Genomic DNA, 230686 nt, shown 5'->3' with positions numbered 1-230686 from the left:
GTGCCTGTCAAAGTCGGCGTGATTGGCTTTACAACCCCTGGTATTATGAATTGGGATAAACGCTACCTTGACGGCAAAGTTTATACCCAAGGCGCCAAAGAAATGGCGGAAAAATACATCCCAGAAATGCGTAAAAACGGCGCCGATATCGTGGTCCTGCTATCACATGGGGGTCTAGATATCGCGCCCTATAGCCCAACGATGGAAAATGCCAGCTACTATCTGTCACAAGTTGCCGGTGTCGATGCCATGTTTATGGGTCATAGCCACCAAGTATTCCCAGACGCTAAGAGCACAGCAGCAGCCTTTAATGCATCAGGCGTGGATAAAGTCAACGGCTTGGTCAATGGTGTACCGACTGCACAAGCGGGTTATTGGGGCAAAAACCTTGGCGTGATTAAATTGGATCTGACTTATGACGGCACCAAATGGGTCGTCAATAAAGCAGGTACCAAAGTTGAAAGCCGCAGCACCCAAAACGCCGATAAATCCTATGTAGTTGCCGATCCGACTATCGCCAGCTTGATTACCAAGGAACACGAAGCCACAATCGAATATGTCAAAACCCCGATTGGCACCTCAGATTTCAATTTGAGTACTTACTTTGCCGATGTGGGCGATGTGTCAGCGATTCAAGTGGTCAACCAAGCACAAGCCAGCTACGTGAGCGATTATGTCCAAGCCAATCTGCCACAGTACAAAGATATCCCTGTGCTATCAGTAAGCGCGCCATTTAAATCAGGTTTTGCAGGTGGCTCAGACTATACAGACGTGGCTAAAGGTCCTATCGCCATCAATAATGCGGCAGACTTATATTTGTATCCAAACACGGTGTATGCGGTCAAAGTGACAGGGAGTGATATTAAAAAATGGTTAGAAAATGCCGCACAACGCTTTAACCAAATCGACCCAACCAAAACCACGCCCCAAGCATTAGTTAGCACTTTTGCAGGTTATAATTTTGATATGTTCTCCTCGCCAGATATCAAATATCAAATTGACGTAACCAAACCCGTCAACAATCGTATTCAGAATTTGACGTACAAAGGCGCGCCCATCAATCCCACGGCTGAATTTATCATCGCAACCAACAACTATCGTGCGGAAGGCCTACCAAAATATTACAATATTAATAGTACGCTGGTTTATGCATCTCCCGATGCCAACCGCGATGTTTTAATTGGCTATATCAAACAGGCAGCGAACTTGACACGCGCCAATAACGGCAGTTTCCGTAGCTGGCAATTTGTCAAAGTACCAACGGCAGGTCAAGTGACGTTTAAATCAGCGCCCAATAAACTCGCGCTGGCTCAAGAAGCGGGCATTACTAATATCACACAAATCAGTGCCGATGATGGCAGTAATAAAGGCTTGGCCTTGTATGCCATTGATTTGTCAAAATAACCACGGTGTCTAACCACGCTGTTAGTTTAACTTATTGTCACACAGCCATTAGTATCTGCTAATGGCTTTTTTATCGGTGCTAAATGGTGAATAAATGGTTTGATAAACATAGAATTACTTACTTAAAATTTGTTTGTTTGACTGTAAAGGATTGTAGCTAGCCGTCAGCGACCCTGCTATCAATCCTCAATATCTGCTAAAATAACACAGATAATTTTAAACTACTGATAATCAATTATGGGTTTATTTCGTTTTTTTGAAAATCGTCTGGAAGTCTATCCAGAAGACAATTACAACCTACCAACGGATAATTTTCTGAAGTTTCTGTGGGCGTGTACCAAGGGCTTGCGCGGTTGGATTTTTGCCTTCATGTTCTTGACAGGCTTGATAGGCGTGTATGAGTCGCTACTGTACAAGTGGATTGGTGATATCGTCAATTGGCTAGGTCCTTATACGCCCGCTAATCTGTGGGCAGAAAAAGGCGATAGTTTGCTAATGATGGCGGCCGTGTTGGTGGTCAGCCCGATTTTGGTTGGGTTAAGTTCGCTGATTCATTTTCAGACCCTGCAAGGCGTGTTCCCGATGCAGATGCGCTGGCGTTTTCACCGTCAAATGCTCGGTCAATCCATGCAGTTTTATCAAGACGAGTTTTCCGGTCGGGTGTCTGCCAAGGTGATGCAAACCGCGCTTGCGGTGCGCGATACCATTATGACCATTGCCGACATGCTGGTGTATGTATTGGTATATTTTGTCAGTAGTGGCATTATTTTATTTCACCTTGATGGTTGGTTACTCATCCCATTTCTGTTATGGATGGTGATGTTCTTTGCCACTGTGGCGTATTTTATCCCCAAGCTTAAAAATTCTGCCAGTCGCCAAGCCGATGCCCGTGCCTTGATGACAGGGCGGATTACGGATGCGTATGCCAATATCACGACAGTAAAATTATTTAGCCACTCTCGCCGTGAGTTGACCTATGCCAAAGATGCGATGAGCCAGTTTTTGGGTACGGTGCATGAGCAAATGCGCTGGGTGTCCCGCCTTGAGCTGGTCAATCATTTGATTAATGTGGTATTGGTCGGTACTACGGTGGCGCTCGGTTTGTACCTGTGGTATTACAACGGCTTAAGCGTAGGGGCGATTGCGGCAGCGACTGCAATGGCGATGCGTCTTAACGGGTTGACCCACTGGATAATGTGGCAAACGGCGGCATTGTTTGAGAATATCGGTACCGTGCAGGACGGCATGAAAACCTTGTCAAAACCGCATACCGTGGTAGATAAGCCGAATGCTAGGGATTTAATCATCACGCAAGGCGAAATCAACTTTAGCCATGTCGATTTTAATTATGGTCGAAGTGGCAATAAAACCAATGACGCCGATGCCAAGCAAAAACTACTCGATGATTTTAACCTTGAGATTAAAGCAGGTGAAAAAATCGGTCTAGTGGGACGCTCTGGCGCAGGTAAATCAACCTTGGTGAATTTGCTACTGCGTTTCTATGATGTCGATGGTGGTGCGATTTTAATTGATAATCAAAACATCAGCGATGTCACCCAAGAGAGCTTACGCCAACAAATCGGCATGGTCACCCAAGATACCTCACTACTACACCGCACCGTGCGAGAAAATATTGCCTATGGTCGCCCAGATGCCACCGATGAGCAAATCATCAGCGCCGCCAAACAAGCGCATGCGTGGGAGTTTATCCAACATCTAAGCGACGCCAAAGGCAATGTCGGCTTGGATACCCAAGTCGGTGAACGAGGGGTCAAACTCTCGGGTGGACAACGCCAGCGCATTGCCATCGCCCGTGTGATGCTCAAAAATGCCCCGATTTTGCTGCTCGATGAAGCGACCTCAGCACTCGATAGCGAAGTGGAATACGCCATCACTGACAGCCTTAACGATATGATGGCAGGCAAGACCGTGATTGCGATTGCCCACCGATTATCGACAATTGCGTCGATGGATAGATTGGTGGTGATGGATAGAGGGCAAATCGTCGAGCAAGGTAGCCATGGTGAGCTTCTAGCTCAAAATGGTGTATATGCCAAATTGTGGGCAAGACAAAGTGGCGGTTTTCTTGGCGAAGATGATTAAATAAAAGAAGTGCTAACTTACAATAGATTTGATACCGCCCAACGGCAAGGGTGAATGGCAAGTCACAAAAGGGGTAGTCATAACTTTTCACTGGGTCTTATAATCAAGTGACTAAGTGATTAATTAGGACAATTGGCATGGAAGAACAACGCATCAATCTAAACGGCAAAAACGCCAAATACTATAACATCAAAAACCCCACTGCCAGCCAGACTGCCCATTTTTACGGCGGCAACGGCTTTGCTTTAGGCGTCTATGAGCCACTCTTGAACGACTTAGCGCAACATCTTAACATCACTGCGCTGACCATGCGGGGTGAATGGTACGATAAACCGACCGAAACCACGCTGACGCGGGAACAAGATGCCGATATTTTGATTGAGTTCTTGCAAGCCACCCTAGCAGAGCGAGACGGCAAGCCCGTCATTGGTATCGGGCATTCACAAGGGGCAACTGCCACCACCATCGCGGCTGCCAAACGCCCAGATTTGTTTAGCGCGCTTTATTTGCTTGAGCCTGTCACCTTTACCAACCAGCAAGGCAAGTTTTATAGCCTGGTGCCACGCATGGTGAAAATGACCCGAGAACCCTTTAAAAGCACCCAAGTCAAACAAGCCGACTGGCCCAGTGTGGATGCGTATTATCAGTTTCTTCGCCGTCATAAAGCGTACAAACGTATCACCGATGAGCACCTTTTAACCTATGCCACAAATAGTTTAGAGGCAGGTGAGCAGGCTGAACTCACGCTACGTTTTTCACCCAAGCAAGAACTCGCCAATTATTTTGGTACACCGCTGATTATGAAGCCATTACAACAGCTTATTGCCGACAACAAAGTGCCTGTGCAGTTAATCATCGGTAAGCCGTCGATGTTTATCAGTCAACAAGTGCGCCAAATGTGGGATAAATTCGTGCCCAAGGAGCAAATGACGGTGCTCAATGACTATGGACATTTACTGCCACTTGAAGCACCAGAATTATGCGCCAAGCTCATTTTTCAAAAGCTGAAGTTGACAAGCTAACATGAGTTTATTTGCCGCCAATCCCAACGAGAATTTATTGCCCTACGATGGCATTGTCAATGATTTTGGGCAGGTTTTTGACAACCCCGCTGATGAGCCCAATGCGCTTTATCGGCATTTTTTAACGCAGTTACCTTGGCAGCATGACGTTGTCACAATTTTTGGCAAAAACCATGTCACCCACCGCCAAATCGTGTGGATGAGTGAAAACGATTATCACTATTCTGGACAACGTAAGACGGCAACGCCTTGGACAGCAGATGTTTTGGCATTAAAACAGCACATAGAACTGCTGCTGGCTGAGCAACAGATGAGCGCAAATTTTAACGCTTGTTTGTTTAATTATTACCCCACAGGCGATGATGGTATGGGCTACCATGCCGATAATGAAAGCGAACTGGGTAATGAGCCCATTATCGCGTCTGTCTCATTAGGGGCAACCCGTAAATTTGTATTCAAGCACCGTATCACCAAGGAAAAAGTCGAGATTCCCTTGCAAAATGGACAGCTAATTGTCATGCGCGGACAGACCCAGCGCCATTGGCTGCACAGCCTGCCTAAAACCAAAAAAGTAACGGAAGGTAGAATTAATCTGACCTTCCGTCATATAGCGAATTAAATATCATTTAGTTGTCGAGTAGCGCCTGCTAGCTATCGAGAAGCGCCTGCGCCGCAGCAATATCGAGAGTACCTTCATAAATGGCACGGCCTGTAATGATACCTTCAAGATAATCACTGTAGGGTTTTAGGTTTTCGATGTCTTGTAAATCCGTCACCCCACCTGAGGCAATCACCGGAATACCGCCTTCTTTTGCCAAGTTGACTGTTTGCTCGACATTGACGCCTTGCATCATGCCATCACGCGCAATATCGGTATAGACGATAGAAGATACGCCTGCATCGGCAAAGCGTTTTGCCAAATCCACCGCTTTGACATCGGTGACATTTGCCCAGCCATGTGTCGCTACCATGCCATCTTTGGCATCAATACCCACAATGATATGACCGGCAAATTCTTGACACGCTTGTTCAACAAATTCAGGCTGTTCGACTGCTTTGGTACCGATAATAATATAGGTCAAACCCGCTTCTAGATAATGACGGATGGTATCAAGGCTACGAATACCGCCACCGAGTTGAATGGGTAAATTTGGGTAGGCTTTGGCAATCGCGGTGACGACGTCTTTATGCACCGGCACGCCATCGAAAGCACCGTTTAAATCCACCAAATGCAGGCGTCGAGCGCCTTCTTTTACCCAGCGGCTTGCCATTGCGACAGGGTCGTCACTAAATACGGTATCGTCTTCCATACGCCCCTGTTTTAGGCGGACACATTTGCCGTCTTTGAGGTCAATGGCAGGGATAATTAAAGTTGGCGTGGTTGATAACGTCGTCATGGGGTTGTCCTGTTGTCGGTTGGCGCAAATTGAGCAAGGTTGGTCAAAATGCGTATCGCTAGAATTTGGCGATAATTTTACCGTATAATGCCAGCTAAGGTTAAGATATTTTGCATGTGGGTATTAGCATAACAGGGGTAGCGATAATGTTATACGTGGTGATAGCAGGGATTTTTATATTAGGGTATATGGCGATTGCCTTTGAGCACAACATCCATGTCAACAAAGCTGCCAGCGCGCTACTGACTGCGATTGCGTTATGGGTACTGCTGACCTTTGGTATCGATACGCTTGTTGCTAACCATTCGGTGACCGCCAGCCTTGCAAATCATCAAGATTCCTTGCATTTTGTCGGCGAGCAGTTACGTGAGCATTTGGCAGAAATCGCCGAGATTTTGTTCTTCTTGATGGGGGCGATGGCGATTGTTGAGCTGATTGATGCGCATGATGGCTTTCGAGTGATTACCGATAAAATCCATACCAAAAATGCCAGTAAGCTACTCGCCATTATTACCATTATCACCTTTTTTCTCTCATCGTTACTCGATAACTTAACCACCACCATTGTGATGGTATCACTGGTGTCCAAATTGATTGATGACCAAAAAATGCGATGGTATTTTGCCGGTCTTATTGTGATTGCGGCCAATGCAGGTGGCGCTTGGTCACCTGTGGGTGATGTCACCACCACCATGCTATGGATTGGTGGGCAGATTACCGCAACGGGCATTATGGCAAATGTGTTTATCCCAAGTATCGTATGTACGTTAATCCCCATGGGTTTGGTGATGATGCAGCTAAAGGGTCAAACCGTGACCGCACCTGTACTGCCAAGCGGACAAGAATCTGACAGTGAATTGGCTAGCATGCCTATAGAGCAGCGTATCGAAAGCCTACGTGCTACCATCAAATCAAACGCCCAAGACAGCATCAGTCAAAAAACGCGCATGACAGTGTTACTGCTGGGTTTGGGTGCATTGGCATTTGTGCCAATTTTTAAAACCCTTACCCATTTGCCCCCTTATGTGGGCGTGTTGTTTGGCTTGGCTGTACTGTGGATGGTCACTGAAATCATGCACCGTCACCAAGATGACTATATCCGTGAGCGTATCGGGGTTGAAGGCGTATTAAGCCGTATTGATATTCCCAGTATTTTATTTTTCCTCGGTATTTTATTGGCGGTGGCAGCGCTTGCCACTGCGGGCATACTCGGTGACGTAGCAAAATGGCTGGATGCCACTTTTGGCAATGTATATGTCATCAATGTCATGATTGGCTTATTATCCTCAATCGTGGACAATGTACCTTTGGTAGCAGGGGCAATGAATATGTATCCGCTGACCACTGATGCCAGTATCGCGCAAGCGGCTGCAGCTGAAGCGGCGCGCCTTGAGCTGTTTCGTCAAGATGGCATGTTTTGGGAGTTTTTGGCTTATTGTGCGGGGACAGGCGGCAGCTGTTTGATTATCGGCTCGGCCGCGGGCGTGGCAGCGATGGGCATGGAGAAAATCCCGTTTATGTGGTACATGAAAAAAATCACTTGGCTTGCACTGATTGGCTATCTGGTCGGGGCAGGGGTATATGTGCTGATTGAAACGATGAAACGATGAAACGATAATTGGCTGCTATTGACATAATAGGCTATTCAATCATTAAACAAGGCGCAAATAAGCGCCTTTTTTATGGACTGGTTTTATGGACTGGTGAGCGATGGCATCGCTTCAATGTGATTAAACTTGCGCTAAATATAAAAAGTCAAAATTTACCCCAAAAAGCTATTGATTTTGATAAAAATATGCTAAACTATTGCCCTTTTTGGTGTACCTAAACTTTGCTAAAACTGTATTTATGCCGTTTTTTCAATTGTTTGGGTCTTTTAGGCTCTAACCACTGAACTAGATTCAATTGATTGCATTCACAGAGAGAACATTATGGTAGTTATCCGTTTACAACGCGGTGGTGCGAAAAAACGCCCATTTTATCAAATCGTGGTAACCGACTCACGCAATGCCCGTGACGGTCGTTACATCGAAAACATCGGGTTCTTTAACCCACTAGCGCAAGGTCAAGAAGTGCCACTACGCATCAACGCTGACGCTTACCAAGCATGGATCAACAAAGGCGCACAACCTTCTGACCGTGTTGCCGCTTTATTTAAAGCAGCTAGCAAAGCACAAGCAACTGCTTAATTTTTTATAAAAATTAAGTAGAGCGGACTTTAATATGGCAAAACAACCGACAGACTTGCATACCAATGAGGCTAACACATCGCTGTTTAAAATCGGCGAGCTAAAAAAGCCTTATGGCATTCATGGCTGGCTATGGGTATTTAGCTTTACTGAAGACCGTGAAGCGATATTTCATATGCAGCCTTGGGTCATCAATACTGCCATGGGTCAAAAGACCTTAACGGTAAAAAACTGGCGACAACAAGGTAAAGGCTACGTGGTACAACTTAACGAAGTACCCGACCGCAATATCGCAGAAACTATGTTTGGCGTGAGCCTTTGGGCAGAAAAAAACAATCTGTCTGAGCTTGCAGAAGACGAATATTATTGGTCAGATTTGATTGGTTTGACGGTGATTAGCCAGTCAGAAAATATCATTTTAGGACGTGTAAAAGAGCTGTTTGAAACAGGGGCCCATGCCATTATGGTAGTCGAGTCGACTGCTGATAGTGTGGACGGCGAAGAACGATTGATTCCTTGGCACAAACAGACCATTGGCGAGGTGAATTTAGCCGAGCAGACCCTGATGGTTGATTGGGGCAGTGATTATTAAACGTTGATAACTAGCATTGATGATTAACATTTGCGTATTCATCCTTGATGGGTGCCTAGCATTTATTCGATGTGAGTTGTCAATCAACAAGGCGTTGTTAATGCCAAGCTAAAGTGAGTGTAGCGTATGTTTTTTGCGGTAATAACCATTTTGCCCGAAATGTTTGCTAGTATTACTGACTTTGGCATCACTGGGCGGGCGCTGGCTCGCAAGCAAGCGGAAATCTTGCTGATTAACCCAAGAGACTTTACCACAGACAATTATCGGCGTATCGATGAGCGTCCGTTTGGTGGAGGGCCTGGTATGGTAATGATGGCAGAGCCGTTACAAAAAGCCATCGACTACGCCAAAACGCAAGCCAATGCGCGCGGTAAAACCTGTCCTGTGGTGTATTTGTCGCCACAAGGCAAGACACTGAGCGAAAGTGGGGTGCTTGATTTTTGCCAATATGACGGCTTGATTTTGTTATGCGGTCGTTATGAAGGCATCGATGAAAGACTACTGAGTCAGTCTGTCGATATCGAATGCTCAATTGGTGATTATGTGCTCACAGGGGGCGAATTGCCCGCGATGGTATTGATGGATAGTGTGATACGCCGATTGCCCAATGTGATGGGCGATGATTTATCGGCGCAGCAAGACTCCTTTGTGGATGGCTTGCTCGATTGTCCACAATATACCAAACCGACTGAATTTCAAGGGATGAAAGTGCCTGACGTGCTGTTGTCAGGGCATCATGCCAATATCGCCAAGTGGCGATTTATTCAGCAGGCAACACGCACCCAGCTAAGACGTCCTGATTTGTGGCAAGCCTTTGTGCCAACCAAACAGCAACAAAAATGGCTGACAGAAGCAGCGCAATCTGCTAAAGACAGCCACCCAGATTCATCCACTTGACGGATGCCTAATCGTGTCGATTGCTATCAAGACACATAAAATTAGCGGGGAGTATGCGCATTTGCTGACATCAACTAACTTTAGTCAGCTTAGCCTCTGTCCCCAGTGAGAGGAGAAAATCTCATGAGTAACAAACATCCTTTGGTTCAACAAATCGAAAATAGCCAGCTTAAGCAAGACGTACCAAGTTTTGGTCCTGGTGACACTGTTGTCGTACAAGTAAAAGTGCGTGAAGGCGACCGTGAGCGTCTACAAGCATTTGAAGGTGTTGTTATCGCTAAACGTAACCGCGGCTTAAACTCTGCGTTTACCGTACGTAAAATCTCTAGTGGTGTAGGTGTTGAACGTGCGTTCCAAACCCATTCACCACAAATTGCAAAAATTGAAGTAAAACGTCGTGGTGATGTACGCCGTGCCAAACTTTACTACCTACGTGACCGTTCTGGTAAATCAGCACGTATCCGTGAAAAACTGTCAGTGCGTAAAGAAGAAGCGCAAGCTTAAGGCTTTAACTGCGTTATTTATTACCTGCCTAAATGGGTCAAACTTTGATTGTCATGGTTTAATCAACACCAAAAAAGCAAAAACCCCAAATAGATTTATTTGGGGTTTTTTGTTGTTAGCGCTTATTTATTTTTGCGCTGTCCAGCCTTTTGGGCGTTCGTAGTCTTCATTATCCAAAAATTTATTGCGCTGCTCGGTAATAAATTTTTTGGCTTCTGGGTCAATCATGCTCAAGTGGTTTTCATTGATGAGCATGGTTTGGTGCTCTAGCCATTCATTCCACGCTTTGGCAGACACGGTGTTTTGCAGCTCTTCACCCAGCTTGTTAGGAAACGGCGGTTTCGGCATTTTGGGTAGCTTTTGTTTGTATTTACGGCACATGACCATGTGGTCAGCGGGGTTATAAGTTTCCATTTGTTATCCTGTTAATAGTTGCTAGTCTAAGTCGCTTGCATCGGCGTAAATCCACGCGGTAGCACCACTGTCAAAGTGACCTTCTACTCGTGCGTAGGCATCGACTTCGTAGCGGTCGGCTTGGGCAAGCTCATCCTCGGTAATGTCAAAAATCACACCTGCCACTTTGTCGGTTGGGTTATTGGTTTTAAGTAGTATCGGATGAAAACGTTTGCCACTTGTGGCGAGCACATCGTCATCGGTGATTTCAATTTCACCCAACTGGTAGCCAATGAGTTGGTCTTTACTACCCACCAGTGTACGCCCAAAGGTGGCAAGCTGTACATTTTCTTGTTGTAATGTGCCATACGAGAACAGTTTTGGCATATTAATGACCTAATTGTTCGATACGCTGACGCCCACGTTCAATCGCCATTTTGACTTGATTCGGCGCTGTACCGCCGATGTGGTTACGGGCATTGAGCGAGCCTTCAAGGGTTAGATATTCAAACACGTCCTCACCAATTAAGTCGCTAAAGCCTTGAAGCTCATCGAGCGATAATTCACTCAAATCCACGCCTTTTTGCACACCTAATGCTACTGCTTTACCCACTACTTCATGCGCGTCGCGGAAGGCTAAGCCTTTACGCACTAGATAATCCGCCAAATCGGTGGCGGTCGCATAACCTTTCATGGTCGCGGCACGCATATTTTCTTTGTTTGGAATCAAGTTTGGTAGCATATCAGCAAAAGCAAGTAGAGAGCCTGTTAAAGTATCTACCACGTCAAATAACGGCTCTTTATCTTCTTGGTTGTCTTTGTTGTAAGCCAGCGGTTGGTTTTTCATCAATGTCAATAGGGTAATCATATCGCCAAACACGCGTGCAGCTTTACCCCGTACCAGCTCTGGCACATCGGGATTTTTCTTTTGTGGCATAATCGATGAGCCCGTGCAAAAACGATCCGGGACGACCACAAACCCAAATTGCGCTGACATCCACAAGATGATTTCTTCACTCATACGCGACAAGTGCATCATTAACAGGCTTGCGCTACTGGCAAATTCAATGGCAAAATCACGGTCGGATACGGCATCCAGCGAATTTTGACAAATCCCTTCAAAGCCTAATAGCTCGGCGGTAAATTCCCGCTCAATCGGATAAGTCGTACCTGCCAGCGCTGCGGCGCCTAGGGGCATTTGGTTGATACGTTTTCGACCATCAATCAAGCGCTCGCTATCACGCATTAACATCTCAAACCATGCCATCACATGATGACCAAAACTGACAGGCTGCGCAGTCTGCAAATGAGTAAAGCCTGGCATGATAGTGTCGGTATGCTGGCTTGCCAAATCCAATAAGCCCGTTTGTAGACGTTTTAACAATCCTAAAATAATATCGGTTTGGTCACGCAGATATAAACGGATATCGGTTGCGACTTGGTCATTACGACTACGCCCTGTATGCAGTTTTTTGCCGACATCGCCAATAATAGCGGTCAGACGAGACTCCACATTCATGTGCACGTCTTCAAGCGCCACCGACCACACAAACTTGCCATCGGCGATTTCTTGTTTGATTTGGGTCAAACCGCCAACGATTTGGTCTTTTTCCGCCTCGGTGATAATACCTGCTTTGGCCAGCATGGTGGCATGAGCAATCGAGCCTGCAATGTCTTGATTGGCAAAACGTTGGTCAAATCCGACAGACGCGGTAAATTCAGCGACAAAACTGTCGGTGGCTTCGCTAAAACGTCCACCCCACATACTAGATGTGCTAGAATCAGCGGAAATTTGATTGCTCATAATACGTCCATTTTTTGTGTAAGTGTGAAAGGAATAAAAATAATGAGATTGCTGGAGCTGTTATTTCCCTCTGCAAAATCTAGGGCTAGTATAGCAAAAACTGAGGATACCTCACAAATTTCACTCAAGCGCATTAAAGAGCCGCTCACCAGCACTTTTTTCCTGCCCAATCTGTTCGCTATCCCCTCAAAGATGTCGCAGCTTTTTAGCCCATTTATTTTGTTAGTCGGAATTGGCATAAAAAAGTCACCAATCTAACGCGGCATTTTACATTTTATTTAACAAACTATGATATATTAGCATCTACTTAATAAAATGCGTTTATTAGTTTATCTAATCAGTTAAGCGCTATTTTATAAGGGTTTGATTGCTCACAAAGAGGTTGTGTTGGATTTGGCATAAGATTTTGAAGTACGTAAGATTTGTAGGGTTAAAGGCATGTGTTTTTGACCTCAAAGGAGCAAAGGAGTAAACAGTGAGAATTGTGATCTGTGACGATGAGCCACTAGCCCGAGAGAGGTTGGCACGTATCGTAAGAGAAGAGGGACATGAAGTAATTGCCCTGGCAGCCACAGGTATGGAGGCCATTGCAAAAGTCAAAGAACTCGCACCCGATGTAATTTTGTTAGACATTCGGATGCCAGGAATGGATGGTATCCGCTGCGCCAAAGAGCTCAATGAACTTAACAATCCACCAGCCATTATTTTTGTGACCGCGTACGACCATTATGCGATTGCTGCATTCAAAGCACACGCGATTGGCTATTTGCTAAAGCCTGCCAACAAAGAAGAGTTGTTACAGGTACTATCAAGAGCGTCATTGCTTAGTAATGCCCAGCTCAATGAAATCAGTCGATTAGAAGACCCGTTAGCACAGTCCAATCGTCAGCATATTGCGGCGCGTACCCATCGCGGGGTGGAGCTGATTGCGCTGCAAGATATCTATTACTTTACGGCGGACCAAAAATACGTGCAAATCCGTCATAAAGGCGGCACGGTTTTAATTGATGAAACCCTCAAAGAGCTTGAGCAAGAATTTGGGGACGCATTCTTTCGTATCCATCGCAATGCGTTAATCAATGTTAACTATCTAGAAATGCTTGAAGCGATTGACCAAGGTCAGTACCAAGTACGTTTCAAAGGTTTGCCCGACCAGCTTGCCGTCAGCCGCCGTCATTTGCCATTACTACGCGATAAAATCCAATCAATGTAGTGTATGTAGTGTCGTCTTTCGCATGTTTCAGTATGCTTTAGCGAGCAGTCAGAGAAATTATCCTGACATTTTGCTATACTGATGGCCAACTCGCTAAATCAATGACAGATACCCATCTGACAAATGCCTAGCTTAGAGAGTTAGGCATTTTTATTGTTTGCTAAAAAAGATACTGCTATGACTACGTTAACCACTTTAAATATCGCCACTCGCCAAAGCCCGCTTGCATTGTGGCAAGCCGAACACATCCAAGCGCGTTTGCAAGCGCTGTACCCAAGCCTGACCGTCAATCTAGTACCAATGGTCACTAAAGGCGACAAAATCCTGGACACCCCGCTAGCCAAAATCGGCGGCAAAGGCTTATTTGTCAAAGAGCTTGAGCAAGCCTTATATGAAAAACGTGCCGATATCGCCGTGCATTCGCTCAAAGACGTACCCATGGTGCTCCCTGAAGGTCTGACGCTTGGCGCATATTGTGAGCGTGAGCAGCCAACCGATGCCTTTATATCAAATCACTATGCGAGTATAGATGCGTTGCCACAAGGCGCTAAACTTGGTACATCAAGTTTACGCCGTCAATGCCAAATTCAGCAATATCGTCCTGACTTAGAGATTATCAGCTTACGCGGCAATGTAGGCACGCGCTTAGCCAAGCTAGATGCAGGTGAATATGATGCCATTATTTTGGCAACCAGTGGCTTGACGCGTTTGGGGCTTACCGATCGTATTCGCCATGAACTTGATACGCATATCAGTCTGCCAGCGGTCGGACAAGGTGCGCTTGCCATTGAATGCCGAAGTGATGATGCCGATGTGCTGGCACTATTAAAACCGCTCAATGACGAGACAAGCCGTCTATGTGTGATGGCAGAACGCGCCATGAATCGTCATTTGCAGGGTGGTTGCCAAGTGCCGATTGCAGGCTTTGCTACCATTCAAGATGGACAAATTCATTTACAGGGTCGGGTCGGCAGTGTAGATGGTAAAACCTTGTTAAAAGCTGAGCATCATAACGCGTTAGTTGATGACGCACGGGAGTCGCAGCAAATTGCCGAAGCCGTGGGCGTGGTGGTGGCTGAGGCGCTCATTGCACAAGGTGCGGACAAAATCTTGGCACAGATTTATCAAGACCAGTGATATTGAACGATACGCATAGCCATGCAATTTATCAATACCAGACCCGATCAGCGAGCCAAGACGCTAAGTCTATTTTTGCACCAGCATGGCGTTGCAGTGATTGACTTGCCGCTGTTGACGTTGGTAGAAAAGCCGTTGACAGTGGCAGAGACAGCAGTTTTACAAAAGATTGACCGTTATCAAGTGGTGGTGCTAGTCAGCGAAGCGGCAGTAAAGTATGGCTTAGCAAGGCTTGCCACCTTGGTCAAGCTAACGGAATTGTCCAAAAAGATTACATGGGTTGCGGTGGGTGACAAAACCGCAAATTACTTTAACCAGACTTGGCAGCAACTCACAGAGTTGCCAGCGCCTACCGTTACTTTTCCCGGTGAAAAACGGGCGCAAAACAATGAAGGGCTATTGAATTTGCCGGTAATCCAATCGCTTGGTAAAGGCGATTACTTGCAGGTATGGCGCGGCATCGGCGGGCGAGAACTATTGGCGGATACATTGGCGGCAAAAGGTGTGCAAGTACATTTGCTAAACTTGTACCAACGGGTTTTACCAAGCGCAACTACCCAAGCATTTGCGGTTTGGCAGCAAACGCAGAGCCACAACCAACCCATCGTTGTACTCATCTCAAGTTTGACCGCCTGGCAAAACTGGCAACAACTAACAGCAAACACTGAAATGGCTGCCAGCTGTTATTATTTGGTATTGCAGTCGCGTATTGCAGAGCAAATGCTATTACAGCAGGCCAATCTTAACATAACTATTATCCCTGACTTAATGCCTGCGACAATTTTACAAGCTTTAACCACTCACCAATAGCTGCATGGCTTTCGGTTTGGCTAAGCTGTTTTGCGCTGAATCATCTACCCATGACAGCGTTTGCAGCGCTTGTTGCAGAGTTTGCGTCAGCCGCATACCCTGGTCAATCGTCAGCGTCATAATGAGCGGGGTCAAAAACCAATGAAAATGGGTAAGGCTATGTTTGACAGTATCAGGGCTATCTAAATTAACCTGCTGGATATTTAGCAGTTGCTCGGCTTGTAAGAACGCAAAAATAATCTGCTCAGCGGTGTTATATTCGGCTTCAAATGTTGACTCTTGCTGCCAGGTTGCCAGTAGCGGCGCCTCTGTGTTTTTTGCGCCCTGTTGTTTTTTGACAAAGGCCAATGGTAAACACCACAGTCCACCCCAAATCCCAGTGTCAGGACGTTGTAGCCACAAGGTTTTGTCATCGCAAACCAGCTTTAACGCTAGCGAAAACTTAGAGGGATTGGGTGATTTTTTGCTTTTTACCGGATAAAAACTTTGCTTGCCTTGGGCATTTGCCACGCAGTCGGCTTGCACGGGACACAGTAGGCAGGCAGGTTTGGCTTTGGTGCATAGCGTCGCACCCATATCCATCATCGCTTGCGCATAGTGCCCGCTATCACGGTTCGGTGTTAGGCGCTCGGCGAGTTGCCAAAGCGCTTTGGTTGTGGCAGTTTTGGTGATATCGCCGTCAATGCCAGCCCAGCGGGTCAACACACGTTTGACATTACCATCGCAAATCACTCCTCTGTCACCGCCATATTGGTCAGCTCTGACACCCATCGCCACAATCGCGCCTGCCGTAGATTGACCCACCCCTGAAATCTGCTCCCAGTGGGCAACCGTTTGCGGAAATTTGCCAGTTTGCTCGATGATATCCACCAGCTGCTTGGCACCTTTATGCAGGTTGCGCGCACGCGCATAGTAACCCAGCCCTGCCCAGTGCTCAGCGACTTGCTCCCAAGATGCGCTTGCCAAATCCTGCACGGTGGGAAAACTTGCCATAAAGCGCTCAAAATAAGGAATCACCGTCGCCACTTGGGTCTGCTGTAGCATGATTTCAGATAACCACACCGGGTAGGGGTCTGGCGTGTCAAGCTGATGCTGCTGCCACGGCAAATCATGACGCCCGCTATGGTCAAACCAGGTCAAAATACGCGGTGCAAAACTATCAAGCTGTGTTTCGGTATGTGCTTCGGTATGCGCTTCGGTATGACTGTGGCTTAAGTGCTGATTGGGACTTGGCATCTTTGAGTGGCTTATATTCGGATGTGCGTTCAAAATTCACCATCGGGTTACTATCGTGATAGCTATATAGGACTTTCTGGTTAGTATTCAATAGTGACTGACAACAGACTTAACAAAGCTGGACTCACACTGGGACGTAGGCATAAAAAAAGCAATATCATGAGGGGTATTGCTTTTGGGGCTAACGATGCAGCGGCTGTATGTTATACAAGATTGTCCTGCATAAACGCAATCATTTCATCCCAGCTGGCTTTTGCGGCATCTGCATCATAGCCCAAATCCACGCCATTTTCTTCGGCGCGTTTGTCAGCATTAGGATTGGTAAAGCCGTGTTTGGCGCCTTCGTACACATCGACTGTGTACTCTACATCGGCGTTATCCAACTCTTTTTTTAGCCCTTCAATCGCATCCATCGACACCATGCTATCGGCTTCACCATGTGCCACCAACACTTTGGCAGCGAACTTGCCTTTTTGTGCCGGTTGTTTTGGGGCAGGGTTGCCATGGAAAGTCGCCACTGCTTTGAGCGGGAAACCTTCACGCGCCATGTCTAAGGCGATTTTACCGCCAAAGCAAAAACCAATCGCACCCAGACGGTTTGCATCAACGGCTTCGAGGTCGGTAAAGTCATCCATAATGAGTTTACAGCGCGCCATCAACATGTCTTGGTCAGCGAGCATTTGGCTCATCCATTCATTGGCTTGGGCGGCATCTGTGGTCAGTTTACCTTCGCCATACACATCCATGGCGACGGCAGCAAAACCCGCTTCGGCTAAACGCTCAGTGACTTTTTGTGGGTGCTCAACGACGCCCCACCATTCAGGCGCCACCAAAATCGCTGGGGCAGGGTTATCGTGGCTAGCTGATTCTGGTAGACAGACATAGCTTTTAAGCTCCACGCCATCGGTAGTGGTAGATTCGAGTTGTAAAATTTGAATTGGCATCATAAATCCTTATGTTATGGTAAATGATATGATTGGTTGCTATTGTTATAAAAAGCTGGCGTTATAAAAACGCTGGATTCATACGCTACTTTATACGCTACTCCGAGCGTGGCAAGTCAGTGCAACGGTTAATACAGGCATTACTGTATACTGAAATCATCGCATTTTCCGTTATAATACTGTCACTGTTTTATACAAGCCGAAAGTTGGAAACATAATGAGCCAATCTGTTACCTTACGCCCGCAATTTTGGGAGCGATTTTCGTTAGAACAATTGACCCAAGCTGAATGGGAAGCCTTGTGCGATGGCTGTGGGGCGTGTTGTTTGATTAAATTTAAAGACGATGACACCGATGAAGTTGAATACAGTGATGTTGCCTGTCGACTGCTTGATTGTGCCACAGGGGCTTGTCAGCACTACCCAACAAGGCGCGACTATGTGCCCGACTGCATCAGCCTAACCATCGATAACATTGGCGAGATGTATTGGCTACCGGCAAGCTGTGCCTACAAGCGCTTGTACTACGGGCAATCACTACCAAGCTGGCATTTATTACTTACTCAAGATGCTGCCGTGACACAAGCCATGATGCGCCAAAAAAATATCAGCGTGGCGGGGCGCTGTCAGTCTGAAACAGAAGTCTCTGAGCTTGAGCAAGAAGAACGGGTGATTCATTGGATTCGCCAATAGCGCTTGGTTATTCGAGACTTTACTAGCACCGAGCAAGCTGATGGGTGAGTAAAATCAGCCCATAAATACAATAAAATTAAGAAAAATACCATTGCAATCATCATGGGGTTAAGGTAAGGTAAAAAAATCTTTCGCCATATGAGGGTCTCGTCGGCTATGTCAGACGACAATTCGAGTTCACACCTGTCAACCAAACAGCAAGGCAGTAGCTGGTCACGCGGTCTGAAACGCTGGCTATCCACCGCCCCTGAAACCCGTGATGAACTAGTCAAATTGGTACATGATTCGCGTCGATTTTTGGCGCCCGACACCGTCGATATGTTAGAGGGCGTGCTAGATTTACCCGCTATTCAAGTGCGAGAAATCATGACCCCTGTCAGCCACGTTGCAGGCATCACCCAGCACCAAAACTTGCAAGATATCATGTCGCTCTATATGGAAACCGCCCACTCGCGTTATCCTGTATTTATCGATGACAACAAAGACACAGTGATGGGTATCTTACTTGCCAAAGATTTGATTCCGTTTTTGGTCGCCAAGGCGCAAGGTCAAAATATTGACCATTTTAATCTTGAAGCGATTGTACGTCAGCCGATTTATATCAGTGAAACTGCGCGTTCTGACAACCTGCTGCGTCTATTTCAAAAAAACCAAATTCATATGGCAATCGTCATCGATGAGTTTGGGGTGACAGCAGGCGTGGTGACGATGGAAGACTTACTCGAAGAAATTGTCGGTGATATCATCGATGAGCATGACGACATCGAAGAAGATACCGATATCAATCATATAGTGCCTGTGCCCAACCAGCCTGATACATGGATTGTGCAATCCATCACCTCAGTCTCAGACTGTAATGAACAGCTAGGTACCCATTTTGATAGTGAGGATGTCACTAGTATGGGTGGACTGGTCATGCAAGAGCTTGGCGAAGTCAATGAGGTATTGGGTCAAACGGTCTTTATTGACGATTGTCGTTTGACGGTATTGTCAGCAGATGGTCGATTTATCCAAGAAATTGAACTGGTTAAAGGGTATAATCAGCTCGACGATTAGTCCAATTACTTATGTTTGCAAAACCGTTTAACCCTAAAGGCAATACCCGCCAATGCGTCTTACTACCCAGTCCCTAAAAAAGCAACTTTCTGTACAATCTCATCACGATAGTGCCAAATCTGCAAATACCAAACAGCCGCTGTTACCTAAACTGGTGCTGGCTTGGCTTGCGGGTGCAGCATTTATCTTTGCGTTAGCGCCTTACAATTTTTGGATAGTGGCACTGTTGTCGCCACTGGTGCTGTATTGGCTATTATTGCCCCCAATGTCAAATTGGCGGGCGTTTTGGCTCGGTGAAATGTATGGTATGGGATTGTGGAGCGTGGGCGCGTTTTGGTTGTTTACCTCGATTCATACCTATGGTGATACCCCTACCTTGTTAGCTTTGCTGATGATTGGTTTTGTGGGCTTAGGAATGGGATTGTTTCATGGCGCCTTAGCGGTCATTTTTAACCGTTTTGTGGCAAAACAGCCGTTAAGCTTTGCGTCATTATGGGTGGTACAAGAGTGGTTAAAGACCTGGCTATTTACAGGTTTTCCTTGGCTATTTGTGGGCTATGCTTATACAGCACAACCTTGGCTGACAAGCCTTGCGCCAATTTTTGGGGTGTTGGCGCTGAGCTTTGTATCAGTGTTCGTCTCAGCCAGTCTGGTGGAAGCGGCGCGAAAAAAATACCGTTTTTTAATTCCCTCATCTGTGATGTTACTGGCAAGCGTGGCGCTGTGGCTTATTGCCCCGCAATGGACGACCCCCAAAGGCACACCAAATCTGAAAGTCTCTTTAGTGCAAGGCAATATTCCGCAGGACTTAAAATGGCTGCAAGAATACCAAATCCAAACGCTGGGTATCTATGCAGGTTTAAGTAAAACGGAATGGGGTCAGGACATTATCTTATGGCCAGAGTCGTCAATTCCGATGTTTCAAACCGACGCCATGCCCTTTATCAGCCAAATTGCTGCCCAAGCCCGCGAAAGCAATACCGCATGGCTCACCGGTATTCCGTATGTGGATGTCAATGAATACGACCCAAAAGTTGATAAGTACGAGCCATTTTACAACAGTGTGATTGCTTTGGGCGCCGATGCCAAAGGCTTATACAAGAAGCAAAATTTGGTACCCGTGGGCGAATATATCCCGTTTGAAGGAATGTTAGATTGGGCATTACCAAACTTGATGGGCGGCACCATGAGTTTTCGCAGTGGGTCTGCACACCAAGCGCCCTTGCAAGTCAAAAACCACCCAGTTGGGGTGGCGATTTGTTATGAAGTTGCCTATCCTGATACCACCCGCCGCAATGCCAAAAATACCGACTTTTTATTGACCGTATCCAATGATGCTTGGTTTGGCACATCGGCAGGTCCACTACAGCATCTACAAATGGTGCAAATGCGCTCGATTGAAACCGGCCGCTGGTTTATGCGCGCGACCAATACAGGCGTGACCGCAATCATCAATGATAAAGGCAATATTGTTGCCAAAGCGCCAGCCTTTGAACGCACGGTGCTACGGGGTGAGATCCAATCGCGCGTTGGTAATACGCCATTTATGCGCTGGGGTAGTTATCCTATCTTGGCACTGGCAGCGCTCTTGCTACTGATTAGTTGGCTGGTTCGTAAAACACGTTAAAAACCTTAAATGCAGTAAGGTTTTGTCACCAATTGCAAAAATTTAGTATATAATGGTTACAAAGTTCCGTATAATAGTTATAAATTAGATTTGAATTCATTTAGATTCAACAACTCTTGCCCCAATGATTTACAGTGAGGTTTACGATGGCTCATCATGAAGTCGTGGAAAACAATGTCAAAAAAGAACTTAGTTATTCTTTAATTGGCGTTTTAGCGTTTCTAGGCGTGGTTTTATTAATCCTTATTTCAGCAATTGTTCGCCCTGCTGGTAACCACGTTGACGTTGCAAAACTCAATGCTGAAGTGGAAGCCAAAGCCGCCGCATCTGCTGCCGCCGCTGCCAAACCAGCGGGTTCGACGCCTGCGGCAACCTCACCTGCGGCAGGTGAAACCACCACCGCCACTGCCAATGCAGACACCGCAACAGGTCCAAACGCCACGGTTGCCAGCCCAGACAATGCCTCTATGACGCCATCTTCTGCACCAACGGCTACTGCAAAGACATCGACCATTGAAGCGCGTAATGCCTCAACGGCTGAAGCCAAAGCAGAGATTAAAGCCAAAACAGGTGACACCCCAAATATCGCACCACCTGTTGCCTCAGCGGTCAAATCTCAAGAACAATCAAAATAATACATTGATGAATGCACAAAAAAACCACGTTAGATAACGTGGTTTTTTTGTGCGCTAAGTCGTCACTGTCAAGCTTAAGCTTTTTGGTAAGTGACAAACTGATAGCTCAACCCGCTTTGTTCATCCGTGAATTTTTCACTTTCTGATGTTTTGACAAAATCACTGGTAATCTCTGGATAAAACGCCGCTGCGTTGTCAATCACGGTATCGACCTGAGTGATTTCTAAGCGATCACTAAACAGTAGGGCTTGTTGGAAGACTTTTTCGCCACCAATCACCCAAATCGTTTGCAAACCTTTACCATGGGCGAGCGATGAGGCTTGGGTCAGTGCGTCATCTAGGTTGTGCATCACAATGACGGCATCATCATCCACTTGGTAGTCCAAATTGGTGGTAATCACAAAATTGGTACGGTTGGGCAAGGGTTTTGCGCCCATGGATTCAAAGGTCTTGCGACCCATAATCACGATACCGCCATTGGTATGTTTTTTAAAATGTTTCAAGTCCTCAGAGATGTGCCAAGGCAATTGATTGTCTTTGCCAATGGCGCGGTTTTGGCTCATCGCCACGATTTGGGCGACTTCCACATTAGAATAACTCATGATTTATCCTTATTGCTGTGAGATTACTGTGAGTTTTGGCGTTGGGCTGCAAGCTTATACAGAGACTTCAGCCTTAATTGTGGCATGGCTTTGATAATTTTCAATTTTTATATCGTTAAAATCAAAGGCAAAAATGTCAGTAATGTCAGGATTGAGCCAAAGTTTGGGTAGGGCAAACGGCGCGCGGCTAAGCTGCTCATGCACTTGCTGTAGATGGTTGTTATAGATATGACAATCACCGCCCGTCCACACAAACTCACCGACACCAAGCCCCGTCACATGGGCTATCATATGGGTAAGCAAGGCATAGCTGGCAATGTTAAAAGGTACACCCAAAAACAAATCCGCCGAGCGTTGGTACAACTGACAAGATAATTTGCCATCGGCGACAAAAAACTGAAACAGGGTATGACAAGGGGGCAAGGCCACTTCGTTGGCCTCCAAAGGATTCCAGCCAGAGACAATCAAACGGCGCGAGTTTGGGTTGTTTTTGATTTCATTCACCACCCAACTGATTTGGTCAAAACCGTCTGAATGGTAGCTGCCGTCCGCTTTTTTGCTCGCCCCAAAGTTGCGCCACTGGTGCCCGTATACCGCGCCAAGTTCGCCTTCAGGCTTGCCAAAGCGGGCAGTTTGCTCGGCGGTTGCCCATTCATTCCAAATGCGTACACCATGGTCCTGCAAGTATTGTACATGGGTATCGCCTTTTAAAAACCAAAGCAGCTCATAAATCACGCTTTTGGTATGGATTTTTTTGGTGGTCAGTAGTGGAAAACCCTCATTCAAATCAAACCGCATCTGCGCGCCAAAATAGCTGATGGTACCGGTACCCGTACGGTCGCCTTTTTGTATGCCATTGGCTAGCACCAGTTTAAGTAAATCCAAATAGGCTTGTTCGTTCTTTGACGTAATCATGGGTGATGAGTTCCTTGGTTAGTTTTCTTTGTTAGTCCACATTCTTTTGACTGCCCCAATCGTAAATTTGGTTTTTATACGCCCAAATCAATAAAACCAAACCACCGATAATCATCGGTAGGCTTAAGATTTGCCCTTTTGTCATCCACCCTAATAAAATAAAACCTTGGTCAGCATCAGGTTGGCGGAAGAATTCGGTAATAAAACGTGCAATACCGTAGCCCATCACAAACAAACCACTAACCGCCATACGCGGACGCGGCCGACTGGCAAACCACCAAACCAAAACAAACAGTACCACCCCTTCAGTAAAAGCCTGATACAGCTGTGACGGATGGCGGGGGAGTAACAAATAATTGTTGCCATCAATCATAAAGGTTTGCGCAAGGTTTTGCAGGGCAGGGGTTTGTTTGAGCAATTCATTGTCTTCATTGACCGCTTGCGGGAACAGCATCAGCCAGTTGTAACCACCATCAGACACGCGACCCCACAATTCGCCATTGATAAAATTGCCAATACGACCAAACAGCAGTCCGGTTGGCACGCAGGGAATGATAAAATCTAGCACATTCCAAATATTCTTTTGATATTTGCGAGCAAAAAATAGCATTGCGATGGCAACACCCAAAAATCCCCCATGAAACGACATGCCGCCTTGGTTGATTTTGAACAAATACATCGGATTGGCTAAAAATTCGCTCAATTGATAAAACAGCACATAGCCGATACGACCGCCTAGAATCACGCCCATCGCCCCGTAAAATACCAAGTCAGCGACCATGTCGGCATTCCAGTCTGGGCGTGACTTAGTGCGATACCAAGCCAACGCATAAGCGGCAGCAAAAGCCAGTAAATACATCAGCCCGTACCAGTGGGCTTGGATAGGTCCCAAATGCAGAGCGACAGGATCCCATTGCGGGTGAGTTAAAATTAGTGGAAACATGGCAATTTAGTCATTATCGAAAATGCCAATATCATAGCAGTTTTGGCTAGTTTGGGCTATTTTTTGCTGTGCCCTTTTAGTTATTACCAACGGCTATCGTTCTCACAAGGCTCGCCATTACAAGCGCATTTCAATGCCTTGCTGTGCCATAAACTGCTTGGCTTCCCCCACGGTATATTCGCCAAAATGGAAAATACTCGCCGCTAGTACCGCATCAACACCGCCTTGCAGCACCCCATCTGCCAAGTGTTGCAAATTACCGACGCCACCCGAGGCAATCACTGGCACATTCACGCTATCTGTAATGCGCTTCATCAAGGCGATATCATAGCCGTTTTTGGTACCATCTGAGTCCATCGAGGTCACAAGCAGTTCACCCGCCCCAAAACCTGCCATTTTTACCGCCCATGCCACCGCATCAATGCCAGTCGCTTTGCGTCCCCCATGGGTAAATATTTCCCATTGATTGTCAGCCACTTTTTTGGCATCAATCGCTACTACGATACACTGACTGCCAAAACGCGCTGCCGCTTCACCGACAAATTCAGGGTTAAAAATTGCCGCTGAATTAATCGATACTTTATCCGCACCCGCGTTTAGCAAGTGACGAATGTCATCGACTTTACGCACCCCGCCGCCCACAGTCAGCGGTACAAATACGGTTTCTGCCATGCGTTCAACCGTGTGATAGGTGGTGTCGCGTCCATGATGGGTAGCGGTGATATCCAAAAAAGTGATTTCATCCGCGCCTTGTTCGTTGTAGCGCTGCGCCACTTCAACAGGGTCGCCCGCGTCTTTGATGTCGACAAATTGCACACCTTTGACCACCCGACCATTGTCAACATCAAGGCAAGGGATAATTCGTTTTGCTAACATATTCGATTTCCTTCTATAATAGCCGTAAGTTTATCAAATTTACTTTGCCATTACCGCAGTTTTATCGGTGTGCTGCGCTTCGAGGATGCCTTATGTCTGTATATACCCAGTTGACTGACCAACAATTTAGTGATTTTTGCCAACAATTTGGCGTGGATTTTGCCAAAGCCATACCTATCACACAGGGTATCAAAAACAGTAATTGGTTTATTGAAACGACCACGGACAAAGCCGGCGAGCCGTCTTATGTATTTACCTTGTTTGAAGAACGCAAACCGCATGAAATTCAAAAAATGGCGATTATCCTAAACCGATTAAAAGACCAGCTACCTGTAGCAGCACCGCTAGCCGCCAAAAACGGCGAGTATTTGCTGTATTTTGACAACAAAGCTATTGTGGTGTCACCAAAACTCTCGGGCGGTCACCCAAAAGCAACCACACCTGATATGTGCCGTCAAATGGGCGAGGCTTTAGCCGTTCTTCACCAAACTTTGCAAACCTTGACCCCTGCACAAAACTATGGCGTTGAGTTATATCCTTGGCATCTGGTGCGTGACCGTGAAACCAAGTTTATGCCAAGCGATGAAGCCAAATTGATGAGTGATATTTGGCAAGCCTACGAAACCGTAGCGAGCAAAAATTTGCCAACAGGGTTATGTCATCTGGACATGTTTGCCGATAACACGCTGTGGGATTTTAGTGATGAAACCCAGCCAACACTCACAGGTTTGCTTGATTTTACCGAAGTGAGTGTTGAACATTTTGTGATGGATGTGGCGATTACCATTAATGATTTTTGCACCACTTGGGGTAATGCTAACGATGGCGAAGCGGTGAATTTTGATGACGCCAAGATGCAAGCGTTTTTACAAGGCTACGAGAGCAAACGCGCTTTAAACGATGATGAGAAAAAGGCATTGCCGATTATGCTTGCCATGGCGGGCGTGACGTTTTGGCTGCTACGTTTGAATGTGATTTATTATAACCGTCAGCAAGGTCGCACGGGCGATAATATTATGGTGAAAAATCCTGATTTGATGAAACGCCTAGCCAGCTTTCATTGGGCGAGCGTGAAATAAGGATATTCAATGTTTCTTGTGTATGTGGATGAAAGCGGTGATACTGGCTTGGTAAATAGTCCATCGAATTATTTTTGTTTAAGTGCTATCGTAGTTCATGAAAGTCATTGGCAAACCACGTTAAATTCAGTGATTGGCTTTAGAAAAGAACTGAGAGCAAGCTATGGTTTTAAATTACGAGAAGAAATTCACTGTTCTCATTTTATTCACAAACCTGGTGATTTTCAGAGAATTCCTAAGTCTTTACGGCTCAGGCTGTTACGAGATGTTATTGATTTTCAAGCAAGTTTACTTAATTATCAAATTGTGAACGTGGTGGTAAACAAAAAGAATAAATCTTTAAATAGTGATATTTTTAGCCTTGCTTGGCAAACGCTTATTCAGCGTATCGAAAATACACTTTATCATCACAATTTTATTGGTTCAAACAATGCAACTGATTCAGCTTTGTTATTTGTTGATAAAACTGATGAGATAAAATTAAGAAATTTAACCCGACGAATGAGAAGATATAATCCTGTCCCAAATAGCTTTAACTTGGGCTCAGGCTATCGTATGATGCCCACACAATGGGTAATAGAAGATGCAATTCATCGTGATTCTGCACATTCTTATTTTATTCAATTAGCCGATGTTAATGCTTATTTCTTGGGGCAGAAATTTTTTACTAATCAATATGTTAAAAAGAAAGGTGGTAGAAATTATCTTGATAGACTAATGCCAGTTTTATTAAAACAAGCAAGTAAAAGTCATCCGTTAGGCATAGTTATACGTTAAAAAGAAAAGGGTTCAGCTTTCGCCGAACCCGATGAGTCCTACTGTAGGGTCTAGCCCTAGGTCAGACTACCTATTAATAATAGCATTTTTATGATTGATTTCAATTTAATTTTACCAAAATATACATAATTCTCGGAATAGTAAAGATGAATGATACTAACAACTGGCAGAAACTTGCCGAATACCCGACCAACTTATTGGCAGAAACCCACGCCATCTATTTACAAAACAACGGCATCAACGTACAGACCCAACTCGTTGATTTGATGGGATTAAACACAGGCGGTGTACTATGGGTTGCCCCTGAAGATGTTGAGCAAGCCAGAGCTTTGCTCGATAATATCGATGACACCTCGCAACTAGCGGATGACGGCTTGGTAGACCATAACGACTCAGCAAAATTGCAGTAGAAAGGAACCCTAATCACCATGTGCCAACTTCTGGGTATGAATTGCAACACACCCACCGATATTCATTTTAGCTTTGCGGGGTTTCGCAAGCGGGGCGGGCAGACCGATATCCATACCGATGGGTTTGGTATTGTGTTTTTTGAAAAAAATCCCGACCCATCGCAGGGTAATGGTAAAGCTGGGATACGTCAATTTCACGATGACAAGCCAAGTTTCTGCTCACCGGTGGCGGATTTAGTCAACAGTTATCCGATTAAGGCGATGAATGTAATTAGCCATATTCGCAAAGCCACGCAAGGCACAAATTGCTTGGCTAATACCCACCCATTTGTCCGTGAGGTATGGGGCGAGGAATGGGCGTTTGCGCATAATGGGCAGCTGCAGATGGGTTTTATTGACCAGCTCAGCCCTGTGCCCACCCACTATCAGCCCGTAGGTACAACCGATTCAGAGATGGCATTTTGTTATCTGCTCAATCGCCTCAAATCACAGTTTAGTGAGCCGCCCAGTGACGAGGTGCTATTCCAGTTTTTGACCACGATTTGTCGTGAGTTATCGGCGCTGGGTTTGTTTAATTGTCTCATTAGCAATGGCGATTGGCAGTTGGCGTATGCAGGAAGCTTGCTGTTTTTTATCACCCGTAAAGCGCCATTTGGTGAGGCGAAACTCGCTGACAGTGAGCTGGCGATTGATTTTAGTGAAGTGACTTCGCAGACCGATAAAGTGACCTTGATTACTACCATTCCTTTGACTTACAACGAACACTGGCAACAGCTGTATGTGGATGAATGTTTGATGTTTCGGGATGGCGATATTTTATTTAAAGATACCCCTGATAATCCGACCTGCTTAACCATTGAAGAAGGCATTGCCATCGCCCGCAAAGTGGGGGCGAGCTTATAATATGATAAAAGTCGCTTATTCTGATATTTTTAAATATGACGTCCCCGAGCGTCACCGTTTTCCCATGCAAAAATATCCGATGATTGCGGAGCGGTTATTGGCGGAGGGTACATTCACCCAAGCCAATTTTTTTGCCCCGCAGCGATTGAGCGAAGACGAAATTCTCACCACACATACACAAACGTACTGGCAGCATCTAAAACAGCAAACATTGCCCGCCAAGGACGCGCGTGCCATCGGCTTTGAGATGACGCCCAGGCTCGTTGAACGGGAACGTGTGATTGCCCACGGCACTTATGAATGTGCGTTATTCGCCAAACAATTCGGTGTCGCGCTCAATATCGCAGGCGGTACCCACCATGCGTTTGCCGATCATGGCGAAGGGTTTTGCGTGTTTAACGATGTGGCGGTGGCGAGTAATTTATTGTTGGCACGTGGACAAGCGACCCAGATTCTGACGGTAGATTTGGATGTGCATCAAGGCAACGGTACAGCGCATTTGATGGCAAATGAACCTCGGGTATTTACCTTCAGTATGCATGGCGCAAAAAACTATCCGTTTCGCAAGCAAGCATCTGATTTGGATATTGATTTGCCAAACGAGACAGGCGATGAGGCGTATTTAGCAATATTAATGGAGACGCTGCCAGCACTCATCACAAAAGTGAAACCCGATATGCTGTTTTACCAGTCTGCTGTGGATGTGCTCTCCACCGATAAGCTCGGTAAACTCGCGCTCACCCGTGACGGCTGTGCCAAGCGTGATGCGTTTGTATTTAGCCAAGCCAAAGCCCATGGAATTCCAGTGGCGGTGGTGATGGGTGGCGGCTACTCAGAAAACATCGACGATGTGGTGGAAGCCCATTGCAATACCTTTCGCATAGCAAAAAGGCTGTATGAGTGAGTGTTAAGAGATAAAAAAAGCCCTGTTTCACAGAGCTTTTAAAACAAACCGTTGTTCTGCTAATCAATGCGCTAACACGTACGTTGATAATTAAGCTAATACTTTCTCAAGCGCTTGCTTAAAACGGCTGACTGTACCGTCTACATCTGTTAATTTATCTAACCCAAATAGCCCCAAACGGAATGTTTTAAAGCTGTCGGGTTCGCCAACTTTCAGTGGGACGCCGCCTGCAATTTGTAAGCCTTGGGCTGCAAATGCTGCACCTTTGTGCATATCATCACGGTCAGTATAGACCACAATCACACCGGGCGCTTGGTAGCCTGCAGCTGCGACGCTGATAATATCGTGTTGATTGAGGACAGAGAGCACTTTTTGACCCAATTCAAATTGGGCGCTTTTGAGTTTATCAAGTCCAATCGCTTCGGCTTCTTTGACGGTATCGCGAAATTTGGTCAGCCCATCGGTTGGCATCGTCGCATGATACGCATGAGCGCCATTTTCATAAGCGCGCATGATAGTGAGCCACTGTTTGAGATCAAGCCCAAAACTGGTCGATTCGGTGGCTTCCACTTTGGCAACGGCTGTTTCATTCATCATTACTAGCCCCGCACATGGCGTGCTTGACCAGCCTTTTTGTGGCGCAGAGATAAGCACATCAATGCCCAACGCTTTCATATCAAGCCACACGCAGCCTGATGCGATACAGTCAATGACTAGTAAACCACCGACACTATGCACTGCATCGGCAAGTTGTTTGATGTAGTCATCAGGCAGCATCAAGCCTGCTGCGGTTTCGACATGCGGGGCAAATACCACCGCAGGTTTTTTAGATTGAATCTCGGCGACAGCCGTCTCGATTGCCACTGGCTCAAACTGCTGTTGTTGCCCCATTGAGTCGCTGTTGTCACCGATGTGTGCGGTCAAGACGGTCACGTCATCCGTGATACGACCTTTTTCAAGGATTTGCGTCCAGCGAAAACTAAAAAAGCCGTTGCGGATGATGAGCACTGTTTGGTCAGTGGCAAGCTGGCGCGCAACCGCTTCCATACCGTAAGTCCCTGTACCCGGCACGATTGCCACCGCATCGGCGTTATACACGTTTTTTAAACTTGTGGACAAATCATTCATCACGGTTTGGAATTTTTTGGACATGTGATTGAGCGAGCGGTCGGTGTAGACTACAGAGTATTCTAATAAACCGTCTGGATCAATATCTTGGCGTAGGGCAGGCATGGGACTCTCCTTTAATATCGTTGTCTTTATCGCAAAATCGCAAATAAAATTAGTCTAGCAAAAAAGCCCTTTTAAAAACCAAAAAAATTGTAGAGCGGTTGTTAAATTCTTTGTTATCAATGGCGCAGCGATTAAGCCAAAAACTGTCCACAGCAGCGTTTGTATTTCTCACCACTACCACAGGGGCAAGGCTGCTTTTGGGTGACAGGCATGACCACTGTCGGATCCAAAAAATACCAACGGCTGGTGCCATGGGTGGGAATATTCACAAAGGTGGATAGCTCATGATGGACGCCTTTGCCGTCTAAACCTTTGTTGTCTAAAGCAGCTAAGTCCAAACCCGCTGAATGCCCAACTGATGCATTAGGCAAGTGAAAGTAGGCTTTAAACTCAACTTGTGCATGGCGTTTGCCAAGTTTTGCTAGATGGTTGATGACTTCAAGTCCTGCCCAGTCAGTCTGCTTTGCCCAGTCGCTAATTGCTTGGGTATCGAGCAGCGGCTGCTGAAAAGGCGCGGTGGTGGCAACGATATACTCGATATGTTGAAGCACAAATGCCGCGTACCGAGCGCGCATTAGCTGTGCTGCGGTATCAGCGATTTTTTGCCCCACATGCAGGGGCGCACAGCAATCAGCGTAAGACAGTGTAGAGCCGCAGGGGCAAGGTGATGTATGTATCATGTTAATGAATGTTCGGTAGGTTGATGGCGGTAGGCAAGATATTTTTCTTTAAAATAAGCCAACTAATCGGGTCTTGTAGCGTCTGCCAAAATATCTTAAATGGCGGGGCAAACACAATCAGGGCAGCCAACACGGCATATAAGCCCAAATACCAGCCTACTTGATCGAACTTAAACACTTTAAACGCGGTACCAAAAGATTTTTTGACACTCAGCCCTAACAGGTTGACGCTAAACATCTCATCTAACAGCAGATGAACAATGGCGCCAAACATCAAAAATAGCCCCAAAAACCAACTGATAACAGCGCCTTGCTTAAACCCATAAAAGCTGGCGTACACGAGGGTCATCGCCATAATCCCCAGATAGGGAATCGAATGCACGATGCCACGATGCACCGTCAATTTGCTATATAAATTAAACACACCGTAGCGCATCAGCAAATAAGATGCTAACCACAATCCTGCCAATGCCACCAACGAAAACTGCCCGACACACAAGATAACAATAAAAAATGCGCACAACAGCGATACGACATTAAATCCTACGGTCGCCGGTACCGAGTGGTCCAAATCAATATCGGGGAGCAAGCCACCAATGGTACCAGCCACCACACACATCAAATATTCAGGCGCGGTCAGCATCCCTGCTTTATAAATCACCAAGCCAGTGACGCCACTTGCGACAAAAGCCACGCTTATGTGGGTGTTAAAATTTGCCATAGTCTTCGCCCAGTTTCCCAATAGCTTAAAATCAGCGAGTCAAAACTCGAGTGGTAAAATCTCGAGTGATAAAATTTAGTGGCTTAAATCATGTAGCTAAAAGCAGATAGCCAAAAAAATCATTTATCCCATACGCAATTGCGCGCTCAATTATATGCTAATTTTGATGACAAAGCGTCAACTGAGCGCAAGGAAAATTAATTTTGTGGCGCGGGGCATGGGAAAAAGCAAAACATTGTAAGCTATGTAACCTATTTAACCTAGGATGTGGCAAGGCAACACTAGATAGCAAAAACTCTTACTAGAGACAGATAGCAAAAACAAAAAAGCCATCGTCCGTCAGACAATGGCTTTTTTAAAATAAGTGGCGTCCCCACGGGGATTCGAACCCCGGTTACCGCCGTGAAAGGGCGATGTCCTAGGCCTCTAGACGATGGGGACGCAATCGCACGAGGTGCTCTAAGCAGACTTAATAGTGGTGGAGCTAAGCGGAGTCGAACCGCTGACCCCTTGCATGCCATGCAAGTGCTCTACCAACTGAGCTATAGCCCCATTTTTGGGAATTATTTAGACTGCTTTGCCTAAGAGTGCGCGTATTTTATTGAAAACTTATTTTGCTGTCAAGATGATTTTTGCCTAAAAGCACAAAATTTTTACCCATTCTTGCTATAATGATGCCTGCTTAATGTTGCCTTCATATAACGACTGTAGATTAGTTATATTTTGTTGTTTTGTCTAAAATTATAAGGATAGCCCATGTGGTTGGTTGATTTTATTTTGCATATCGGTGATCATTTACAAGAGCTGGTCAACAACTATGGTAATTGGATTTATGCGATTTTGTTTGCCATTGTGTTTTGCGAGACGGGTCTGGTGGTGTTGCCATTTTTGCCCGGGGATTCGATGTTGTTTGCCGCAGGCACCATTGCCGCAGTGGGCGATATGAATATCTTTGTGCTGATTGGTTTATTGATTGTAGCGGCAGTATTGGGCGATTTTGTTAATTTTGAGATTGGCAAACACTTTGGGCAAAAGTTATTTTCCAATCCCAATTCCAAGATTTTTAAGCAAAGCTATTTGCAAAAAACCCACGATTATTATGAAAGATACGGCGGACGCACCATTATTATTGCCCGTTTTATTCCCATTGTACGCACTTTCGCGCCGTTTGTAGGCGGGATGGGTAACATGAATTATGCCCAGTTTGCTCGCTATAACATCGTTGGCGCGGTATTATGGGTGGTATCTTTTACCACGCTAGGCTATTTTTTTGGTCAATTACCCTTTGTCAAAGAACATTTTTCGTGGATTATGATTGCCATTATTGTGTTTTCGGTGGTACCAATGATTGTCGAAATCATTCGCCATCGCAAGGATAAATAATTGAATTAGTGTTCAAAAATAACGCTAAATGCCAAAGTCAATCTAGCATTTAGCGTTGCCTTCCAAATTTATATTTTATCAGCCACCTATCATCGCTAGGATTCAATTTATAAAAATTCGATAGTCGGCTATAATAGCCGCTAATTTGAAATTTTTGTAAAATTGAGAAATCCATGTCAAAAGTCCGCACCCGTATCGCCCCAAGCCCCACAGGCTTTCCCCACGTTGGCACTGCCTATATCGCGCTATTTAACCTTGCCTTTGCCAAAGCGCATGGCGGTGACTTTATCCTACGCATTGAAGACACCGACCAAACGCGCTCCACCGCACAATCTGAACAAATGATTTTGGACGCCCTGCGCTGGGTCGGTCTTGACTGGGCAGAAGGTCCAGACGTAGGCGGTCCACATGCACCGTACCGCCAAAGCGAACGCAAAGACATCTACAAACAATACGCCGAAGAACTGTTGGACAAAGGTCATGCATTCCGCTGTTTTGCCACAGCCGAAGAGTTAGATCAAATGCGAGCCGAACAAATGGCGCGGGGCGAAACCCCAAAATATGACGGTCGCTATGCGAACCTTTCCCGTGAACAGTCGGACAAGCTCGCCGCCGAAGGCAAGCCATTTGTCATTCGTATGCGTGTGCCAGACGAGGGTGTATGTAAATTTGACGATATGCTACGTGGCGAGGTCGAGATTCCTTGGTCACAAGTGGATATGCAAGTGCTACTTAAAACCGACGGTCTACCGACCTACCATTTGGCAAACGTGGTCGATGACCATTTGATGCAGATTACCCATGTCATCCGTGGCGAAGAGTGGATTAACTCCGCCCCAAAACATCAACTGTTGTATAAATATTTTGGTTGGGATATGCCCGTACTCTGCCATATGCCACTGCTCAGAAACCCCGACAAATCCAAACTATCCAAACGCAAAAACCCAACGTCTATCACTTATTACCGTGATGCAGGTGTATTGCCAGAAGCCTTGCTTAATTATTTGGGACGGATGGGCTATTCGATGCCAAATGAAGCCGAAAAATTCACGTTGGATGACATGATTGCCAGTTTTGACATCAAACGGGTGTCGCTTGGCGGTCCGATTTTTGACGTGGAAAAACTCACTTGGCTCAATGGCGAATGGTTGCGCTCACTGTCACCCGAAGCCTTAAAAACCAAAATCCTCGATTGGGCAAATGACAGTGAAAAACTCACCGCGATTGCCAAAGCCATTCAGCCACGCATTAACTTGTTGTCGGATGCGGTGAATTGGTCGGGCTTTTATTTCCAAAACTTGCCAACGATTAGTGAGGTGGACTTTGAGCATAAAGTGCTATCCACTGAGCAAACCGTGGAGATTCTACAACTTGCGCAATGGCAGTTAGAAACCCTGCCTGTATGGACGGAGGAGAATATCCAAGCGGTATTGTCTGGTTTGGCAGGCGAGATGGGCATTAAGTTGCGTGATTTTATGTCGCCATTTTTTATTGCCATCGCAGGTAGCAAGTCAAGCACGCCTGTGATGAATTCAATGTATTTGATTGGGGCAGATATGACATTGCAGCGCCTGCGTCATGCCATTGAGGTGTTGGGCGGTGTCAGCAAGAAAAAAGCGAAAGAATTGGAAAAACGTCATAAAGCATTACCAAGCTTTTTGACCCAATAAGCTTAATTATTTTGTATAAAAGTCCGTCGCTGTGGCGGGTTTTTTATTTTAACAAGAGTAACCTAGGTTCATGCTAAATAACATGAATAAACCTAACAAAAATGGTATCATACCTAGCAAAATTCAGATTCTAATTTTTACAATTTAAAGGTAATCATCATGGCAAATCTTCAAAACGAACTCGCCCAAGTACAGCATATCAGCGGTGAACTACACACCAATGCCCACGCCAAAATCGGTATGGTGGTAGGACGTTTTAACAGCTTTGTGGTAGAAAGTTTGGTCAGCGGCGCGATTGATACCTTACTGCGTCATGGTATCGCCGGTAGCAATATTACTGTGGTGCGTGTACCGGGTGCTTGGGAAATTCCATTGGCGGTTGCTCGTATGGCACAAACCGATAAATTTGACGCTATCATCGGTTTAGGCGCGGTGATTCGTGGTAGCACGCCGCACTTTGATTTTGTCGCTGGTGAATCTGCCAAAGGCTTAGGCGCGATTGGGTTGGACTATGACGTGCCTGTCATTAATGCAATTTTGACCACAGACAGCATCGAACAAGCCATTGAACGCTCTGGCACCAAAGCAGGTAACAAAGGCTCAGAAGCAGCCATGGTCGCGCTTGAGATGATTAACGTGTTGGGTCAAATTGACGCACAAATGGCTGGTGAATAAGGTAGCGATATGACTGACAATTCAACCCACACCACACCACAGCAGGCGAGTCAAGACAACGCCGTCAATTATAAAACCAGCCTGACCGCGATTCGTAAAGCACGCCGTTTTGTGGTACAAGGGTTATATGAATGGCTGTTGACAGGCAATCCATCGCACGAAATCGAAGCGCACACCCGCAGTGAGAATGCCATGCACACGGTGCATTTGGGCTATTATCATGAGCTACTGAGCAAAATCATTGAGCAAAGCGATGACTTAATCGCCTATATCGACAGCCTACTTGATCGCCCTTGGACACGTCTAGATAAAGTTGAGCAAGCGGTATTGCTTGTCGGTGCGTATGAGATGAAGCAGCACTTGGAAGTGCCTTACAAAGTAGTGATTGATGAAGCGATTCAGCTCAATACCCATTTTGGCTCATCAGATGGCTATAAAATGATTCATGTGGTGATGGATAAAATCGCCAAAGACGCGCGTATGCCTGAAGTAGAGGCAGATGCCAAAAAAGCCAAAACAGAGGATGCGCCGCAGCCGCCATCGCAAGCGACCACTGAAGAAGAAAAATAATACCGTAAAGGGCGTACTTGCTACGCCCTTTTGTGCTCGATACGGATGGCTAAGATGTCCGAATTTTCTTTGATTTATCAACATTTTCAACACTGTACACGCAAAAACCCTTTGACCCAAGTGGGTATTGGGGATGATTGCGCGATAAGCAGTATGCCAAGTGATTGCGAACTGGTGAGCTGTATTGACACGCTGGTTGCAGGTCGGCATTTTCCCTTATCAACATCCGCTTATGCCATCGGCTATAAATCGGTCGCGGTAAATTTATCCGATTTGGCAGCGATGGGGGCGACGCCCTATGCGATATTGCTGGGTATTAGCTTGCCCGCTAAGCTTGCACATGATGACTGGCTCAAACCATTCACCCAAGGTATCGCGGACATTTGCAACCGATTTGATGTCGAGCTCATCGGTGGCGATACCACCCAATCAAACACCTTAACCATCTCTGTCACTGCACTGGGTTTTGTGCCAACTGGGCAAGCTATTACTAGAGGGGGCGCAAAAGTCGGTGATATCATCTGTGTGAGCGGTGAGATTGGCTCAGCAAGTTTTGCGTTACAGCAGATTTTAAACGCTGAAAAATCTGAGCGGCACAATATCGCTTTACAACCAATCGCTTTACAGCCGGCACTCGATTTACCTGTTCCGCAAGTGCAACTGGGACAAAAATTACGTGGGTTTGCCCATAGCATGATTGATATTTCAGATGGTTTAGGGCAGGATTTAGGTCATATCCTAACCGCATCAAAGGTGGGCGCGGTGGTCGATTTGGCCAGCATTCCAACGCATCCACGGTTACAAGCCTTGCCAAATGCTGATAAGTGGCAACATCAGCTCAATGGCGGTGATGATTATCAACTGTGCTTTACCATGAGTGAGCAAAATTTTGTCAAATTTAATCAACAGTTTTCGGATAAAATTTTTGCCATTGGCAAAATTGTCACAGAAAACGGCTTGAGGCTGACTTATAATAACCAACCAATTGAATTTTCAATCACTGGCTATCAGCATTTTTAGCCAAAGAACGCACTATGACCCAACTGCACAAACCCGACGTCCGTAAAGCCAATGTTTGCCCGCCTTGTCCGCCAACCGCGAGTGTTTGGGAAAAGCTGATTTATTGGCTCGGTATCGGCTTAGGCTCAGGATTGCCAAAGCGCGCTGCTGGGACGTGGGGCACGGTGGGTGGACTGGTGGTTGCCATTCCGATGTTATGGCTGGGTTTTTGGGGGTTTTTGGCGGTTACGATGGTGGGCGCTCTAGTCGGTAGTTATATCTGCGGTAAAACGTCTGATTTGATGGGTGTACACGATGACCCGCATATCGTATGGGATGAATGGGTCGGCATGTGGGTGTCACTCTTGCCAATTTTATGGCTGCATTTCTACGATGATGCTTTATTGCAAGGTCATCAGTTAAGTTTACTGCTACTATACTTTGCTGCATTTGTCGCGTTTCGTTTTTTTGATATTTTAAAACCCTTTCCGATTAAATGGGTGGACAAAAATGTGAGCGGCGGTTTTGGTATTTTGATTGACGACATTTTGGCGGGACTGATGGCAGGGGTTGTGCTAATAGTCTTTATAAGTGTGCTCGTTACTTATGTTTAACCTGTTGTATCATTAAAATTAGTTTAAAAAAATAAGGAATTCCCATGACCAACTTAACCACCATCATCATGGCAGCGGGCAAAGGCACTCGCATGAAATCGAGCAAGCCAAAAGTGCTACAACCGCTGGCAGGCAAGCCTTTGCTACATCACGTACTCGCCACTGCCAAACAATTGGGTAGCCAAAAAAATATCATTATCTATGGTTTTGAAGGTCAGCAAGTCAAAGATGCCTTTGCCGATGAACAAATTGATTGGGTCGAGCAAGCTGAGCAATTGGGCACGGGTCACGCGGTGCAAATGACTTTGCCGGTGTTGCCTAAAGAGGGTAAAAGCTTGATTTTATCAGGCGATGTGCCACTCATTGGCGTCGATACCTTAGAGAAATTGGCAAATACAGACAGCCGTTTTGCCATGCTGACCCTAAACTTAGCCAACCCGTTTGGCTTGGGTCGTATTGTGCGTGACAACAACCAAGTAATCGCCATTGTTGAAGAAAAAGATGCCAACGATGAGCAAAGACAAATCACTGAAATCAATAGCGGTGTGTACTGTGTCGCCAATGATATTTTGCACAAGTACCTCAATAACTTGACCAATAACAATGCCCAAGGCGAATATTACCTGACCGATATCGTCAAAATGGCGGTGGATGATGGCATCGAAATCGCCACCGTATCGCCGACCCATCAGTTTGAAATCGAAGGCGTGAATGACCGTCTGCAGTTGGCAAATCTAGAGCGTACTTGGCAAATGCATCAAGCCGAAGCATTGATGAAACAAGGGGTACATTTGATTGACCCAAGCCGTTTTGATTTACGCGGTTCGCTCAAAGTTGGTAGAGATGTGCAAATTGATATTAATGTCATCATTGAAGGTGACTGTGAGCTAGGTGATAACGTCAAAATCGGCGCAGGTTGTATCATCAAAAACAGCAAAATCGCCAGTGGCACTGTGGTGCAACCTTATAGTCTATTTGACAATGCGGTAGTGGGTGAAGATAACCAAATCGGACCATTTGCCCGTCTGCGCCCCAATGCGGTCACTGACAAAGAGGTGCATATCGGTAACTTTGTGGAGCTTAAAAACACCCAAATGGCAAGCGGCGCTAAAGCCAATCATTTGGCGTATTTGGGTGATGCCACCATTGGACAAAAGACCAATATCGGCGCAGGCACGATCACTGCCAATTATGATGGCGTCAATAAGTTTAAAACCGAAATCGGTGATGAGGTTAGAATTGGCTCAAATGCGGTGCTGATTGCCCCTGTGACCATTGGTGACCGCGCCACCATTGGGGCAGGCAGTGCCATCAGTAAAGCCTGCCCTGCTGAAAAACTGTCCATCGCCCGTGGCAAACAAGTCACGATTGAGGGTTGGCAACGTCCTGAAAAAAAATCTTGATATTTGAATTTTTGCCTAAATTTAACAGATTCTTGCTTGATACCATAAACTTGCTTTATACGATAAAGCTGTTTGGTTAAGCAACAATAAAACAATCTAACGACTGTGTAAACGGGGGGATTGTTTTTCACAGCAGTCAAAGTTGATTGCTCACACCAAAAACTGGATACTAAGGAACAGTTATGTGCGGTATCGTTGGCGCCATTCGTGCGCAAGACAATGTGGTAGATTTTTTAACCGATGGCTTAAAACGCCTAGAGTATCGGGGTTATGACTCATCGGGTATTGCAGTGCAAACCGATGAAGGACTCAAACGCGTGCGCCGAGTGGGGCGTGTTGCCTTGATGGAAGCCGCTGCCAAAGAGCGCGGCGTGTATGGTCACACCGGTATCGGTCACACACGCTGGGCCACCCACGGCGGCGTCACTGAGCCAAATGCCCATCCGCATATCTCGGGTGATTTGATTTCGGTGGTACATAACGGCATCATCGAAAACTTCGAAGCTGAGCGCGCTCGCCTTCAGCAAAATGGCTATCATTTTGAGTCACAAACCGACACTGAGGTCATCGCCCATGCGGTGCATCAGCACTACGTACAAAACGGCGGTGATTTATTCAAAGCGGTACAAGCGGCGACCCAACAATTTCATGGCGCGTATGCAATTGCTGTGATTGCCAACGATATGCCACAAAACATGGTGGTGGCGCGTATGGGCTGTCCGTTACTCATTGGCTTAGGTGAGCATGAAACCTTTATCGCATCGGATGTCTCAGCCGTTGTCGCCTTTACCCGTCAAATCATGTATCTTGAAGATGGCGATATTGCCCAGTTGACCGCAGATGGCGTGGCACAAATGATTGACAAACAAGGCAATCCAGCGACCCGCAAAGCTACTACTTCGCAAGTGTCATTAGCGTCTCTTGAGCTAGGGGCTTATAGCCACTTTATGCAAAAAGAAATCTACGAGCAGCCAAAAGCGGTGTCAGATACCGCCGAAATCTTTTTGGATGCCGGGTTTATCGCCAACAACTTTGGTGAAAATGCTGAAGCCGTTTTCAATGATATCGACAGTATTAAGATTCTTGCCTGTGGCACGTCGTATTATGCTGCATCGACCGCCAAATATTGGTTGGAAAGTATTGCCAAAATTGCCACCGATGTTGAAATCGCTAGCGAATACCGTTATCGTGAGGTGATTGCCAATCCAAAACAATTGATTATCACCATCTCGCAATCAGGGGAAACGCTAGATACCATGGAGGCGCTAAAATACGCACAAGCCAAGGGTCACAAACATAGTCTATCCATCTGTAACGTGATGGAATCCGCCTTGCCTCGCGCCAGTGAGCTAGTAGTCTACACCCGAGCCGGTGCGGAGATTGGGGTCGCCTCAACCAAAGCCTTTACTACCCAGTTAGTGGCTTTATTTGGTTTGGCGGTGACACTCGGTCGTGTGCGTGGCTATGTGGATGAGACTAAACTGGTCGAATACACCAATGCGCTGCGCAGCTTGCCCAATGATATTCAATATGCGCTCAATCTTGAGCCACAGATTAGCAGCTGGTCAAGCAAATTTGCTGATAAGCCAAGCGCGCTGTTTTTGGGACGTGGTATTCATTACCCGATTGCATTAGAAGGCGCATTAAAGCTCAAAGAAATCACCTATATCCATGCAGAAGCCTATCCCGCTGGCGAGTTAAAACACGGTCCACTGGCATTGGTTGATGAAAACATGCCTGTGGTGGTGATAGCGCCAAATGACAGCCTACTCGACAAAGTCAAAGCCAATATGCAAGAAGTCTCGGCGCGTGGCGGTGAGTTGTTTGTCTTTACCGATCTTGACAGTGATTTTTCTGATAGTGAAGGCGTACACGTGATTCGCACCCCACGTCATATTGGCGTGTTATCGCCCATTGTACACACTATTCCCGTACAGTTATTATCTTATCATGTTGCGCTTGCCAAAGGGACAGATGTTGATAAACCCCGTAATTTGGCCAAGAGCGTCACGGTGGAATAAACTAAGCTGATACAAAAAAACCGCTAACGATTAGCGGTTTTTTTGTGGACAAAGTATTAAGAAGGGTCATCATCGTAGGTATAATAGCTATTTGCGGTTTCATCAAAGCTGTCGATACGCTCAGGGTAATTGCCTTCATTAAAGCGCTTTTCGTTGTGGTCATGGGCGTGACGCACATCGTGATTGTAAGCAATTAACGCCTCGTTATTTGCCAAAAAGCTATCAGGATTTGCCATGACCCACATTTGGTTAAAAACATCTGAGCGCGCCGATAAATCCAGTAACACGCCAGGTTCGGTAAAATAATAAAACTTGGATAATAGCTTAATCTGCCCATTTTCCAGTCGTCTGGCGATATGATACGCTTGTAAATCTTTTGGGTGTTTTAAACCTACCGCACCGACAATCGCTGCCAATGATTTAAGCGTGTTTTTATGAAAATTATAGACCCGCTGTGCCTTATCAGGAATATGTAATGCCCGCTGACGATACGGGTCTTGGGTAGCAACCCCAGTTGGGCATTTGTTGGTATGGCACGCGCGTGATTGGATACAGCCCACCGCAAACATAAAGCCACGCGCTGAGTTACACCAATCTGCACCTAGCGCTAGCATGCGAGCGATATCAAAGGCAGAGATGATTTTACCACTGACACCGATTTTGATTTTGTCACGCACCCCCGCACCCACCAGTGTGTTGTGCACAAGCAAAAAGCCATCGAGTAGTGGCATGCCAACATTATCCATAAACTCAACAGGCGCAGCACCTGTACCGCCTTCTGCACCATCAACCACGATAAAATCAGGGTAATTATCTGCTTCAATCATGGCTTTGACAATCGCCATAAACTGCCAAGGCTGTCCGACACACAGCTTAAAACCAACCGGCTTGCCCCCTGACAATTCACGCAGCTGTTGCCAAAACTGCACCATCTCACGCGGGGTAGTAAAGGCTGAGTGGCTCGCTGGAGAAACGCAGTCTACATCCATCGGCACATCACGGGTTTCGGCAATTTCCGGGGTGATTTTTTCTTTGGGCAACACCCCGCCTTTACCAGGCTTTGCCCCTTGCGACAGCTTGATTTCAATCATTTTGACTTGCTCAATGCGCGAGCGTTCAGCGAATTTTTCGGCGCTAAACGTGCCATCGTGATTACGGCATCCAAAATACCCGGTACCCAGCTCCCAAATCAAATCGCCGCCGTGTTCTTTATGGTACGGACTAATCGCACCTTCACCTGTATCATGAGCAAATCCACCGAGTTTTGCGCCCTGATTGAGCGCTTCGATTGCCGCGGCTGAAAGACTGCCAAAACTCATGGCAGAGATATTAAACACCGACATCGAGTAGGGCTGCAGGCATCGTTCACCGCCCACCATAATACGAAAATTGGTTTCTTTGAGGGGGTAGCTAAGGGTGGATTGTAAAAACCATTCTTTGCCAGACTGGTATAGATTTTCTAAGGTACCAAAGGCATTGGTATCACTGACGTTTTTGGCACGTTGATAAGCAAGCGCACGCTGCTGGCGCGAAAACGGCACGGCGGCTTGGTCATCTTCAATCAAATACTGGCGCAGTTCAGGTCGAAACTCTTCCAATAGATAACGAATATGTCCCGAAATTGGGTAGTTACGTAAGACGGCATGGTGGACTTGTATCAAATCATAAATGCCCACCACAAAGCCCACCAGACCAATCACTATCAGCCACCATTTAAGTAGCACAATCCCCAACGCAAGGATAGCAAAGGCAATGACAAACACGCTGTAGCGAAACACAACGCCTTGCAAATAGGGCTCTTTATGGGTAGGGGTTACCGTGATATCAGTGCGCTTGTCAACCATGACAATCTTCCTTATCAGATAGGATCGCGGACAAAATAATCATCGCAAATTTGTGGTTATTTTAAATGTCGGAGAGGGGAATGCGATTACAAAATGGTCAATCACTTGTCAGCCGTGTGCGCCGACAAGTGATTGTGTGATTAAGCTTGAAGGGCAGCGGCGTGGTGAGCAAAATGGTCAGCGATAAAACTACTGATAAAATAGTAGCTATGGTCATAACCGTCGTGCATACGCAGCGTCATCGGATAATTGGCATCCTTGGCAGCTTGCGCAAAAAGCTCAGGTTTGAGCTGCTCAGCCAAAAACTCATCCCCACTACCTTGGTCAATCAATAGCGGTAATTTTTTGCTATGCGCAGACTGTTTCATCCACGCTAAGCTATCGTAGTTTGCCCAGGTGCTTTGGTCATCGCCTAAGTAAGCGCTAAAGGCTTTTTGTCCCCAAGGCACTTGTGACGGTGCGACGATGGGTGAAAAAGCCGACACGCTGGCATAGCGCTGCGGATTGCGTAGGGCAATTATCAGCGCGCCATGTCCACCCATACTATGACCAAAAATACTGCGCTGGTCACTGGCTGGGAAATGCTGTTCAATTAGATTAGGCAACTCATCGACGATATAATCATACATCTGAAAATGCGTTGCCCAAGGCGCTTGGGTGGCATTCACATAAAAGCCTGCCCCTTGCCCCAAATCATAAGCGCTGTCATCAGGCACATCATTACCGCTAATATCAATACCCCTAGGACTGGTATCGGGTGCTACCACAATCACGTTGTGACGACTGGCATACTCAGCAAACCCAGATTTTTGAATAAAGTTTTGCTCAGTACACGTCAGCCCTGATAGCCAATACAGCACCGCACATTTTTGAACTGTTGTTTCAGTGGTTTTGGCTGCTTCATGGGCGATGGCTTTGGGTGGCAAATAGATGGCAAATTTCATCTCCGTGTGTGTGGTAGCACTGGTATGCTGCCACACTTGTAGGTCACCACCGTGCAATTTATGCGATTCAACTTTTTTCATGGTGAATTTCCCATTCTTTATAATGCCAAGTTTGGTAATGGTTTAGTAATGCAACACTGAACGAATGGACTCACCTTTATGCATCAACTCAAATGCGGTATTGACATCTTCAAGACCCATGGTATGGGTGACAAAAGGTGCCAGTTGGATATCACCGTGCATGGCTTGCTCCACCATACCTGGCAGTTGTGAGCGACCTTTCACCCCACCGAATGCAGAGCCTAACCAGCGGCGACCTGTCACTAGTTGGAACGGACGAGTGGCAATCTCTTGACCTGCGCCAGCGACACCAATAATTACGCTTTGACCCCAACCGCGATGCGCGCATTCAAGTGCCGAGCGCATGACATTGACGTTACCGATACATTCAAAACTGTGATCCACACCCCAACCTGTCATCTCAACAATCACTTGTTGAATGGGTTGGTCATAATCTTTTGGATTGACAAAATCGGTCGCGCCAAACTCACGGGCTAACTCAAATTTGTCGGGGTTGGTATCAACCGCAATAATGCGGCCTGCTTTGGCAAGTTTGGCGCCTTGAATAACAGCAAGCCCAATACCGCCAAGCCCAAACACCGCGACGCTATCGCCTTCTTGTACTTTAGCGGTATTTTTTACCGCACCTAGTCCTGTGGTCACGCCACAACCTAATAGACAGACTTGCTCAGGATTGGCTTTAGGATTGATTTTGGCAAGCGATACGTCAGCAACGACAGTATATTCACTAAACGTTGAGCAGCCCATGTAATGATAAATTGGCTGACCCTGATAGCTAAAACGGGTAGTACCATCAGGCATCACGCCTTTACCTTGGGTGGCACGCACCGCGACGCATAGATTGGTTTTGTCACTTTTACAAAATAAACATTCACCACATTCAGCCGTATACAGCGGAATGACATGATCACCAGGTTGTACACTGGTTACCCCTTCACCGACTGCCATCACAATACCTGCGCCTTCATGACCTAAAACCGCTGGAAAAACCCCCTCAGGGTCATCGCCACTCAAGGTGAATGCGTCCGTATGGCAAACGCCCGTATGAGTAATTTTGACGAGTACTTCACCTTTACGCGGTGGTTCAACGTCGATTTCGACGATTTGTAATGGTTCTCCCGCAGCAAAAGCTACCGCAGCACGCGATTTGATAGGTTTGCTAAAATCTAATGGCGCTGTGGCCGCAGTCATATCTGTCATCGGTTTATCCTTGTTATATTGGTTTTATTAAAAATGCCTTTGGTCGGCATTATAACATAACCAATTATCGCATGATTAAGCTTGAAATTGTAAGCAATTGGGTTTAATTAAATCATCATTAAAATTAAAAATTTGAATTGGATTTTTAAAAATATTTAACAAGAAAATTTTGCCCATACCTTACAAAAAGTCATCGATAAAACGCCCGTTAAAAGAGTAGTGATTATCACGTTGGGTGATTTGCTAGGCGTTAAAGGCAAGTTTGTCAATCTTGGCGTCAAATATGTCAAAAAACTGGTAGCACCTTACCAAATTGACAACAACTATCAGCCGTTACGCTTAAGTCAGGTATTAACAGCTGCTCAAAATTTACCTTATCAACCGCCAAATAAATCACTGGATGATGTTGCCTTTATTCAATACACAGGCGGCACCACAGGCAGGCCCACGTCATTATGCATTTATTGAACAATTGCCCAAAACCGCGGTTGGCAAAATTCAAAAGACTCAATTACGACTGATTGATCAATAGGGCTTTTTACCGCTTTTTACGCCATTTTTCTTTATACAACCGCTTAATACAAGCGCTTAGATAAGCTGGGGCAACCTGATAGACTAGAACAGGCTGGGCATTTGATGGCTAGTGTAAATCACTTGTCACTATTTTATCAACTTTTCAGCCTGTTTTTTCAATCATCACTTTTTTATTCAATGATACTTTTACATTTAACAATCATCCATAGGGTTTTTTAAGCAAACCTATGATTATTAAGCACATTTTTTCAGCCTAACCGACACGGTTTTAAAGGCAGGCATGCCTGATTTTTTATCAAAATCTGTCATCGCAATCAGTGGATTGGCTTCAGGGTAGTACATAGCTAGATTGCCTTTAGGGATTTCATACAAAATGACTTGAAAGCCTGTGACTTTTCGCTCAATACCATCGCCGTATTCACTTTGGATAGTCACCTTATCACCTGCTTTTAAATCCAATCTATCAGCATCATCAGCATTCATAAAAATTACTTGCCGCGTGTCAAAAACGTTGCGATAGCGGTCATCCAACCCATAAATGGTGGTATTGAATTGGTCATGAGAACGGATACTGGTGAGTGTTAATAAATCATCGGGCTGAGCCGTCAATTTATCTGCATAAATCTCGGTTAACGGTGTAAAGAAAAAGGTGGCTTTACCAGATTGGGTCTGCCATTCATAACGGTTGGCAGGATGCGGTAGATGAAAGCCTTGTTTGGTATAGACTTTTTGGTTAAAGTTATCAAAGCCTTCAATGGCTTTAGCAATGTCATTACGAATTCGGTCGTAATCTTCTACATACCAAGCCCAACGAATCGGGCTATGCCTAAGTGTAGCCGCAGCGATACTTGCGATAATCTCAGTTTCAGCGCGCAATTTATGTGAAACAGGCTGACGCGCTCCTTGTGACAACACCACATTACACATGGAATCTTCAATACTAATGTATTGGTTATTGTCGCCTTGCTTATCAATTTCAGTTCGTCCTAAACAAGGTAAAATAATGGCTTCTTTACCATGAATCAAGTGGCTACGATTGAGCTTGGTCTGTATCTGTACCGTTAACTCACAGCCGCGAATACCCGCTTCTGTACGTGCTTTATCGGGGGTTGCCACTGCAAAATTGCCCGCTAGGCTCATAAATACTTTAACCTTGCCTTGTTGCATGGCTTCAAGGGTCTCTACAACGTTATAGCCATGCGCTCTAGGGGACTTAATGCCAAAAACTTTGTCGATTTGATCAAGTAGCTTATCTGAAGGCTTGTCCCATACACCCATGGTACGGTTACCTTGAACATTACTATGCCCACGAATCGGCGCAAGTCCCGTCCCTGTCTTGCCAATATGCCCCATAACCAAGGCTAAATTTGCCAACATATGCACATTGTCCGTACCATGACGATGCTGGGTGATGCCCATACACCATGTTAAAATAGGACGTTTACTCTCTCGATAAAGCTGGGCTAGTTGCTCAATTTGCTGCGCGTCTAACCCTGTAATATGATAAATGGTTTGCCAATCGGTCGCCCTTACCCCTGCAATCATTTCATCAAAGCCTACGGTCTGGGCTTGAATAAAGTCATGATCAAAAATAGTGGCTTTAACGTTATCCCGTGCCTCGCGATCCCAATTATCTAAATGCTTGAGTATGCCCGTCATTAACGCATAGTCTGAGCCAATGTTTAGCTGGAAAAAATAGTGACTAAGTGGCGTGCTACCATTTGTCAGCATTTGGCTTGGGCGTTTTGGATCTTGAAAACGCGTAAGTCCCCGCTCTTTAAGCGGATTAATCACAATGATTTTGCCACCACGCTCAGCGACATTTGCCAATGTTTCTAGCATACGTGGGTGATTGGTACCTGGATTATGCCCAAAACTCCACACGCTGTCACAATGCTCAAAGTCATCCATTACGATGGTTGCTTTACCTAAGCCGATACTATCTTTTAACCCCACACTGCTTGCTTCATGGCACATATTGGAGCAATCTGGCATATTGTTCGTGCCATAGCATTTGGTAAATAACTGATACAAAAACGACGCTTCATTACTGGCTCGACCAGAGGTATAAAAGACAGCTTCATTCGGGTCATCCAATCGATTGAGATGACTGGCAATCAACTGATAAGCAGCTTCCCATTCGATGGGTTCGTACTCATCAGTCGCCGCATTGTACTGCATAGGCTCAGTCAAGCGTCCTTGGTTTTCCAAGAAATAATCACTTTGCGCGAGCAGTTCAGTGACGGTATATTTGGCAAAAAAATCAGCCGTCACAGTTTTTTTGGTGGTTTCAAATGCCGTTGCTTTAGCCCCATTTTCACAAAAATTAATGGGCTTTTTTTTGCCGTTTGGAAATGCACAACTTGGGCACTTAGTGCCAAATGGCTGATTTAGGTCTAATAATGTGATTGGCGCACGGGTCAATGCCTGCTGCTTTCGCATATTACCTTGCACGGCTATCAACGCACCCCAACCCCCAGCTGGCCTAATAAGCGCATCAAGTTTATTATCGGTTTGGTTCAAATCGGTGGTATGAGTCAAACCATGAGGAAGATTGACATAGTCAAAAATTTGATTCGTCAACGTATGGAAGGGTTGCATTAATCGCATGGCGTTTTCCAAAATATTTGAGGAGAGATAAATTAGAAACCTTTGCACGAACAAATAAACAAAAGTTTGTAAAATTGATATAATAAAGTAAAATTAACCAGATAGCGAAAGATACCAATATAGCATGGAAACAAACAGGGCAACTCTCCCTAGCAGACAGTCTCATTAACGCTCACAAAGCCATCAAAGAATTAGATGAACTACATAACCTAATCAACTGGCAAACTATCGAGCAAACCTTACGCCACGTTCATAGCAGTGATCGTGGCGAAAGTGCCTTTCACCCTGTCATCATGTTTAAAATCTTACTACTACAAAAACTCTATAACCTATCCGACCCAGCCATGGAAAAACAACTGGCAAGAGATTTACTATTTCGTCGCTTTGTTGGTCTATCGCTTACCGATAACGTACCCGACCACAGCACCATCTGGCGATACCACAAACACTTAGGTGAACTTTGACTCATTGAACCCTTATTCAACCAAATCAATGAGCAACTAGCCGAGCAAAATATCATCATCAAAGCAGGCAGTGTTAGCATCATTGATGCCAGTATCGTTGAAGCCAAAAACAAACGAGCTAAAAAAGGCAAACATACCGACAATACCCAAGATAACGAAGCTGCATACGTCAGTAAAAAAGACAGCACAGGCAAAGTAAAAACCACCTACGGCTTTAAAATCCATCTTAATTGTGATGAAGACAGCTTTGTCAAAAAGATTCAAACTACCCCAGCCAATGTCCATGATTCACAATGTTTTACCACGCTTTTAACAGGTGATGAATCTGCCGTTTACGCCGACAGTGCGTATAAAAGCCAAGCCCATGACAACTATCTTGCCGAGCATGAACCGCCTATCAACAATCATATCCATGATAGGGCATGGCGTAATACACCACTTACCGAACAACAGAAACGTACCAATACCCAAAAGAGCCAAACCAGAAATACGGTAGAACGGGTATTCGGTCATTTTAAATTATGGGATGAGCAAGGCTCGTCATCTTGGCTTAATGCAATTTCATACCCGTACATTGCTTGCTAGCATTGTGCATAATTTAAAAACTGCCCTAGGTTTGAAGCGAAAATACGGACTACCTTAGGGTTATTGTGTCTGTTGGTTGGCAAAACTAGCCAATAGACGTTAATTTACTGCAATTTAGGAGACTTTTATGCCAATTCGGTGACTTTTTTCGCTTTTTTAACACCAATTCCAGTTTTTAGTTGAGTTTGAAATTGGTGTCGAGAGATAGTCGCTGGTTTGTGCAAAGGTCTCTAACAATTAAAAAACCATGAAAAAATGCCTGTAACTACAGACGTTTTTTCAATTTTGGTAAGCCATTAAGCTAAGCAGGCTGTTTATCAGCTTTAACCACATTGATAAGGTTATCAACCACCTCTGGTTCTGCCAAGGTTGAAGTATCGCCTAAACCTTCAAATTCATGCGCGGCAAGTTTACGCAGAATACGGCGCATGATTTTACCGGAGCGCGTTTTTGGTAATGCTTCGACCAAGTAGAGCGAGTCTAAGTTGGCGATTGGACCAATCTCACCACGGACATGACGGTTGATTTCACCTTTAAGCATTTCGCTTGGCTCTTCGCCCGATTTTAAGATGACGTAAGCGGCAACGCCTTGACCTTTAAGCTCATGCGGCATACCGACAATAGCCGCTTCAGCGACGGAAGGATGCGATACTAACGCACTTTCAATCTCTGCCGTACCTAGGCGGTGACCAGAGACGTTTAAGACATCATCCACACGACCTGTGATCCAATAATGACCGTCTTCATCACGCAGGGCACCATCGCCTGTGAAGTAAGCGCCTGGATAGGTGCTAAAGTAAGTTTCTAAGAAGCGTTTATGGTCTCCCCAAATGGTACGCATTTGACCTGGCCAACTGTCTTTGATGATTAAGTTGCCTTCGGCAGCACCCGTTAATTCAGCACCTTCGGCATCGACAATCGCTGGCATGACGCCATACAGCGGATTCATCGCAGAGCCTGGTTTAAGATCAACCGTATTGGGGATTGGCGTCATCAAAATACCCCCGGTTTCAGTTTGCCACCAAGTATCGACAATCGGACAACGTCCTTCGCCCACCACGTTATAGTACCAGTTCCAAGCTTCAGGATTGATAGGTTCACCCACCGAGCCCAACAGACGTAAGCTGGAACGGTTTGATTTACGGACGTAATCATCGCCTTCTTTCATCATCGCGCGAATGGCGGTTGGCGCAGTATACAAGATGGTAACGTCATGCTTGTCAACGATATGACCGATACGCGCCCAATCTGGGTACTGCGGCACTCCTTCAAACATCACGGTCGTTGTGCCGTTGGCAAGCGGTCCATATACCACATAGGTGTGACCTGTGACCCAGCCCACATCGGCGGTACACCAAAATACGTCATTGTCTTTGATATCAAACACGTCACGGAAGGTGGATAACGCATAGGTCAAATAACCACCGGTGGTATGTACCACGCCTTTAGGCTTGCCAGTTGAGCCTGAAGTATAAAGTAAAAATAGCGGGTCTTCGGCATTCATTGGTTCTGGTGGACAGTCTTCCGACGCATTGTCGATTAAGTTGTGATACCAAATGTCGCGGCGACCGCTCATTGGGATGGATTCACCGGTACGGTACACCACAATGACCTTTTCAACACATTCGGTGCCGTCATGGTCTAGCGCACGATCCACATTTTGTTTAAGCGGCGTATGTTTACCGCCACGCACAGATTCATCAGCGGTGATGACAATTTTTGATTGGCTATCGATGATACGGCTGGCTAGACTGTCTGCTGAAAACCCGCCAAATACCAATGAGTGAACCGCACCAATCCGCGCACAAGCCAGCATCGCAACCGCCGCTTCAGGAATCATCGGTAAATAAATGGTGACGCGGTCGCCTTTTTTGACGCCTTTACGACGCAGTGCACTACCAAGGCGGCATACTTCTGAATGTAGCTCTTTGTATGAGATGATTTTGTGAAGTGAGGGGTGATCGCCTTCCCAAATAATCGCAGGTTTGTAAGGGTTTTCAGCGACATGACGGTCAAGACAGTTGACCGATAGATTAAGCTCACCATCTTCAAACCATTTAATGCTAAAATTGTTTAGATCATAATTGACGTTTTTGATTTTGGTGGGTTTTTTTATCCAATCAATCCATTCAGCGCGTTTTGCCCAAAACGCTTCGTTATTTTCCACAGACTCTTGATAGGTTTCGGCGTATTTTTGGGGAGTGGTATTGGCTTTAGCAGCAAATTCAGCGCTATGAGGGTAGCTCTTCATAAAACATTCCTTGTTATGACTCGTAGGTTGGTGGGGTAATACTCTAAATGGCTACGAACTGAAAAACGGCTCAAATAGGTAGCGGGCATAACTTAAAAAACAACATTTTCACGTTGATAAGCTAACATTGACAAGCTGGCAGTAACACGGGCTATCAACAGAGCGATGAAACGAGCCATCAATAAACGTCCGCTCACTATGAAAATGCAATACAATCTAATCCTTGATTCTAGAGTGCCTTTTCCTTAGTTTGGCAAAAAATCACAAATTTTGCAATGTTACTCAGGATATTTTAAGGATATTTTTTTGGATCTTGGGCAAATATCCTTATTGTAAGCGGATTCTCATTTGGTCTTTTACTTGATAAATAGCGGTCATCATGCAGCAACAACATACTTCATCAAATACTTCACCAAAGATTGACACGGTTCAAAATCACACTGGGTCAACAAACGCACCGTCCACGTTGGCGTATGATGTCATCATCATCGGGGCAGGGGCATCAGGACTATTTTGTGCATTGACAGCGGGCAAGCGCGGACGGCGTGTACTGGTGGTAGATCATGCCAATAAAGCGGGCAAGAAAATCCTTATGAGTGGCGGTGGGCGCTGTAATTTTACCAACTATGACATTGAGCCCAAACATTATTTAAGTAACAATCCGCACTTTTGCAAATCAGCATTGTCACGCTATTTAAATTGGGATTTTATTGGCATGGTTAGCGAGTATCATATTCCCTATCATGAGCGTGAGCATGGGCAACTGTTTTGTGATACCTCTGCCAATGATATTTTGCAAATGCTACTGAACGAATGCCGTGCCAATCAAGTAACTATTCAACTAAAAACTACCATCCAGCAAATCCAAGCGTTACCCGACAATACGGGGTTTGTTTTAACTGCCAATCAATCAGCTAGTCAACAGGCTAATCAAGCAGCCCATCAAAAAAGTAGCGAGCAAACCTTAACTTGTCAATCGTTGGTAGTCGCCACAGGCGGGCTGTCAATTCCGACCATGGGTGCGACAGGATTTGGTTACCAAGTAGCGCAGCAATTTGGGCATACCATCGTGCCAACATCGGCAGGACTCGTACCCTTTACCTTTACCGATAAGATTGGCGATGCGATTAAATCGTTATCGGGGGTTAGTTTTGAGGTCATTGCCTTTAACGAGCGCATCAGTTTTAGGTTGCCCGTGCTATTTACCCATCGCGGTTTATCCGGGCCTGCGATGTTACAGCTATCGAATTATTGGCACGTGGGCGAGCCGATTTTTATCAATTTGTTCCCAAGCCTTGATATGGCAGTATTTTTAGCCGAACAAAAAAAACAGCACCCAAAACAGCTGATCAGAACCGTGCTAAACGACCAGATAGGCGCGGCCGCGCTACCTAAAAAAGTGATGGCTACTTTGCAAAATTTATTGTGGCAAGACATGGCTGAGACTGAGCTTGCCAATATCAAAGACGAGAAGTTAACGCAGCTTGGTGAGCAGCTCAATGCTTGGCGTTTGACGCCATCAGGCACTGAAGGCTATCGTACAGCTGAAGTCACACGCGGCGGCGTTGCTACTGATAAAGTCTCCTCAAAAACTATGCAAAGTCAGTTACAACCGAATTTGTATTTTATCGGAGAAGTGCTTGATGTTACTGGTTGGCTAGGTGGCTACAATTTCCAGTGGGCTTGGGCAAGCGGGTTTGTGGCTGGCGAAGTGGTTTAGGTATAAAATGGTTTAGATTTGAAGCGGATTAAGTATTGATAAACCTAAAAAAATGGTTAAAAAAGGCATCAGTGAAATGCCTTTTTTAGTTTAACCGATTTATTTTAACGCATTTACTTTAATCAAGTTTGGTGGGTGTTTAGTGCTGGCGAGCAACCGGTTGTTGCAGTGCTTGAGGCAACTCAAGAATGGTCAGATTACTGGCGGCAATATCATCGGGACGCCCGACGACCAAAGCTTCAAAACCTGTGTCAGTAGCAATGCTATTGACCACATCGACACTGCCAATTTTTTCACCTGGGTTAGGTATATCACCGGTACCTGCTACGCGGTGGAGCCAAGCTTTCGGGCTGGCCTTAAAATATAACCGCGCAATGATTTCTTGGCCTAAATAACAGCCTTTATCGTAGTCAACGCCGCCGTGTTGGTGTAAACGCAACTCCTGGGGTTGCCACAAGCCTGCGGTGGCTTTGACAATCCAGTAATTGCCTGTAGCGATGCTCGCTTTTTGCCATGCTTTGCGGTTAGCGTCGGTGTCAGAGCCATTCTCTGATTCGCTAAAACTAGGTAACCCATTGTTAACAACCGCAAAAATATCACGTGGGTTTGATAGGGTGAGTTTTGAGAACGCCGCATATTTTTTGATATGGTTGGCAAACTCATCGGCACAGTCTTGACTGATGACGATTTGGTAAGCGTCATCCGCTATTTTTCTAATCCAAATACCCAGTGCAACGCGCCCTTTGAGATTACTAATCGCGGTCGCTTGGAATTGGTCGCTGAGTTTGGTGACGTTGCAGGTTAATTGTCCTTGCAAGAATTTTTGGGCATCGGTGCCGGTTATATCAAAGACGACGAAATCTGTCATGGTGGCTCTCTTTTTATTTGCTAAAAAAATTATAATCAAAGTTTTGCACAATTGAGCTCGGACTGCAATCATGCTTTATTGGGTTATGCTTGACTAAGTACTGTTACTAGGTCATTTGTCAGAGGGTTTGTCTGTGCTGGCTGATTACTATTATTGGGGTGACTTATCGCGTACAATACATCATTTAACGACTGTTAAATTTTTTCTAAGATAATTGAGCGCGTGCTATGAGTTTACCTGCCTGTCCCCCATGCCCCAAGTGTAAAGAAAATTATACGTACCAAGATGGTGATTTACTGATTTGCCCGATGTGTGGCTTTGAAGCAGAACAGCAGGCATGGCAAGCGGGCGAAACCGAAGCAGCCAGCGAACAAGTTATTAAAGATGCCGTCGGCAATGTGTTACAAGATGGGGATAGTGTGACGGTTATTAAAGACTTAAAAGTCAAAGGCGCAAGCACGCCCATTAAAGTTGGCACCAAAGTCAAATCCATTCGCCTGCTCCATGATGCGCCCGATGATCATGATATTGATTGTAAAATTGACGGTTTTGGCGCCATGAAACTCAAATCCAGCGTCGTCAAAAAAGCTTAGTTTGGGGAAGGGTTTAGGCACTATTCGGGGCTTTGTGTTTACAACAGACATTGACACCCAAAGCTTATCTTTTTTTATGACCTCCCAAAAGCTGTCACAATAAATTCAGTAGGTGATTGTAGAAAAATACGTTACAATAAGGCTATTTTTCTACAAATTTAATCATATACTTTTTTGTTAGTAGGTAATTGTGACCGCCTTATCTCATATTCGTAATTTTTCTATTATTGCCCATATTGACCACGGTAAATCCACGCTTGCCGACCGTATTATCCAAATGTGTGGTGGTCTACAAGCACGTGAAATGCAGGCGCAAGTACTTGACTCGATGGATATTGAGCGCGAGCGCGGTATTACCATTAAAGCCCAATCTGTCACGCTGTATTATAACCACCCAAACGGTGACAAATACCAATTTAACTTTATTGATACCCCAGGGCACGTCGATTTTTCGTATGAAGTATCGCGTTCACTGGCGGCTTGTGAAGGCGCTTTACTGGTGGTTGATGCCGCGCAAGGCGTAGAAGCGCAGTCGGTTGCCAACTGTTATACCGCGATTGAGCAAGGTCTTGAAGTATTACCGGTACTCAACAAGATTGACTTACCGCAAGTGGACCCCGAGCGTGTGATTCAAGAAATCGAAGATATTATCGGGATTGAAGCGATGGATGCACCGCGCGTGTCTGCCAAAACAGGCGTGGGCGTGGATGATTTGCTACAAGCGATTGTTGAGCGTATTCCCGCGCCTGAAGGCGACCGTGATGCGCCTTTGCAAGCGTTAATTATTGACTCATGGTTTGACAATTATCTTGGCGTTGTGTCACTGGTACGTGTGCGTCAAGGCACGCTCAAAAAAGACGATAAAATCCATATCAAATCCACCAAAGGCACGCATATTGTGACATCGATTGGGGTATTCACCCCAAAATCGTTTGAGACCAATATCTTAGAAGCCGGTGAAGTGGGCTTTGTGATTGCCGGTATCAAAGACATTGGCGGCGCGCCTGTGGGTGATACCATTACCCTTGCCAAAACCCCAGATGTAGACAGCATACCAGGGTTTAAAAAGGTCAAGCCACAAGTCTATGCCGGTATGTTCCCTGTCGATTCGAGTGACTTTGAGGCGTTTCGTGAAGCGCTACAAAAACTGCAAGTCAATGACGCTGCGTTGTTTTTTGAGCCTGATACCTCTGATGCCCTTGGGTTTGGTTTTCGCTGTGGTTTCTTGGGGATGCTCCATATGGAAATCATCCAAGAACGTCTTGAGCGTGAATACGATTTAGATTTGATTACCACCGCCCCGACCGTTATCTACGAAATCAAAAAACGCAATGGTGAAATTATCCAAATCGATAACCCATCAAAAATGCCTGACCCAGGTCTGATTGATGAGTTTCGTGAGCCGATTGCGCGCTGTCACATTCTGGTGCCACCCGATTATTTGGGTAACGTGATGACATTATGTATCGAGCGTCGTGGTATCCAAGTCGATATGAAGTTCATGGGACAGCAAGTGCAGTTGACCTTTGATATTCCGATGGGTGAAGTGGTCATGGACTTTTTTGACCGCCTAAAATCGGTGTCACGTGGCTTTGCGTCACTAGATTACGGCTTTGAGCGCTTTGAAACAGATAAACTGGTGCGGGTAGATGTACTCATTAATGGCGAAAAAGTTGATGCGCTGGCGATGATTTGCCATGCTGAGCAAGCGCGCTATCGCGGTAATCAGCTGGTTGAAAAAATGAAAGAATTGATTCCGCGTCAAATGTTTGATGTGGCTATTCAAGCGGCGATTGGTAGCCAAATCATTGCTCGCAGTACCGTCAAAGCCATGCGTAAAGACGTACTTGCCAAATGTTATGGCGGTGACGTGTCACGTAAGAAAAAACTACTGTCAAAGCAAAAAGAAGGTAAAAAACGCATGAAGCAAGTGGGGCGTGTTGAGATTCCACAAGAAGCATTTTTGGCGGTATTAAAAGTGGATAATCAGTCGTAGAGGCAAGTATGGATTTTGATTTTAATTTGATTCTTGTCCCTGCGACCTTGATTTTGGGCGCTATTTGGCTACTGGATAAATTGGTACTAAAGCAAAAGCAAAGCAAAGGATTGGAGAAATCGACTGCGCCGGTGCGATGGGCGTATGATTTTTTCCCGATTTTAGCGATTGTGCTCGTAGTGCGCTCGTTTTTGATTGAGCCGTTTAATATTCCATCATCGTCGATGGTGCCAACCCTGTATACGGGTGACTTTATTGCGGTCAATAAATACGCATATGGTATCCGTTTGCCACTGGTGAATACCAAAGTGCTTGATTTAGGCGCGCCGCAGCATGGTGATGTGGTGGTATTTCGCTATCCTGAGAACCCAAAAATTTATTATATCAAGCGGGTGATTGGTGTGGGTGGTGATACGGTGAGCTTTAACAACGGGCAGTTAAGCGTCAATGGCAAAGCGATTGCGACCACGCCAGCGAATTTTACCCCTGACCCTAAGATGACAGCGCAGCTCTATCCGCCAGGTAAAACCGAGACCGGTGAGCTTGTGACAGCTGAACAAGCAGCGCAACTGGGCAATCAAGAAGAACAAACAGCCCAGTATGTGCAAGAATCGCCCAGTAGCAATCATCAACATTTGGTGCGCTATTTGGGTGACAAAAATTGGTTTCAATATGCCAGCTTTTTGCAGCAAGCCTCACCTCAATTGATGGTAAGCCAAGGTCAACAATGGCAAATCAAAGTGCCTGAAGGACACTATTTTGTGATGGGCGATAACCGTGATCGCAGTGCTGATGGTCGTTTTTGGGGGTTTGTACCTGATGAGAACCTAGCGGGTAAAGCCGTGTATGTGTGGACGCACAAAGCCAGTGGATTAAGTCTACCCACCTTTAATCGCAATGGCGCAATACACTAACCGCTTGCTTTAAAAAATTGGATATCAAAGCCTTTGTTGTTGAGAATATTTAATTAACTAAAGCTTACATTAACCTATCTTGAGCGATGATAAAAGGAGAATACGGCATGAACCTACCAAGTCATCAGCGCGGCGCCAGCGTCACGGGTATCGTGATTATGATTGTACTCATCGTCGTGTGTGCCAAACTCGGTTTAGCTATTATCCCTGCCCAAGTCGGTCACTACCAACTCAAAAAATCGTTGGCTTTTGAACTCAAAAAGTCCAATGACAACAAAGAAAGTGTCAAAGATTTTTTAGGTAACGTCAATTCCCAATGGAATATTAACGGTCTCAGCCAAAAGGCAGAGGACGTCGTGGAAGTGGTGGATAATACGCCAGGTGCGATGTCAGTGAAACTGACATACGATGAAGCAAGCAACTTTTTAGGTAACGTCGATATCGTCAATCGCTTTGAAGATACCATTAGCGCAGAAGATGCCAAAGTCGCCAAGCAATAGTTATTAGTTATTAGTTATTGAGCTTGTAGCCCCAATCTTAAGTAAGTGATAGCCATGTGATGATTTAAATGGCGAATACTTTTCTAACAATTTGAAGCAGATGAATTTACCAATCACTATCCCTACCTTTAATCTCAAAAAACTACCGCCACAAGTGCGTCAATTAACCGCGCTGTTTTATCAAATGGGTTATCAGTTTGATAATGTGAATTTACCCATTATGGCACTCATGCATCGCTCATTTGATAGCGAACACAATTACGAGCGATTAGAGTTCTTGGGAGATGCATTGCTCGGTGTGATCATCGCAGAGGCCTTGTTTTTGCGCTATCCCGACTATAATGAAGGTCGGCTCAGTCGCTTACGTGCATCGCTTGTGCGCGAAGAAACCTTGGTGATTATCGCAAAGCAGCTCAATTTGTCAGATTATTTGATTTTAGGGGTGGGCGAGCGTAAAGGTGGCGGTCGTCAACGCGCCTCAATCTTGGCAGATAGCGTTGAAGCCTTGATTGGCGCCATCTATCTTGATAGTCAAAATTTTGATACGGTTAAGGCTTGTGTGCTGGCGTGGTTTGAAGATTTGTTCGAAAAAGTGAAAGAACAAAAAGTGCTAAAAGATGCCAAAAGCCGTTTACAAGAGCTGTTGCAAGCACACCAACTTGCGCTGCCCCGCTATGAAGTGACCGAAACCATTGGCAATGCCCCCAATCAAATTTTTGTGGTCAGCTGCCAAGTCGACATTGTTTTTGACAATAAAACCGCCAAACCCATAGCACCGACCCAAGCTTTAGTCACAGCACAAGGGGAAAGTCGCCGTATTGCCGAGCAGCGCTGCGCCGAAGCCATGCTGGCTAAAATCAGTGATTTGTTACCCCCGCTGCGCTAATTTGCCGACCTGCCATACCGTCAACACCCAAATTTGCTGAAATGCTTACTGAAATTTGCTCAAAACTATTCTACAATAATTTGTACCCTTTAAACCAATGTTGAGATCCCACTTTATGTCTAACCAAGCAGACGCTACCCAACAAACAACCACTGACCCAGCTGTCGACAATCCATCAGCGGACAACAACCAGGATGTTATCAGTCAATTCTTCAGTGGGCAAAGTGAAGCAGCGCCCGTGCGCGCAGTGGATTTTCGCACGGGTTATGTAGCCATTGTCGGACGTCCAAACGTGGGTAAATCAACGTTAATGAATCATGTGTTGGGTCAAAAATTGTCGATTACCTCGCGAAAACCCCAAACCACCCGCCATCGCATTATGGGAATTTTGACCAACGAGCAACTACAAGCAATTTTTGTTGATACCCCAGGTATCCATGGCCGCGAAGTGCGCGCTATCAATGAGCGTATGAATAAAGCCGCAACCTCGGCTTTGGCAGACGTTGATGCGGTATTGTTTGTGATTGATAGCCTAAAATGGGTGGAAGATGATGAGCTGGTGTTTGCCAAAGTGCAAAATTTGGGTGTCCCTGTGATTGCAGTGATTAATAAAAGCGACACCATTAAGGACGAAGCTCAGCTGTTCGCGCTACTACAAAAACTGCATGACACCCAAGTATTTAGTGATATCGTGCCCGTATCTGCATTACGGGCGCATAACTTAGATGAGCTAGTACGAGTCATCGGTAAGCACTTACCAATTGCAGCACCAATCTATGATGCAGAGCAAGTCACTGACCGTTCAGAACGCTTTTTAGCCAGTGAAATCATTCGTGAAAAAGTGATGCGCGCATCGGGCGATGAGATTCCTTACGATTTAACGGTGCAAATTGATACCTTTAAGGATGAGCCCGCGCATCAAGACCCAAAAACAGGCAAATGGCGTAAAGCCGTGACCTTCATCGATGCCACGATTTTTGTCGAGCGTCAAGGTCAAAAGGTGATTGTCATCGGTGATAAAGGCGAAAAAATCAAACAAATCGGCATCGAAGCGCGCCAAGACATGGAAAAAATGTTTGATAAAAAAGTGATGCTAACACTGTGGGTGAAAGTCAAAAAAGGCTGGTCAGATGATGAGCGTGCGCTAACGAGCTTGGGCTACTAGGCTATAGGCTACTATGCGCAATCAACTGCTAACAGGTTATATTCTGCACCAAAAGCCGTATGGTGAAAGCCGTAGTTTAATTTACCTGTTTAGTGAAGAATGGGGCGTAGTACATGGTATCGGTAAAAAAAACTTACCGCTATTTATCCCCATACAATTTTTTGGCAATGGTAAAAATAGCCTAAAAACCTTTAGTCAAAGCCAGATTTTGCAAAATCACATTATCCTCACCGGACAAAGCCTGTATGCAGGCATGTATCTCAATGAAATTTTGCAAAAACTATTGCCTGTTGAAGAGCCGTTTGCTGAGATATGGCAAGCATACCAGCAGTGCGTTGCAAACATGGCAACGCTGTTTGTCGACCCAGCGCAATCGCCATATGATATGACCCGTTTAAAGTGGTATTTAAGACGCTTTGAAAATGTATTGTTTGAACAATTAGGCTATGGGTTCGATTTTGCTAAAGATGCGTTAGGGGATTTAATAATCCTATCGCAGCATTATCAATACCAACTACAGCAGGGATTTATGCCAGTTTTACCCTTGGATAAAACCGACATAGCATTAACAGGTGAGCAGCTGCTAACTTGGTATCAATGTTTGCAAGATGAAACGATGTTTAACCAAATGATGCAACAAGATTTTGATTTAGCCAAACAATTGGTCAATAGCATCAGTGCGATGCACCGCCATTTGATGGATAATTTACTCAATTATCAAACCTTGCAAAGCCGAGAACTTTGGCAGCAGCTTACCCAATATCAATAAGCTTACTCAGTATCAATCATAGACAAAATAGGGAATGTCATGACCAGCAATCAACCCTTACTTGGTGTCAATATCGACCATATTGCAACCTTGCGTCAAGCGCGTGGCGTGGCGTATCCCGATCCTGTGGCAGGTGCGTTAATTTGTGAGCAGGCGGGGGCGGATGGTATTACGCTGCATTTGCGTGAAGATCGTCGTCACATTCAAGATGATGATGTTTATCGGCTCGCCAAAGTCATAACCACTCGTATGAACCTTGAAATGGCAGTCACTGACGAGATGGTAGCGATAGCCTGTGATGTTAAGCCAGCTTGGGTGTGCTTTGTCCCTGAAAAACGCCAAGAACTGACCACCGAAGGCGGGCTTGATGTGATTGGTAATCAGCACAAAATAGCCAGTGCGATTCAACAGTTACATCAAGTCGGCACTCAAGTATCACTATTTATTGATCCAGAGTTGGCACAAATTGATAAAAGCATTGCGCTCGGGGCAGATGCCATTGAACTACACACAGGCGCTTATGCTGACTATTGTTTGCAACATGACCAAGTTAAAATTAGCCATGAAATCACCCGTATCAAAACAGCCGTGACTCATGCCCACGAGGCAAAAGCAAGTTTACTGGTCAATGCAGGGCACGGTCTTACCCGTGACAACGTTGCACCCATTGCTGATATTGATGGCATCCATGAACTAAACATCGGTCATGCCATTATTGCAGACAGTGTGTTTATGGGACTTAGCGAAGCGGTGAGCGCAATGAGAAAAGCATTTACAGCAAAAGCCTAGCTATTAGGGGCAATTAAATTGTTCAACTGAGTAGGGCTTATATTTAATAATGCCTGTTTTACTAAAACTTACCTTTAGTCGATTATCGACCTTACCATCTAAAGGGCAGTATTGAATATTACCCATATAACCAATGGGTCTAGCGTTTTCTGGCTTAAAAATAATATAGTTGTTATTCAGCGAGATATTTGCCGTCAGCACCCCCCAGGACAAATCTAACGTAAGCTGATGATTGAGTTTATCTACCGCTGCCTCATAGCTGTTATTGTTATTTTTATCGATAAAGCTAATCAGCTGATGACCGCCAGTTGTCACGCAAGCCAAGTTATCATTGGCGACACAGGCTATCACAGGGTTTTGATAAATCAACGCCTCTTGTTTTGCACTGCTTAAAAAATTCATTAAGCTTGAAGCGGTGCTTTTTGCTTCCATTTGCTTTAAGCTGTTGGTAATAGTAATCGAAGCCATCGCTACGATGATAGATAAAACAGTCAAAACGACGACTGTTTCAATTAAAGTAAACCCCTGTCTTTTTATTGAGAATACGTTGGCTTTCGAATCATTCATGCTATTAAAGCTACCGGTTAAGTGATGATGGGATAACACAATAAAGGACTTTAGTTCATTATTATATAGAGTTCAAAAGAATTAACAAACAAATATTGAACTATAAGGTAAGGCTGGTGGCTAGAAAGTGAATGAAAGCGACTAAACGACTGATGTTATCAGGTAATGGAATGTCTATTCTAGATAGTAAGGATTTCATAGGCACAGATGGGTTTAAATGTTCAAATACCTATTGTTACTGGTTCTAAAACATTATTGAGAAAAAACTGTTGTGCCTGAAACGTAAATGTCTCATTTATTTAGTAAGTGAATGTCACTAGAATGTATCATTTAGTGACAGTATGAATTTAAGATATGGTAAATTTAAATAGACTGTATTAAAATCCTTTTCGAGAGAAGTGTATAGTTTTGATGTGTAATGTCGAATCATGATGGTTGTTGAATTCTTAGTATCGAGCGTAAGCGATTAGCTTGGCTACTAAAAAATAAAAATATAACATATTGTGATGTTCGTGTAATATTGTGTAGCAATGTAAAAAAAAGAGTTGTAAACACAATTTTTAGGCGTTAAGCTATATTTAACAAGTTCATAAAGTACATGTGTTTTGATGTGTTATTTTGTGAATTAACTGTCAAGTTATTTTAATTTAAAATAAGCGAATCCTTTGGAGGACTTCTATGAAGCTAAATAAAATCGCTCTAGCAGTTGTTGCTGCAGCTGTTATGCCAGTAGCCGCTAACGCAGGCGTTACTGTTACACCTTTACTACTAGGTTATCATTATGTAGACGGCATCGGCAAAACTGAAGACAAACAAGGCGAACAATTTTTTGGTGCTCACCAAGATAACGACTTATACACTGGTGCAGGTATTGGTATCGAATTGACACCAACTATCGCGCTTGAATTAGAATACGGTGAAACTGATTCTGATGTATTGACTGGCAATGGTAATAAAGTTAACGGATGGGATTTTAAACAAAAATCATACTCAGGTAACTTTACTATCGGTACTGAAACCTTCAGTGGCTATACTAATAGTCCATTCAAGCCATATGTGTTAATTGGTGCAGGTCAATCTAAAACTTCTTTAGTCAATGGTGACAACAAATATACTTCTAAAGACACTATCGGTAACTTAGGTCTTGGTGCTTACTACCGAATCAATGACGCATTAAGCTTACGTGGTGAAGGTCGTGCGATCTATAACTTCGATAATGATTGGTGGGAAGGTCTAGCGTTAGCAGGTCTTAACGTGGTTCTAGGTGGTCACTTGGCACCAGCCGCCCCAGTAGTTGAGCCTACACCTGTTGAGCCAATCGTTGTGACTGATGGTGATGACGACCAAGATGGCGTACCAAATAGCGTTGACAAATGCCCAGGTACACCATTAAACGTTGTTGTAGATGCTGATGGTTGCCCACGTGAAATCCCAATTGACGATGCGTTGCGTATGGAATTACGTGTATTCTTTGACAATGACAAAACTGTCATCAAAGATCAGTACAAACCAGAAATCCAAAAAGTTGCTGAAAAAATGAATGAATATCCAAATTCAACAGCTTCTATTGAAGGTCATGCTTCAAAAACTGGTCCATCTGCGCGCTATAACCAACGTTTGTCTGAAGCACGTGCAAATGCGGTTAAATCAATGTTAGTTAACCAATTTGGTGTTGCACCACAACGTATTAGCACAGTGGGTTACGGTTATGACCGCCCAATCGCAGACAATAATACTGCTGAAGGTCGTGCAATGAACCGTCGTGTATATGCTATCATCACTGGTAACAAATCTGGTACAACCGTTCAAACTAAAGACATGAACGTACAATAATTAGCTATTAAATATAAAAAGCTACCCTCGTTGGTAGCTTTTTTTATTTTTATTATCAGCTATAAACTCAACTTAGATAAATTTAATCTATTTTTAATGATAAGATGTTATACTACCGCGTGTTTTAATTTCCCTTCCTAGCCGAATTTTCAAGAGCTATTTTTTTATGTCAGATTCAATCAAAAATCTTCGCAATATTGCGATTATTGCCCACGTTGACCATGGTAAAACTACTTTAGTCGATAAACTGTTACAACAATCTGGTACTTTTGGTGAGCGTGCCGCAGAAGTTGAACGTGTCATGGACTCTAACGCATTAGAGCAAGAGCGTGGTATTACCATTTTAGCCAAAAATACGGCGATCAAATGGACCAATCCTAAAGACGGCGTTGAATACCGTATTAACATCGTCGACACCCCCGGTCACGCCGACTTCGGTGGTGAAGTTGAACGTGTGATGTCGATGGTTGACTGTGTGTTGTTATTAGTTGATGCCGTTGATGGTCCTATGCCACAAACCCGTTTTGTGACCTCAAAAGCATTTGCCCGTGGCTTAAAGCCAATCGTGGTTATCAATAAAATTGACAAACCAAGCGCCCGTCCAGACTGGGTCATGGATCAGGTGTTTGATTTGTTTGATAATTTGGGTGCGACAGATGAGCAGCTAGATTTTCCAATCGTTTATACCTCTGCCATGAATGGTATTGCAGGGTTAGCGCCTGACGAGCTTGCAGAAGATATGCAGCCATTGTTTGAAACCATCGTTAATGTTGTTGAGCCACCACAGGTGGATACGGACGGTCCATTCCGTATGCAGATTTCAAGCCTTGATTATGATAACTTCAAAGGTTTGATTGGTATCGGTCGTATTCAGCGTGGGTCAGTTAAAACCAATACGCCTGTAACAATTGTTGATAAAGAAGGTAATAAACGCAACGGCCGTATCCTACAAATCATGGGTTATCATGGTCTTGACCGTATCGAAGTACCTATGGCACAGGCAGGTGATATTGTATGTATCACAGGTATCGATGCGTTAAATATTTCTGATACTATCTGTGATCCACAAAACGTGGAAGCCTTACCACCGCTAAGTGTCGATGAGCCAACCGTATCGATGACTTTCCAAGTCAACAACTCACCATTTGCGGGTAAAGAAGGTAGATTTGTAACGTCGCGCAATATTCGTGAGCGCCTAGAACGTGAGTTAATTCATAACGTGGCACTTCGCGTGGAAGATACCGACAGTCCTGATAAATTTAAAGTATCAGGTCGTGGAGAACTTCACTTGTCTGTATTGATTGAGAATATGCGCCGTGAAGGTTTTGAACTGGGTGTGTCACGTCCAGAAGTGATTGTTCGTGAAATCGAGGGTGAGAAACAAGAGCCATTTGAAAATGTGATTTTTGATGTTGAAGAACAGCACCAAGGCGCGGTAATGGAGCAAATGGGCTACCGTAAAGGCGAATTGACCAATATGGAAGTTGACGGCAAAGGTCGTATCCGTATTGAAGCGGTAGTACCGTCACGTGGTTTGATTGGTTTTCGCTCTGAGTTCTTAACCATTACCTCAGGTACCGGTATCATGACCTCAAGTTTCTCACATTATGGTCCTGTCAAAACAGGCGATGTGGCAAAACGCCAAAATGGTGTGTTGATTTCTATGGTGAATGGTACTGTATTGGGCTATGCGCTATTTAACCTTCAAGAACGTGGTCGTATGTTTGTATCACCGCAAACTGAAGTCTATGAAGGTATGATTGTTGGTCAAAACTCACGTAGCGATGACATGGTAGTCAATCCAACCAAAGCAAAACAGTTGACGAACGTGCGTGCCAGTGGTACCGATGATGCGATTATTTTAACGCCGCCAATCATTTTTACCCTTGAACAAGCGCTTGAATTTATTGAAGATGATGAGCTGGTTGAGGTGACACCAAAATCAATTCGTCTACGCAAAAAATACTTGACTGAAAATGAGCGTAAACGTAACGGTCGTAAATAATAGCAGATTTAAGCTATAAAATTTTGAAAAAGCCTAACATTTATTTACAAAAAGCTTGTACCTGTTACGAGCTTTTTTAATTTAATCTACACACTGGCAAAGTAAAGGTTTAAAATTTTACACAATTCCTTATGATGATAAGGGCTTTTTAGTCAACGATTGTAGCAACTATTTTGAAGGTAGGAGAAGTAATATGAGTATGATGTCAGAATTTAAAGAGTTTGCCCTCAAAGGTAACGTGATGGATTTGGCAGTGGGTGTCATCATCGGTGGCGCATTTGGTAAAATCACTACGTCGTTGGTAGAAGATATTATTATGCCGATTATCTCTGCGATTATGGGCGGCAGAATCGACTTTACCAATATGTTCGTGGTATTAGGTGATGTACCTGCAGGCACCGCTATGACGTATGATGCACTGAAAAAAGCTGGCGTGCCTGTGTTCGCTTATGGTAATTTTGTCACCATCTTAATCAACTTTATTATTTTGGCATTTATCATTTTTATGTTGGTGAAAGCCATGAACCGCCTACGCCGTCAAAGCGAAGCGCAAGAAGCGGCTGCACCAGAACCTTCAGAAGAAGTACTATTGCTACGTGAAATCAGCAGTAAATTAAGCAAATAACGGTTTGTGCCCACGCTGATAGATTAAAATTTCAGCCCATGTTATTTATAAATGAAAAAAAGCCTCCATGATAACTGGGGGCTTTTTATTGATTGCTAGTCAATCTACATTTTTTATCTATAGATATTCATCAGCTAACGACAGTAAGGCAAGTTATGACAAAGCGGGTAATCGTGCTTGGTGCAGGGGTGGTGGGTGTCACCACTGCTTGGCAGCTTCGACAAGCAGGGTTTGAGGTAACGGTAATCGAGCGTGAAAGTAGCGCTGCATTGTCAACATCGTTTGCCAATGGTGGGCAAATATCTGTGTCACATGCTACGCCTTGGGCAAACCCTGATACACCCTATAAAGCGCTAAAATGGTTATTGCGAGAAGATGCGCCATTGTTGTTTCGCTGGCGTCGGTTGTTGGGTTTGCCGGGCAATGCGGGACAAGATACAGCCCCTGATATGGCGCTATGGCGTTGGGGTTGGCAGTTTTTGCAGCAGTGCAATGCGAAAAGTGCCGATGCTAATTTGGTGCAGATGGTCAATTTAGGATTATACTCTCGGCAAGTACTGGGGGAAGTCAGGGCGCAAACAGGCATTGATTATGACTGTCTAACACGCGGTATTATGCATTTTTATACCGATCATGCTGAGTTTCAAGCAGCGATAGCACCCACTAAGCGGATGCAGCAATTGGGTTGTGATCGGCAAGTGATTAGTGTGGATAAAGCGATACAATTAGAGCCTGCGTTAACTGGTATTGGCAAAGAATTGGTTGGGGCGACTTATACCGCACTTGATGAATCAGGGGATGCCCAAAAATTCACCCATCGCTTGGCCGCACTTTGTCAACAGCAAGGGGTAACATTTTTATTTAATACCGCCATCAAACGACTTATTTATCATAACCAACACATTGACGGTGTGGAAGTAATGTCCGTTGACAGCAAAGATAATGCCGCTTTGCCAGCGCAGTCACAGATACTGTCCGCGGATGCTTATGTACTGGCGTTAGGGAGTTATAGTCCTGCCTTAGTCAAAGCATTGGGTATCAATTTACCCATCTATCCTGCCAAAGGCTATTCAGCCACGTACCCCGTGTTGCGACCCGATGAGACACCTTATGTGAGCTTGATTGATGATGAGTTTAAACTGGTATACTCGCGCTTAGGCGATCGCTTGCGAGTAGCAGGAACGGCTGAATTTAACGGTTTTAACCTTGAGCTAAATCCCGTTCGTTGCCAAGCGATTACGCGGCGGGTAAGAGAGGTGTTTGGGGATGCGGTAGATTTGACTCAGCCAAATTATTGGACAGGGCTGCGACCGATGACACCGTCAAATGTGCCGATTATCGGTCGCGCGGTCAATCGCCAAGGACGTATTGATAATTTGTATCTCAACACCGGACATGGCACTTTGGGCTGGACGCACTCGAACGGCTCAGCAAAAGCGATTGCTGATATCATGCAAGGACGTCAGCCACAAGTAAATTTTAACTTTGTGGGCTTGCAGGATTAAGGGATTGGGTTGGGATGCTGGCAGATTTTGGAAAGGTCACAGTAAAGGTCGAGCCTTTGCCAACTGTGGAGGTGATATCAAGAGTGGCATGGTGCTGATACAAGACATGTTTGACAATTGCTAACCCCAAACCGGTACCCCCTGTCTCACGGCTTCGACCCGTGTCCACGCGATAAAAACGCTCGGTTAAGCGCTGAATATGGCGCTGCTCGATACCAATGCCATTGTCGGTCACGCTAAAACATACCCCCGCGTCATACTCATGCCAGCTAATACTAATCTCACCACCTTTGGGGGTGTATTTCATGGCATTGGTAATCAAGTTACTGAGCGCACTTCGCAGATAATCTTCATAACCCAAAATATGTAACGTGCTGTCGATATGCAAATGAATCATATGGTCGTATGACTTGTTGTACATCTGCGCATCGTCAAATAATTGCATCAGCATTTTGGGAATATCAATGTCTTTGGGCTCAGCGGGCTTTTCATCATTTTCCAACCTAGATAATAATAGTAAGTCATTGATGATGTTATTCATGCGCTGACTTTGCTGCATCATCTGAGTAAACGCGCGAGCAATACGCGGATCTAACTCAGGCTGTTCACTCAAAGTCTCCACATACCCCATGATGACGGTAAGCGGCGTGCGAAGTTCATGCGAAACATTTGCCACAAAGTCTTTTCGCATCTGTTCTAAGTGCTGAAAACGGGTGACATCATAAATCAGCAGTAATTTTTCTTGCCCAAATTTGGTAATCTTGCACTGCACATAGCGCTCGATATTAGACGGGTTATGGATACGCACACCATCTGGATAGTCTTCAATGTGGTGATAATATTGATGAAAAAGCGGGTTGCGAATAATGGTCAACACATTGCGACCTTGGTCGGGCGCTTTAAATTGAAAAAGCCGCTCGGCAGAGTTGTTCCACCATTCGATACAGTCATTTTTGTCAATCAGAATAATCGAGTCTTGCAATGCGCTCAGCGAGTCGCGCACTTTTTGCACTAGCGAAACGGTTTGCTGATGCGCCAATTTCTCTTGGCGATTGACTTGGTAGATATTGCTGGCAACGACACTAAGGTTGGACTCAAATGCAGGCGGCGGCTCATCGGGGTTTTTGTTGTACCATGCTTTAAAGCGTTGTATCGACCATAAAAAATATAGCTGATACAGGCAAAGCCCTATCGCCAGTCCCCAACCCCAAAACCCTAATAGCCCGCCAATGAGCAGCCCCGCAACCCCAACTGTCACCACGGGTAAAATGCTCGCCCACATATTAATTTTTCTAGCGTCCATTGAGAAAGCTTACTATAGCGAAGTTGGGATAAGTTGGCAAAAATTTCAATGCGATTAATCAGACTATTGTTAGTCGATTTTATTAGAAAAGCGATAGCCTGTGCCACGTACAGTTTGGATATAGTCCGCAAACCCAAATGGCTCAAGCACTTTACGCAGGCGGCGGATATGCACGTCAATGGTACGATCTTCGACATACACATTGCCACCCCAAACTTGATCGAGTAGCTGGGTACGGGTATAAGCGCGCTCAGGATGACTCATAAAGAAAGCAAGTAGCCGATACTCTGTCGGTCCGATATCCACCGCTTTGTTATTGGCACTCACGCGCTGGCTGGCAGGGTCTAGTGACAAGCCGCCTACGTCAATGGGTTTTTCGCCTGACAATGCGCTACTACGGCGCAATACCGCTTTGATACGGGAAACCAATTCACGGGTGGAAAACGGCTTGGTGATATAGTCATCTGCCCCTGCATCAAGTCCTTGAACTTTGTTGTCTTCTTCGCCTTTGGCGGTGAGCATGATGATAGGAATTTCAGAGAGCATTTCATCTTTCTTTAGGCGGCGGCATAAATCAATACCTGATAGCCCATTGGGTAACATCCAATCTAATAAGATGAGGTTGGGGCGATGATCGACCGCCAAATGGTGGGCTTGAGAGACTTCTGAGGCTTGCAAACAATCAAATCCTGCCATCTCTAATGTGGTTACGATCATTTCTCGAATGGCAGGCTCATCTTCCACTACCAAAATAGTTTCATTTTTCATAAATTTCTCAAGCGATAAAATAGGCAACTGTTTGTCAAAATAATTTTATGACAATAATATTACAATGCCCATATTACAACTTCAGAATATGACAAAAAAATGACAATGATAAGCTTTTATGGCTTTTATTTGTGGTATCGTAAAAAATTCGGCGTTTCACTCAATTTTTATGACTTAACACAGGTCGCATCATAGTTCAAAAATAAAATTTATCGGACCATCATTGCAACTGCTGACTTGCATATCTGCGCCAAATTCGCCTGTTTGCACAGCGGCATATTGCGTCTTGGCATACGCTACTATCTGCGCAAACAAAGCTTTGGCAGTGTCGGGCGCCATCGCGGGCTTAAAATCAGGACGTCTACCCGATTGGGTATTGGCAAGGAGGGTAAACTGCGACACTAACAATAAGCCGCCATTAACCTCTTGCACGTTTTTATCCATTTTGCCTAGCTCATTTTCAAATACGCGATAGGTGAGGATTTTATCAATTATTTTTTGCCCCATCGCGAGCGTATCATCATGCCCAAGGCCAAGGTAAACAAGTACGCCGTGTGCAATCTCGCCGACGATTTGTTGTTGGTGAGGCGCTTGGCCAACTTCTACTTTGGCAAATTTTACCCGTTGTAGTACTGCTTTCATGATTTTTCCTATCCATCAGTTTAAGCGTAAGCGGCTTAACTTAAAAGCTAGCTTGTCGCTTAACTCGTAGCCCAGTGTTTAATATACCGTGATTCTAAGGGGGATTTTGATTATAATAAGCCAACTTTAAAATGCCAATCTCGAGTAACTTATGACCTTGTTTACGACGTTACAATCGCTTGTCCCACAACAAAAAATCAGTGAAATCGCAGGTCGTCTTGCCCAAAGCCGTCATCCGATGGTGAAAAAAACCTTTATTCGTACCTTCGCTTCGGTATATGGCATCAAGCTAGAGGAATATGCGCGCGGTAGTTTTTCTCAGTATGACAGTTTTAATGATTTTTTTACCCGTGAGCTCAAAGATGGCGCGCGCAAGATTGATGATGACCCAGATGCGCTGATCTGTCCTGCAGATGGCATGATATCGCAATTGGGGCAAATCGATAAAGACCAAATCCTGCAAGCCAAAGGCAAATCGTATGAAGTCGGGCAATTGCTCGCCGATTATGAACTTGGCAAAGCCATGCAAGAGGGAAGTTTTGTCACCGTGTATTTGGCACCGACCAATTATCACCGCGTGCATATGCCGTTTGACGGTACCTTGGTAGAAACCATCTATGTGCCAGGACAGTTATTTTCGGTCAATAATGAGACCGCTGAAAACATTACCGATTTGTTTGCGCGTAACGAGCGCTGCGTGTGTGTGTTTAATACCGAATTTGGTAAAGCTTGCGTTGTGCTAGTCGGGGCGATGATTGTAGCAGGGATTGAAACAGTGGCCACAGGTAAAATCAAACGTAGCGATCGCGTGCAGCGTCAAACCCATCACATGACGCTGAAAAAAGGCGATGAACTTGGGCGGTTTTATTTGGGCTCAACGGCGATTGTGATATTACCAAAATCAGCGGGCATGGCTTGGGGCGCAGGTCTTTATAATTCAGTGCCAGTGACAATGGGGCAACGTCTCGGTACTTTTTTGCAGTAAGCTGTCAAGGTATTTGCTAAAAAAGGTAGCAAAGGCTGCCTTTTTTATGCTGTGTTTTAGCCAATCTGCATGGTTGATTGCTCACATAAACTAAACGATAACGAAAAATATTTTAGGAAAATTTGTTTATAATAGCCGACTTATGATTTTTGCCTGCTTTTTTATTTAGACACGCTTTTTTATTTAAATTGATCACTATGAACCTACCGCAAACACCGCAACCACAGCCATCGCATGACTTAGACTATCCGACAGTTTGGATTATGATTTTGGGGTTGATTATTGCCATCGGTCCGCTGTCGATTGATATGTATTTGCCGGCTTTGCCCAGTATGGCAAAAGATTTTGGCGTGGCAACGGCTTTTATGTCCAATTCGGTACCTGCCTATTTTGTGGGATTGGTAGTCGGGCAGTTGTTTTATGGTCCGATTTCGGATCGGATTGGGCGCATTAAGCCCTTGTATGTGGGCATGGTATTGTATGTGATTGCTTCGGTGATGTGCGCCACCACCACCAATGAATACGTGTTGTTTGTCTCACGAACGCTACAGGCATTAGGCGCGTGTGTGGGAACGGTGGTTTCACGGGCGATGATTCGTGACCGCTTGCATCCCAAGCAAATGGCAAAAGCATTTTCGCTGATGGTCCTAGTGATGGGGATTGCGCCGATTTTGGCACCAAGCCTAGGGTCGTTGCTGTTAAAAGTCGCCAGTTGGCGGGTGATTTTTTGGTTTTTGGCGGGGTTTGGTATTTTAAATATCGTGCTGACCCGGCTGTTTTTGCATGAAACCTTGACCGATGAGTTTCGCAACAACCGTCCGATGAATGACGTGCTCAGTCAATACTGGGATTTGCTCAAAGATACCCAGTTTAATTATCCTGCGATTGGCGCAGGGCTGCTGATGGGTTCGATGTTTGTGTATATCAGCGCGGCACCTGAGCTAATTATGGAAGGGTATGGGGTCACGCCGCAGCGTTTTAGCTGGATTTTTGGCATGAATGCGGCAGGTTTTATTGGGTTGACACAGGTCAACCAATGGCTGGTGAACCGTTATCGTCTAGTCAGCTTGCTGAGATTTGGGGCGGTGATGCAAGTAATCGCGGCGGCATGTTTGATGCTGCTAGGTTTGGTATTTGGCACGCAAGCTTGGCTGCCGTTGGTGCTCGCCAGTATTTTTTGTTGTATTGCAGGGTTAGGACTCACTCAGCCCAATTCAGGTGCCATTGCTTTGGCATTTCAAAAACGCCGCGCGGGCATGGCGAGTGCCTTGCAAGGCTCACTTAACTTTGTCGTCGGTATTTTTGGCGGCTTAGTATTAAATATCCTGCCCTTTAATCCCGTTGCCAAGCTAGGTATTACCATGTTTATATTGATGACTATTGGCGCATTTTTGGTATTTCAAATCGACAAAAATCTTGATGTGGCGGATGTGGACTAAGGATTAATCAAACCGATACACATCCATACCCAAACTAAAATGGGCAAAACTTTCATGCACGATACTCATCTTTGAGCCTGCGCCTGCCGCAAAAAATAACGGCAATAAATGTTCAGGGGTGGGGTGATTGTAATGAGCAAATGGATGCGCCCGCCAATCTAAAGCCGTTGGCATATGTTGTTTGAGTTGATGAATCAACCAATATTTAAATTCACGTGCCTCAGCATCCACCTCACCGCTATCAAACTGTACCTGCGCCAAATTATGGGTGACACTGCCAGAGCCGATGAGTAATACTTGCTCTGCCCGCAGCGGTGCCAATAAAGCCCCCAACTGAAAACACGCATAACTATCAAAATGCTGCGGTAGCGAAAGCTGCACAATCGGCACATCTGCCTGCGGATACAAATGCACCAGTGGCGACCATACCCCATGATCAAACGGACGCAGTCGATTGACGGACGTGCTAACGCCCAAAGCCTGCAACTGCTGTGCCAGCTGCTCAGCAATCAGGCTGTCGCCTTTGACAGGATAATCGATGGTATACAGCGCTTTTTGAAAGCCGCTAAAATCATGCCAAGTAGCGGGCGCCGCATTGCCATTGATTTCTAGATGCTGGCTTTGCCAATGCGCAGAGATGATGATAATCAAGCGTGGTTTTGGCAGATTTTGCCCAAATTTATTGAGCGCTTGGGTAGTGCGGTTGTTTTCGATAGCAATCGTCGGCGCCCCATGTGAAATAAACAGACTGGGCAAGGTATAAAGCGGGTACGGTGTTTTGGGTAAAAATGGCTGCAGGCTGATTGGTTGTTTTTCGGTTTTTTCCATCAATTTTCTTAAAGTTGCCGTGATAAATAGAAATGATAACGAATTAATAAGGATTAACTAAAAAGGATTAATAGGTTAAATAAGGGAAAAATTCGCAAAAACAAGCCATGTCAGCGATTTCATACATAATCAAACATAACAGGTTAACTGGAAAAACTTAAAAATAATCACCACGATGATACGGATGATGATGGATAATGGTCATAGCGCGGTACAGCTGCTCCATCAGTAGCACGCGCACGAGCGGATGCGGCAAGGTGAGATTGGACAGCGACCATTTGAATGTCGCATGGGCTAATACCTCTTTTGAAATGCCATCAGCACCCCCAATCACAAACGCCATGTCATCACCCAGCTGCATGGCTTCGCCAACTTTAGCCGCTAAATCTTCGGTTGATAGATTCTTACCGCGGACGTCTAGGCAAATCAGCTGCTCGCGCTTGCCTGCTGAATTTTTGGCTTGGTGCGCTTGCAAGATTAGCCCGCCTTCGGTGATGGCATATTTTTCAAGTTCGGCAGGCGAGGGGTTCTTGGTACGTTTGCAGGCGGGGATTTCAACGATTTCGGTGCTGAGCATGGGCTGAATACGTTTATAATAGTCGTCAAATCCCGTCTGCACCCAAGCTGGCATTTTTTGTCCAACGGCTAAAATTCTTGCTTTCATGGGTTCCCCTCTGTTATTTTTTTGACCAATCTATGTCGCTGTCTATATCACTGTGGTAATTCACCGTTAGCCATTGAACACTCGCTATCGAAGCCAGCTATATTAAGGCTTAATTCCAGCTATATTAAAGCTTAAAACGAACCATTTAAAAACCCACCATTTAAAAACGCTTGCAACGCACCCATATACAATGCGATAAATCCTAAATCAACCTAAGCTGAGCTAAAGCCTGAACTAAAGCTAAGCTAAGCAACAAAATTTTAACATGATTTTATCGCTGTGATGGATAATACTTCCCCTAGCATTTAACGAAGGTGATAAAATAATTTGCATGACAAAGTTTAAATGACAAATTTTAAATGATAAGAAAAGACGACAACAATATGAAAAATTGGCAAGATCCCAATGCCGCTGTTGAAGCAGCCAACTATGACAACCCGATTCCAAGCCGTGTACTGATTTTGCAAACCCTACTTGAGCGCGGACAAGCTACCCAACACGAGCTTGCGACGATTTTTGATTTAGATGACAACGAATACGACGCACTGGGCAACCGCTTAAAAGCCATGCTGCGGGATGGACAATTAAGCCGTGATGCCGACGGCGGCAATCCTTACATTTATCGCCCATTGACTGAGAACGATGCCGTGACTGGCGTGGTCGCTGCCCATGCCAAAGGCTTTGGCTTTGTCGTGCTTGAGGATATGCCAGATTTATTTTTGAATGAAACTGAAATGCGCTGGGTATTTCATGGCGATAAAGTAAAAGCCATCGCTACTAGTACTGACAACCGTGGTCGTATGATGGGTCGTGTGTTGTCAGTGGTATCCCATGCCCAGCTACAATATATCGGTAAACTTGCAAAAGATGACGATGGTTACTTTGTAGAACTCATTAGTCCAAACAATCATCAACCGATTACGGTGACGGAAGAAAACGTCGAAGCGCTACAACTCAAAATTGGCGACCCCGTCAAAGTCGATATCATCGACTATCCCACCCAACATGAATATGCGACGGGAAAAATTACTGAAAGCTTGGTCGATGATAACGAGCGTGAATTGATTATCAAAACCACGCTGCTAAATTACGATATTCCCCATGAGTTTAGCCCAAAAGTCATGCAGCAAGTCGATGCATACAAAGAGCCGACACAAAAAGACTATCAAGACCGTATCGACTTACGGGCGTTGCCGCTAGTCACCATTGATGGCGAAGACTCGCGCGACTTTGATGATGCCGTCTATGCCGAAAAACGTCGTGGCGGTGGCTACCGCTTGGTCGTCGCGATTGCCGATGTCAGTCATTATGTGACTGCCAACTCAGTACTTGATCAAGAAGCCTATGAGCGGGGTACATCAGTTTACTTCCCGCATTTTGTGGTGCCGATGCTACCTGAAAAACTCTCCAACGGGCTTTGCTCTTTAAACCCAAGTGTTGACCGCTTGTGTATGGTAGCCGACATCATACTATCGCGTAGCGGCAACGTGACCAGCTATGAGTTTTATCCAAGCGTGATGCACTCTCAAGCGCGATTGACTTATCACCAAGTCAATGATTATTTTGCCCAAGTTCAAGGGGAAACGCCCAAATCCGAAGTGCCTGTCACTATCACCGGTAATAAAGCGGTCAAAAAATCAATCGATGTGCTGTATGATTTGTACAAAGTGCTATTGGTCAAACGCGAACAGCGCCATGCGATGGAGTTTGAAACCCAAGAGACTTATATCAAGTTTGATGAAGCCGGCAAAATCAGCGCCATCGTGGCACGGACGCGTGGTGACTCGCATAAGCTCATCGAAGAGATGATGCTATTGGCAAATACCTGCGCGGCTGAGTTTTCGCTCAAGCATGAATTGCCAGTCTTGTATCGCAATCATGATACCCCAGAGGCAGAAAAAGCCGCTCGCGTCAGTGACTTTGTGAAGCATTTTGGTTTGTCATTTCCTGAAGAAAATCCCACACAGGCAGATTATCAGCGTATCATTGAAGCGACACGCGGGCGCCCTGATGCGATTAGTATCCATAGTGTGCTACTGCGCTCCATGCAGCAAGCCAACTATGCACCGACTAATATCGGACACTTTGGGCTGGCGTATGAGGAATACAGTCACTTTACCTCACCGATTCGCCGTTATCCCGACTTGATGCTACACCGTGCCATCAAAGCGAAAGTGACGGGCAAAAAGGCGCCACTGCCAGATTGGTCGCTAGAAGATGCAGGTGAACAGACCTCAATGACAGAGCGCCGTGCCGATGAAGCCAGCCGTTTTGTTGAGCAGTGGCTCAAAGCCCATTATATGAAAGACCATATCGGCGAAGAATTTGATGCGGTGGTTACCACAGTGACCAATTTTGGCTTGTTCGTGACCCTCACCGATTTATTCATTGATGGCTTGATTCATATCTCGCATTTGGGCGAAGATTACTTTGTATATGATGACAAGGCGCAGCAGTTATTTGGTGAAAAATCAGGACTGGTGTTTGGACTCGGTGATAAGATCCGTGTCAAAGTCGCTGCCGTCAATATGGAGACCCAGCAGATTGATTTTGATTTGGTGGCACAGCTGGAAAAATCGTCATTTAATAATCGTGGTAAAGGCAAAAGTCACGGTCAATCGCAAGCGGCCTCTAATTCTAAGGCTCAATCCAATCCCAACGCGCCATCTAATCCTAACGCTCAATCTAAGCCAAATGAGAACGTCAGGAAAGCAAAAAGCGCTAAAAATAAAAGTAACGCGCGCAACAAATCTCGCTAATAAAAAAAAGGGCAATACAATTTGCCCTTTTTTATCGTTGAGACAAATACCTGCTAAAACAAAAAACGTCTTTGACTATTTAATCTTAGCTATTTGATGTTAGCGATTTAATATTAGCCACTTGATGTCCTTTTAACCATTGTTGCTTGGCGGTGCTACAATCACTGATTATTGCGTGGTTTTCTCTGCGCTCGCCAAATTGTTGGATGAGGTTTGGGCGGCTTGATTCAAATCTGTTGTTGCCTTATCAAGCACTTGTTTGGGCTGCTCGCCAATCGATGACGTATCGTTTGATGCTATGGCTAAGGGCGCAGAGGCGGCACTACTATTGGCTTGATTGGATGCAATGACTTGCTGGGTACGATGTGATGATATTAGGTTAAAAATGGCGAGTGCGGTGATGCCTAATATCGCAAAAATAATGAGTAATTTTGGTTGCATGAGGATTTCCAGTGTAGCGTCAATTTGGCTAACCGATGTCTAAAGCCTGTGCCTGTGGCCTAAAACGTCAAATCGGGTTTTGCTAGGACAAAAATTGACAGTCATGTCTATAAAAATTGCTAGGCTACCTTTGTGCAAAAATCATGCAAATTTAATCTGTTAATCTTTAGTTTGGCAGCAGACTGACTTCGGCACTAACCGGCAAATGGTCAGAGAGATTTGACCAAGGTTGTCCCTTATGCACCCAAGCACGGTGTACTTGTAGATTACGCACATAGATACGGTCAAGGCTTAATACCGGAAGCTTGGCAGGGAAGGTGGGCAGTAATTTGCCATGGTGGGTCAGCACGGCTTCTTGTAAATTAAGGTCACAGCCAAGCTTTTGACAGGATAATTTTTTCCAGTCATTGAAATCGCCTGCCAATATCAGCGGCGTGGATTGGTCGATTTCATTATTGATATACTGGCTCATCACCTCATATTGTTTTTCACGGTCATTTTCCATCAGATTTAGATGCGCGCAAAGCACGATAATGGGCGTATGCCAACCTTTGGGCTGAATTTCGCAGTGCAACACACCCCGCTGCTCAAGGCGGCTCACTGTGATATTGACATTGTGTTTGGGGTCGAGCGGATGGCGACTTAGCACCGCATTGCCATGATGACCGTGGTTATATTCGACGTTTTTGCCATAGCTGTTTTCAAGCTGTAGATACTCGCCAAACCATTCATGTTGGGACTGGTCGGGAAATTCATTGTATTTCACTACGCGTTTGAGATTTTGACCTTGGACTTCCTGCAAACAGATAATATCAGATTGCACTTGGTTAAGGGCAGCGGCGATGCCTGCCATTTTGACAAAACGATTGAGGGGTGACATGCCTTTATGGATGTTATAACTGGTGATGATTAGGCTGTTTTTTGCTTGTTGGGCGCCTGCTACTGGGTTAGACACTATTTCGTTAGAAGCTACTGGGTTAGGTGTTATTTTTTTAGGTGTTAGTGAGCGCATAATAAAATCACAGTGATAAACATGGCATTATTTTAACGTGAAATTGTACCGCTGGCTTGTTTTGACAAAAAATTGTCACAATATAATGGTTGTCGACATTTATGTCGCAAACCTATTTAGCAAAATAGGGTGACTTTGCCAAGCGTTGCGGTTTTTATGCTAAAATTTTGGGCAATGACGACTTTTACTCTCAATCATCAACGAGCGATAAAAAATTGGAAAACAGTATGACCAATGATGTAGAAAATCCGACAGAAAATTTGCACCTTGTTGAATTTAATCAATTAGCGCTTGAGCGACTCAAGACGGCAATCGATGAGGCGTTGGCGAATGGACATGCGTTTTTGACTATGCTCGATGATGAAGCTGGGCTCGATAATACAGCTGGGCAAGCTAATAGCCAAGTTAACGATACAAAACTCAGCAGCCAACAAGCACTCAATGATATCATCGCTTTTGACCATGTGAATTTGGCATTAGACCGCAGTTGGGGCTTGTTATCGCACTTAAATAGCGTGGTCAGTGATGAGCCAATCCGTGCGCTGCATCATGCATTATTGCCTGCGCTTTCTGCTTACGGCACGGCGGTTGGTCAACATCTCCCGCTGTATCAACGCTATCAGCGTGTGGTGAGCGATCAGTCATTTTTTGCGCGTTTAGAGCCGGCGAGACAACGCTCATTGACCTTGGCGCTACAAAGTTTTGAATTATCCGGTGTGGGTTTAGCGGAGGCACAAAAACAGCAATTTGCCACCCTTGCCAGCGAGTTATCTACGCTATCGGCTAAATTCTCCGATAACGTGCTCGATGCTACCCAAAGCTACTTTTTACCGTTAAGTGAATCGCAACTAGCAGGACTGCCTGAATCTGCGCTTGCCATGCTTGCAGATGCGGGCAGGCGATACACAGAAAAATTCCCGGAGCAAGTATTAGCAACGCCGTATGTGGCGACACTTGATATCCCAGTCTATCTTGCGGTGATGACCTATGCCGATGACCGCGAGTTACGCGAAACCTTGTATCGTGCGTATGTCACCCGTGCCTCTGAATTGTCAGCGCAGCCAGAATTTAACAATGCCGATATCATGACGGATATCTTGGCAAAACGCGCACAAAAAGCCCAGTTATTGGGCTATGACAATTTTGCTGAATTATCGCTTGCCACCAAAATGGCGGACAATGTCGACACTGTAGAGCAGTTTTTACGGGATTTGGCAGACAAAGCACGACCCTTTGCCATGCAAGATTTAAAACAACTGCAAATTGAAGGTTTAGCGTTTGGCATCGGTGATGAGGGCGATGAGGTGCGACCTTGGGACACCGCATATCTGGCAGAAAAAGTCAAACAACGTCAATTTAATCTATCGCAAGAACAAGTTCGTCCGTACTTCCCAGTGCCGACAGTCATCGCAGGCTTATTTGAGATTGTGCAAAAACTGTATGGCATTCAGATTGAAGATAAAACTGCAAGCACGCAGCGCTGGCATGATGACGTGCGTTTTTATCAAGTTTTTAATGAACATCAGCAGCTTATCGGTGGTTTTTATTTTGATTTATATGCTCGTCCTGGCAAACGCGGTGGCGCATGGATGAGTGGCTTTCAAGCGCGTTATCAACACGATGATAGCGGTTATCAGCAGTTACCCGTTTGTTTTATGGTGGCAAACTTTAGCCCTGCGCCAACGGGTACACAGCGCGGCAAACCCAGCTTATTAACCCACGATGAAGTGTTAACCCTCTTTCATGAGTTTGGACATGGGCTGCATCATCTGCTCACTGAAGTGAATGTGGGCGATGTGGCAGGCGTGAATGGCGTCGAGTGGGATGCAGTTGAGCTACCCAGTCAGTTTATGGAAAACTGGGCATGGCACCCTGAAGGGATTGCATTAATCAGCCGTCATGTCGATACGGGTGAAACGTTGCCAGAGAGCATGCTACAAAGTATGCTCGCTGCCAAAAATTTCCAAAGCGGCATGCAAACCCTGCGCCAGCTAGAGTTTGCGCTATTTGATTTGTTATTGCATGCCAAAACCCCAGCCCCCGATTATCCCCAGTTATTGGCGTTACTCGACAGCGTGCGTGCCGATGTTTCGATTATGCCGACCGCCAGTTATAACCGTTTTGCCAATGGTTTTAGCCATATTTTCGCAGGCGGCTATGCGGCAGGGTATTATTCTTACAAATGGGCAGAACTGTTGTCAGCCGATGCGTTTAGCAAGTTTGAAGAGACCAGTATTTTTGATAAAAACGCTGGCAAATCTTTCCGCGATAACATTTTAGCCAAAGGCGGTAGCCAATCTGCAAAAGCCAACTTTGAGGCATTTCGCGGTCGTGAAGCCCGTATTGATGCGCTGTTACGCCACTCGGGATTTTTAACCAGCAGCTATGATGAACTGCTGAGCGATGACACCGATAACGCCAATACCCAAGCTTGGTAACACGGTTGTCAAAATACAGGCTAGTAAAAAGAAGAAACTATGAGATATCAATCCAATCGCCCCAAACGTCAATTTTTGGCAGGGGTGGCTTGTCCAAGCTGTAAAGCACTGGATAAAGTTGTTCAGATTCAGCTATATCAGCCCGAGTATGATGAGTATATCGAGTGTACGGCATGTGGCTATACCGAGCGTCGCCCAACACCCGATGAGATCGTTGACATTCAGCAATCCAATCATCAGGAAACTGTTCATTATGGCGACGATGGCGCGGGTATTGTTAGGTTTAAATAAGCCAAGTTTAAGCGGTTTGGGTAAATTTTGGCAAGGTTAACGAGTTTAAGCGTCCCTGATACAATTAGGGTGGTCAAATTATGGCGTTCAAAGTAGGTTTTTGTGCCAAAAGTTGTTATTTTTGATTGCGGTTTGTTATAGTAACAAGCAAACGAATGTACACCATCATTTTCATGCCAGCTTGGCATATACATCGCTAGCATGAAATCGTACAGACATCTGACCCGCCCGACATGGATAGGGATATTGACCCAACATGAAATTATTTAGCCTAAAAAAAAACAATGACTCTATAGCCCCGACTAGCAAAGATGTCAATCCATCATCACAGCTGGCTGAAAATCCAATGATAGGCGTGTCAGATAATCCGTTGCAGCTTGATACAATTCAGGCGCCGATGCAAGCGACTAAATCCCCAGACACATCTCCAAACACATCCCCAGAAACGACAGCAATCAAAAATGCGTTTTCGCTAGATACCATTGATTTAAACCAGTTGGAAGATGAATTACTTCATGGTAAAACGGACTATACGGCAGATAACACAAAAGCGGCTGATACCCTCGCGCCTAAAAAGCTGAGTTTTGATGATTTTGATTTGGATGAGCTACCCCGTGATGTTGAACCCAACACCACTGTGACTCTCCAAGACACTGCTAATACAGCGACAGTGTCACAGCCGGTACCGTCACAGACAACCGATAACGCGCTGATATTTGATATTGATAACCTACCGCTAGCAGCTAAGCCAGACCCAGACCTAAACCTAAGTCTAGAATCAGACCCCCATAGCGCGCAAGCACAGCGCATCGCACCACAAAGTAGTGATGAAAATAGTGATGAAAGTAATGATAAAAAAATTATCGAGGCTATCGAGGCTATCGAAACGATGCCACCGGTTGTATTAACCAAAACAAAACCCGAAAGTAAAGCGGTTATCGCCCAGACGTCAAACCCATTTTTAAGACCGCCAAGCCAACCACTAATGAAACGGACGTTAAAAAAACGCAATCAACTTGGGTTGCTAGTGGGTGCAGGGTTGGCACTGGCTGCCTTGGCATGGTTTTTTATGGGGCAGTCAAGCGAGCCCAACAAATCCACCGCGCAATCACAGAAACAGACACAGACGCAGACCCAAGCACACGCAACACCCAAAACTGCAGCGCCTATAGTAAAACCACAAGCCAGCGCTAGCTTGCCCGTCGTAGCGGATGCTAACTCTAGCTCAGCGCATGAGACCGCAGCGCTACCGGCAATCACGCCAGAAGAAATTCTTGCGCCGACCCTACCTGAAGATCCGGCGATTGCCAAAGAAGAGCTAAGTCGATTGTCAGAGCAGAGCGCGCAGCTAAAAGAGCAAGAAACCATGATGCAAGACCAGCTGCGTATGATGAATGAGCTGAGTAGTAAAAAAGAAGAGCGTATCCAGCTGCTAGAACAGCAAGTTGCACAGCTTGAGCAGCAAAAAGCCGCTAACAAATAACCACCCACAAATAATAATCAATAAATAACTGGCAGGCTAAGTAGTGCTGACCCAAGTCGATAAAAAAACCTTGTTTCAAGACCGCTATCAAGCGCTCATTATGCCCGTCCCGGTGTCAGGTATTTTTCGTCATCGCGCCTTACTTAAATACCAATCGCTATATCCTGAGCATTATACCGTTTACAAGCAAGCCTGTGAGCGTTCGCAGCTGTTACTCGGTGATGTGTTACAGTTTACGCCGCAGCGTGATTTGGCGGGTATGGCAGTCGGTGGTGCGTTGTCAAAGCCACAGTTCATCGTGGATATGGCAATCACAGAATTTGCCGAAAGTCCGCCGCATGTTGAGTATATCGTGTCAGCGTTACAAAAGTTAGAGAAAATTGTGTTTGATTGGGGACGGTATCAAGGTATTCGCCGTGTGGCGATATTGGCAAGTGATGAACTCATTTTGCCAAAAGACAAAATTTTTGATGAAGATATTTTGCCATTAATGGAAAAATACCTTCAACCTGTGAATAATTTGAATGTGATGGTTTATCGCTAACGCTATTATTTTAAATAGTTTTCAATGGTTAAGATTTTATCGAGGGCTACTCAGTGATTCATTGTCGCCATCGGCGTATTGCAAGTAGTAAAATGCCAACGGGGTCAAAACCTTCTTATTTCTTATTATCGGGCATTTTTTCTAATTACTGTAATGATGTTTTCATAGCGTTTGCCAAAATTTATCCCAAAAGAAACCGCTTTACCTTACGATAAAGCGGTTTTTAATTTTTGATAGCTACATTTTAATAAAACTATTCAGCCGCTGGCGTTTCAGTATCAGCAGATTCAGTTGACGCGATGGTTTGATCCACACCTTTCATGGTGAGTTTAATACGTCCACGGTTATCGATGTCTTGTACCAGTACATTCACCGTTTGCCCTTCTTTTAGCACATCATTCACGTTCTCGATACGCGCATCAGAGATTTGTGAGATATGCACCAGACCGTCAGTGTTAGGTAATACATTGACAAACGCACCAAACTCAACAATACGAGCCACTTTACCTGTATAAGTCTTGCCGACTTCTACTTCTGCCGTAATCGCCTCGATTTTAGCAATCGCGGCTTTGGTCGCGGCTTTGTTTTCACCAAAGATACGAATAGTACCGTTGTCATCAATATCAATCACCGCGCCTGTTTCTTCAGTCAATTGGCGAATGGTTGCACCACCTTTACCAATCACGTCACGGATTTTTTCAGGGTCGATATCAATCACCGCAAAGTTTGGTGCATGGGCGTTGATTTCTTTACGGCTGGTTGAAATCACTTCATTCATCGCATTTAAAATATGGATACGACCCGCATGCGCTTGGTGTAGGGCTTTTTCCATAATCTCTGGCGTGATGCCTTCAATTTTGATATCCATTTGTAACGCAGTCACGCCATTGGCAGAACCCGCGACTTTAAAGTCCATATCACCTAGGTGGTCTTCATCACCCAAGATGTCAGACAGCACGGCAAAACGCTCGCCTTCTTTAACCAGACCCATTGCGATACCAGCAACAGGCGCTTTTAGTGGTACGCCGGCATCCATTAACGCTAGTGATGCGCCACAGACGGATGCCATTGATGATGAACCATTGGATTCAGTGATGTCAGATACGATACGAATCACGTATGGGAAACGGTCACTATCTGGCAGCATGGCTTGTACACCGCGGCGTGCTAGACGACCATGACCGATTTCACGGCGTTTTGGACCGCTGTCACGACCCGTTTCGCCCACTGAATAACTTGGGAAGTTATAATGCAGCATGAAGTGGTCTTGTTTGGTGCCCGCAAGGGTGTCAATCATGTTCACATCACGGCTGTTGCCAAGCGTGGTGGTAACGAGCGCTTGTGTCTCACCGCGCGTAAATAGCGCTGAACCATGCGTGTAAGGCAGTACGCCAACTTGGATGTCTAAGGCACGGACAGTTTGTAAGTCGCGACCATCGATACGGGGTTTGCCAGACAAAATATTGTCACGTACCGTACGGTATTTTAGGGTTTCAAATAGCTCTTTGATTTGTGCCACGTTGTCGGCGTAGCCTTCGGCTTCTGCGTCACCGGCTAACGCTTCAATGGCTTGATTTTTGATTTCATCAAGGCGAGTATAACGGCTGGCTTTTTCGCTGATGGTATACGCTTCTGAAATCGCTGCAGCAAATTGATTTTGTAGGGCAGTTTCTAAGGCTTCGTTGACGGCAGGGGCAACGAATTGGGTTTTTTGTACGCCAACTTCTTTGGCAAATTCATTGATGGCATCAATCACGACTTGTTGCTGGGCGTGACCGTATAGTACCGCGCCAAGCATTTGGTCTTCTGATAGTTCTTTGGCTTCAGATTCTACCATCAATACCGCAGATGACGTACCCGCGACCACCAAATCGAGCGAGCTTTGTTTTAGCGCTTCATGGTTTGGGTTTAGCACATATTCATCATTGATAAAACCGACACGTGCCGCACCAATCGGACCATTAAATGGCGCTGATGAAATTGCCAATGCCGCTGAAGTACCAATCATCGCTGCGATATCAGCATCTTGTTTTTTGTCTGACGAAATCACCGTGGCGGTCACTTGGATTTCGTTGAAGTAGCCTTCTGGGAACAATGGACGAATCGGGCGATCAATGAGGCGTGAAGTCAAGGTTTCCATCTCAGATGGGCGACCTTCGCGTTTGCCATAGCCACCTGGGATTTTACCAGCAGCGTACATTTTTTCTTGGTAGTTGACGGTCAATGGGAAAAAGTTTTGACCCGCTTGCGCCTCGTCTTTTACCACAACAGCCACTAGCACAGAGACGCCGCCCATGTGGACGACCACTGAATTAGCTTGGCGTGCAATGCGACCTGTTTCTAACGTAACTTGTTGATTACCATATTGGAATTCTTTAGTAATGATATTAAACATAATGCGGTTTTATCCTTTGTGTGATGAAATAGGGCGATTTAAGTTTTAGTAATAGCCCCTAACGTTTGTGTTCTTTTCAAAAAATACAAACGTTAGAAGCAATCTACCAATTCGCTTGATAGCAGCCTTAAATCAGCCTAAGTTAAAAAATATTTTAAAAAAAGTGAGTGTAAAATGCGATTGTGCAGGCACAATGCGTGGTCTATTTTACCTAGTTTTGCAGTGAATCACCACCTTTTAACTGCGCTTTAACCACTAATAGCAAACGATGGATAATGACTAAGCTAACAGCGAGGGTAAAAGTGAAAACAAAATTGGCTAAAAATATTGAACCCATAAAAAAGCGGCTACCCAAAAGCAGCCGCTGATTGAATAAAGCGAATAACGTGCTGATAAATTAGCGACGTAAGCCTAATTCATTGATCAATGCAGTATAACGGTCTGCATCTTTACGTTTTAAGTAATCAAGTAACGTACGGCGTGAGTTAACCATACGAATCAAACCACGACGGCTGTGATGGTCAGCTTTGTGTGCTTTAAAGTGTGCTTGTAAGTCATTGATACGTGCGGTTAATAACGCCACTTGAACTTCTGGAGAACCTGTGTCATTTTCAGAGCGTTTGAATTTTGCGATTACATCTGCGCGGTCTTGGTTAGTCAACATAATGTTTTCCTAGCTTTTTTAGCATAAAATGAGAAGCCTAATCGGCTATCAGTCGAGTCGATTAGTGTAAAAAAATCAGGATAACCACGCTTCTCAGTAGTTAACCGTCAAAAAGGAGTATTATTTTACCAAATATTGCCCAATAAAAAAACCCTAATTTTCATTAGGGTGTTGAATTTATTAAGGCTTTCAATAGATCCAAGCTTTCAATTTACTGGTTACCCGTGGGCTGTTTGGGTGTTTCGCTATGCAGACGGTCAAGCTGCTCTTGTGGCGCGGTGGTGAGTTTATCAGAAGTCACTTCATCCGCAGCATTAGGCGTAGTATCGGCAACAAATGTCGCATCAGGCGCTTTCTTATCCATTTTTTCAATATCTGTCATAGTAGTCGGTTGCATGGCAATCTCCTTTTCTTATGCTTATTTAAGCTTATTTAGTCAATGCTTGGTCAATCGCTTCAGCAAAATCTGGAATATCTTCAGGTTGGCGACTGGTAATCAAATTGCCATCTATCACCACCGATTTGTCTTCAAACTGCGCACCGGCATTTTTTAGGTCAGTAGCGATGGTTTTGTAAGCGGTTAATTTTTTACCACGCGCAATTTCGGTATCCGCAAAAATCCACGGTGCATGACAAATCGCTGCAACAGGTTTACCGGCATTCATGAATGCTTTTACCATCGCTTGTGCATCGGTATTTGCCCGCAACACATCGGCATTGGCACCGCCACCTGGTAAAACAATGGCATCATAATCGGCTGCGTTGGCTTCACCAATTAATAAATCAGCGGTAAAGGTGTCAGCAGGGTCAGTATGATTAAGCCCGCGTACTTGTTTTTGTGGTTGTGTGGTGATTAAAGTGGTTTGGTGACCTTTAGCTTTAAGGAGGTCATTGGTTTGGGTATATTCAACTTGTTCAAAGTCGGTATCAAGTAAAATAGCAATCTTAGCCATGGTAATTATCCTATTATTTCATTATTTGAGTTAAAGAAAAAAATTGTTGTTTTTATCGATTCATCTGTAAGGTTAGCGCTTTATTTTGAGATTATTATTCGATTTTTCTATTTGATTTTTAATTTATTAATTATATAAAGTTCTCTAAATAAACCGCTGTATGGTCCTTTATTAGCAAAGCTTGCTAAGCAAAAAAACAAGTGAATCAATACCACTAAGAATAAAGAAATCGCAGGTTAAAAACTGCTAGCAAAGCGTCACGTTTTGTATCAATGCATAAAAAACGTACTCGCTTTGTGACATCACAGCGCTCATTGAGTAAATTATGTGAATACAGCAAAAAATTAGCAAGATGGATAGATTTTTTGACTTATCGTGGCTAATTTAAATTGACCAGCTTCATCGGTTGTAAACGACCATTGGGTTCAAGTAGTCCCGTGCCCAAAAATTGCTGTTGGGGGTCAAACAAGCGAAACATTTGATTGGCGGTTAAGTTCAGCTGCTGAGTTAACATGGTCGCCTTGACGTTTAAGCGTTGACCCTGTCGAATGCGCTTTGATTGGCTAGCGTCTAATACTAAGCTTGGTAGTGAGTGAACGCACGCATCCACCGCTAATAGCTTATCAAACCGGGCTGCAATATCGAGCGCTGCAAAATCGGCTAAGGTGATGGCATTAGCAATCTCAAAATCACCCGTGCGTATCCGTCTAAGTGCTGTCAGGTGTCCTAGCGTACCTAGTGCTTTGGCAATATCTTCAGCGAGCACGCGCACATAAGTGCCTTTGGAGCAAGTGACGGTTAATTGCAATTGTTGATCGGATAGGGGAGTAAGTGACAGCTCATAAATAGTGAGAGGACGTGCTGCTCGCTCCACTTCAATACCTTCACGAGCTAGTTCATACAGTTTTTTGCCGTCTTTTTTGAGCGCGGAGTACATGGGCGGAACCTGCATTATCTCACCCAAAAATTGCTCAGTGACGCTTTGTAACATTGCTTGTGTCACATGCGGTACAGGGCTCGTGGCAATTATCTCACCCTCAGCATCCCCGGTATCGGTTTGCTCGCCAAGTTTGATAATGGCGTGGTAAGATTTGATGGCATCGAGTTGATAATGGCTAAATTTGGTCGCTTCTCCCAGACAAATCGGCAGCAACCCGGTTGCCATTGGGTCAAGGGTACCGGTATGACCCGCTTTTTTACTGTCGTGCACATCAGATTTGAGCAAGTATTTGACTTTTGATACCACTTGCTGGGAGGTCATCCCTTGCGGTTTATCAATCAGTAAAACACCAGAGACGATGGATTTGGCTATTTTTGGTTGGGTCATCATGTTGTGGATTTATCAATTCATTAAAAGTCGGTTCGAATCAGCTGCGAGTAATCTGCTGCGCTAATAGGATGGTTGACAGAATATGGCTTTGACTTAGGGTTAATATGTGCGCGTTGTTGCCACTGCTGCAAGCTATAGCGGTTATCAATCAATTGCTGGTCATACAGATAACTGGGAATATAGCCTGATAACAGGATACGATAATCAAATGGCAAAGGTTGGATATCGTCAATCAGCTCATAAATTGCCGTGGTACAGTTATTTACCAATGAATTATACCATGCCGGCTGCGTTTTTAAGGACTTGGCTTTCGCTAGATACGCAAGCAGCAACGCTTGAATATGGTCTTTTGGCATATTGATGGGATAAATATAAACATCTTCATGACGGATATTACTACGGGTGTAAATAATATCTTTTTCATCGGCAGCGATAATCACCAATTCAAACTTGCGAAAAAATCCACCCAGCGTACTAAATTGTTCATTGACTTCTTTGCGAATCTCGATAGATAACGCAAGCTGCTTTCCATCACTAAACCCAAAACTCACTAGCGTATGGGCAATGGCATCGCCCATCCAATAAGAGGCAATAAAATCGATAGTTTGCAGTTTTGCCAAGTCGTATTGCCTAGTTTCCCAGCGCGGCTGAAAATGGGTTTTATTTTGCCAATCAAAATTTCTAACATTACTAATTGTGAGTGTGTTGCCATCACTGTCAAGCCGATAGTCTAACATTTGGGCAACTTCAGGGTTCCAATCACGCTCATTGCTAGCTGACATCGAAAAAAAGCATGCAATGGCAATCGCCAGCACCGCAAAAAAAATCAATAATAAAGACTGGTGAGAAAGTAGGGATGAAAATAGGGTGGGTTTGATGATACTGACCAAAACAGCGAGGGTAAAAAACACCCATACGCTAATCAGTGCCAGACTGACATATCTGCCTAAGGGCTGATGCGTCCACACAAACACCCCGACCCACAGGCTTGAAAGAATAATGATGATAAACTTAATGATACCCCAAAGTAACTGCATTCAACATCCCTGTTAATGACTCAAAGTGACAAATAAGCTTATTATAGCCTGCAACGCATCAGTCGTCTGATGGCTGACCTTCGCTACTTTGTACCGCTTTAGAAATGAGGTTCATCATATAGTTAGCGTTAGCTGTCACTTCATCATAGTGAAAGCGTAGACGTGGCGTAGTGCGGGTTTTTAGCAAATGACTAAGCTCAGTACGCAAAAAACCTGATGCTTTGTTGAGCACTTCTAAGCTCTCGGTATGATAATCTTTTGCCATGGCATCATCCATCGACTTTTCCATGATGGTGACATAGATATCAGCATAACCCAAATCTGGGCTGATTTTGACACTAGAAATGGTCACAAACCCAGTCAAGCGTGGGTCGTTAATCTCGTCACGAATCAAAACCGCTAGGTCGCGCTGAATTTGATCGGCAAGACGTTGTAAACGTTGATTCATTGGTAATCCTTTTTATAGTAAAAAAAGGTCTAATTAACCTAGATTAATTAGACCCCTGGAAAGGTTGCTAATAGCAAGCTGGCAGTATTAGGTTGTCAGCTTAACTTATAAGGTACGTTTGACTTCATGAATTTCGAAGACTTCAATCTTATCGCCTTCTTTTACTTCATAACCTTTCACCGCTAGACCACACTCCATACCAGCGCGCACCTCATTAACATCCTCTTTGAAGCGACGTAATGATTGTAATTGACCCGTGAAAATAACTTGGTCATCACGCAATACCCGAATTGGCTTGTTACGGATGATATTACCTTCTGTCACCATACAACCGGCTGCATAACCAAAGCGACTAGAGTGGAAGACTTCACGTACTTCAGCGATACCCAAGATTTGCTCACGATGTTCTGGCGCAAGTAAACCGCTCATTGCTGCTTTCACATCATCAATCAACCCATAGATAACACTATAGTAGCGAATATCTAGGCCTGCTTCATCCGCTTTGCGTTTGGCGGCGCTATCAGCACGAACGTTGAAGCCTAATAATACCGCTTCACTTGATTCGGCGAGTACCACATCCGATTCGGTGATTGGACCGACACCCGATGAGATGACTTTAACTTTAACTTCATCCGTAGATAACTCATCAAGCGCGGTTAACAAGGCTTCTAGTGAACCTCGAACGTCAGTTTTGAGAATCAAATTAACGGAAGGCAGTTTGGCATCGCTCATTTGGTCAAACAAGTTTTCTAAGCGTGATTTGGCTTGACGTTCAAGCACTTTTTCACGCTCACGATCTGCGCGATATTCTGCAACTTCGCGCGCACGTTTCTCATCTGAGACCACCATAAACTCGCTACCAGCCGCTGGCGTATCAGGCAGACCTAGGATTTCAACAGGGATAGAAGGACCCGCTGAGGTAATTTTTTGACCGTTTTCATTGGTCATAGCACGGACACGACCATAATATTCACCAGCAAGTACCAAATCACCTTGGTTTAAAGTACCTTGTTTAACCAGCAAACTGACCACTGCTCCGCGACCTTTTTCAAGACGTGATTCAATCACTACACCTTGCGCCGCACCGTCAGTAGCGACTTCAAGTTCCATCACTTCTGCTTGTAGGTTAATCACTTCGAGCAATTCATCGATGCCTTGACCTGTTAACGCAGAGACTTTGACCACCGGTGTGTCACCGCCCCATTCTTCAGGAACGACTTCTTTGGTGGTCAGTTCGTTGAGCACGCGGTCTGGATCGGCACTGTCTTTATCCATCTTGTTGATAGCCACGATAATCGGGGTACCTGCGGCACGCGCATGGTCAATCGCCTCAGCGGTCTGTGGCATCATACCATCATCGGCTGCGACCACTAACACCACGATATCCGTCGCTTTGGCACCACGAGAACGCATCGCGGTAAATGCGGCGTGACCTGGGGTGTCTAAGAAAGTAATAACGCCTTGGTCAGTCTGCACATGATAAGCACCGATATGCTGAGTAATACCACCTGCTTCGCCCGATGCCACTTTACTTGAACGGATTTTATCCAGCAGGGACGTTTTACCATGGTCAACGTGACCCATGATGGTAACCACAGGCGGACGCGCTTGGACGTTGCTGCTTTTCTCGCCCACCGCCTCACGTAGTGAGTCTTCAACTTGGGTTGAGCTGACAAGCACTGGGTTATGACCCATTTCTTCAACAAGTAGGGCAGCGGTTTCTTGGTCGATGGATTCGTTTTCACGGACCAACTCGCCCATTTTCATTAACATTTTGACGACTTCGCGTACTTTGATTGCCATTTTTTGGGCAAGTTCAGACACCACGATGGTCTCACCGATTTCAACGTTATGCACGATTTTCTCAACCGGTTTTTCAAATTTGTGTCTATTGGCTTGCGATGATTTTAAGCCGCGACTACGGTTCTTAATCTCTTGCTCACCTTCATCGTCACGGCGACGACGACGGTTTTTGTTGGCAGTGCTTGCGGTGCCGCGTTTAATTTCACGGCGTTCTTGTTCAAATGAGTCTTCAAGCGCTGCGCCCACCAAACCTTCTGCCAATGGTTCATCTTTTTTGACAACCATCGTAGTTTCAGTATCGGTTTCGCTATATTTACTCGCCATTTGGCGCATTTGCTCAAGGGTACGCTGCTGAGCTTCTTCAGCGGCTTTACGGCGATTTTCTGATTCGATTTGACGTAAGCGTTCTTCTTCTGCTTCACGCGCTTTGCGTTCACTATCCGATTCTTTTTTCGGCGCAGGTTTTTTGTCAGCTTTTTTGACTTCGATTGCCGCGGTTTTGTTGCCTTTTTTCACTACCACACTGGTGGTTGTGTGCTCTTTGGCAGCTTGACTACCGCCACCTAGGTTAGCACGCATTGCTGCAAGGGTGGCTTGTTGACGCGCTTCAGCGGCTTGTTTGGCTTTGTCTTTTTCAGCTTGTTCTTGGGCGGCTTTTTCTTTTGCCAAACGCGCTTTTTCTTCAGCTTCTTTGGCCGCTGCTTCACGCAACGCTAGTTCTTCAGCGATTTTATTGGGATTTGGTTTATCAAATACCATTTTTTTGCGTACTTCAACATTGACACTTTTGGCTTTACCAGAAGTGCCTGTCACCCGCGCAGTAGAAGTGGTTTTGCTTTTTAAGCTAATGCGAGGTTTGTCATTTTGACCATGACTTTGTTGTAAAAAGCTGACCAGTTTTTGTTGTTCGCTATCGGTGACGATGTCATTGTCACCGCGCGCAGACAGCCCTGCCTTGACCAGTTGATTATTAATTGCTTCAACGGTCTTTTTGGTCATTGCTGCAAGTTCTTTTACGGTTTTATCTGCCATTCATACACCTTTTTTAATTAAACCATGATTCACGGGCTTTCATAATGAGCTCACCTGCGGTCTTTTCATCAAGACCTTCGATATCTTGGATATCAAAGATGGCTTGTTCGGCAAGGTCGTCGACGGTGATGACGTCACGTTCGGCAAGCTTGTAGGCCCATGCTTGAGTCATGCCTTCAAGGTTTAGAAGCTCTTGGCTTGGCTCTTTAATATTTTGTTGTTTGACCAATTCATCGGCAATCACCGCTTCTTTGGCACGTTCTTGGATTGCGTCGATGGCGTCATCATCTAGCCCATCGATATCATAAAAAGTCTCAGCAGGGACATACGCCACTTCTTCAAGTGAGGTAAATCCAATATCTACCAAGGCTTGTGCCAAATCTTCATCGACTTCAAGACGTGTGTAAAATAGGTCGCGATACACTTTGGTTTCTGATTCTTGTTGTGCATTGTACTCGTCTTCGAGCATCATGTTAAGACGATAACCTGTTAATTCTGATGCAAGGCGCACGTTTTGACCTTGTGAGCCAATCGCACGGGCCAACTGATCGTTAGTGGCAAAGATGATATCCGCAGTTTTGGTATCTTCATCAAGAATAATACGATCGACATCCGCAGGTTCCAAAGCGCTGATAATGTACTGCACTGCATCATCCGACCATACTACTACGTCGATACGCTCGCCCTCAAGCTCTTGTTGCACGGCTTGGATACGGGTGCCACGCATACCAATACAAGCACCAACAGGGTCGATACGATGGTCATTGGTTTTGACTGAAATCTTAGCACGTAAGCCAGGCTGCCGCGCAACATCACGAATTTCAATGATTTGCTCAGCAATTTCTGGTACTTCTTTTTGCATCAGTGCTGTCAGCATTTGTGGTGAAGTACGGGACAATACCAGCTGAGCACCACGGTTATCACGATTGACTTGCTCTAAAATCGCATTGATACGACCTTTGATGCGCAGCTGCTCACGGGGCAACATTTTATCGCGTGGTAGATAGCCTTCGACATTATCGCCCAAATCAATAATATAACCATCGCGCGCCGGTTTTTTGACTTCACCCGTAATCATCTCGCCGATACGATGTTCAAACGCATCTGCCACCAGTGAGCGTTCAGCTTCACGGATTTTTTGAATAATGACTTGTTTGGCTTGGGTAGCGGCAATACGACCAAATTCAATGGATTCGATTTGTTCTTCTTTGACGTCGCCGATTTTCCACTCGTTTTCATCCAAATCGCTAATTGCTAGCTGACAGGCAGGCATTTCATGATCTTCATCTGCCACTACTGTCCAATAACGGTAAGTGTCATAGTCACCTGTTTTACGATTAATATGCACGCGCACGGCAACTTCAGGCTGCTCACTATAAACTTTCTTTTTGGTCGATACCACCAAGGCTTGCTCAATCGCTTCAAAAATATCTTCAGGATTTAAGCCTTTTTCATTACTGACGGTTTCAACGACCGTTAAAATTTCTCGATTCATGTAATCACCTATAATTTAAGTCATTCTAGACTTTATTCTTTAAAATCTTGCTTTTAGCTAGAAAAAAGTTAGCTAGAAGACATAGCGTAAAAAAGGCGTTAACCCCAAATTCAAAAGCTAAAATTGGTAGACCAAATTGGCTTTATCAATATTATCAAGCTCGATGGTTAAAAGTTGGTCATTGACTTGATCATTTTCGGTTTTGACCATCAACTGGCGCTCGTCAATATTGACCAATTCGCCTGTTACTTTACGGCGCTTATCACTACCTTGTCCAATCGCATGAATCAATCGTAAACTGATTGTTTGCCCCACATAGTCATGCAGCTGCTCAGCAGAAAAAAACGCGCGGTCTAAACCAGGTGAAGACACCTCAAGTAGATACTCGCCTGCAATCGGGTCGTGTAAGTCTAACACACCACCGACTTGGTGGGTGACCGCAGCACAGTCTTCAATGGTGACTTGTTTGCCTTCGGCACGGTCTTCAGGTAGGGCTTCAATATAAATACGAAGAAGAGAGCGTCGACCTTGTGGTACAAACTCAATACCCCACAAGCTCACATCACAGGCAGTTACTGCTGGCTCAATGATTTGGGTCAGTTCAGCAACTTTCGTTGATAGTTTCATGATATCCTTTAGAGTTGATTATTAACATCTTTGTTGATTTTAAAAGCTGATTTTAAAAATTGGCACATTACTAAAACGCAACCGCTAATTTAGCAAAACTTAAGTTTTTTCGAAACCAACAGATACAAAAAAACCCACAAACTAATTGGTGGGCTTTTAAATCAATAAAAGTGTGTCTAAATTGATTTTTCTAGTAATGATACCAAAGCAATGCTACTAGAAAAGTGGTAGCGGGGGCTGGATTTGAACCAACGACCTTCGGGTTATGAGCCCGACGAGCTACCAGACTGCTCCACCCCGCAACAATTTAGAGAGCGTATTATAAAGCGAGATATTAACCTTGTCAACAGTTATTTAAAATTAATTTAGTTGGTGCGAATGGAGGGACTCGAACCCTCACACCTTGCGGCACTACCACCTCAAGGTAGCGTGTCTACCAATTCCACCACAATCGCAAAAAACCAAACTACTTTAACCAAGCTGTTTTTTAAATAACAACACTCTAAAATAGACGCTGTATTCTAGGTCAAAACTACCAATAACGCAACATTTTTTTTAATAACTTATTTGGATGGTGTAGGCGTCGTTGGAGTAGGGCTTGCAGGCGCAGTATTAGTCGCTAGGCTGGTATCAAGGGTACGACTAGATACCGATTGCTGTTTAGCAAATACTGCCAGTGTCATACTGGTGATAAAGAAGATTGCTGTTAAAACCGCCGTCAAGCGCGTTAAAAAGTTGGCAGAGCCAGACGCACCAAATACGGTTGCTGAACCCCCTGCACCAAATGACGCGCCGGCATCGGCACCTTTGCCATGTTGAACCAAAATCAGACCAATCATTGAAATCGCGACAATGATATGAACCACTAAAATTGCATTATACATACTTATCTCTACAAAACTTGATAGCACTGATGCCCAACAAAAACGCTGTCAGTGGCAAAAGTAAAAATTTTAAATGGGTGATATTTTACCTTAAATTCGGGCAAACGCTTGAATAATTTGTGTAAAGCTCGTCGCGTCTAGTGATGCCCCACCTACCAATACCCCATTTACATTTGGGCATTGGGCGATTTGTGCAGCATTATCCGCTTTCACGCTGCCGCCATACAATATCGGTGTGGTCGCTAAAGAGGCGTCTATGTCGGTTAAGGTGGTATTGATAAAAGCATGAATGTTTTGTACTTCTTGTATGGTTGGGATTTTACCTGTACCAATTGCCCAAACGGGTTCATAAGCAATAATCAATCGCGATGCTAAGTTACCCAATTGGGCGCCTTCAGATTGGGTGTTAGCAAATTCGGTGGCTAGTTGTTTAACTACCGTTAATTGTGCTGCCAACACATTTTGGGTTTGATTTTGCTCATACTGGGCTTGTGTTTCACCGATACAAAAGACAACGGTTAAATCATGTGCAAAGGCATTGCGAATTTTTTGGATTAAACAAGTGTCATCTTCATTAAAATATTGACGGCGTTCTGAATGTCCGACTAAGACATAATTTACCTGAGCGTCCTTGAGCTGAGCACCCGAAACTTCCCCAGTAAACGCGCCTTTATCAGCTTGTTGTGCACATAAGTTTTGCGCAGCTAGCCCAATGTTGCATTCAGCATGTTGGATGGCTTGTTGCGTGGTCGATAAATGTATAAAACTCGGGGCGACAACCACGTTACAGCGTTGCAGTGCATCTGCAGGTATCTGCTGCTGCAAATCGGTCATGAGGGCTGTAACAGTCAGCTGTGTGCTAGGATTCATTTTCCAATTAGCAATCACCCAAGAATTCTGCCAATTTGCTACATAATCAGATGCTTTCATAATGTCCCTGTCAATTGAGTTAAGTGGTTATCTATGGATTTGCAAAGTATAAATGTCAAGATAACATTAAAATATAAGTAACGCTATTTAACATATCACGATGTAAAACATCACCATTTAAAGATATCAAGATATGAAAATAGAAGTGTTTAAAATACTAGGCGTAAAATGGTAGGTATTATATAAGCAATTGCCGCGATTTGCCGAATAAATTATTGGGTCACGCAAGTGAGGGGTTTAAAGAAGGTATAAAGTATAAAACAGTTTTATGAAGGTTGATGGAGATAAAATGCGTTAAAAAAATATTTATCGTTGAATTCACGGATTTGTCGAGAATGATTTGTTAATATATAAATGAATAGTTTACACTAGCAAACATTAGCCCATTTGAATCAATATTGAGTAAACGAGAAAAACAATGGCAGCATCACTTCCTGGTTTTGGTGGCATTGCGTCACGATTAGTGCATGAAGGACTAATTAGCGAAGCGTCAATGCAAAAAGTATTGGCAGAATCGCAGCAACAAAAAACAAATTTAATCGCCTATGTGGTTGACAATAAATTGGCGCAACCTGACGCGGTAGCGTGGGTAATTTCGCGAGAATTTGGCGACCCACTCATTGATTTGGATGCCATCAATGTCAACTATATTCCAAAAGAAGCGGTTGATGAAAAAATTATTCGCGAATTTAATATTCTGCCGATTTTTCAACGAGGTAGCCGCTTATTTGTTGCTATGAGTGACCCAACAAGGGTAGATGCTTTAGATGCACTGCGGTTTGGTACAAGGTTTACCGTAGAAACAGTGGTTGCCGAACACCACAAAATCAAATCACTCATCGAAAAAATCTTTACTACCACCAATTTAGCTGATTTTGATGATATGGAAGCGGTGGAGTTTGATGAAACCCGTGCCGATGAAGACAATAGTGCCACCAGTCATTTAGATATCAATGATGAAGCGCCTGTCGTTAAGTTCATTAATGGGATGCTCATCAAAGCCATTACCATGGGCGCTTCAGACTTACATTTTGAACCCTATGAAAAATCTTATCGCGTGCGTTTTCGTATTGATGGCGTGTTACAAAAAATGGCAAATCCACCGACGCAGCTAGCGGGTAAAATTGCTGCCCGGCTGAAAGTCATGTCACAAATGGACATCTCTGAACGCCGCGTGCCGCAAGATGGTCGTATCAAATTAAAAATTTCCAAGGATAAGGCGATTGATTTTCGTGTCAACTCACTGCCAACCTTATTTGGTGAAAAAATTGTACTGCGTATTTTAGATCCATCATCAGCGATGCTAGGCATTGATGCACTCGGCTATGAGCCGGACCAAAAGCAGCTATTTATGGATGCGCTGGCAAAACCGCAAGGGATGTTATTGATTACCGGCCCTACGGGTTCGGGTAAAACCGTCTCCTTGTACACGGGTCTTAATATCTTAAACACAGTTGAGACCAATATTTCCACCGCAGAAGATCCCGTTGAAATTAACCTTGAAGGCATCAATCAGGTCAACGTGAATAATAAAGTTGGCTTGACCTTTGCCAGTGCGCTCAAATCATTCTTGCGTCAAGACCCTGATATTGTGATGGTCGGTGAGATTCGTGACTTGGAAACGGCGGAAATTGCTGTCAAAGCTGCCCAAACAGGGCATATGGTACTGTCAACCTTGCATACCAACTCAGCGCCAGAAACCTTAACGCGTCTGCGGAATATGGGTGTGGCATCTTTTAACATTGCCACCTCAGTCAATTTGGTAATCGCACAGCGCTTAGCACGTCGCCTTTGTACAGCTTGTAAAAAACCGACCAATGTGCCAAAAAATAGCTTGCTTGAAATGGGCTTTACGGAAGAAGATTTGGCAGATACCAGCAATGTCATTTATGAGCCCGTTGGCTGCTCTGAATGCCGCGATGGCTATAAAGGACGTGTTGGTATTTATGAAGTGATGAAAGTAACACCAGAGATTGCCCGAATTATTATGGAAGACGGCAATGCTATTGAGATTAAAGACGCTGCCTTAAAGCAAGGGTTTAGGGATTTAAGGCGATCTGGCATTTTAAAGGTTCTAAAAGGCACGACCAGTATCCAAGAGATGTATCGTGTTACTAGCGAATAGGGCATTTTTTATCCGTCTTTATTGAAGATTAGTTGAGATATTAAGGGGTTAAGGGTATGGCAAAAGTCCAAACAGAAATGTTATTAGACTTTGTCTATGATGGGGTCAATCGCCGTGGCGAGAAAGTTAAAGGCGAAACCACTAGCCGCAATATTGAGCTGGCAAAGGCGCAACTACGTAAGCAGGGCATCCAAGTCAAGACGATTAAGAAAAAACCTAAGCCTATTTTTCAAATGAAAAAAAGCATCAAGGCAATCGATATTGCTATCTTTGTGCGGCAGTTGGCTACGATGATGAAAGCGGGCGTGCCTCTTACTCAGTCGTTTGAAATCGTTGCAGATGCGCTCGATAACCCCTCGATGAAAGAGTTGGTGCTTAGTGTCAAGTCAGAAGTGGAATCAGGTAGCACCTTTGCTGCAGCGCTGCGCAAACATCCCAGATATTTTGATGACTTGTTTTGTTCATTAGTAGAAGCAGGTGAGCAGTCGGGCGCGCTTGAAACTATGCTTGAGCGTGTCGCGACGTACAAAGAAAAAAGCGAGCTACTAAAAGCAAAAATTAAAAAAGCCTTGAAATACCCGATTGCGGTTATCGTGGTTGCCATTATCGTTACCATTATTTTGCTGGTCAAAGTGGTACCGGTGTTTGCTGATTTATTCAATTCATTTGGCGCAGAGTTACCCGCGTTTACCCGAATGGTAGTCAGTATGTCGGAGTGGATGCAAAAATGGTGGTGGTTATTGCTATTTAGCATTGCAGGCGCTGTGGTTGGCTTTTCTGAAGCTAAAAAACGCAGCAAGCCCTTTAATGATTTTTTAGACCGACTGACCTTAAAATTACCAATCTTTGGCAACATTGCTTATCAAGCGGTGGTTGCCCGTTTTTCCCGCACCTTGTCTACCACTTTTGCCGCAGGTGTGCCGCTGATTGATGCGTTAGATTCAACTGCTGGGGCAACCAACAATGTGGTGTTTTATAATGCCACGCAAAAAATTAAAGGCGATGTTGCGACGGGTCAACAGCTGCAGTTTTCGATGCGTTCTACCAATCTTTTTCCCAGTATGGCGATCCAAATGGTTGGTATTGGTGAGGAGTCAGGTAGTCTAGAGGAGATGCTTGATAAAGTGGCGACTTATTATGAAAACGAAGTGGATAACGCCGTAGACGGGTTAACAAGTCTGATGGAACCGATGATTATGGCTATTTTGGGGGTGCTGGTAGGGGGTCTAGTGATTGCCATGTATCTACCAATTTTCCAAATGGGCTCGGTGGTGGGCTAACAATCATGGTATTGATTTTAGATTTTGTATTATTATTACAGCAGTCGCAATGGCTTACCTTGCTCATGGTATCAATCTTGGGCTTGTGTGTGGGTAGTTTTTTAAATGTGGTGATTTATCGCACGCCTTTGATGATGGAGCAGCAGTGGAAGAACGAATGCCAGCTATTGCTTCATCCAGAAAGCGTTATTGACCATCATGAATCGATGACCTTAAGCCGTCCTGCTTCTCGTTGCCCGCATTGTGGGCATTCAATACGTTGGTTTGAAAATATGCCTGTTATTAGTTGGCTACTGCTAAAAGGAAAATGTAGTCAGTGTCATCACGCCATTAGTTATCGCTATCCGCTTGTGGAAATCATCACCGCTATTTTGTCTGTGCTGGTGGTAATGAAATTTGGTGTTACTTGGCAAGCGCTGGCAGGATTGGTACTCACATGGACATTAGTGGCTTTAACAGGCATTGATTTTGATACCCAGTTGTTGCCTGACCGATTTACATTGCCGTTAGCGGGACTGGGCTTATTTGTCAATGCCTTTGGCTTATTTGTTAGCCCCACAGCGGCTATTTTTGGCTATGTGTTTGGGTTTTTATGCCTGTGGATTGTCTACCAACTGTTTTTGCTGATTACGGGCAAGCACGGGATGGGGCATGGCGATTTTAAATTATTAGCGGCTTTGGGGGCTTGGCTAGGGCCTTTGATGCTACCCTTAGTTGTGCTTTTATCGGCGTTTGTCGGCTCGGTTGTGGGTGTGATATTGATGAAGCGCTCAGGTGAAAGCAAACCTTTTGCTTTTGGACCTTATATCGCGATTGCCGGCATGATAGCACTTTTGTATGGGCAATCAATAATGTCGTGGTATCTAGGTAAAATGTCATGACGTCATTTATGGGTCAATTATCCGTGAATCAGGGAGGGATTGCTATGTTGGTAGTGGGGCTTACAGGTGGCATCGGTAGTGGTAAATCACAAGTGAGCCGTTGGTTTGCTGAGCATGGAATTGTCACTATTGATGCAGATGTATTGGCACGTGAAGTCGTTGCCAAAGGTACGCCAACGCTAAAAAAAATTGTCGCCAAATTTGGTGATTGGGTGATTGATGAGGCAGGTGAACTTAATCGCCGTGCCATGCGAGAGCATGTATTTGGTAGCGCGCAAGCGTTAATGGATTTGGAACAAATTACCCATCCTGCCATTCGCAGCCGTGCCAAAGAATTACTAGCAACTGCCCAGTCACCCTATGTAATTTTGGTAGCACCCTTACTGCTAGAAGCCTCCGAAGCAGGATTAGCCAATCTGTGTGATCGAATATTGGTGGTTGATAGTCATGAATCCTTGCAGATTGAGCGCGCCAGTCAGCGTGATGGTCAAACGCCTGAACGTATTCAAAATATCATGGCAAATCAACTGTCGCGTCATGACAGGCTCAGACAAGCCGATGACATTGTTGACAACAATGGTAGCTTAGACGATTTGTATCTAAAACTTGAACAGTTGCATCAAAAATATTTGGCAATGGCAGGGGTTAATTAGCGCTAAAAGTAACAAGCCGTCTGATTAAGACGGCTGTTAAGATTGCGACAAGTTAAATTATGATTTTACCGACGAGCGTTGACGAATCGCGGTTAGCGTATCATCAACTAATAAATCACCGTTCAAAAATACATCCTGCAACAAATTATTTTGCTCAGCAAGCTCATCTTCACGCAGCGTCATATAACTACCCTGACGTTTGACCAAGGCTAAACGCCCGCGTTTGCTGCGTTTGCTCACACTGGTAATCGGGTCTTTATACACGTCTCGCCAAAAACCGTCCACCCGTGCGCTGCTGGTTTTCATGGCAAAATTCAAGGTATCGCGGTTGACTTGTTGCAGTAGCCCGCCACCCATCCCAAAGGTAATATTGTCACTACTAAAGCCTGCTTTAATCACCGCATCAATTATTTTACCCATGCTGGTGGGATTAATACCATCCCCTTGGATGAGTCGCACGTAGCTTGGCAGTAATTTGTAGCCTTTTGAGTTGGTGGTAGTGCCAAATTTTGCTGCAAGGCGCTGCAGGGCTTCACGCACCACTTTAATCGGATCGCCACTATCAGGGCGAATGACCAACGTGCCGCCTGTTTGCGCCACTTTTTCTTTTAGCTCACCGCCCCAGATATTATCGATGGCATTCCATAAATCGTAGCTATCACTCACCACCGCAAAGGTTTTACCTTCACCGCCAAATTTGGCAATCATATTGGCATAGGCATCCGCTTCATGCTCACGACCCCAAGTGGTCATGGTGCTATGCTCTGCTGCAGGAATGGAAAAAGCCGTCATGTCATTTTGCATACCATACCAACGATTGGCAGCCACAATCGCGCTTAAGGTATCCGTACCAGAAAAATTTACCAAGTGGGCAAGAGCACCAAGCGCAGCTGATTCAAGGCTAGACACCCCACGGGCGCCAAAATCATGCAATTTAAACGGTAGATTATTTAAGTTATCAGCCGATTTTTCCAAGCCTGCTTTGATGATTTGCTTACAATAATAAGAAAGGCTTGCCACAGTGCTAGGATACCAAATAGCACGCAATAGCGTGGTTTCAATATAGCTCGTCAACCAGTAAAACTCAGGGTCGGTATTCACCACCTGACACAACACTTGACCCGTTGGTACCACCATGCCTTCTGGTATCGCTTGAATGCGCAGCGGTAATAGACCCCCATGTTTGGCGACTAATTGTCGCCAGCCTGCTTCATTAAACGGTACGCCATGAGCAGCAAGTAGCACTTTGGCTTCGTCTATATCAGCGTCGGTAATGGGTTTGGTAAGATACTGTTTTAAAAAAGCTTGTAGACCAAAAAATAGCACATTTTCAAAGTTGCTATTACCGCCACGCGCTTCAATATAGCTAGATACGTACTCGGTATTTGGCGGGTATTGCAGCCAATGCGACGTCTTATAGCTATCGGTATTTAAAATAAAATTGTCAAAATTTTGACTAAACATCACAGAACTCCTCTGGTGATTGCTTGCGCAGGTTAAAACCAAACCGTCTATCAGTTTGGCAGGAAAAAATCAGAGACCGACCATTTTACAAATAATGGCATAATGGTCTTCAAACAGTTTATCGGCTTTTAATTCAGCCAAGGGTAGCCAAAACGCTTTTTTGGCATCATCGCCACCTTTCACCGATGGTAAGCCTTTGGGGTCGTTTTTGAGCACAAAGTAAAACGCTTGGGTGATGGTGCGACCACGAGCTGAGCGATACGGGTCATCAAAGGTATGTTGACTATGGCGCGAACCGCGCAGAACCGCTTCAGGCACTTTTAACCGAGTCTCTTCACGTAGCTCACGAATACAGGCGTCAAATAGTGTCTCTTTAGGGTCAATAAAGCCACCAGGCAATGCCCATAGCCCTTGACCTGGCATACTACGACGCTCAACCAATAAGATGTGTCCTGATTGAATGACCACGGCATCAACGGTCATAAAGGTGGGTGGGTAGGGGCTTGATTCCCATTGTTTTTTGTATTTATCAATGAAGCCAGCCTCTTCGTGTAGGCGTTTATATGCTTCGGTCTTTTTAAATGCCTTCATGACATCGGCTGTCGATTGCGGTACCGTATCGGTTAACGGATCGGCACCCAGCAAAAAGCCTTCGCGGATTGGCGTGGCAGACAACTCATGAAAATTCGGCACCGCCACCGACTGCCAATTTGGAAAAAGTGACAAGTAATACGATGAGCTGTCTTTTGAATGTCCAATCAGACCAATATTGGCGTTTAAATCGCCGGTAACCGACTTCACGCACTGCTGCACGTATTGAAGCCATTTTGTGTCATTGTATAAGGCATCATCCAAACCGACACAATGTATGCGTTTGGCATCTTTTTTGTCAAAGGCGCCCAAAATCATCTGGCTACGTGCTTCGACGCTAAAGCTATTGCGGATACTACTTGGCAAATTGGCAGAGCCAATGAGCATAATCACATTTTCAGCAAGCTTTAATGCTTCATCGACAACCGATTTATGACCTAAGTGAAACGGCTGAAAACGCCCGATAAATACCAAATAATCATATTGATAACCTTTTTTATTTTTGGGTGTGCTAAAACGCCCTTTATCCTCGTTAAAGTCGTTTTTAGTAACCGTGATAGTGTCTGTCGTTTTATTTGGCATGACGCAAACTCCTTGCGAATGATAACGCCCTCGGTCTATCCAATAGCGTTTTGGTGATAAAGTTCGGTGATAAAGCATGTTTTTTTAACTATCTTGCCTAAACTTTCAAACAATGCCAAGTTATTTTTGGTTAAAGATTTTTGGTTAAAGATAATGGCTAGATTCAAGTTTTGACTTAGCTAAAAAATATTGTGACGACCCTTGATAAGCCAAAAAACCACCCCCAATAAAATCCGAGTAAATTACTCAAGTTTATGCTAAAATATGGGTAAAAATTGATGACAAGCTAGGGTGACATATGAGCGATACAGAAAAAACCACAAATATCAAAATTACCGATTCAGCGCAAGGTTATCTGACTGAGTTGTTGGCAAAACAAAATACTGACGGCATCGGTGTGCGTATTTTTGTTGAACATCCAGGCACGCCGCGAGCAGAATGCTGTATGTCATATAGCCAGCCAGATGAACACAATCCTGACGATTTAAAATTGGATTATGAGACATTCACCGCTTATATAGACACCCCATCTATTCCTTATCTTGAAGATGCGGTGATTGATTACAATAAAGACCGTTTTGGCGGTCAATTGACATTCCGTGCGCCCAACTCAAAAGTGCCAAAACTGGGTGAAAATGCGAGCCTAGAAGAGCGTATCAATTACGTGTTGTCTTCAGAAATCAATCCAAATCTAGCATCGCATGGCGGTAACGTGCAATTGGTGGATTTGGTACATGAAGAAGGGGTTGGTATCACCGCAGTGCTCAAATTTGGCGGCGGCTGTCAAGGCTGCTCTGCAGTTGATATGACGCTAAAACAAGGGGTTGAAGTTTCGCTTAAACAGCAAATACCAGAATTAACCCAAGTGATTGATGAGACCGACCATACTTATACTGCCAATGCGTTTTATAAGTAAGGTGAAGAGATTGGCAAGTTATAGTTAAATGAAAAGGGCGTTGCAAAACGTCCTTTTTTATTGATTAACATCTAATAATAAAAAACCCAGTGTAACACTGGGTTTTGGTTCGAAACATTTTTGAAGCATTGGCTTAATCGCGGTCTTCAACAGCCACAAAATCACGTTGTGTGTAGCCAGTATATAACTGACGTGGACGACCGATTTTGTAAGGTGCAGAGTGCATTTCTAACCAGTGGCTGATCCAACCAGAAGTACGTGCTAACGCAAAGATTACGGTAAACATAGAGGTTGGAATACCGATGGCTTTTAGAATGATACCTGAGTAGAAGTCAACATTTGGATATAAGTTACGCTCTTTAAAGTACGGGTCATTCAAGGCGATTTGTTCAAGCTTCATCGCAAGTTCAAGTTGTGGATCTTTGATGCCAAGCTCGCCCAATACTTCGTCACAAGTTTCTTTCATCACTTTGGCGCGTGGGTCAAAGTTTTTATAAACACGGTGACCAAAGCCCATTAATTTCACTTCTTTACGTTTGACTTTTTCCATGAATTCGTCAACGTTGTCTACGCTGCCGATTTCATCAAGCATTTTAAGTACAGCTTCGTTGGCGCCACCGTGTGCAGGTCCCCAAAGAGCCGCAATACCTGCCGCAATACAAGCGTATGGGTTGGCGCCCGTAGAGCCTGCTAGACGTACAGTTGAGGTTGAGGCATTTTGTTCGTGGTCAGCATGTAAGGTAAAGATTTTATCCATCGCTTTTGCCAGGATTGGATTGACTTGATAGTTGACATCCGCTGGGGTTGCAAACATCATGTGTAAGAAGTTTTCAGCGTAGTTTAAATCATTACGCGGATACATAAATGGTTGACCATTGCTGTATTTGTAGCACATGGCGGCGATGGTAGGGACTTTAGCAATCAAGCGAATCGCAGTGATTTCACGATGGTCTTGTTTGCTCACATCAAGATTGTTGTGGTAGAACGCAGATAACGCACCCATCACACCAACCATAATCGCCATCGGATGAGCGTCACGGCGGAAACCTTCAAAGAAACGACGTAATTGGTCATTTACCATTGAATGTTTACGAACTTTTTCGTAGAAGTCAGCTTTTTGCTCAGCATTGGGTAGTTCACCATGAATGAGTGCATACGCAACTTCTAAGTATTCTGCTTTATCAGCTAATTGGTCAATTGGGTAACCACGGTGTAATAAGATACCTTTGTCACCATCAATGAAGGTGATTTTTGATTCAGTGGAAGCGGTTGACATGAAACCTGGATCGTATGTCCAAAAACCAGCTTGGGGTACGGCCTTAATATCGAGTACAGGATCGCCTAATGTTCCTTCAATGATAGGAAGCTCATAGTCCTGGCCATTGACGTGCAAGGTTGCAATATTGTCTTTCTCTGACATAAAATCCTCTCAGACGTGTAAAAAAAAGAAGACCTATACTTGCTCAAATGCATTGGCGCAATGACAAGGATAGGTGACTGCCCCGCCACACAGAGACGTGCAGGGCGACTTTAATAGCGAAAAAATAGCGAAAACCCAAAACTAAAACATATCTATATTAACAGCATTTTTGCCAAAAATGAAAGTAAATTTACGCCTTACGCGTACAAACAGTTAGTTATAATTAACAGGAGTTAGCTAAAACTATGCTCTCTGCTACTGACATTCTATCAACCCTTGATACGGTTAACTATCTAGAAGAGTGGGTGGCAAAACGCTGAATCTTATCAAATTATTTCTGAATTTTAATAGTGCGCTACAGGGGTTTGATAAAAGATGGTTTTTTTTCTGTTTTTGTTTGTATTTGTAATCAAAGACTCTTATAATTATAGAAATTTTACTGGTGGCTAGCTTTGTATTATTAATATTTGCTAAACATAATTTACTTTTTAGCTTTGTAATTTAACAAAATTAAAAAGTAAATTGTGTGTGGCTTTTTGTCGATTATTAGTTGGTAATTTATTAGTTTTTAATTGTGAGATACGATTAGGTTTGCGGCTAATAACTATCTATTATGTGAATAATCCAAAGTACGCTAGCTATTCCTTATCTTCGATTTACCTGTTTTTTGACAGGCTATGTGATTCATCAAACCCTGCAAGTGATGTGAAGTTCGTGCTTGATATTTTGGATATTGGCATAGCGATAACACAGGTAAGTTATAACTGCGAATAAAGGATGCCCGCTGTGAAAAGCAACCGACCGATTGACCTTCCTTTAAGCCAAGTAATTAATGTTAATTCAAAAAACCCAATTGCTTTGGCTTCAATTACCCACCGTGTTTCTGGTGTGGTGCTATTTCTCCTAATTCCTGTGATGTTATGGATTTTTCAAACGTCGCTTGCCAGTGCTGAAGGCTTTGCAGATATTTTTACGAGCCCATTGGTGAAGTTTTTGGCTTGGATCTTTGTGGCTGCATTAGGCTACCATTTTGTGATGGGTTTTAAACATTTATTTGCCGACATGGGCATGAATGAAGAATTAAACAGTGGTCGCACTGCGACATTCATTGGCTTTGTACTTGCAGCGCTTTGGGTTGTGGGTTCATTTGTATGGGTGATGTTCTAATGAAAAGTGCAACAGGTTTAACAGGTTCAGGCTCTCGCGATTGGGTGGTACAACGTATTAGTGCGGTTGTATTGGCAGTTTATTCATTGGTGATGTTGGGCTGGTTCTTAACCCACCAACCAACCTTTGAATTATGGCAAGGCTTTATGCTAAGCCTACCGATGCGCTTATTTACGCTATTGATGATACTAGCATTAGTGGGTCATGCGTGGGTAGGGATGTGGACTGTATTAACAGACTACGTTAAGTCAAATGGTTTACGTTTTGTGCTGCAATCTGCCATGATTCTTGCAGTCTTGGTTTATTTATTTTGGGGCGTGATGATTTTCTTCTAAACATCCTGTTAGATAAATTTTGTTAACGTATTTATCGATTTTGACCTCAGGGCTTTTAAGCATTTAGGTGGATAAAATCGAACCATCATTTAGGAAATTAAAGCAATGGCAACAAAACAAGACAACACCATTAGCAATATTCAAACCTTAACCTTCGATGCGGTTATCGTTGGCGGCGGTGGCTCTGGTATGCGTGCGTCGCTACAATTGGCGCGTGGCGGTATGAATGTTGCGGTATTAACCAAAGTGTTCCCAACGCGTTCTCACACGGTTGCTGCGCAAGGTGGTATTGGCGCAAGTTTGGGTAACATGAGTGATGACAACTGGCACTTTCACTTTTATGACACCATCAAAGGGTCTGACTGGTTAGGTGACCAAGACGCCATCGAATATATGTGCCGTGAAGCACCAAAAGTAGTATATGAACTTGAGCATATGGGTATGCCATTTGACCGTAACGCAGATGGTACGATTTATCAGCGTCCATTTGGCGGTCATACTGCCAACTACGGTGAAAAAGCGGTGCAACGTGCGTGTGCGGCAGCTGACCGTACAGGTCATGCATTATTGCATACCTTATATCAAAAAAATCTTGAGCAAGGCACAGAGTTTTTTATCGAGTGGATTGCGCTAGATTTGGTCAAAGATAGCAAGGGCGACGTTAACGGGGTTATCGCGCTGGAGCAAGAAACAGGTCGTGTCGCGGTATTCCAAGCGAAAACAACTGTGCTGGCAACGGGGGGTGCAGGTCGTATTTTCGCTGCGTCTACTAATGCCTTTATTAACACCGGTGACGGTCTAGGTATGGCAGTGCGTGCGGGTATTCCACTACAAGATATGGAATTTTGGCAATTTCACCCAACAGGTGTCGCAGGTGCGGGTGTATTATTGACCGAAGGTTGTCGTGGTGAAGGTGCGCTACTTCGCAATAAAGATAGCGAAGCCTTTATGGAGCGTTATGCGCCAACCCTAAAAGATTTGGCACCGCGTGACTTTGTATCACGTTCAATGGACCAAGAGATCAAAGAAGGTCGTGGTTGTGGTCCACAGGGTGATTATGTGGTACTTGATATGACGCACTTAGGTGTGGATACCATCATGAAGCGTTTACCATCGGTTTATGAAATTGGTAAAAACTTCGCGAACGTCGACATTACCAAAGAGCCAATCCCAGTTGTACCGACTATCCATTACCAAATGGGCGGTATCCCAACCAATATTCATGGTCAGGTTGTCATGCCAGATTTTGAGGCAGGTACAGATGCGGAAGGTTTATACGCCCAGCAAAAAATCGTGAAAGGCTTATATGCAATCGGCGAATGTTCATGTGTATCCGTTCACGGCGCCAACCGTCTAGGTACAAACTCACTACTCGACTTGGTAGTATTTGGTCGTGCAGCGGGCCAACATATCATTGATGAGTTCCATGCCGCTGACCGTCATGACTATGAGCCGCTATCACCGCGTGTCCTTGACAAAACTTTGGCGCGTTTGAATGTGTTACAGCAATCTACGCAAGGCCTAAATGCGCAAGATGTGGCTGACGAAATCCGCCGTACCATGCAACAACACGCAGGTGTATTCCGCACCCAAGCGTCAATGAATGAAGGTGTACAAAAAATCTTGGCACTTGAAAGCAAGGTCAATAGTCTTCACCTAGCTGATAAATCGCAAGTGTTTAATACCGCACGTATTGAAGCGCTTGAAGTGGCTAACCTCTATGAAGTTGCCAAAGCGACAATGATTTCAGCTTCACTGCGTCAAGAATGTCGTGGCGCACACACCGTCGTTGACTACGAACGTGCGGCAGATGATGCGTATGCCCCGCTTGGTCGTAATGACCACGAATGGATGAAACATACCCTTTGGTTCTCTGAAGGTAACCGTGTTATCTACAAACCTGTTCGTAAGAGCCCACTGACTGTAGACTATGTTGAGCCAAAAGTGCGTACATTCTAATTAACATTTTTTGGTCTTTGCAAGCTATTGTAAAGACCCTATAAACCAATACCATAAACGTGTGGAGTTTAGCATTATGAGCAGAGGTACTCGCACCATCGAGATTTTCCGCTACGATCCAGATAAAGACGCAGCACCCCGTATGCAGACATACCAAATTGAGCTTTTAGACTCTGACCGTATGTTATTAGACGTACTTGTCCGTTTGAAAAAAATGGACGAAACCCTCAGTTTCCGCCGTTCGTGCCGTGAAGGTATTTGTGGCTCTGACGGTATGAACATCAATGGTAAAAACGGTCTATCATGTCTTATCAACATGAACACGCTACCACAAAAAATTACTTTACGTCCGCTACCTGGTTTGCCTGTCGTGCGCGACTTAGTGGTAGATATGAACCAATTCTATGAGCAGTATGAAAAAGTTCATCCGTACTTGATTAATGACCAGCCAGCGCCACCGACTGAACGTCTACAATCACCTGAAGACCGCGAAAAGTTAAACGGTTTATATGAATGTATTTTATGTGCCTGTTGTTCAACCAGCTGTCCATCATTCTGGTGGAACCCAGACAAGTTCTTAGGTCCATCTGCGTTGTTGAATGGTTACCGCTTTGTAGCAGATAGCCGTGATACTAGCACACAGGAGCGTTTAGCGCGTTTAGACGACCCATTTAGCTTGTTCCGTTGCCGTGGCATCATGAACTGTGTGTCGGTTTGTCCAAAAGGCTTGAATCCTACCAAAGCGATTGGTCACTTACGTAACATGCTGTTAGACCAAGCAGGTTAGTACCACAGTTTGGTGACAAAAAAGCTCTGTATCGACAGGGCTTTTTTTATTGGGATGTGATAAATTCATAGTAATTGGCTATCTATTAATGAAAGTAATAAATCATATCCCAATATCATAATATTTTTTATACCTTTTCAGCCTAATGAATGAGATAAATTATCATGAATTTTGTATAATATACGATAGGTATCTATAGGGAATATTCATTTAGATTTTCTAAGGAAGGAGAAAACTAACTTTCACATTACTCTTCTTTTACTACCATTTGATAGCCATTTATATACACGCCAAGCGGCGTGAGTTGCTATATTTAGTAAATGAATGGTAACTATTACCTTAACAAAATTTTTTGTTAATTATAAAAATGCTAGGCTATTCCCTAAAATTTTTATTTCCACCTTTAAATACTACAGTAGAAAGAATCATGGCTAACCAAAACCAAACTTCTGTCTCATCTGCTCAGTTTACTGAACTGTCAGCAGATAACGCAGTCTATCTTGAATCACTCTATGAACAGTATCTTCAAGATCCACAAAGCGTTGATGAAAAATACATTCCTTACTTTGCGCAGTTTGCCAAAGATGATGATAAAAACGCCCTTCACCATACTATCCAAGACCAATTTTTGCTATTAGCTCGCAACACCACTGCCCACAAAGTTACCGGTCAATCAGCGGCAGGCACCGTCAGCCCTTCTGAAATTCGCGAATTTGCGGACAACCAAATGGGCGTGCAAAAACTGATTACCAGTTACCGCCGTCGTGGTCATCGTATTGCTAATCTAGATCCTTTAGGACTCATGCCACGTCCCGAAGTTGAAGAATTGACTTTGGCGTATTATGGTCTTTCTGAAGCGGATTTAGACACTGTATACCCTGTCAGTGACCTAAATATCGGTAAAGACAAAGCCACACTGCGTGAAATTATCCAAGTGTTAGAGCGAGTTTATTGTAGCAGCATCGGTGCAGAATATTTCCATGTAACCACTGCCAAAGAAAAACGCTGGATTGAAAAATACCTAGAGCAAAATCTTGGCTATGTCAAATTTGACAATGAAAAACGTAAATCTATCCTTGAGCGTTTGACAGCAGCGGAAGGATTAGAAAAATACTTAGCGCGTAAATATACTGGTGTGAAACGTTTTGGTCTTGAGGGTGGCGAGAGCTTTATCCCGATGGTCAATGAGATAATTCAGCGTGCGGGTGAAAACGGTACCAAAGAAATGGTTATCGGTATGGCACACCGTGGGCGTTTAAATTTATTAGTGAATATCTTAGGTAAAAACCCTAAAGATTTGTTTGATGAGTTTGATGGTAAAAAACAACCGACCGTGGGTTCAGGTGACGTAAAATACCACAATGGTTATTCATCTAACGTAATGACACCGGGCGGCGAAGCACACTTAGCCTTGGCATTTAACCCCTCGCATCTTGAGATTGTATCGCCTGTATTGATTGGTTCAGTGCGTGCCCGCCAAGTACGCCGTCAAGATAAAACCGGTGATGCCGTTTTGCCAATCGTGGTACACGGTGACGCCGCGTTCGCCGGTCAAGGTGTCAACCAAGAAACCTTCCAAATGTCACAAACCCGTGCCTACTCAACAGGTGGTACGCTGCATATTATTATCAATAACCAAGTGGGTTTTACCACCAGCCGCTTAGAAGATGCGCGTTCAACTGAATACTGTACCGACATCGCCAAGATGGTACACGCACCGATTTTTCATGTAAACGGTGACGATCCAGAAGCCGTGGTATTTATGGCACAGCTTGCCCACGACTATCGCCAAACTTTCCATAAAGATATCGTGATTGATATGTACTGTTACCGTCGTAACGGTCACAATGAAGCGGATGAGCCTTCCGCCACTCAGCCACTTATGTATTCGGTCATCAAAAAACTGCCAAGTACTCGTGAGCTATTTGCCAATAAATTGGTTGCTGAAGGCGTTATTAGCAAAGCTGAAAGTGTGGCATTTGAAGATGACTACCGTGAGTCACTCGATAAAGGCGAATATGTTGCTAGCGCACTCGTGCGTGAGCCAAATAAAACGCTGTATGTAGATTGGACACCCTATATTGGTCATAAGCTTGAAGACAATTGGGATACGAGCGTTGATATCAATCAATTAAAAGCTTATGGTGAAAAAATGGCGCAAATGCCGGAAGGCTATGAGCTACAACGCCAAGTGCAAAAAGTGGTTGAACAGCGCAAAGCCATGCAAACCGGTCAAGAGCCATTGAACTGGGGTGCAGCAGAAACCTTGGCTTATGCGTCACTGGTCGAAGAAGGCTATCCTGTCCGTATTACGGGTGAAGACGTGGGTCGTGGTACTTTCTCACATCGCCATTCAGAAATTTTCAACATGAAAGACGGCAGTATGTATGTCCCACTTGCCAACATGAGCCCTAACCAAGCACGCTTTGACACCTTTAACTCATTGTTGTCAGAAGAAGCAGTGTTGGCGTTTGAATATGGTTACGCAACGACGGTACCTAATGCGCTAGTGATCTGGGAGGCGCAGTTTGGTGACTTTGTCAATGGGGCACAAGTGGTCATTGACCAATTTATTTCTTCAGGTGAAACCAAATGGCAACGTCTATGTGGTTTGACCATGCTGTTACCACACGGCTATGAAGGTCAAGGTCCTGAGCACTCATCAGCGCGCCTAGAGCGTTTTTTGCAGCTATGTGCCGAAGACAACATGCAAGTAATTACGCCCACAACTCCGGCACAGATTTTCCATGCCCTGCGTCGACAAGTGGTTCGCCCAGCGCGTAAACCGCTGATTGTGATGTCACCAAAATCACTGCTACGTCATAAATTGGCAGTGTCAACGCTTGAAGAGCTTGCGCAAGGTCAGTTCCAAACCGTGATTCCAGAGATTGACCAACTTGATAATAACCAAGTGACGCGTTTAGTGTTGTGTGGCGGTAAAGTATATTATGACTTGCTTGAAAAACGTCGTGAATTGGGTCTCAACCATGTGGCGATTGTGCGTATCGAGCAGCTTTACCCATTACCTGAAGCACGTATTTTGGAAGAAGTGGCAAAATATCCAAACCTTGAAGGTATTGTCTGGACACAAGAAGAGCCACGTAACCAAGGCGCTTGGTACTATCTAGCACCGCACTTATTCCGTTTGATTGCACCGCCAAAACCAGCGACTCGTCCGACCAAAGCCTACTTGCTTGAGCCAGTGGCTCGCCCTTCATCGGCCGCACCTGCTGCAGGTTCGATGCAAATGCACGTTGCCCAGCAACAAAAGGTTATCAACGAAGCATTGGGTTTGCCAAAAAATGAAGATTCGACCGAAGATAAGCTAGAAGCTAAAGCGGAAATCGCAGAAAAACAAGCGACTGACTAAGCGTTTTAAAGGATTAGTACCCAATAGCTGCGTACTAATCCTTCTTGGTTTTTGGTATAGGCAATTGTGCCGAGTGCTAAGACAACAATGAATTTAACCCATTAAAAATGAAAGAATGTGAAATTAACTAGGAGTTTTCCATGAGTGAGATTAAAGTCCCCGTATTCCCAGAATCCGTTGCTGACGGTACAATTGTTGCTTGGAATTTTAATGAAGGCGACCAAGTAAGCCGTGACGCTGTATTGTGTGAAATCGAAACCGATAAAGTTGTGATGGAAGTGGTAGCACAAGCTGACGGCGTGCTTAGCAAAATTCTCAAACAAGTTGATGACACAGTACTTTCTGCTGAAGTCATCGGTGAACTGACTGAAGGCGCAACGGCGGCTGCACCAGCAAGCCAACCTGCTGAAACACAAGCACCGGCTGCCCAAGCTGAAGCCGCACCTGCAGCTGCACAACAAGCGCCTACCGCTCAAGCAACTGCTGAAGCAGATTATAAAGACCAAAGCCCAGCAGTTCGTAAAGCCGCGAATACCACAGGCGTCAATCCTGCAGAGGTTGAAGGTTCAGGTCGTGGCGGCCGTGTGACCAAAGAAGACATGGCAAACCCAACCTTAAAAGCCAACAATGCAATTAAAGCAGACAACGGTCAAGTGGTTGCCAATGCCGTCGGTCAACGTGCAGATAAACGTGTGCCAATGACACGTTTACGCGCCCGTGTTGCTGAGCGTCTGTTAGCCGCTACCCAAGAAACTGCAATGTTGACAACGTTTAATGAAGTGAACATGAAACCTATCATGGACTTACGTAGTGAGTTCAAAGAGCGTTTTGAAAAACGTCACGGTGTGAAACTAGGCTTCATGTCATTGTTTGTAAAAGCTGCTACTGAAGCGTTAAAACGTTTCCCAGCGGTAAATGCCTCTATTGATGGTAGCGATATCGTTTATCATGGTTATTATGATGTAGGTGTTGCGGTATCGAGCGACCGTGGTCTTGTGGTGCCGGTATTACGTGACACTGACCAAATGGGTATGGCAGATATCGAACGTGCGATTGGTAACTATGCGTCAAAAGCGCGTGAAGGCAAATTAGGCATTGAAGACATGACGGGTGGTACCTTCACCATTACCAACGGTGGTGTATTTGGTTCATTGATGTCAACCCCAATCATCAATCCACCACAAACAGCGATTTTGGGTATGCATGCTACCAAAGAACGCCCAATGGCGGTTAATGGCGAAGTGGTAATTCTACCTATGATGTACTTGGCATTGTCGTATGACCACCGTTTAATCGACGGTAAAGAAGCCGTACAATTCTTGGTCACTATCAAAGAATTGGTTGAAAACCCAGCGATGCTACTTCTCGATTTATAATGAAAAAAGCCTGTATTGGCAAAGGTTGATACAGGCTTTTTTGTTTAACAACTTTAACAATAACAACTCAAATTTTTGGTGAAGATTATGAAACAAAGCTATGATTTGGTAATTATCGGTGGTGGCCCTGGTGGCTATGAAGCAGCTATCCGTGCAGGCCAATTAGGTATGAGCGTGGCTTGTATCGAAAAACGTATTAATAAGGGCGAGCCAGCGTTAGGCGGTACCTGTTTGAACGTCGGTTGTATTCCTTCAAAAGCATTGCTAGACAGCTCACATCGTTATGAAGCAACCAAGCATGACTTAGCCGACCACGGTATCACCACAGGTGAGGTGGCGATTGACATCAGCAAAATGTTAAGTCGTAAAGACGCTATTGTTAAGCAATTAACCGGTGGCGTGGCTGCATTGTTAAAAGGTAACGGTGCTGACTGGCTACAAGGTACAGGTAAATTACTTGATGGTAAAGGTGCGGATAAACACGTTGAATTTACCCCATTAGATGGTTCTGCGCCTACCACTATTACCGCTAAAAATGTGATTTTAGCCTCTGGTTCTGTGCCCATTGATATCCCTGTTGCCCCGATTGATAACGAATATATCGTTGATTCAACCGGTGCGTTAGACTTTACCGAAGTGCCTGCGCGTCTAGGCGTTATTGGTGGTGGTGTGATTGGTCTTGAACTAGGTTCGGTATGGCGTCGTTTGGGTAGTGAAGTGGTAGTATTTGAAGCCATGCCAGAATTTTTAGCAGCGGCGGACAAAGCCGTGAGCAAAGAAGCGGCAAAACTACTAAAAGCCCAAGGCATGGATATTCGTATTGATACCAAAGTCACTCAGGCTCAAGTAGAAAACGGTCAGGTACTTGTATCGTTCGACGCCAAAGGTCAAGCAGGACAAGAAACCTTCGATAAACTCATCGTTTGTGTGGGTCGCCGTGCTTATAAAGAAAACCTACTTGGCGAAAATTCAGGGGTAGAGCTCACTGAACGTGGTTTGGTAGCGGTAAATGACTTCTGTCAAACCAACCTTGATGGCGTCTATGCAATCGGTGACTTGGTGCGTGGTCCAATGCTAGCGCATAAAGCGATGGAAGAAGGCATGATGGCAGTTGAACGTATTCATGGTGAAAAAGTTCAAGTCAATTATGACACCATTATTAGCGTGATTTACACACACCCAGAAATTGCATGGGTAGGCTTGACTGAAGAACAAGCCAAAGAGCAAGGTCATGAAGTCAAAACAGGTCAATTCAGCCTAGCCGCCAATGGCCGTGCGTTAGCTGCTGGTGAAGGCCAAGGCTTTATCAAAGTGGTTGCCGATGCCAAAACTGACCGTTTACTGGGTATGCATGTCGTGTCAGCGGGCGCAGGCGATATCGTTCATCAAGGCATGATTGCGATGGAATTCGTATCAAGTATTGAAGACTTACAATTGATGACGTTTGCTCACCCAACCATTTCTGAAGCGGTACACGAGGCGGTGCTATCAGCGGATGGTCGTGCGATTCATGCGATTCAACGTAAGCGCAAGTAACGTAGTTCACAAGTAACTTGGCTCACAAGTAACTTAGTACATAAGTAGCTTAGTTCACAAGCAAATGGGCTAATTAGTTTATGCATCAATAGTTTGAATAAGGCAAGTGAGCTAACCTCATTATCAACTAGGTTAGCTTACTGTTGACCACACTATTCAAAAATAATTTTAAAACAATGTAAACCAAAACCGAGAGGATAAATTCATGAATTTACATGAGTATCAAGCCAAAGAATTATTAAAAAGCTATGGATTGCCAGTACAAGAAGGTATCATCGCTAAAAATGGCGACGAAGCCGCAGCAGCGTTTGACAAAATGGCAGGCAACGCCGGTGCCGTGGTTGTTAAAGCCCAAGTACATGCCGGTGGCCGTGGTAAAGCAGGCGGCGTAAAAATCGCTAAAACGCGTGAAGAAGCCAAACAAATTGCTGAAGAACTCATTGGTAAAAACTTGGTAACTTACCAAACTGACGCCAACGGTCAACCTGTTAACAGCGTACTTATCGCCGAAGACATGTATCCAATCGCAACTGAATTGTATTTAGGTGCAGTCGTAGACCGTTCAGCCCGTCGTGTGGTATTTATGGCGTCAACTGAAGGCGGTGTGGAAATTGAAAAAGTTGCCGAAGAAACCCCAGAAAAAATCTTGAAAGTAGAGGTTGACCCACTAGTGGGCTTACAACCTTGCCAAGCTCGTGAAGTGGCTTTCAAACTGGGTCTAAAAGACAAACAAATCAACGAATTTGCCAAATTGATGACAGGGGCTTATAAAGCCTTTATTGAAAATGACTTTGCGTTATTTGAAATCAATCCATTAGCGGTTCGTAAATCTGGTGAATTAGCCTGTGTTGACGCCAAAATCGGCATCGACTCAAATGCGCTTTATCGCCTACCAAAAATCGCTGAACAACGTGATAAATCACAAGAAAATGAGCGTGAATTAAAAGCTTCAGAATTTGACCTAAACTATGTTGCGCTTGAAGGTAACATCGGCTGTATGGTGAATGGCGCCGGTCTTGCGATGGCAACCATGGACATCATCAAACTATACGGCGGCCAACCTGCCAACTTCCTAGACGTAGGCGGCGGCGCGACCAAAGAACGTGTGGTCGAAGCGTTCAAATTGATTCTTGAAGACAAATCAGTCCAAGGTGTACTCATCAACATCTTTGGTGGTATCGTACGTTGTGACATGATTGCCGAAGCGATTATCGAAGCGGTGAAAGAAGTCAACGTTACCGTACCTGTGGTTGTGCGTCTTGAAGGTAATAATGCTGAAAAAGGTGCGCAAATTCTACGTGATTCAGGTCTTAAATTAATTCCTGCTGAAGGTCTTTCTGAAGCCGGTCAAAAAATTGTTGATGCGGTTAATAATGCCTAATGAAGAAAGTATAGGCATGAGCGAGTGGGGCTATGTGCCCTACTAGTTAATCGTTTAAATCAAACATAAAAAGTAAAAGGAAAAACAATGAGCGTATTAGTTGGAAAAGACACTAAAGTATTAGTGCAAGGTTTCACAGGTAAAAACGGTACTCTACACTCAGAGCAATCAATTGCTTATGGTACCAACATCGTTGGCGGTGTGACCCCAGGTAAAGGCGGTACAACCCACCTTGATCGTCCAGTATTCGATACCATGGATGAAGCAGTAACAGCAACGGGTGCCAATGCCTCTGTTATCTTTGTACCAGCACCATTCGTATTAGACTCAATCGTTGAAGCGATTAACTCTGGCGTAAAATTGATTGTGGTCATCACCGAAGGCGTACCTACCCTAGATATGCTAAAAGCCAAACGTTACTTAGAAAACGTCAACGCTGACCTACAAGCCAAGGGCGAAGAAATCATCCGTATGGTAGGTCCAAACTGTCCAGGCGTCATCAGCCCAGGTAAATGCAAAATCGGTATCATGCCAGGTCATATCCACCAAGAAGGTAAAGTCGGTATCATCTCACGTTCTGGTACATTGACTTATGAAGCGGTTGCCCAAACCACTAAACTTGGCTTTGGTCAATCAACCTGTATCGGTATCGGTGGTGACCCAATCCCAGGTATGAACCAAATCGATGCATTGAAATTGCTTCAAGACGACCCACAAACCGAAGCGATTGTATTAATCGGTGAAATCGGTGGTACGGCTGAAGAAGAAGCAGCTGCATACGTCAAAGACCACGTGACTAAACCCGTTATTGGTTATATCGCAGGTGTCACAGCACCAAAAGGTAAACGTATGGGACATGCCGGTGCGATTATCTCAGGTGGTAAAGGTACGGCGGAAGAAAAATTCAAAGCCTTTGAAGAAGCTGGTATTGCTTATACCCGTGACCCTTCAAAAATCGGTGAAAAAGTAAAAGAAGTCACTGGTTGGTAATCATCAGCTATTTTGACTAATCAAGAGCAGATAATCATTGGGTTATCTGCTTTTTTATTATCCGCTAGTGGTAGCAAACGCTGGTGTTAGCAAAATACCATCAATCAGTTTTAATACTGCCTTTAAAATATTGGGGCAGATAAAATATTTGCCATAAAAATATGTTAAGCTTGATGTAAATTATTTGAACAACTTGTGTTATTAAGAGTCACTATGTCGACAAAAATCACTCACGCTGTTATTCCTGTGGCAGGGTTTGGCACGCGTATGTTACCACTATCAAAAGCCGTGCCAAAAGAATTACTACCACTTGGCAATAAGCCTGCGATTCAATACGTCGTTGAAGAAGCGATTGCCGCAGGTTTAACCAATATTGTCTTGGTCAATCATGCGCAAAAAACCGCCATTGAAAACTATTTTGACATCAATAGCGAGCTTGATACCCAGTTACGCGGTAAAGGCAAAGCGGCGCTAGCCGATAGTTTAAACTGGCTACCTGCAGGGGTCACGGTTACCAGTGTACGCCAAGGCAAACCGTTAGGGTTAGGGCATGCGGTCTTGCAAGCCCGTGCCATTGTAGGTGATGAACCGTTTGCTGTGCTGTTACCCGATGTGATTTTGAACCCCTATAACACTGACTATACTCAGCAGAATTTAGCCTACATGCTACAGCAGTTTGCCAAGCAGCAGCATTCACAGATATTGGTTGATCCAGTGAAAGAAAGTGATATTTCTAAATATGGCATTGCCAAGCTAGCCAGCACACAAATGGTAGCAAAGTCTGAACAAAACCAGTCGTTTGCTGTGATGGGGTTTGTGGAAAAACCCAAAGCTGAGGATGCGCCTTCTAACTTGGCTGTCGTTGGACGCTATGTGTTTAATAATGCTATTTTTGATTATCTAGCGAACACGCAGCCAAGTGTGGGTGGGGAAATTCAGTTGACCGATGCCATTGATGCGCTTATTAGCACGCAAGGGGTAGATGTGGTTAGCATGGTGGGTAACAGCTTTGATGCAGGTGATATGAACAGCTATTTACAAGCCGTGGGTTACTTTGCCACTCAATTGGGCATTGAAGCGTTCCAACATACAGCAAATTAATATAGGGTCACAGACGAATGTCAACCGATACAAGTGCGAATCGTACATGGCAAACACTGTCTACTCAAGCAGATAGTATGGCCACGCTTAATCAATTGTTTAGCCAACAATCCAATCGCGGCTTACAGTACCGCGTTGCCGCGTGCGACATGATCATGGATTTTAGTAAACAAAAAATTGATGAAGCGGTGCTCAGCAATTTAATTAAACTGGCAAATGAGCGTGAGTTAGCGCAAGAAATCCATCGGCTGATGACAGGCGAAATTGTGAATGATACTGAGCATCGTCCTGCATTGCATACCGCACTAAGACAGCCCCAAGGCGAGCAAGTTTGGGTCGAAGGTATCAATGTCATTGAGCAGGTGCATACCAGCTTACAAAAAGCGGAAAAGTTGGTTGAGCGGATTCGTAATGGGGTCTGGCGTGGTTATTCTGGTCAGGCAATCACCGATGTGGTGAATATCGGCGTCGGCGGCTCAGATCTAGGGCCAGTGATGGCAACAACGGCACTAAAAGAATGGACAGATACCCCTATCAATGTGCATTTTGTCTCCAATATGGATGGCACCCAGCTCGATAGTTTGCTTAAGGTATTAAATCCGCAAACCACGCTGTTTATTATCTCGTCGAAATCATTCTCCACCATTGATACACTATCCAATGCTAAGACGGCGATGTCATGGTTGTTAGCCAGTCATGATAACAAAGCCACTATTTTGCGTCGTCATTTCATTGGGATTTCTACCAAAGCAGATAAGATGTCAGAATGGGGGATTCATGTCGATAACCAACTCATGCTCTGGGATTGGGTTGGGGGTCGATTCTCCATGTGGTCGGTGATTGGACTGGCGATTGCCATAAAAATTGGCATGCACAATTTCTATGAGCTGCTAGCAGGAGCCTATGAGATGGATCGGCATTTTGCCACCGCCGATTTTTCTCAAAACATGCCTGTGTTGTTAGGGCTACTCGGTGTTTGGAACAGTACGTTTTTACACATTAACGCCCATACGGTTTTACCTTATGATGGTCGGTTATCTTTTTTTCCCAACTATTTAACCCAGCTTGAGATGGAGAGTAACGGTAAATCCGTCAATCGCCAAGGTGAGGCAGTGGCTTACAGTACTTGTCCGATTTTGTGGGGCGATATTGGCTCCAATGCCCAGCATGCGTTTTATCAGTTGCTGCATCAAGGCACACAGGCAGTCAGTTGTGATTTTATTGCGCCCATCAAACGCTACGCAGATGCCCAAACAATCAATAAAAACTTGCTTGAGCAGCATGGACTTTCGCTTGCCAACTGCTTAGCGCAAAGCCAAGTGCTGGCGTTTGGCAATGCCGCCATCAAAGACAGCAATAATGGTATGGATAAATTCAAACATTATCGCGGCAATCAGCCGTCAACCACCATCCTACTCAAACAGCTGACCCCAAGAACGTTAGGATCATTGATTGCGCTGTATGAACACAAAGTGTTTGTCATGTCAGTCATTTGGCAGATTAACCCATTTGACCAATGGGGAGTCGAAGTGGGTAAAGTGATGGCTAATGCCGTCTTTGATGCCTTGGTATCAACGCAAGAATTATCGCCGCAACAACCGCAGCCATTTGATAGCTCAACCAATCAGTTACTAAATACCATTAAAACAACCTTTGCAAGCTGATGATAGATAGGGATAAAAGAAGAAAACGATGACAAAAACAATGACAAAAACTGTATATGTAATTGGCAGTACCAATGAATCAATCAATGCTTGTATTTTGCTTGCCACCCTTGAATACCAAGTTAGGCTATTGACCGATGATGATAGCCTTCAGCAGGTCATGAATGATTACCAGTTTGATCGGCAGATGGTGCTACTGTGGCAGTTGTACCAATCTCAAGGCAACATCGTTACCCAGCCTTTGCCAACCCATGATTTTTCAGCCTATGTCAGCGCAGATGATATTTGGTTGTTTGTCGATGGTGTATCAGCGCAGGCGCTTGAGCAATTTGGCTCATTTCATTTTAACCCCACCACCCAGATTATCATCAGCGGTGTCAAAGCCATTGGTGAGATTGAACAATTCGCGCGCAAATTGACGACTACTTGGGTGTATTATCTTCCCTTTATTTTTATGAAAGATGGGGCGAATTTTAGTTCTTTTTTCCAAGCTGATTTGGCATTGATTGGTGAAAAAACGCAAGGCAGTAGCGCGCACAACAACATTTTACTGTTTTTTATTGAAAAAAGTGACAAGCACTTTATTACTGATATCAAAACGGCAGAATTTGCGCGCAGTAGTATCATGGGAATGCTGGCAACACGCTTGTCTTTCATGAATGAAATGGCACGTCTCGCCGCCAGTGAACAGGTCAATATCAAACAAGTCGAGCAAATCCTTGGGCTTGATAAACGCATTGGTAAAGATTATCTCAAAGCAGGTTGGGGATTTGGTGGCAAGTCATTACCGCTAGAATTGGATTTTTTGATTGATGGTTTTAAGCGCAATCAAGTGGAGACGTCATTGTTAGAGGCGGTAAAATCCATTAATGAAGACCAAAAAGAACTGATTTTCCGTGAATTTTGGCAATATTTTGATGGCTTTATCGAAAATAAAACGGTGATGATTTGGGGCTCAGGCTATCGTAATGGTACAGGACGCACCACCCATTCAGCGTTTCACCCACTGATCAAATTGTTATGGTCATACAATATCAAGACGATTGTGTATGCCAACAATACCAAAGAAGAATTGTTAGAGTTATACGGTAATCATCCGCTGTTTTCATTAACCGACGATGCCTATGCGCCGCTTACGCAAGTGCAAGCATTGTTTATTGTCAACTGGTCGCTACCAATCAAGCCGGATATCAATCGTTTAAATAACATTGCATTACCCATTTTTGATGCAAAAAATACGTTAACCGAACCACAAATTCAGCAGCTCGTTGGTTTTTATACGGGTATAGGCTGTAAAAAATAGGCAAAACAATGACCAATCAAAGCAAAAAAATCTTAGTCACTGGCGGGGCAGGCTATATCGGCTCACATACGTTAATTGAGCTAATTGCTGCAGGATTCACCCCTGTGGTATATGATAATTTATCCAATAGTAGTCCCACATCGCTGGCGCGCGTTCAGCAAATTGTGGGGCAGTCTATTGAATTTATCGAAGGCGATATTTTGGACACACAGCTGCTTGCCAAAACCTTTGCCGCGCATGACTTCACTGCGGTGATTCATTTTGCAGGGCTAAAGGCGGTCGGTGAATCGGTTGCCAAGCCACTTTGGTATTATCAAAACAATGTCGCAGGCACGCTCAATCTACTCGATGCGATGACCAACGCCCATGTAAAAAACTTGATTTTCTCGTCATCAGCAACCGTGTATGGTGACCCAGAAGCCTTGCCGATTGTCGAATCCTCACCGCGTTCTGCGACCAATCCGTATGGGCAAAGCAAGCTGATGATTGAACATATGCTTGAAGATTTGGCAAAATCAGATAACCACTGGCAATTAATTTCACTGCGCTATTTTAATCCCATTGGTGCCTACCATACCGGAACCATAGGTGAAAATCCAAATGGTATCCCGAATAATTTGATGCCGTATGTCAGTCAAGTGGCAGTGGGTAAGCTGCCGCAGTTAAGCGTGTTTGGCAATGATTATGATACTGTGGATGGGACAGGCGTGCGAGATTACATCCATGTGGTTGATTTGGCAAAAGGGCATGTGGCCGCTTTACAGTATTTGGAAAATCAAACCCAGCTTGGATTTGAGCCGATTAACTTGGGTACAGGTAAAGGAACATCTGTATTACAATTGGTGAATGCCTTTATCAAAACCACTGGTCAATCCGTGCCTTATAGCATAGCGCCAAGACGACCTGGCGACATTGCCAGTTGTTATGCCAGTAGTGATAAAGCCAAGCATCTGTTGGGCTGGCAAGCTGAGTTTGATATCGAGCGTATGTGTACCGACACCTGGCGTTGGCAAAGCCAAAACCCTAATGGCTATGACGATTAAGCACCCCTTTAATACTGGCGAGTATTAACGACGGTTTTATGACCGTCTTTTTTATGGGTAGGTTTTATCAAAGATGAGCATTTTTATCATAAAAACCTAGTCAAGGTTATGATTTTACTTGACCCTAGGCTTGCTTCAGCGATAATAGAGGATTAGATAAATTATGATTTTTATTTATTTTACCCTAGCGATTGTTTAGCGAATTTCTTTTTTCTTATTGTCCCATTGAGCCTGTTATGACTGTTAGCGCACCTGAATTTATCCATGAAACTGTTTTGCTAAAAGAAACGGTGGCAAGTGTGCTTAATGTAACTATAGCGCAGTTAGAGACAGGAACCATCAAAAAAACGGGCACCTTTGTCGATGCGACATTTGGGCGCGGTGGGCACAGCCGATTGCTGTTAACTTATTTGGATGAAGATAGTCGTCTGCTCGTATTTGATAAAGACCCCCAAGCCATACAAACGGCGCAAACATTGGCAGCCAATGATGCGCGCGTGATAGTAATTCATGATAGTTTTGCCAAGCTGCAGGACAATCTGCAGCGACTAGGGATTGAACAGGTCGATGGGATTATGGCAGATTTGGGCGTGTCCTCACCGCAGCTGGATGACGGTAGCCGCGGCTTTAGCTTTATGCGCGATGGGGCAGTGGATATGCGCATGGATACCACCCGTGGCGAATCGGTCGCCCAATGGTTAAAACGCGTGGATGAAACTGTGCTTGCAGATGTGCTGTATAACTATGGCGAAGAACGACACAGCCGCCGTATTGCAAGGGCAATCAAACAAATGGAACATTACGATTCTACCCTAGCGCTGGCAGAAACCATCAAACAGGCGCATCCCAACTGGCAAAAAGGCAAGCACCCTGCTACCCAAAGTTTTCAAGCCATGCGTATTTTTATCAATAATGAACTCGGTGATATCGATAGCTTCTTGGATCAATCGCTCATGGCGCTTAACGTAGGGGGACGCTTGGCGGTGATTAGTTTTCATTCGCTAGAAGACCGCATCATCAAGCAGTTTTTGCAAAAACACAGTAAAGGTCAATATCCTGAAGATGCCAATTTGCCGATGCCACCCAAACGCCCCAAACTCCTATCTAAACCTGAGCGTGTCGCCCCGTTGGATACGGAAATAAAAACCAACCCGCGCGCCAGAAGTGCTTGGCTTCGGTCAGCCACCCGATTGTAAAAGCAGCCGTTTTTGTAACATGATATTTATAACAAACAATAAAAAGCGATTGCATTAACCAAACTTAGATGGGTTGCGTTATAATGACTTGTTTTATCTTGATACCCTGCTATTTGATATAAAAAGCTCTTTGATATAAAAATGCCAAAATCTCAGCCCCTGCCTCCCATGACGAGTAAACCCATGTCAAATGGCCGCGATAACCAAAATTCGCTCAAAAAAACGCGTCTTTTCTCCGCCAAAAATAACGATGCAACGGTAAAAAATAACACGACGATGAAAAAAAGCAGTGAAGGCTTGGGTGCCAGTATTAGCGAGATGCTCGATACCGAGTATCGCGGCGTTAGTCTATATACGGTTGCGATGATGCTATTAGTGATTGCGATTTTGTGGACAGGGGTGAGCGTCGTCGAGCAAATCCAAAGTTATCACCAACAATATGGCGAGCTGCAAAAACTCAAAAAACAATTTCGCCAGCTGCAAATGGAACACCAACGTATGCTGATTGAGCAGCAAACTTTCAGCGCTACCCCGCAAGTGACCAATCGCGCGGTGACTGAACTCAATATGTTTTACCCTAACTTGTCCGATCGTATGATTATTCACGACAACAAAGTCACGGTATTTACCAGTGACGCCAGCAGCAACGAGTCAAACACTCCAGCTATCAATCCAGAAACGCAGCATTGATGAGGCAACCGCGTGAATACTCGTAATAAAAAATCGATAACCACCAAAGTTGCCAATACCATGTCAGGGCGACCCACCAAAGTGCCTGTGCTCAAAGTCACTGCCCCTAAAAGAAATGCGTCAAAGCGTCGTAGTGGGGCGTCACGCCAAGGCAGCATTGAAGAAGATGCCATTCGCTTTAAGTCTATTTGGATAGCGATGGGGCTGGTGTTTGTGGCGATTTTTGGACGATTGGCATACATTCAAGTCATTAATAAATCCTACTATCAAGGTAAAGGTAATTCGCTCATTACCACCGTCAAAAAAGAGCCGTCTTACCGGGGCATGATCACCGACCGCAATAACATGCCGCTTGCGATTTCTGCCCCGTTAACCTCGGCGTACTTTAGTCCGCATGATTATGCGGTTGAATACTATGAGCTCAAAGCGCGCCAGCAAGACCTGCAAAAGTCTAAACCGAGTAAATCAGTCAGTCGTGAGCTTGAGCGCGTTGCAAAACGCTTGCAGAATATGGATTTAGCCAAACTTTCGGCATTGACAGGCATTAGCGTCAGCGAATTTAAAAATGCGGTACGTATCAATGACAACATCAATCTTGCCGATAAAGAGGCGGTAAAAGCTGTATTGCCCACGGGCGCAGGGTCGCATTATTTTCCATTAATGAAAAATGTGCAACCTGAAGCAGCACAGCCGCTCATTGATGCCAACTTTGCTGGGGTCAGTACCGACACGTTTTATCAGCGCTACTATCCACAGCCACAGCCCAATGCCCAATTATTAGGCTTTATGGCGCGTACTAACATGACAGATGGCACGCATTACCAAGGGCAAGCTGGGGTAGAGCGCGTATTTAATGACATGCTATCGGGCAAAGATGGCGAAGTCATGGTCATGCGTGATGCCAAAAACAACAGCATTAAAGAAATCGAACAAGTCAAACCTGAAGTCGCTGGCAAGGACTTACAACTAACCGTTGACTCACGGCTACAATATATCTTGTACCAAGAGCTTGAAAAAGTCGGAAGAGTACAGCAGGCGCGCTGGGCAGCGGGCATGATTGTCGATGTCAACTCGGGCGAAGTGATGGCGATGTCCAACTGGCCGTCGTTTAACGCCAATGACTTAAATAGTTTATCCAATGAAAACCAGCGTAACCATGCCTTGATGGATGTATTTGAACCAGGTTCGGTGATGAAACCCATCACCGTTGCCACGGGCTTAAAGTCAGGACAATACAATGCCAACTCACTGGTTAATACCAGTCCAGGGAGCATGGTGGTGCAAGGGCATACTATTCGTGACCATGGCAATTTAGGTACCATTAGTCTGCGTACCCTACTGCAAAAATCGAGTAATATTGGCTCAGCAAAAATTGCCCTTTCTTTGCCTGCCACCACGATGAGTGATACGCAAAAAGCCTTTGGCTTTGGCGCAAAAACCAACCTAAAATTACCCGGTGAATCTGCTGGACTAGTGCCAACGCCTGAGCAAAATGAAATCGCACGCCGCGCAACTGTGTCGTACGGTTATGGTCTCCAAGTCACGCTAGCGCAGCTTGCACAAGCTTACAGTGTGCTAGGTGCAGGGGGCGTGATGCATCCGTTGACGCTGCTTAAAAGTACCCGTGATAACGCGCTCAATAGCAGTAGTACCAATAATGTCTCCGTCCCTTTTGCCAAACCTGCCGCCAAGCAAGTCATCAAAACCAGCGATGCACTTACCATTGTCGATATGATGACGTCAGTCACTGAGCCTGGCGGTACGGCAACCTTAGCCGCTATCGATGGCTATCGTGTGGCGGGTAAAACCGGTACGGCAAGACGTACCAACCCTAAAGGCGGTTATTACAATGACCAATATCGTACCGCATTTGTCGGTATTGCCCCTGCTTCCAACCCACGTTTTGTGGTCGCCATCATGGTTGAAGACCCGCGTATTAACAAATTTGGTGGTTTGGTTGCAGCACCCGTGTTCCGCAGTGTGATGAAAGAAGCCTTGCGTTTGTACAATGTGCCGTTTGACAAGCCGCTATCGGGTAAAGAAACCACTACCACCAGCATCGAAAGTGTCAATGACTTATAACAACCCTATGGAAAAAGCTATGATTACGTTGCAACCGATGATGTCTGCGCTATCGCTACCAGAAAGCGTGCGACAACTGTTAAACCCTGTCATGAATCAACCATTTGGGCAGTTTGTGGTCGATAGCCGTCAAGTGGGTCAGGGCGATGTATTTGTATTGCTAAAGAGTCAAAACGCGACCGACAGCCTTGATTTGGAAAAAGTTACAGGTTATCTTGCCCAAGTCACAGACAAAGCGGCGTTTGTGTTGTCAGAAATTGATGTATCTGCGCTCCAGTCGCAGTTTATGTTGCCGATTATTTATTTGCCTACCATTCGTGATTTTTTAGGTTCTCTGATTCAAACCAGTTTGCAACAGCAACATCGCACCAAGTTGCCTGCGGTCATCGCGGTGACAGGCACCAATGGCAAGACCACCGTAAGCCAACTGGTCGCCCAACTCATCAGTCAATCGGGCATCAAAACTGCGGTGATGGGCACGGCAGGTAATGGCGTGCTTGGTGAAAAAGGGGCGCCCAATCTTACCCCAAGTACCCACACCACCCTAGAAGTCTTTAATCTGCAACATGCGATTGATGATTTTGCCAAGCAAGGCGTACAAGCCTTAGCCATTGAAGCCAGCTCTCACGGGTTACACCAACAGCGGCTGCAAGGCGTACCTGTCAATATGGCGATATTTACCAATTTAAGTCGTGATCATCTCGACTATCATACTGACATGGACGATTATGCGCAGGCGAAAGCGCGACTGTTTGATAAGGCGCATTTTCCCACCCTCACTCACGCGATTATTAATTTAGATGATGAATTTAGTGAATTGATGATTGAGGCGGCTAACGCATCCCATTTAACCGTGTGGACGTATAGCTTGACCAATGACCAAGCCGATTTTTTTGCCAAAACCATCCTGCCTAGTTTGCAAGGGGGTGATTTGACCATTGCTCTTTCAAAAGCTGTCACGCCACAAGGTGAATTAACGGTGAACAGTCCATTGTTAGGGCGATTTAATGTGGCCAATTTGCTGGCGAGTATCGCAGGCGCCTTCGCGTTATCGCAAAGTGCCGCGATGGGATTGAGTGTGGCGCAAATTCAAGCGGCAGTGCCAACGCTTCGCGGCGCCACAGGTCGTATGGATCGGGTGCCATCGACCAGTAGCTGTTTTATCGTGGATTATGCGCATACGCCAGATGCGCTAGAGCAGGTGTTGACCAGTTTAAAATCGCACTGTACAGGTGAGCTATGGGCAGTATTTGGCTGTGGTGGTGACCGTGATAAGGGTAAACGTCCACTGATGGCGCAAGCAGGACTTCGCCTAGCTGACAAAGTGATTTTGACTGCCGATAACCCACGCAGTGAAGACCCCAACGCGATTTTGAACGATATGCAAGCGGGCATGACTTGCCAGCAGCACTATCAAGCCATTATCGAGCCAGACCGTCAAAAGGCCATTGAATATGCGGTGCAACATGCCAAGCCTAACGATATCGTGGTGATTGCAGGTAAAGGGCATGAAACCTATCAAGAAATCAAAGGGGTGCGCCACGATTTTGATGATAAAGTGGTGGTAAAAAATGCCATTGACAAATTTGGCAAATAACTTAGCCTAGCATCATGAAAAAAATCTACCTAATCCGTCATGCCCAAAGCGAGTCCAATGCAGGGCAAGCAGTGCGCCCCAACCATGCCATCAATCTTACTGACGTTGGCAAGACGCAAGCGCAAGCATTGGCGGATTGGCTTACTGACCATATCAGCGAGCCAGTCACCGAGATTTTTGTATCCCAGTATCTTCGCACCCAGCAAACGGCTCAGCCTTATCTTCAAAGCACTAAGCGCACAGCCACTGTCATCGAAGAATTGCACGAATTTAACTTTTTGGATTTTGACACCATCAAGGATTTGTCATTTGATGACATCCGTGTGATTGCCGATGATTTTTGGCAACAGCATTCTGCGCACCGAGCCAGTGAAGTGACGGACAGTTTTGAGCATTTTGTAGCGCGGGTACAAAAGGTGCGTGCTTATTTTGATGGCTTGCCCGATGGCACCTATCTAGTATTTACCCACGGCATGTGGATTGGCATGCTTATCTGGCAACTGCTACTTGGCGATAGCCCGCGTCTATATAATATGAAAAAATTCCGTGAGTTTGAACTGGCAATGCGCCCCAAAAATTGCGAAGTGTTGTTGCTCGCTCCTGCAGGAATCAAGAAAGTATGGGTGCGCAATGATGGGCAAGATGACGAGATTCGCTAGTAATAAACTATAAAGAGACCCGAATAAAGATACCCCAATAAAGAGACCCTAATAAAGAGACGACAATGACTGCATATATTTGGCAATCTGCCAACTTAACCGAAGCGGTGAAAGACCTAAACCCAATCTTTCACAGTGATTTTACCCAGACATCCACAAAAATTATCACCGATACCCGCAAAATCGAACAAGGCGATATCTTTTTAGCCATCCAAGGCGATAACTTTGACGGCCATGATTATGTACAAACTGCCAAAGATAAAGGCGCAGTCTTAGCGATTGTCAGTCGTGCAGTCGAAAGTGACTTGCCGCAACTTGTAGTGACTGACACAAAATTGGCACTCGGCAAATTAGGTGCTTACCGCCGTGACCAACTTCCCAATCTAAAAGTCGTCGCGATTACAGGCTCGAGCGGCAAAACCACCGCCAAAGAAATGCTCGGCAGTATTTTAAACCGTATTGCGCCGACACTTATCACCCGCGGCAATCTCAACAATGATTTGGGCGTGCCGATGATGCTACTAGAGCTGACCGACGCGCATCGTTACGCCGTCATGGAGCTTGGTGCTAATCATGTCGGAGAGATTGCTTATACCACGCAGCTTGTCAAACCCGATGTCGCTTGTGTGCTCAATATCGGCACGGCACATTTGGGGGAGTTTGGCGGGCGTGATAATATCGCTAAGACCAAATCTGAGATTTATCAAGGATTAAGTAACACAGGTACAGCGATTGTGCCATTTGGTGATGATTATTTTGATACGCTACTCAATAATGCCCAACAATTTACCCAAAATATTCTCACCTTTGGCGAGCGTGACGTGTCCTTGGCAGATGCTGGCGTGGATATGCAACAAGCCAAAGAAATTGGCTTAACAGATGAAGATACGGTGCTACTGATGGGCGATGTGTTTGCCGATGATGTGGAAGTCGGTAATACCAGCACCTTTAGCCTAAATTTCAATTTTGAAATTGATGAAATCGAGACTCAAAACGTCACTTTAAACTTTGCAGGTGAACACAACATCAGCAATGCCTTAGCCGCCGCGGCCTGTGCGCAAGCCTTGGGGCTGTCGATTGATGATATTGCCAAAGGACTCGATACCGCCAAACCTGCCAAAGGTCGACTCAATTTCATTGAGTTTGGTAAACATACGTTAATTGATGACACTTATAATGCCAATCCCAGTGCCGTCGTTGCTGCCACGCAAGTTTTGGTGAGTCAAGGTGCGCCCACCATGTTGGTGTTGGGCGATATTGGTGAGTTGGGTGACGCCGCGCAAGAGGAGCATCGCAAGCTCGGTGAGGCTATTGCCGCCTCTGGCGTGACTGTGCTGTATACGGTGGGGGAGTTAACGCCTGTTACCGTCGCGCAAGCGCAAGCATCCGGCATGCAAGCACAGGCATATCCAGACAAAGCCTCCCTACTTGCGGCGATCAAAGATAAGCTGGCGAGTAGTGATGACGCCTGGCATATCTTGTTTAAAGGCTCGCGCTATATGATGATGGAGCAAGTAATGGATGAGTTAATTCGTTAGCCATCCTAGCTAAAAACAGAACTTTCATCAGCCATTTAATAAAAATTGGCTGATTTTTTGTGAATTTTTACTTAAAATAGTCAACTTTTCATGATGGGTTTTTGCTGATGAGACCAAGTGATACGGTTTTCACAGATAGTTTTCATAGCGAGTTTTCATTTATTTCATCATGATCATGATAGGGACATTGCATCCCTGTTTTACCCAGAACCCCCTAAGGAGTCCACTCGTGCTATTGTGGTTATTTGAATGGCTAAGCCAATTTTATTCGCCATTTTCGGCTGTGTCATCGCTGACCTTACGTGTTTTATTAGCCGTGCTGACTGCGCTGGGTATCAGTATGGTATTTGGTGGACGCGTCATTGAACGGCTGCGGGCGCTCAAATATGGACAAGCCATTCGTAACGACGGCCCACAGAGTCACCTTGCCAAAACAGGCACACCCACCATGGGCGGGATTTTAATTTTAGGCAGTATTTTAGTCACCACGCTACTGTGGGCGAATCTAACCAACCCCTACGTATGGATTTTGATGGTGGTCTTGGTGATTTTTGGCGCGGTGGGCTGGGCAGATGACTGGCTAAAAATCAAATATAAAGACCCAAAAGGCTTGATTGCACGCAAAAAATATTTTTGGTTGTCAGTTGGCGCTTTATTTGTTGGTGTGTCCTTATACTGGATTGCCAGTCAGCAGCCGCATGTGGCGACAGCTCACGCCATGCAAGATTTACTGATTCCGTTATTTAAAAACGTGTCGATTCCTTTCTCCGCTGTACCATTGGGTTTGGCGTTTATTATCTTTACCTATTTTGTGATTAATGGTACCTCAAATGCGGTCAACTTAACCGATGGTTTGGATGGTCTTGCCATTTTTCCTGTGGTGTTGGTCGCGGCAGGCTTAGGGGTGTTTGCTTATGTGTCAGGGGATTTTCGCTTTGCTGAATATCTCCACGTGCCCTATATTGCTTATAATAGCGATGTGACAGTGGTGTGTGGTGCCATGGTTGGGGCGGGCTTAGGGTTTTTATGGTTTAATGCCCATCCCGCCCAAGTGTTTATGGGTGATGTGGGTGCATTAGCCTTAGGTGCGATGCTTGGCACCATTGCTGTGATGACGCGTCAAGAGATTGTGCTGTTTATCATGGGTGGTTTATTTGTGGCAGAAGCGGTATCGGTCATGCTACAAGTAGGCTCTTACAAACTGCGTAAAAAACGCATCTTTCGCATGGCGCCGCTGCATCACCATTTTGAAGAAGGCGGCTGGAAAGAAACCCAAGTGGTCACCCGTTTTTGGATTATTACCATTGTCTTGGTGATCTTAGGGCTGATGACGTTAAAACTTCGCTAACTTTGCTAGGTTCGCTAACGGCGCTTTATATCAATTGGGTTTTTAACGGTTTTTTTTGAGATATTTTTATGGTGGCATTGCCTTCGACATTTTCTGCAAATTTTCGCTGCCCGATTTGCCAAAGTTCGCTAAAGGTGGGTGAAAAAGTTTGGCAATGCACCGGTGAAAATCCGCAGCAGCGGCAACATGGCTTTGATGTCGCCAAACAAGGGTATGTGAATCTACTACCGGTGCAAAATAAGCATAGCAAAAACCCTGGCGATAGTGATGAGTCGATTATGGCGCGGCGTCGTTTTCTGCAAGCGGGGTTTTATCAGTCGCTGCAAGATGGGCTCTATGACTTTTGCAAAGGGCTATTATCCTCCCAACCATCGGTAAATTGGCTAGACATTGGCTGTGGCGAAGGATATTACACTGAGCGATTTTTACAGCTTAACCCAAGTAAATTAGTCGCGCTTGATATCAGCAAACCTGCCGTACTTGCCACGGCCAAACGACTTAAACCAATTAGCACGACCACACAAAAATACTGCTTAGTGGCATCTGCTTCGCAAGTACCATTGGCCAATCAGGCGGTAAGTATATTGACCAGTATTTTTAGCCCGATTTTGCCGGATGAATTTCATCGGTTGGTCAGCGATCAGGGCTTTGTAGTGATTGCCAAGCCTGCCGTCAATCACTTGATTGAGATGCGTGATGGGCTATTTGAACAAATCGTGGCGCACGACTCAGACAAATTTATCGATGAATTAGCACCGTATTTTGAGTTGGTTAAGCAAACGCGGGTGGAAACCACGATTTCGCTTACCGCTACGCAGCTACAAGATTTATTGACGATGACGCCCTATGCATTTCGGGCGCAGCTAGCCAGACGTGAAGCATTAATCCAGCGCTGCCAGCAAGCAGGGTCAATGCGCTTTACGACCGATTTTATGATTTATGGGTTTCAAAAAATTTGTCTGTAAAAAAAGCGCCCGTCAGTGGGCTATTTTTTTACCTTATAAACAGCCTTAAGCGCGCGGATGATGCTGCTGATGTAGCTGTTGCAGTCTTGCCGTAGCCACATGGGTATAGATTTGGGTGGTTGATAAATCACTGTGACCCAATAACATCTGTACACTGCGCAAGTCAGCGCCGTGATTGAGCAAATGAGTAGCAAAGGCATGACGTAAGGTATGTGGAGAAATTTCGCTTTCGATGCCGGCTTGCTTGGCGTAACGTTTAATGACATACCAAAAGTTTTGGCGGGTCATGTAGCCGCCTTGTTGGGTCAAAAATACCGCTTGGCAGCGACTTTCTTGGCCATTTTTCATGATACATAATTGCGGTCGCGCTACGGTCAAATAATCGGTCAATACATCAATCGCCACTTCGCCAAGGGGTACCAGCCGAGTCTTATCGCCTTTGCCGGTAACCTGTAACCAGCCTGCATTGAGATTGACTTCACTTAACGATAAATGAATAAGCTCAGAGACACGCAGCCCGCAGGCATAGAGCACTTCAAACATGGCTTGGTCACGCATGCCCAATGGGGTCGATGTATCTGGGCTGGCGAGTAGGGCGTCGACATCACTTTCGGATAAATCTTTGGGCAGCGCGCGCCCAAGTTTTGGGGTCTTGATATGCTCACACGGGTTGTCATCACGCTGATTGGCGTTGATTTGCCATAAGAAAAACTGTTTGAGCGATGATAAGGCACGCGCTTGGCTGCGTGCTGTTTTGCCTTGTTTATAGAGCGCCGCTAGGCAAGCCAACACGTCACTGGCGTCCCAACGGGTGATGGCTTTGCTACAGGTGGTTTCGCACAGCATCAAGTCACGAATATAAGCATTGCGCGTATTGGTGGCAAGTCCCCGGGTTAGCAATTCTTGGCGAAACTGCTGAATATAACTGGGCTCATCATGAAGGTGTAAGGCTTTGACTTGGCGCGGTTGGCGCGCGGCGACTTGGGACATAAATGACTTGAAATCTCAGGATAAGGGGAGTTTTTTTTAACCAGCTTTTTTCTTAATCCAGTAATGATACACATTGGCATACGGATCAGGATTTTGGTGTTGTTGGGGGTTGATGATGTCTTGCTGCTCGATAAGTTCATGCCCCAGATGACGACAAAAATTGGGGATATCGCGCGTGGTCGCAGGGTCAGTGGCGATGACATGAATCACCTCTCCCGACTGCGCTTTACGAACGGTTTTATGCAGTAGCATAATCGGCTCTGGACAAATCAGCCCTTGGGTATCGAGTTGGTAATTGGCATCAGGCATGTTGAGTCTCTGTTTTTTGAGTTTCTGTTTGTCGACTTTCTTGGATAAAATTAAAAAAACGGGTTAAATTGGCTTTAAACATAAACGCCACCCCAATCCAGGCGGCTAGGGCGACATAGCTACTGATAACAAACAAGCCAAATCCCATACCGATACACAGCGCAAGCATGCTCGGCTGGCTTAAACGGTAACGGTATAAAATAAACGCCACATAGCAGGATAGCGGTATGGTCAGTCCAACAAGTCCGTAAGGCACCCAATGAAACAAAGTATAAATCGTTTGACTGTCCTTAAACTGTGACAAGCTCTTTAGGGTACCAAATAATAAAAATAGCGCAATTGCTAAATAAACCAGATAAATTGACCATTTGTTGAGTCGCTGTGCGTGCTCAATCAAACCAAGAACAGGGGCAGAAAAGCCTTTGGTCGTTGGCGTAGTAGGTGCATTTAATTGAGTCATGATAACAGCGCTCCTTCGCCACTTCTAAGCCAACTGCCGAGCATAATCGCTGAGGCGATACTATCAATCGGCTCTTTGTCACTTTTGATTAACCCATATTCCCAAGCCAAATTTTTGGCTTCACGGCTAGTTAAGCGCTCATCCGCCAAAATAATCGGCCGTGGTCGATGCGCTTCCTCAAGCTGGTGCTTAAGCCTACGAGCAAATTTTTTGGCACGATTGCCAAGCTCTGATGCAGTACCATCCATATTCAGCGGCAAACCGATGATGATGGTGCTTACTTGCCATGACTCGATAATTTTTAGCAATTCATCCCAATTGGGTTTGCCATTATCCATTTTAAACTGCATCAACGGGCTTGCGGTTTGGGTTAAGGTATTGCCCAAGGCGATACCCATTTTTGCGATGCCAAAATCAAGCCCCATCACCGTTTCGATAGTATGGGTGTGATGGGTATCTTGCGCCATAGTCAGGTTAAGCATGGCCGATATCCGTACTCAGTTTGTTAAAATCAACGCCCAACTGCTGAGCGGCGACTTGCCAGCGAGTCTGATGGTCGATATCAAACAATAGCCCCATTGATGCCGGCAAAACAAACCAATCGCCTTGGTTGATTTCTTCTTCTAGCTGCCTTTTTCCCCAGCTGGCATGACCCAGACAAAGCTCAAAATGCTCAACGCCTTGACCATTGGCGATACTTTGTAAAATATCCTTGCTAGTGGTGATACAGACGTTTTCGGTGATGGCAAACGAAGATACCCAATCGGGCTGTCCCGTATGGAGCACAAACCCAACTTCCGGGTTCATGGGGCCTCCATCTAAGGGTAATTTTCGGTGCAAGTCGGTGATGGTCACATCAATATTTAATTCTTCAAACAGTTTGGCGACGTTGCTGGTCTCGATGGGTTTGTTAACTACCAGCCCTAACGTGCCTTGTTGGTCTTGACGGCAAATATAGACCAAAGATTGATAGAAAATCCCGCCGTCAATATTGGGCGACGCTATCAAAAAATGGTTGGTAAGATTTTGGTTTTTTGACATTCAGTGGCATACCTAATTAAAAGCGACTTAAAAGCGGCAAACATTAAAAACAATAAACATTAAAAGCGATAAACATTAAAAGCGACAAGCAATGTTAAATTAACTGACACGGCGACTTGCTAGCAAACTGCGCGCGTGTTTGAGCGTGTCTTCGGTGATATTGACCCCGCCCGACATGCGCGCTAATTCCTGCACTTGGTCATCGCCCGACAGGATTTTTAAGTGAGACTGGGCTTTCTCTTGCTGGGTTTTGTACACCAAAATATGCTGATGGGCTTGTGCCGCGACTTGCGATTGGTGAGTGATCGCAATGATTTGTTGTTCTTCACCCAGCTCACGCAGTAATTCGCCTACCACTTGCGCCGTGCCACCACTGATACCTACATCTACTTCATCAAATACCAATAACTGACGGGTGGTGGTTGCCATATCGGTCATCGTATTACGGCAAACCCCTTGCGCATCAATGACTTGCATGATAAGGGCTAGCCGTGATAATTCACCGCCTGAGGCGATTTTGTGAATCGGTTGCATCGGCATGCCGACATTGGCACTAAATAGCAAATCGATTTGCGATAACCCGATACTTTGTGGTTTATCAAGTGGGGTAAATTCAAATGCCGCTTGCACATTGGGCAATGCCAATGCTTTTAACCGTGCAACTAGGGCTTCAGCTAATGTCGTGGCATTGGCTTGGCGACTGTCATCCAACGCTTGGGCTTTTTGCAAGTAGGCTTGATAAGCTTGTTCAATTTGCTCTGCCATTGCTTCAGGCGACATCACCGATTGCAAATCATCTAATTGCTGTTGCCAGGCTTGGCTGTCTTCAACAAGGCTTTCAGGGGTGGTGTGATATTTACGCGCGAGTCGGTGGAACGTCGATAACTGCTCATCAAGTAACGCTAACCGCTTGGGGTCAAGGCTTTGTCCTTCGGCATAATTGCTCAAAGTGCTAGCCACTTCAGCGATTTGGGTATGTGCTGAGTACAACTGTTCAACACAATCAGCATAGGTTTGACTAAGCTCGGTCTGCGCTTCACACAGTTTAATCGCCCGATTAAGCAGGCTCATCACATCGGGCTCATCGCTGTCATTATCCAGTAATTGCACCGATAAGGCGGCTTGCTGCATGAGGTTTTCAAGGTTAGATAATTCATCGTATTCAGCTTCAAGTTCACTATATAAGACAGTGGCAATTGGCTCAATATCGGCTAATTGGTTGCTCAATAGCTGAATTTGCTGCTGGCGCAATTGCTCGTCTTTGGCGTGCTGCGCGGCTTGTGATTTAAGGCGTTCGTACTGCAAAAACGCTTGTTTCACGTCGCTTGCTTGGCTGTTTAATCCCGTGGCGCTATCAAGCCATTCCATCACAAACTGCGGACGCAGCAAACTTTGCTGGGCATGTTGGCTGTGAATATTGACCAGTAACCCACCCAAGGTTTTAAGCTCATTCATACTAATGGGCATGCCATTGAGCCAAGCTTTACTACGAAGCGCACCGTTTTGGTTAGCAAGTTGCCGGCGAATCAGCAGCGTATCGTCTTCAAATGGGTAATTTTGCTCACCCAGCCATGCCATGACTTCGGGTAATTGACCGATATTAAATTCTGCAAAAGCGTCTGCCGTGGTCTGTCCATGCCGAATCAAACCTGCGTCACTACGACCACCCATGCACAAGGTCAAGGCGTCAAGCAATAGTGATTTACCAGCACCTGTCTCGCCAGTGATAATGTTAAATCCAGCATTCATCTCAATTTCAGCATTGGTGACGAGGGCTAAATTTTGTAAGGTTAACTGTGTCAGCATATCAATCCTATCATTGACGTTAAGAGTGGCACATTGGCGGTCAAATTTGCAAAAACTTTATTGTAACCTTGTCATGAAAAGCTCACAATAATCCTAGACAAGTCTTCAAAAATCAGTAAAAATTCCATTTAGCTGTTTCACACTAAACAATAGCATAATTGGGACAATTACAAAATAAGCAACGCAAAAATCCAAATTTCCGTCAGCTGGCTATCTTTGATGGGTATCTGTGTCTAGCAATCTTCGCCTAGGTAAGTTGAGGGCGGTTTCATCGATTGTTATAAAACATAGATTGTTATAATAGATTGTCATAAAAGTTGACTAAATTTGATGCTATCCTATTGCTCTAAACAACGTCTGCATAAGGATAACGGAACATAATTTTTTATCAACCGTTAATAATCTATCGGCAATACCATTGGCTGATTGCGACAAGTCACGGACTGCGTTTGATTATAAAACCCATTTGTCGACTAAAAAAAGCGGGTTGCCGCAAAACGACTTGCCAATCTTTATAATTCTTTATAATTTTTTATAACAAGGCAGCGTTATCAAGTCAACTGACTGTGTATTTTAAGGAGAATCTCATGACGTCACCTAATCGTTTCGACCATGTATCGGTAGAAAAAATAGCGAATGTTTACTATGAAGGTCGTACTTTTAGTCGGACCGTTTGGTTTGAAGATGGACGCAAAAAAATGCTAGGAATCGTGCTACCTTGTGATGCCGATGTGCCAGCCTATGAATTTAAAACCGACTCATCTGAACGTATCGAAATTTTGGCAGGCGAGTGCGAAGTCAAACTGGCAGGCGAGGAAGAATTTACTTATTACCGTGCCGGTCAAGCATTCTTGGTCGAAGGGCATAGCAGTTATGAGCTACGTAATGAAGCAGTCGTGCAGTACATTTGCCACCTAGAAGGCTAGCGGCAAGGCAAATATAAAATCGAAAAAAGGGTCATCAATCATGGCAAAACCGAGTTATTTTTATGGCATTCATGCCGTGCAATCCATCTTGCAACACCGCGGTATCGATGGGTTGACACTCTTTATTCAAGACGGTAAAAAACAAGATGATGCCACGGTAGCCAACATCACCGAGCTTGCCCAAACCTACGGGATTGCGATACAAATCAGCGCCAAAGACAAACTCACCAAACTTGCAGAAAGTCCGCAGCATCAAGGCGTGGTATTACAAGCCCGCCCTGCTGAACTCCAAGATGAGGCAGATCTCAAATACCTCGTTGACAAACACCAAACCGAGCGAAAACCGCTATTACTACTGGTGCTTGATCAAATCACCGACCCGAACAACCTTGGCGCGTGTTTGCGTACCGCCGTGGCAATGGGCGTCTCAGCCGTCATTATTCCCAAAAATCATAGCTCAAGCATCACCCCAGCCGTGGCAAAAGTTGCCGTCGGTGCGGTGGAATTAATTCCTTTTATCCAAGTCACTAATCTTGCGCGTACGCTCACTGACATCAAAAAACAAGGGGTGTTTGTGTTTGGTACGGCACTTGATGACACGGCAAAGCCCGTGCAAGACTGTGATTTGACAGGTGATGTGGCGATTGTGATGGGCTCAGAAGGTGACGGTATTCGCCGTTTGACCGCAGATACCTGCGACCAGCTTGTTTATATCCCGATGCCCGGCAATGAACATGGGCAAATCCAAAGTTTAAATGTCAGTGTCGCCACTGGCATGGTGCTGTATGAAGCCAGTCGCCAGCGCGCTAAAAAATAATGAGAAAATATGTTATCTGTAGTCATTATTTAAAAAAATTTTCTCAAGAAATGGGCTAAGAAAGGAAAAATCAACATGCAATTTGCCATTATCGGATTGGGTGTTTTTGGTATTACCTGTGCTAGAGAGCTTGAAAAATTGGGCAACCAAGTCCTAGCGATTGATATTGATGAAAAACTGGTCGATGACATCAGTGAACATGTCACCCGTGCCGTAATTGCTGACGCCACCGACAAAGACACCATAGAAGAGCTTGACCTTGCAAGTTTCGACGGCGTACTCGTGAGCATTGGTGATAACCTTGAAGCCAGCTTGCTATGTACACTCAACCTACTAAGCCTGAACGTACAAAACCTATGGGTGAAAGCCAAAACCGACTCCCATCACCAAATCCTACAAAGCTTAGGGGTGAATAATATAGTTCATCCCGAACAAGACATGGGGATTCGTATTGCCCAAAAAATGAACTATCCGATGGTCAAACAATACATGGCATTGGGTGACGAGCAGTTTTTGGTTCGTCTAGACCCGCCTGAGCAGTGGCGAGGGCACCCGTGGTCGGATGTACAGCACAACCATCCTGATATTACTTTTATCATGCTAAAACGCAACCAGCAAATCTTTAACCAATTACCCGATGGCTTTTTCTTTCAAGGTGGGGATAAATTGGTGGTGGGTGGTGATACCCAAGCGCTGCGTCGCCTTGCCAAAGTCATTCGCCAAACGGCTATTTAGCCCACCACTCACGTAAAAAAGGTAATTGTAGATATGCCGTTTCGTGAAGTCAAAAAAGGCGACAAAGCAAAGATTGTTGATAAATCAAAACCCAGTGCTCACGACCTAGAGCCGCCTACCAAACAGGGACTGCAGTTGTCCTCGCCTGCGATTTTGTCCTTGGGGTTTTTAGCGTTAATTGTGATGGGGACGGTTTTGCTGTCATTGCCAATCGCAACGATTCAACCGATTAGTATCCTAGCGGCAGCCTTTACCGCAACGTCTGCGGTGACGGTCACGGGACTAAATGTCGTAGATACCGCTAACTATACCACGTTTGGACAACTGGTGATTGCCGCGCTGATTCAATTTGGCGGGCTAGGTTTTATGACCTTTGCGATTTTGGTATTGACCAGTTTGCAAGGTAAAATGGGATTATCCGGCTCAATCACGGCGCAGGAAGCGTTGGGTACCCATAGCAACCAAATTGGTAGTACAGCCAAAGCGGTAATCAAAATTGCCTTTATCACCGAGAGCTTGGGTTTTTTAGGATTAACGCTATTTTTAGCACCGCTAAAAGGGCTAAAAGATGCGATGTATGAAGCATTTTTTCTGTGTATCTCAGCGTTTAACAATGCAGGTTTTGCGCTAAATGGCAACAATATGACTGCCTATGTGCACCAGCCGATGATTAGTTTTATCATAAGTCTGCTTATTATCACGGGCGGTATCGGGTTTTTGGTGATTTTAGATATCATCAAACACAAGCGCTGGCAAAAATTTACCCTGCACACCAAAGTCATGGTTTTGGGCACACTAGCACTCAATATCATTGGTTGTATACTGTATTGGTTACTTGAGCGTCATAACGTCAAAACGATTGGCGGATTGAGCGAAGCTGGGCAGTGGTTTGCATCTTGGTTTATGGCGGTGGCGTCACGTACCGCAGGTTTTAATAATGTTGATTATAGCCAAGTGACAGATGCCAGTACGTTATTGACCTTTATATTGATGTTTATTGGCGCAGGCTCAATGTCCACAGGTGGCGGTATCAAAATCGGCACCTTTGTGGTTATCCTAGCATCGACTAGGGCATATTTGCGTCAGCACCCGCAAGTGACGATTTTTCATCGTGCTATCTCTGATCACTTGGTAAAAAAGTCGTTTGCGGTGATGAGCACCTCGATTTTGATGATTGCTTTAGCGGCGTTTATTCTAACCATATTTGAGCCAGAAGGGCATTTGGTTGATATTTTATTTGAAGTGATATCGGCATCGGCAACCGTCGGTTTATCGCGAAATTTCACCCCGACATTGAGTGAACCTGGGCAATGGGTGATTATGTTTATGATGTATATGGGGCGTCTTGGACCATTGACCTTGGCATATTTTATCGCAACCCCTAAACCGACCCGTATTCGTTATCCTGAGACCCATACCCTTGTTGGTTGAGTTTATTAAGCTGGCTAATTTAACAGGATTGGCGAAGTGGCAAATACCAAGCAAAACCTTTAGACAGCGGTTGGGGCACACATGATACTGAAAACCCAAGATACTGAAAACCTAAGGAAGCGATCGCCAAATCGTGTATGATGGTTGTTTACAACTGGTGAATTGAGCGGTTTAGTAAGTTTTAAGGTTATGAGTAGTTATATTTTAGATACAGAAGCGCATGGATTGGTTGAGCCACATGCGACCGAAATTGCCTACATTGGCGTGGTGTTTAGTCCAGCAGACGAGTTGATATTACAGACCCACAACGCCTTTGAGCAGCGCTTTAACCCACACAAAAAAATTACTTTGGGCAGCCAAGCCATCACAGGGATTTTTGACGACGATGTGGCAGACAAGCCGCCGCATACTGATTTTGGGTTACCAAAAGACTGCGAGTATCTGATTGGGCACAATATCGACTTTGATGCTGAAGTGCTCACCAATGCTAACTGTGATTTATCAAACATCAAGCGTATTTGCACTTTGGCACTGGCGCGGCATTTTTTCCCGCAGTTAGATAGCCACAGTTTAGGTGCGCTACTGTGTTTTTTTGAGCCGCAGGTTGCCAAAAAAAATATCAAATTCGCGCATGGTGCCAAATACGATATTTGGTTTACCTTTTTGGTATTAAAAGCTATCTGCTATCAGCATCGCATCACCGATATGGTACAGCTGTATCAAGCCAGTGAACATGCCCGAAAACCCACGGTAATGCGCTTTGGTAAACATAAAGGGGTTGCTATTAAAGACTTGCCGCCTGATTATGTCGATTGGCTGCTCAAACAAGCTGACCTTGACCCGTATTTGCACCTTGCACTCACTGAACATAGCGCAGGCAATCATGGCAACCTTCTATGATTGAGCCCTTGCGCCATGAATGAACCTATGAAGTGCCAAAATGATTACGTGCCAAATTGCGGTTTAACAATCACCAAAATCACCACAGCGACTAAAATAAACACAGGCACCTCATTAAACCACCGCCAAAAAACATGGGTTTTATAGTTAGGGTTGTCAATCAGTTTTAAGCGAAATCGACCACAAGCTACATGATATACCGTCAACGCAATGACGTAGGCTAGCTTGATATGTAGCCAAACTTGGGTTTTATAACTGTCCCAATTAGGTAGCAGCATACACAAGCCAAAAATCCAAGTGGCAATCATCGCAGGTGTCATGATGCCGCGATACAGTTTACGCTCCATCAACGCAAATCGATCTTGACTGATTTTATCGGTACTCATGGCATGATACACAAACAAGCGTGGTAGATAAAAAATCGCGGCAAACCAACACACCAATGAAATCACATGCCAGGCTTTAAACCATAAAAAATATTCTGTCATTGCTTACCCCGATGATGATGCAACTAAACAAGCTTGCCCTAAATTAGCTTACTCTAAATAAACTTGCCCTAAAAAAGTCTGCAAATAGCCGTTATTTTAAAGTTTGCATGACAGCAAGTAAATCCGAGATTTGTTGTTCACTATGACGAGCACTCACGCAAAAGCGTAGCCGTGCTGTGCCTACCGGCACCGTAGGTGGACGGATTGCCGAGACCCAAAAACCGCGAGATTTTAACGCGTTGGCAAGCTGCAGGGTTCTATCATTATTGCCAATGACCACAGGAATAATGGCGGTGGTCGGTATTTGATTATCAATACCTACTTGCCAATTTTGCTGTAATAGCCCTTGACTGAGCTGTTTGATATTGGCAAGTAATTGATCGCTGCGCAAAGTATCGGTTTGCGACATAGCTATGCTAGTTTCAGTCACGCTGGCAAGCACAGGGGGCATCGCCGTGGTATAAATAAATGAACGGGCAAAATTGACCACATAGTCAATCAACTCACTCGAACCTGCGACAAATGCGCCACTGGTACCTATCGCTTTACCAAAGGTACCGATATAGATATCCGCTTGCGGTTGGGCTTTTTTATAAGCCTGATAGGGCAAACCAAAACCGTGGGCATCATCGACCATCAAGGCGCATTCATAGCGAACCGCTAATGCATGCAGCGCAGCCAAATCCGCAAGGGTACCATCCATACTAAAAATATGATCGGTGACAATCAGTTTTTGCTTAGCGCTACTTTGCGAAAGCAGCTGTTCTAATTGGCTATAATTGCGATGTCCAAAACGAATGACTTTGGCACGGCTAAGGATTGCCCCATCGACAATGGAGGCATGATTGAGCTTATCACTGAAAATCACGCTGTCTTTACCACACAACGCTTGAATCACACCGACATTTGCCATATACCCTGTACTAAAAGTTAATGCCCGTTCATAGCCTGTCACTTGGGCAAGGGTGGTATCCAATTGTTCATGCCAAAGCGTATGCCCCGTAATCAAGTGCGCCGCGCCACTACCCACTTGCTGGATGGTTTTTGCAGCGTGGCTAAATGCTTGTATGAGTTGTGGGTCGGTGGCAAGTCCCAAATAATCGTTGCTGGCAAAGTTGACGTAAGTTTTGCCATCTATGTCAATGGTGGGCGTCACGCCATGACGAATGGGTGTCAGTTGACGATACAGGTCTTTTTGGCGCTGTTCATCAAGGGCTGATTGAAGGGAAAAATTGGCTAACATACTGTTGAACTCTGTTAAAGCATCGTTAAAGCATCTAAGAAAAAACCGCCACTTCGGCGGTTTGTTGGGCTATTAAACGACAGCCAAACTCCCGATGCGACCATTCATCGCGTTGGTCACCGGGATTTGTCTAGGCTCGGCTTTTTCAACCGTCAACCCTAAATCGGCAATCAACTGATCATCATGGTTGGTGGTAGCATTATCGGTGGTCAATAAACGATTCCCATAAAAGAAAGAATTGGCACCTGCCATAAACAACATGGCTTGCTCGGCATCGGTTAAGCCTTCACGACCTGCGGCAATACGCACATAGCTGGTTGGGCAAGCAAGGCGCGTGACAGCAATGGTACGAATCCACTCAAGCACAGGCAAGCGCGTGCCTTGCAGCTGATCTGCAATCGGCGTGCCTTCAATGGGTACCAGCATATTGATTGGGACTGATTCAGGGGGTTTTGGCAGATTAGCCAGTTCTGTCAGCAGGTTGATGCGGTCATCACGACTTTCACCCATACCGATGATACCACCTGAGCAAATATTAATGCCTGCTTGACGCACATGGTCAAGGGTAGTTAGACGGTCATCATAACTACGGGTGGAGACGATATGGTTGTAGTACTCGCGTGAGGTATCAAGGTTGTGGTTATAGTAATCCAATCCCGCTTCGGCAAGTAGTTGCGCTTGGTTACCCGATAACATGCCAAGCGTCATACAAGTTTCTAACCCCAATGCTTTGACTTCTTTAATCAGCTCAACCACATAGGGCATATCTTTATCGTTTGGGTGCTTCCATGCTGCACCCATACAAAAACGGCTAGAGCCAGCGGCTTTGGCTTTTTTGGCCTCGATAATCGCTTTTTGTACTTCGATTTTCTTTTCAGGTTGTAAGTCGGTGCTATGGTGCCCTGACTGTGAGCAATAGCCGCAATCTTCAGGACAATTGCCTGTTTTTATTGATAGCAGGGTACTGACTTGTACCGCATTGGGTGGAAAGTGTTCGCGAAGTTTGTTTTGCGCGAGCAACAGTAAATCCATCAAAGGTAGTTCAAACCAAGCTTGGATTTGCTCGCGAGTTGGGCGGCTTTGGGTGGTCATTGTGGTGCCAATCGGTTGTTGTGATTGTTGAATTGCTAATAAGTCTGCCATGACAGCTATAATCCTAATTAAAATAAAGCTTAAAATGATTAAAGGTGTCTCATCATACCAAAAAAAAACAACCACCTAAAGTGATTGTTTTTTATTATTTAATAACAATGGCTTATTTATCTTGTGAGCTATCACCACGGGTAATGGAAATATTGGTGATAGGTGATTTATCATCAGTGACTGCGCTAGTTTTGACATTGTCGGCAATGACCTCATCAGACGCATGCTTTGCCTCAATTTCAGCCGATTTACGCAGCGCAGGCGTTAAGTTCTCATTATCGGCTGATTTGGCAAACACGTTGTCAGGACGGATGGTATCATCATCTTCCGTAATATCTTCAGCTTTAGCGGTACTATTTTTAGCGTTAATAGTATCTTTAGCCGCTTCATACTTCTCTTCGATGGCTTTATTATCGGATGCATCAGAATCACTCGTCGTTTCATCGGTCAGCTTTTGCTTAGCTTGTTCGACTTTATCTTTTGCCTCGCTGACTTTTTCTTTGGCTTCATCGTTTAGCGCATCTAGTTTGTCATCGGCTTGGGTTTTTAATTCCTCAACCTTTGATTTAGCATCATCTAGTTTTTCACCCGCCAAGCTTTTAACATCGGCTAATTTTTCAGCTGCTTGGTCTTTGACGTCTTCAAGCTTGGTTTTAGCATCCGCAAGTTTATCATCTTTGGCTGCTTTTGCTTCATCAAGCTTTTCAGTGGCAGTTTCTTTAGCGTCATCAATTTTATCAGCCGCTTGCGCTTTAACCTCATCCAACTTTTCTTTGGTTTCGCCAAGTTTTTCGTTAGCGGTGTCTTTAATATCCGCTAATTTTCCGCTCGCATCTTCTTTGAGTGCATCGATTTTTTCTTTGGCTTCGGTTTTTAGCTCATCAAATTTTTCCACCGCATCATCTTTAATTTCAGCCGCTTTCGCCTTAAGGGTGTCTAATTTGCTCGTAGCTTCAGAATCACTGTCAGCATTGACATCTTTGGTGTTGGCTTCATTAAAGTATTTGCTGCTACCAGATGCTTTACCCGCGCTCGCGCCCCCAATCATTGCTAGGGCTTTGCTGCAAAGTTCTTTAGCAAAAGGTGTGGCTTTTTCAATCAAGGGTTTTGCTTGTTCAACCACAGGTTTAAGTGGCTCAGGTACTTTTGGCACAATAAATTTTGCGATTTGGTTAAACCACATCAGCAGTGAATAATCACCGGACATTTTTAAGTCACCATTTTGGATGCCCGTCATAAATGCCGTCGCCTCACCTTTAGTGAGCAATTTCACACCCGTCATTGAGTCTTTAAAGGTAATCGTCAATGTTGGCTCTTTGGCTGGACCTGCATGTTGGCTAAAAGTACCGTTATTAATCTCATAATAGCGTGACGTTTGTTCCGCGTCGCTGCCGAGTTGAATGGTAAAATTACGGTTTTCTAATAAGCCTTTAAATTTGTCATCGCCCATTTTGGCAAGTTGGGTTAGACGCAAGCCAACGGCAAACAATAATACGTCAAGGGGATCTGATTTGATTTGGGTTAATTGAGATAACATACGTGTCCTCCAAAATTATAGATTTTATAGATATTGCAATACGCAAGGTCTTGAAATAAATGACGATACTTAAGTCACTCATTTCAAAGAGATTATAATTCGCTACTACAAACGATTTAATAGCTTTGTTATAAAATATATTATAAGGGCATCGATGCCAAGTTACAGTAATGTTTAACATACCAGTATCATTTTTTGTAATCAAAGCGTTTGATTTGTGTATTTGAGCGACGTTAGACAGCGAGCCTTTTACCTTTTATCAAGCTAAAGCGCATAAAAAACCCATCAACATGATGGGTTAAATAACTTGCTATAGCGATAAGGTGGCGAGGTTGTTATTAGTTTTTTGAGTCAAACACAGAGGCATGACGAACAAAGTTTTGATGAAAATCGGTATCTTTTTCTAACACCACAGGACGATGACCGGCGCTCATTTGGACACTGCTTTTTAATATGGTTTGGTTGGTAGTAGCTTGACTTGCGGCTTTGTTAAACTTAGGTTTTCCATTTAACGCTATCACAATCGGAATCATCGATAAGCCAATTGCTGCCACATACGCATCCGTACCAGTCAACGATGACAGCGTGACCACTGCCCAATGCAGCCCTTCCACTGAAATCCAGTACACCATACCTAACATAAAATAGCCCAACACAAAACGGTAAGGGGTAAACGCAATCGCTAGCATACCGACAGTCACTAGAACGATTAAAAACAACCAGTTAGAAGTTAACGACGTAGCAGCTAATAATAGACTTGCCGAAATAAGCATGGTTGACCTCATGAAAAGTTATTAAAAACAAATACTTAAAATAAATTAAGTAAAAGCTTGTATAGGGTATTATGGCGGTAAAAGATGAAAATTAAAAGTCAAAACCCAACTAAAACGACAATGGATGACGTATCAAATTTGGCTAATTTATCTTAAAACAAGCGATTAAAAAGGCTAAAACCATATAAAAAAAGGTAACAATCAATCGTCGAAATCACTTGCTCAAGAGTAACAGGAATTTTCGTAAATCTAGTAAAAAAGTGCTAAAATGCGGTAGCTGATTTGTCGCGAAATGTATATTGTTTTAATGCTTTGTAGTTTTGCCAGCCAATTAATTTGCTCAATAACCATTGCTATACCTGTAGCTGAAAAATTGGATAAGTTTGCTATTTTGGGCGTTTTAAGTAAAAATATCGTTCGGCAATTGTACCGCCTATTGTAAGTGCTATTTGCGACGCAAAAAAATTTAAATTTTTAATGTGACTAATTAAAAAAACTGACGCTTTATCAAAATTAACTGGACAACTATTTTGATAAACACGGTTTGCCTAATCACCGACTATATAGTGGTAATTCTCGTATGATGACGTTTCAACAATTGATTTTAACTTTGCAAAATTATTGGGCAGAAAAAGGCTGTGTGGTGTTACAGCCTTACGATATGGAAATGGGTGCAGGCACGTTTCATACCGCCACTTTCTTACGAGCATTAGGTCCAGAGCGTTGGCATGCCGCTTATGTGCAGCCATCACGCCGTCCAACGGATGGTCGCTATGGCGACAACCCAAACCGGTTACAACATTATTATCAGTTCCAAGTGGTACTCAAGCCCAATCCACCTGATATTCAAGAATTGTACTTGGGGTCACTCAAAGCGATTGGCATTGATACCTTAACGCATGATGTCCGTTTTGTAGAAGACAACTGGGAATCACCAACGCTTGGTGCATGGGGGCTTGGTTGGGAAGTTTGGCTCAATGGCATGGAAGTTACCCAGTTTACTTACTTTCAGCAAGTCGGTGGTATTGAATGTTTTCCTGTGACAGGAGAAATCACGTACGGTCTTGAGCGCCTTGCCATGTATATCCAAGGCGTGGACAGTGTGTATGACTTGGTATGGACGGATGGCGAATTTGGTCGTGTCACTTATGGTGATGTATTCCACCAAAACGAAGTAGAGCAATCGACCTACAACTTTGAACATGCCGATGTGGCAAAAATGTTTGAATTATTTGATTTTTATGAAAGCCAAGCCGATAAGTTGGTCGGTCTTAATCTGCCGCTGCCTGCGTATGAAATGGTGCTCAAAGCGTCACATACCTTTAACTTGTTGGATGCGCGTGGGGCGATTTCAGTCACTGAGCGTCAGCGCTTTATTTTGCGTGTGCGCACCTTGGCACGTAAGGTCGCACAAAGCTATGTAGAAACGCGCGCCAAATTGGGCTTCCCATTGGCGGATGATGCACATAAAGCAGATGCGTTAGAAAAATATCTACCAAAAGAAGCTATTTCAAAACAATAGATGAAAGAAGCGGATACATCACAATAGTTTCATCACATCGATGAAAAAATTTTCTTTGAACGGTCAAACTAAAAAAGGCAATAGATAGTTTCTATTGCCTTTTTTCTTACCTTATTTTATTGATTATTTTTTTATCAACGCTAATAAAAAATATCAAATTATCAGAATATTCTAATCTCGCATATTTATATCAAAAATCGCCACAGGGCAACGACGCGCTATTCTACTACAATAGCCGCAGCAAGTAAGCCAGGTAACAAGGGGCGGTGAGTGGAACTTTATTTTATTTTAGCGGGTATTTTTGTCGGATTCTGCGTGGGTGTGACCGGCGTGGGCGGTGGGTCACTGATGACGCCGATTTTGATTTTACTGCTAAAAGTAGAGCCGCATATTGCTGTCGGCACCGATTTGCTATACGCCGCTATTTCCAAGTTTTTTGGTGGGGTGGTACATTTTAAAAAATCGAATGTCGTTTGGCCAATCGTGCTATGGCTAGCCATTGGTAGTATTCCAGCCTCCATTGTCACCAATTATCTCGTCGCTACTTATTTGGGTAATATCAACGCCATTAAACTCATCATGACCTTGATATTGGGCGTGATGTTGACCATTACCGGGATTTCGCTGATTTTTCGCAACCGTATCGAAGCGTTTTTTGACAAATACCGCAAAAATGACCAAACTGACAGTCTCACCTCCCAAATCCCCCAAATATAAATTGGTGCTGATGGGCATATTGCTCGGGGTAGTAGTGACCTTATCGTCGGTTGGGGCAGGGGCATTTGGCGTCATGGCGCTGGTGCTCATTTTTCCCCAATTGCCCCTCATTCGTATCATCGGCTCGGATGTGGTACATGCGGTGCTATTAACTTTGGTCGCAGGCCTCGGACATTTGCTGTCAGGCAGTGTGGATTTTCACATGTTGACCTTTTTGCTCATTGGCGCGATTCCTGCCATTATTGTAGGCACATTATTGAGCAGTAAACTACCTGAGAAAAAATTGCGCCCGATTTTAGGGGTGACGCTGTTGTTGTTAGGCATTAATTTTGTTGTCAATCCTGCCAAAGCCAAACCAAAAGCGGCGGCTAATACGCCAGTCACCACAACCGCTGTAACAACTTCGGCAAGCGCCAGCCGATAAGTTTAATTTTCGTTTTGCGCTGACGGTTTTCTTGATTTGCCCCGCTGATGGGGCATTTTTATGGCTTAAATTTCTGCTATAATCGCCTATATTTACCCTATTTGAATCAACAAGGCTTTAGCATGTCTACTATTTTATTTGAACTTGGCACCGAAGAATTGCCCCCAAAAAATCTAAAAACATTGCGCGATGCACTTAACGACCATGTCACCCAATCGCTAACAGATGCCAATATTCGCTTTGATACCATTAAAAGCTTTGCCGCCCCGCGTCGCCTTGCCTTGCAGATTCAAGGAATTAGTGAAAAACAGCCCGATAAAATCGAACAAAAACGCGGTCCTGCAGTCAAAGCTGCCTATGACAAGGACGGTAATCCAACCAAAGCGGCACAAGGGTTTGCCCAAGGCTTGGGTATTGACGTCAAGGATTTGATTACCATCAAAGGTGATAAAGGCGATTATATCGGCTATGAAATGAATGTCATCGGTCAGCCTGTGGCTGAGTTACTGCCGAGTATTTTTCAAAAAGCCTTAGATGAGTTGCCGATTGCCAAACGCATGCGCAGTGGCGCAGAGCGTTCTGAGTTTGTTCGCCCTGTCAAATGGTTGGTGCTACTCAAAGACGACCAAGTACTGCCAGCGACGATTCAAGGATTAACGTCGGGTGAGACAGGGTCGCAGGGCGTTGAATTGGGTCGTTATAGTCTTGGACATCGTTTTCATCACCCAGATATGGTGAAAATCGACACGGCGGACAGCTATGAGCAAAACCTTGCCGAGGCGCACGTTATCGCTGATTTTGACAAACGCCAACAACAGATTAAAACGCAAGTCCAACAGCTTGCCGATGAAGTAGGCGCGACGGCTATCGTACCACAAGATTTGCTTGATGAAGTTACTGCGCTGGTCGATTATCCAGTAGCGCTACGCGCAAGCTTTGAGCCACGATTTTTACAAGTGCCGCAAGAGGCCTTGATTAGCACCATGCAGGCGGATCAAAAATATTTTTGTTTGACTGACAGCCAAGGTAAATTACAGCCTTATTTTATCTTTATCAGTAACATCGACAGTAAAGATAAAGCGCAAGTGATTGCCGGTAACGAAAAAGTGGTACGTCCACGCCTTGCTGATGCTGAGTTTTTCTTTTTACAAGACCAAAAACAGCCATTGTTTGCGCTGACTGAAAATCTTAAAACCCGCGTATTCCAAGATAAGTTAGGGACAATTTGGGAAAAATCTGAGCGTATTGCCAAGCTAGCTGCCTTTATTGCTACCCAAATTGGCGAAGACGTTGAGCAAACGGCACGGGCAGGCTTGCTGTCAAAAGCAGACCTTGCCAGTACCTTGGTGGGTGAATTTCCAGAATTACAAGGCGTGGCAGGGACTTACTATGCGCGTTTAAACCAAGAGCCAGAAGCGGTGGCGGCGGCAATCGAAGAGCAATATCTGCCAAAATTTAGCGGTGATAAATTACCGGCGACCAACATTGGAACGGCACTGGCATTAGCAGACCGTTTGGATACGCTGGTCGGTATTTTTGGCATTGACCAAGCGCCAACGGGTTCAAAAGACCCGTTTAGTCTGCGCCGCGCGGCGATTGGGGTACTGCGTATTTTGATTGAGAAACAACTGCCACTAAATCTAGTAGTATTGCTTGAGCAAGCTTTATTGGGTTATGTAGGCAAAATTGATGACTTACCAAAAACTTTTAAACAAGTGATGGAGTTTATCAATTCACGCTACCGTGCCATGTATGAAGACCAAGGCGTGAGCGTGGATACAATTATGGCGGTACAGGCGCTACAACCGCAAGTGCCAATGGATTTTGACCATCGTATCAAAGCCGTCCAAGCTTTCCGTGATTTGCCACCCGCCAAACAACTTGCCGAGGCCAATAAACGTGTTGCCAATATTTTAGCCAAGGCTGAGGGTGAGATTGCAAGCCAAATACAAACGGCTTATTTACAAGAACCTGCCGAAAAAGCATTGTACCAAGCGGTGCAAACTGCAGCGCAAAGTATTGAGCCGCATCAACACACTGACAACGCCAACTACACCCAGATTTTACAATCTCTAGCGACACTGCAGCAGCCATTGGATGACTTCTTTGAGCAGGTGATGGTGAATAGTGAAGATGCTAACCTCAAAGCCAATCGATTGGCGCTGCTAAAAAAAGTGCGGGGGTTATTTTTAACGGTTGCAGATATCAGTGAGTTACAGCTATAAGCTAATTTAGATACGAGTTAATTTAGACACGAGTTAACGCTTTAATGATATGGCTTCGATACTATTGCTTTAATACCCCTGCTTTAATATCATTGGTTAAACCCATACTGACAACGGTCATTATGGGTTTTTTTACAAGCTAAAGATATTTTTACGCTTGTTTTTGCTAAATTGGCAGGCTAGTTTACGCGTATTTGATACTATTTTAAGGGTATTTTCGTCTGAATTGCTCTCTAGGGTTTATTCTGGTGTGACCAGCTTCAACACTTTTGTTAGATTAGGTATTTAACGGTGAGATTTTATCTATTATTTATTTTTTCTCATTTATCTTCGTCTAGAGTAATTACGTGAAAGCCCGTAATAATGATGGCTTGTTTCATTCCATGGTGGTTACCAAAAGGTAGCGGGTTCTTTTATAAAGCCTATTCGCAAAGCTTAGTGGTGCTGTGTTTGTTTGTCTATCATTGGTGGTTATCAATGGATATATGGCGCACTTTTAGAGGCCAAGTCACTATAAATCTATATTCCAAAACATGCCATTAATGTTCCAATAATGCTCTATTGCGAATTTGCAAAACTGATTAGCAACTCGTTACAATGCAAAAGAGATTTTTTTGCTAATTAAACTAAATTAAAGGAATATGTATGAGCCCACCGCATCGCCCAGAAACGCTCGCCATTCATGCAGGGTATGAACCAGAACCGACCACCAAAGCTGTCGCTGTGCCTATCTACCACACCAGTTCGTATGCCTTTGATAACACCCAACACGGTGCTGACCTTTTTGATCTGAAAGTTGCCGGCAATATCTATACCCGTATCATGAACCCAACCAACGCGGTGCTTGAAGCCCGTATGGCAGCGTTAGAAGGCGGCATCGGCGCATTGACAGTGGCATCCGGGATGGCGGCGATTACTTATACCATCCAAACCCTATGTGAGGCAGGCGATAACATCGTCTCAGTATCAACTTTATATGGCGGTACTTACAACTTATTTGCCCATGCGTTGCCACGTCAAGGTATCGAAGTGCGTTTCTTTGATTATACCAAACCTGAGACCTTGGTTGATTTGATTGATGAACGTACTAAATTGGTATTTGGCGAAAGTATCGGTAATCCATTGGGTAACGTGCTGGATATCGCAAAAATTAGCGAATTTGCTCATAGTAAAGGCGTACCTGTGGTGATTGATAACACCGTCGCCACGCCAACATTATGCCGTCCATTTGAGCATGGTGCTGATATTGTGATTCATTCATTGACCAAATATGTGAGTGGTTCGGGCACGTCGGTGGGTGGGGTGATTATCGATGGTGGTAAATTTGATTGGGGCGCTCACAAAGAACGTTTTGCGATTTTAAATACCCCAGATGCCAGCTATCATGGGGTCAATTTTGTCGAAGCCATGGGTGCTGCGGCGTTTATTGCACGTGCACGCGTTGCGCCCTTACGTAATACCGGTGCGGCACTAAGCCCCATGAACGCTTGGCAAATTATGCTTGGGTTAGAGACGCTAGCCTTGCGTATGGAGCGACATTGCCAAAATGCCCAAGCCGTGGCAGAATTTTTAAACCATCATCCACAAGTGGCTTGGGTCAAGTACGCAGGATTAACCGACCATCCAGAGCATAAGCTTGCGCAAACATACTTTGGCGGCAAACCATCAGCGATTTTAACCTTTGGGTTAAAAGGCGGCCGTGAAGCAGGGGCGAAATTTATTGATGCGCTACAATTAATTACCCGTCTGGTCAATATCGGTGATGCCAAGTCACTCGCTTGCCACCCCGCTACTACCACGCACCGCCAGTTAAATGCTGAAGAGTTGCAAAAAGCAGGTGTCAGCGAAGACATGATTCGTTTATCCATTGGTATTGAGCATATTGACGACATCAAAGCTGACCTTGAGCAAGCGTTAGCCGCAGCCAATTAATCGCTTCATCTACAAATAATCGCTTCACATAAAAAAGCGAACCTTTAACTCGCTTTTTGAATTTAAAAAATAAAAAAATTAGATAAAAAAATACCCCAAATGAATGGGGTATTTTTAACAAGTTAATCGCTTAGCGGTTATCGCTTATTATTTAGCTGCTGCTGCTTGAGCTGCTGCCACTTCTTCAGCGAAGTTTTCTTGTTTTTTCTCGATGCCTTCACCCACTTCTAAGCGTTTGAATGCTTTAACCGTCATACCTTCAGATTTTAATATATCGCCAACTTTTTTCTCGTTGTCGATAACGTAAGGTTGGTTCAACAAAGTCACTTCGTTCAAGTACTTTTGTAGACCACCGGTAATCATTTTTTCAATCACGGCGTCTGGTTTGCCAGATTCTTTTGCTTTCGCTTCGATGATGTCTTTTTCACGCGCTAGCGTATCAGCAGGTACATTGGCTTCATCAACGGCGATTGGGTTGAATGCTGCAACTTGCATGGCAACGTGTTTTGCGGTGTCTGCATTGCCACCTTCAACAGAAACCACTACACCAATACGGATACCGTGACGGTAAGAGGCTAGGTTGTCACCTTCAATCACTTCTGCACGACGTACTTGGATGTTTTCGCCGATTTTTTGTACGAGCTCAACACGGGCTTCTTCAACCGTTTGACCATCGCCATACGGCAATGCAGAGATAGCCGCTACATCAGTGGTATCGTTAGCAAGCGCCAGTTCAGCTACTTTGTTTGCAAATGCGGTGAAGTTAGCATCTTTTGCCACGAAGTCAGTTTGACAGTTTACTTCAAGTAGTAAGGCTTTGTTACCTTCTTGAGCGATAATGATAGCACCATCAGCAGCAATGTTACCTGCTTTTTTAGCAGCTTTTGCTTGACCTGATTTACGCAGGTTATCGATTGCGGTTTCGATGTCGCCGTCTGCTTCTTGCAGGGCTTTTTTACATTCCATCATACCAAGACCTGTACGGTCACGTAATTCTTTTACCAGTTTTGCACTAATTTCTGCCATGAGATACCTCAATTGATTATCATTATAGATGAGAATTGGGTTGTTTATTGTCTAAAAATTTGAAGATTAAAGGACAAAAATGGGTGATTTTTGCCCTTTAATATTACGCTACAAATTCGAATTTTTATAAACCAATTTTGTGTTTACCTATCAAAGTTAGTTTATAAAATTTTGATGACAGTATCATAACAACCTAAGCAATGCGCTGCTATGATACTACGGTAACCATTATTCTGCCGCAGCTTCTGCTGGTGCTTCAGTTACTGCTTCTTCTTGATTTGCTGCTTTGCCGCCTTGAGTTTTAGCGTATTCTTTACCAGCGATAATTGCATCTGCAACCGCTGATACGTATAGCGTTACCGCACGAATCGCATCGTCATTGGCAGGAATGACATAATCTACGTCATCTGGGTTTGAGTTTGTATCAACGATACCAATAACAGGGATACCTAAGTTTTTTGCTTCTTTGATTGCAATCGCTTCATGGTCAACGTCAACCACAAAAATTGCATCAGGTAGACCGTTCATGTTTTTGATACCGCCTAAGGCACGCTCAAGTTTTTCCATTTCGCGAGTACGCTCTAACGCTTCACGTTTGGTTAACTTAGCAAACGTACCATCTTCAGCTTGTTTTTCGTATTCTTTCAAACGAGTGATTGACTGACGGATGGTTTTCCAGTTGGTTAACATGCCACCTAACCAGCGATGGTCAACATAAGGCATACCAGCGCGAGCGGCTTGTTCGCTGATAACGTTGCTTGCTGCACGTTTAGTACCAACAAATAGTACTTTGTTGCCACGTGCTGCTTCACGATTTACGAAGTTTAGTGCTTCGTTCATCGCTTTAACGGTGTGCTCAAGGTTGATGATGTGAATTTTGTTACGTGCACCAAAAATAAATTTGCCCATTTTTGGATTCCAAAAACGAGTTTGGTGACCAAAGTGTGCACCGGCTTCTAAAAGATCACGCATTGAAACTTGGGTAGGATTAGCTGACGCCATGAGATTTCCTTAAGTAAAGTTGGGTTATGCCTCCACATTACCGATTAAGCCGATTTGCAAACACGCATCAAAATCTACAGGATTTTAATTAATCAAATTTGCAAACACCCAGCTTAACTCTTATCAAGTTTGTTAGCTTGAAAATAGCAATGTGTGTGTCATGTTAGTAAATAAAAAAAGCAATCTGCCATTTCAAGATAAAATGACAAACTGCTATTTTAACACATTTTTATATGGTTAAGCTATATGTTTTAGCAAATGCAGATGGTAATTATTCAACCAATCCGATTAAGTCACCATAACCTTCTTGTTCCATCTCATCTACAGGGATAAAACGTAGCGATGCGCCATTGATGCAATAGCGCATGCCGCCAAGCTCAGGAAGACCGTCATTAAACACATGGCCTAAATGCGAATCAGCAACACGGCTGCGTACTTCAGTACGTCGCATACCGTGACTGTCATCAAACAATTCATTGATTACTGCTGTATCAATCGGTTTGCTAAAGGCGGGCCAACCACAACCTGAGTCATACTTATCTGATGAGCTAAAAAGCGGCTCACCGCTGACAATATCCACATAGATACCACGTTCAAATTGGTGATCATACTCATGGCTAAAAGGGCGTTCAGTGCCGTTTTGCTGTGTCACATAATATTGCTCATCATTCAAATTTGCCTTGATTTCAGCTTCAGAAGGTCTTACATACTTCTGTGTATCGATATTAATTGAATTAGCCATAGACGTTCCTAACCCTTGTTGTCATTGTAGAACATCACAATAGTTACAACCCATCCAAAATTCAAGTAACAACTGTTTAAACAAATAGTAGTTTTGTGAACAAGGCGAAAAGGGCTATAATACGTCTTCTTAAATTTTTGCAAAATCAGATAATTATTGTATGAAAACACTATTAAATAACCCTGAAGCCGTTGAAAAAATGCGCGTCGCTGGTAAATTAGCCGCCGACGTTTTAGTGATGTTAGATGAATATGTCAAAGAAGGTGTAACGACAGGGGCATTAGACAAGCTTGCCCACGACTATATTGTTGATGTCCAAAAAGCCATTCCCGCCAATGTCGGCTATCATGGCTACCAGCATACGCTTTGTACTTCAATCAACCATGTGGTTTGTCACGGTATTCCCGATGACAGTCGTATCCTAAAAGATGGCGATATCGTCAATATTGATGTCACAGTGATAAAAGATGGCTATCATGGTGATACTTCAAAAATGTGGATTATCGGTGAAGGATCTATCATGGCGCAGCGTATCTGCAAAATTGCCCAAGACGCACTATATGCAGGGATGAAAGCTGTTCGCAATGGCGCCTATGTAGGCGATATTGGCGCAGCGATTCAAGCGGTGGCTGAACCCGAGCGTTTTAGCGTAGTAAGAGAATATTGCGGACATGGAATTAGTGACGTATACCATGATGAACCACAAATTCTGCACTATGGTAAAAAAAATACCGGTTTACAACTGACGACAGGCATGACATTTACCATTGAACCAATGATTAACCAAGGTGTATGGCAAACCAAAACCTTACCCGATAAATGGACGGTAATTACTAAAGACCGTAAATTGTCCGCCCAATGGGAACACACACTGATGGTCACTGAAAACGGCTGTGAAGTGTTTACCAAGCGTCCAGAAGAAGATTTGAGTTTTTTAAACAGTTAAAATATGAATAAAATCATTAATATAAAAGAAAGTTAGTAATTAATTTAAAATTATTTATATTTTCCTGTTGACACCCATTTAGATTCACGTATAATACGCCACCACTGAGCGACGAAGAGTTTACAAACAAGTAAAACAAATTACGAAGCTTAGCAAGAATTAAATAAAGCTTGACAGCGTAAAACAAAACGTATTACAATATCAAGCTCACCATATGATAGACGATATCTTTGGTACACTAAATAACAACAAACACAAGAACAACTTGTGTGGATTTTCACTTAGGTCGATAAAATTAAGACTTTATTAATTGTATTGTCAGAGTGAAGATACTCGTAAGTTTATTTGAGCAAAGACAGTATAAATAATTGAGTCAACAAATTAAATCTATTGACATTGCATAGCGATGACAATAGATAGAAAGATTAAACTGAAGAGTTTGATCATGGCTCAGATTGAACGCTGGCGGCAGGCTTAACACATGCAAGTCGAACGATGATTATCTAGCTTGCTAGATATGATTAGTGGCGGACGGGTGAGTAACATTTAGGAATCTGCCTAGTAGTGGGGGATAGCTCGGGGAAACTCGAATTAATACCGCATACGACCTACGGGTGAAAGGGGGCGCAAGCTCTTGCTATTAGATGAGCCTAAATCAGATTAGCTAGTTGGTGGGGTAAAGGCCTACCAAGGCGACGATCTGTAACTGGTCTGAGAGGATGATCAGTCACACCGGAACTGAGACACGGTCCGGACTCCTACGGGAGGCAGCAGTGGGGAATATTGGACAATGGGGGCAACCCTGATCCAGCCATGCCGCGTGTGTGAAGAAGGCCTTTTGGTTGTAAAGCACTTTAAGCAGGGAGGAGAGGCTAATGGTTAATACCCATTAGATTAGACGTTACCTGCAGAATAAGCACCGGCTAACTCTGTGCCAGCAGCCGCGGTAATACAGAGGGTGCGAGCGTTAATCGGAATTACTGGGCGTAAAGCGAGTGTAGGTGGCTCATTAAGTCACATGTGAAATCCCCGGGCTTAACCTGGGAACTGCATGTGATACTGGTGGTGCTAGAATATGTGAGAGGGAAGTAGAATTCCAGGTGTAGCGGTGAAATGCGTAGAGATCTGGAGGAATACCGATGGCGAAGGCAGCTTCCTGGCATAATATTGACACTGAGATTCGAAAGCGTGGGTAGCAAACAGGATTAGATACCCTGGTAGTCCACGCCGTAAACGATGTCTACTAGCCGTTGGGGTCCTTGAGACTTTAGTGGCGCAGTTAACGCGATAAGTAGACCGCCTGGGGAGTACGGCCGCAAGGTTAAAACTCAAATGAATTGACGGGGGCCCGCACAAGCGGTGGAGCATGTGGTTTAATTCGATGCAACGCGAAGAACCTTACCTGGTCTTGACATAGTGAGAATCCTGCAGAGATGCGGGAGTGCCTTCGGGAATTCACATACAGGTGCTGCATGGCTGTCGTCAGCTCGTGTCGTGAGATGTTGGGTTAAGTCCCGCAACGAGCGCAACCCTTTTCCTTATTTGCCAGCGGGTTAAGCCGGGAACTTTAAGGATACTGCCAGTGACAAACTGGAGGAAGGCGGGGACGACGTCAAGTCATCATGGCCCTTACGACCAGGGCTACACACGTGCTACAATGGTAGGTACAGAGGGTTGCTACACAGCGATGTGATGCTAATCTCAAAAAGCCTATCGTAGTCCGGATTGGAGTCTGCAACTCGACTCCATGAAGTCGGAATCGCTAGTAATCGCAGATCAGAATGCTGCGGTGAATACGTTCCCGGGCCTTGTACACACCGCCCGTCACACCATGGGAGTCTATTGCACCAGAAGTAGGTAGCCTAACGCAAGAGGGCGCTTACCACGGTGTGGTCGATGACTGGGGTGAAGTCGTAACAAGGTAGCCGTAGGGGAACCTGCGGCTGGATCACCTCCTTAACTAAAGCACTAAGTGAGAATTCACAGCAAGTTGTTCTTGTGTAGTAAGCTAATAAGCCAAGTAAATAAAACATTACTTTGCAAGGTTACTAGCGAAAATCCTATTTAAAGGATTTTCGGCTCAAGCCTAGCAAAGCGGTGCTTTGCTTTAACGGCTTTCGGGGTCTATAGCTCAGTTGGTTAGAGCACTGCCTTGATAAGGCAGGGGTCATAAGTTCAAGTCTTATTAGACCCACCATCTAACGGTTACATGGGGCCATAGCTCAGTTGGTAGAGCGCCTGCCTTGCACGCAGGAGGTCAGGAGTTCGACTCTCCTTGGCTCCACCATAATTAGCTTAACGTAATAAAGCAGACAAAGTAATTTAGTAAGCATATTAAGAGATTACTTCAATCTGTTTTATCAGAAATCACGACCTGACGAGGGTCTGATAATTCAATAACAACATAGAGAAATGAGTCTGGGTTAATTATCAAGTTCCAACGAAGATAATTAACCTTAGTAATCAGCCAATCAGACCCAAAGAAATGATTGGAATAACTGATTACTTAAAAGTAAAGAGAACTGAATCAAGCGTAAACATAGGTGAAGATCGTTACCATTACGAATATAACTCAAATAGAAAAGTGCAGTAAGCACTTGCTTGAAATCTCGAATTATTTCGAGATGCAAAGCAAGTAATGGCTGTCACTCATTTGGCAACAAATGAAGCTATTTAGGGTTGTATAGTCAAGTAATGAAGTGCACATGGTGGATGCCTTGGCAGTCAGAGGCGATGAAAGACGTGACAGCCTGCGAAAAGCGTCGGGGAGGCGGCAATATCCTGTGATCCGGCGATATCTGAATGGGGAAACCCACTTGTCATAAGACAGGTATCGTAAATTTATTTACGAGGCAAACCGGGAGAAGTGAAACATCTCAGTAACCCGAGGAAAAGACATCAATAGAGATTCCCCTAGTAGCGGCGAGCGAACGGGGAGGAGCCGACTGATTATAATTTAGAGGAATGACTTGGAAAGGTCAATCGTAGAGGGTGATAATCCCGTACTCGAAAGGTTATAAGAAGCATATTAAGTAGGGCGGAACACGAGAAATTCTGTCTGAAGATGGGGGGACCATCCTCCAAGGCTAAATACTCCTGACTGACCGATAGTGAACCAGTACCGTGAGGGAAAGGCGAAAAGAACCCCTGTGAGGGGAGTGAAATAGAACCTGAAACCGTGTGCATACAAGCAGTCGGAGCGGACATGTTCCGTGACGGCGTACCTTTTGTATAATGGGTCAGCGACTTATATTCTGTAGCAAGGTTAACCGAATAGGGGAGCCGTAGGGAAACCGAGTCTTAATAGGGCGTCTAGTTGCAGGGTATAGACCCGAAACCGAGTGATCTATCCATGAGCAGGTTGAAAGTGACGTAACAGTTACCGGAGGACCGAACCCACTGTCGTTGAAAAGCCAGGGGATGACTTGTGGATAGGGGTGAAAGGCTAATCAAACTCGGTGATAGCTGGTTCTCCCCGAAAGCTATTTAGGTAGCGCCTCGGACGAACACCATTGGGGGTAGAGCACTGTTTCGGCTAGGGGGTCATCCCGACTTACCAAACCGATGCAAACTCCGAATACCGATGAGTGATATCCGGGAGACAGACGGCGGGTGCTAACGTCCGTCGTCAAGAGGGAAACAACCCAGACCGCCAGCTAAGGCCCCAAATTCCTAGTTAAGTGGGAAACGATGTGGGAAGGCACAGACAGCTAGGAGGTTGGCTTAGAAGCAGCCATCCTTTAAAGAAAGCGTAATAGCTCACTAGTCGAGTCGGCCTGCGCGGAAGATGTAACGGGGCTCAAACTAGGAGCCGAAGCTGCGGATTTAATTGTTTCAATTAAGTGGTAGGGGAGCATTGTGTAAGCCTGTGAAGGTGTGTTGTAAAGCATGCTGGAGGTATCACAAGAGCGAATGCTGACGTGAGTAACGACAAAACGGGTGAAAAGCCCGTTCGCCGGAAGACCAAGGGTTCCAGTCCAACGTTAATCGGGGCTGGGTGAGTCGACCCCTAAGGCGAGGCCGAAAGGCGTAGTCGATGGGAAATCGGTTAATATTCCGATACTTGTTTATGATGCGATGGAGGGACGGAGAAGGTTATGCCAGCTTGGCGATGGTTGTCCAAGTGGAAGGATGTAGTTAGGTTTAGTAGGCAAATCCGCTAGACTATTAATGAGATCTGATAGCAAGCTGTACTTGTACAGCGAAGTGGCAAATACCCTGCTTCCAGGAAAAGCTTCTAAGCGATAGTCATAAAGAAATCGTACCCTAAACCGACACAGGTGGTCAGGTAGAGAATACCAAGGCGCTTGAGAGAACTCTGCTGAAGGAACTAGGCAAAATGGTACCGTAACTTCGGGAGAAGGTACGCTGCCGATGGTGAGTAGACATGCTCTACAAAGCTATTGGCAGTCGCAGATACCAGGCCGCTGCAACTGTTTATTAAAAACACAGCACTCTGCAAACACGAAAGTGGACGTATAGGGTGTGATGCCTGCCCGGTGCTGGAAGGTTAATTGATGGGGTTAGCGTAAGCGAAGCTCTTGATCGAAGCCCCAGTAAACGGCGGCCGTAACTATAACGGTCCTAAGGTAGCGAAATTCCTTGTCGGGTAAGTTCCGACCTGCACGAATGGCATAATGATGGCGGCGCTGTCTCCAGCAGAGACTCAGTGAAATCGAAATCGCAGTGAAGATGCTGTGTACCCGCGGCTAGACGGAAAGACCCCGTGAACCTTTACTACAGCTTTACATTGAACTTTGACCTTACCTGTGTAGGATAGGTGGGAGGCTTTGAAGCAGGCACGCCAGTGTCTGTGGAGCCATCCTTGAAATACCACCCTGGTAATGTTGGGGTTCTAACTCAAGCTTAACAGAGCTGAGGACAATGTATGGTGGGTAGTTTGACTGGGGCGGTCTCCTCCTAAAGAGTAACGGAGGAGTACGAAGGTGCGCTCAGAACGGTCGGAAATCGTTCGAAGAGTATAAAGGCAAAAGCGCGCTTAACTGCGAGACCCACAAGTCGAGCAGATACGAAAGTAGGTCTTAGTGATCCGGTGGTTCTGTATGGAAGGGCCATCGCTCAACGGATAAAAGGTACTCTGGGGATAACAGGCTGATACCGCCCAAGAGTTCATATCGACGGCGGTGTTTGGCACCTCGATGTCGGCTCATCTCATCCTGGGGCTGAAGCAGGTCCCAAGGGTATGGCTGTTCGCCATTTAAAGAGGTACGCGAGCTGGGTTTAGAACGTCGTGAGACAGTTCGGTCCCTATCTACCGTGGGCGTTGGAAATTTGAGAGGATCTGCTCCTAGTACGAGAGGACCAGAGTGGACGAACCTCTGGTGTTTCGGTTGTGACGCCAGTCGCATTGCCGAGTAGCTATGTTCGGATGGGATAACCGCTGAAAGCATCTAAGCGGGAAGCCCACCTTAAGATTAGATTTCCCTAAAGAGCCGTTGTAGACTACGACGTTGATAGGTTGGGTGTGGAAGCATAGTGATATGTGTAGCTAACCAATACTAATTGCTCGTTTGGCTTGACTATACAACGCCTAAATGGCTTTGTAGGTAATAACGATTATCACCTCGCTTGATATAGCTCATACTTTACTTTTAAATCAACTCATTTCTCTATCCCCCTTTGCTGACGATAATAGCTTGGAGGTCCCACCTGATCCCTTCCCGAACTCAGAAGTGAAACTCCAATGCGCCAATGGTAGTGTGGTTCGCCCATGTGAGAGTAGGTCATCGTCAGCTCCCTATTCCAAACCACCCCCCCTTACTAATGTAAGGGGGGGGGTTGGTCTTTGGAATTCTCAAGACGTTTGATATAGGGTATTGTCGGAAACCTAAAATGCTGAGACACAACCTTTATGCAAACCAAACAACAAAACAGAAGTGTCGTAAAATCCGGTATAAGCTTAAGATGGATGACATTACAAAGCTTGTCCGATGTACCTTTGAACGCTTGATAAAATAGAAAAAGTGTGGCAACTACCACACTTTTAAAAATAAATAAAATACAAGTTTTTTGGCGATTATTTTGATAAATCTATCGCATAATCTGCCAAGCCTTTATTTGAACCGTCGTCATTATTTACGACGCTAATATTGGTTAGTCCTGCTTTTTGGGCAAAGTCAATTTTGTTTGCACTCGATTTAAAGGTTACAGGACCCGCTGTTTTCACTTTGACAAACCGCCAGCTACGACTGCTACCATTATTGGTTAAAGATAAATTCTTAGCCGCTTTGATGTAGTTAATCAGCACATCACGATTGGCATCCGGTGATTCAACTACATTGGTACTATTAATGCTGTAGTACTCCTTTAGACCTGATGCACGATAGTTATTGGTTGCGATGATAAATGGTGCGTTTTCTTCAATCGGCTTGCCTTTGTAGGTTAAGTTTTGGATACGGCTACCGACAGGTTTAGTCACATCAATCTCATATTGCACATCGGGTGAGGTAAACATATCAAAGTTATACCCAGGAAAAGTGCTGATTAACGCTTGTGGCGTAGTAAGGCTTGGGTTTATTTGATTAAAGCGTTTGGCAGAATTCTCTAGCCATTTTTTGATATCACTGCCTTGTATTTTTACTGCAAACACGGTATTTGGATACAGGTATAAATCAGCCGCATTGTTAATAGCAATATTGCCTTGAGCGACATCCGTATAATCTGAACCCCCTGCAAATCCGCTTTTAAATGGGGCACTCACTGATAAGACAGGGACATCTTTATATTGTGGCAAATTGGCGTTAATATAATCGCTGATATAATTGGCTTGGGCTTGGTTGACCACTTGAATCGCTGACACATCACCCACATCAGCAAAGTAAGAAGTCATTGAGAAATCGGATGTACCGATTGGCGTTTTGACATAATTAATAGTGGCATTATGTTCTGCCTGAATTAATTGAGCCACTCGTGGGTTGGCTGCGACAAAAGTTTTATCAGCATTTTGGATAGTACGCACTTCCACTTTGGTATTGTTTTTATTGACGACCCATTTTTTGCCATCAAAGGTTAAATTCAATTTGATGACCCCTAACCCTTTGCCCCAAAAACTTGGCATGACAGCAGGTACGTTGTTTAAAAAGCCATGAACTTTATCAATATCTGCCTGGTCTAGGCGGGTGTCTTTGCTATTAGCATCAGGAAACACTTGATGTGTGTGTCCCATCAAAATCGCATCAATACCTGCCACTTGCGATAGATGCCAACTGGCGTTTTCCATCGTTGGGCTGTATGGTGAGGTATCAATACCACCATGTGACAAGGCGACAATGACATCTGCACCTTCATTTTTCATTTGTGGCACGTATTTTTCTGCCATTTCTTTCGCACCTGCGGTGGTGACTTTACCGTCTAGCCATTTTTTGTCCCATTGCATAATACCGGGTGTGGTAAATCCAATGATACCAATTTTTAGCGGTACGGTAACCGTCTTACCCTCTGGTGTGGTTGCCGTAAAGGTTTTGGTAATGATTTTATAAGGCTTAAACAGTGGCTGATTATTGCGAGCGCTAATGACATTGGATAAAACCAAGGGAAAGTCTGGTCCCTTACAAGCACTGGCACTTGCGGTTATGCCATCAACGTTAAACTGACTGCCTGTAATTTGATTAAGATAGTTCAACCCATAGTTAAATTCATGGTTACCAATCGTACCTGCATCGTATTTTAGGTCATTCATAACCTTATAAATGCCCAAGGTTTCGTCGCATTTGACAGGGTTCACCGTTGCTTGATAGTCACCTAAAGCACTACCTTGAATGGTATCACCGTTATCTAGCAAGATATTATTGGCAGATTCACTACGAGCGTTATCGATAAGCGTTGCGGTTCGCTCAAGCCCAAAACTTTTGTCTTCTGTCAACTTGTAATAATCATAACTCATGACATTATTATGTAAATCTGACGTTTCAAGAATAGTAAAGTTAAGGTTCGTATTGGTAGCGATTTGCTGTGGTTTAGGGTCATTACTATCATTATCATTGTTATTACAAGCAACAAGTGACATGCTTGCTACAATCATGGATGTGGTGAGGCAAATGCGCTTGATTTGCGTATTCTTATAATGATGGTTTTTATAATGATGGGTCTTATAGTTCATGATAGCTCACTAAATTAGGCTCAAATAAGAGCGTTGATAAATTTGTGAAATATCATAGAAAGGTTGCGTGACAAAATGATGAATAGCTAGGGGCTAATAAAATTCGCTGCCCGCTGCCTAGTCTTAAGCGACCCCGCAAACAATCAATTGTTATGACCACGCACCCAAAGACGCATTTGATAGTCTGCCCAATTCTGGAATAACCCTTAGCTTGCTCGCCAATACACTTTTAGTACGCTATTATCGCGACCTAACTGTAATAACTCGTGCAATAGCGAACGCAGTTTTTTCGTTGTTGTGGCTTCAAGACCACCCCAGATGTGGTCAATTTGGCGAGGATGTTGTTGTAAAAAATCTTGTAGGGTCGTAAAAATCTGCGTATGAGGCAGTTGGTTATCATTCGCCACAATTGGCAATACCGTTGCAGGATACTGGGCTAAAACGTCTTCTAAATAAGCCAAATCTAGCGGGCTTTGCAAAAAGGTAAGTACAATCGGCGGTGTTATCTGCTCGGTCATTGGCGACTGCTCTAACAGTCTGGCTACGGTCGGTAGTGAGGTTTCATCAGCGATTAATAGACTTTGTCCCTGTGGCTGATTAACATCGAGATGGTCGATTTTTTCGGGGAATTCTCGCTCACTGGTAAAAACATCGCCTGTTTTTAACGATTTTACCCAAGTTTCGCCAAGACTGATTTCGCCGTTTTTTTCTCCATGACAATAGATATCTATCCAAGCAAGGTTTTGCGTTTCACCGTTTTCATTCACAGTTTGCCATGCCTTGCGAAGCGTATAATAGCGGTAGGGGCGGGGGTGTTTTTTTAGGTCGGTGTCGGGCAGTTTGACATCAAACAAAAACGCATAACCTGCCGGTAAATCGGATAAATCGCTATCTGTTTGCACTGTCAAACGATACATATGGTGGCTGACCGCTTCAACGCTTTGCAGACAAAATTGACGCTGCTTGATGTCAATGGTTTTTTTACCTTGTTTGCGGTCACTGCGCTGCAATAAGGCGACATATTGGTCGTTAAATTTTTCAAGGGTTTGGGTCGGCTCATTAAATGCCAAAAGCTGATTGTCTAAGTGCGGCTCGTTTTGCGCAAATTGCAAATCCAACAGCAAGCCTTGTTGATAGATTTGGCGTAAGGTCGCATTTTGCAAGGTTTTTTGCTGAACCTTGGTTAAGTTTAGCAAGCCTAACGCCATGTGTTTCATATCATCGCCGTGGTCTTCGTTGATGTGATCGATGATGTCGGCAATTTCGGGGTCATCAAATAAAGTCAGATTTTCTGGGTGCATAGAATGTAATTTTTGTTAAAGGGCGATAAGGAAAGGACTTGGGTTAACAAATCCTTTGTTTAGATTTATGAACCTGATTAAAACTTCGCTGTTAAGCTAACACTGGCTTGTCGCTCTGCGCCCATCCAGCAATTATTGCGGTCATAACAACTACCCACGTAGGTTTTGTCAAACAAGTTACTGACCGTTAAGCCCACATCGAACGTGGGGTTAATTTGATAATTACCAGCCAAATCCACCAAGGTGACGCTTGGCAAAGTATCTGAGTTTTCTCTATCAATCTGCATCCCAGCGATGTGGCGCACACCCACTTGCACCGCGGTTTTGGCGTTGGGTTTCATACTTGCCCACAGTGTGGCGTTGTGCTTGGCAATTTGTTGCGGGGTATTGCCGACCAGTTGCGGATTAAACTCATCCTTGGTGATTTCGGCATCGACATAACCATAGCCGACACCCACATTTAACCAATCATTGAAACGATGATCGGCAGAAATTTCAAAACCTTTTGATGTGGTTTCACCTGTTTGGGTTTGTTTGGTCCAGTCGATGGCAGTGACCTTGTCATTTTTGCGCGTGATATCGTAGGCAGACAGCGTGGCTTTGGTGGCTTTATCCGCTGAGCTGTATTTTATGCCGACTTCAACTTGATTGGCGGTGGTGGGCTTAAATGCTTCACCTGTAATATAGTTGACGCCTAACACGGGTTGAAATGACTGAGCGTAGCTGACATAGGGGGCAAACCTATTGTCAAGTTGATACAGGGCTGACAATCGCCCAGATGTTTGGTTGGCTTCGTTGACGGTGGTTTTTGTATCGCTACCTGTGGCAGTGGTTTTGGTGGTGCTTTTATAGTCATCATGGCGCAACCCTGCGACCACAGTGAGCTTGTTCCATTGCATTTCATCTTGTAGATAAACGCCGAATTGACTTTGCTCAATATCATCAGTTTGTTGATAGCCTGTCAAACTAAGGGCAGTTTTATTAAATAAATCATAATCAGGATCGCTTAAATCGATGATGGGTACGCCATTGTACATGGCGTCTGCGTACTTGGCGGTGCTGTCAGTTTTTTGATAGTCCACACCCAATAATAAATTATGTGAGGTATTATTAGTAATCAGACTATAAGCCAATTGGTTATCGGTTGCCCAGTTGGTCATTTTTTCATCGGTCGTGTAGGCGGTGCGTATAAGCTTGCTGTCTGAGCCTTCTCTTGCTCGATACGAGAATAACTCATGGGGGTTTTTTCGGGGTCAAGGGCGGTTTTGGTAGCGGTGGTGCGGTAAGCATCACTACGAATGACCAAGGTATCTAATGTGGTTTCAGGTGCTTATTCGCTATTGGCTGCAACGTCTGCCAACACTTGACTGGTAAAAACATGGCTGATACCCACCGCTAAACTAGCACGTATTGCTACTGATAAAAAAGATAAACGCATAAGTGACCCCGCCCTAATAAATAATTACAGAAATTTACAGTATGTTAAAAGTAATGAAAATAATAACAATAATTATTCTCATTTGCAATTATATTTAATCCGCTTTTACGAGGTTTTAGGGGAGGTCATATAGATTCTTAATGCTCACCAATCACTGTAATGGCATCTAGACTGGCTTTTTCGCGTTGCAAACCGGTCAGCTCGCTGAGTTCGCCATTTTTCATCATCAACAATCTATCCGCCTTTTCAAAATAGCTGTCATCATGACTGATAATAAACAGCGTTTTGCCCATTTTTTGCAACATGGGAATAATAGTGTGATAAAACACACGGCGATAGGCAGGGTCTTGGTCGGCAGCCCATTCATCAAGCAGTAAAATAGACTTTTCTTCGGCGACAGCAAGCAGCATGGCAAGGCGTTTGCGCTGCCCCTGCGAAAGTTCGGTGGCGCTAAGTTGGTTATCGGTGACGCTGACTTTTTCTTTGATGGCTAAAATATCTAGCCAATTATCGATTAACTCGGCATTGGGCGTATTTTGCGCGCTTCCCATCACAGTGTTAAACAGATAAAAATCGCTATAAATCGCTGAAAATAACTGGCGATAATGGGGGTAATGTTCTGAGGCGACAGGCTGGTTATCGATAAAAATACCGGAATTTTCCGCAAATTTAGGCTGATATAACCCTGTGATGAGCTTGGCAAGTGTGGATTTTCCGCTACCATTGGCGCCAATTAAGAACACCACTTCGCCGCGTTTTAACGTAAAGTTGATATGCTTTAAGCCAAAATTTGCGCTATTGTCATAGTGATAATTTATATTTTTAAAAGTAATGATTTGCCAATTTGGGGTTAAAATTTGGGTATCAAAATCGCGGCTATAGTCGGCAAGCTGTAATGATTGTATTTTTTCCAAGGCAACTTTAGCCGTTTGCACGGTGGGAAATGCCCCAATCGCCATCAGTAAAGGCGACTGGATAAATAATACCGTGAGGGCAAAGGTAGTAGCGGTGGCGGTATCTACCCAGTGATAAATATTGGCTAGGGCATAAATCACCCCAATTACGGCAAACATCATAATATTTGACCAGCTTACGGCTGATAAATGAAAAGTATCTGCTTTGACAATATGGTTGAAATAGTCGCTTGCGTGGCGTTGATAATCATTGGTAAATAGACGTTTGGCACGTTCACGATTTAAGGCAAGTTCTTTTCGTCCATCAATCACCGCTTGATAATCTTGATACAGTGCATCATTGATTTCTCGTAATGTGGCTAAATGGGCATACACATGACCAACGAGTTTACTGCTGATAAAAATGGTCAGCGTAATACACCCCATGACCACAAGCAGCATTGGCAGAGATAAAAACCCCAAATAAACCGCGGTCGCCGTGCAGATAATTACCCCTTGCACCAGCTCAGGCAAGCGTACAAACGCCACAGTAATCGACTGCACATCGGTAGTTAAGCTGGCTAACAGCTTGGCACTACCGATTTTTTCGATTTGGGCGATTGAAGTATCTAAGATACGTTTTATCAGTTGCGAACGTAATTCAAACACAAAGCGATGCCCTAACTTAGTCAAGGCAAGCTGTGACATAAACGTTGTCGCTAATAAACCCATAATCGCTACCAAAAATACCGCTAATATCTGCCAACTGCCTAAGAGGGGATTATCAGTGCCGACTGCTGCGATTAAAAAACGGTTAATAAAGGCGATAATAGCGACATTCACCAAGGCATTAAGCAGATTGAGCAAGATGACTTTGATAAAGGCAAAGCGGTGCTGTTGCCAGATAAGGGTCATAAGGGGCATGGTAGTGGGGAACATGTCTTTCCTGTTTAGCTTTTATTTTTTAGGCAGTCTCAAATAAAAATCGGACAAAGCAAGCTTCATCCGATGGCAAACGTTAACAATGGGTAAAATTAAAAATCAAAGGTCGCTGACAGCTTCAATGTGCGTGGCTCACCTAAGGTAAGATAGCCTGCACCGTTGTCACCTGCGGTATTTTCATAACCGCCTACCGATGACCAGTAGTCTTTATCGGTGACGTTAGCAATCACCCCTTTGAGCGTGACTGCTTTACCAGCAAGTTGGGTTTTATATCTTGCACCCAAATCCACAGTGGTATAGCCATCGACTCTTAGGGTGTTGGCATCATTGGCGTAACGTTTGCCGGTATGAATGACATCGCCTGTTAAGGTTAAGCCATCTACTTGTGGTAAGTCATATTCTAGCCCTAGATTCAACAGGTTTTTTGCCGCACCGATAACTTGCTTCCCTTCAGTGGCATCGCTACCGGTGTCTTTTTGCTCGGTATCAAGGAAAGTCACGCCGCCTAGCACTCGCATATTGGCGGTGGGTTGTCCATATACATTGAGTTCAACGCCTTTATGTTGGTTTTTGCCATGTGCTTCAAAGGTAGTATCAACGGTAGTATAACGCGGCTTGTTGGTTTGAAAAGCGGTGAGACCTGCACCGATAACGCCGCGGTCGTATTTCACGCCGATTTCGCTTTGTTTGGTGACGTACGGTGACATGGCTTGACCTGCATTGGTCAGCTCAGTTGTTACGCCATCAATGGTGGTGGTGAATGGGGCAGTTTCGCCTTTGCTGAGGCTTTGCATATAGTTGGCAAAGACCGACCATTCATCGCTAGGGCGATATAATAGGGCAAACGCAGGCGTGGTTTTACTTTCTTTATATTTGCCATTACTGGCTTGGGTAGTGGGGTCAAAACTTTCATCTTCAATGGTTTGGTGTCTTGCCCCAAGGTCACTTGAAGTTTATCATCCATAAAGGCTAGGGTGTCTGCCAATGCCACACTGGTGAGCGTGGTTTCGCCTGTCTTGGTAGGATGGTCGATATCGCCACCTGCTAGCGCCGCCGCTGACCAGCTGGGTTTGGCGTACGAGGTTGGGTGATATAAATTGGTCGTCAGCGTGTTTTGCCAATCAAATTGATAAGGTGCTTTTATCTGTGCTTTATAGATATTGCCAGACACTACCCAGTTATGGTTGATTTTGCCTGAGGTCAGTTTGCCACGGATACCGATTTCGCCTGTGTTAATGTCATCCTCACGGGCATTGTCAAAGCGGTAGGTGGTGCCATCGCCATTTAAATTGGTGACCGTCAAGTTAGCGAGCGAGTTCTCTTCTTCGCCATGACGAAAGCCATACGCGCCATACGCAGTCAAATTTGGGCTAAGGTCATATTCAGCCCGTAATGTGCCAAACACATCTTTTTCATTTGAATAACTCCACGGTTGCGACCAGTTGCTTTTGGCATCAGCGGCATTGGGTACACGGGTCAAACCTGACAAGGTGACATTGGTGCGTGTTTTTTGCAGTTCGTTATTTTGATAGCCCAAATCTGCCGATAACCGCATGTTATCTTGGCGATAATCTAAGCCCAAACCGACCAAACCCAATTTGGCTTTTTCATCATCGACTGCTGTACCGCCGTCTTGATAGGCGACATTGGCACGCACACCGTAGGCTTGATTTGCGCCAAACCGTTGTCCCACGTCTAGGGCAATTTTACCATTTTCGGCATTTTCGCTACTGATAGTGACTTTACGAATCGGCGTTTGAGTGGCACGCTTTGGCAGCAAATTGACTGTGCCCCCTTTATTACTACCCCCAGGCGCCATGCCATTTAGGAAGGTGCTAGCGCCACGTTGTACTTCGACCCGCTCAAATAGCTCGCTTGCGATATATTGACGAGGCATAATGCCGTATAAGCCGTTCATCATGGTATCGTCAGAGTTGGTGACAAATCCGCGAATGAGATAAGCTTCTTGAAAGTTACCAAAGCCACGAGCCACACGCACTGTTGAATCTTTTTTTAGGATATCGCCAACAGAATCTGCTTGTTTATTTAGAATAAAGTCATTGGTATAGGCGGTGGTCGAAAAAGGCGTTTCCATGGTCGATTTATTACCCAACATACCGATACGGCTACCTGTGGCGACTTGCCCACCTTGATAGGCGGGCGGCAAACCAGTTTTTGACGCATCTGCACTTGCAGTCACCACGATTTCATCGAGTAGGGTTTCTGTGGCAGCATCCGTGGTATTTGCTTCTTCTGCCATCGCCGCGGTTGATAATAAGCCAATCGTACTCGCTGCCAAAGCTGAACGAACGGCTAAAGATAATAGGGATAAACGCATATTCAATCACTCAAAAGACAATAGATAAAACATTGTTGCGAATGATAACAATTATTATTTCTATTTACAATAAGTAATGATAGCGTAACCAAAGAAGTTATGTTTTTAATTTTTCATACCTTTCATCAACCATAAAAAATATAAACCGCCTACAATGGAAGCGATTGTGCCAGCAGGTATTTCATAAGGAAAAATCGCATAACGTCCCACCCAATCAGCAATCAACATCAGTCCTGCGCCCAGTAGCGCTGACAAGGCTAATTGGTGGGGTAACTGCACTGCCCCAAGTGTCTTGGCTAAATGCGGCGTCATCAATCCAATAAAGCTTAGCGGTCCAACCGCCAGTGTCGAAACAGTGCTTAACACTGCTACAAGACTAAAAATCAGTATTTCGCTACGTTTTACTGATACGCCCAAACTGCGAGCCATTGTTTCATCTAGGCTAATCACCCTAAGCGGCTTTAGTAGCAAAAAACTGAGCAAAAATAACACTGCACCAATGACCATCAATGCCCACGCTGTCACAGGATAAGCATGATACGTTGTACCCGATAGCCAATTGAGCATCGCTTGTAAGCGAGGGTCGCCTGACAGTTTGATTAAAGTTAACATACCACCCATCAATGCAGAAATCGCCACACCCACGAGCAACAAATAGCTTGAGGATAGCCGACGCGCAAGCCATAAAACCAACAGTAACACCAAACCCGCACCTAACAGTCCGCCCAATAACGGCAATCCCAATGCCCAAACAGAATCGGTTGCCAGTCCCAGTGTGCCTGATATCACTGGACTAAGCACGAACACCAATACCACCCCCAATGCCGCACCTGAACTGATGCCCATCACTTCAGGACTTGCCATCGGATTGCGCGTCAAGTTTTGTAATAGCACCCCTGCGGTAGCCAGCATCAGACCTGTTGCCATTGCCGATAACGTACGCGGCAGGCGAAAATTCTCGATAAAACTTGCCTCGGCATGCCACCCAAAACTGCCCATCGCATCAGGGGAAACACCTAATACACCTACCGTCACAAGCAGCAACAACCCTACCGCAACCGCCCAAAAACCGCCACCAAAATATCGGCGTTTGCCGGCCAACAGGCTAGGGCTTTGTTCGGCAATCATCGGCTGTTTACTTTGTCGAATGACCAACCAAATAATCAACCCGGCACCTAATATTCCTGTGACCGACCCCACAGGCAGCGTTATATTAAGTAATGGTTTGAACCAAGGTGACAGCAGCGTCACAATGTTATTGGTCAGCCACAACAACATCGCCCCAAAGGCAAATCCTGCCAGTAATCGTTGTCCAATCGGGCGAATCGCTACTACATTAACGACACTTGCCGCAGCCAAGCCCACAAAACTTAAAACGCCCACGCGGCTTACCACGCTTGCCGTGACTACTGCAACAAGGGTTACTACCAGCATACGCACGGCAGCCACAGGTACTCCCAAGGCTTTGGCTTGGCGTTCATCAAGGCTCATGATGGTTAAAGGTTTGACCAAAAACAACAAGATGACGGGCAGGACTAGGCTTATTAGCACAAAAAACTGGCTATTTTGCCAACTGGTTTGGGTTAAGTTACCGCTTTCCCATGCCATGACCCCCATAACCCTTTCTGAGAAAAAAATCATCAACAGTGAGGAAATAGCAGAAAACAAAATATTGACCACCAAACCACCCAAAATGAGCACCACAGGATTCATACGGCTGTTGGCAGCAATTGCAAACACCAAGCCCATACTCAGCAATGTCCCAACAAACGCCACCCAAAAGCTACCATATAATCCAAAACTGGGAAAAAACAGCGTCACAATTAATAAAGCCAATTGTGCCCCTGTTCCTACCGCAAGGGTACTATCTGAAGCAAGGGTATTTTTGACCAATTGTTGTAGCAAGACACTGACTACGCCCAGTAATCCGCCGGCAAATATCGCCACTAACATAGTCGGCAAAATTTGTAACTGCGCCACCATTTGCGCTAAGGTTAGCGACTGTGAACGGGCAAATAATAACCCCAATGAATCATGCCAAGTGGTTTTAAGGACTAAAGCCGTGGTCATTAAAACCAGCGACAATAAGCCACTAAAAAGCCAAAGGGCAGGGGCATTCAAGGGTTTGGTAATTCGCTGGTTATCTCGCTGGTTATGTTGTAGCCTAGTTTTATTACCCATTCGCCTTGCCCCCTAACCAATGAGCCTGATTTAATCGCTCGCCAAATACCACCATAGAAGACACGCCGCCATACAGCCAAATCGGCGGTAAGACTGCCATACAGCGGCTATTGTTAGCCGTTGCGCCATAGCCTAGACGCTGCCACAGCAAATTTTTGGCTAATTCTTGACGTAGCATAGGACTAAACGGCTCAACCACTACCAAACAAGTATCATCATCAAGTTTTGCCAAATCACTCAATGCCAGCGAATTAAATCCCCAAAGATTGCCTTTACCCATCTGATCTTCAAGGGTAATCAAATTTAACCCCATCACCTCAAAGGTCGGTCGAAACAGGCTATTGTTGGTATAAATCCGCAAATTATTGCTATCGGCAAACTGCACCACCGCAATTTTTTTGATGTGGGGATACTTTTGGCGAAATGTCGCACCAAGCTCGCCAAGCTGTTTTTTTGACTGGGTTAAAAATTGCTGGGCGCGCTGCGGCTGATGAATAATTTCACCCAGCTGAAGAGTCGGTTCAGCATAATCCTGCCAAGTCGCTACCGCGTTTTTTGACATAAAACTCACCGACTTATGGGGTGTGTTGCCGTAAGCAGGTCTTAGATGGGCATAAAAATCATTATCAATAATCACAATATTGTTAGAAGATGAGGTGAGTTGGGCAAGCCGTTCAAAGTTTGGGGTGAATCGCTCGCCAATATCGATGATATCGCTTGGCAGCGAGGGTGTACCCACCCATTCACGGTAGCTTTTGGTATCGCCTGTGGCAATCGGTGGATAGTCTAGGGCGGTGAGGGTCGAAGCCACCGCCCAATCAGGGGTGATGACTTTGACGCTGTGAGCCTCTGCGGGCGGCGCTTCAAGATTTAAATCCCGCTGAGGCTGGCAAGCTGTCAAAAAAAACCAAACAATCAACAAGCAACAAGCCCTCATCACACCACCGCCACTTTATTTCCGGTGACTGGGTGACTTAATAAATGCAAATTGATACCAAAAATCTGGTCAAGCACTTGCGGTTGCATGGTACTGGCGATATCACCTACATGACAAAGCTTGCCATTTTTTAACGCAATGAACTCATCACAAAACTGTGCCGCAAGATTAATATCATGAATAATAATCACAATTGCCTTGTTTTTCTGCCGTGCCAAATCACGAATGAGACGCAGTATTTCAACTTGATAGACGATATCGAGCGGGGCAAGTGGTTCATCAAGTAGCAAGTAGGGCGTATCTTGGGCGATACACATGGCAAGCCACGCCCTAGCGCGCTCCCCTCCGGATAGCGTTGCCACTGATTGCTCGGCAAACGGCATGACTTGGGTCAGCGACATTGCTTCGCGCACCTTAGTATGGTCTTGTGGTGTAGGCTTTTGTAGCCATTTTTGATAAGGGTATCGCCCTAACATCACCAGTTCGGCAACGGTAAATTGACTGGCATCAGGCAATTTTTGCGGTAAATAGGCGACTTGTTGGGCGAAGGTTTTTGGCGGTAAATCAAAGATTGATTTGTCAGCAAAATCCTGTAATAAAATCTGTCCGCTAGTGGGGGTGGTTTCCCCTGCCAAAGCTTTAATCAATGTCGATTTACCCGAACCGTTATGCCCAATTAAGGCATAGATTTTTCCCTTCTCAATGGTAACATTGATGTTGTTTAAGAGGGTTTTTTGTTGGCGCATGACGGTAAGCGATTGGGTGGTTAGCATGAGTTGACCCGGGTCAAAGTTTTAAAATAGCAAATCATAGCATTGATGATAATAATTATCATTAATTTTTATAAATAAGAATTAATATCATTTAAGATATTGATAACGATTCTCATTCACACTATAATACAGCGATTTCAAAAGTTTCCCTAAACATACAGCGCTATAACTATGTCTATCCAACGTCACGCTAACTTTAGTCCAGCCCATTTCTCAAACGATATTAGCAGCATAGTCGATAAAAAGTCGGGCACGTTGGCACTGATTGGTGTATTGAGCTTACATGGTATCGTAGCGATTAGCTTGGCAAATATGGCAACGCCTGATATCAAACCGCCCAAAGTCACGCCACCGTTAGAAATTAGGTTTATCGCGCCACCACCTGCGCCAACCAAGCCTGAAGAGATGACGGTAACAGCCGAGCAACAACCGATAAAACAACTACCTAAGCCCGTCGAAAAGCCAACAGAAAAGCCCATAGAAAAAATAGCAGAAAAACCAGAAGAAAAGCCGATAGAAAAACCCATCAGCAAGCCTGTTGAGAAAACAGTCGAAAAACCGATTGCTAAGAAACCTGTAGAACAACCGATTAAACCATTACCCGAACCGTCGAAACCAGCTGAAAAAACTATCGTCAAGCCGCCACAGGTTGACCAAAACATTGTCATGGCAAGGCAACTAGCCCTCGCCAATGAGCGAGCCGAACAGGCGCAAAAACAACAATTTGAGCGCCAACAAGCACTCGCCAGACAGCAAGACTTAAAACAACAACAAGAATTGGAACGGCAACAAGAATTGGAACGCCAACAAGCGCTTGCACGGCAAAAAGCGTTGGACAACCAATTAATTGAACAACAAGAGCGCGAGCGCAAACAAGCAGAAATAGATCGTCAAAAAGCGCTAGCTGATGCCAAAGCCAGACAAGCAGATGAAGCTAGGGCGAAAGCCGAAAAGGCAAAACAACAACAAGCCGACAAGGATAAAGAAGCCCAACAAGCGCAAAATAATTCACCTGTGAGCTTTTCGGCAGGGCAAGCAAGTTGGAGGCGGCAACCTAGCTTTAGCTGTCATAGTGAAGACCTGGAAAACGGCGCATTAACAGCGATTATTCGCTATACGGTGGACAAACAAGGCAATCCAACCAGCGTCACCTTAGCCAAATCGACCGGCAATGTCAGAGTCGATAGACAACTGTCTATGCAGGCTAAGAGCGGCAAATTTAACCCCTTTACCAAAAATGGCGTACCGGTGGTGGGTATTGTCAATCTACCGGTTCGCTGTCAATAAAGATGATTGTTAAAAAATCCGTTCTTCATAAAGCTTATCCCCGTACAAATTGCTTTAACCAATATCACTTGCCCATTGTAGATATAAAAAACCCTCTAAATAAGCGATTTAGAGGGTTTTTCTTAGCGGTTTTTTTGCTAGCTGATGAATTAATTGTATTCAATCACAAAATCTTCAGTGGCTACGCGTACTTTTGCCATAGGCGCAATCCAATCACGTGCTGGATCTGAAACACCCACGTATATGATTACGATACTTTTTAGCCCCAATTTCTCTAAACCTAATACCTCGTCAATCAGCTTAGGATCAAAGCCTTCGGCAGGGCAACTATCTACTTTAAGCTCTGCTGCTTGAGCTAACGCAAGTCCCAAGCCAATGTAAGCTTGGCGAGCGATATGTTCAAAGTTTTCGTCTGCGCTTTTTTTAGCCACACTTGCTTTGAGCATGGAAGTATAACTATCAAAACGTCCTCTAGGTAAGCCACGCTCATCTGTGGTCATGTCATACACGGTATCAATTTTTTCGGCGCTATAATCCTGCCAACCTGCAAAAACAAGCACGTGAGAACATTCTTTCATGCACTCAGGATTGAGCGCACCCGCCACTAGCTGCGCCTTGATGGCTTGGTTTTTGACCACGATAACTTTAAAGGGCTGCAATCCCGATGAGGTGGGCGCAAGTCGGGCGGCTTCGATGATTTTGTCGATATTTTCTTGACTCACGCTTTGGTTTGGGTCAAAGGCTTTGACGGCATGGCGCCATTGTAAATTTTCAATCAGTGACATGAAATATTCCTAATCTAGTGATAAAACTATAATGATAATAGTAGAGCGATAAAAGTTATTGTCCGAGCCTTTAAACAAAGCTAAAGAAAGCTCGATGTTACTAATTTTGTCATTGGCTGTTACAACGCTTGAAAGGCTTTCAACTTGCTCAACTAAACGGTAAATGTGCCCAAATGGGTCTTTGACATTTGAGCACGCCGCTTGCAATGGAAATTATGTTAAATTGATTATGCCACTACTTGGGTATGCAGACGTACGTCAACATTGCCACGCACCGCATTGGAATACGGGCAGACTTTGTCCGTCGTTTCCACCAAGTCTTTCGCTTGTTCTTCGCTGACGCCGCTAAGTTCAATATACAAATCGATGTCAAGCGCATAACCGCCTTGGGTATTCATGCCAAGCCCAACCACTGCTGAGGTTTTTGAGCTGACGCCTTCTAGCTTCATACGCTGTGCCACATGAGTCAACGCATTGTCAAAACACGCGGCATAGCCCATGGCAAATAATTTTTCTGGGTTGACGCCTGTGCTATTTTGCTCAGGGGATTGTAAATCAAAGCCCAGTGAACCATCTTCTAGTGCAACGTGACCTGAGCGGCCGCCTGTTGAGGTAGCAGTTGGGGTTTTATAAAAAATTTTCATAAGAGTACCTTTTTTTGAATAATTAACTTGCGTGAATAAATGAAAAAATCGGCGATAGGCGTTATAACATTCGCCACGGTATTTAGGTTTTAATATTTAGTTTGAAAAAATTATATTTTACACAATATAATTTTCAGTGACTAGACGCGGCAATCAAATTCTCACACGCTGTATACAAACTAATAACAAATGATTAAAAATGCTAAATCTAACGATACCCTAACAAGACGCATGATAATAGATAAGACGTAGGCAGATAGCGCTTAATGCTAAAAATTTGTTTAATGATTTTTGGGTAATATATTGTGGGGACACACCTCTGTATGAATCGGGCAGAGTTTTTGCGCCACTTGTTGTAGCAGCTCTATTGCTTCGTCATCTAACTGCATGGCAGCTAACATAGCACTAGGAATGCTAGCGGCTTGAACTTTTAAGGCATCCCCTTTGGCAGTGAGCGATATTTGTACCACCCGTTCGTCTTGGGTGGCACGCTCGCGATGCACGAAGCCTTTGCTTTCAAGACGTTTTAATAAAGGGGTCAGGGTGCCGGTATCAAGGTCTAAAAAATCGCCCAATGTGCCGACAGTTTGTGGACTTTTTTCCCATAGCACCAGCATGACAAGGTACTGTGGGTAGGTCAAATCCAAGGCTTTTAGCAGGGGGCGATAGTGGTTAGTGATACTTTTTGACAGTGAATAAATGGGAAAACATAACTGGTTACTCAGTTTGAGGGCATCAAGGCTCATCGTATTTTTTGGGACTCTAGAGATGAAAGGGTCATTGACCACTATAGGAAAAAACGCATCTTTGTGCAATCATTAACCACAATTAGCGGTCTGTACGGTCAAGCAGTTGATAGCCAATAGTGCATAATGTGACAAAGATAGCGGGTTAAATGACGGCATTTGTTTTTAAATTCATAATCTTGCATAATGGGTTTGGTATAGTAAAAATCAAGGTGGGGATATGCTAATTGAGCCTTGGCACTGGCTAATTTTGGGGTTAGTGCTGATTATTATTGAACTATTCTTGACCAGTTTTGTGAGTTTATCGATTGGTGTGGCGGCGATTGTGGTGGCCGTTTTGTCATGGCTGTTACCGTTTAGCTGGTTTTTTTGGCTGATGGTATGGCTGATGCTGTCGGTGATTTTTACTATCATTGGTTTTAAATTTATCAAGCCGTATATGCAAAATCGTACCACAGCAGGATTGGGTTCGGGGGTTATCATCGGGGAAACAGGCATGATTGTTCAAAGTCCGCAAGCAGATAAATTGGGCAAGATTCGTTTTAGTGTGCCAATTTTTGGGGCGGATGAATGGGTGTGTCGTAGCTACCAAAGCGCACCGCTGGCAGTTGGCGATAGAGCCATTGTCGTAGATGTCATCGGAAATGAGTTGCTTGTAGAGGCCACCAAGCATCAATAAGCATTAGTAAGCATCAATAAAGGAATTGTCATGGAAGCGTTGAGCGGTATTGGTATTTTTTTGGTCGCCTTTGTGCTATTTACCCTGTATAAAGGGGTAAAAATCGTACCACAAGGGTTTAAATGGATTGTACAGCGTTTGGGTAAGTACCATCAGACCTTAGAGCCTGGGTTGAATTTTATCATTCCTTATGTCGATAACGTGGCATATAAAGTAACCACCAAAGACATAGTGCTAGATATTCCATCGCAAGAGGTCATCACCCGTGATAACGTCGTGATTATCGCCAATGCGGTGGCGTATATCAATATCGTGCATCCAGAGCGCGCCGTATATGGTATTGAGAATTATGAGCAAGGTATTCGTAATTTGGTACAAACCTCACTGCGTTCTATCATTGGTGACATGGATTTTGACAGTGCGTTATCATCGCGTGACCAAATCAAAGCCGCGCTAAAAATGTCAATTTCTGATGATATTGCCGATTGGGGAATTACCCTAAAAACCGTGGAAATTCAAGATATTAGCCCATCAACCACCATGCAAATGGCGATGGAAGAACAGGCAGCTGCGGAGCGTCAACGCCGTGCTACGGTGACCAAAGCGGATGGGCAACGCCAAGCGGCGATTGCAGAAGCTGATGGACGTCTTGAGGCGTCACGGCGTGATGCCGAAGCGCAAGTGGTGCTGGCGCGAGGCAGTGAGCAATCAATTCGCTTGATTAGTGAAGCGGTGGGCGAGCGCGAGATTCCGCTGCTATATCTACTAGGTGAGCAGTACATCAAAGCCATGACTGATATGTCAAAATCACCGAATGCCAAAACCGTGGTACTGCCTGCTGATATCTTAAATACGGTGCGCGGTATGATGGGGGAAGTGGGCGATAAAATCCACCGTCCTTAAATTTGGCATCACTACCTGCTGATTAAAACGCTGACTAAAACCGCATCACCTTGCGGTTTTTTATTCGCCAAAATTGGGTAATCATAAAATTTTAGGATATACAATATGCGTGAAATGAAAAATTTACTATTGGTATTACATACCCCATCAGATAATACCCAGCGATTAGCAGAAGTTGCAAAATCCGCCACACAGCTAGCGGATATTGATAACGTCACTGTGATGGTTAAAACACCGTTACAAACCCAAGTGGAAGATGTGTTAAAAGCGGATGCCATTATCATTGGCACAACCGAAAATTTTGGTTATATGGCGGGGCTGACCAAGGATTTTTTTGAGCGAATTTATTACCCTGTGCTTGAGCAAAAACAAGGACTGCCTGTGGCATGTTATATCCGTGCAGGGCTCGACGGTACAGGTAGCAAACGCGCGGTAGAGAGTATCATTACGGGATTGCGTTGGCGCTGGATACAACCGCCTTTAGTATTAAAAGGTGAATGGTCAAGTGCGTTTGATGAGCAAGTCGCTGAGCTTACCATGGCAGTCTGTGCAGGTTTATCATTGAATATTTTATGACCGCTTTAACATGATTTCCGAGTAAATTACTCAAGTTTTTTTCCGCGTGATTAGCAAATTTGTTATAATATCAACAATTTCACATTGTATGACACGCTGTAAGGATAGTTATGACCCGTAAGCCTGAACTTTTATGCCCTGCTGGCACTTTTCGTAATATGCAATATGCGTTTGCCTATGGCGCAGATGCCGTATATGCGGGACAAGCACGCTATAGCTTGCGGGTGCGCAATAATGATTTTGATGAGGAAAATCTTGCCAAAGGAATTGCCTACGCCCATTCACTCGGCAAGCAGTTTTATGTCGTGGTCAATATCCAAGCGCATAATGCCAAACTTAAAACCTTTATCGAAGACATCCGCCCTGTGATTGAGATGAAACCCGATGCGCTGATTATGTCAGATGCTGGGATGATTATGATGGTGCGTGAAGCCTTTCCAGAGCAAGTGATTCACCTATCGGTGCAGGCGAATGCGGTAAACTGGGCAACGGTCAAGTTTTGGAAACAAATGGGCGTCAGCCGCGTGATTTTGAGTCGCGAGTTGTCACTCAAAGAAATCGAGCAAATCATCGCTGAAGTGCCTGATATGGAAATTGAGGTATTTGTGCATGGGGCACTTTGTATGGCGTATTCGGGTCGTTGCTTGCTGTCTGGCTATATCAATAAACGCGATGCCAACCAAGGCACTTGTACCAATGCCTGTCGCTGGTCATACAACACCTATAAAGCAGAAGAAAACGAAACGGGCGATATCGTGCCTACACAATCTACTACCCAACCTATCAATAGCCCCGAAGTTTTTGTGCCTACTCAAACCACGCAAGAAGATGCCATTCAAACTATCAATCTAAATGGTGATGTGGTGATGGGCGATGACTATGTACAGCAGCCATCGGATGAAGTGGTACTGATTGAAGAACAAGGTCGCCCAGGCGAATTGATGGCGATGTTTGAAGATGAACATGGCACTTATATTATGAATTCTAAAGACTTACGTGCCGTTGAGCTAGTGCCTGAGCTAACCCATATGGGGGTGCACTCACTCAAAATCGAAGGCCGTACCAAGTCGCATTATTACGTGGCACGCACCGCGCAAGTGTACCGTCAAGCGATTGATGATGCCGCCGCTGGTAAGCCATTTGATACCGGCTTAATCACCGCACTCGATGGGCTCGCTAATCGCGGCTATACCGAAGGCTTTTTACGTCGCCACGTGCATAGTGATTACCAAAACTATGAATATGGGTCATCAAAAACCGATCATCAGCAGTTTGTTGCCGAGATTAGCGACATTACCCCAACGCGCTTAACCTTAATAATTAAGAATAAATTGATGGTGGGTGATACCATAGAAATCATGACACCACAGGGTAATTTGAGCTACCCCCTCAAAGAAATGTGGAATAAACAAGGTGAGCCGATTGATGGCGCTTTAGGCTCTGGCTGGGTGTGTCAAATCGCCAATCCGTTTAAAGAGATGCAGGATGATGTATTGCAATTTGCGTTAATCATGAAAAGCGTCAGTGAGCCAATTTTCACCTAAGGTGTTGTCGCGGTATCAGGCAGGAATTGTGGATGCAAGATGACAGTGGATGGTACATGAGGTATGGCGCCTAAGTGCGGTGTCAATCGTTAATCGCTAAAGGTGTTAATCGCTAAAGGTAAAAACAGACTACAAGACATGGCATTAAAAATCACTTCCGACTGTATCAATTGCGACATTTGTGAGCCTGAATGCCCAAATGAAGCCATTAGCTACGACAATAAAGTACAAAAGACCTACGTCATCAATCCTGACTTGTGCACCGAATGCATCGGGTTCTATGATGAGCCAACCTGCGATAAAGTCTGTCCGATTGACTGCATCATCAAAGACGATGAGCGCCCTGAATCGCCCGAACAACTGCTTGCAAAATATAAGCAAATTTGGCAAAAATAATACTAACAAAAAGTTGCGGTAAATGTTGCCAAAACATTTTACTATAAGTTAATCAATTTTTTTTGAAGTGATTACTGGCATTTTTTATCAAAAAACAACAATCTAAGTGACATTTAAATAAAGTGACATTCATGTTTAAAAAAAATAACAAAGCGACTGACCCTCAAGCACACCAATCAAAGCGCTCAGCACAGCCTGGCAAACAAAAAAATACAGCTAAAAAGCGTCACGTTATCGCGAAATTCATTGGTGTCGGTGTGACAGCCACAGCGGCAACGGGCGTAACTGCTGTCCTAGGCAGTTACGGCGCATGGCAATATGCCAAGCAGCAATATAAGGCGCGCCGTTTGTATACCCCTGCATTTAGTGGGGTTGTGACCAATCAGCATTTTAAAGGCAAGGTGCACAAGGTTGGTGAGTATTTGACCTTTGTCACCGATGGTGCTACCTATGCGCTCAATGACCCATTATTGCGTATCCAATCACTGTATCAGTCCAATAAAACGCCTACTGACAATCAAGCCAGTCATCAAACCAAGCTTATGGATCAGGTGCATTGTGATGACGTCACTATTGTTGCGGAGCTCAGTGAAAAAGGACATTATGGCTATTTAGGGCATTTGGATTATCAGTTAACCGTGGTCGACACCGCAGATGATGCCATGAATTTTTAATGGCGTTTTTTTGATAGAGTATAGTATAGGATTCGTGACATACGAATAATTGTAACCACCCAAGTTGAACCATCATCAAAGGAGCTGAAGATGACAACAAAATTTATCCCAAAACCCTATCGTATCGAGCGCAATGACTGCCAAGCCATGCTGATTGATATACAAGAAAAACTTGCGCCCCATATTGCCGAACATCGAAAATTACTCAAGAAAACAGCGATTTTGATTCAAGGTCTACAAGCGCTCAATATTCCCATTATGGTTAATGAGCAATATCCCAAAGGACTGGGGTCTACCTTACCAGAGTTGACGCAGTTACTATCTGAAAAAAATACGCCAGTGTTTGAAAAAACAACCTTTAGTGCCTGTGATACGCCAACCTCTTGGCATCATATCGCCCAGCAAAATCGCAACAATGTGATTTTATTTGGCACAGAAACCCATGTCTGTGTCATGCAGACGGCGTTAGACTTACTCGATAACGGTATGCAGCCCATCATTATCACCGATGCGGTAGGCTCGCGAGACCTGTATGACCGTAAAATTGCGATTCGTCGTATGCGCCGCGCCGGTGCGGTCGTCACCACCACCGAAGCGATTTTATTCGAGCTGTGTCGTAGCTCAGAAGACCCCGCGTTTAAAACGATTTCAGCGCTAGTCAAGTAAATATGACTCAGACCATGCAGGATTAAGAGGTATTTGATGCAACCACTTATTGATTATCTGTTGGCATTGGATGCCTTAAAATCAGTTAACCGCCGCAACTATACCACCCAACTGTCTAAAGACGCGCCACGCCGTCTTGAAAATTCTGCCGAGCATTCATGGCATTTGGCGATGGCGTGTTGGGCAGTCGCGCAGCATTTCAAACTGGATGTCAATCATGAAAAACTGCTCAAACTGGCACTGATTCATGACTTGGGTGAAATCGAGGCGGGGGACACGTTCTTATACGCTGATAAACGCTCGCAGGCGCATATTGATGAGCGAATAGGCGTTGAAAAATTGGCAGCGATGATGGGCAACCCCGTTTCAGAATTGTTAACACTGTGGGATGAGCAAGAAACAGGTCATAGTGCTGAAAGCAAACTGCTTAAAGTAGTGGATAGGCTATTGCCCTTTATGCTCAATATGGTGACAGATGGCGGTGCGTGGACAGATCATCAGGTCAAGCGCTCCCAAGTCGAAGCCGCCCAAGCATTTATCAGACAGGATTTTCCCGAGATTCACGACTGGATAACCGAGCAAATTGCCATTGCGGTACAACAGGGTTGGTTGATTGAAGATTAAACATAAAAAAACGTGCGACATAGGCACGTTTTTTAACTCGCTATTTTTAAAATCACTAACAGTTAAACAATCTCTGGCGATTGGTTATTATCAATAACCGCCTCATTGACTGTGACGGTTTTGCCGGGTGTCATCGAGGGTAATTCATACATGGTATCGAGCAGGGCATTTTCAATAATGGAGCGTAGGCCACGCGCGCCGGTACGACGCTTTAAGGCTTGTTTGGCAATCGCAACTAGCGCATCATCGGTAAACGATAACGTCGCATTTTCCATCTCAAACAAGTATTCGTATTGTTTGACCAGCGCATTTTTTGGCTCGGTTAAGATTTGTACCAATGCTTCTTCGTCCAGTTCTTCCAGTGTCGCGACCACAGGCAGACGACCAATTAACTCTGGAATCAGACCAAATTTAATCAAATCTTCTGGCTCGACTTGCTTGAACAATTCACCGGTTTTTTTGCCGCTGTCTTTGGCTTTTACCTCAGCGTTAAAACCGATACCGGTTTTTTCGGTACGCTGTTGAATGACATTGTCGAGACCGGCAAACGCACCACCACAAATCACCAAGATATTACTGGTATCGACCTGAATCATCTCTTGGTTTGGGTGCTTACGACCACCTTGCGGTGGAATATTGGCAACCGTTCCTTCAATCAGTTTTAACAGCGCTTGCTGTACGCCTTCACCCGACACATCACGGGTAATCGAAGGGTTTTCGCTTTTACGGCTGATTTTATCAATTTCATCGATATAGATAATGCCTTTTTGCGCTCTCTCGACATCAAACTCTGCCGCTTGTAACAGTTTTTGTACGATGTTTTCCACGTCTTCACCGACATAACCCGCTTCGGTCAAGGTAGTGGCATCGGCGAGCGCAAATGGGACATCAAGTAGGCGGGCAAGGGTCTGCGCCAGTAAGGTTTTGCCAGAGCCCGTTGGACCAATCAGCAAAATATTACTTTTTGATAGCTCAACCATCGCATCATCGGCGCCAAGTGTCGTCAACGCTTTATCTTCACTCAGTTTTTCACTGACCTTTAAGCGTTTGTAGTGATTGTAAACGGCGACTGCCAAAGTTTTTTTGGCTTTATCTTGACCGATGACATACTCATCTAAGTGGCTGCGAATTTCTTTGGGCGTTGGCAATTTGCGCGCTGCCCAGTTTTCACGCTCATTGGTATCACTATCATCACTGCCCGATGACTTGGATTCGGCGATTAAATCATCGCACAGTTCAATACACTCATTACAGATATTGGCGTCTTGACCTGCAATTAGCTTTTTGACTTCGTGTTTGGCTTTACCACAAAACGAGCAGTGTGGCTCAATGTCATTTTTTGACATAAAAAAACGCTCCTAAAATTATGCTTTTCTTAATTGCTTTGTGATTGTGTAACCTATTAAGCAATGCTTGGACGTTTTTCTAATACTTCATCAATCAGACCGTATTCTTTGGCTTCTTGGGCATCTAGCCAATAGTCACGCTCGACATCACGGGCGATTTTCTCAAGTGGCTGACCGGTACGTTCTGCCAAGATTTTATTCAAGCGTTCACGGATTTTTAGGATTTCACGCGCATTGATTTCAATATCGGTCGCTTGACCTTGTGCCCCACCTGACGGTTGGTGAATCATCACACGCGCATTGGCTAAGGAATAGCGTTTACCTTTTTCACCCGCAGCCAATAAGAATGAACCCATGCTATAAGCACCGCCCATACAAATCGTTGACACTTGTGGCTGGATAAATTTCATGGTGTCAAACACCGCAAGACCTGCACTCACAGAGCCACCTGGTGAATTGATGTATAAGTGAATGTCTTTTTCTGGATTTTCCGCTTCTAGGAACAACAACTGGGCGACAATTAAATTCGCCATGTGGTCTTCAACTTGACCGGCTAAGAACACCACACGCTCACGCAATAGACGTGAATAGATGTCAAATGAGCGCTCACCGCGAGCCGATTGCTCGACCACCATAGGTACTAAAGCACTTTGTGGTGACAACAGGTCACGGGTTACGGTATTTTGGATTTGACTCGTCGCGAAAGGCGAGTCCAAGAATTTTTCTAACATGTTATTGTCCTTTTTAAATATGCAAAAGCCCTTATTGTTTATAAGGGCAATTGGCATAAAAACAAGTTACTAAGCTGACTAAAAATACATTCTTAAACGCCTAAGCTTAAATGCCTAAGAATGGATTAAGCCAATTATTACATCATCGCTTGTTGTTGGCTAGCTAGTAAGTCTTGGTAAGATACTTCAGTATCAGTCACTTTACCTTGAGACAAGATATGATCGACCACTTGATCTTCTAACACCACCGCTTCGATGTTGGCACGTTCTTGCGCATTGTTGGTGTAATAGTCGATAACTTCGTTTGGATCTTCGTAGTTTTCTGCCATTTCGTTGATGTATGTGGTCACACGTTCTTGGTCAACTTCAAGTTTGTTTGACTCAATCAGGCTCGAGACGATGATGCCAAGACGGGCAGCGCGCAGGGCTTGCTCTTCAAATAATTCGTTTGGTAGCATATCTTTGTTAAAAGTTTTAGGATCGGCACCAAATTGTTGGGCAAAACGGTTTAACATCATGTTACGTTGGCGATCGATTTCTTGCTCAAGCATCGATGCAGGTACGTCGATTTCATTTTTTTCAAGTAGGGCGTTAAATGCCGCTTCTTTCACTTGGTTACGGGCAGCGCTTTTTACTTCGCGCTCCATGTTTTTACGCACGTCTGCTTTAAGTTTGTCTAAGCCGCCTTCTGTTACCCCAAATGCTTCAAGGAACTCATCGTTTAATTCTGGTAATTGTGATTGCTCAACTGATTTGACGTTGATTTTGAACTGTGCTTGTTTGCCTTGTAGGTTTTCGGCTTGGTAATCTTCTGGGAACGTCACATCGATGGTTTTTTCTTCGCCTGCTTTCATGCCTTTGATACCATCTTCAAAGCCTGGAATCATACGACCACTGCCTAATACTAGGCTAAAGTCTTGCGCGCTACCGCCTTCAAATTTTTCACCGTCGATAGAACCTTCAAAGTCAAACTTGACTTGGTCGCCTTCGGCTGCGGCATCATCTTTGGCAACGTAAGTTTGGCGTTGTTTTTGTAGGTTTTCAATCATGGTGTCAACGTCTGCGTCGCCCACGTTGGCAACTTGACGCTCAACTTCGATGTCTGATAACCCTTGAACTTCTACTTCTGGGAATACTTCAACCGTTGCTTGATAAACCAAAAAGTCGTTTTCAAGTTTCACGTCATCAATGTTTGGCATACCCACGGCGCGGATGTTTTCTTGACGAATCGCATCAAATACGGTATCGCGAATTACGTCATTAATCACTTCTTGTTGGATACCTGCGCCATATTGGGCGCGAATGTGTGATACAGGCACTTTACCTTTGCGGAACCCGTCGATTTTAGCGGTTTTTGCCACTTGGTTGATGCGTTTTTCCACACGACCTTGAATGGTTGACACAGGTACTTTAACCGTGAGTTGGGTTTCAAGATTTGATTTTTTGTTGGTAGTTACTTCTAAGTTAGTAACTGTTGAATCTGACACATTTGAATTTGACATAACAAAACCTTCCATAAAATATCAAAAAAGAGCAGCGTGGGTGCCACTCATAAGGGTAAATAGCGATAAGTTATCAGGCTTTTAAGGTGATTGAAAAAAGCCTATAAAATACGCAATCCAAAATCTGTTGGTTAACGCATGCTAAAAGGCAAAAATTAACCGAAAGTGGTATAGTATAAATTAATCATCTAGTAAAGTAAAAAAATTGTTGCTGTAAAATCTCTGTATCGACTACCTTAGCAGTCACACCCTGTCTATCTGCAATAGCGTGAGTTGAAAACCTTTACTTTATCAATTCCACTTTTACTTCATCAATTGCATTAGCAGTTGCTGCATCGCTTGCCCACGATGACTGATGCGGTTTTTATCGATCTTTTGCATCTCGCCAGCGCTCTTTTGTACACTTGGTACCCAAAATAGCGGGTCATAACCAAAACCAAGCTCACCTTGCGGGGTGGGCAGGATTTCACCTTGCCAAATCCCTTGTGCAATGATAGGTAGCGGGTCATTGGCATGGCGCACGAGTGCCAACACGCAAACAAACTGCCCAATAATCGGCTCATTCGCGTGTCTGTGCGGTTCAAGCAGCCGCAATAATTTTTGGTTATTGGCTAAGTCTTTATGCTGGCTAAAGCTGGCTTCATCTTGGGCAAAACGCGCAGAATAAATCCCAGGTTGACCGCCCAAAATAGGTAAACATAAACCCGAATCATCAGCAATCGCAGGCAGTCCGCTAATACAGCTGGCATGACGGGCTTTAATCAGCGCGTTTTCAATAAAACTAAGTCCATCTTCGACCGCATCCTCAATGCCCAATTGCCCTTGCGGGGTGACGATTATTTCAAGATTGGCTTGTTCAAATAATTGCTTAAATTCCGCGAGTTTGCCTTGGTTATTACTGGCGAGGACTAACTGGCGGGTAGGAAATAGTTGATTAAGGATAGAAACTGACATACAGACCCACTGTGTGTATTTTGCATAAAAAACTTGACCTTATCATAGCATAGTTAACAGTGGCTCGCGCTGCAAATACTCACATTGTAAAAGCCTTATACCAAACCACTACAGTTTTTTTTGAATAATTTGCTATCATCAAATAGCAAGTAACGGGTTAAAAATCAGCTTATTAGCATGCACTCATTGATTTTTACCCCACAAGACAATAAATCCCCACTATAGAAACGGTTAAATTCTGCCAATTTTTATGGCAAAATAACCCATGTGTTATGAGGATATTATCAAGGCTAATGATAGCAAGGTTAATAAACAAAGCTAACGATAGTAAAATTGGTGAGCGTTTTTAACCCTTGATAAAGCTTGATGAAGCATAGATAAATAACATAAACTAAAGAACATAAACCCAGCCAACTTGCCATTTTGGATATGGTTTTGATATATGCGCTTTTAATACAAAGCTTTTATCACACAAATGGCATGTGGTTACTTTTATCATAAAGTCATCACAACAATAGCGAAGGAAAAAGGAAAATAACATGTCACACATTACATTACCAGATTTACCATACGCCAAAAACGCGCTTAAGCCACATATCAGCGCAGAAACCCTAGAATTTCACCATGACAAACATCATGCAGCGTATGTCAACAAACTAAATGAGCTACTACCAGGTTCAGGTCTTGAAGGTAAAGAGCTGGATGAAATCATCAAAGCTACCGCAGGTGATAGCAGCAAAGCGACCATCTTTAACCAAGCGGCGCAGGTTTGGAACCACACTTTCTATTGGAACTGCTTGACAGCCAATGGTGGCGGTGAACCAACGGGTGATCTAAAAGCCAAAATCGAAGAAGCGTTTGGTTCGTATGCAAAATTCCGTGAAGAATTCAAAAACGCGGCTGTAAGCCAATTTGGTTCAGGTTGGGCATGGTTAGTGGCTGATAGCGTTGGTGGTCAATTATCAATCACCAAAACGGCAAACGCAGATACCCCATTAGCCCATAACCAAGTTGCGGTATTGACTTGTGACGTGTGGGAGCATGCTTACTACATCGACTACCGTAATCGTCGTCCAGACTACGTTGACACCTTCCTAGATAAACTTGTCAACTGGGATTACGCAAACGCCAAATACAAAGGTCAACCAGCTGGCGTAGAAAAATAATCGCCTATTTTTGCTTCTTTAAGCCTTTTAATTTTTTAAAAAAGCCGAATCAACTTCGGCTTTTTTTATTATTTTTTTTTATTAATAGGCACTAAAAGTAAAATGTTATTAATCCTATATCAAGCCTTTCGTTATCTGCCACATTGGTGCTAATTAACCTATCGCAAGCAGATTACCAACGTGCAATTTACGGTTGACCCGCTCATTCATTTACGCATCAGCCAAACGCATTGTCTTAAAGGTAAAAATGCAGACAACAAAAAGGCGAGTATTCAATGACTCGCCTAATTTATTTGCACATTTGTGGTAAAGATAAAGCAGTGTTAAGAAACTTGTACAGGAATCACGTTGGCAGTGTCTTTAACGATATTACCTTCATCAAGGTAAACCAAGCGTGGATGATGGTTGTCGGCTTCTTTCTCATCCATTTGCGCGTAAGCAGCGATAATTACCACATCGCCCAAATCCGCCATGTGAGCAGCTGCTCCGTTGAGCGAAATCATTTTTGAGCCTGCCTCTGCACGAATCGCATAGGTGCGAAAACGTTTACCGTTGTTGACATTGTAAATGTCGATTGATTCGTTCTCACGGATGCCCGCCAAGTCGAGTAACTCGCTATCAATGCCACATGAACCTTCGTAGTGAAGCTCACAATGGGTCACACGCGCGCGGTGAAGTTTGGCTTTTAATAGGGTTAATAACATGATCGTTCCTTACCTTGTCAGGTTAACGCGATGCGCGTCATTGTGGTAAAAGTGAGCAGGCTAGTCATGAGAGGCTATTAACCAACTCGATAAAAGTTAAACATGATTGAAATATCAGGTGAGAAATTCATCCATCTTGCAATCAATATATGGAAGGAAAATAAAAGTTCAAGGATAGACCCTAAGATTTATCAATCTTGTCCTTTGGTTAGGCATGAGGTAGTTTAAAACTATTGATGGTTTGCTGGGCTTTGGCTAAGTCACCTGTCACCAAATCGGGCAGGGTACGCATGGCAGCGTCTAGCATACTGTCAAATGCGATTTGCTCATCAGCGGTCGGTTTGCCAAGCACATAACCCGATACTTTGGACTTATGTCCTGGATGACCAATCCCCAAACGTAAACGGTGAAAATCCGCGCCGATATGTGGCACGATATCACGCAGTCCATTATGACCGCCATGACCACCGCCTGTTTTTAAGCGCATACGACCCACATCAAGGTCAAGCTCATCATGAACAATCAGCAGTTCGTCATTGTGGATGCCATAAAAATTTACCATCGGCACCACCGCTTCCCCTGATTTATTCATAAAAGTATGCGGTAACAATAAGCGTATATCCATGCCATACACTACGCCACGTCCAACCAAACCATGAAATTTTTTATCCAACGTCATGGTGATGTTAAACGTCTCGCTTATACGCTCCACAAACCAAAAGCCAGCATTATGCCGTGTTTGGGCATACTGCTGACCTGGGTTGCCAAGTCCGACAATCAGTTTCAGTTTTGACACGCTGATTATTCCAACTTAAGCGGCAAATGACAAATGATTATTCATCATCAGATTTTGGAGCATCATGGGTGTCATCTTGTGCTTGAAGCTTGCGTGCTTCTTCGTCACCTTCAGGATCACGAGTACCGGCAGCTTCTTCATTTGCTTCTGGCTCGATTGGCTCTTCAACTTCCACCGTTGGCGCTTGCATAGTAGCCACAGTACGGTTAAACGGTTCAGTCACTTCAAGCTCACGAATGACCACGCCTTCAGGTAACTGGATATCTAACAAGTGAATCGAATCACCGACGTTCATGCCAGATACATCGACTGTCAAGTATTCTGGGATTTTTGAAGGAATGGCAGTGATTTCAAGTTCAGTGGCATTTGATACAAAGATACCGCCTGCTTTATGACCTGGTGCATCTTCAGCGCCTACATAGTGTACAGGAACAGTGATGTGCATCGCTTGACCACGGACGATACGTTGGAAGTCAGCGTGCATTGGGGTGTTTTTGGCTGGATGACGTTGTAATGCTTTAATCACCACTTCTTCCGTACCTTGACCTTCTACGTTGATGGTCAAAATGTGAGAGAAGAAACTTTCTGTTTCAAGTGATTTAATCAATTCATTGTAACGAATAGCAATAGAGGCTGGCTCTTTGTCTGCACCGTATACGATTGCTGGTACTAGGTTTTGTTTACGAAGGCGGCGGCTCGCACCTTTACCTTGTAACTCGTCGCCACGTACAACAGCGTTTAATTCAAAAGTTTGGTTACTCATAGGAGTTTCCTTGGGTTAGGCTAGTTAAGGATACCTTGTCAGTATGACTTGGCTTTTTGCCTTTACTTATAAAGCTCTACTTACAAAGCTTTAATTAAAAAGATTGGCAAGTGACTAGCGAGTGAAAAAAAGCATAAATTTGCGACCAATTTATGCGTTATGCGCCACTTTTTTAAAAAATGGCAAAACTTTAACAATTATTTTGCAAATAGCCAGTTAAGAATAGCAACATGGACGAAACCAATAAGCCCGCATTCCACATGCTGGCTAACACTGCTTAATATCACCTACATAATGTCAAACATCGCACTCAATGATTCTTCATTGTTGATACGACGTAGCGCTTCAGCCAGCATAGGCGCAATGGTCACTTGGCGAATTTTACCCGTGTTTTTTGCGGCATCTGACAGTGGGATAGTATCGGTTACGACAAGTTCATCAAGCACTGACGCTGCAATTGTTTGGATTGCTTTACCTGATAATACGGGGTGAGTGATATAACCCACCACCCGGCGCGCGCCACGTTCTTTTAATGCGGCAGCGGCTTTACACAGGGTACCTGCGGTATCCACCATATCATCGATAATCACGCAATCGCGGTCTTTAACATCACCGATGATATGCATCACTTCTGATTCATTGGCTTTGGCACGGCGTTTATCGATAATTGCCATGTCGGCATCGCCTAACTGTTTTGCCATCGCACGGGCACGCACTACACCGCCCACGTCAGGGGATACCACCATCAAGTTATCGTATTTTTGCTCACGCAAATCTTTAAATAAAACCGGCGTACCGTAAATATTGTCTACAGGGATATCAAAAAAACCTTGAATCTGGTCTGAGTGCAAATCCACCGTAACGACACGGTCAATGCTCACAATATTGAGCATATCAGCGACCACTTTTGCTGAGATAGGGACACGCGCTGAGCGAGGACGACGGTCTTGACGTGCATAACCAAAATAGGGCATCACTGCCGTAATGCGACCTGCACTGGCACGGCGCAAGGCATCTGCCATTACCATGATTTCCATCAAATTGTCATTGGTCGGTGAGCAAGTTGATTGTAGGATAAAGACGTCTTTACCACGTACATTCTCTTGGATTTCAACCGCGACTTCACCATCCGAAAAACGCGTCACATCGGCACGTCCTAGCGGAATATGTAAGTGATTGGTGACATTTTTTGCCAATTCTGGATGGGCATTTCCGGTAAAAATCGCCAAATAAGGCATATGCGAGTCCTATTTTTCTAGACCAACGACGGTTTCATCAAACAAAAAAACTCATCAACTAACTTTTACAATTAGGATGAGAAAAACGTCATTACGTCAACTACTAAAAATGGGTTAGTAAAGAAAATGGCAGGGGTAGCTGGACTCGAACCAACGAATGCCAGGATCAAAACCTGGTGCCTTACCAACTTGGCGATACCCCTGTGACGGTGCGAACTATACCGATTTTAGGCGATTTTGTCAATGTAAAATGTCTTGAACAGCGCAGATTTTATGACAAAATTTTTACTACGTGATGCACAAGAAAATCTGTACATCTTTGAATATGGCAGGGGTAGCTGGACTCGAACCAACGGATGCCAGGATCAAAACCTGGTGCCTTACCAACTTGGCGATACCCCTATATTGGAAGCGATATTTTAACCAAAAAACATAAAATTGCAAGCTTTTTTTGGGCATAAACATCAAAATTTTTGCAATTGTTGATTTCTCAAAATTTTGTTACAGCGTATGCACCCAATATGCTTGAAAAGGTAAGGATTGTAGCCAGTGTTTAATGCTATTTTTATCAAAATCGCTAGGTACTGGTAAAAACACACAGCTTCCTGAGCCCGTCATGCGCGGTGTGGTGTGGGTGGTGGCGGCAAGCGTCCTTAAAAACTTCATTGCGGCATTGACGTCTGCAGATAAGGCACATACTACAGGTTCAAAAACATTGGTAAAGCCATCGGTTAACTCATTGGTAAAGGCATGACAATGGCTTTGCAAATAGTCATGGGAAAGGCTTGCACAGTCCCGTTTTAGCAGCGGATGGGCGAACAGTTCAGCCGTGCTGATATGGGCATCGGGTTTTAACAATAAAAATTGCTGCGCAGGCAAGTCAATCGGTGTTAAAACCTCGCCAATGCCTTCTGCAATGGCGTCTTTGCCAAAAATAAATATCGGTACATCTGCGCCCAGTTTTGCGCCAATAAGGCGTAGCTGCTCATTGCTCAATCCTAGTTGCCATAAGGTATTGAGCGTCATCAGGGCTGTCGCACAATTAGACGAACCCCCGCCCAAGCCTGCCCCCATCGGAATGTGTTTATCGAGGTGAATATCAACAATCGGTAATTGGGCGATTTGCGAGTCATTCAAGATTTGATGATTTTTGGCAAAAGCTAATAAGGCAATGGCCGCTTTAACAATCAGATTGTCGGCAGGGTTGTCGGTGACGTGCTCGGCATTGGTAAGGGTGACGGGCAAGTTGTCGCCAATGGTTTTATCTGTATGGCTAAAAGTGAGCGTATCGTACAAATCTATCAGCCGAAATACGGTTTGTAGATTGTGATAGCCGTCGGGGCGTTTACCGGTAATATGTAAAAATAAATTGATTTTGGCAGGGGATTGTTGGGTAAGGGTCGGCATATTTTTATAATGAGTGACAGGTTTGCTTAAAATTCTAACACATCAATTTGCATTGAAGTTCATTGAAAGGATAAAAATCGGCTGTGCTATAATGCCTATCCTTTTTGATTCGATGTTCAAATTTAAAAAATGTCTCAACTTAAACCTTTTCTAAAATGGGCTGGCGGTAAATCACAACTCATCGGTGATATACAAGCACGTTTGCCAAATTATACAGCCAATCAAGATTTCTGCATGATTGAGCCATTTCTGGGTGGGGGTGCGGTCAGTTTTTGGGCATTATCTAACTTAAAGTATCTAAAAAAACTTATTATTAATGACTTTAATGAAGATCTAATAAATGTCTATCAGGTTATCAAGGCAGATGTTCAACAATTAATGATTGAGTTAGATAACTTGCAAAGAGATTATGATAAGTTGTTAGATAAAGATGCAAAAACGCCTTATTTTTATGCTAAACGTGCAAGTTTCAATCAAAGAAATCTTGATCCAGTGAAGCAAGCCAGTTTATTTATATTTTTGAATAAATCCAGTTTTAATGGGCTATATCGAGTTAATAAAAAAAATCAGTTTAATGTGCCAATAGGTAGTTATAAAAGACCGATTTTTTTGGATAAAGCATTATTACTTGCAGTCTCTGACGCGTTGCAAAAAGTCGTGATTTTACAGGGTGACTACGAGCAAACGATTAAAGCGCTACCAAACGACTTACCTTGCTGGTTTTATCTTGATCCACCTTATCGCCCGATTAGCGAAACAGCAAGTTTTACTGCTTATTCTCATCAAGTTTTTGATGACAGTGAGCAACGTCGGCTGCATGGGTTTTGCCAAAAAATTGATAAATTGGGACATCAGTTTTTATTAAGTAATTCCGACCCAACGAAGCACAGCAAGTATGATGATTTTTTTGATAATCTTTATCAAGATTTTAATATCGAGCGAGTAACGGCTAATCGTGCTATTGGGGCAAAATCAACCAGTCGCCAAGCCGTCAATGAGTTGTTAATACGGAACTATTAATCTCTAAACAATTTTATCGGCTTTGATAGTACCGTTTTGAATATCTAGCATAAATTCCTTTTTAAAATAAAATGCATGGTTTTTATTGGATACATGGCGATCAAGCGTGGTGCAAAATATTGGATTATATTGCCCGTTCGCTCTCTTTGCATCTTTACTGCGAATTTGGATATATTTGCCGTTTGAAGTATGAATAAATTTGTCGGATGAATTTTCCAAATCATGCAAGATTTTTGCTTTTATTGTTTCAAAATCATCATGAAATTGTTGAAACAAATCATGATTTTCTTTGCAATTAATGTGATACGCAGGTAAAAAATACCAATCATTAGGCTCTTTACTGTTTTTACAAACAGGCAGATAAAGCAAATTACTTATTTTGGCTAGTAAGCGATTTTCTACAGTATCATTAAAAAATAAACTATCAAAATCTTTAGAGATTTGGGTAATAAACATGGTTTCTCTAGGTTTGCCGTTGCTATCTGCTTTATTGGTTTTTAACTCACCATCTTCAAAATCGGTCAAATCGCTATTGTTTGGCATGTCTAAAAGCTGTTGTAAGAATTGACCCGTATTACCTTTATTAATTGTAAAGCTGGTTAAATCTTCTTGAAGTTTAAGCTGTGAAAATGGCTTGTGATAAAGGGCTGGCAATTTATCAAATACATCAATTAGTTTCATTTTTTCCCCTAAAATCAAATAATTCACTTAACGACAAATCAAACGCGTTAGCAAAAATCTCAATATTGATTAGTGCAGGATTTCGCTCGCCACGTTCGACCATCCCAATATAGTTACGATGAAACCCTGTCAGTTCTGCTAACTGCTCTTGACTGAGATTTTTAGCTTTGCGCAGTTGGCGAATTTTTTGCCCAAACTTGATTAAAATGTCATTTTCCATTGCGTTATTCTCACTGATTGATTAAAATTAACTACACACAATAAGTGTTATTTTGGGATTATTGACATGCATGTTGCTTACAAGTTCAATGATGATTGTGAATGGCTAGCGGATGAAGGTATCAAAGGCAAAATTGTGAATACCTTGCGAATGCTTAGCTTGGATAATCGGTTAGAAAACCAGACGGTTTTCATTCCTGATGGTTGTGAAAATATGGGATTTTTAGAAGGGAGTTATGATATCGCGTCAATGTTGCACTTTATTGCGGATATGATGGAATGATTTTTTATCAATCAGAACTACAAGATTTCACGCTGCTGCAAGGTGATTGCTCACACATTTTGCCGACAATCGATGATAAATCTATCAATATGATTTTTGCTGATCCGCCTTATTTTTTATCCAATGACGGATTAACGGTTAAAAATGGTATAGTGCAATCGGTCAATAAGGGTGAGTGGGATAAATTTAGTGATGATAATGAAGTCTATATTTTTACTTATGATTGGCTAAGCCAAGCAAAGCGAATGTTGGCAGATAATGGCACGATTTGGATGAGTGGAACCCACCACAATATTTTTACGCTAGGGCGAGTATTATCACAACTCAATTTTAAAGTCTTAAACATGATAACTTGGGAAAAACCCAATCCACCGCCAAATTTTTCTTGTCGCTATTTCACCTATTCAACTGAATGGATAATCTGGGCAAGAAAAAACCCAAAAATTCCGCATTACTTTGATTATGAATTAATGAAGTCGCTCAATGGTGACAAACAAATGAAAGACGTTTGGCGACTGCCTGCGGTATCAAGTTGGGAAAAGCAATTTGGCAAACATCCTACGCAAAAACCGTTAGGATTGTTGTCAAGGATTGTTTTGGCGTCTACCAAAGCCAATGATCTCGTGCTTGACCCATTTACAGGCTCATCGACAACAGGTATTGCTGCCAATTTATTTGGTAGAAAATTTATCGGAGTTGACCAAGATAGTAATTTTTTAACCTTAAGCAAAAATCGCTATCTTGGGTTGGATGAAAAATCACGCCAATATTTTAAAGAGAGAGTAAAGCAACAGATTAGCTTGTAGCTTTCATTATTTTCGGCTCTTGAATCGGCAGATTGAGCACAGCAGCTAAGGCAGCCAGTGCCATATCGGCATACCACATATACTGTTGACTTCCTCCCCTCCCTATCGTTCGGGGATTCCTTTTACAAGACGGTCAAGCCCGACCGCAAGAATGTTTTTACTGGCGTTGATATCTCTATCATGCCATGTGCCACACGATGCACAAGTCCATTCCCTTATTCCAAGCGATGTTCTACCTTTCGGACTGTTGGCGGTGATGTCACCGCAACACGAACACCGCTGGGTCGTGTATCGTTCATTCACGATTTCAAAACGGCAACCTGCGTTCTCGCATTTGTAGGTCAGTTGTCGTTTCAGTTCAAACCAACCTGCATCGTAAACCGATTTGGCTAGCTTGCCTTTTTTACTGTTAAATTGATTGGTTTTAACGTCACCAACTACAATTAGGGCGTTGTCTTTGACTAATTGGGTGGTGAATTTGTGAATTAGGTCTTGGCGTGTATGTTTGATTTTGGCATGGATTGCCTTGACACGTTGCTTGTTGTTGGCTCTTTGAGCAATCGCTAAATCTTTGGCATATTTGAGCGTTTGCTTGATTTGTAGCTTGTCACCGTTTGAGGTGGTGGCACTTTCCTTTAAACCTAAATCAATACCTACGCTACCTGTACCACATGATTGTTTGGGATAGTCTTTGACCGTGATACACGCATACCAACGGTTACGGCTGTCTTGGACAATTTCCAGCGTGTTGATTTGATATAGGCTAAGGTTGTAGCTGTCCCATAGATCAATGACTAGCTTTTGCCCTTTGGCTAGGCTTAGTTGTAAGGTGGATTTTAAGCCTTTTTTACCTGTGACATGGGTGGCAATATGCTTAATGGCAGATTGTTTAAATGGTAGCCAACCCAAGCTTTTACGCTTTGATGTTGGGTTGTTGGTTCGCCATGATAATTTAGCCTTTTTAAATTGTTTACGGCTTTTGGCGTGGGTTTCGTTGATGGCTTGGATGGTCTGACTGTGTAAGCCAAGTAGTTCACCGCTACCTTTGGTGTAGTCGTTTAGGTCATAAGCACTAAAGAACTTGCCAGTTTTTTGTAGGTGTCTGTAACTCAAATCATTGACATAATTCCACACGAAATTGACTGAACCGCTTAGGCGGTTTAATTGGTCTGCGTATTTATCTCGTATGCGTAACTTGAGTGTTTTCATGGGTTTATTTTAACACATTTAGCAAAATTTTGTGCGTAAGCATGGTTACGGAGTTGCCTTATATCCACCGCCTGAAGTCGGTGGTTTTACGGCAACAGAGGATAAATGCGCGATTTCGTACAATCAATATGTGCCAAGCAATCTTGATTAATTTAACTCATGAAAACAAAAAACCCTAGTAAATACTAGGGTCTCAGAGAATTTAATGGCGAGCTTAACATTTAACCAAACATTCGTTGTATTAAATTTACTTGCTTTGGAACCAAGAATCCGCACGGCTACGTGCAGTGGCAATATCTTGTGATGACAAGTTTAATGCCAATTGACCGATTTTGCTTTGCGCGCGGGTGCGTACTTGGTCTGATAGCATGCCGTCACGAGCCGCTAGGTCATACCATTTGTAGGCATCGACCAATTTTTTTTCTTTTTCATCTAGCATGGCTAGGGTATAGCTGGCACGGTTATCACCAAGTTTTGCCGCTTTTTCTAACCAATAACGCGCTTGCCCAGCATTGGGCTGCACGCCTTCGCCACGGATATACATCATGGCAAGATTTAATTGTGCAGGTGCAATGTCTTGTTTGGCGGCGGTGGTGTACCACTGGATGGCTTGTTGGAAGTTTTGCTGAATGCCGAGACCTTTTTGGTAGCGTTTGGCTAGGAAGAATTGGGCTTGTTGGTTGCCAGATTTAGCTTGGCTTAGTAATGCCATCGGTTCCATGCTGTCATAGCGTGAGCCATTGAGTGGAATATTGGCAACCAGTTCAGCGCTTGCAACGCCCGATAAGCCTAAAAATGCAGTTAATACGGTGACTTTTAATAATTTCATAACCAACTCCGAGTATCAAGCTGCAGCCATCGCAAGCTTGCCTAGGTTTAGATAAAATAAACTTAATAAATAGGTAAACGAATTAACAGAAAATCTTAAATTTTACAATGATTTAGCCATTCGTTATGTTTTAATAGGATAACGCAATCTTTTGATTGTTTTAGGTTAACACTGTTTGCTTTGCGTTTCAAATATTTAAGTGAAAATGTAAACAGTTGTTACAATATTTCACAGGGGAAACAAAGGCTTGCGACACTTGGTGTCGTGTAGAGCTTTACTTTTGTAGCATATTGTTAGACTAGACGGTAATTTATCCGCTTACCAAATCTTTATAGGCATAGAATCAGCGATAAAAAACCTTAGTTTTCGGTAACACGATAATTAGTTTTTGGTAACACGATAGATTGCCACATCGGCAAGTAAGTTGGGGTTTTTACGGATGATTTGCGCCAGTGCCCAAGGGTAGGGCTTTTCACTTTCTTGTACCGCAAAACGATTGATGATACGGATGTCATTGTCATCACACAGTTTTTCAAAGTCTTTAAAGGTACACAAGTGAATATTGGGCGTGTTGTACCAAGCAAACGGCAGGGCTTCAGACATTGGCATCATGCCTTTGATACCCAAGTGAATACGGTTTTGCCAATGCGCAAAATTAGGGAAAGTGACAATCACTTCTTTGCCAACACGTACCATATCGAGAAGTAGTTGGTCGGGCTCTTTGACCGCTTGTAGGGCGCGCGCCATCACCACCGTGTCAAAGCTTGCGTCGGCAAACCGCGCCAATCCATCATTTAAGTCTTGCTCAATGACGTTAACGCCTTTGGTAACACAGTCATTGATTTTAGTTTGGTCGATTTCGATACCATAGCCAAACACGCCCAATTTGTTTTGTAAATGCGCGAGTAAATCACCGTTACCACAGCCTAAATCCAAGACTTTGGCATTGGGTTTGATCCAGCGTTCGGCAAGTTGATGGTCAATTTTCATTCAATTCTCGTTAAATCCAAAGTTAAATACAAGGTTAAATACAAGTTAGGCGGTTAAAAAATTAAATACCGATTGACGATAGGTCGGGATATCAAACAAAAACGAATCATGTCCATAGGCGGCATCAATATTGATATAGCTTACGGGTTTACCATTGGCAATTAGCGCATCCACAATTTCTTGCGAGCGCTCCGGGCTAAATCGCCAATCGGTGGTAAAGGATATAATTAAAAACTTACATTGGGTGTTAGCCAATGCCAACCGTAGCGCATCGGTATCACTCAAACTATCATTGATAATGTCATCCTCAATCGCGCCACGCGCTGGGTCAAAATAATCCAGTGCTTTGGTCATCAGCAAATAGGTATTGGCATCAAAACGTTCACTAAACTGCTCACCTTGATAGCGTAAATAACTTTCCACTTGAAACTCTACATCGTAATTGAACATCAGCTTGCCGGCTTTCAAATCGCGTCCAAATTTTACCCGCATCGCTTCATCAGTAAGATAAGTGATATGACCGACCATACGCGCCAAAATCAAGCCACGTTTGGGGATTTTGCCTTGCTCGATATAGCGTCCTTCACAAAAATCAGGATCGGACAAAATCGATTGGCGTGCCACTTCGTTAAAGGCAATATTTTGCGCAGACAGCTTGGGCGTGCTGGCAATGACCACACATTTTTTTAGCCGACTCGGATAGTCAATTGACCACTGCATGGCTTGCATGCCACCCATTGAGCCACCAACAATGGCATGCCAGATGTCAATGCCGAGATAGTCAGAGAGCATAACTTGGGTTTTTACCCAGTCTTTGATGGTGACTAAGGGAAAATCAGGACCATAGGGCTTGCCGGTTTCGGGGTTGGTACTGGTTGGACCCGTCGAGCCGTAGCAGCTACCAATGTTGTTAAGACACACCACAAAAAAACGCGTGGTATCAATCGCTTTGCCAGGACCGATAAAAGTATCCCACCAGCCGGCTTTTTTATCATCGCTACTATGATAGCCAGCCGCATGATGACTGCCCGATAGCGCATGACAAATCAATATCGCATTGGATTTATCGGCGTTGAGCTCGCCATAAGTTTCCACCATTAAATCAAAAAACGGCAGCGTGCGATTGCATTCTAGCGTCAGTGGGGTATCAAAATGAATTTTTTGCGGTGTGACGATACCCACAGATTTGCCACCAGATTTGGCAAAACTAATAGGTTGATCGTCGTCAAAATTTTTAGGGACAGTCAATTCAGCTTCAGGTAAAATCTTGGTATGTGGTTTGTGTTGCTGTGTACTCACCCGCTTTCTCACTAATTTTTGATTGATAACGCATTAAAAGTATAGCTATTGTAAGGGTTTATATGGGTTATCACAACTTGGAATTCAAATGCCAAATTTAGCATCATCACCCCACTATACACTCCTATCGCTTACGGGATTGGCGCTCACAGGATTGGCGCTCACGGGGTTTTTGGCATTGACGTATTTGGCGTTTCATCAGCCAACATCGGTTTTGGCTGTCAATGCTAGTAAAGCCACAAGCGACACGATGGTCAGCCATCCAAACAGCTACCAAAGCCAACAGCCCAAACAGCATAACCACCAAGCAGACGGTGAATCGGCTAGCAGTCCCTCACAAAACGCAACCTTTAAAAGTAAAAGTCCTGCTAAAAGTCCTGTATCATCTGAACAAAATTCCCGCCTAGTGGATGCGCTACTGGTGATGGGTGGGATAGGTTGTCATTGATTCGAATATAGCTTAAAAAATGCAACAATTGAGCAATTTCAGGTGATTATCCAGTACGCGCACCTTAGTAAATATGCTAATCTTAACCCCACTTTTTTTGTGATTTTTTTGGATTAAAGACAAATTATGAAACCAAGCAATCCGCCTGAAATTGCCGTTGTCCTTGTGAATTTGGGAACACCCGATGCACCAACTGAAGCAGCGGTGCGCCGCTATCTCAAACAATTTTTGTCCGATCCGCGCGTGATTGAAATTCCGCAGTTTATTTGGCAAATCATCTTAAACTTGTTTGTGCTACGCAGTCGCCCCAAACGGGTTGCCCACGCCTATGCTAGCGTGTGGGATGGCGACTCCCCCTTGCGTAAAATCACGCTTGCCCAAGTGGACTTGTTACAGCAGCGTTTTGACCAACAGCAACTGCCTTGCAAAGTAAGCGTCCATGCTGCCATGACCTATGGCAAACCTGCGTTAACAGATGTGCTATCGGCATTAACTGCCAGAAAAGTAGAGCAAATCGTGATTTTGCCAGCTTATCCGCAGTATTCTGGTTCCACCACTGGCGCGGTGTTTGACGTCGTCGCCAAATGGGGGCTTAAGCAGCGTAATTTACCCAGCATTAGCTTTGTCAAAGATTATTTTGCCCATCCGCAATACATCCAAGCCTTGGCTGAGAGCGTCAAACGCTTCCAAGCTGAACATGGCAAACCTGAAAAACTGCTATTGAGTTTTCACGGGATTCCAGAGCCGTATGAGCAAAAAGGCGATCCGTATGCCAGACGCTGTCGCTGTACGGCAGCGCATTTGGCGCAAGTGTTGGGGCTTGAGCGTCATGAGTGGGAATGTAGTTTTCAATCACGCTTTGGTAAGCAAGAATGGGTCAAACCCTATACGGATGTCACCTTAACCGAGTGGGGCAAGCAAGGCATAAAGTCAGTGCAGGTGCTAAGTCCGGCATTTTCGGCAGATTGCTTAGAGACGTTAGAAGAGTTGGCAGTCGAAAATCGAGAGACATTCCAGTCCAATGGCGGTGGGGATTATCATTATATCCCTGCACTTAATGTAGATGCTGCGCATATTGACTTGTTTGAATCATTGGCATTGCCACACGTGCAAGCGTGGCAACAAAATCTGCAAGGATGGTATTAAGACTTATTGTTAAAGCTTGAGATTAAAGCGGATTATTAAGCGCATTAATAGCAAGTCTTATTAACAGCAAGCTAATAAAAAAGGTTGGTAGCTTACCAACCTTTTTGGTGTTTCTTTTTGACCTTTAAATACAAAAAATTTCAGTACAGGAAATCAGTCTTTATAACTTTCATCTGCGGCATCAGGGTCAGCGATATCACCAATAGTCGGATAGTGCTCTTCGCTAAAGCTATCCTCAACCAGTAATTCATCAATCCGCTGCTCATCAATATTTTGGCGATGAATCGGGGTCAAACCACTTTCACCCGCTTCAATATGGCTTGATGACAAGGATTCATCATCCAATTGCACAGTAAAACTATCCGAATCAATATCGGTCAAATTGCTAGATGTTGGTTTGGCTTTCATTGTTGTTCCTTCATTTTCATTTATTGTTTATTATCAGTGTTATGTCGGTATCATAGCCAGTAATCAGCATGACATCTATGTTGCCAATGTGATATTTGTGTTATGTTATCGAAAACAGTTTTTCGCACAGACAGCGTTTTTAACAATTTTTATGGATAAAACAGGAAGTGACTATGTTTAAAAATCTTGCCTCAGATGCATTGGGTTTAAGTGACATCGGTAAAATCATCCCAGCCAGTCAGTTTAACCAAACCGATATTGATGACTATATTTTTCATGAAGATAACGAGCGCATTTATTTTGTGATTAAGTCAAAAATGGACGAATATTGCTTTACCAATGTCGCCTTTATCCACCTTGATGGGCAGTCGGCGACCAGTAAAAAACGCTTGCTAAAACGCTATCCGTACCGCAATTTTCAGCCCGCCAATATCATGATTGAGACCGCAGGCACGATGGATATGGATGCTGAGCTAAAATTTAGCTTGGGCGGTGTGGCGTTTTCGATTGATATCGACAAAAATCAAATCGAGCAAATCCGCGACATCTATAAGGCGCTGACTGCGATTAGCGAGCAGTGCAAACGCATTGCCCATGAAGAAACGGTGCTAGAAAAATCCTTTAATACCGTCACCAATATGTTTAGCTTACGCGAACTGTCAGAAAACGTGGTGCTTAACTTGCCGGATGTCATCAACCAAACTGTCGCACAAGTAGAAAATGCCTATGGCGAGCGTTTAAAGACCATTCGTAATTATGACTTTGGGGCGATTTTTGAGCATTACTTGCGTCAATAATTGCTAAAATTTATGCAAACTGTACTCACCGCCTACGCTGAGCAAGGTATCAAACTTGCGATTGAAAGCAAACGGGTCAAACATATCAACTTTCGTATCAAATCGATTGATGAAGCGCCGTTTACCAGTTTGCTCAGCGTGTCTTATCCCATGCGTATGCCACAACACCTGCTGATGCAATCGCTTGAACATCGTCTTGCATGGGCAATCGACTGTCAGCAAAAACAACGAAAACTTAAACAACTTAAACCCAAAAAACCTGCTTATATCAATGATGTCAAAGATTTGGCAAATTTGACCCTTGAAAGCAATATTTATTTTGAAGGGCAACAGGTTTTAGTCAGAGAGTTATTGTTAAAGCACCCCATAAAACCAAGCGAGCTGGCGCGAGTGGATGTTGGCAAAACCTTACGCCATATTTATAAATTTTGGCTCACTCAATTTATCCAAAACCGCCAAGCGTTTTGGCAAGACAAAGTGGGTAAATCCGCCAATAGCATCACGCCTTACACCATGAAGACCCGATGGGGCAGTTGTAGCACCCAAGCCAAAACCATTCGCTTGTCGGTTTGGCTGGCGCAATTTCCCCAAGACTGCGCGGATTATGTGTTGGTGCATGAGCTTTGTCATCTGATTGAGCCTAATCATTCGGCACGATTTTGGGCGCAGGTGGCACGAGTCATGCCCGATTACAAACATTGGCATGATAAGTTGAAATTTGGGGATTTATAAATGAAAAAAGCCATATCGCTTTGATATGGCTTTTTTGCAAGCATAAAAATATAATAGCAGAGTTTGGCGTGACGTTATGCTAAACGAGCCGTTAAGCTTGGACTTAACACTTAACGGAGTAAAGAACGATGAAACGCTGTTTAATCATCATCGTTCTTGTTGTCCTAATGCTGTTAAGCAGTAACGCTTATTAGACGGACGCAAGACAGCGTGGCAGTTGCTGGAACAACTAAAACGCTGGGGCTTTCGGGAAACCGTTAGCCCACTCCTTGTCTTTATTATAAAGTTGCAAATCCTCAAAATCAATCTGTTAAAATGTAATCAGATTGCATTTTTTCACGAAACCCATCTTTTTCACGATACCATTGATGACGGCGTTTAGAATTGTGTTTCCAACTTTTTGCATATTTGAACGCATAAGTTGGTTTGTCATCCCAAATATGCGGTAAATGCTTACCACGCTTGGGGCGTAGCTTGATGTTATAGTCCCAATATTCCGCTTTGTGCAAATAATGAAATGAGCGTTCTTGTTGCGTTCTAAAGTAGCTATAAATCTGATTGCGTAAATTTGGATAACGACAACTTTCCCACGGAAAATAGATTTTCTTACGCCCAGAACTGCGATATTGAACTTTGGTTTTTTTGTGAGTTTTTTCAAGTTTTTGCATAATAGATTTTTCCTAAGTTAAAAAACTTAGAAAAAATCCAATTTGTAATAATTCATCGTTGATTGCCTGTAGAAAATTCGGTCTAAAAACAAAATTTGGGTTAAAATTTTGTTTTATCCTAGCATCTATTTAAAATTTCGTAAAATTGAAAAAGAAAATATCATGAACAAAATTCATTATCAATTCGACTTTAAACGCTTCCGCGAACACCTTGTCGATGTCACGCTTACGTTTACTGCGGACAACGACAACCCAATCGTTTGGCTACCTGCTTGGATTGCGGGTAGTTATATGATTCGAGAATTTAGCAAACACATTACGGCAGTCACTGCCACCATCCATGACCCCAACGCCAAGAACAATCAACGGCTTAAAAAACTTGATAAAAACCACTGGCAAATCCACGCCAAACAAGGCGACCGCATTAGCGTCACTTATGAAGTCTATGCTTATGACTTATCCGTGCGTGGGGCATATGTCGATGAAACTCGCCTGTACGGCAACTTCACCTCCCTAGCATTAGCGGTACAAGGGCAAGAAAACCAAGCGATTAAAGCCGAACTCATTTGCCCGCAAGACTTTTATGAGGTAAACGGCGTGGAAGTCAGCCTAGCCACCGCCTTGCCGGAAAAAATGCACCAACAAGCCAAACAAACCATCTATCAGCTAACTGCCGACAACTACGAGCAACTCACCGACAGCCCGTTTGAAATCGCTGAGCAAGATGAATTTTGGTTCGATGTAAAAAGTGGCGAAAACACCATTCCCCACCGATTTGTGATTTCTGGCGTACACCACAGCGACCTTGAACGGCTAGAAACTGACCTTAGCAAAATTTGTCAAAGCTATGTCGATTGGCTCGGTGATACGCCGTTTGATGATTATCTGTTTATGACCATGGCGACTTCAAGCGACTATGGCGGACTTGAGCACCTTGCCAGCACCAGTTTGATTACCCCACGAGATGACCTACCCACATTTTTTGAACAAGCTGAGCCAAGCGAGAGTTATCAACGCTTCTTGGGTTTGTGTAGCCATGAATATTTTCATGCGTGGTGGGTTAAAACCGTGCGTCCTGAAGTTTTTTTAACCGCCAATTTTAATCAAGAGACTTACACCACCTTGCTATGGGTGTTTGAAGGCTTTACCAGTTATGTGGATGATTTTATGCTACAAAAAAGCGGGGTTATTTCGCAACATAGCTATCTGAAGCTGCTTGCTGAACAAATCAATCGCTACTATCAAACCCACGGGCGCGCCTTGCAAAGCGTGGCAGAATCAAGCTTTGATGCGTGGATAAAACTATATCGTAGCGATGAGAACACCGCCAATGCCGGGATTAGCTACTACAACAAAGGCGCGCTGGTGGCGTTATGTTTAGACTTGACTTTGATAAACCATGGCAAACGTATTTTTGATGTGATAAAAGTTTTTTATGATAAAGCCAAAGCCCAAGATAATCGCCGTTTTGGTATGACGGACGCCAATCTAGATGACGTCATGAATGAATGTTTACCCAAAGAGGTTTGGCAAGATTTTAGAGCCAATTATATCGACGGCACCACAGAATTACCGCTATTTGAACTGTTGTCAGAACAGGGTGTGAGTATTGAGCAAAAAGACGATGATATTACTTGGGGCATGAAATATATGAGCGAGCCTACTGGGTTAAAAGTGCAACGTGTTGTGCGAAATAGCCAAGCCGCCGCTGCAGGGATTTCTGCTAATGACGTCATCGTGGCAATTGATGGGTTAAAGGCGAGCGAAAAATGGCTAAAATCTACGGCTAAAACCCAAACAATTAGTGAAGACCCTGCCGTGTGTCATGTATTTCGCCGTGATGAGCTGCTGGTGCTTGAAGTGCCACCCGTGAGCGACTCGCATGTTAAACAACCGCTAATATGGACGCTGTTAGCGGGTGAAAATACAAGCCTCACCAAATGGCTGCAGTGGAAATAACTTGCAAAAATAAAGCAAATCTAGTAAAATTCGGCTTCCAATTTTATCAATCCATCCTGTGTTGGCTTTAATCGGTTGGGTGTTTGGGTGAATTTTTAGCAAAATAAAGATTCATGCCACGCATACTAACTGCAGACCAAAGGGCAGGATAATGACTAGAGACCTAACCATGCGCGCAGATATCCATCCAGCTTATCAAGAAGTTTTATTCCACGACACCAACGCTGACGTTTACTTTTTAACTCGCTCTACTATCAAATCAAAAGTAACTCGCGAATACGAAGGTAAAGAATACTCATACGTCGCACTCGATATTTCAAGTGCCTCACACCCATTCTATACTGGCGAACAACGTAAAACCCAAAACGAAGGTCGTGTGGCAAGCTTCAACAAACGTTTCGGCGCATTTGCAGGTCGTAACAAAAAATAAGTTTAATCGCTTATTATCAAAAACCCTTTGCAATCGCGAAGGGTTTTTTATTGGCTGGAATGGGACATACTAGACAATCCCTAACGATACGCCATAAAAAAGCTCACCGAAGTGAGCTTTTTTTGGGTTTATTTGTTTAGGTTTAATAGGAATGAATTTTTACGTTTTTGGGTAGTAACAATTCTTTTTTGAGGGGCAACTGCGGTGATAACTCAAACAAGGCGCGGCGATATACATTGCGTTTAAAAGCCACCACTTGGTTAAGCGGATACCAGTAACTGACCCATTCCCAGCGGTCAAATTCAGGTTTTGCCGTATCAAAACGGATATGTTCTACATTGTTCTCATCTAGCTGGAGCAAAAACCATTTTTGTTTTTGTCCAATACACAAAGGATATTGTCCTTGTCGTACAAAACGTTTTGGCAACCGATAACGCAGCCAATTTTGGGTTTGTGACAACACTTTGACATGCTGAGGGTACAATCCGACTTCTTCCCACAATTCCCGATACATTGCATCAAGCGGCGTTTCACCAAAATCAATGCCGCCTTGTGGAAATTGCCAAGCATCGTGACCCACGCGTTTTGCCCACAGTACTTGTCCGTGTGTATTTGCCAAGATGATACCTACGTTGGCTCGAAAGCCGTCTGCATCAATCATGACGATTACCTTCAATTTAATGGTTAAAATCGGCAGGTAATCACATTATCAAGTTTTTTGGGTCGCAAGGTTTACACACATCCTTGCAGACCATTATTAAAGTTTTGGTCAATCAAATCATCGGGCATAAACCCATCTCATACCAACAGACGCTTATTTTATTATTATTGCTAAAAAACATGGACAATGTAATCACTGCCTTTATTACCCACTATTAAACCAGTTTTTATGTCAAAAGTGTAATGTTTATTTGCTATAAATTGTTTCACGGACATAAAAAGCGCATAATATCCCTTGATTTTATACAAAATATTTTTTTAAAAATTATAAGCATCTGGGGATAGTATGAAAGCAACAGTAAATTGGTTAAAAAACGAAGACATTAATTTTGAAGCCGTGACCGAAAACGGCAATAAAATTATCATGGATTCAACCGAAAAATTGGGTGCCAAACCCATGGAAATGGTTTTGATGGGGCTTGGCGGCTGTGCCAGTTATGATGTGGTAAGTATCCTGCAAAAAGCCCGTCAGGCGGTGAGCGATGTTGAGTGTCAGCTATCGGCTAAGCGTGCCGACACGATTCCTGCAGTATTTACTGATATTCATTTACATTTTGTAGTCAAAGGTAATGCTATCAAAGAAGCGCAGGTTAAAAAAGCCATCGAGTTATCGGCAGAAAAATACTGCTCAGCCAGTCGTATGCTAGAAAATGGCGGTGTCAAAATCACCCATGACTATGAAATCATTGATGAAACCTCTGATGAAATCACTAATGAAACGGTCAAAGGGTAGGGAATAACGGCATGTTTCCCTATCTAAGTGCTGTTCCTGCCACCAATAGCAGTGTGGTGCTGGCAATGATGGTTGCCAGTTTATTGCCCTTGGTGTTTGCGATATTGGCAAAGGTCTTTGGCGGATTTAAAAGCAAAGACAATGCCAATCCGCGCGAGTTTTTGGGTAAACAAACGGGCGCAGCAGCGCGTGCCAATGCCGCCCAGCAAAATAGCTATGAAACCTTGCCGGTATTCTTGGCAGCGGTGATTGTGGCGTTGCTATTTTTTGTACCGCTGTCAGTGGTGACACAGTTGGCGTGGTTGTATGTGATATTACGGATTATTTATGGGTTGGCATATATTGCCAATTGGGCAACTTTTCGCTCAATTATTTGGTCGCTTAGCCTCGCCTGTCCGCTGATGTTGTTTTATTTAGCGATACGGTTGAGCTAATTTGCTATGAGCAATCGCCAGCTTGGGATTGTGCTTGCAACATCCCAACAATGGTCTCAAGCTGTTTTTGTCTTTTTACGTTTTGCCAAAGCTCGTTGGCTTCTTCATAGCCCTGGGTCAACATGCCAAGCCATTGTTTGTAACGTCCCACCAGCATATTATCGCTACGGGCATGTCCTTGCAAAAACGCAATTTGTAGCTTAAGTAGCGCGTGCCAAGCCATGTTTTTTACCGTGTCATTTTTATCCATCGCTTTGATTTGATTGACTAAGTCAGGTCGAGTGACCGCACCACGTCCGAGCATGATATGTGGGGTGTTCGCTTGTTTGCGGCAACGCATGGCTTGTTCAGTCTGCCAAATTTCGCCATTGGCAATAATCGGTAAGCTTAACCGCTGCGTCAGGGGCGCGATTAACTCCCAATAGGCAGGGGGTTTATAGCCTTGGGTTTTGGTACGGGCATGGATGGTCAGCCAACTGGCATTGGCTGATTGCACCGCATCGCCGATTTCTTGGGTGAGTGAGGTATCTTCATAGCCGAGTCGGATTTTTGCCGATACAGGCGTAGCCGATGGCACGGTTTGGCGTACTGCATGGATGATTTGATACAAGGTTTCAGGTTCGGTGAGCAACACCGAGCCACCGCGGTGACTGTTGACAGTTTTAGCAGGGCAACCAAAGTTAATATCAATGGCTAACGCACCAAGCTCGACCGCTTTGACAGCATTACCCGCCATCAATTCGGGCTCACTGCCCAGTAACTGTACATGTACTGGCGTGCCGTGAATGGTTTTGCCTTTTAAACCATCTTCATGCAAAAGTTCGGGTACAAATTTATAAAACACATGCGCGGGCAGGACGTGCTGGGTGACGCGAATAAACTCACTCACCGTCCAGTCGTAATGCCCGATACTGGTTAAAATATCCCGCATCAATGGGTCGGTCAGTCCTTCCATCGGCGCAAGGACAATTTGCGGCTTATCAAAATTTGGGTAATATAACATATAATATTTCAATTAAATAAATCAGGTATTATAAAGCATTAATAAATAAAATAATGGTAGTTATTTTGGGCGAGGTTTAAGTGAATTTTGGATTTCTTATAGATAAGTCAGAAGTGAAATGTCAAAGTTTTAGTATTATACCTAATGAAAATTTTGACGAATATATTTCATGGTTCTACTATAATATGGAAGTTAGTAATGGCTGGATTTATCCACCGTTTAAAGCTTTAAAGCACAATGATGAAGAATTAAAAAAATTTAAAAAATCTGCACCCTTAGTAAGAAGTAATTTTTATAGTTTACCTTGCACCCATATTCTACAAACTCAGAACTTTACTGATCAACACGAACGTTTTCTTATTCTCGGATACGGTTTATTGCAAGGACTTTATTTAAACCCACAAAACTATATGTACCTTGGCAAGACTCCCTATACTCCTTCAACTTTAAATGGTCTTGTGTTAGGAAAAAATGATAGAGTAAAAGGCTTGGAAGCTATTAATAAATTTTATATTAATGCAAATAATGTTCATGAAATAAGTCAAATGCAAGCCTGTATTCATTGGTTTTTAATTGCACAAACTTTAGATTTTGAATGGGAAATATTTGATGCTCATTATAAGGTTTTAGATGGATTATATAGATTATTGGTACATAAAATTGGTAAAGATAAAGTGGAAAATCTTAACAATGATAAGTATGTGAAACATGCTCAAAGATTTATAGTTTTAGCAAAATACTTTAATCTGGAAATTCCAAACTGGGCAGATAATACAAAAACTGGCAATGATAATATTGCTTTCATTCGAAATGAACTTGTGCATGAAGCAAAATATGCAGGTCAGCCTATTGGCTATAATTATCCTAATGAAAACTTTAAACTACAGTTCAAGGCATTCAACCTTAAATTAATTTGCGCTTTTTTAGGAATTAATACCCCATATTTACAAGCACCTGCAAACAATAGAATGTTATGGCGTTGGAATATTCAATAATATTTATTACCCATAAATCACCTTTTTATCTTTGAGTCCGTGAATCAAATCTTGAATATTAAAAATATCCAAATTTATCTTGGCGCGCGTACAGGCGACATACAATAAGCGCAATTCTTCGGGGGAGATTTTTACCGCCTGAGAAGTCACATCATAATAAAAATCATTGTCAATTTGCACCCGTGACCATTCCAACCCTTTGGCTTTATGCGCTGTAGAGATGATATAGTCGGCTTTGTCCAGTGTGGTCAAGCTATTGATTGCCTGGTTTAGCGTTTCGGTGCCATGTTCATCGACCAGTTTGACGAGGGTTTTTAAATCGCTGCCTTCGCTCGTCTCGCTATAATCCTGCACGTCGCGCCAATTGTTAAAGTAGGCAAGCTCAGGCACACCATACGCCGCTTGTCCTTTTTTTAGACGTTCGGCAGATTGGCTAAATTTAAGCAAACGGTCTGTATCGGCTTGTAGCGCAACTTTATGTCCCATTTTAAGCCCAGATAACAGATTGACCATGGCACTGGCATTGGTACGGCAAAGAATGGCATCTTTTTGACCATGCACCATACTTTTGCCTAAGGTAGACGCCATCGCAGGATTGCCGCGCAGTGGCACCTCTTCTTGTAGCGCTTTTAAAAACCCATTCGCCACATCAGCAATTTGGTCGCCAAATCGAAACGATTGGGTAAGCAAAGTTTGTGGTAGCGGCAGGCGCTTCATGGCATTGACAGCGCCGCGCCATTCATAAATTTGCTGATGCGCGTCACCCACATAGATGACTTGGTTGGGCTGATTGGACAAAATCCCCATCATCAAGGGGTCAGCATCTTGCGCTTCATCAAATAAGATAAAATCCGCAGGAATCACCGGTTTGGATAGCGCCCAGAGTTTGAGGTAAATATCATGCCCAATCCCCGCAGGGTGGCGCGGGTCAATCGATTGCTGCCAGCGGCGCTCTACATACGGGTATAAGGTATCGCGTAGCTGCTCAGCTTCACTGGCAACCAACCAGTCAGGAAACTGCAAATGGCGCGGCGCGGGGTAACTGGCATGGGTACTACAAAACGTGCTCACCGCATCGGACACAAATCGCGCTTGTCGCTCTGGCGTTAAGGTCACAAACTGGCTTTTGCCTTCAATTTGGCGTTTGACTTGCACAGGCGTCAACCCTAAATCTGAGGCAAGGCGACTGGGAGAAAAACGCGGTAGCTGCAGTTTTGCAGTGATATCGCGAGCGGTATGACGAAATGCCAATGAGTGAAAAGTGCGACAGTCGACATGGTGGGGGAATTTACGTTGGGCTTCTGAAGCAATTGCTTTGTTAAATGCCAAATAAATCCCGCGACCACGTAGCTGATTGCCAATCAGGTTAAGCGTGGTGGTCTTACCTGCGCCGGCATACGCTACCACCTTAAACGACTGGCGCGTGAGTGCCATATCGACAGCCTGCTGCTGCTCACCCGTTGGGCGTTGGGTCGGGCTGTTGACAAGGGGTTGGGTGGGGATAACGCTGGGGTTTGACATAAGGCCATTGCTAAAAGAAAAGTGAGCTATTTTAGCAAAATTTGGCAAGTTTTGCTCAGTTTCCTTTATTTACTCAACCTATATTTACTAAACCTTTATTTGCTCTCTGGGGATGAATGAGAGGTTGATTCGATTTTAGCTTTATCCAGCCAGATTAGCTGTTGTTCTGTAATAACGCTTTTTCTTTAACCAATACCCGTGCCATAACTAGACCGAGTTCAAACAATAACCACATCGGGATAGCTAGCATAATCATGGATAGCCCATCTGGCGGTGTCACCAATGCGGCAATACCGAAACAACCCACGATGATGTAACGGCGTTTTTGCGCCAAGCTATCCACCGTCACTACCCCAGCCAGCACCAGTAGCAGCGTCAACACAGGAATCTCAAAGGTTGCCCCAAACACCAAAAACAGCTTGAGTACAAAATTTAGATAGCTTTCGATATCGGTCATCGGTAGCACATTGTCGGGCGAGAATTTGATAAAAAAAGCTAGCACGCTTTTGAGCACGACATAATAGGCAAACGCAATCCCCAGATAAAACAATATCACCGATGACAATAGCACGGGTAGGGCGATACGTTTTTCATGCTTATATAGCCCTGGGGCGATAAATGACCAAATCTGGTACAAAATATACGGCATCGCCAAGATAACAGCCAGATACAGCGTCAATTTAATCGGTGCCAAAAATGATGAGGTGATATCCGTTGCAATCATAGAAGAATTGACTGGCAACAATGCTGTTAACGGCGCTGAAAAAATATCGTAGATTTCTCGCGAAAAGCCCGCCAATGCCAAAAAAATCACCAACACCGCCGCAAAACCGTGAATCAAATGACGGCGCAGTTCAATCAAATGCTCAGTGATGGGCATATCTACCAAAGTATCGTTTTGCGATGGTTTATCATCTTTAGCTTGTTCAATAGCTAATTGTTCAGGCGTTTTTTTGGTTTTGATAAGTTTGATCACTGGGCAACTCCACCCAAACTTGGCAATTGGTGCAGTAGCGGATCGGCTTGATAATTGGGTAAAAACGGTGGATTGGGAAGACGTCTGACACGGTCATAATCACTGAGCAAAAACCAACGATAATACATTGGCTCAGTGGCAGCGAATAGGGCTTTATGTAAGTCTTTAGCCACTGCATCGGCTTCGGCATCAGCCTCTAGACTCAGCAAATAATCGTCTGCTTTGGTTTCTGTCAGGTAAGATTCGTCAGATGGCTTGTCTAGTGAATTATCTAGTGGCTTGGTTGGTAACAGCGCGGTGGTATCCGTTGTTGGCTCAACTAAATGATTGGTTGGTTCATGACTGGGTGGTTCATGACTAAGTGGCTCAGTGGGTAGGCTAACTGCGTTAGTATCATGACCAAGATTAGGGGTTGTATCAGCCGACTGGGTATTGTGAGCTTGCATCGAAGGCACTTTGCCATGTTGCTGTAGTTCGCTCACACTGCTGCGAAGAGCTTCCATCTCGCGCTTCATATCAACTTCAGCTTGGCGGATTTTTTCCAGCTCAAGCTGCATTTGCTTGCGCGTTTCGGCAAGATCAAGCTCAGCTTCAATTTCTGACTGCAGCGTTGCAACCGTACGGCGGAATTTAGCATACCACTGACCTGCAGTACGCGCCGCTTGGGGGAGTTTTTCAGGGCCCAGCACAATCAGTGCAATCGCCCCAAATAACAGTAGTTCGGAGAAACCTATATCAAACATAACAACCGTGGCAGCTAGGGATTAAAAACCAAAGAAAAAGTAACGACGAGCGTTTAAACGTTATGTTTATCTTGTTGGGTCTGCGTGGTATTGAGTTCAGCTTTTTCGTGTTCAAGGACACGGTTTTTGTTCAGATGCTGTTCGTTTTCATCTTTGACCGCATCTTTAAAGCCTTTAACGGCACCACCCAAATCTTTACCGGCATTTTTTAGTTTTGAGGTGCCAAAAATGACCACAACAACAACCAGTAAAATTAACCAATGTGTGATTGAGAAACTACCCATGAGAATATCCTTTGATTAACCTTGACAATAGGGGTGAGGACAATATGAATTTGCAGTGTAACACATAACCATTGCGTTGGCATAACTGTGCAAAAAACGGTGTGAAACATGGCGAATTTTTTGCACTTTTAGCCAACAATACTCAGGAATTATCGACTGTTTAGTGGCGTTTACTTAAGGGCTATTACTTAAGAGATTTGACGTGCGGCTTTTTCGTCGATACCCGATAAGCCAAAACGTCTTGCCAATTCATTGGTGACAGCCCAAGACGGTATATTAAACCATGCCAATGTGACCATTGTGTGAAACCAAACATCAGCAACTTCATACACCAAATCTTTCACCGCGGTATCATCAGCGACGGCCTCATAGGGGGTATCGTTGGCAATGTTGATATCTTTGGCCGCGATAATGGCTTCAGTGGCTTCTTCACCGACTTTTTCTAAGATTTTGTTGATACCTTTATGGTACAAGCTTGCCACGTATGAGCTATCAGGATTGGCATCTTTACGCACAATCAATACTTCATCTAACGCGGTCAAAATATCCGCTGACGTCGTAGAGGATTGTATCGCATTGCTTGTTTGTGTCGAATTGCCTGCAAGCGGCGAGTGTTCATGAGTTGGTTTAGCGTTGTCACCATAAATCGCATCAGGGTCTTTGATGACTGCATCAGTAATTTGCCATTGTAGCTGTCCGTGGTCATCGGCAAGCAGACGATAAAAACAGGACTGCCGACCCGTGTGGCAAGCAATCCCACCCACTTGGGTGACTGACAACACAATCACATCAGCATCGCAGTCTAGGCGGATTTCATGGACTTGCTGAAAATGCCCCGAGCTTTCGCCTTTATGCCATAATTTACCGCGAGAGCGTGACCAATACACTGCTTGCATTTTTTCAGCAGTCAGACGTAATGACTCGCGATTCATCCATGCCATCATCAAAATGCGCCCTGTATGAAAATCTTGAGCGACTGCAGGCATGAGCCCATTGTCATCAAATTTTAGTGTATCTAGCCAATCCATATTCACGCCCTGTATCATACTATGCAAGCCTTAGCCAAAAAAAAGCACCCATCAAACGATGCGGGCATTTATCATAATTCATCAAGCCCTAAATCTCAAAGGGTTTCACATCTAAGGCTTCTTTGATGGTAGCTGATAACGGGATTTCTTGGCTTTGACGATAGTCATACGCCACAAAGCCCATTTTGGCATACGCCACCAATGACCCATCAAACATCCGCGAAACTTTGAACACAAAATCACCACCCAAATCGGTTAAATGCTGCACGCCGACTTCAAACAACAGTTCTTCACGCGCCCGTACCCGATCAAAGATTTGGGTCTCGATATGATTAATGACCAAGCCTTGGTACTCAGCATTAACCTCCTTAATACTTTTTGAATATAAAAAACGAAAACGGGCTTCGGTAAGCAATGCCACCAAATTTTCAACCGTTAAATGTTGTGCTAATCCAATTTCGGTATTGCGCACGCGCATGACGGTCTCAAACACGAAATGGGCAACTTCAATATTTGTGCTTAACGTTGACAAGAATTCTAACCTCATGATGTTGATGTTGATAAGAGAGTATTACACATTAAACTTTTCAGAAACTTAAGAGCACGATAAATACCTTAAGGTCAAACAAACTAACGCAAACTGTGTCCAAAATAAGGTGTATCTATCACTTTTAGCCAATTTAACCGCAGTTTTCATAAACTAAGTTGTTAACTTAATTAATGTAATTCCGTGATAGATTTACCAAGTCTTTATGTTAAGTAATTGATATCATTGATTTTTTAAAAATTCTACAAACAGCCCTTAATAATAATTTATCTATTATAGTAGAGAAATATTAAAGTAACATCAATAAAATAGATGTCAAAGAAAAATTAGTGATAACATTAGCGTGCATTCACGAATGATTTTTGATAAAATATCGCCTCCCACCTCAAGGCAAAAAATCCAGTGTGATGAGGATTTTTTGACAAACAGGTTAACTTCACTTGATAAAGATTTTTAATCCTTGTCAAAAACGAACAAGAGGCTATCATGAAATTAAAAACTCGCCGTGGTGCTGCCAAGCGTTTCAAAAAAACTGGTAACGGTATCAAACGCAAACAAGCATTCAAACGCCACATTTTGACCAAAAAATCTCCTAAGCGTATCCGTCAATTACGTGGATGCAAATTGGTACACGTGTCTGATGAGAAACGTGTTTACCGTATGTGTCCTTACCTATAATTTATAGGTATTCAATCAACTGATATTACAAAACTTTAGGAGTAAATTATGGCTCGTGTAAAACGTGGTGTACAGGCAAATCGCCGTCATAAAAAAGTATTGGCTCGTGCAAAAGGTTATTACGGTGCGCGTTCTCGTGTTTTCCGTGTTGCTGTACAAGCAGTTACCAAAGCAGGTCAATATGCGTATCGTGACCGTCGTAACAAAAAACGTTCATTCCGTCGTTTATGGATTGCACGTATCAACGCGGGTGCGCGCTTAAATGGCTTAAGCTACAGCCGTATGATCAACGGTCTGAAAAAAGCCAGCATCGAAATCGACCGCCGTGTATTAGCAGACATCGCTATGCATGATGCGCAAGGTTTTACGGCGTTGGCAGAAAAAGCAAAACAAGCACTGGCTGCTTAATTTGTTTTAAAGCGATTTTTCAAAAAGCCATTAAGTGCAAGCTTAATGGCTTTTTTTATCGCCATATTTTAGTTAAAATGCCTATCACTATTGATAACCAAGATTGCAACGCTCATGACAGAAATAACGACTGACAAACTTATCCAATATTCTGAAAATTTAACCGATATCACCCAAGACCAATTCACCCAATTTGTTCAAGATGCCAAAGCCTTAATCAGCACCGCACAAAACCCCCAAGACCTACAAAACATCCGCGTAACCCTAACAGGCAAAAAAAGCCATTTGACCACTTGGTCGAAACAGCTTGGCGGACTCGATGCCGACGGCAAAAAGACCATCGGCGGTATGCTGCATCAAGTACGCACCCAAATCAATGACAGCCTACAACAAGCGCAAAGCGATTTAGAAGCTAAAGCCTTGGCTGCCAAACTTGCCAGCGAATCCATTGACATCACCCTGCCAGCACGTGGACAACAAGCGGGTAATTTGCACCCTGTCACCATGACCGCTGAGCGCATGCAAGGGTTTTTCCGTCAAGCAGGCTTTGAAGTCGCAACAGGTCCTGAAGTTGAAAGCGACTACTACAACTTCGAGGCGTTAAACATTCCAAGCCATCACCCAGCGCGTGCCATGCACGATACCTTTTATTTTGAAAAACAGCATTTTAATGCCAATTATGTGCTACGCACCCATACCAGTTCGGTGCAGATTCGCACGATGGAAAAAGGCAATTTACCGATTCGTATCATCTGTCCCGGACGTGTGTATCGCAACGACAGCGACCAAACCCACTCACCGATGTTTCATCAACTTGAAGGTTTGTATGTCAGCGAATCGACTAATTTTGCTGAGCTAAAAGGCTTGATTCATGAGTTTTTGCAGGCGTTTTTTGGTCGCAAACTCACGGTGCGCTTTCGCCCATCGTATTTTCCATTTACTGAGCCGTCTGCAGAAGTGGATATCCTTGCCGATACTTATGCAGGTGGGGGCAAGTGGCTAGAAGTGATGGGCTGCGGTATGGTGCATCCAAAAGTGTTGTCCGATAGCGGTATTGACCCGACCAAATACCAAGGCTTTGCATTTGGGATGGGGATTGAGCGCTTTGCCATGCTGTATTATGGGGTGAATGATTTGCGCTTGTTCTATCAAAATGATGTCAGATTTTTAAAGCAGTTTGCTTAGGGGAAAACAATGAAAATTAGCGAAAACTGGTTACGCCAATGGGCAAACCCAAACTTAAGCGCTGAGCAAATTGGCGAACAACTGACGATGGCAGGCTTAGAGCTTGATAGCTTGGATAAAGTCGCCAAAGAATTTAGTGGTGTGGTGGTTGGTGAAGTGATTGACGTCACCCAACACCCCGATGCTGATAAACTGCGCGTTGCCAAAGTGAATGTCGGTGAGCATAGCGAAGCACCCCTACAAATCGTTTGCGGTGCACCCAATGTCGCCGCTGGCGTGCGTGTGCCTGTGGCACTGGTGGGCGCCAAACTACCACCTGCACAAGGTGATGAACCCTTTAACATTAAAAAAGGCAAACTGCGCGGCGTAGAATCGCACGGTATGCTGTGTGGTGGTAGTGAGATTGACTGTGATGATGGTGTTGATGGCTTGTTAATTTTGCCACAAGACGCCCCGATTGGCATGGATATTCGAGCGTATCTTGGCTTAGACAATCATGTGCTAGATATTTCAATCACCCCAAACCGTGGCGACTGTTTTAGTGTGCGGGGTATCGCCCGTGAGCTTGCCGTGCTCAATGATTTAACATTTCAATTACCCTTTGACAATATCACCGCAGCTGTGACCGACAACGACAGCCAAGCGGTTAGCGTAGAGACCACCGACTGCCCGCGTTATTATGCGCAACTGGTCAGTGGGCTGACAGGCACGACGCCATCACCTGATTGGATGAAACAAGCCCTGAATGCCTCAGGCGTCAAGCCACGTAATTTACTGGTGGATGTCACCAATTACGTATTACTTGAGCTCGGTCAGCCGCTGCATGCGTTTGATGCCGACAAGTTGGTGGGCGCAATTACCGTGCGCCATGCCCAACAAGGCGAAACCCTTGAGCTGTTAAATGAGCAAACCATTACCTTGCAAGGTGATGAACTGGTGATTGCCGATGAACAAGGTGTCATTGCGTTAGCGGGAATTATGGGTGGACTTCGCACCGCAGTGACCGATAGCACGACCCGAGTGGTAATCGAAAGTGCATTTTTCAAACAGTTGGCGATTGCAGGTAAGGCACGCCGTTTTGGCTTGCATACCGATGCGTCACAGCGTTTTGAGCGGGGTGTCGATTTTGAATTACCAAAATTGGCACTCGATCGTGCGGTCAATCTATTGGCAACATTTGGCAATGGCTCAAGTGAGGTTAGGGTCGGTCAAATCACGCTAGTTGAAAACACCGCTGAACTGCCAAAACGTACGTCAGTGATGCTACCGATTGTCAGTATCAATAAATTGTTAGGCGCGGATATCGCCACCGACAAAGCCATTGAGATTCTAAATAGTCTACAAATCAGCACCGAGGTACAAGGCGAAAATCTGGTTGCCACGCCGCCGAGCCATCGTTTTGATATCGCCTTGCCCGAAGATTTGATTGAAGAAATCGCCCGCATTTATGGCTATAACAATATTGCCAACAAACTGCCGGCGTTTACCAGTAACTTGTTTGACAATAAACGCCAAAATGATCTGCATAACTTAAAAATGAGCTTGGTCAATCAAGGTTATTTTGAAGCGGTGAGTTTTAGTTTTAGTGATCCCAAAGTCGAAGCTTTGTTTGATGGGGCGCATTTTGCTGCACCACTCGCGCTTGCCAATCCAATCTCAAGTGACTTAGCGGTCATGCGTCGTACCCTGTTGTCTAGTTTGTTGCCTTGTGTGCAATATAACTTAAACCGTCAACAAAACCGCGTGCGTCTGTTTGAGACGGGTCTGCGTTTTGATGGCAGTGATATCGCAAGCTTAAACCAAGTTGACACTTTGGCGATGGTGGCAGTCGGCAGCACCTATCCAGAGCAGCATCATGACAATCGTGTGATGGATTTTTACGACCTAAAAAATGACGTCGAATCGGTTTTTCCGCGGTTTGCGCAGTCCGCTATCCGTTATCAACGTAGCGAGCAGCCGTTTTTACACCCCGGTCAAAGTGCCGATGTACACTATCAAGGCAAGGTGATTGGCTGGTTGGGTCAGTTGCACCCACAGATTGCTAAAGCCTTGGATTTGCCGACCACTTGGGTGGCGCAGCTAAACTTACAGATGGTCATTGACATGCACCAACAGGCATTGACCATCATGACGCCAAGTAAATTCCCACAAGTGCGCCGTGATATCGCTGTGGTGGTAGACCAGTCGATTGCTGTGCAATCCATGCGAGATACTATCAAACAAGTCGGGGGCGAGCTATTAAAAGATGTGTGGTTATTTGATGTATATGCCGGCAGTAATTTGCCTGAAAACCAACAATCGCTTGCTTTTGCACTGGTGTGGCAAGACCTCGATGCCACGCTTTCTGACGAGCGTATCAATGCGCAAATGGAAGCTGTTATCGCTGCGCTACATGAGCAGTATCACGCAACGCTACGTATGTAATCTTGGACTAGCAAATTATGCCAGTCGATACAATGTTTTTCTTTGATTTTAAAGTAAAAATAACTATCGACTGTATTTGCTAGAATCGCTAGAATAGGAGCATTTAGTAGGGTGGGTATGATAATGAATATGCAAGTTGAAGGAAAAACCTTAACCAAATTAGAAATGATCAATCATTTGATGGAAAATTTGGGCATGACGCGCCAAGACAGCCGCGCATTTGTAGAGAATTTTTTTTCAGAGTTGTCAGAGACGTTGATCAAAGGTCACCAAGTCAAGCTATCGGGTTTTGGTAACTTTGAGATTAAGGATAAAAGCCAACGTCCAGGTCGCAACCCAAAGACTGGCGAGATGGTTCATGTCACAGCGCGCCGCGTTGTTACCTTTAAAGCGGGGCAAAAAATGCGTCGCAGTATTGAAGATAAACTGTTCACAGAATAACGCCTTTATTATTTTTAGATTATTTCCAGTTAATTTAGGCGTTTTAAAATCAGTTGCTGCATTTTGACCGTAAAACATTCTGTCCATAAATTTTAACCATAAAAAAAAGAAGCTTAATGCTTCTTTTTTTTATACCAATTATGTCTCTATTTAGCAGCAGAGGCGGCTGCACTGGCAGCTGCTGGTGTCGCAGGGTTTTCACCCCAGATAGCTGGGTATTTGTAACCTGGGAAAGTTTTGTGGGCGTATTGTTTAAATTCTTCTGAATTATACGCATTGGTCACGTCTTTTACCCATTGTGTGTCTTTGTCTTTGGTGCGAATCGCTGACCAGTTGACATACGCATAGCTGGGTTCTTGGAACAGCGCTTCAGTCAATTTAATACCTGAGCTGGTCGCATAGTTACCGTTGATGACTGCAAAGTCAACGTCTGAGCGCGCACGTGGTAATTGTGCGGCTTCTAGCTCTACCAATTTGATATTTTTTGGGTTTTCTGCGATATCATTTTTTGATGCGGTCAATGGGTCGATATTGTCTTTAAGTTTTACCCAGCCCAGTTCGTTGAGCATTACCAGCGCGCGTGCAAAGTTGCTTGGATCGTTCGGTGCAGCCACGGTGGTACCGTCTTTGACTTGTTTTAAGTCATTTAATTTACCAGGATAGATGCCAAGCGGTGCGGTAGGCACTTGGAATGCTTCAACGATATCTAGGTTGTTGTCTTTTTTGAAAGTATCAAGATAAGGTTTGTGTTGGAACACGTTGATATCAATATCGCCATCGGCTAAGGCTTTATTTGGGCGCACATAATCAGAGAATTCAACCAGTCTGACTTTATAGCCTTGTTTTTCTAACTGCGGTTTGACAGAGTTTTTGACCATGTCACCAAAGTCGCCCACGGTAGTACCAATCACAATTTCAGATTTATTCGGGTCTATACCTGTACTTGCCGCTGCCGTGGTCGTTGTTGAGCTTGCGGTAGTCGTGGTCGTAGTTGTGGTGGTGCTGGCTTGTGCTGTGGTTTCGGTTTTGCTTTCAGGTTTGCTACAACCGACTAGGGCAATCCCTGCCACCCCTACGGTTGCTAGCAGCTGCGCAATATGGCTTGATAAATGCGTTAATTTCATACCTTCCTCCAAAAATGAAAAAATAAACGGACAAAACAATCAGTTTACCTTAACATATTCATAAAAAAAATGTTATTGAGAGTTAACCTATGGATATGAAATTTTTTCATAATTCCTAGAAAAACCATCAATAACAATTTTTTAAACAGCCATCAGCTAAAATTAACGTTTATCCAGACGGTGCGCCAAAATATTACCGACTGATTGGATGATAATCACCATCACCACCAATAAAATCACCATAAAAATCATCACGTCATTTTGGTAGCGGTTATAACCATAGCGAATCGCCAAATCACCGAGACCGCCACCCCCAATCATACCCGCTGCCGCACTATAAGAGAGTAAACTAATCATCAAGGTAGTGATACTTAAAATCAAACTTGAGCGTGATTCGACTAATAACACGTTACGAATAATCGTCCCTGTACTTGCACCCATTGATAACGCCGCTTCGATGATACCTTTTGGCACATCACGCAGATTTTGCTCAACGAGCCTAGCAAAGTAGAAGATACCGGCGACACTCAAAGCAAGCGATGCCGCGATTGGACCAATAGTGGTACCGACAATGAGGCGAGTTACAGGAATAATCACAATCATCAAAATCACAAACGGAAAAGCACGCATAATGTTGGTAAAGTTGCCAAGTCCTGCATACAGCGATTTGTTGTCGGCGAGCTGATTTTTACTGGTCAAAAATAGCGCGACGCCGAGCAATGTGCCAAAGATGACTGACGCAACCGTTGAGATACCCACCATAATCAGTGTTTCCCAAAAAGCTTGCCAAATTTCTGCTTTCATCCCCAAAAGATTATCAACCGCGCTTTGCCAAGTTAATGTATTTGCCATGAAATTACCCAACGATTCAATTTAAAACTTAAAAGATTATCCAGCCATCGACCATGTTTGTGCGCCGTTAATCATCACTAATCAGCAGTTGCCCAATCGGCGTGGTGGCATGAATTTGTCCCGAGTGTACGTCAGCGACTTCCAGCAATCTGCCTTTATCAAGCAGAGCAACGCGGTTACACAGCTTGCGAATCACGGACATTTCATGGGTCACAATCACAATAGTGACGTTAAACTTGTCATTAATATCCTTGAGACAGGCTAACACCGATTTGGTGGTCGCAGGGTCGAGCGCAGAGGTAGGCTCATCGGCGAGCATTACATGAGGTTTGGGCGCTAACGCCCGTGCGATACCTGCCCGCTGTTTTTGACCGCCAGAGAGCTGGGCAGGGTAGTGGTCGGCGCGATTGACCAAATCAACAATTTCAAGGCATTCCATCACCCGCGGCATGATGGCTGCTTTTTCCCAACCTGCAATCTCTAGGGCAAAGGCAATGTTTTGTGCCACCGTGCGATTTGCCATCAGATTAAACTGCTGAAAAATCATACCGATATTTTGACGGGCATGGCGCAAATCGTGGGTGGACAGCGAGGTCAGCTCCTTGCCATCAATGGTGACAGTGCCGCTATCTGGGCGTTCAAGTAAATTAATCAAGCGTAGCAAAGTAGATTTGCCTGCGCCCGAATAACCCATCAAGCCAAAAATCTCGCCTTGTTGGATTGAGAGCGATGTCGGCTCTACCGCGGTAAACCAGTTGCCATCTTGGGTTTGGAAGCGTTTGGTAACGTTATCAATGGTAATCATGATAATAAAAAATTTTGCAGTGGCTAAAAGAAGGTAATTTTAGCACAGCTCGTCGTCAGCGTTTAGTCGCTTTAACGAATAAATAAATGCCGAATGGTATGTTTAATTAAATAATAGAGGAGAAAAGCAAAAAAAATTTGTGATAAAACTATAGGCAGAGATAAAAGCGGTTACGATTGGGTGATAGGTAATGTGACCA

The 230686-nt window shown here is 44.4% G+C and carries 210 protein-coding genes, 8 tRNA genes, 3 rRNA genes and 3 pseudogenes (2 of these 224 cut by a window edge); 119 read left to right on the top strand and 105 right to left on the bottom strand.

Annotated elements, in window-relative coordinates:
• The 4 genes from ACAM37_RS09965 to ACAM37_RS09950 all read left to right on the top strand — a co-directional run.
• A protein-coding gene (locus ACAM37_RS09965) for a bifunctional 2',3'-cyclic-nucleotide 2'-phosphodiesterase/3'-nucleotidase (protein ID WP_083710750.1) crosses the window boundary here: on the top strand, positions 1 to 1404 show its 3' portion. 675 nt of this gene lie to the left of the window's left edge; 1404 of the gene's 2079 nt are visible here — the last part of the coding sequence; its start codon lies off the left edge, out of view; the stop codon is at positions 1402 to 1404.
• Between the two features lie 237 nt (positions 1405 to 1641).
• Positions 1642 to 3507 carry an ABC transporter ATP-binding protein gene (locus ACAM37_RS09960; protein ID WP_369626135.1) on the top strand — a complete coding sequence of 622 codons (1866 nt, stop codon included), beginning with the start codon at positions 1642 to 1644 and terminating at the stop codon, positions 3505 to 3507.
• Positions 3508 to 3644: 137 nt separating this feature from the next.
• The gene (locus ACAM37_RS09955) at positions 3645 to 4529 is read left to right on the top strand and encodes an alpha/beta fold hydrolase (RefSeq protein WP_369626134.1); all 885 of its coding nucleotides are present in this window, start codon (positions 3645 to 3647) and stop codon (positions 4527 to 4529) included.
• Between the two features lies 1 nt (position 4530).
• Entirely contained in the window at positions 4531 to 5148 is a 618-nt protein-coding gene (locus ACAM37_RS09950; protein ID WP_369626133.1) for an alpha-ketoglutarate-dependent dioxygenase AlkB family protein, read from the top strand.
• Between the two features lie 28 nt (positions 5149 to 5176).
• Here the strand turns inward: ACAM37_RS09950 and hisA are convergent, their stop codons facing one another.
• The gene (hisA, locus tag ACAM37_RS09945; RefSeq protein ID WP_050325620.1) at positions 5177 to 5926 is read right to left on the bottom strand and encodes a 1-(5-phosphoribosyl)-5-[(5-phosphoribosylamino)methylideneamino]imidazole-4-carboxamide isomerase; all 750 of its coding nucleotides are present in this window, start codon (positions 5924 to 5926) and stop codon (positions 5177 to 5179) included.
• A 146-nt stretch (positions 5927 to 6072) separates the two neighbouring features.
• Between hisA and ACAM37_RS09940 the strand changes: the two genes are divergently transcribed.
• The 5 genes from ACAM37_RS09940 (at position 6073) to rplS (ending at position 10108) form a co-directional block, all read left to right on the top strand.
• Positions 6073 to 7536 (top strand): SLC13 family permease, encoded by a 1464-nt coding sequence (locus ACAM37_RS09940; protein WP_369626132.1) that lies wholly within the window; start codon positions 6073 to 6075, stop codon positions 7534 to 7536.
• 321 nt (positions 7537 to 7857) lie between these two features.
• Positions 7858 to 8115: a 30S ribosomal protein S16 gene (gene rpsP, locus ACAM37_RS09935; RefSeq protein ID WP_007115987.1), complete on the top strand. Its 258-nt coding sequence runs from the start codon at positions 7858 to 7860 to the stop codon at positions 8113 to 8115.
• Between the two features lie 34 nt (positions 8116 to 8149).
• On the top strand, positions 8150 to 8707 hold the full coding sequence (gene rimM / locus ACAM37_RS09930) for a ribosome maturation factor RimM (RefSeq protein ID WP_369626131.1): 558 nt from the start codon (positions 8150 to 8152) through the stop codon (positions 8705 to 8707).
• A gap of 126 nt (positions 8708 to 8833) precedes the next feature.
• Positions 8834 to 9604: a tRNA (guanosine(37)-N1)-methyltransferase TrmD gene (gene trmD, locus ACAM37_RS09925; protein WP_369626130.1), complete on the top strand. Its 771-nt coding sequence runs from the start codon at positions 8834 to 8836 to the stop codon at positions 9602 to 9604.
• A 123-nt stretch (positions 9605 to 9727) separates the two neighbouring features.
• Positions 9728 to 10108, top strand: a complete 381-nt coding sequence (gene rplS, locus ACAM37_RS09920) for a 50S ribosomal protein L19 (protein ID WP_007115984.1) — start codon at positions 9728 to 9730, stop codon at positions 10106 to 10108.
• A 126-nt stretch (positions 10109 to 10234) separates the two neighbouring features.
• Here the strand turns inward: rplS and ACAM37_RS09915 are convergent, their stop codons facing one another.
• The 4 genes from ACAM37_RS09915 to ACAM37_RS09900 are packed head-to-tail and all read right to left on the bottom strand — an operon-like array spanning position 10235 to position 12544.
• On the bottom strand, positions 10235 to 10522 hold the full coding sequence (locus ACAM37_RS09915) for an oxidative damage protection protein (RefSeq protein WP_007115982.1): 288 nt from the start codon (positions 10520 to 10522) through the stop codon (positions 10235 to 10237).
• 21 nt (positions 10523 to 10543) lie between these two features.
• Positions 10544 to 10888 carry a gamma-glutamylcyclotransferase family protein gene (locus tag ACAM37_RS09910; protein ID WP_369626129.1) on the bottom strand — a complete coding sequence of 115 codons (345 nt, stop codon included), beginning with the start codon at positions 10886 to 10888 and terminating at the stop codon, positions 10544 to 10546.
• A 1-nt stretch (position 10889) separates the two neighbouring features.
• On the bottom strand, positions 10890 to 12266 hold the full coding sequence (argH, locus tag ACAM37_RS09905; RefSeq protein ID WP_369626861.1) for an argininosuccinate lyase: 1377 nt from the start codon (positions 12264 to 12266) through the stop codon (positions 10890 to 10892).
• Between the two features lie 35 nt (positions 12267 to 12301).
• A complete protein-coding gene (locus ACAM37_RS09900; RefSeq protein WP_369626128.1) occupies positions 12302 to 12544 on the bottom strand; it encodes a hypothetical protein in 243 nt (80 codons plus the stop codon).
• A gap of 236 nt (positions 12545 to 12780) precedes the next feature.
• Between ACAM37_RS09900 and ACAM37_RS09895 the strand changes: the two genes are divergently transcribed.
• The 3 genes from ACAM37_RS09895 (at position 12781) to ACAM37_RS09885 (ending at position 15465) form a co-directional block, all read left to right on the top strand.
• Positions 12781 to 13518 (top strand): LytR/AlgR family response regulator transcription factor, encoded by a 738-nt coding sequence (locus ACAM37_RS09895; RefSeq protein ID WP_369626127.1) that lies wholly within the window; start codon positions 12781 to 12783, stop codon positions 13516 to 13518.
• A gap of 177 nt (positions 13519 to 13695) precedes the next feature.
• Positions 13696 to 14655 carry a hydroxymethylbilane synthase gene (gene hemC, locus ACAM37_RS09890; protein ID WP_369626126.1) on the top strand — a complete coding sequence of 320 codons (960 nt, stop codon included), beginning with the start codon at positions 13696 to 13698 and terminating at the stop codon, positions 14653 to 14655.
• A 21-nt stretch (positions 14656 to 14676) separates the two neighbouring features.
• Positions 14677 to 15465, top strand: a complete 789-nt coding sequence (locus ACAM37_RS09885; RefSeq protein ID WP_369626125.1) for a uroporphyrinogen-III synthase — start codon at positions 14677 to 14679, stop codon at positions 15463 to 15465.
• Here the strand turns inward: ACAM37_RS09885 and mutY are convergent.
• On the bottom strand, positions 15448 to 16701 hold the full coding sequence (mutY, locus tag ACAM37_RS09880; protein WP_369626124.1) for an A/G-specific adenine glycosylase: 1254 nt from the start codon (positions 16699 to 16701) through the stop codon (positions 15448 to 15450). The genes ACAM37_RS09885 and mutY overlap by 18 nt on opposite strands.
• Positions 16702 to 16904: 203 nt before the next feature.
• Positions 16905 to 17645, bottom strand: coding sequence for a dienelactone hydrolase family protein (locus ACAM37_RS09875; RefSeq protein ID WP_096489479.1), 741 nt, complete (start codon positions 17643 to 17645; stop codon positions 16905 to 16907).
• Positions 17646 to 17862: 217 nt separating this feature from the next.
• Here ACAM37_RS09875 and ACAM37_RS09870 point away from each other — a divergent pair, with 217 nt between their 5' ends.
• The 4 genes from ACAM37_RS09870 (at position 17863) to ACAM37_RS09855 (ending at position 21654) form a co-directional block, all read left to right on the top strand.
• Positions 17863 to 18336: a YcgN family cysteine cluster protein gene (locus tag ACAM37_RS09870; protein ID WP_159676779.1), complete on the top strand. Its 474-nt coding sequence runs from the start codon at positions 17863 to 17865 to the stop codon at positions 18334 to 18336.
• A 156-nt stretch (positions 18337 to 18492) separates the two neighbouring features.
• On the top strand, positions 18493 to 19392 hold the full coding sequence (locus ACAM37_RS09865; RefSeq protein WP_159676778.1) for a CBS domain-containing protein: 900 nt from the start codon (positions 18493 to 18495) through the stop codon (positions 19390 to 19392).
• Between the two features lie 52 nt (positions 19393 to 19444).
• Positions 19445 to 21019, top strand: coding sequence for an apolipoprotein N-acyltransferase (gene lnt, locus ACAM37_RS09860; protein ID WP_369626123.1), 1575 nt, complete (start codon positions 19445 to 19447; stop codon positions 21017 to 21019).
• Between the two features lie 146 nt (positions 21020 to 21165).
• Positions 21166 to 21654, top strand: coding sequence for a hypothetical protein (locus ACAM37_RS09855; protein ID WP_065253848.1), 489 nt, complete (start codon positions 21166 to 21168; stop codon positions 21652 to 21654).
• A 74-nt stretch (positions 21655 to 21728) separates the two neighbouring features.
• Here the strand turns inward: ACAM37_RS09855 and ACAM37_RS09850 are convergent, their stop codons facing one another.
• From ACAM37_RS09850 to hisF, 4 genes are all read right to left on the bottom strand, one after another.
• Positions 21729 to 22256 (bottom strand): dihydrofolate reductase, encoded by a 528-nt coding sequence (locus tag ACAM37_RS09850; RefSeq protein WP_007115148.1) that lies wholly within the window; start codon positions 22254 to 22256, stop codon positions 21729 to 21731.
• Between the two features lie 54 nt (positions 22257 to 22310).
• The gene (locus ACAM37_RS09845; protein ID WP_369626122.1) at positions 22311 to 23171 is read right to left on the bottom strand and encodes a thymidylate synthase; all 861 of its coding nucleotides are present in this window, start codon (positions 23169 to 23171) and stop codon (positions 22311 to 22313) included.
• A gap of 31 nt (positions 23172 to 23202) precedes the next feature.
• Positions 23203 to 24102, bottom strand: a complete 900-nt coding sequence (gene lgt / locus ACAM37_RS09840; protein WP_369626860.1) for a prolipoprotein diacylglyceryl transferase — start codon at positions 24100 to 24102, stop codon at positions 23203 to 23205.
• Positions 24103 to 24231: 129 nt separating this feature from the next.
• A complete protein-coding gene (hisF, locus tag ACAM37_RS09835; RefSeq protein WP_007115145.1) occupies positions 24232 to 24990 on the bottom strand; it encodes an imidazole glycerol phosphate synthase subunit HisF in 759 nt (252 codons plus the stop codon).
• A 92-nt stretch (positions 24991 to 25082) separates the two neighbouring features.
• Between hisF and ACAM37_RS09830 the strand changes: the two genes are divergently transcribed.
• The 5 genes from ACAM37_RS09830 (at position 25083) to ACAM37_RS09810 (ending at position 29063) form a co-directional block, all read left to right on the top strand.
• Positions 25083 to 26069: a homoserine kinase gene (locus tag ACAM37_RS09830; protein WP_369626121.1), complete on the top strand. Its 987-nt coding sequence runs from the start codon at positions 25083 to 25085 to the stop codon at positions 26067 to 26069.
• A 9-nt stretch (positions 26070 to 26078) separates the two neighbouring features.
• Positions 26079 to 26846, top strand: coding sequence for a DUF3800 domain-containing protein (locus tag ACAM37_RS09825; protein WP_062333511.1), 768 nt, complete (start codon positions 26079 to 26081; stop codon positions 26844 to 26846).
• Positions 26847 to 26992: 146 nt separating this feature from the next.
• Positions 26993 to 27256 (top strand): hypothetical protein, encoded by a 264-nt coding sequence (locus ACAM37_RS09820; protein WP_312534150.1) that lies wholly within the window; start codon positions 26993 to 26995, stop codon positions 27254 to 27256.
• An 18-nt stretch (positions 27257 to 27274) separates the two neighbouring features.
• Entirely contained in the window at positions 27275 to 28159 is an 885-nt protein-coding gene (locus ACAM37_RS09815) for a class II glutamine amidotransferase (protein WP_369626120.1), read from the top strand.
• Position 28160: 1 nt separating this feature from the next.
• A complete protein-coding gene (locus tag ACAM37_RS09810; protein ID WP_284035052.1) occupies positions 28161 to 29063 on the top strand; it encodes a histone deacetylase family protein in 903 nt (300 codons plus the stop codon).
• A gap of 90 nt (positions 29064 to 29153) precedes the next feature.
• Here ACAM37_RS09810 and ACAM37_RS09805 read toward each other — a convergent pair whose 3' ends face one another.
• The 5 genes from ACAM37_RS09805 to ACAM37_RS09785 all read right to left on the bottom strand — a co-directional run bounded on the left by ACAM37_RS09805 (position 29154) and on the right by ACAM37_RS09785 (position 32249).
• Positions 29154 to 30296 (bottom strand): aminotransferase class V-fold PLP-dependent enzyme, encoded by a 1143-nt coding sequence (locus tag ACAM37_RS09805; protein ID WP_007115140.1) that lies wholly within the window; start codon positions 30294 to 30296, stop codon positions 29154 to 29156.
• Between the two features lie 131 nt (positions 30297 to 30427).
• A complete protein-coding gene (locus tag ACAM37_RS09800; protein WP_315265469.1) occupies positions 30428 to 30976 on the bottom strand; it encodes a YchJ family protein in 549 nt (182 codons plus the stop codon).
• A gap of 1 nt (position 30977) precedes the next feature.
• Entirely contained in the window at positions 30978 to 31697 is a 720-nt protein-coding gene (locus ACAM37_RS09795) for a metal-dependent hydrolase (RefSeq protein WP_282850150.1), read from the bottom strand.
• Positions 31698 to 32062: 365 nt separating this feature from the next.
• Positions 32063 to 32138 (bottom strand) — tRNA-Glu (locus ACAM37_RS09790).
• 35 nt (positions 32139 to 32173) lie between these two features.
• Positions 32174 to 32249, bottom strand: a tRNA-Ala gene (locus tag ACAM37_RS09785).
• A 204-nt stretch (positions 32250 to 32453) separates the two neighbouring features.
• Here ACAM37_RS09785 and ACAM37_RS09780 point away from each other — a divergent pair.
• The 8 genes from ACAM37_RS09780 (at position 32454) to glmS (ending at position 41032) form a co-directional block, all read left to right on the top strand.
• Positions 32454 to 33080: a DedA family protein gene (locus ACAM37_RS09780; protein ID WP_369626119.1), complete on the top strand. Its 627-nt coding sequence runs from the start codon at positions 32454 to 32456 to the stop codon at positions 33078 to 33080.
• A 173-nt stretch (positions 33081 to 33253) separates the two neighbouring features.
• Positions 33254 to 34750 carry a glutamate--tRNA ligase gene (gltX, locus tag ACAM37_RS09775; protein WP_369626118.1) on the top strand — a complete coding sequence of 499 codons (1497 nt, stop codon included), beginning with the start codon at positions 33254 to 33256 and terminating at the stop codon, positions 34748 to 34750.
• 159 nt (positions 34751 to 34909) lie between these two features.
• Complete coding sequence (gene ribH, locus ACAM37_RS09770) at positions 34910 to 35425, top strand: 6,7-dimethyl-8-ribityllumazine synthase (RefSeq protein WP_007115135.1); 516 nt, start codon at positions 34910 to 34912, stop codon at positions 35423 to 35425.
• 9 nt (positions 35426 to 35434) lie between these two features.
• On the top strand, positions 35435 to 35995 hold the full coding sequence (gene nusB / locus ACAM37_RS09765; protein ID WP_159768182.1) for a transcription antitermination factor NusB: 561 nt from the start codon (positions 35435 to 35437) through the stop codon (positions 35993 to 35995).
• A 54-nt stretch (positions 35996 to 36049) separates the two neighbouring features.
• The gene (gene thiL / locus ACAM37_RS09760) at positions 36050 to 37015 is read left to right on the top strand and encodes a thiamine-phosphate kinase (RefSeq protein ID WP_369626117.1); all 966 of its coding nucleotides are present in this window, start codon (positions 36050 to 36052) and stop codon (positions 37013 to 37015) included.
• Positions 37016 to 37029: 14 nt separating this feature from the next.
• Positions 37030 to 37608: a phosphatidylglycerophosphatase A family protein gene (locus ACAM37_RS09755; RefSeq protein ID WP_369626116.1), complete on the top strand. Its 579-nt coding sequence runs from the start codon at positions 37030 to 37032 to the stop codon at positions 37606 to 37608.
• 44 nt (positions 37609 to 37652) lie between these two features.
• Entirely contained in the window at positions 37653 to 39011 is a 1359-nt protein-coding gene (gene glmU, locus ACAM37_RS09750; protein ID WP_369626115.1) for a bifunctional UDP-N-acetylglucosamine diphosphorylase/glucosamine-1-phosphate N-acetyltransferase GlmU, read from the top strand.
• Positions 39012 to 39193: 182 nt separating this feature from the next.
• Positions 39194 to 41032 (top strand): glutamine--fructose-6-phosphate transaminase (isomerizing), encoded by a 1839-nt coding sequence (gene glmS, locus ACAM37_RS09745; RefSeq protein ID WP_369626114.1) that lies wholly within the window; start codon positions 39194 to 39196, stop codon positions 41030 to 41032.
• Positions 41033 to 41088: 56 nt separating this feature from the next.
• Here glmS and ACAM37_RS09740 read toward each other — a convergent pair whose 3' ends face one another.
• From ACAM37_RS09740 to ACAM37_RS09730, 3 genes are all read right to left on the bottom strand, one after another.
• Positions 41089 to 42876 carry an FMN-binding glutamate synthase family protein gene (locus ACAM37_RS09740; RefSeq protein WP_203172452.1) on the bottom strand — a complete coding sequence of 596 codons (1788 nt, stop codon included), beginning with the start codon at positions 42874 to 42876 and terminating at the stop codon, positions 41089 to 41091.
• A gap of 140 nt (positions 42877 to 43016) precedes the next feature.
• Positions 43017 to 43901, bottom strand: a complete 885-nt coding sequence (gene fghA / locus ACAM37_RS09735) for an S-formylglutathione hydrolase (RefSeq protein WP_369626113.1) — start codon at positions 43899 to 43901, stop codon at positions 43017 to 43019.
• Between the two features lie 42 nt (positions 43902 to 43943).
• Complete coding sequence (locus ACAM37_RS09730) at positions 43944 to 45053, bottom strand: S-(hydroxymethyl)glutathione dehydrogenase/class III alcohol dehydrogenase (protein ID WP_369626859.1); 1110 nt, start codon at positions 45051 to 45053, stop codon at positions 43944 to 43946.
• A 267-nt stretch (positions 45054 to 45320) separates the two neighbouring features.
• Here ACAM37_RS09730 and ACAM37_RS09725 point away from each other — a divergent pair, with 267 nt between their 5' ends.
• Positions 45321 to 45569, top strand: coding sequence for an AMP-binding protein (locus ACAM37_RS09725; protein WP_007115126.1), 249 nt, complete (start codon positions 45321 to 45323; stop codon positions 45567 to 45569).
• A gap of 300 nt (positions 45570 to 45869) precedes the next feature.
• On the opposite strand, the gene ACAM37_RS09720 is transcribed toward ACAM37_RS09725, so the two are convergent.
• Positions 45870 to 48245, bottom strand: coding sequence for an FdhF/YdeP family oxidoreductase (locus ACAM37_RS09720; RefSeq protein WP_369626112.1), 2376 nt, complete (start codon positions 48243 to 48245; stop codon positions 45870 to 45872).
• A 119-nt stretch (positions 48246 to 48364) separates the two neighbouring features.
• On the opposite strand from ACAM37_RS09720, the pseudogene ACAM37_RS09715 reads away from it, so the two are divergent.
• Positions 48365 to 49352 (top strand): annotated as a pseudogene (locus ACAM37_RS09715) (IS5 family transposase).
• Between the two features lie 243 nt (positions 49353 to 49595).
• On the opposite strand, the gene acs reads toward ACAM37_RS09715, so the two are convergent.
• Positions 49596 to 51545 (bottom strand): acetate--CoA ligase, encoded by a 1950-nt coding sequence (gene acs, locus ACAM37_RS09710; protein ID WP_368891823.1) that lies wholly within the window; start codon positions 51543 to 51545, stop codon positions 49596 to 49598.
• A gap of 379 nt (positions 51546 to 51924) precedes the next feature.
• Between acs and ACAM37_RS09705 the strand changes: the two genes are divergently transcribed.
• The gene (locus ACAM37_RS09705) at positions 51925 to 53265 is read left to right on the top strand and encodes a BaiN/RdsA family NAD(P)/FAD-dependent oxidoreductase (protein ID WP_369626111.1); all 1341 of its coding nucleotides are present in this window, start codon (positions 51925 to 51927) and stop codon (positions 53263 to 53265) included.
• Positions 53266 to 53404: 139 nt separating this feature from the next.
• On the opposite strand, the gene ygfZ is transcribed toward ACAM37_RS09705, so the two are convergent.
• On the bottom strand, positions 53405 to 54133 hold the full coding sequence (ygfZ, locus tag ACAM37_RS09700) for a CAF17-like 4Fe-4S cluster assembly/insertion protein YgfZ (RefSeq protein ID WP_095356708.1): 729 nt from the start codon (positions 54131 to 54133) through the stop codon (positions 53405 to 53407).
• 227 nt (positions 54134 to 54360) lie between these two features.
• On the opposite strand from ygfZ, the gene ACAM37_RS09695 reads away from it, so the two are divergent.
• The 8 genes from ACAM37_RS09695 to pdxJ all read left to right on the top strand — a co-directional run bounded on the left by ACAM37_RS09695 (position 54361) and on the right by pdxJ (position 61745).
• Complete coding sequence (locus ACAM37_RS09695; RefSeq protein WP_100274163.1) at positions 54361 to 54726, top strand: zinc ribbon domain-containing protein YjdM; 366 nt, start codon at positions 54361 to 54363, stop codon at positions 54724 to 54726.
• Between the two features lie 190 nt (positions 54727 to 54916).
• Positions 54917 to 56722, top strand: coding sequence for a translation elongation factor 4 (gene lepA, locus ACAM37_RS09690; protein WP_065253830.1), 1806 nt, complete (start codon positions 54917 to 54919; stop codon positions 56720 to 56722).
• An 8-nt stretch (positions 56723 to 56730) separates the two neighbouring features.
• Positions 56731 to 57636 carry a signal peptidase I gene (gene lepB / locus ACAM37_RS09685; protein WP_369626110.1) on the top strand — a complete coding sequence of 302 codons (906 nt, stop codon included), beginning with the start codon at positions 56731 to 56733 and terminating at the stop codon, positions 57634 to 57636.
• A 107-nt stretch (positions 57637 to 57743) separates the two neighbouring features.
• Positions 57744 to 58136 carry a DUF4845 domain-containing protein gene (locus ACAM37_RS09680; RefSeq protein ID WP_159676759.1) on the top strand — a complete coding sequence of 131 codons (393 nt, stop codon included), beginning with the start codon at positions 57744 to 57746 and terminating at the stop codon, positions 58134 to 58136.
• A gap of 100 nt (positions 58137 to 58236) precedes the next feature.
• Positions 58237 to 59022 (top strand): ribonuclease III, encoded by a 786-nt coding sequence (rnc, locus tag ACAM37_RS09675; protein ID WP_065253827.1) that lies wholly within the window; start codon positions 58237 to 58239, stop codon positions 59020 to 59022.
• A gap of 115 nt (positions 59023 to 59137) precedes the next feature.
• Positions 59138 to 60187, top strand: coding sequence for a GTPase Era (gene era, locus ACAM37_RS09670; RefSeq protein ID WP_369626109.1), 1050 nt, complete (start codon positions 59138 to 59140; stop codon positions 60185 to 60187).
• A gap of 13 nt (positions 60188 to 60200) precedes the next feature.
• Positions 60201 to 60956: a DNA repair protein RecO gene (recO, locus tag ACAM37_RS09665; RefSeq protein ID WP_369626108.1), complete on the top strand. Its 756-nt coding sequence runs from the start codon at positions 60201 to 60203 to the stop codon at positions 60954 to 60956.
• A 39-nt stretch (positions 60957 to 60995) separates the two neighbouring features.
• Complete coding sequence (gene pdxJ / locus ACAM37_RS09660; RefSeq protein ID WP_096489452.1) at positions 60996 to 61745, top strand: pyridoxine 5'-phosphate synthase; 750 nt, start codon at positions 60996 to 60998, stop codon at positions 61743 to 61745.
• A 3-nt stretch (positions 61746 to 61748) separates the two neighbouring features.
• On the opposite strand, the gene ACAM37_RS09655 is transcribed toward pdxJ, so the two are convergent.
• Positions 61749 to 62312, bottom strand: a complete 564-nt coding sequence (locus ACAM37_RS09655; RefSeq protein ID WP_050324852.1) for a GspH/FimT family pseudopilin — start codon at positions 62310 to 62312, stop codon at positions 61749 to 61751.
• 678 nt (positions 62313 to 62990) lie between these two features.
• Between ACAM37_RS09655 and ACAM37_RS09650 the strand changes: the two genes are divergently transcribed.
• The 4 genes from ACAM37_RS09650 (at position 62991) to ACAM37_RS09635 (ending at position 68280) form a co-directional block, all read left to right on the top strand.
• Entirely contained in the window at positions 62991 to 64145 is a 1155-nt protein-coding gene (locus ACAM37_RS09650; RefSeq protein WP_369626107.1) for an OmpA family protein, read from the top strand.
• 166 nt (positions 64146 to 64311) lie between these two features.
• Positions 64312 to 66150 (top strand): translational GTPase TypA, encoded by a 1839-nt coding sequence (typA, locus tag ACAM37_RS09645; RefSeq protein WP_369626106.1) that lies wholly within the window; start codon positions 64312 to 64314, stop codon positions 66148 to 66150.
• 193 nt (positions 66151 to 66343) lie between these two features.
• Positions 66344 to 66775 (top strand): large conductance mechanosensitive channel protein MscL, encoded by a 432-nt coding sequence (gene mscL / locus ACAM37_RS09640; RefSeq protein WP_036595296.1) that lies wholly within the window; start codon positions 66344 to 66346, stop codon positions 66773 to 66775.
• A gap of 92 nt (positions 66776 to 66867) precedes the next feature.
• Positions 66868 to 68280 (top strand): D-amino acid dehydrogenase, encoded by a 1413-nt coding sequence (locus tag ACAM37_RS09635; RefSeq protein ID WP_369626105.1) that lies wholly within the window; start codon positions 66868 to 66870, stop codon positions 68278 to 68280.
• Here the strand turns inward: ACAM37_RS09635 and phoR are convergent.
• The 3 genes from phoR to dtd all read right to left on the bottom strand — a co-directional run bounded on the left by phoR (position 68255) and on the right by dtd (position 70993).
• The gene (phoR, locus tag ACAM37_RS09630) at positions 68255 to 69562 is read right to left on the bottom strand and encodes a phosphate regulon sensor histidine kinase PhoR (RefSeq protein WP_369626104.1); all 1308 of its coding nucleotides are present in this window, start codon (positions 69560 to 69562) and stop codon (positions 68255 to 68257) included. The genes ACAM37_RS09635 and phoR overlap by 26 nt on opposite strands.
• Before the next feature lie 90 nt (positions 69563 to 69652).
• The gene (phoB, locus tag ACAM37_RS09625; protein WP_036595303.1) at positions 69653 to 70351 is read right to left on the bottom strand and encodes a phosphate regulon transcriptional regulator PhoB; all 699 of its coding nucleotides are present in this window, start codon (positions 70349 to 70351) and stop codon (positions 69653 to 69655) included.
• Between the two features lie 189 nt (positions 70352 to 70540).
• Entirely contained in the window at positions 70541 to 70993 is a 453-nt protein-coding gene (gene dtd, locus ACAM37_RS09620) for a D-aminoacyl-tRNA deacylase (protein WP_369626103.1), read from the bottom strand.
• A gap of 151 nt (positions 70994 to 71144) precedes the next feature.
• Here dtd and asd point away from each other — a divergent pair, with 151 nt between their 5' ends.
• Both asd and ACAM37_RS09610 read left to right on the top strand, forming a co-directional pair.
• On the top strand, positions 71145 to 71978 hold the full coding sequence (gene asd, locus ACAM37_RS09615; RefSeq protein ID WP_144918469.1) for an archaetidylserine decarboxylase: 834 nt from the start codon (positions 71145 to 71147) through the stop codon (positions 71976 to 71978).
• A gap of 197 nt (positions 71979 to 72175) precedes the next feature.
• Positions 72176 to 73417 carry a multidrug effflux MFS transporter gene (locus ACAM37_RS09610; RefSeq protein ID WP_369626102.1) on the top strand — a complete coding sequence of 414 codons (1242 nt, stop codon included), beginning with the start codon at positions 72176 to 72178 and terminating at the stop codon, positions 73415 to 73417.
• Between the two features lie 3 nt (positions 73418 to 73420).
• Here ACAM37_RS09610 and ACAM37_RS09605 read toward each other — a convergent pair whose 3' ends face one another.
• Both ACAM37_RS09605 and rlmH read right to left on the bottom strand, forming a co-directional pair.
• Positions 73421 to 74245, bottom strand: coding sequence for a DODA-type extradiol aromatic ring-opening family dioxygenase (locus ACAM37_RS09605; protein ID WP_369626101.1), 825 nt, complete (start codon positions 74243 to 74245; stop codon positions 73421 to 73423).
• 157 nt (positions 74246 to 74402) lie between these two features.
• On the bottom strand, positions 74403 to 74909 hold the full coding sequence (gene rlmH / locus ACAM37_RS09600; protein WP_076775891.1) for a 23S rRNA (pseudouridine(1915)-N(3))-methyltransferase RlmH: 507 nt from the start codon (positions 74907 to 74909) through the stop codon (positions 74403 to 74405).
• A gap of 383 nt (positions 74910 to 75292) precedes the next feature.
• Between rlmH and rnr the strand changes: the two genes are divergently transcribed.
• Positions 75293 to 77668 carry a ribonuclease R gene (rnr, locus tag ACAM37_RS09595; RefSeq protein ID WP_472826346.1) on the top strand — a complete coding sequence of 792 codons (2376 nt, stop codon included), beginning with the start codon at positions 75293 to 75295 and terminating at the stop codon, positions 77666 to 77668.
• A gap of 168 nt (positions 77669 to 77836) precedes the next feature.
• On the opposite strand, the gene ACAM37_RS09590 is transcribed toward rnr, so the two are convergent.
• Positions 77837 to 78109, bottom strand: coding sequence for a hypothetical protein (locus ACAM37_RS09590; protein WP_050324861.1), 273 nt, complete (start codon positions 78107 to 78109; stop codon positions 77837 to 77839).
• Between the two features lie 166 nt (positions 78110 to 78275).
• The gene (locus tag ACAM37_RS09585; RefSeq protein WP_369626099.1) at positions 78276 to 79064 is read right to left on the bottom strand and encodes an endonuclease/exonuclease/phosphatase family protein; all 789 of its coding nucleotides are present in this window, start codon (positions 79062 to 79064) and stop codon (positions 78276 to 78278) included.
• 284 nt (positions 79065 to 79348) lie between these two features.
• On the opposite strand from ACAM37_RS09585, the gene ACAM37_RS09580 reads away from it, so the two are divergent.
• The 4 genes from ACAM37_RS09580 (at position 79349) to ACAM37_RS09565 (ending at position 83877) form a co-directional block, all read left to right on the top strand.
• Positions 79349 to 81559, top strand: a complete 2211-nt coding sequence (locus tag ACAM37_RS09580; protein WP_369626098.1) for a M3 family metallopeptidase — start codon at positions 79349 to 79351, stop codon at positions 81557 to 81559.
• A gap of 39 nt (positions 81560 to 81598) precedes the next feature.
• The gene (locus tag ACAM37_RS09575) at positions 81599 to 81850 is read left to right on the top strand and encodes a YheV family putative metal-binding protein (protein WP_100285209.1); all 252 of its coding nucleotides are present in this window, start codon (positions 81599 to 81601) and stop codon (positions 81848 to 81850) included.
• A gap of 256 nt (positions 81851 to 82106) precedes the next feature.
• Positions 82107 to 83333 carry a hypothetical protein gene (locus ACAM37_RS09570; RefSeq protein ID WP_369626097.1) on the top strand — a complete coding sequence of 409 codons (1227 nt, stop codon included), beginning with the start codon at positions 82107 to 82109 and terminating at the stop codon, positions 83331 to 83333.
• A 43-nt stretch (positions 83334 to 83376) separates the two neighbouring features.
• Entirely contained in the window at positions 83377 to 83877 is a 501-nt protein-coding gene (locus tag ACAM37_RS09565) for a hypothetical protein (RefSeq protein ID WP_369626096.1), read from the top strand.
• Between the two features lie 253 nt (positions 83878 to 84130).
• On the opposite strand, the gene pnp is transcribed toward ACAM37_RS09565, so the two are convergent.
• From pnp to tpiA, 14 genes are all read right to left on the bottom strand, one after another.
• Positions 84131 to 86272 (bottom strand): polyribonucleotide nucleotidyltransferase, encoded by a 2142-nt coding sequence (pnp, locus tag ACAM37_RS09560; RefSeq protein ID WP_219299565.1) that lies wholly within the window; start codon positions 86270 to 86272, stop codon positions 84131 to 84133.
• A gap of 397 nt (positions 86273 to 86669) precedes the next feature.
• Positions 86670 to 86939 (bottom strand): 30S ribosomal protein S15, encoded by a 270-nt coding sequence (rpsO, locus tag ACAM37_RS09555; RefSeq protein WP_095356547.1) that lies wholly within the window; start codon positions 86937 to 86939, stop codon positions 86670 to 86672.
• 208 nt (positions 86940 to 87147) lie between these two features.
• On the bottom strand, positions 87148 to 87333 hold the full coding sequence (locus tag ACAM37_RS09550) for a hypothetical protein (RefSeq protein ID WP_203172430.1): 186 nt from the start codon (positions 87331 to 87333) through the stop codon (positions 87148 to 87150).
• A gap of 31 nt (positions 87334 to 87364) precedes the next feature.
• Positions 87365 to 87889, bottom strand: coding sequence for a type 1 glutamine amidotransferase domain-containing protein (locus ACAM37_RS09545; protein WP_188875391.1), 525 nt, complete (start codon positions 87887 to 87889; stop codon positions 87365 to 87367).
• Between the two features lie 379 nt (positions 87890 to 88268).
• Positions 88269 to 89219 carry a tRNA pseudouridine(55) synthase TruB gene (truB, locus tag ACAM37_RS09540; RefSeq protein WP_369626095.1) on the bottom strand — a complete coding sequence of 317 codons (951 nt, stop codon included), beginning with the start codon at positions 89217 to 89219 and terminating at the stop codon, positions 88269 to 88271.
• A gap of 20 nt (positions 89220 to 89239) precedes the next feature.
• Entirely contained in the window at positions 89240 to 90256 is a 1017-nt protein-coding gene (locus ACAM37_RS09535; protein ID WP_369626094.1) for an Lnb N-terminal periplasmic domain-containing protein, read from the bottom strand.
• 58 nt (positions 90257 to 90314) lie between these two features.
• Positions 90315 to 90704 (bottom strand): ribosome-binding factor A, encoded by a 390-nt coding sequence (locus tag ACAM37_RS09530; protein ID WP_007115084.1) that lies wholly within the window; start codon positions 90702 to 90704, stop codon positions 90315 to 90317.
• 105 nt (positions 90705 to 90809) lie between these two features.
• A complete protein-coding gene (gene infB / locus ACAM37_RS09525; protein ID WP_076775868.1) occupies positions 90810 to 93539 on the bottom strand; it encodes a translation initiation factor IF-2 in 2730 nt (909 codons plus the stop codon).
• A 13-nt stretch (positions 93540 to 93552) separates the two neighbouring features.
• Entirely contained in the window at positions 93553 to 95034 is a 1482-nt protein-coding gene (gene nusA, locus ACAM37_RS09520) for a transcription termination factor NusA (RefSeq protein WP_007115082.1), read from the bottom strand.
• 117 nt (positions 95035 to 95151) lie between these two features.
• Complete coding sequence (gene rimP, locus ACAM37_RS09515) at positions 95152 to 95661, bottom strand: ribosome maturation factor RimP (RefSeq protein ID WP_369626093.1); 510 nt, start codon at positions 95659 to 95661, stop codon at positions 95152 to 95154.
• 225 nt (positions 95662 to 95886) lie between these two features.
• A tRNA-Met gene (locus ACAM37_RS09510) sits at positions 95887 to 95963 on the bottom strand.
• A gap of 68 nt (positions 95964 to 96031) precedes the next feature.
• Positions 96032 to 96116 (bottom strand) — tRNA-Leu (locus ACAM37_RS09505).
• Between the two features lie 108 nt (positions 96117 to 96224).
• Positions 96225 to 96545, bottom strand: a complete 321-nt coding sequence (gene secG / locus ACAM37_RS09500; RefSeq protein WP_353551321.1) for a preprotein translocase subunit SecG — start codon at positions 96543 to 96545, stop codon at positions 96225 to 96227.
• Positions 96546 to 96635: 90 nt separating this feature from the next.
• Positions 96636 to 97475 (bottom strand): triose-phosphate isomerase, encoded by an 840-nt coding sequence (gene tpiA / locus ACAM37_RS09495; RefSeq protein WP_369626092.1) that lies wholly within the window; start codon positions 97473 to 97475, stop codon positions 96636 to 96638.
• Between the two features lie 418 nt (positions 97476 to 97893).
• On the opposite strand from tpiA, the gene pilB reads away from it, so the two are divergent.
• From pilB to coaE, 4 genes are read left to right on the top strand one after another with little or no spacing between them, the layout of a single operon-like run.
• Positions 97894 to 99600, top strand: coding sequence for a type IV-A pilus assembly ATPase PilB (pilB, locus tag ACAM37_RS09490; protein ID WP_369626091.1), 1707 nt, complete (start codon positions 97894 to 97896; stop codon positions 99598 to 99600).
• A 56-nt stretch (positions 99601 to 99656) separates the two neighbouring features.
• Positions 99657 to 100880, top strand: coding sequence for a type II secretion system F family protein (locus ACAM37_RS09485; protein ID WP_128680796.1), 1224 nt, complete (start codon positions 99657 to 99659; stop codon positions 100878 to 100880).
• A 5-nt stretch (positions 100881 to 100885) separates the two neighbouring features.
• The gene (locus ACAM37_RS09480) at positions 100886 to 101761 is read left to right on the top strand and encodes a prepilin peptidase (RefSeq protein WP_369626090.1); all 876 of its coding nucleotides are present in this window, start codon (positions 100886 to 100888) and stop codon (positions 101759 to 101761) included.
• Positions 101758 to 102414, top strand: coding sequence for a dephospho-CoA kinase (coaE, locus tag ACAM37_RS09475; protein ID WP_239743400.1), 657 nt, complete (start codon positions 101758 to 101760; stop codon positions 102412 to 102414). Before ACAM37_RS09480 ends, coaE begins: the two co-directional genes overlap by 4 nt.
• Positions 102415 to 102471: 57 nt before the next feature.
• Here coaE and ACAM37_RS09470 read toward each other — a convergent pair whose 3' ends face one another.
• Positions 102472 to 103878 (bottom strand): nicotinate phosphoribosyltransferase, encoded by a 1407-nt coding sequence (locus ACAM37_RS09470; RefSeq protein ID WP_065253798.1) that lies wholly within the window; start codon positions 103876 to 103878, stop codon positions 102472 to 102474.
• A gap of 69 nt (positions 103879 to 103947) precedes the next feature.
• Positions 103948 to 105051 (bottom strand): bifunctional nicotinamide-nucleotide adenylyltransferase/Nudix hydroxylase, encoded by a 1104-nt coding sequence (locus ACAM37_RS09465; protein ID WP_138018411.1) that lies wholly within the window; start codon positions 105049 to 105051, stop codon positions 103948 to 103950.
• Positions 105052 to 105349: 298 nt separating this feature from the next.
• On the opposite strand from ACAM37_RS09465, the gene nfuA reads away from it, so the two are divergent.
• A complete protein-coding gene (gene nfuA, locus ACAM37_RS09460) occupies positions 105350 to 105967 on the top strand; it encodes a Fe-S biogenesis protein NfuA (RefSeq protein ID WP_050324879.1) in 618 nt (205 codons plus the stop codon).
• Between the two features lie 133 nt (positions 105968 to 106100).
• On the opposite strand, the gene gltA is transcribed toward nfuA, so the two are convergent.
• Entirely contained in the window at positions 106101 to 107387 is a 1287-nt protein-coding gene (gene gltA / locus ACAM37_RS09455; RefSeq protein WP_050324880.1) for a citrate synthase, read from the bottom strand.
• A gap of 777 nt (positions 107388 to 108164) precedes the next feature.
• On the opposite strand from gltA, the gene sdhC reads away from it, so the two are divergent.
• The 21 genes from sdhC to ACAM37_RS09350 all read left to right on the top strand — a co-directional run bounded on the left by sdhC (position 108165) and on the right by ACAM37_RS09350 (position 135474).
• Positions 108165 to 108554 (top strand): succinate dehydrogenase, cytochrome b556 subunit, encoded by a 390-nt coding sequence (sdhC, locus tag ACAM37_RS09450; RefSeq protein ID WP_100274133.1) that lies wholly within the window; start codon positions 108165 to 108167, stop codon positions 108552 to 108554.
• Positions 108554 to 108889, top strand: a complete 336-nt coding sequence (sdhD, locus tag ACAM37_RS09445; RefSeq protein WP_036594948.1) for a succinate dehydrogenase, hydrophobic membrane anchor protein — start codon at positions 108554 to 108556, stop codon at positions 108887 to 108889. The genes sdhC and sdhD overlap by 1 nt, the downstream gene beginning before the upstream one ends.
• A gap of 96 nt (positions 108890 to 108985) precedes the next feature.
• Entirely contained in the window at positions 108986 to 110848 is a 1863-nt protein-coding gene (gene sdhA / locus ACAM37_RS09440; protein WP_369626858.1) for a succinate dehydrogenase flavoprotein subunit, read from the top strand.
• Between the two features lie 76 nt (positions 110849 to 110924).
• Positions 110925 to 111635 carry a succinate dehydrogenase iron-sulfur subunit gene (locus ACAM37_RS09435; RefSeq protein ID WP_369626089.1) on the top strand — a complete coding sequence of 237 codons (711 nt, stop codon included), beginning with the start codon at positions 110925 to 110927 and terminating at the stop codon, positions 111633 to 111635.
• 427 nt (positions 111636 to 112062) lie between these two features.
• Entirely contained in the window at positions 112063 to 115005 is a 2943-nt protein-coding gene (locus tag ACAM37_RS09430) for a 2-oxoglutarate dehydrogenase E1 component (RefSeq protein ID WP_369626088.1), read from the top strand.
• Between the two features lie 140 nt (positions 115006 to 115145).
• Complete coding sequence (gene odhB, locus ACAM37_RS09425) at positions 115146 to 116381, top strand: 2-oxoglutarate dehydrogenase complex dihydrolipoyllysine-residue succinyltransferase (protein ID WP_369626087.1); 1236 nt, start codon at positions 115146 to 115148, stop codon at positions 116379 to 116381.
• Positions 116382 to 116468: 87 nt separating this feature from the next.
• Complete coding sequence (gene lpdA, locus ACAM37_RS09420; RefSeq protein WP_369626086.1) at positions 116469 to 117917, top strand: dihydrolipoyl dehydrogenase; 1449 nt, start codon at positions 116469 to 116471, stop codon at positions 117915 to 117917.
• A 205-nt stretch (positions 117918 to 118122) separates the two neighbouring features.
• Positions 118123 to 119298, top strand: a complete 1176-nt coding sequence (sucC, locus tag ACAM37_RS09415; RefSeq protein WP_036596352.1) for an ADP-forming succinate--CoA ligase subunit beta — start codon at positions 118123 to 118125, stop codon at positions 119296 to 119298.
• Between the two features lie 87 nt (positions 119299 to 119385).
• Positions 119386 to 120288, top strand: a complete 903-nt coding sequence (gene sucD / locus ACAM37_RS09410) for a succinate--CoA ligase subunit alpha (protein ID WP_007115061.1) — start codon at positions 119386 to 119388, stop codon at positions 120286 to 120288.
• Between the two features lie 213 nt (positions 120289 to 120501).
• Positions 120502 to 121389 carry a UTP--glucose-1-phosphate uridylyltransferase gene (locus ACAM37_RS09405; RefSeq protein WP_369626085.1) on the top strand — a complete coding sequence of 296 codons (888 nt, stop codon included), beginning with the start codon at positions 120502 to 120504 and terminating at the stop codon, positions 121387 to 121389.
• Between the two features lie 17 nt (positions 121390 to 121406).
• The gene (gene pgi / locus ACAM37_RS09400) at positions 121407 to 123053 is read left to right on the top strand and encodes a glucose-6-phosphate isomerase (protein WP_369626084.1); all 1647 of its coding nucleotides are present in this window, start codon (positions 121407 to 121409) and stop codon (positions 123051 to 123053) included.
• 28 nt (positions 123054 to 123081) lie between these two features.
• Complete coding sequence (locus tag ACAM37_RS09395; RefSeq protein ID WP_369626083.1) at positions 123082 to 124356, top strand: UDP-glucose 6-dehydrogenase; 1275 nt, start codon at positions 123082 to 123084, stop codon at positions 124354 to 124356.
• A gap of 8 nt (positions 124357 to 124364) precedes the next feature.
• Positions 124365 to 125399 (top strand): UDP-glucose 4-epimerase GalE, encoded by a 1035-nt coding sequence (galE, locus tag ACAM37_RS09390; RefSeq protein WP_369626082.1) that lies wholly within the window; start codon positions 124365 to 124367, stop codon positions 125397 to 125399.
• Between the two features lie 236 nt (positions 125400 to 125635).
• Complete coding sequence (rsmH, locus tag ACAM37_RS09385) at positions 125636 to 126595, top strand: 16S rRNA (cytosine(1402)-N(4))-methyltransferase RsmH (protein WP_369626081.1); 960 nt, start codon at positions 125636 to 125638, stop codon at positions 126593 to 126595.
• A 183-nt stretch (positions 126596 to 126778) separates the two neighbouring features.
• Complete coding sequence (gene ftsL, locus ACAM37_RS09380) at positions 126779 to 127285, top strand: cell division protein FtsL (protein WP_369626080.1); 507 nt, start codon at positions 126779 to 126781, stop codon at positions 127283 to 127285.
• A 12-nt stretch (positions 127286 to 127297) separates the two neighbouring features.
• On the top strand, positions 127298 to 129367 hold the full coding sequence (locus ACAM37_RS09375) for a peptidoglycan D,D-transpeptidase FtsI family protein (protein ID WP_369626079.1): 2070 nt from the start codon (positions 127298 to 127300) through the stop codon (positions 129365 to 129367).
• Between the two features lie 19 nt (positions 129368 to 129386).
• Positions 129387 to 130964 carry a UDP-N-acetylmuramoyl-L-alanyl-D-glutamate--2,6-diaminopimelate ligase gene (locus ACAM37_RS09370; RefSeq protein ID WP_369626078.1) on the top strand — a complete coding sequence of 526 codons (1578 nt, stop codon included), beginning with the start codon at positions 129387 to 129389 and terminating at the stop codon, positions 130962 to 130964.
• Positions 130965 to 130978: 14 nt separating this feature from the next.
• Positions 130979 to 131623 (top strand): histidine phosphatase family protein, encoded by a 645-nt coding sequence (locus ACAM37_RS09365; RefSeq protein ID WP_369626077.1) that lies wholly within the window; start codon positions 130979 to 130981, stop codon positions 131621 to 131623.
• 65 nt (positions 131624 to 131688) lie between these two features.
• The gene (locus ACAM37_RS09360; protein WP_369626076.1) at positions 131689 to 133161 is read left to right on the top strand and encodes a UDP-N-acetylmuramoyl-tripeptide--D-alanyl-D-alanine ligase; all 1473 of its coding nucleotides are present in this window, start codon (positions 131689 to 131691) and stop codon (positions 133159 to 133161) included.
• A 229-nt stretch (positions 133162 to 133390) separates the two neighbouring features.
• Entirely contained in the window at positions 133391 to 134509 is a 1119-nt protein-coding gene (gene mraY / locus ACAM37_RS09355) for a phospho-N-acetylmuramoyl-pentapeptide-transferase (protein WP_050324892.1), read from the top strand.
• Positions 134510 to 134577: 68 nt separating this feature from the next.
• Positions 134578 to 135474 (top strand): putative RNA methyltransferase, encoded by an 897-nt coding sequence (locus ACAM37_RS09350; RefSeq protein WP_369626075.1) that lies wholly within the window; start codon positions 134578 to 134580, stop codon positions 135472 to 135474.
• A 45-nt stretch (positions 135475 to 135519) separates the two neighbouring features.
• Here the strand turns inward: ACAM37_RS09350 and xerD are convergent, their stop codons facing one another.
• The 6 genes from xerD to recN form a co-directional block, all read right to left on the bottom strand.
• Positions 135520 to 136464 (bottom strand): site-specific tyrosine recombinase XerD, encoded by a 945-nt coding sequence (xerD, locus tag ACAM37_RS09345; protein WP_369626074.1) that lies wholly within the window; start codon positions 136462 to 136464, stop codon positions 135520 to 135522.
• A 36-nt stretch (positions 136465 to 136500) separates the two neighbouring features.
• Positions 136501 to 136773, bottom strand: a complete 273-nt coding sequence (tusA, locus tag ACAM37_RS09340) for a sulfurtransferase TusA (RefSeq protein WP_050324895.1) — start codon at positions 136771 to 136773, stop codon at positions 136501 to 136503.
• Entirely contained in the window at positions 136766 to 137233 is a 468-nt protein-coding gene (locus ACAM37_RS09335) for a hypothetical protein (protein WP_050324896.1), read from the bottom strand. Before ACAM37_RS09335 ends, tusA begins: the two co-directional genes overlap by 8 nt.
• Complete coding sequence (gene ruvX, locus ACAM37_RS09330) at positions 137230 to 137715, bottom strand: Holliday junction resolvase RuvX (protein ID WP_063619555.1); 486 nt, start codon at positions 137713 to 137715, stop codon at positions 137230 to 137232. Before ruvX ends, ACAM37_RS09335 begins: the two co-directional genes overlap by 4 nt.
• The gene (locus tag ACAM37_RS09325; RefSeq protein WP_369626073.1) at positions 137708 to 138274 is read right to left on the bottom strand and encodes a YqgE/AlgH family protein; all 567 of its coding nucleotides are present in this window, start codon (positions 138272 to 138274) and stop codon (positions 137708 to 137710) included. Before ACAM37_RS09325 ends, ruvX begins: the two co-directional genes overlap by 8 nt.
• 99 nt (positions 138275 to 138373) lie before the next feature.
• Positions 138374 to 140080 (bottom strand): DNA repair protein RecN, encoded by a 1707-nt coding sequence (recN, locus tag ACAM37_RS09320; protein ID WP_369626072.1) that lies wholly within the window; start codon positions 140078 to 140080, stop codon positions 138374 to 138376.
• 587 nt (positions 140081 to 140667) lie between these two features.
• Here recN and ppnP point away from each other — a divergent pair.
• The 5 genes from ppnP (at position 140668) to ACAM37_RS09295 (ending at position 144889) form a co-directional block, all read left to right on the top strand.
• Entirely contained in the window at positions 140668 to 141006 is a 339-nt protein-coding gene (gene ppnP, locus ACAM37_RS09315; protein WP_007115041.1) for a pyrimidine/purine nucleoside phosphorylase, read from the top strand.
• 40 nt (positions 141007 to 141046) lie between these two features.
• A complete protein-coding gene (gene rlmB, locus ACAM37_RS09310) occupies positions 141047 to 141823 on the top strand; it encodes a 23S rRNA (guanosine(2251)-2'-O)-methyltransferase RlmB (protein ID WP_369626071.1) in 777 nt (258 codons plus the stop codon).
• Between the two features lie 75 nt (positions 141824 to 141898).
• The gene (locus tag ACAM37_RS09305; protein ID WP_369626070.1) at positions 141899 to 142558 is read left to right on the top strand and encodes a potassium channel family protein; all 660 of its coding nucleotides are present in this window, start codon (positions 141899 to 141901) and stop codon (positions 142556 to 142558) included.
• A gap of 33 nt (positions 142559 to 142591) precedes the next feature.
• Positions 142592 to 143989: a TrkH family potassium uptake protein gene (locus tag ACAM37_RS09300; RefSeq protein WP_369626069.1), complete on the top strand. Its 1398-nt coding sequence runs from the start codon at positions 142592 to 142594 to the stop codon at positions 143987 to 143989.
• Positions 143990 to 144178: 189 nt separating this feature from the next.
• The gene (locus ACAM37_RS09295; protein WP_369626068.1) at positions 144179 to 144889 is read left to right on the top strand and encodes an exonuclease domain-containing protein; all 711 of its coding nucleotides are present in this window, start codon (positions 144179 to 144181) and stop codon (positions 144887 to 144889) included.
• A gap of 44 nt (positions 144890 to 144933) precedes the next feature.
• Here ACAM37_RS09295 and hemJ read toward each other — a convergent pair whose 3' ends face one another.
• The 5 genes from hemJ to aciT all read right to left on the bottom strand — a co-directional run bounded on the left by hemJ (position 144934) and on the right by aciT (position 150085).
• Positions 144934 to 145377, bottom strand: coding sequence for a protoporphyrinogen oxidase HemJ (gene hemJ / locus ACAM37_RS09290; protein WP_369626067.1), 444 nt, complete (start codon positions 145375 to 145377; stop codon positions 144934 to 144936).
• 91 nt (positions 145378 to 145468) lie between these two features.
• Entirely contained in the window at positions 145469 to 146620 is a 1152-nt protein-coding gene (locus tag ACAM37_RS09285) for an aminotransferase class I/II-fold pyridoxal phosphate-dependent enzyme (RefSeq protein WP_369626066.1), read from the bottom strand.
• A 72-nt stretch (positions 146621 to 146692) separates the two neighbouring features.
• Positions 146693 to 147712, bottom strand: a complete 1020-nt coding sequence (gene bioB / locus ACAM37_RS09280) for a biotin synthase BioB (protein WP_369626857.1) — start codon at positions 147710 to 147712, stop codon at positions 146693 to 146695.
• Between the two features lie 163 nt (positions 147713 to 147875).
• Positions 147876 to 149300: a hypothetical protein gene (locus tag ACAM37_RS09275; RefSeq protein ID WP_369626065.1), complete on the bottom strand. Its 1425-nt coding sequence runs from the start codon at positions 149298 to 149300 to the stop codon at positions 147876 to 147878.
• A 338-nt stretch (positions 149301 to 149638) separates the two neighbouring features.
• Complete coding sequence (gene aciT, locus ACAM37_RS09270) at positions 149639 to 150085, bottom strand: AciT family ciprofloxacin tolerance protein (RefSeq protein WP_369626064.1); 447 nt, start codon at positions 150083 to 150085, stop codon at positions 149639 to 149641.
• Between the two features lie 571 nt (positions 150086 to 150656).
• Here aciT and glyQ point away from each other — a divergent pair.
• The 4 genes and pseudogenes from glyQ (at position 150657) to ACAM37_RS09250 (ending at position 156893) form a co-directional block, all read left to right on the top strand.
• Positions 150657 to 151595, top strand: a complete 939-nt coding sequence (gene glyQ / locus ACAM37_RS09265) for a glycine--tRNA ligase subunit alpha (RefSeq protein ID WP_062334805.1) — start codon at positions 150657 to 150659, stop codon at positions 151593 to 151595.
• 270 nt (positions 151596 to 151865) lie between these two features.
• A pseudogene (locus ACAM37_RS09260) lies at positions 151866 to 152736 on the top strand (sulfite exporter TauE/SafE family protein).
• 122 nt (positions 152737 to 152858) lie between these two features.
• Positions 152859 to 154961 (top strand): glycine--tRNA ligase subunit beta, encoded by a 2103-nt coding sequence (gene glyS, locus ACAM37_RS09255; RefSeq protein ID WP_369626063.1) that lies wholly within the window; start codon positions 152859 to 152861, stop codon positions 154959 to 154961.
• Positions 154962 to 155606: 645 nt separating this feature from the next.
• On the top strand, positions 155607 to 156893 hold the full coding sequence (locus ACAM37_RS09250; protein ID WP_369626062.1) for an O-acetylhomoserine aminocarboxypropyltransferase/cysteine synthase family protein: 1287 nt from the start codon (positions 155607 to 155609) through the stop codon (positions 156891 to 156893).
• Between the two features lie 147 nt (positions 156894 to 157040).
• On the opposite strand, the gene tsf is transcribed toward ACAM37_RS09250, so the two are convergent.
• The 3 genes from tsf to msrB form a co-directional block, all read right to left on the bottom strand.
• Complete coding sequence (gene tsf / locus ACAM37_RS09245) at positions 157041 to 157919, bottom strand: translation elongation factor Ts (protein WP_050324910.1); 879 nt, start codon at positions 157917 to 157919, stop codon at positions 157041 to 157043.
• Positions 157920 to 158147: 228 nt separating this feature from the next.
• The gene (gene rpsB, locus ACAM37_RS09240) at positions 158148 to 158921 is read right to left on the bottom strand and encodes a 30S ribosomal protein S2 (RefSeq protein WP_050324911.1); all 774 of its coding nucleotides are present in this window, start codon (positions 158919 to 158921) and stop codon (positions 158148 to 158150) included.
• Positions 158922 to 159192: 271 nt separating this feature from the next.
• Positions 159193 to 159663: a peptide-methionine (R)-S-oxide reductase MsrB gene (msrB, locus tag ACAM37_RS09235; protein WP_096489404.1), complete on the bottom strand. Its 471-nt coding sequence runs from the start codon at positions 159661 to 159663 to the stop codon at positions 159193 to 159195.
• A gap of 160 nt (positions 159664 to 159823) precedes the next feature.
• Here msrB and map point away from each other — a divergent pair, with 160 nt between their 5' ends.
• The 6 genes from map (at position 159824) to rrf (ending at position 166365) form a co-directional block, all read left to right on the top strand.
• Positions 159824 to 160609 carry a type I methionyl aminopeptidase gene (gene map, locus ACAM37_RS09230; RefSeq protein WP_062332270.1) on the top strand — a complete coding sequence of 262 codons (786 nt, stop codon included), beginning with the start codon at positions 159824 to 159826 and terminating at the stop codon, positions 160607 to 160609.
• Between the two features lie 427 nt (positions 160610 to 161036).
• Positions 161037 to 162568 (top strand): 16S ribosomal RNA (locus tag ACAM37_RS09225).
• 161 nt (positions 162569 to 162729) lie between these two features.
• Positions 162730 to 162806, top strand: a tRNA-Ile gene (locus ACAM37_RS09220).
• A gap of 14 nt (positions 162807 to 162820) precedes the next feature.
• Positions 162821 to 162896 (top strand) — tRNA-Ala (locus ACAM37_RS09215).
• A gap of 398 nt (positions 162897 to 163294) precedes the next feature.
• A 23S ribosomal RNA gene (locus ACAM37_RS09210) occupies positions 163295 to 166153 on the top strand.
• A 98-nt stretch (positions 166154 to 166251) separates the two neighbouring features.
• Positions 166252 to 166365: ribosomal RNA gene (gene rrf / locus ACAM37_RS09205) — 5S ribosomal RNA — on the top strand.
• Together the 16S, 23S and 5S rRNA genes with 2 tRNA genes alongside form the textbook arrangement of a ribosomal RNA operon.
• A gap of 281 nt (positions 166366 to 166646) precedes the next feature.
• On the opposite strand, the gene ACAM37_RS09200 is transcribed toward rrf, so the two are convergent.
• From ACAM37_RS09200 to ACAM37_RS09155, 10 genes and pseudogenes are all read right to left on the bottom strand, one after another.
• A complete protein-coding gene (locus ACAM37_RS09200; protein ID WP_369626061.1) occupies positions 166647 to 168728 on the bottom strand; it encodes a bifunctional 2',3'-cyclic-nucleotide 2'-phosphodiesterase/3'-nucleotidase in 2082 nt (693 codons plus the stop codon).
• A 206-nt stretch (positions 168729 to 168934) separates the two neighbouring features.
• Entirely contained in the window at positions 168935 to 170029 is a 1095-nt protein-coding gene (locus ACAM37_RS09195) for a siderophore-interacting protein (RefSeq protein WP_369626060.1), read from the bottom strand.
• Between the two features lie 77 nt (positions 170030 to 170106).
• Positions 170107 to 171189, bottom strand: coding sequence for a TonB-dependent siderophore receptor (locus tag ACAM37_RS09190; protein ID WP_369626059.1), 1083 nt, complete (start codon positions 171187 to 171189; stop codon positions 170107 to 170109).
• The gene (locus ACAM37_RS09185) at positions 171186 to 171335 is read right to left on the bottom strand and encodes a hypothetical protein (protein WP_369626058.1); all 150 of its coding nucleotides are present in this window, start codon (positions 171333 to 171335) and stop codon (positions 171186 to 171188) included. The genes ACAM37_RS09190 and ACAM37_RS09185 overlap by 4 nt, the downstream gene beginning before the upstream one ends.
• 269 nt (positions 171336 to 171604) lie before the next feature.
• Entirely contained in the window at positions 171605 to 173299 is a 1695-nt protein-coding gene (locus ACAM37_RS09180) for a multidrug ABC transporter permease/ATP-binding protein (RefSeq protein WP_369626057.1), read from the bottom strand.
• Positions 173300 to 173394: 95 nt separating this feature from the next.
• The gene (locus ACAM37_RS09175; protein WP_369626856.1) at positions 173395 to 174222 is read right to left on the bottom strand and encodes a TonB-dependent receptor; all 828 of its coding nucleotides are present in this window, start codon (positions 174220 to 174222) and stop codon (positions 173395 to 173397) included.
• Positions 174223 to 175166: 944 nt separating this feature from the next.
• A pseudogene (locus tag ACAM37_RS09170) lies at positions 175167 to 175397 on the bottom strand (TonB-dependent receptor plug domain-containing protein); the annotation flags it as partial.
• A gap of 348 nt (positions 175398 to 175745) precedes the next feature.
• Positions 175746 to 177821, bottom strand: a complete 2076-nt coding sequence (fhuB, locus tag ACAM37_RS09165; protein ID WP_369626056.1) for a Fe(3+)-hydroxamate ABC transporter permease FhuB — start codon at positions 177819 to 177821, stop codon at positions 175746 to 175748.
• The gene (locus tag ACAM37_RS09160; protein WP_286190399.1) at positions 177814 to 178743 is read right to left on the bottom strand and encodes an ABC transporter substrate-binding protein; all 930 of its coding nucleotides are present in this window, start codon (positions 178741 to 178743) and stop codon (positions 177814 to 177816) included. Before ACAM37_RS09160 ends, fhuB begins: the two co-directional genes overlap by 8 nt.
• Before the next feature lie 14 nt (positions 178744 to 178757).
• A complete protein-coding gene (locus tag ACAM37_RS09155) occupies positions 178758 to 179531 on the bottom strand; it encodes an ABC transporter ATP-binding protein (protein ID WP_369626055.1) in 774 nt (257 codons plus the stop codon).
• A gap of 171 nt (positions 179532 to 179702) precedes the next feature.
• Between ACAM37_RS09155 and ACAM37_RS09150 the strand changes: the two genes are divergently transcribed.
• The gene (locus ACAM37_RS09150; RefSeq protein ID WP_203171358.1) at positions 179703 to 180818 is read left to right on the top strand and encodes a TonB family protein; all 1116 of its coding nucleotides are present in this window, start codon (positions 179703 to 179705) and stop codon (positions 180816 to 180818) included.
• Between the two features lie 149 nt (positions 180819 to 180967).
• On the opposite strand, the gene ACAM37_RS09145 is transcribed toward ACAM37_RS09150, so the two are convergent.
• The 3 genes from ACAM37_RS09145 to ACAM37_RS09135 form a co-directional block, all read right to left on the bottom strand.
• Positions 180968 to 181603: an NAD(P)H-dependent oxidoreductase gene (locus ACAM37_RS09145; RefSeq protein WP_369626054.1), complete on the bottom strand. Its 636-nt coding sequence runs from the start codon at positions 181601 to 181603 to the stop codon at positions 180968 to 180970.
• 227 nt (positions 181604 to 181830) lie between these two features.
• Positions 181831 to 182247, bottom strand: a complete 417-nt coding sequence (locus tag ACAM37_RS09140) for an Ohr family peroxiredoxin (protein WP_007117263.1) — start codon at positions 182245 to 182247, stop codon at positions 181831 to 181833.
• A 281-nt stretch (positions 182248 to 182528) separates the two neighbouring features.
• Positions 182529 to 182993, bottom strand: coding sequence for a MarR family winged helix-turn-helix transcriptional regulator (locus ACAM37_RS09135; protein WP_369626053.1), 465 nt, complete (start codon positions 182991 to 182993; stop codon positions 182529 to 182531).
• Between the two features lie 220 nt (positions 182994 to 183213).
• Between ACAM37_RS09135 and ACAM37_RS09130 the strand changes: the two genes are divergently transcribed.
• The 8 genes from ACAM37_RS09130 to ACAM37_RS09095 all read left to right on the top strand — a co-directional run bounded on the left by ACAM37_RS09130 (position 183214) and on the right by ACAM37_RS09095 (position 189055).
• Positions 183214 to 183672 carry an NfeD family protein gene (locus tag ACAM37_RS09130; protein WP_369626052.1) on the top strand — a complete coding sequence of 153 codons (459 nt, stop codon included), beginning with the start codon at positions 183214 to 183216 and terminating at the stop codon, positions 183670 to 183672.
• A 30-nt stretch (positions 183673 to 183702) separates the two neighbouring features.
• Positions 183703 to 184575: an SPFH domain-containing protein gene (locus ACAM37_RS09125; protein WP_076774999.1), complete on the top strand. Its 873-nt coding sequence runs from the start codon at positions 183703 to 183705 to the stop codon at positions 184573 to 184575.
• A 105-nt stretch (positions 184576 to 184680) separates the two neighbouring features.
• On the top strand, positions 184681 to 185151 hold the full coding sequence (locus ACAM37_RS09120) for a flavodoxin family protein (protein WP_369626051.1): 471 nt from the start codon (positions 184681 to 184683) through the stop codon (positions 185149 to 185151).
• Between the two features lie 110 nt (positions 185152 to 185261).
• Positions 185262 to 186695: a prephenate-dependent tRNA uridine(34) hydroxylase TrhP gene (gene trhP, locus ACAM37_RS09115; protein WP_062332665.1), complete on the top strand. Its 1434-nt coding sequence runs from the start codon at positions 185262 to 185264 to the stop codon at positions 186693 to 186695.
• A gap of 138 nt (positions 186696 to 186833) precedes the next feature.
• Positions 186834 to 187091, top strand: a complete 258-nt coding sequence (locus ACAM37_RS09110) for a YfhL family 4Fe-4S dicluster ferredoxin (RefSeq protein ID WP_007117256.1) — start codon at positions 186834 to 186836, stop codon at positions 187089 to 187091.
• A gap of 131 nt (positions 187092 to 187222) precedes the next feature.
• Positions 187223 to 187765 (top strand): hypothetical protein, encoded by a 543-nt coding sequence (locus ACAM37_RS09105; RefSeq protein WP_369626050.1) that lies wholly within the window; start codon positions 187223 to 187225, stop codon positions 187763 to 187765.
• Positions 187766 to 187855: 90 nt separating this feature from the next.
• A complete protein-coding gene (locus ACAM37_RS09100) occupies positions 187856 to 188431 on the top strand; it encodes a hydrolase (protein WP_160002596.1) in 576 nt (191 codons plus the stop codon).
• Positions 188432 to 188467: 36 nt separating this feature from the next.
• Positions 188468 to 189055 carry an HD domain-containing protein gene (locus tag ACAM37_RS09095; RefSeq protein ID WP_369626049.1) on the top strand — a complete coding sequence of 196 codons (588 nt, stop codon included), beginning with the start codon at positions 188468 to 188470 and terminating at the stop codon, positions 189053 to 189055.
• A gap of 62 nt (positions 189056 to 189117) precedes the next feature.
• Here ACAM37_RS09095 and clpX read toward each other — a convergent pair whose 3' ends face one another.
• The 4 genes from clpX to rdgB all read right to left on the bottom strand — a co-directional run bounded on the left by clpX (position 189118) and on the right by rdgB (position 193588).
• Positions 189118 to 190401 (bottom strand): ATP-dependent protease ATP-binding subunit ClpX, encoded by a 1284-nt coding sequence (clpX, locus tag ACAM37_RS09090; RefSeq protein ID WP_369626048.1) that lies wholly within the window; start codon positions 190399 to 190401, stop codon positions 189118 to 189120.
• Between the two features lie 56 nt (positions 190402 to 190457).
• Positions 190458 to 191132 carry an ATP-dependent Clp endopeptidase proteolytic subunit ClpP gene (gene clpP / locus ACAM37_RS09085; RefSeq protein WP_369626047.1) on the bottom strand — a complete coding sequence of 225 codons (675 nt, stop codon included), beginning with the start codon at positions 191130 to 191132 and terminating at the stop codon, positions 190458 to 190460.
• 137 nt (positions 191133 to 191269) lie between these two features.
• Complete coding sequence (tig, locus tag ACAM37_RS09080; RefSeq protein WP_369626046.1) at positions 191270 to 192634, bottom strand: trigger factor; 1365 nt, start codon at positions 192632 to 192634, stop codon at positions 191270 to 191272.
• Positions 192635 to 192937: 303 nt separating this feature from the next.
• Positions 192938 to 193588: an RdgB/HAM1 family non-canonical purine NTP pyrophosphatase gene (gene rdgB, locus ACAM37_RS09075; protein WP_369626045.1), complete on the bottom strand. Its 651-nt coding sequence runs from the start codon at positions 193586 to 193588 to the stop codon at positions 192938 to 192940.
• Between the two features lie 539 nt (positions 193589 to 194127).
• Between rdgB and ACAM37_RS09070 the strand changes: the two genes are divergently transcribed.
• On the top strand, positions 194128 to 194754 hold the full coding sequence (locus ACAM37_RS09070) for a superoxide dismutase (RefSeq protein WP_050324933.1): 627 nt from the start codon (positions 194128 to 194130) through the stop codon (positions 194752 to 194754).
• 323 nt (positions 194755 to 195077) lie between these two features.
• Here the strand turns inward: ACAM37_RS09070 and panD are convergent, their stop codons facing one another.
• The 7 genes from panD to ispE form a co-directional block, all read right to left on the bottom strand.
• A complete protein-coding gene (gene panD / locus ACAM37_RS09065; protein WP_036589204.1) occupies positions 195078 to 195458 on the bottom strand; it encodes an aspartate 1-decarboxylase in 381 nt (126 codons plus the stop codon).
• Between the two features lie 208 nt (positions 195459 to 195666).
• Positions 195667 to 196254 carry an aminoacyl-tRNA hydrolase gene (gene pth, locus ACAM37_RS09060; RefSeq protein WP_369626044.1) on the bottom strand — a complete coding sequence of 196 codons (588 nt, stop codon included), beginning with the start codon at positions 196252 to 196254 and terminating at the stop codon, positions 195667 to 195669.
• A 37-nt stretch (positions 196255 to 196291) separates the two neighbouring features.
• Positions 196292 to 197017, bottom strand: a complete 726-nt coding sequence (locus ACAM37_RS09055) for a 50S ribosomal protein L25/general stress protein Ctc (protein ID WP_099833396.1) — start codon at positions 197015 to 197017, stop codon at positions 196292 to 196294.
• A gap of 287 nt (positions 197018 to 197304) precedes the next feature.
• Positions 197305 to 198255: a ribose-phosphate pyrophosphokinase gene (locus ACAM37_RS09050; protein ID WP_007117244.1), complete on the bottom strand. Its 951-nt coding sequence runs from the start codon at positions 198253 to 198255 to the stop codon at positions 197305 to 197307.
• A 127-nt stretch (positions 198256 to 198382) separates the two neighbouring features.
• Positions 198383 to 198458: transfer RNA gene (locus ACAM37_RS09045), tRNA-Gln, on the bottom strand.
• Positions 198459 to 198581: 123 nt separating this feature from the next.
• A tRNA-Gln gene (locus ACAM37_RS09040) sits at positions 198582 to 198657 on the bottom strand.
• Between the two features lie 99 nt (positions 198658 to 198756).
• Entirely contained in the window at positions 198757 to 199662 is a 906-nt protein-coding gene (ispE, locus tag ACAM37_RS09035; protein ID WP_369626043.1) for a 4-(cytidine 5'-diphospho)-2-C-methyl-D-erythritol kinase, read from the bottom strand.
• Between the two features lie 129 nt (positions 199663 to 199791).
• Between ispE and ACAM37_RS09030 the strand changes: the two genes are divergently transcribed.
• On the top strand, positions 199792 to 200682 hold the full coding sequence (locus ACAM37_RS09030; protein ID WP_369626042.1) for a DNA adenine methylase: 891 nt from the start codon (positions 199792 to 199794) through the stop codon (positions 200680 to 200682).
• A 3-nt stretch (positions 200683 to 200685) separates the two neighbouring features.
• Here the strand turns inward: ACAM37_RS09030 and ACAM37_RS09025 are convergent, their stop codons facing one another.
• Complete coding sequence (locus ACAM37_RS09025) at positions 200686 to 201390, bottom strand: PDDEXK family nuclease (RefSeq protein WP_150114641.1); 705 nt, start codon at positions 201388 to 201390, stop codon at positions 200686 to 200688.
• Positions 201350 to 201583, bottom strand: a complete 234-nt coding sequence (locus ACAM37_RS09020) for a helix-turn-helix domain-containing protein (protein ID WP_060994455.1) — start codon at positions 201581 to 201583, stop codon at positions 201350 to 201352. Before ACAM37_RS09020 ends, ACAM37_RS09025 begins: the two co-directional genes overlap by 41 nt.
• Before the next feature lie 66 nt (positions 201584 to 201649).
• On the opposite strand from ACAM37_RS09020, the gene ACAM37_RS09015 reads away from it, so the two are divergent.
• Positions 201650 to 201865, top strand: a complete 216-nt coding sequence (locus ACAM37_RS09015; protein ID WP_369626041.1) for a hypothetical protein — start codon at positions 201650 to 201652, stop codon at positions 201863 to 201865.
• The gene (locus tag ACAM37_RS09010) at positions 201862 to 202671 is read left to right on the top strand and encodes a DNA-methyltransferase (RefSeq protein WP_062332631.1); all 810 of its coding nucleotides are present in this window, start codon (positions 201862 to 201864) and stop codon (positions 202669 to 202671) included. The genes ACAM37_RS09015 and ACAM37_RS09010 overlap by 4 nt, the downstream gene beginning before the upstream one ends.
• A 102-nt stretch (positions 202672 to 202773) precedes the next feature.
• Here ACAM37_RS09010 and ACAM37_RS09005 read toward each other — a convergent pair whose 3' ends face one another.
• The 4 genes from ACAM37_RS09005 to metX form a co-directional block, all read right to left on the bottom strand.
• Positions 202774 to 203880, bottom strand: a complete 1107-nt coding sequence (locus tag ACAM37_RS09005; RefSeq protein WP_369626040.1) for an RNA-guided endonuclease InsQ/TnpB family protein — start codon at positions 203878 to 203880, stop codon at positions 202774 to 202776.
• A gap of 247 nt (positions 203881 to 204127) precedes the next feature.
• The gene (locus ACAM37_RS09000) at positions 204128 to 204709 is read right to left on the bottom strand and encodes a tetratricopeptide repeat protein (RefSeq protein ID WP_007117233.1); all 582 of its coding nucleotides are present in this window, start codon (positions 204707 to 204709) and stop codon (positions 204128 to 204130) included.
• Between the two features lie 381 nt (positions 204710 to 205090).
• Positions 205091 to 205699 (bottom strand): methionine biosynthesis protein MetW, encoded by a 609-nt coding sequence (metW, locus tag ACAM37_RS08995; protein ID WP_050324940.1) that lies wholly within the window; start codon positions 205697 to 205699, stop codon positions 205091 to 205093.
• A 45-nt stretch (positions 205700 to 205744) separates the two neighbouring features.
• Positions 205745 to 206911: a homoserine O-succinyltransferase MetX gene (gene metX, locus ACAM37_RS08990; protein WP_369626855.1), complete on the bottom strand. Its 1167-nt coding sequence runs from the start codon at positions 206909 to 206911 to the stop codon at positions 205745 to 205747.
• Between the two features lie 175 nt (positions 206912 to 207086).
• On the opposite strand from metX, the gene ACAM37_RS08985 reads away from it, so the two are divergent.
• Together ACAM37_RS08985 and hemH are read left to right on the top strand one after the other, a co-directional pair.
• A complete protein-coding gene (locus ACAM37_RS08985; RefSeq protein ID WP_369626039.1) occupies positions 207087 to 207446 on the top strand; it encodes a hypothetical protein in 360 nt (119 codons plus the stop codon).
• Positions 207447 to 207572: 126 nt separating this feature from the next.
• Positions 207573 to 208592 carry a ferrochelatase gene (gene hemH / locus ACAM37_RS08980; protein WP_007117229.1) on the top strand — a complete coding sequence of 340 codons (1020 nt, stop codon included), beginning with the start codon at positions 207573 to 207575 and terminating at the stop codon, positions 208590 to 208592.
• Positions 208593 to 208745: 153 nt separating this feature from the next.
• Here the strand turns inward: hemH and ACAM37_RS08975 are convergent, their stop codons facing one another.
• Positions 208746 to 209000: a hypothetical protein gene (locus ACAM37_RS08975; protein WP_007117228.1), complete on the bottom strand. Its 255-nt coding sequence runs from the start codon at positions 208998 to 209000 to the stop codon at positions 208746 to 208748.
• A 173-nt stretch (positions 209001 to 209173) separates the two neighbouring features.
• Here ACAM37_RS08975 and ACAM37_RS08970 point away from each other — a divergent pair, with 173 nt between their 5' ends.
• Positions 209174 to 209797: a PH domain-containing protein gene (locus ACAM37_RS08970; protein ID WP_203171379.1), complete on the top strand. Its 624-nt coding sequence runs from the start codon at positions 209174 to 209176 to the stop codon at positions 209795 to 209797.
• 12 nt (positions 209798 to 209809) lie between these two features.
• Positions 209810 to 210529, top strand: a complete 720-nt coding sequence (locus ACAM37_RS08965; protein WP_369626038.1) for a M48 family metallopeptidase — start codon at positions 209810 to 209812, stop codon at positions 210527 to 210529.
• Between the two features lie 302 nt (positions 210530 to 210831).
• Here the strand turns inward: ACAM37_RS08965 and ACAM37_RS08960 are convergent, their stop codons facing one another.
• The gene (locus ACAM37_RS08960) at positions 210832 to 211197 is read right to left on the bottom strand and encodes a hypothetical protein (RefSeq protein ID WP_007117225.1); all 366 of its coding nucleotides are present in this window, start codon (positions 211195 to 211197) and stop codon (positions 210832 to 210834) included.
• A gap of 162 nt (positions 211198 to 211359) precedes the next feature.
• Here ACAM37_RS08960 and ACAM37_RS08955 point away from each other — a divergent pair, with 162 nt between their 5' ends.
• Together ACAM37_RS08955 and ACAM37_RS08950 are read left to right on the top strand one after the other, a co-directional pair.
• Complete coding sequence (locus ACAM37_RS08955; RefSeq protein WP_369626037.1) at positions 211360 to 213156, top strand: M61 family metallopeptidase; 1797 nt, start codon at positions 211360 to 211362, stop codon at positions 213154 to 213156.
• 169 nt (positions 213157 to 213325) lie between these two features.
• A complete protein-coding gene (locus tag ACAM37_RS08950) occupies positions 213326 to 213586 on the top strand; it encodes a type B 50S ribosomal protein L31 (protein WP_369626854.1) in 261 nt (86 codons plus the stop codon).
• A 142-nt stretch (positions 213587 to 213728) separates the two neighbouring features.
• On the opposite strand, the gene ACAM37_RS08945 is transcribed toward ACAM37_RS08950, so the two are convergent.
• Positions 213729 to 214247 (bottom strand): RNA pyrophosphohydrolase, encoded by a 519-nt coding sequence (locus ACAM37_RS08945; RefSeq protein WP_036596083.1) that lies wholly within the window; start codon positions 214245 to 214247, stop codon positions 213729 to 213731.
• Positions 214248 to 214592: 345 nt separating this feature from the next.
• On the opposite strand from ACAM37_RS08945, the gene ACAM37_RS08940 reads away from it, so the two are divergent.
• Both ACAM37_RS08940 and ACAM37_RS08935 read left to right on the top strand, forming a co-directional pair.
• Positions 214593 to 215039 carry an OsmC family protein gene (locus ACAM37_RS08940; protein WP_369626036.1) on the top strand — a complete coding sequence of 149 codons (447 nt, stop codon included), beginning with the start codon at positions 214593 to 214595 and terminating at the stop codon, positions 215037 to 215039.
• 11 nt (positions 215040 to 215050) lie between these two features.
• Positions 215051 to 215473 (top strand): MAPEG family protein, encoded by a 423-nt coding sequence (locus ACAM37_RS08935; protein ID WP_007117218.1) that lies wholly within the window; start codon positions 215051 to 215053, stop codon positions 215471 to 215473.
• Positions 215474 to 215477: 4 nt separating this feature from the next.
• Here ACAM37_RS08935 and ACAM37_RS08930 read toward each other — a convergent pair whose 3' ends face one another.
• Positions 215478 to 216476, bottom strand: a complete 999-nt coding sequence (locus ACAM37_RS08930) for a tRNA dihydrouridine synthase (protein WP_369626035.1) — start codon at positions 216474 to 216476, stop codon at positions 215478 to 215480.
• A gap of 80 nt (positions 216477 to 216556) precedes the next feature.
• Here ACAM37_RS08930 and ACAM37_RS08925 point away from each other — a divergent pair, with 80 nt between their 5' ends.
• Positions 216557 to 217471 carry a hypothetical protein gene (locus tag ACAM37_RS08925; RefSeq protein WP_138018691.1) on the top strand — a complete coding sequence of 305 codons (915 nt, stop codon included), beginning with the start codon at positions 216557 to 216559 and terminating at the stop codon, positions 217469 to 217471.
• Positions 217472 to 217477: 6 nt separating this feature from the next.
• Here the strand turns inward: ACAM37_RS08925 and ACAM37_RS08920 are convergent, their stop codons facing one another.
• From ACAM37_RS08920 to ACAM37_RS08895, 6 genes are all read right to left on the bottom strand, one after another.
• The gene (locus ACAM37_RS08920) at positions 217478 to 218992 is read right to left on the bottom strand and encodes a UvrD-helicase domain-containing protein (RefSeq protein ID WP_099807503.1); all 1515 of its coding nucleotides are present in this window, start codon (positions 218990 to 218992) and stop codon (positions 217478 to 217480) included.
• A 154-nt stretch (positions 218993 to 219146) separates the two neighbouring features.
• Complete coding sequence (gene tatC / locus ACAM37_RS08915; protein WP_081454577.1) at positions 219147 to 219872, bottom strand: twin-arginine translocase subunit TatC; 726 nt, start codon at positions 219870 to 219872, stop codon at positions 219147 to 219149.
• 92 nt (positions 219873 to 219964) lie between these two features.
• Complete coding sequence (tatB, locus tag ACAM37_RS08910; protein WP_007117214.1) at positions 219965 to 220711, bottom strand: Sec-independent protein translocase protein TatB; 747 nt, start codon at positions 220709 to 220711, stop codon at positions 219965 to 219967.
• Positions 220712 to 220764: 53 nt separating this feature from the next.
• The gene (gene tatA / locus ACAM37_RS08905) at positions 220765 to 220995 is read right to left on the bottom strand and encodes a Sec-independent protein translocase subunit TatA (protein WP_007117213.1); all 231 of its coding nucleotides are present in this window, start codon (positions 220993 to 220995) and stop codon (positions 220765 to 220767) included.
• A 188-nt stretch (positions 220996 to 221183) separates the two neighbouring features.
• Positions 221184 to 222041 carry a bifunctional phosphoribosyl-AMP cyclohydrolase/phosphoribosyl-ATP diphosphatase HisIE gene (gene hisIE, locus ACAM37_RS08900; RefSeq protein WP_369626034.1) on the bottom strand — a complete coding sequence of 286 codons (858 nt, stop codon included), beginning with the start codon at positions 222039 to 222041 and terminating at the stop codon, positions 221184 to 221186.
• Between the two features lie 70 nt (positions 222042 to 222111).
• Entirely contained in the window at positions 222112 to 222555 is a 444-nt protein-coding gene (locus ACAM37_RS08895) for an acyl-CoA thioesterase (RefSeq protein ID WP_007117211.1), read from the bottom strand.
• Between the two features lie 498 nt (positions 222556 to 223053).
• Here ACAM37_RS08895 and rpmI point away from each other — a divergent pair, with 498 nt between their 5' ends.
• The 5 genes from rpmI to ACAM37_RS08870 all read left to right on the top strand — a co-directional run bounded on the left by rpmI (position 223054) and on the right by ACAM37_RS08870 (position 227706).
• A complete protein-coding gene (rpmI, locus tag ACAM37_RS08890) occupies positions 223054 to 223248 on the top strand; it encodes a 50S ribosomal protein L35 (protein ID WP_036604595.1) in 195 nt (64 codons plus the stop codon).
• A 48-nt stretch (positions 223249 to 223296) separates the two neighbouring features.
• On the top strand, positions 223297 to 223656 hold the full coding sequence (gene rplT / locus ACAM37_RS08885) for a 50S ribosomal protein L20 (RefSeq protein ID WP_007117209.1): 360 nt from the start codon (positions 223297 to 223299) through the stop codon (positions 223654 to 223656).
• A gap of 114 nt (positions 223657 to 223770) precedes the next feature.
• The gene (gene pheS, locus ACAM37_RS08880) at positions 223771 to 224841 is read left to right on the top strand and encodes a phenylalanine--tRNA ligase subunit alpha (RefSeq protein WP_065262705.1); all 1071 of its coding nucleotides are present in this window, start codon (positions 223771 to 223773) and stop codon (positions 224839 to 224841) included.
• 9 nt (positions 224842 to 224850) lie between these two features.
• The gene (gene pheT, locus ACAM37_RS08875) at positions 224851 to 227265 is read left to right on the top strand and encodes a phenylalanine--tRNA ligase subunit beta (RefSeq protein ID WP_369626033.1); all 2415 of its coding nucleotides are present in this window, start codon (positions 224851 to 224853) and stop codon (positions 227263 to 227265) included.
• 123 nt (positions 227266 to 227388) lie between these two features.
• Positions 227389 to 227706, top strand: a complete 318-nt coding sequence (locus tag ACAM37_RS08870; RefSeq protein ID WP_095356749.1) for an integration host factor subunit alpha — start codon at positions 227389 to 227391, stop codon at positions 227704 to 227706.
• 146 nt (positions 227707 to 227852) lie between these two features.
• Here the strand turns inward: ACAM37_RS08870 and ACAM37_RS08865 are convergent, their stop codons facing one another.
• The 4 genes from ACAM37_RS08865 to ACAM37_RS08850 all read right to left on the bottom strand — a co-directional run.
• Positions 227853 to 228830, bottom strand: a complete 978-nt coding sequence (locus ACAM37_RS08865; RefSeq protein WP_050324972.1) for a MetQ/NlpA family ABC transporter substrate-binding protein — start codon at positions 228828 to 228830, stop codon at positions 227853 to 227855.
• Between the two features lie 162 nt (positions 228831 to 228992).
• Positions 228993 to 229682: a methionine ABC transporter permease gene (locus ACAM37_RS08860; protein WP_007115396.1), complete on the bottom strand. Its 690-nt coding sequence runs from the start codon at positions 229680 to 229682 to the stop codon at positions 228993 to 228995.
• A 67-nt stretch (positions 229683 to 229749) separates the two neighbouring features.
• On the bottom strand, positions 229750 to 230487 hold the full coding sequence (locus ACAM37_RS08855) for a methionine ABC transporter ATP-binding protein (RefSeq protein ID WP_076775052.1): 738 nt from the start codon (positions 230485 to 230487) through the stop codon (positions 229750 to 229752).
• A gap of 170 nt (positions 230488 to 230657) precedes the next feature.
• On the bottom strand, positions 230658 to 230686 hold the end of the coding sequence (locus ACAM37_RS08850; protein ID WP_369626032.1) for a sensor histidine kinase. Its footprint extends 1606 nt past the window's final position; the window shows 29 of its 1635 coding nt (coding positions 1607-1635); its start codon lies beyond the right edge, outside the window; the stop codon is at positions 230658 to 230660.

The sequence above is a fragment of the Moraxella sp. K23 genome (assembly GCF_041154765.1).
Taxonomy (GTDB): Bacteria; Pseudomonadota; Gammaproteobacteria; order Pseudomonadales; family Moraxellaceae; genus Faucicola; species Faucicola tetraodonis.
Note: the sequence above shows the minus strand (reverse complement) of the source record. Positions and strands in the feature narration are given on the sequence as shown.

Bases quoted from the DNA above. Each gene is read 5' to 3' on its own strand.
- ACAM37_RS09960 (WP_369626135.1), top strand. From the start codon at position 1,642: ATGGGTTTATTTCGTTTTTTTGAAAATCGTCTGGAAGTCTATCCAGAA.
- ACAM37_RS09955 (WP_369626134.1), top strand. From the start codon at position 3,645: ATGGAAGAACAACGCATCAATCTAAACGGCAAAAACGCCAAATACTAT.
- ACAM37_RS09950 (WP_369626133.1), top strand. From the start codon at position 4,531: ATGAGTTTATTTGCCGCCAATCCCAACGAGAATTTATTGCCCTACGAT.
- hisA (WP_050325620.1), bottom strand. From the start codon at position 5,926: ATGACGACGTTATCAACCACGCCAACTTTAATTATCCCTGCCATTGAC.
- ACAM37_RS09940 (WP_369626132.1), top strand. From the start codon at position 6,073: ATGTTATACGTGGTGATAGCAGGGATTTTTATATTAGGGTATATGGCG.
- rpsP (WP_007115987.1), top strand. From the start codon at position 7,858: ATGGTAGTTATCCGTTTACAACGCGGTGGTGCGAAAAAACGCCCATTT.
- rimM (WP_369626131.1), top strand. From the start codon at position 8,150: ATGGCAAAACAACCGACAGACTTGCATACCAATGAGGCTAACACATCG.
- trmD (WP_369626130.1), top strand. From the start codon at position 8,834: ATGTTTTTTGCGGTAATAACCATTTTGCCCGAAATGTTTGCTAGTATT.
- rplS (WP_007115984.1), top strand. From the start codon at position 9,728: ATGAGTAACAAACATCCTTTGGTTCAACAAATCGAAAATAGCCAGCTT.
- ACAM37_RS09915 (WP_007115982.1), bottom strand. From the start codon at position 10,522: ATGGAAACTTATAACCCCGCTGACCACATGGTCATGTGCCGTAAATAC.
- ACAM37_RS09910 (WP_369626129.1), bottom strand. From the start codon at position 10,888: ATGCCAAAACTGTTCTCGTATGGCACATTACAACAAGAAAATGTACAG.
- argH (WP_369626861.1), bottom strand. From the start codon at position 12,266: ATGTGGGGTGGACGTTTTAGCGAAGCCACCGACAGTTTTGTCGCTGAA.
- ACAM37_RS09900 (WP_369626128.1), bottom strand. From the start codon at position 12,544: ATGCCAATTCCGACTAACAAAATAAATGGGCTAAAAAGCTGCGACATC.
- hemC (WP_369626126.1), top strand. From the start codon at position 13,696: ATGACTACGTTAACCACTTTAAATATCGCCACTCGCCAAAGCCCGCTT.
- ACAM37_RS09885 (WP_369626125.1), top strand. From the start codon at position 14,677: ATGCAATTTATCAATACCAGACCCGATCAGCGAGCCAAGACGCTAAGT.
- mutY (WP_369626124.1), bottom strand. From the start codon at position 16,701: ATGCCAAGTCCCAATCAGCACTTAAGCCACAGTCATACCGAAGCGCAT.
- ACAM37_RS09875 (WP_096489479.1), bottom strand. From the start codon at position 17,645: ATGCCAATTCAAATTTTACAACTCGAATCTACCACTACCGATGGCGTG.
- ACAM37_RS09870 (WP_159676779.1), top strand. From the start codon at position 17,863: ATGAGCCAATCTGTTACCTTACGCCCGCAATTTTGGGAGCGATTTTCG.
- ACAM37_RS09865 (WP_159676778.1), top strand. From the start codon at position 18,493: ATGTCAGACGACAATTCGAGTTCACACCTGTCAACCAAACAGCAAGGC.
- lnt (WP_369626123.1), top strand. From the start codon at position 19,445: ATGCGTCTTACTACCCAGTCCCTAAAAAAGCAACTTTCTGTACAATCT.
- ACAM37_RS09855 (WP_065253848.1), top strand. From the start codon at position 21,166: ATGGCTCATCATGAAGTCGTGGAAAACAATGTCAAAAAAGAACTTAGT.
- ACAM37_RS09850 (WP_007115148.1), bottom strand. From the start codon at position 22,256: ATGAGTTATTCTAATGTGGAAGTCGCCCAAATCGTGGCGATGAGCCAA.
- ACAM37_RS09845 (WP_369626122.1), bottom strand. From the start codon at position 23,171: ATGATTACGTCAAAGAACGAACAAGCCTATTTGGATTTACTTAAACTG.
- hisF (WP_007115145.1), bottom strand. From the start codon at position 24,990: ATGTTAGCAAAACGAATTATCCCTTGCCTTGATGTTGACAATGGTCGG.
- ACAM37_RS09830 (WP_369626121.1), top strand. From the start codon at position 25,083: ATGTCTGTATATACCCAGTTGACTGACCAACAATTTAGTGATTTTTGC.
- ACAM37_RS09825 (WP_062333511.1), top strand. From the start codon at position 26,079: ATGTTTCTTGTGTATGTGGATGAAAGCGGTGATACTGGCTTGGTAAAT.
- ACAM37_RS09820 (WP_312534150.1), top strand. From the start codon at position 26,993: ATGAATGATACTAACAACTGGCAGAAACTTGCCGAATACCCGACCAAC.
- ACAM37_RS09815 (WP_369626120.1), top strand. From the start codon at position 27,275: ATGTGCCAACTTCTGGGTATGAATTGCAACACACCCACCGATATTCAT.
- ACAM37_RS09810 (WP_284035052.1), top strand. From the start codon at position 28,161: ATGATAAAAGTCGCTTATTCTGATATTTTTAAATATGACGTCCCCGAG.
- ACAM37_RS09805 (WP_007115140.1), bottom strand. From the start codon at position 30,296: ATGCCTGCCCTACGCCAAGATATTGATCCAGACGGTTTATTAGAATAC.
- ACAM37_RS09800 (WP_315265469.1), bottom strand. From the start codon at position 30,976: ATGATACATACATCACCTTGCCCCTGCGGCTCTACACTGTCTTACGCT.
- ACAM37_RS09795 (WP_282850150.1), bottom strand. From the start codon at position 31,697: ATGGCAAATTTTAACACCCACATAAGCGTGGCTTTTGTCGCAAGTGGC.
- ACAM37_RS09780 (WP_369626119.1), top strand. From the start codon at position 32,454: ATGTGGTTGGTTGATTTTATTTTGCATATCGGTGATCATTTACAAGAG.
- gltX (WP_369626118.1), top strand. From the start codon at position 33,254: ATGTCAAAAGTCCGCACCCGTATCGCCCCAAGCCCCACAGGCTTTCCC.
- ribH (WP_007115135.1), top strand. From the start codon at position 34,910: ATGGCAAATCTTCAAAACGAACTCGCCCAAGTACAGCATATCAGCGGT.
- nusB (WP_159768182.1), top strand. From the start codon at position 35,435: ATGACTGACAATTCAACCCACACCACACCACAGCAGGCGAGTCAAGAC.
- thiL (WP_369626117.1), top strand. From the start codon at position 36,050: ATGTCCGAATTTTCTTTGATTTATCAACATTTTCAACACTGTACACGC.
- ACAM37_RS09755 (WP_369626116.1), top strand. From the start codon at position 37,030: ATGACCCAACTGCACAAACCCGACGTCCGTAAAGCCAATGTTTGCCCG.
- glmU (WP_369626115.1), top strand. From the start codon at position 37,653: ATGACCAACTTAACCACCATCATCATGGCAGCGGGCAAAGGCACTCGC.
- glmS (WP_369626114.1), top strand. From the start codon at position 39,194: ATGTGCGGTATCGTTGGCGCCATTCGTGCGCAAGACAATGTGGTAGAT.
- ACAM37_RS09740 (WP_203172452.1), bottom strand. From the start codon at position 42,876: ATGGTTGACAAGCGCACTGATATCACGGTAACCCCTACCCATAAAGAG.
- fghA (WP_369626113.1), bottom strand. From the start codon at position 43,901: ATGAAAAAAGTTGAATCGCATAAATTGCACGGTGGTGACCTACAAGTG.
- ACAM37_RS09720 (WP_369626112.1), bottom strand. From the start codon at position 48,245: ATGCGATTAATGCAACCCTTCCATACGTTGACGAATCAAATTTTTGAC.
- acs (WP_368891823.1), bottom strand. From the start codon at position 51,545: ATGAAGAGCTACCCTCATAGCGCTGAATTTGCTGCTAAAGCCAATACC.
- ACAM37_RS09705 (WP_369626111.1), top strand. From the start codon at position 51,925: ATGCAGCAACAACATACTTCATCAAATACTTCACCAAAGATTGACACG.
- ygfZ (WP_095356708.1), bottom strand. From the start codon at position 54,133: ATGACAGATTTCGTCGTCTTTGATATAACCGGCACCGATGCCCAAAAA.
- ACAM37_RS09695 (WP_100274163.1), top strand. From the start codon at position 54,361: ATGAGTTTACCTGCCTGTCCCCCATGCCCCAAGTGTAAAGAAAATTAT.
- lepB (WP_369626110.1), top strand. From the start codon at position 56,731: ATGGATTTTGATTTTAATTTGATTCTTGTCCCTGCGACCTTGATTTTG.
- ACAM37_RS09680 (WP_159676759.1), top strand. From the start codon at position 57,744: ATGAACCTACCAAGTCATCAGCGCGGCGCCAGCGTCACGGGTATCGTG.
- rnc (WP_065253827.1), top strand. From the start codon at position 58,237: ATGAATTTACCAATCACTATCCCTACCTTTAATCTCAAAAAACTACCG.
- era (WP_369626109.1), top strand. From the start codon at position 59,138: ATGTCTAACCAAGCAGACGCTACCCAACAAACAACCACTGACCCAGCT.
- recO (WP_369626108.1), top strand. From the start codon at position 60,201: ATGCGCAATCAACTGCTAACAGGTTATATTCTGCACCAAAAGCCGTAT.
- pdxJ (WP_096489452.1), top strand. From the start codon at position 60,996: ATGACCAGCAATCAACCCTTACTTGGTGTCAATATCGACCATATTGCA.
- ACAM37_RS09655 (WP_050324852.1), bottom strand. From the start codon at position 62,312: ATGAATGATTCGAAAGCCAACGTATTCTCAATAAAAAGACAGGGGTTT.
- ACAM37_RS09650 (WP_369626107.1), top strand. From the start codon at position 62,991: ATGAAGCTAAATAAAATCGCTCTAGCAGTTGTTGCTGCAGCTGTTATG.
- typA (WP_369626106.1), top strand. From the start codon at position 64,312: ATGTCAGATTCAATCAAAAATCTTCGCAATATTGCGATTATTGCCCAC.
- mscL (WP_036595296.1), top strand. From the start codon at position 66,344: ATGAGTATGATGTCAGAATTTAAAGAGTTTGCCCTCAAAGGTAACGTG.
- phoR (WP_369626104.1), bottom strand. From the start codon at position 69,562: ATGTGGGCGAGCATTTTACCCGTGGTGACAGTTGGGGTTGCGGGGCTG.
- phoB (WP_036595303.1), bottom strand. From the start codon at position 70,351: ATGAAAAATGAAACTATTTTGGTAGTGGAAGATGAGCCTGCCATTCGA.
- dtd (WP_369626103.1), bottom strand. From the start codon at position 70,993: ATGAAAGCAGTACTACAACGGGTAAAATTTGCCAAAGTAGAAGTTGGC.
- asd (WP_144918469.1), top strand. From the start codon at position 71,145: ATGACCTTGTTTACGACGTTACAATCGCTTGTCCCACAACAAAAAATC.
- ACAM37_RS09610 (WP_369626102.1), top strand. From the start codon at position 72,176: ATGAACCTACCGCAAACACCGCAACCACAGCCATCGCATGACTTAGAC.
- ACAM37_RS09605 (WP_369626101.1), bottom strand. From the start codon at position 74,245: ATGGAAAAAACCGAAAAACAACCAATCAGCCTGCAGCCATTTTTACCC.
- rlmH (WP_076775891.1), bottom strand. From the start codon at position 74,909: ATGAAAGCAAGAATTTTAGCCGTTGGACAAAAAATGCCAGCTTGGGTG.
- rnr (WP_472826346.1), top strand. From the start codon at position 75,293: ATGAAAAATTGGCAAGATCCCAATGCCGCTGTTGAAGCAGCCAACTAT.
- ACAM37_RS09590 (WP_050324861.1), bottom strand. From the start codon at position 78,109: ATGCAACCAAAATTACTCATTATTTTTGCGATATTAGGCATCACCGCA.
- ACAM37_RS09580 (WP_369626098.1), top strand. From the start codon at position 79,349: ATGACCAATGATGTAGAAAATCCGACAGAAAATTTGCACCTTGTTGAA.
- ACAM37_RS09575 (WP_100285209.1), top strand. From the start codon at position 81,599: ATGAGATATCAATCCAATCGCCCCAAACGTCAATTTTTGGCAGGGGTG.
- ACAM37_RS09570 (WP_369626097.1), top strand. From the start codon at position 82,107: ATGAAATTATTTAGCCTAAAAAAAAACAATGACTCTATAGCCCCGACT.
- pnp (WP_219299565.1), bottom strand. From the start codon at position 86,272: ATGTTTAATATCATTACTAAAGAATTCCAATATGGTAATCAACAAGTT.
- ACAM37_RS09550 (WP_203172430.1), bottom strand. From the start codon at position 87,333: ATGCAACCGACTACTATGACAGATATTGAAAAAATGGATAAGAAAGCG.
- ACAM37_RS09545 (WP_188875391.1), bottom strand. From the start codon at position 87,889: ATGGCTAAGATTGCTATTTTACTTGATACCGACTTTGAACAAGTTGAA.
- truB (WP_369626095.1), bottom strand. From the start codon at position 89,219: ATGATGACCCAACCAAAAATAGCCAAATCCATCGTCTCTGGTGTTTTA.
- ACAM37_RS09535 (WP_369626094.1), bottom strand. From the start codon at position 90,256: ATGCAGTTACTTTGGGGTATCATTAAGTTTATCATCATTATTCTTTCA.
- ACAM37_RS09530 (WP_007115084.1), bottom strand. From the start codon at position 90,704: ATGAATCAACGTTTACAACGTCTTGCCGATCAAATTCAGCGCGACCTA.
- infB (WP_076775868.1), bottom strand. From the start codon at position 93,539: ATGGCAGATAAAACCGTAAAAGAACTTGCAGCAATGACCAAAAAGACC.
- nusA (WP_007115082.1), bottom strand. From the start codon at position 95,034: ATGAATCGAGAAATTTTAACGGTCGTTGAAACCGTCAGTAATGAAAAA.
- rimP (WP_369626093.1), bottom strand. From the start codon at position 95,661: ATGAAACTATCAACGAAAGTTGCTGAACTGACCCAAATCATTGAGCCA.
- secG (WP_353551321.1), bottom strand. From the start codon at position 96,545: ATGTATAATGCAATTTTAGTGGTTCATATCATTGTCGCGATTTCAATG.
- tpiA (WP_369626092.1), bottom strand. From the start codon at position 97,475: ATGAAAGCATCTGATTATGTAGCAAATTGGCAGAATTCTTGGGTGATT.
- pilB (WP_369626091.1), top strand. From the start codon at position 97,894: ATGGCAGCATCACTTCCTGGTTTTGGTGGCATTGCGTCACGATTAGTG.
- ACAM37_RS09485 (WP_128680796.1), top strand. From the start codon at position 99,657: ATGGCAAAAGTCCAAACAGAAATGTTATTAGACTTTGTCTATGATGGG.
- ACAM37_RS09480 (WP_369626090.1), top strand. From the start codon at position 100,886: ATGGTATTGATTTTAGATTTTGTATTATTATTACAGCAGTCGCAATGG.
- coaE (WP_239743400.1), top strand. From the start codon at position 101,758: ATGACGTCATTTATGGGTCAATTATCCGTGAATCAGGGAGGGATTGCT.
- ACAM37_RS09470 (WP_065253798.1), bottom strand. From the start codon at position 103,878: ATGTTTAGTCAAAATTTTGACAATTTTATTTTAAATACCGATAGCTAT.
- ACAM37_RS09465 (WP_138018411.1), bottom strand. From the start codon at position 105,051: ATGCCAAATAAAACGACAGACACTATCACGGTTACTAAAAACGACTTT.
- nfuA (WP_050324879.1), top strand. From the start codon at position 105,350: ATGAGCGATACAGAAAAAACCACAAATATCAAAATTACCGATTCAGCG.
- gltA (WP_050324880.1), bottom strand. From the start codon at position 107,387: ATGTCAGAGAAAGACAATATTGCAACCTTGCACGTCAATGGCCAGGAC.
- sdhC (WP_100274133.1), top strand. From the start codon at position 108,165: ATGCCCGCTGTGAAAAGCAACCGACCGATTGACCTTCCTTTAAGCCAA.
- sdhD (WP_036594948.1), top strand. From the start codon at position 108,554: ATGAAAAGTGCAACAGGTTTAACAGGTTCAGGCTCTCGCGATTGGGTG.
- ACAM37_RS09435 (WP_369626089.1), top strand. From the start codon at position 110,925: ATGAGCAGAGGTACTCGCACCATCGAGATTTTCCGCTACGATCCAGAT.
- ACAM37_RS09430 (WP_369626088.1), top strand. From the start codon at position 112,063: ATGGCTAACCAAAACCAAACTTCTGTCTCATCTGCTCAGTTTACTGAA.
- odhB (WP_369626087.1), top strand. From the start codon at position 115,146: ATGAGTGAGATTAAAGTCCCCGTATTCCCAGAATCCGTTGCTGACGGT.
- lpdA (WP_369626086.1), top strand. From the start codon at position 116,469: ATGAAACAAAGCTATGATTTGGTAATTATCGGTGGTGGCCCTGGTGGC.
- sucC (WP_036596352.1), top strand. From the start codon at position 118,123: ATGAATTTACATGAGTATCAAGCCAAAGAATTATTAAAAAGCTATGGA.
- sucD (WP_007115061.1), top strand. From the start codon at position 119,386: ATGAGCGTATTAGTTGGAAAAGACACTAAAGTATTAGTGCAAGGTTTC.
- ACAM37_RS09405 (WP_369626085.1), top strand. From the start codon at position 120,502: ATGTCGACAAAAATCACTCACGCTGTTATTCCTGTGGCAGGGTTTGGC.
- pgi (WP_369626084.1), top strand. From the start codon at position 121,407: ATGTCAACCGATACAAGTGCGAATCGTACATGGCAAACACTGTCTACT.
- ACAM37_RS09395 (WP_369626083.1), top strand. From the start codon at position 123,082: ATGACAAAAACAATGACAAAAACTGTATATGTAATTGGCAGTACCAAT.
- galE (WP_369626082.1), top strand. From the start codon at position 124,365: ATGACCAATCAAAGCAAAAAAATCTTAGTCACTGGCGGGGCAGGCTAT.
- rsmH (WP_369626081.1), top strand. From the start codon at position 125,636: ATGACTGTTAGCGCACCTGAATTTATCCATGAAACTGTTTTGCTAAAA.
- ftsL (WP_369626080.1), top strand. From the start codon at position 126,779: ATGTCAAATGGCCGCGATAACCAAAATTCGCTCAAAAAAACGCGTCTT.
- ACAM37_RS09370 (WP_369626078.1), top strand. From the start codon at position 129,387: ATGATTACGTTGCAACCGATGATGTCTGCGCTATCGCTACCAGAAAGC.
- ACAM37_RS09365 (WP_369626077.1), top strand. From the start codon at position 130,979: ATGAAAAAAATCTACCTAATCCGTCATGCCCAAAGCGAGTCCAATGCA.
- ACAM37_RS09360 (WP_369626076.1), top strand. From the start codon at position 131,689: ATGACTGCATATATTTGGCAATCTGCCAACTTAACCGAAGCGGTGAAA.
- ACAM37_RS09350 (WP_369626075.1), top strand. From the start codon at position 134,578: ATGGTGGCATTGCCTTCGACATTTTCTGCAAATTTTCGCTGCCCGATT.
- xerD (WP_369626074.1), bottom strand. From the start codon at position 136,464: ATGTCCCAAGTCGCCGCGCGCCAACCGCGCCAAGTCAAAGCCTTACAC.
- tusA (WP_050324895.1), bottom strand. From the start codon at position 136,773: ATGCCTGATGCCAATTACCAACTCGATACCCAAGGGCTGATTTGTCCA.
- ACAM37_RS09335 (WP_050324896.1), bottom strand. From the start codon at position 137,233: ATGACTCAATTAAATGCACCTACTACGCCAACGACCAAAGGCTTTTCT.
- ruvX (WP_063619555.1), bottom strand. From the start codon at position 137,715: ATGCTTAACCTGACTATGGCGCAAGATACCCATCACACCCATACTATC.
- ACAM37_RS09325 (WP_369626073.1), bottom strand. From the start codon at position 138,274: ATGTCAAAAAACCAAAATCTTACCAACCATTTTTTGATAGCGTCGCCC.
- recN (WP_369626072.1), bottom strand. From the start codon at position 140,080: ATGCTGACACAGTTAACCTTACAAAATTTAGCCCTCGTCACCAATGCT.
- ppnP (WP_007115041.1), top strand. From the start codon at position 140,668: ATGACGTCACCTAATCGTTTCGACCATGTATCGGTAGAAAAAATAGCG.
- rlmB (WP_369626071.1), top strand. From the start codon at position 141,047: ATGGCAAAACCGAGTTATTTTTATGGCATTCATGCCGTGCAATCCATC.
- ACAM37_RS09305 (WP_369626070.1), top strand. From the start codon at position 141,899: ATGCAATTTGCCATTATCGGATTGGGTGTTTTTGGTATTACCTGTGCT.
- ACAM37_RS09300 (WP_369626069.1), top strand. From the start codon at position 142,592: ATGCCGTTTCGTGAAGTCAAAAAAGGCGACAAAGCAAAGATTGTTGAT.
- ACAM37_RS09295 (WP_369626068.1), top strand. From the start codon at position 144,179: ATGAGTAGTTATATTTTAGATACAGAAGCGCATGGATTGGTTGAGCCA.
- hemJ (WP_369626067.1), bottom strand. From the start codon at position 145,377: ATGACAGAATATTTTTTATGGTTTAAAGCCTGGCATGTGATTTCATTG.
- ACAM37_RS09285 (WP_369626066.1), bottom strand. From the start codon at position 146,620: ATGTTAGCCAATTTTTCCCTTCAATCAGCCCTTGATGAACAGCGCCAA.
- bioB (WP_369626857.1), bottom strand. From the start codon at position 147,712: ATGACCACCCAAAGCCGCCCAACTCGCGAGCAAATCCAAGCTTGGTTT.
- ACAM37_RS09275 (WP_369626065.1), bottom strand. From the start codon at position 149,300: ATGTTATCTCAATTAACCCAAATCAAATCAGATCCCCTTGACGTATTA.
- aciT (WP_369626064.1), bottom strand. From the start codon at position 150,085: ATGAGGTCAACCATGCTTATTTCGGCAAGTCTATTATTAGCTGCTACG.
- glyQ (WP_062334805.1), top strand. From the start codon at position 150,657: ATGACGTTTCAACAATTGATTTTAACTTTGCAAAATTATTGGGCAGAA.
- glyS (WP_369626063.1), top strand. From the start codon at position 152,859: ATGTCTACTATTTTATTTGAACTTGGCACCGAAGAATTGCCCCCAAAA.
- ACAM37_RS09250 (WP_369626062.1), top strand. From the start codon at position 155,607: ATGAGCCCACCGCATCGCCCAGAAACGCTCGCCATTCATGCAGGGTAT.
- tsf (WP_050324910.1), bottom strand. From the start codon at position 157,919: ATGGCAGAAATTAGTGCAAAACTGGTAAAAGAATTACGTGACCGTACA.
- rpsB (WP_050324911.1), bottom strand. From the start codon at position 158,921: ATGGCGTCAGCTAATCCTACCCAAGTTTCAATGCGTGATCTTTTAGAA.
- msrB (WP_096489404.1), bottom strand. From the start codon at position 159,663: ATGGCTAATTCAATTAATATCGATACACAGAAGTATGTAAGACCTTCT.
- map (WP_062332270.1), top strand. From the start codon at position 159,824: ATGAAAACACTATTAAATAACCCTGAAGCCGTTGAAAAAATGCGCGTC.
- ACAM37_RS09200 (WP_369626061.1), bottom strand. From the start codon at position 168,728: ATGAACTATAAGACCCATCATTATAAAAACCATCATTATAAGAATACG.
- ACAM37_RS09195 (WP_369626060.1), bottom strand. From the start codon at position 170,029: ATGCACCCAGAAAATCTGACTTTATTTGATGACCCCGAAATTGCCGAC.
- ACAM37_RS09190 (WP_369626059.1), bottom strand. From the start codon at position 171,189: ATGACCAACTGGGCAACCGATAACCAATTGGCTTATAGTCTGATTACT.
- ACAM37_RS09180 (WP_369626057.1), bottom strand. From the start codon at position 173,299: ATGTTCCCCACTACCATGCCCCTTATGACCCTTATCTGGCAACAGCAC.
- fhuB (WP_369626056.1), bottom strand. From the start codon at position 177,821: ATGGGTAATAAAACTAGGCTACAACATAACCAGCGAGATAACCAGCGA.
- ACAM37_RS09155 (WP_369626055.1), bottom strand. From the start codon at position 179,531: ATGCTAACCACCCAATCGCTTACCGTCATGCGCCAACAAAAAACCCTC.
- ACAM37_RS09150 (WP_203171358.1), top strand. From the start codon at position 179,703: ATGTCTATCCAACGTCACGCTAACTTTAGTCCAGCCCATTTCTCAAAC.
- ACAM37_RS09145 (WP_369626054.1), bottom strand. From the start codon at position 181,603: ATGTCACTGATTGAAAATTTACAATGGCGCCATGCCGTCAAAGCCTTT.
- ACAM37_RS09140 (WP_007117263.1), bottom strand. From the start codon at position 182,247: ATGAAAATTTTTTATAAAACCCCAACTGCTACCTCAACAGGCGGCCGC.
- ACAM37_RS09135 (WP_369626053.1), bottom strand. From the start codon at position 182,993: ATGAGCCTTGATGCCCTCAAACTGAGTAACCAGTTATGTTTTCCCATT.
- ACAM37_RS09130 (WP_369626052.1), top strand. From the start codon at position 183,214: ATGCTAATTGAGCCTTGGCACTGGCTAATTTTGGGGTTAGTGCTGATT.
- ACAM37_RS09125 (WP_076774999.1), top strand. From the start codon at position 183,703: ATGGAAGCGTTGAGCGGTATTGGTATTTTTTTGGTCGCCTTTGTGCTA.
- ACAM37_RS09120 (WP_369626051.1), top strand. From the start codon at position 184,681: ATGCGTGAAATGAAAAATTTACTATTGGTATTACATACCCCATCAGAT.
- trhP (WP_062332665.1), top strand. From the start codon at position 185,262: ATGACCCGTAAGCCTGAACTTTTATGCCCTGCTGGCACTTTTCGTAAT.
- ACAM37_RS09110 (WP_007117256.1), top strand. From the start codon at position 186,834: ATGGCATTAAAAATCACTTCCGACTGTATCAATTGCGACATTTGTGAG.
- ACAM37_RS09105 (WP_369626050.1), top strand. From the start codon at position 187,223: ATGTTTAAAAAAAATAACAAAGCGACTGACCCTCAAGCACACCAATCA.
- ACAM37_RS09100 (WP_160002596.1), top strand. From the start codon at position 187,856: ATGACAACAAAATTTATCCCAAAACCCTATCGTATCGAGCGCAATGAC.
- ACAM37_RS09095 (WP_369626049.1), top strand. From the start codon at position 188,468: ATGCAACCACTTATTGATTATCTGTTGGCATTGGATGCCTTAAAATCA.
- clpX (WP_369626048.1), bottom strand. From the start codon at position 190,401: ATGTCAAAAAATGACATTGAGCCACACTGCTCGTTTTGTGGTAAAGCC.
- clpP (WP_369626047.1), bottom strand. From the start codon at position 191,132: ATGTTAGAAAAATTCTTGGACTCGCCTTTCGCGACGAGTCAAATCCAA.
- tig (WP_369626046.1), bottom strand. From the start codon at position 192,634: ATGTCAAATTCAAATGTGTCAGATTCAACAGTTACTAACTTAGAAGTA.
- rdgB (WP_369626045.1), bottom strand. From the start codon at position 193,588: ATGTCAGTTTCTATCCTTAATCAACTATTTCCTACCCGCCAGTTAGTC.
- ACAM37_RS09070 (WP_050324933.1), top strand. From the start codon at position 194,128: ATGTCACACATTACATTACCAGATTTACCATACGCCAAAAACGCGCTT.
- panD (WP_036589204.1), bottom strand. From the start codon at position 195,458: ATGTTATTAACCCTATTAAAAGCCAAACTTCACCGCGCGCGTGTGACC.
- ACAM37_RS09055 (WP_099833396.1), bottom strand. From the start codon at position 197,017: ATGAGTAACCAAACTTTTGAATTAAACGCTGTTGTACGTGGCGACGAG.
- ACAM37_RS09050 (WP_007117244.1), bottom strand. From the start codon at position 198,255: ATGCCTTATTTGGCGATTTTTACCGGAAATGCCCATCCAGAATTGGCA.
- ispE (WP_369626043.1), bottom strand. From the start codon at position 199,662: ATGCCGACCCTTACCCAACAATCCCCTGCCAAAATCAATTTATTTTTA.
- ACAM37_RS09030 (WP_369626042.1), top strand. From the start codon at position 199,792: ATGTCTCAACTTAAACCTTTTCTAAAATGGGCTGGCGGTAAATCACAA.
- ACAM37_RS09020 (WP_060994455.1), bottom strand. From the start codon at position 201,583: ATGGAAAATGACATTTTAATCAAGTTTGGGCAAAAAATTCGCCAACTG.
- ACAM37_RS09015 (WP_369626041.1), top strand. From the start codon at position 201,650: ATGCATGTTGCTTACAAGTTCAATGATGATTGTGAATGGCTAGCGGAT.
- ACAM37_RS09010 (WP_062332631.1), top strand. From the start codon at position 201,862: ATGATTTTTTATCAATCAGAACTACAAGATTTCACGCTGCTGCAAGGT.
- ACAM37_RS09005 (WP_369626040.1), bottom strand. From the start codon at position 203,880: ATGAAAACACTCAAGTTACGCATACGAGATAAATACGCAGACCAATTA.
- ACAM37_RS09000 (WP_007117233.1), bottom strand. From the start codon at position 204,709: ATGAAATTATTAAAAGTCACCGTATTAACTGCATTTTTAGGCTTATCG.
- metW (WP_050324940.1), bottom strand. From the start codon at position 205,699: ATGAAAATTGACCATCAACTTGCCGAACGCTGGATCAAACCCAATGCC.
- ACAM37_RS08985 (WP_369626039.1), top strand. From the start codon at position 207,087: ATGCCAAATTTAGCATCATCACCCCACTATACACTCCTATCGCTTACG.
- hemH (WP_007117229.1), top strand. From the start codon at position 207,573: ATGAAACCAAGCAATCCGCCTGAAATTGCCGTTGTCCTTGTGAATTTG.
- ACAM37_RS08975 (WP_007117228.1), bottom strand. From the start codon at position 209,000: ATGAAAGCCAAACCAACATCTAGCAATTTGACCGATATTGATTCGGAT.
- ACAM37_RS08970 (WP_203171379.1), top strand. From the start codon at position 209,174: ATGTTTAAAAATCTTGCCTCAGATGCATTGGGTTTAAGTGACATCGGT.
- ACAM37_RS08965 (WP_369626038.1), top strand. From the start codon at position 209,810: ATGCAAACTGTACTCACCGCCTACGCTGAGCAAGGTATCAAACTTGCG.
- ACAM37_RS08960 (WP_007117225.1), bottom strand. From the start codon at position 211,197: ATGCAAAAACTTGAAAAAACTCACAAAAAAACCAAAGTTCAATATCGC.
- ACAM37_RS08955 (WP_369626037.1), top strand. From the start codon at position 211,360: ATGAACAAAATTCATTATCAATTCGACTTTAAACGCTTCCGCGAACAC.
- ACAM37_RS08950 (WP_369626854.1), top strand. From the start codon at position 213,326: ATGCGCGCAGATATCCATCCAGCTTATCAAGAAGTTTTATTCCACGAC.
- ACAM37_RS08945 (WP_036596083.1), bottom strand. From the start codon at position 214,247: ATGATTGATGCAGACGGCTTTCGAGCCAACGTAGGTATCATCTTGGCA.
- ACAM37_RS08940 (WP_369626036.1), top strand. From the start codon at position 214,593: ATGAAAGCAACAGTAAATTGGTTAAAAAACGAAGACATTAATTTTGAA.
- ACAM37_RS08935 (WP_007117218.1), top strand. From the start codon at position 215,051: ATGTTTCCCTATCTAAGTGCTGTTCCTGCCACCAATAGCAGTGTGGTG.
- ACAM37_RS08930 (WP_369626035.1), bottom strand. From the start codon at position 216,476: ATGTTATATTACCCAAATTTTGATAAGCCGCAAATTGTCCTTGCGCCG.
- ACAM37_RS08920 (WP_099807503.1), bottom strand. From the start codon at position 218,992: ATGTCAAACCCCAGCGTTATCCCCACCCAACCCCTTGTCAACAGCCCG.
- tatC (WP_081454577.1), bottom strand. From the start codon at position 219,872: ATGCCCATCACTGAGCATTTGATTGAACTGCGCCGTCATTTGATTCAC.
- tatB (WP_007117214.1), bottom strand. From the start codon at position 220,711: ATGTTTGATATAGGTTTCTCCGAACTACTGTTATTTGGGGCGATTGCA.
- tatA (WP_007117213.1), bottom strand. From the start codon at position 220,995: ATGGGTAGTTTCTCAATCACACATTGGTTAATTTTACTGGTTGTTGTT.
- hisIE (WP_369626034.1), bottom strand. From the start codon at position 222,041: ATGATACAGGGCGTGAATATGGATTGGCTAGATACACTAAAATTTGAT.
- rplT (WP_007117209.1), top strand. From the start codon at position 223,297: ATGGCTCGTGTAAAACGTGGTGTACAGGCAAATCGCCGTCATAAAAAA.
- pheS (WP_065262705.1), top strand. From the start codon at position 223,771: ATGACAGAAATAACGACTGACAAACTTATCCAATATTCTGAAAATTTA.
- pheT (WP_369626033.1), top strand. From the start codon at position 224,851: ATGAAAATTAGCGAAAACTGGTTACGCCAATGGGCAAACCCAAACTTA.
- ACAM37_RS08870 (WP_095356749.1), top strand. From the start codon at position 227,389: ATGAATATGCAAGTTGAAGGAAAAACCTTAACCAAATTAGAAATGATC.
- ACAM37_RS08865 (WP_050324972.1), bottom strand. From the start codon at position 228,830: ATGAAATTAACGCATTTATCAAGCCATATTGCGCAGCTGCTAGCAACC.
- ACAM37_RS08860 (WP_007115396.1), bottom strand. From the start codon at position 229,682: ATGGCAAATACATTAACTTGGCAAAGCGCGGTTGATAATCTTTTGGGG.
- ACAM37_RS08855 (WP_076775052.1), bottom strand. From the start codon at position 230,487: ATGATTACCATTGATAACGTTACCAAACGCTTCCAAACCCAAGATGGC.